This window comes from Diaphorobacter sp. LI3 (assembly GCF_022807955.1).
Taxonomy (GTDB): domain Bacteria; phylum Pseudomonadota; class Gammaproteobacteria; order Burkholderiales; family Burkholderiaceae_C; genus Diaphorobacter; species Diaphorobacter nitroreducens.
The window spans coordinates 3882501-4109157 of record NZ_CP094346.1 but is presented as its reverse complement, the minus strand read 5'-3'; the positions used below and the strand labels follow the sequence as shown (position 1 = coordinate 4109157).

General features: G+C 67.8%; 208 protein-coding genes and 1 pseudogene (2 of these 209 only partly in view). 117 read left to right on the top strand and 92 right to left on the bottom strand.

Annotated features, from left to right (window positions below; genetic code table 11):
- Positions 1–242 carry the 3' end of an FAD-dependent oxidoreductase gene (locus MRB47_RS19160; protein ID WP_252101495.1) on the top strand. 1489 nt of this gene lie to the left of the window's left edge, so only the last 242 of its 1731 coding nucleotides appear in the window; its start codon lies beyond the left edge, outside the window; it ends in the stop codon at positions 240–242.
- Between the two features lie 46 nt (positions 243–288).
- On the opposite strand, the gene MRB47_RS19155 is transcribed toward MRB47_RS19160, so the two are convergent.
- The 5 genes from MRB47_RS19155 to MRB47_RS19135 all read right to left on the bottom strand — a co-directional run bounded on the left by MRB47_RS19155 (position 289) and on the right by MRB47_RS19135 (position 5339).
- Positions 289–2868 (bottom strand): cation-translocating P-type ATPase, encoded by a 2580-nt coding sequence (locus tag MRB47_RS19155; protein WP_252101494.1) that lies wholly within the window; start codon positions 2866–2868, stop codon positions 289–291.
- 118 nt (positions 2869–2986) lie between these two features.
- A complete protein-coding gene (locus MRB47_RS19150) occupies positions 2987–3676 on the bottom strand; it encodes a Crp/Fnr family transcriptional regulator (RefSeq protein ID WP_015914653.1) in 690 nt (229 codons plus the stop codon).
- A 3-nt stretch (positions 3677–3679) separates the two neighbouring features.
- On the bottom strand, positions 3680–4285 hold the full coding sequence (locus MRB47_RS19145) for a hypothetical protein (protein ID WP_015914652.1): 606 nt from the start codon (positions 4283–4285) through the stop codon (positions 3680–3682).
- The gene (gene lepB / locus MRB47_RS19140; protein ID WP_015914651.1) at positions 4282–4731 is read right to left on the bottom strand and encodes a signal peptidase I; all 450 of its coding nucleotides are present in this window, start codon (positions 4729–4731) and stop codon (positions 4282–4284) included. The genes MRB47_RS19145 and lepB overlap by 4 nt, the downstream gene beginning before the upstream one ends.
- Entirely contained in the window at positions 4731–5339 is a 609-nt protein-coding gene (locus tag MRB47_RS19135; RefSeq protein ID WP_015914650.1) for a DUF6448 family protein, read from the bottom strand. Before MRB47_RS19135 ends, lepB begins: the two co-directional genes overlap by 1 nt.
- On the opposite strand from MRB47_RS19135, the gene MRB47_RS19130 reads away from it, so the two are divergent.
- Together MRB47_RS19130 and MRB47_RS19125 are read left to right on the top strand one after the other, a co-directional pair.
- Entirely contained in the window at positions 5338–5517 is a 180-nt protein-coding gene (locus tag MRB47_RS19130; RefSeq protein ID WP_252101493.1) for a hypothetical protein, read from the top strand. The two genes, MRB47_RS19135 and MRB47_RS19130, sit on opposite strands and share 2 nt — an antisense overlap.
- Before the next feature lie 74 nt (positions 5518–5591).
- Positions 5592–6059: a hypothetical protein gene (locus MRB47_RS19125; RefSeq protein WP_015914649.1), complete on the top strand. Its 468-nt coding sequence runs from the start codon at positions 5592–5594 to the stop codon at positions 6057–6059.
- 36 nt (positions 6060–6095) lie between these two features.
- On the opposite strand, the gene MRB47_RS19120 is transcribed toward MRB47_RS19125, so the two are convergent.
- The 6 genes from MRB47_RS19120 to MRB47_RS19095 form a co-directional block, all read right to left on the bottom strand.
- Positions 6096–6416, bottom strand: a complete 321-nt coding sequence (locus MRB47_RS19120; protein ID WP_252101492.1) for a hypothetical protein — start codon at positions 6414–6416, stop codon at positions 6096–6098.
- Positions 6417–6518: 102 nt separating this feature from the next.
- Positions 6519–7502, bottom strand: a complete 984-nt coding sequence (locus tag MRB47_RS19115; RefSeq protein WP_252101491.1) for an FAD:protein FMN transferase — start codon at positions 7500–7502, stop codon at positions 6519–6521.
- The gene (locus tag MRB47_RS19110; RefSeq protein WP_252101490.1) at positions 7483–9663 is read right to left on the bottom strand and encodes a PepSY domain-containing protein; all 2181 of its coding nucleotides are present in this window, start codon (positions 9661–9663) and stop codon (positions 7483–7485) included. The genes MRB47_RS19115 and MRB47_RS19110 overlap by 20 nt, the downstream gene beginning before the upstream one ends.
- Positions 9664–9677: 14 nt before the next feature.
- Positions 9678–10160, bottom strand: coding sequence for a DUF2271 domain-containing protein (locus MRB47_RS19105; protein WP_252101489.1), 483 nt, complete (start codon positions 10158–10160; stop codon positions 9678–9680).
- A gap of 26 nt (positions 10161–10186) precedes the next feature.
- Positions 10187–10618 carry a PepSY domain-containing protein gene (locus MRB47_RS19100; RefSeq protein WP_015914644.1) on the bottom strand — a complete coding sequence of 144 codons (432 nt, stop codon included), beginning with the start codon at positions 10616–10618 and terminating at the stop codon, positions 10187–10189.
- Positions 10619–10638: 20 nt separating this feature from the next.
- A complete protein-coding gene (locus tag MRB47_RS19095) occupies positions 10639–12021 on the bottom strand; it encodes a ferric reductase-like transmembrane domain-containing protein (RefSeq protein ID WP_015914643.1) in 1383 nt (460 codons plus the stop codon).
- Positions 12022–12169: 148 nt separating this feature from the next.
- On the opposite strand from MRB47_RS19095, the gene MRB47_RS19090 reads away from it, so the two are divergent.
- Genes MRB47_RS19090 through MRB47_RS19070 form a run of 5 tightly spaced genes read left to right on the top strand, consistent with a single transcriptional unit; the run spans position 12170 to position 15810 of the window.
- Positions 12170–12487: a PepSY domain-containing protein gene (locus MRB47_RS19090; RefSeq protein WP_015914642.1), complete on the top strand. Its 318-nt coding sequence runs from the start codon at positions 12170–12172 to the stop codon at positions 12485–12487.
- Entirely contained in the window at positions 12487–13158 is a 672-nt protein-coding gene (locus tag MRB47_RS19085) for a response regulator transcription factor (RefSeq protein ID WP_015914641.1), read from the top strand. The genes MRB47_RS19090 and MRB47_RS19085 overlap by 1 nt, the downstream gene beginning before the upstream one ends.
- Complete coding sequence (locus tag MRB47_RS19080) at positions 13155–14549, top strand: sensor histidine kinase (RefSeq protein ID WP_015914640.1); 1395 nt, start codon at positions 13155–13157, stop codon at positions 14547–14549. Before MRB47_RS19085 ends, MRB47_RS19080 begins: the two co-directional genes overlap by 4 nt.
- A gap of 47 nt (positions 14550–14596) precedes the next feature.
- Entirely contained in the window at positions 14597–15313 is a 717-nt protein-coding gene (locus MRB47_RS19075; protein ID WP_252101488.1) for a riboflavin synthase subunit alpha, read from the top strand.
- The gene (locus MRB47_RS19070; protein ID WP_252101487.1) at positions 15310–15810 is read left to right on the top strand and encodes a GNAT family N-acetyltransferase; all 501 of its coding nucleotides are present in this window, start codon (positions 15310–15312) and stop codon (positions 15808–15810) included. Before MRB47_RS19075 ends, MRB47_RS19070 begins: the two co-directional genes overlap by 4 nt.
- Before the next feature lie 106 nt (positions 15811–15916).
- Here the strand turns inward: MRB47_RS19070 and MRB47_RS19065 are convergent, their stop codons facing one another.
- Positions 15917–17956, bottom strand: a complete 2040-nt coding sequence (locus MRB47_RS19065; RefSeq protein WP_252101486.1) for a TonB-dependent copper receptor — start codon at positions 17954–17956, stop codon at positions 15917–15919.
- Positions 17957–17995: 39 nt separating this feature from the next.
- The gene (locus MRB47_RS19060) at positions 17996–18382 is read right to left on the bottom strand and encodes a hypothetical protein (RefSeq protein ID WP_172208995.1); all 387 of its coding nucleotides are present in this window, start codon (positions 18380–18382) and stop codon (positions 17996–17998) included.
- A gap of 103 nt (positions 18383–18485) precedes the next feature.
- Between MRB47_RS19060 and MRB47_RS19055 the strand changes: the two genes are divergently transcribed.
- Positions 18486–18971, top strand: coding sequence for an NUDIX hydrolase (locus tag MRB47_RS19055; protein WP_252101485.1), 486 nt, complete (start codon positions 18486–18488; stop codon positions 18969–18971).
- 30 nt (positions 18972–19001) lie between these two features.
- Here the strand turns inward: MRB47_RS19055 and MRB47_RS19050 are convergent, their stop codons facing one another.
- The 6 genes from MRB47_RS19050 to MRB47_RS19025 all read right to left on the bottom strand — a co-directional run bounded on the left by MRB47_RS19050 (position 19002) and on the right by MRB47_RS19025 (position 25730).
- Positions 19002–19436 (bottom strand): PaaI family thioesterase, encoded by a 435-nt coding sequence (locus MRB47_RS19050; protein ID WP_015914634.1) that lies wholly within the window; start codon positions 19434–19436, stop codon positions 19002–19004.
- Complete coding sequence (locus MRB47_RS19045) at positions 19433–19645, bottom strand: acetyl-CoA carboxylase biotin carboxyl carrier protein subunit (protein ID WP_015914633.1); 213 nt, start codon at positions 19643–19645, stop codon at positions 19433–19435. Before MRB47_RS19045 ends, MRB47_RS19050 begins: the two co-directional genes overlap by 4 nt.
- 11 nt (positions 19646–19656) lie before the next feature.
- A complete protein-coding gene (locus MRB47_RS19040) occupies positions 19657–21018 on the bottom strand; it encodes an acetyl/propionyl/methylcrotonyl-CoA carboxylase subunit alpha (RefSeq protein WP_088888051.1) in 1362 nt (453 codons plus the stop codon).
- A complete protein-coding gene (locus MRB47_RS19035; RefSeq protein WP_088888052.1) occupies positions 21015–23087 on the bottom strand; it encodes an acetate--CoA ligase family protein in 2073 nt (690 codons plus the stop codon). The genes MRB47_RS19040 and MRB47_RS19035 overlap by 4 nt, the downstream gene beginning before the upstream one ends.
- Before the next feature lie 13 nt (positions 23088–23100).
- Positions 23101–24102 carry a tripartite tricarboxylate transporter substrate binding protein gene (locus tag MRB47_RS19030; protein WP_088888053.1) on the bottom strand — a complete coding sequence of 334 codons (1002 nt, stop codon included), beginning with the start codon at positions 24100–24102 and terminating at the stop codon, positions 23101–23103.
- An 80-nt stretch (positions 24103–24182) separates the two neighbouring features.
- Positions 24183–25730, bottom strand: a complete 1548-nt coding sequence (locus MRB47_RS19025) for an acyl-CoA carboxylase subunit beta (protein WP_252101484.1) — start codon at positions 25728–25730, stop codon at positions 24183–24185.
- 161 nt (positions 25731–25891) lie between these two features.
- On the opposite strand from MRB47_RS19025, the gene MRB47_RS19020 reads away from it, so the two are divergent.
- The gene (locus MRB47_RS19020; RefSeq protein WP_252101483.1) at positions 25892–27541 is read left to right on the top strand and encodes a sigma-54 interaction domain-containing protein; all 1650 of its coding nucleotides are present in this window, start codon (positions 25892–25894) and stop codon (positions 27539–27541) included.
- Between the two features lie 32 nt (positions 27542–27573).
- On the opposite strand, the gene MRB47_RS19015 is transcribed toward MRB47_RS19020, so the two are convergent.
- The 4 genes from MRB47_RS19015 to MRB47_RS19000 form a co-directional block, all read right to left on the bottom strand.
- Positions 27574–28551: a Bug family tripartite tricarboxylate transporter substrate binding protein gene (locus tag MRB47_RS19015; protein WP_123675480.1), complete on the bottom strand. Its 978-nt coding sequence runs from the start codon at positions 28549–28551 to the stop codon at positions 27574–27576.
- 84 nt (positions 28552–28635) lie between these two features.
- Entirely contained in the window at positions 28636–29862 is a 1227-nt protein-coding gene (tcuB, locus tag MRB47_RS19010) for a tricarballylate utilization 4Fe-4S protein TcuB (RefSeq protein WP_252101482.1), read from the bottom strand.
- 5 nt (positions 29863–29867) lie between these two features.
- A complete protein-coding gene (gene tcuA / locus MRB47_RS19005) occupies positions 29868–31292 on the bottom strand; it encodes an FAD-dependent tricarballylate dehydrogenase TcuA (protein ID WP_411275759.1) in 1425 nt (474 codons plus the stop codon).
- Positions 31293–31466: 174 nt separating this feature from the next.
- The gene (locus MRB47_RS19000; RefSeq protein WP_047349261.1) at positions 31467–32441 is read right to left on the bottom strand and encodes a LysR substrate-binding domain-containing protein; all 975 of its coding nucleotides are present in this window, start codon (positions 32439–32441) and stop codon (positions 31467–31469) included.
- A gap of 148 nt (positions 32442–32589) precedes the next feature.
- Here MRB47_RS19000 and mnmA point away from each other — a divergent pair, with 148 nt between their 5' ends.
- Both mnmA and MRB47_RS18990 read left to right on the top strand, forming a co-directional pair.
- Entirely contained in the window at positions 32590–33702 is a 1113-nt protein-coding gene (gene mnmA, locus MRB47_RS18995) for a tRNA 2-thiouridine(34) synthase MnmA (RefSeq protein ID WP_252101480.1), read from the top strand.
- A gap of 237 nt (positions 33703–33939) precedes the next feature.
- Positions 33940–35601 (top strand): L-lactate permease, encoded by a 1662-nt coding sequence (locus tag MRB47_RS18990; RefSeq protein WP_220638183.1) that lies wholly within the window; start codon positions 33940–33942, stop codon positions 35599–35601.
- Positions 35602–35708: 107 nt separating this feature from the next.
- On the opposite strand, the gene ssb is transcribed toward MRB47_RS18990, so the two are convergent.
- Both ssb and MRB47_RS18980 read right to left on the bottom strand, forming a co-directional pair.
- A complete protein-coding gene (ssb, locus tag MRB47_RS18985) occupies positions 35709–36251 on the bottom strand; it encodes a single-stranded DNA-binding protein (RefSeq protein WP_123675484.1) in 543 nt (180 codons plus the stop codon).
- Between the two features lie 134 nt (positions 36252–36385).
- Entirely contained in the window at positions 36386–37567 is a 1182-nt protein-coding gene (locus MRB47_RS18980) for an MFS transporter (protein ID WP_252102654.1), read from the bottom strand.
- Positions 37568–37857: 290 nt separating this feature from the next.
- Between MRB47_RS18980 and uvrA the strand changes: the two genes are divergently transcribed.
- The gene (gene uvrA / locus MRB47_RS18975; RefSeq protein ID WP_196994775.1) at positions 37858–40947 is read left to right on the top strand and encodes an excinuclease ABC subunit UvrA; all 3090 of its coding nucleotides are present in this window, start codon (positions 37858–37860) and stop codon (positions 40945–40947) included.
- A 235-nt stretch (positions 40948–41182) separates the two neighbouring features.
- A complete protein-coding gene (putP, locus tag MRB47_RS18970) occupies positions 41183–42676 on the top strand; it encodes a sodium/proline symporter PutP (protein ID WP_011807144.1) in 1494 nt (497 codons plus the stop codon).
- A gap of 61 nt (positions 42677–42737) precedes the next feature.
- Here the strand turns inward: putP and MRB47_RS18965 are convergent, their stop codons facing one another.
- From MRB47_RS18965 to pyrF, 5 genes are all read right to left on the bottom strand, one after another.
- Positions 42738–44699: a methyl-accepting chemotaxis protein gene (locus MRB47_RS18965; protein WP_252101479.1), complete on the bottom strand. Its 1962-nt coding sequence runs from the start codon at positions 44697–44699 to the stop codon at positions 42738–42740.
- Positions 44700–45017: 318 nt separating this feature from the next.
- The gene (locus MRB47_RS18960; protein WP_252101478.1) at positions 45018–45992 is read right to left on the bottom strand and encodes a succinylglutamate desuccinylase/aspartoacylase family protein; all 975 of its coding nucleotides are present in this window, start codon (positions 45990–45992) and stop codon (positions 45018–45020) included.
- On the bottom strand, positions 45989–46981 hold the full coding sequence (locus tag MRB47_RS18955; RefSeq protein ID WP_252101477.1) for a Bug family tripartite tricarboxylate transporter substrate binding protein: 993 nt from the start codon (positions 46979–46981) through the stop codon (positions 45989–45991). The genes MRB47_RS18960 and MRB47_RS18955 overlap by 4 nt, the downstream gene beginning before the upstream one ends.
- A gap of 121 nt (positions 46982–47102) precedes the next feature.
- On the bottom strand, positions 47103–47999 hold the full coding sequence (locus MRB47_RS18950; protein WP_252101476.1) for a LysR family transcriptional regulator: 897 nt from the start codon (positions 47997–47999) through the stop codon (positions 47103–47105).
- A gap of 17 nt (positions 48000–48016) precedes the next feature.
- A complete protein-coding gene (gene pyrF, locus MRB47_RS18945; protein WP_041839097.1) occupies positions 48017–48841 on the bottom strand; it encodes an orotidine-5'-phosphate decarboxylase in 825 nt (274 codons plus the stop codon).
- Positions 48842–48948: 107 nt separating this feature from the next.
- Between pyrF and MRB47_RS18940 the strand changes: the two genes are divergently transcribed.
- Positions 48949–49848 carry a DMT family transporter gene (locus MRB47_RS18940; RefSeq protein WP_252101475.1) on the top strand — a complete coding sequence of 300 codons (900 nt, stop codon included), beginning with the start codon at positions 48949–48951 and terminating at the stop codon, positions 49846–49848.
- 67 nt (positions 49849–49915) lie between these two features.
- Here MRB47_RS18940 and MRB47_RS18935 read toward each other — a convergent pair whose 3' ends face one another.
- The 6 genes from MRB47_RS18935 to def form a co-directional block, all read right to left on the bottom strand.
- Positions 49916–51109 carry a phosphoglycerate kinase gene (locus MRB47_RS18935; protein WP_252101474.1) on the bottom strand — a complete coding sequence of 398 codons (1194 nt, stop codon included), beginning with the start codon at positions 51107–51109 and terminating at the stop codon, positions 49916–49918.
- Positions 51110–51198: 89 nt separating this feature from the next.
- Positions 51199–51534, bottom strand: coding sequence for an AzlD domain-containing protein (locus MRB47_RS18930; RefSeq protein ID WP_011807136.1), 336 nt, complete (start codon positions 51532–51534; stop codon positions 51199–51201).
- On the bottom strand, positions 51531–52280 hold the full coding sequence (locus MRB47_RS18925; RefSeq protein ID WP_011807135.1) for an AzlC family ABC transporter permease: 750 nt from the start codon (positions 52278–52280) through the stop codon (positions 51531–51533). Before MRB47_RS18925 ends, MRB47_RS18930 begins: the two co-directional genes overlap by 4 nt.
- A complete protein-coding gene (gene fmt / locus MRB47_RS18920) occupies positions 52277–53248 on the bottom strand; it encodes a methionyl-tRNA formyltransferase (protein WP_252101473.1) in 972 nt (323 codons plus the stop codon). The genes MRB47_RS18925 and fmt overlap by 4 nt, the downstream gene beginning before the upstream one ends.
- 33 nt (positions 53249–53281) lie before the next feature.
- Entirely contained in the window at positions 53282–53797 is a 516-nt protein-coding gene (locus MRB47_RS18915) for a hypothetical protein (RefSeq protein ID WP_088888070.1), read from the bottom strand.
- A complete protein-coding gene (gene def, locus MRB47_RS18910; protein ID WP_011807132.1) occupies positions 53794–54306 on the bottom strand; it encodes a peptide deformylase in 513 nt (170 codons plus the stop codon). Before def ends, MRB47_RS18915 begins: the two co-directional genes overlap by 4 nt.
- 202 nt (positions 54307–54508) lie before the next feature.
- Here def and MRB47_RS18905 point away from each other — a divergent pair, with 202 nt between their 5' ends.
- On the top strand, positions 54509–55768 hold the full coding sequence (locus tag MRB47_RS18905) for a LysM peptidoglycan-binding domain-containing protein (RefSeq protein WP_252101472.1): 1260 nt from the start codon (positions 54509–54511) through the stop codon (positions 55766–55768).
- 52 nt (positions 55769–55820) lie between these two features.
- Positions 55821–56981 carry a DNA-processing protein DprA gene (dprA, locus tag MRB47_RS18900; protein ID WP_252101471.1) on the top strand — a complete coding sequence of 387 codons (1161 nt, stop codon included), beginning with the start codon at positions 55821–55823 and terminating at the stop codon, positions 56979–56981.
- A gap of 210 nt (positions 56982–57191) precedes the next feature.
- Here dprA and argC read toward each other — a convergent pair whose 3' ends face one another.
- Positions 57192–58124, bottom strand: coding sequence for an N-acetyl-gamma-glutamyl-phosphate reductase (gene argC, locus MRB47_RS18895; protein ID WP_252101470.1), 933 nt, complete (start codon positions 58122–58124; stop codon positions 57192–57194).
- A 177-nt stretch (positions 58125–58301) separates the two neighbouring features.
- On the opposite strand from argC, the gene sucC reads away from it, so the two are divergent.
- The 13 genes and pseudogenes from sucC (at position 58302) to MRB47_RS18825 (ending at position 73249) form a co-directional block, all read left to right on the top strand.
- Positions 58302–59462, top strand: coding sequence for an ADP-forming succinate--CoA ligase subunit beta (sucC, locus tag MRB47_RS18890; protein WP_011807128.1), 1161 nt, complete (start codon positions 58302–58304; stop codon positions 59460–59462).
- A gap of 19 nt (positions 59463–59481) precedes the next feature.
- Positions 59482–60375: a succinate--CoA ligase subunit alpha gene (sucD, locus tag MRB47_RS18885; protein ID WP_011807127.1), complete on the top strand. Its 894-nt coding sequence runs from the start codon at positions 59482–59484 to the stop codon at positions 60373–60375.
- Between the two features lie 155 nt (positions 60376–60530).
- A complete protein-coding gene (locus tag MRB47_RS18880; protein ID WP_252101469.1) occupies positions 60531–61214 on the top strand; it encodes a TerC family protein in 684 nt (227 codons plus the stop codon).
- 390 nt (positions 61215–61604) lie between these two features.
- Positions 61605–62567 carry an IS110 family transposase gene (locus MRB47_RS18875; RefSeq protein WP_011804582.1) on the top strand — a complete coding sequence of 321 codons (963 nt, stop codon included), beginning with the start codon at positions 61605–61607 and terminating at the stop codon, positions 62565–62567.
- A 112-nt stretch (positions 62568–62679) separates the two neighbouring features.
- On the top strand, positions 62680–63495 hold the full coding sequence (locus MRB47_RS18870) for a Stp1/IreP family PP2C-type Ser/Thr phosphatase (protein ID WP_252101468.1): 816 nt from the start codon (positions 62680–62682) through the stop codon (positions 63493–63495).
- A gap of 104 nt (positions 63496–63599) precedes the next feature.
- Entirely contained in the window at positions 63600–64235 is a 636-nt protein-coding gene (locus tag MRB47_RS18865) for an FHA domain-containing protein (protein ID WP_252101467.1), read from the top strand.
- A gap of 343 nt (positions 64236–64578) precedes the next feature.
- On the top strand, positions 64579–65112 hold the full coding sequence (locus MRB47_RS18855; protein WP_411275717.1) for a pilin: 534 nt from the start codon (positions 64579–64581) through the stop codon (positions 65110–65112).
- Positions 65113–65165: 53 nt separating this feature from the next.
- A complete protein-coding gene (locus MRB47_RS18850) occupies positions 65166–65930 on the top strand; it encodes a hypothetical protein (RefSeq protein ID WP_252101466.1) in 765 nt (254 codons plus the stop codon).
- Positions 65931–65987: 57 nt separating this feature from the next.
- Entirely contained in the window at positions 65988–69011 is a 3024-nt protein-coding gene (locus tag MRB47_RS18845) for a fused MFS/spermidine synthase (RefSeq protein ID WP_252101465.1), read from the top strand.
- Positions 69012–69084: 73 nt separating this feature from the next.
- Positions 69085–70104, top strand: coding sequence for an IS30 family transposase (locus MRB47_RS18840; protein WP_252100635.1), 1020 nt, complete (start codon positions 69085–69087; stop codon positions 70102–70104).
- A gap of 186 nt (positions 70105–70290) precedes the next feature.
- Positions 70291–71586: an ISL3 family transposase gene (locus MRB47_RS18835; protein ID WP_252101325.1), complete on the top strand. Its 1296-nt coding sequence runs from the start codon at positions 70291–70293 to the stop codon at positions 71584–71586.
- A 153-nt stretch (positions 71587–71739) separates the two neighbouring features.
- Positions 71740–71988, top strand: a pseudogene (locus MRB47_RS20040) (polymerase); the annotation flags it as partial.
- 235 nt (positions 71989–72223) lie between these two features.
- Positions 72224–73249, top strand: a complete 1026-nt coding sequence (locus MRB47_RS18825) for a PglL family O-oligosaccharyltransferase (RefSeq protein ID WP_252101464.1) — start codon at positions 72224–72226, stop codon at positions 73247–73249.
- Here the strand turns inward: MRB47_RS18825 and MRB47_RS18820 are convergent.
- A complete protein-coding gene (locus tag MRB47_RS18820; protein WP_252101463.1) occupies positions 73200–73808 on the bottom strand; it encodes a Uma2 family endonuclease in 609 nt (202 codons plus the stop codon). The two genes, MRB47_RS18825 and MRB47_RS18820, sit on opposite strands and share 50 nt — an antisense overlap.
- 60 nt (positions 73809–73868) lie before the next feature.
- On the bottom strand, positions 73869–74369 hold the full coding sequence (gene moaC / locus MRB47_RS18815; RefSeq protein WP_252101462.1) for a cyclic pyranopterin monophosphate synthase MoaC: 501 nt from the start codon (positions 74367–74369) through the stop codon (positions 73869–73871).
- A 111-nt stretch (positions 74370–74480) separates the two neighbouring features.
- Here moaC and MRB47_RS18810 point away from each other — a divergent pair, with 111 nt between their 5' ends.
- Positions 74481–76046 carry a M48 family metalloprotease gene (locus MRB47_RS18810; RefSeq protein ID WP_252101461.1) on the top strand — a complete coding sequence of 522 codons (1566 nt, stop codon included), beginning with the start codon at positions 74481–74483 and terminating at the stop codon, positions 76044–76046.
- Here the strand turns inward: MRB47_RS18810 and MRB47_RS18805 are convergent.
- The 3 genes from MRB47_RS18805 to MRB47_RS18795 form a co-directional block, all read right to left on the bottom strand.
- Entirely contained in the window at positions 76014–76370 is a 357-nt protein-coding gene (locus MRB47_RS18805) for a phage holin family protein (RefSeq protein ID WP_041836445.1), read from the bottom strand. The two genes, MRB47_RS18810 and MRB47_RS18805, sit on opposite strands and share 33 nt — an antisense overlap.
- A 142-nt stretch (positions 76371–76512) precedes the next feature.
- Positions 76513–76986 carry a hypothetical protein gene (locus MRB47_RS18800; protein WP_220638164.1) on the bottom strand — a complete coding sequence of 158 codons (474 nt, stop codon included), beginning with the start codon at positions 76984–76986 and terminating at the stop codon, positions 76513–76515.
- A gap of 48 nt (positions 76987–77034) precedes the next feature.
- Entirely contained in the window at positions 77035–77766 is a 732-nt protein-coding gene (locus MRB47_RS18795; RefSeq protein ID WP_252101460.1) for a TerC family protein, read from the bottom strand.
- 522 nt (positions 77767–78288) lie between these two features.
- On the opposite strand from MRB47_RS18795, the gene MRB47_RS18790 reads away from it, so the two are divergent.
- Entirely contained in the window at positions 78289–78732 is a 444-nt protein-coding gene (locus MRB47_RS18790; RefSeq protein ID WP_252101459.1) for a DUF3717 domain-containing protein, read from the top strand.
- Between the two features lie 40 nt (positions 78733–78772).
- Positions 78773–79078: a putative signal transducing protein gene (locus MRB47_RS18785; protein ID WP_011807111.1), complete on the top strand. Its 306-nt coding sequence runs from the start codon at positions 78773–78775 to the stop codon at positions 79076–79078.
- Between the two features lie 73 nt (positions 79079–79151).
- Here MRB47_RS18785 and MRB47_RS18780 read toward each other — a convergent pair whose 3' ends face one another.
- Positions 79152–79712 carry a YaeQ family protein gene (locus MRB47_RS18780; protein ID WP_011807110.1) on the bottom strand — a complete coding sequence of 187 codons (561 nt, stop codon included), beginning with the start codon at positions 79710–79712 and terminating at the stop codon, positions 79152–79154.
- Positions 79713–79788: 76 nt separating this feature from the next.
- Positions 79789–81168 (bottom strand): adenylosuccinate lyase, encoded by a 1380-nt coding sequence (purB, locus tag MRB47_RS18775; protein WP_011807109.1) that lies wholly within the window; start codon positions 81166–81168, stop codon positions 79789–79791.
- 113 nt (positions 81169–81281) lie between these two features.
- Between purB and MRB47_RS18770 the strand changes: the two genes are divergently transcribed.
- On the top strand, positions 81282–81896 hold the full coding sequence (locus MRB47_RS18770; RefSeq protein ID WP_011807108.1) for a glutathione S-transferase family protein: 615 nt from the start codon (positions 81282–81284) through the stop codon (positions 81894–81896).
- A 293-nt stretch (positions 81897–82189) separates the two neighbouring features.
- Here the strand turns inward: MRB47_RS18770 and MRB47_RS18765 are convergent, their stop codons facing one another.
- The 6 genes from MRB47_RS18765 to glnE all read right to left on the bottom strand — a co-directional run bounded on the left by MRB47_RS18765 (position 82190) and on the right by glnE (position 92387).
- Positions 82190–82777, bottom strand: a complete 588-nt coding sequence (locus tag MRB47_RS18765) for a glutathione peroxidase (RefSeq protein WP_252101458.1) — start codon at positions 82775–82777, stop codon at positions 82190–82192.
- A 213-nt stretch (positions 82778–82990) separates the two neighbouring features.
- On the bottom strand, positions 82991–86086 hold the full coding sequence (locus tag MRB47_RS18760) for an efflux RND transporter permease subunit (protein WP_252101457.1): 3096 nt from the start codon (positions 86084–86086) through the stop codon (positions 82991–82993).
- A 44-nt stretch (positions 86087–86130) separates the two neighbouring features.
- Positions 86131–87255 (bottom strand): efflux RND transporter periplasmic adaptor subunit, encoded by a 1125-nt coding sequence (locus MRB47_RS18755; RefSeq protein WP_411275716.1) that lies wholly within the window; start codon positions 87253–87255, stop codon positions 86131–86133.
- Positions 87256–87271: 16 nt separating this feature from the next.
- Positions 87272–88726 (bottom strand): efflux transporter outer membrane subunit, encoded by a 1455-nt coding sequence (locus tag MRB47_RS18750; protein WP_252101456.1) that lies wholly within the window; start codon positions 88724–88726, stop codon positions 87272–87274.
- Entirely contained in the window at positions 88723–89490 is a 768-nt protein-coding gene (locus MRB47_RS18745) for a CerR family C-terminal domain-containing protein (RefSeq protein WP_252101455.1), read from the bottom strand. Before MRB47_RS18745 ends, MRB47_RS18750 begins: the two co-directional genes overlap by 4 nt.
- 158 nt (positions 89491–89648) lie before the next feature.
- Complete coding sequence (gene glnE, locus MRB47_RS18740; RefSeq protein ID WP_252101454.1) at positions 89649–92387, bottom strand: bifunctional [glutamate--ammonia ligase]-adenylyl-L-tyrosine phosphorylase/[glutamate--ammonia-ligase] adenylyltransferase; 2739 nt, start codon at positions 92385–92387, stop codon at positions 89649–89651.
- A 122-nt stretch (positions 92388–92509) separates the two neighbouring features.
- Here glnE and MRB47_RS18735 point away from each other — a divergent pair, with 122 nt between their 5' ends.
- Genes MRB47_RS18735 through MRB47_RS18720 form a run of 4 tightly spaced genes read left to right on the top strand, consistent with a single transcriptional unit; the run spans position 92510 to position 100258 of the window.
- Positions 92510–96646: a YhdP family protein gene (locus tag MRB47_RS18735; protein WP_252101453.1), complete on the top strand. Its 4137-nt coding sequence runs from the start codon at positions 92510–92512 to the stop codon at positions 96644–96646.
- Complete coding sequence (locus MRB47_RS18730; protein ID WP_011807100.1) at positions 96643–97458, top strand: carbon-nitrogen hydrolase family protein; 816 nt, start codon at positions 96643–96645, stop codon at positions 97456–97458. Before MRB47_RS18735 ends, MRB47_RS18730 begins: the two co-directional genes overlap by 4 nt.
- Positions 97458–99608, top strand: a complete 2151-nt coding sequence (locus tag MRB47_RS18725; protein WP_252102652.1) for a two-component system sensor histidine kinase NtrB — start codon at positions 97458–97460, stop codon at positions 99606–99608. Before MRB47_RS18730 ends, MRB47_RS18725 begins: the two co-directional genes overlap by 1 nt.
- Positions 99608–100258: a response regulator transcription factor gene (locus tag MRB47_RS18720; RefSeq protein ID WP_011807098.1), complete on the top strand. Its 651-nt coding sequence runs from the start codon at positions 99608–99610 to the stop codon at positions 100256–100258. Before MRB47_RS18725 ends, MRB47_RS18720 begins: the two co-directional genes overlap by 1 nt.
- A gap of 88 nt (positions 100259–100346) precedes the next feature.
- Here MRB47_RS18720 and MRB47_RS18715 read toward each other — a convergent pair whose 3' ends face one another.
- Both MRB47_RS18715 and MRB47_RS18710 read right to left on the bottom strand, forming a co-directional pair.
- The gene (locus MRB47_RS18715) at positions 100347–100997 is read right to left on the bottom strand and encodes an OmpA family protein (protein ID WP_011807097.1); all 651 of its coding nucleotides are present in this window, start codon (positions 100995–100997) and stop codon (positions 100347–100349) included.
- A gap of 190 nt (positions 100998–101187) precedes the next feature.
- Complete coding sequence (locus tag MRB47_RS18710; RefSeq protein ID WP_172208921.1) at positions 101188–101334, bottom strand: hypothetical protein; 147 nt, start codon at positions 101332–101334, stop codon at positions 101188–101190.
- Between MRB47_RS18710 and MRB47_RS18705 the strand changes: the two genes are divergently transcribed.
- Entirely contained in the window at positions 101267–102475 is a 1209-nt protein-coding gene (locus tag MRB47_RS18705) for a murein transglycosylase A (RefSeq protein ID WP_252101452.1), read from the top strand. The genes MRB47_RS18710 and MRB47_RS18705 overlap by 68 nt on opposite strands.
- A gap of 108 nt (positions 102476–102583) precedes the next feature.
- Here the strand turns inward: MRB47_RS18705 and MRB47_RS18700 are convergent, their stop codons facing one another.
- From MRB47_RS18700 to MRB47_RS18690, 3 genes are all read right to left on the bottom strand, one after another.
- On the bottom strand, positions 102584–104293 hold the full coding sequence (locus tag MRB47_RS18700) for an MFS transporter (protein WP_252101451.1): 1710 nt from the start codon (positions 104291–104293) through the stop codon (positions 102584–102586).
- Positions 104294–104367: 74 nt separating this feature from the next.
- Positions 104368–105594, bottom strand: a complete 1227-nt coding sequence (locus MRB47_RS18695; protein ID WP_252101450.1) for a DUF5666 domain-containing protein — start codon at positions 105592–105594, stop codon at positions 104368–104370.
- Between the two features lie 20 nt (positions 105595–105614).
- Positions 105615–106472: a DUF6502 family protein gene (locus tag MRB47_RS18690; RefSeq protein WP_015914580.1), complete on the bottom strand. Its 858-nt coding sequence runs from the start codon at positions 106470–106472 to the stop codon at positions 105615–105617.
- A gap of 263 nt (positions 106473–106735) precedes the next feature.
- Between MRB47_RS18690 and MRB47_RS18685 the strand changes: the two genes are divergently transcribed.
- Genes MRB47_RS18685 through MRB47_RS18655 form a run of 7 tightly spaced genes read left to right on the top strand, consistent with a single transcriptional unit; the run spans position 106736 to position 113224 of the window.
- Entirely contained in the window at positions 106736–107161 is a 426-nt protein-coding gene (locus MRB47_RS18685; protein WP_252101449.1) for a type IV pilin protein, read from the top strand.
- On the top strand, positions 107152–107631 hold the full coding sequence (locus tag MRB47_RS18680; RefSeq protein ID WP_287965731.1) for a GspH/FimT family pseudopilin: 480 nt from the start codon (positions 107152–107154) through the stop codon (positions 107629–107631). Before MRB47_RS18685 ends, MRB47_RS18680 begins: the two co-directional genes overlap by 10 nt.
- The gene (locus tag MRB47_RS18675; protein ID WP_252101447.1) at positions 107628–107975 is read left to right on the top strand and encodes a prepilin-type N-terminal cleavage/methylation domain-containing protein; all 348 of its coding nucleotides are present in this window, start codon (positions 107628–107630) and stop codon (positions 107973–107975) included. Before MRB47_RS18680 ends, MRB47_RS18675 begins: the two co-directional genes overlap by 4 nt.
- A 6-nt stretch (positions 107976–107981) precedes the next feature.
- Positions 107982–108233: a hypothetical protein gene (locus MRB47_RS18670; RefSeq protein ID WP_252101446.1), complete on the top strand. Its 252-nt coding sequence runs from the start codon at positions 107982–107984 to the stop codon at positions 108231–108233.
- Complete coding sequence (locus MRB47_RS18665) at positions 108230–109318, top strand: PilW family protein (protein ID WP_252101445.1); 1089 nt, start codon at positions 108230–108232, stop codon at positions 109316–109318. Before MRB47_RS18670 ends, MRB47_RS18665 begins: the two co-directional genes overlap by 4 nt.
- On the top strand, positions 109315–109866 hold the full coding sequence (locus tag MRB47_RS18660; RefSeq protein ID WP_252101444.1) for a PilX N-terminal domain-containing pilus assembly protein: 552 nt from the start codon (positions 109315–109317) through the stop codon (positions 109864–109866). The genes MRB47_RS18665 and MRB47_RS18660 overlap by 4 nt, the downstream gene beginning before the upstream one ends.
- 31 nt (positions 109867–109897) lie before the next feature.
- Positions 109898–113224, top strand: a complete 3327-nt coding sequence (locus MRB47_RS18655) for a pilus assembly protein (RefSeq protein WP_252101443.1) — start codon at positions 109898–109900, stop codon at positions 113222–113224.
- A gap of 189 nt (positions 113225–113413) precedes the next feature.
- On the opposite strand, the gene MRB47_RS18650 is transcribed toward MRB47_RS18655, so the two are convergent.
- Positions 113414–113920, bottom strand: a complete 507-nt coding sequence (locus MRB47_RS18650; protein ID WP_011807092.1) for an Lrp/AsnC family transcriptional regulator — start codon at positions 113918–113920, stop codon at positions 113414–113416.
- A gap of 176 nt (positions 113921–114096) precedes the next feature.
- Here MRB47_RS18650 and MRB47_RS18645 point away from each other — a divergent pair, with 176 nt between their 5' ends.
- Positions 114097–117717 carry an indolepyruvate ferredoxin oxidoreductase family protein gene (locus tag MRB47_RS18645; RefSeq protein WP_252101442.1) on the top strand — a complete coding sequence of 1207 codons (3621 nt, stop codon included), beginning with the start codon at positions 114097–114099 and terminating at the stop codon, positions 117715–117717.
- A gap of 76 nt (positions 117718–117793) precedes the next feature.
- On the opposite strand, the gene MRB47_RS18640 is transcribed toward MRB47_RS18645, so the two are convergent.
- A complete protein-coding gene (locus MRB47_RS18640; protein ID WP_252101441.1) occupies positions 117794–118924 on the bottom strand; it encodes a mechanosensitive ion channel family protein in 1131 nt (376 codons plus the stop codon).
- 390 nt (positions 118925–119314) lie between these two features.
- On the opposite strand from MRB47_RS18640, the gene yajC reads away from it, so the two are divergent.
- The 4 genes from yajC to MRB47_RS18620 all read left to right on the top strand — a co-directional run bounded on the left by yajC (position 119315) and on the right by MRB47_RS18620 (position 125046).
- The gene (gene yajC / locus MRB47_RS18635) at positions 119315–119647 is read left to right on the top strand and encodes a preprotein translocase subunit YajC (RefSeq protein ID WP_015914577.1); all 333 of its coding nucleotides are present in this window, start codon (positions 119315–119317) and stop codon (positions 119645–119647) included.
- A gap of 94 nt (positions 119648–119741) precedes the next feature.
- A complete protein-coding gene (gene secD / locus MRB47_RS18630) occupies positions 119742–121640 on the top strand; it encodes a protein translocase subunit SecD (protein ID WP_252101440.1) in 1899 nt (632 codons plus the stop codon).
- 14 nt (positions 121641–121654) lie between these two features.
- Entirely contained in the window at positions 121655–122608 is a 954-nt protein-coding gene (secF, locus tag MRB47_RS18625; protein ID WP_011807087.1) for a protein translocase subunit SecF, read from the top strand.
- Between the two features lie 83 nt (positions 122609–122691).
- A complete protein-coding gene (locus MRB47_RS18620; RefSeq protein WP_252101439.1) occupies positions 122692–125046 on the top strand; it encodes a DUF1631 family protein in 2355 nt (784 codons plus the stop codon).
- A gap of 233 nt (positions 125047–125279) precedes the next feature.
- Here MRB47_RS18620 and recX read toward each other — a convergent pair whose 3' ends face one another.
- Together recX and recA are read right to left on the bottom strand one after the other, a co-directional pair.
- Positions 125280–125735: a recombination regulator RecX gene (gene recX / locus MRB47_RS18615; RefSeq protein ID WP_252101438.1), complete on the bottom strand. Its 456-nt coding sequence runs from the start codon at positions 125733–125735 to the stop codon at positions 125280–125282.
- Between the two features lie 81 nt (positions 125736–125816).
- Positions 125817–126938, bottom strand: coding sequence for a recombinase RecA (gene recA, locus MRB47_RS18610; RefSeq protein WP_011807084.1), 1122 nt, complete (start codon positions 126936–126938; stop codon positions 125817–125819).
- A 149-nt stretch (positions 126939–127087) separates the two neighbouring features.
- Here recA and MRB47_RS18605 point away from each other — a divergent pair, with 149 nt between their 5' ends.
- The 3 genes from MRB47_RS18605 (at position 127088) to MRB47_RS18595 (ending at position 129831) form a co-directional block, all read left to right on the top strand.
- Positions 127088–127582, top strand: coding sequence for a MarR family winged helix-turn-helix transcriptional regulator (locus MRB47_RS18605; RefSeq protein WP_252101437.1), 495 nt, complete (start codon positions 127088–127090; stop codon positions 127580–127582).
- Between the two features lie 49 nt (positions 127583–127631).
- Positions 127632–128306 (top strand): response regulator transcription factor, encoded by a 675-nt coding sequence (locus MRB47_RS18600; protein ID WP_015914572.1) that lies wholly within the window; start codon positions 127632–127634, stop codon positions 128304–128306.
- A 79-nt stretch (positions 128307–128385) separates the two neighbouring features.
- Entirely contained in the window at positions 128386–129831 is a 1446-nt protein-coding gene (locus tag MRB47_RS18595; protein ID WP_252101436.1) for a sensor histidine kinase, read from the top strand.
- Between the two features lie 81 nt (positions 129832–129912).
- On the opposite strand, the gene MRB47_RS18590 is transcribed toward MRB47_RS18595, so the two are convergent.
- Positions 129913–130839: a LysR substrate-binding domain-containing protein gene (locus MRB47_RS18590; protein ID WP_172208908.1), complete on the bottom strand. Its 927-nt coding sequence runs from the start codon at positions 130837–130839 to the stop codon at positions 129913–129915.
- A gap of 110 nt (positions 130840–130949) precedes the next feature.
- On the opposite strand from MRB47_RS18590, the gene MRB47_RS18585 reads away from it, so the two are divergent.
- The 3 genes from MRB47_RS18585 to MRB47_RS18575 all read left to right on the top strand — a co-directional run bounded on the left by MRB47_RS18585 (position 130950) and on the right by MRB47_RS18575 (position 134174).
- Complete coding sequence (locus MRB47_RS18585) at positions 130950–131915, top strand: Bug family tripartite tricarboxylate transporter substrate binding protein (RefSeq protein WP_011807079.1); 966 nt, start codon at positions 130950–130952, stop codon at positions 131913–131915.
- Positions 131916–131933: 18 nt separating this feature from the next.
- Positions 131934–132872, top strand: a complete 939-nt coding sequence (locus tag MRB47_RS18580) for an N-formylglutamate amidohydrolase (RefSeq protein ID WP_252101435.1) — start codon at positions 131934–131936, stop codon at positions 132870–132872.
- A 333-nt stretch (positions 132873–133205) separates the two neighbouring features.
- Complete coding sequence (locus MRB47_RS18575; RefSeq protein WP_252101434.1) at positions 133206–134174, top strand: tripartite tricarboxylate transporter substrate binding protein BugE; 969 nt, start codon at positions 133206–133208, stop codon at positions 134172–134174.
- 121 nt (positions 134175–134295) lie between these two features.
- Here MRB47_RS18575 and MRB47_RS18570 read toward each other — a convergent pair whose 3' ends face one another.
- Genes MRB47_RS18570 through MRB47_RS18560 form a run of 3 tightly spaced genes read right to left on the bottom strand, consistent with a single transcriptional unit; the run spans position 134296 to position 136579 of the window.
- Positions 134296–135024, bottom strand: a complete 729-nt coding sequence (locus tag MRB47_RS18570) for an SPOR domain-containing protein (RefSeq protein WP_252101433.1) — start codon at positions 135022–135024, stop codon at positions 134296–134298.
- A 59-nt stretch (positions 135025–135083) separates the two neighbouring features.
- On the bottom strand, positions 135084–135941 hold the full coding sequence (locus MRB47_RS18565; protein WP_252101432.1) for a biotin--[acetyl-CoA-carboxylase] ligase: 858 nt from the start codon (positions 135939–135941) through the stop codon (positions 135084–135086).
- Positions 135938–136579 (bottom strand): SET domain-containing protein, encoded by a 642-nt coding sequence (locus MRB47_RS18560; protein WP_252101431.1) that lies wholly within the window; start codon positions 136577–136579, stop codon positions 135938–135940. The genes MRB47_RS18565 and MRB47_RS18560 overlap by 4 nt, the downstream gene beginning before the upstream one ends.
- A gap of 110 nt (positions 136580–136689) precedes the next feature.
- Here MRB47_RS18560 and MRB47_RS18555 point away from each other — a divergent pair, with 110 nt between their 5' ends.
- The 13 genes from MRB47_RS18555 (at position 136690) to MRB47_RS18500 (ending at position 146988) form a co-directional block, all read left to right on the top strand.
- Positions 136690–139635 carry a DNA topoisomerase III gene (locus MRB47_RS18555; RefSeq protein ID WP_252101430.1) on the top strand — a complete coding sequence of 982 codons (2946 nt, stop codon included), beginning with the start codon at positions 136690–136692 and terminating at the stop codon, positions 139633–139635.
- A gap of 4 nt (positions 139636–139639) precedes the next feature.
- On the top strand, positions 139640–139990 hold the full coding sequence (locus tag MRB47_RS18550; RefSeq protein ID WP_252101429.1) for a DUF4124 domain-containing protein: 351 nt from the start codon (positions 139640–139642) through the stop codon (positions 139988–139990).
- A gap of 630 nt (positions 139991–140620) precedes the next feature.
- Positions 140621–141025, top strand: a complete 405-nt coding sequence (locus MRB47_RS18545; protein WP_252101428.1) for a hypothetical protein — start codon at positions 140621–140623, stop codon at positions 141023–141025.
- 49 nt (positions 141026–141074) lie between these two features.
- Positions 141075–141671, top strand: a complete 597-nt coding sequence (locus MRB47_RS18540; protein WP_252101427.1) for a hypothetical protein — start codon at positions 141075–141077, stop codon at positions 141669–141671.
- Complete coding sequence (locus MRB47_RS20035) at positions 141646–141723, top strand: DUF1010 domain-containing protein (RefSeq protein ID WP_411275758.1); 78 nt, start codon at positions 141646–141648, stop codon at positions 141721–141723. Before MRB47_RS18540 ends, MRB47_RS20035 begins: the two co-directional genes overlap by 26 nt.
- Before the next feature lie 28 nt (positions 141724–141751).
- On the top strand, positions 141752–142159 hold the full coding sequence (locus tag MRB47_RS18535) for a GNAT family N-acetyltransferase (protein WP_252101426.1): 408 nt from the start codon (positions 141752–141754) through the stop codon (positions 142157–142159).
- A gap of 34 nt (positions 142160–142193) precedes the next feature.
- Positions 142194–143138, top strand: coding sequence for a DUF4344 domain-containing metallopeptidase (locus MRB47_RS18530; RefSeq protein WP_252101425.1), 945 nt, complete (start codon positions 142194–142196; stop codon positions 143136–143138).
- Between the two features lie 117 nt (positions 143139–143255).
- On the top strand, positions 143256–143552 hold the full coding sequence (locus MRB47_RS18525; RefSeq protein WP_252101424.1) for a DUF1010 domain-containing protein: 297 nt from the start codon (positions 143256–143258) through the stop codon (positions 143550–143552).
- Positions 143553–143560: 8 nt separating this feature from the next.
- Positions 143561–143881, top strand: coding sequence for a hypothetical protein (locus MRB47_RS18520; RefSeq protein ID WP_252101423.1), 321 nt, complete (start codon positions 143561–143563; stop codon positions 143879–143881).
- Between the two features lie 402 nt (positions 143882–144283).
- Positions 144284–144790 carry a hypothetical protein gene (locus tag MRB47_RS18515; protein WP_252101422.1) on the top strand — a complete coding sequence of 169 codons (507 nt, stop codon included), beginning with the start codon at positions 144284–144286 and terminating at the stop codon, positions 144788–144790.
- A 312-nt stretch (positions 144791–145102) separates the two neighbouring features.
- A complete protein-coding gene (locus MRB47_RS18510; RefSeq protein WP_015914558.1) occupies positions 145103–145495 on the top strand; it encodes a VOC family protein in 393 nt (130 codons plus the stop codon).
- Between the two features lie 18 nt (positions 145496–145513).
- The gene (locus MRB47_RS18505; protein ID WP_252101421.1) at positions 145514–146275 is read left to right on the top strand and encodes a 3-oxoacyl-ACP reductase; all 762 of its coding nucleotides are present in this window, start codon (positions 145514–145516) and stop codon (positions 146273–146275) included.
- A gap of 14 nt (positions 146276–146289) precedes the next feature.
- Positions 146290–146988 carry a glutathione S-transferase N-terminal domain-containing protein gene (locus MRB47_RS18500; RefSeq protein WP_252101420.1) on the top strand — a complete coding sequence of 233 codons (699 nt, stop codon included), beginning with the start codon at positions 146290–146292 and terminating at the stop codon, positions 146986–146988.
- A 220-nt stretch (positions 146989–147208) separates the two neighbouring features.
- Here the strand turns inward: MRB47_RS18500 and MRB47_RS18495 are convergent, their stop codons facing one another.
- From MRB47_RS18495 to MRB47_RS18475, 5 genes are all read right to left on the bottom strand, one after another.
- Positions 147209–149296, bottom strand: coding sequence for an acetate--CoA ligase family protein (locus tag MRB47_RS18495; RefSeq protein WP_252101419.1), 2088 nt, complete (start codon positions 149294–149296; stop codon positions 147209–147211).
- A gap of 203 nt (positions 149297–149499) precedes the next feature.
- Positions 149500–150486: a tripartite tricarboxylate transporter substrate binding protein gene (locus tag MRB47_RS18490; RefSeq protein WP_015914553.1), complete on the bottom strand. Its 987-nt coding sequence runs from the start codon at positions 150484–150486 to the stop codon at positions 149500–149502.
- Between the two features lie 181 nt (positions 150487–150667).
- Positions 150668–151045, bottom strand: coding sequence for a Zn-ribbon domain-containing OB-fold protein (locus MRB47_RS18485; RefSeq protein ID WP_015914552.1), 378 nt, complete (start codon positions 151043–151045; stop codon positions 150668–150670).
- Between the two features lie 5 nt (positions 151046–151050).
- Positions 151051–152202, bottom strand: coding sequence for a thiolase family protein (locus MRB47_RS18480; protein ID WP_252101418.1), 1152 nt, complete (start codon positions 152200–152202; stop codon positions 151051–151053).
- The gene (locus MRB47_RS18475) at positions 152199–153068 is read right to left on the bottom strand and encodes an IclR family transcriptional regulator (RefSeq protein ID WP_252101417.1); all 870 of its coding nucleotides are present in this window, start codon (positions 153066–153068) and stop codon (positions 152199–152201) included. The genes MRB47_RS18480 and MRB47_RS18475 overlap by 4 nt, the downstream gene beginning before the upstream one ends.
- A gap of 219 nt (positions 153069–153287) precedes the next feature.
- Between MRB47_RS18475 and MRB47_RS18470 the strand changes: the two genes are divergently transcribed.
- From MRB47_RS18470 to MRB47_RS18440, 7 genes are all read left to right on the top strand, one after another.
- Entirely contained in the window at positions 153288–154049 is a 762-nt protein-coding gene (locus tag MRB47_RS18470) for a tRNA-uridine aminocarboxypropyltransferase (RefSeq protein WP_088888163.1), read from the top strand.
- A gap of 64 nt (positions 154050–154113) precedes the next feature.
- The gene (locus tag MRB47_RS18465) at positions 154114–154674 is read left to right on the top strand and encodes a DUF1439 domain-containing protein (RefSeq protein WP_252101416.1); all 561 of its coding nucleotides are present in this window, start codon (positions 154114–154116) and stop codon (positions 154672–154674) included.
- A 172-nt stretch (positions 154675–154846) separates the two neighbouring features.
- Complete coding sequence (locus tag MRB47_RS18460; RefSeq protein WP_252101415.1) at positions 154847–155851, top strand: SDR family oxidoreductase; 1005 nt, start codon at positions 154847–154849, stop codon at positions 155849–155851.
- 179 nt (positions 155852–156030) lie between these two features.
- A complete protein-coding gene (locus MRB47_RS18455; protein WP_196994830.1) occupies positions 156031–156432 on the top strand; it encodes a hypothetical protein in 402 nt (133 codons plus the stop codon).
- Positions 156433–156474: 42 nt separating this feature from the next.
- Positions 156475–156903 (top strand): VOC family protein, encoded by a 429-nt coding sequence (locus tag MRB47_RS18450; RefSeq protein ID WP_252101414.1) that lies wholly within the window; start codon positions 156475–156477, stop codon positions 156901–156903.
- A gap of 266 nt (positions 156904–157169) precedes the next feature.
- The gene (locus MRB47_RS18445) at positions 157170–158213 is read left to right on the top strand and encodes a pirin family protein (protein WP_252101413.1); all 1044 of its coding nucleotides are present in this window, start codon (positions 157170–157172) and stop codon (positions 158211–158213) included.
- A 111-nt stretch (positions 158214–158324) separates the two neighbouring features.
- Complete coding sequence (locus tag MRB47_RS18440; RefSeq protein ID WP_252101412.1) at positions 158325–158798, top strand: peptidylprolyl isomerase; 474 nt, start codon at positions 158325–158327, stop codon at positions 158796–158798.
- 57 nt (positions 158799–158855) lie between these two features.
- Here the strand turns inward: MRB47_RS18440 and MRB47_RS18435 are convergent, their stop codons facing one another.
- Complete coding sequence (locus MRB47_RS18435) at positions 158856–159773, bottom strand: gamma-glutamyl-gamma-aminobutyrate hydrolase family protein (RefSeq protein WP_011807048.1); 918 nt, start codon at positions 159771–159773, stop codon at positions 158856–158858.
- Between the two features lie 172 nt (positions 159774–159945).
- Between MRB47_RS18435 and MRB47_RS18430 the strand changes: the two genes are divergently transcribed.
- Positions 159946–160290, top strand: coding sequence for an HPF/RaiA family ribosome-associated protein (locus MRB47_RS18430; RefSeq protein ID WP_015914545.1), 345 nt, complete (start codon positions 159946–159948; stop codon positions 160288–160290).
- Positions 160291–160387: 97 nt separating this feature from the next.
- Here MRB47_RS18430 and MRB47_RS18425 read toward each other — a convergent pair whose 3' ends face one another.
- The 3 genes from MRB47_RS18425 to tkt form a co-directional block, all read right to left on the bottom strand.
- Positions 160388–160948, bottom strand: coding sequence for a DUF924 family protein (locus tag MRB47_RS18425; RefSeq protein WP_015914544.1), 561 nt, complete (start codon positions 160946–160948; stop codon positions 160388–160390).
- A gap of 144 nt (positions 160949–161092) precedes the next feature.
- Positions 161093–162094, bottom strand: coding sequence for a type I glyceraldehyde-3-phosphate dehydrogenase (gene gap, locus MRB47_RS18420; RefSeq protein ID WP_123675538.1), 1002 nt, complete (start codon positions 162092–162094; stop codon positions 161093–161095).
- Positions 162095–162146: 52 nt separating this feature from the next.
- The gene (gene tkt / locus MRB47_RS18415) at positions 162147–164183 is read right to left on the bottom strand and encodes a transketolase (RefSeq protein ID WP_252101411.1); all 2037 of its coding nucleotides are present in this window, start codon (positions 164181–164183) and stop codon (positions 162147–162149) included.
- A gap of 318 nt (positions 164184–164501) precedes the next feature.
- On the opposite strand from tkt, the gene MRB47_RS18410 reads away from it, so the two are divergent.
- The 8 genes from MRB47_RS18410 to MRB47_RS18375 are packed head-to-tail and all read left to right on the top strand — an operon-like array spanning position 164502 to position 173558.
- Positions 164502–164600 (top strand): potassium-transporting ATPase subunit F, encoded by a 99-nt coding sequence (locus MRB47_RS18410; RefSeq protein ID WP_084002077.1) that lies wholly within the window; start codon positions 164502–164504, stop codon positions 164598–164600.
- A gap of 2 nt (positions 164601–164602) precedes the next feature.
- Positions 164603–166405 (top strand): potassium-transporting ATPase subunit KdpA, encoded by a 1803-nt coding sequence (gene kdpA / locus MRB47_RS18405; protein ID WP_252101410.1) that lies wholly within the window; start codon positions 164603–164605, stop codon positions 166403–166405.
- 7 nt (positions 166406–166412) lie between these two features.
- Complete coding sequence (gene kdpB / locus MRB47_RS18400) at positions 166413–168506, top strand: potassium-transporting ATPase subunit KdpB (protein WP_047351177.1); 2094 nt, start codon at positions 166413–166415, stop codon at positions 168504–168506.
- A gap of 11 nt (positions 168507–168517) precedes the next feature.
- Entirely contained in the window at positions 168518–169138 is a 621-nt protein-coding gene (gene kdpC, locus MRB47_RS18395) for a potassium-transporting ATPase subunit KdpC (protein WP_047351193.1), read from the top strand.
- Positions 169128–169271, top strand: coding sequence for a hypothetical protein (locus tag MRB47_RS18390; protein ID WP_157497510.1), 144 nt, complete (start codon positions 169128–169130; stop codon positions 169269–169271). The genes kdpC and MRB47_RS18390 overlap by 11 nt, the downstream gene beginning before the upstream one ends.
- A gap of 12 nt (positions 169272–169283) precedes the next feature.
- Positions 169284–172043 carry a DUF4118 domain-containing protein gene (locus MRB47_RS18385; protein ID WP_047351178.1) on the top strand — a complete coding sequence of 920 codons (2760 nt, stop codon included), beginning with the start codon at positions 169284–169286 and terminating at the stop codon, positions 172041–172043.
- Positions 172044–172049: 6 nt separating this feature from the next.
- Complete coding sequence (gene kdpE / locus MRB47_RS18380; protein WP_047351179.1) at positions 172050–172769, top strand: two-component system response regulator KdpE; 720 nt, start codon at positions 172050–172052, stop codon at positions 172767–172769.
- Positions 172770–172802: 33 nt separating this feature from the next.
- Positions 172803–173558 carry a nucleotidyltransferase family protein gene (locus MRB47_RS18375; protein ID WP_252101409.1) on the top strand — a complete coding sequence of 252 codons (756 nt, stop codon included), beginning with the start codon at positions 172803–172805 and terminating at the stop codon, positions 173556–173558.
- A gap of 44 nt (positions 173559–173602) precedes the next feature.
- Here MRB47_RS18375 and MRB47_RS18370 read toward each other — a convergent pair whose 3' ends face one another.
- Positions 173603–174442, bottom strand: a complete 840-nt coding sequence (locus tag MRB47_RS18370) for a hypothetical protein (protein ID WP_252101408.1) — start codon at positions 174440–174442, stop codon at positions 173603–173605.
- Positions 174443–174508: 66 nt separating this feature from the next.
- Between MRB47_RS18370 and MRB47_RS18365 the strand changes: the two genes are divergently transcribed.
- The 9 genes from MRB47_RS18365 (at position 174509) to MRB47_RS18325 (ending at position 185192) form a co-directional block, all read left to right on the top strand.
- Complete coding sequence (locus MRB47_RS18365; protein WP_088888170.1) at positions 174509–175900, top strand: aminopeptidase P N-terminal domain-containing protein; 1392 nt, start codon at positions 174509–174511, stop codon at positions 175898–175900.
- 83 nt (positions 175901–175983) lie between these two features.
- A complete protein-coding gene (gene pyk / locus MRB47_RS18360; protein ID WP_103738481.1) occupies positions 175984–177420 on the top strand; it encodes a pyruvate kinase in 1437 nt (478 codons plus the stop codon).
- A 153-nt stretch (positions 177421–177573) separates the two neighbouring features.
- The gene (gene fba, locus MRB47_RS18355) at positions 177574–178638 is read left to right on the top strand and encodes a class II fructose-bisphosphate aldolase (protein WP_015914537.1); all 1065 of its coding nucleotides are present in this window, start codon (positions 177574–177576) and stop codon (positions 178636–178638) included.
- A gap of 211 nt (positions 178639–178849) precedes the next feature.
- A complete protein-coding gene (locus tag MRB47_RS18350; RefSeq protein ID WP_015914536.1) occupies positions 178850–179965 on the top strand; it encodes a Re/Si-specific NAD(P)(+) transhydrogenase subunit alpha in 1116 nt (371 codons plus the stop codon).
- A 24-nt stretch (positions 179966–179989) separates the two neighbouring features.
- Complete coding sequence (locus tag MRB47_RS18345) at positions 179990–180709, top strand: hypothetical protein (protein ID WP_238526549.1); 720 nt, start codon at positions 179990–179992, stop codon at positions 180707–180709.
- A gap of 48 nt (positions 180710–180757) precedes the next feature.
- A complete protein-coding gene (locus tag MRB47_RS18340; RefSeq protein ID WP_015914535.1) occupies positions 180758–181087 on the top strand; it encodes an NAD(P) transhydrogenase subunit alpha in 330 nt (109 codons plus the stop codon).
- Between the two features lie 11 nt (positions 181088–181098).
- Positions 181099–182523: an NAD(P)(+) transhydrogenase (Re/Si-specific) subunit beta gene (locus MRB47_RS18335; protein WP_252101407.1), complete on the top strand. Its 1425-nt coding sequence runs from the start codon at positions 181099–181101 to the stop codon at positions 182521–182523.
- A gap of 129 nt (positions 182524–182652) precedes the next feature.
- Positions 182653–184332: a long-chain-fatty-acid--CoA ligase gene (locus MRB47_RS18330; RefSeq protein WP_015914533.1), complete on the top strand. Its 1680-nt coding sequence runs from the start codon at positions 182653–182655 to the stop codon at positions 184330–184332.
- A gap of 104 nt (positions 184333–184436) precedes the next feature.
- Positions 184437–185192, top strand: a complete 756-nt coding sequence (locus MRB47_RS18325) for a 5'-methylthioadenosine/adenosylhomocysteine nucleosidase (RefSeq protein WP_252101406.1) — start codon at positions 184437–184439, stop codon at positions 185190–185192.
- 213 nt (positions 185193–185405) lie between these two features.
- Here MRB47_RS18325 and corA read toward each other — a convergent pair whose 3' ends face one another.
- From corA to tsaB, 9 genes are all read right to left on the bottom strand, one after another.
- Positions 185406–186392 (bottom strand): magnesium/cobalt transporter CorA, encoded by a 987-nt coding sequence (gene corA, locus MRB47_RS18320; RefSeq protein ID WP_015914531.1) that lies wholly within the window; start codon positions 186390–186392, stop codon positions 185406–185408.
- Positions 186393–186623: 231 nt separating this feature from the next.
- Positions 186624–186923, bottom strand: coding sequence for a hypothetical protein (locus MRB47_RS18315; protein WP_135147942.1), 300 nt, complete (start codon positions 186921–186923; stop codon positions 186624–186626).
- 29 nt (positions 186924–186952) lie between these two features.
- Complete coding sequence (locus MRB47_RS18310; protein ID WP_015914529.1) at positions 186953–187207, bottom strand: MoaD/ThiS family protein; 255 nt, start codon at positions 187205–187207, stop codon at positions 186953–186955.
- A gap of 89 nt (positions 187208–187296) precedes the next feature.
- The gene (locus MRB47_RS18305; RefSeq protein WP_252101405.1) at positions 187297–188589 is read right to left on the bottom strand and encodes an NAD(P)/FAD-dependent oxidoreductase; all 1293 of its coding nucleotides are present in this window, start codon (positions 188587–188589) and stop codon (positions 187297–187299) included.
- A gap of 123 nt (positions 188590–188712) precedes the next feature.
- Positions 188713–190560, bottom strand: a complete 1848-nt coding sequence (locus MRB47_RS18300) for an aldehyde ferredoxin oxidoreductase family protein (RefSeq protein WP_252101404.1) — start codon at positions 190558–190560, stop codon at positions 188713–188715.
- A 40-nt stretch (positions 190561–190600) separates the two neighbouring features.
- Positions 190601–191095 (bottom strand): 4Fe-4S dicluster domain-containing protein, encoded by a 495-nt coding sequence (locus MRB47_RS18295; RefSeq protein WP_015914526.1) that lies wholly within the window; start codon positions 191093–191095, stop codon positions 190601–190603.
- Positions 191096–191289: 194 nt separating this feature from the next.
- Positions 191290–192063 carry a uracil-DNA glycosylase family protein gene (locus MRB47_RS18290; protein ID WP_088888178.1) on the bottom strand — a complete coding sequence of 258 codons (774 nt, stop codon included), beginning with the start codon at positions 192061–192063 and terminating at the stop codon, positions 191290–191292.
- Positions 192060–192536 carry a ribosomal protein S18-alanine N-acetyltransferase gene (rimI, locus tag MRB47_RS18285; RefSeq protein ID WP_011807026.1) on the bottom strand — a complete coding sequence of 159 codons (477 nt, stop codon included), beginning with the start codon at positions 192534–192536 and terminating at the stop codon, positions 192060–192062. The genes MRB47_RS18290 and rimI overlap by 4 nt, the downstream gene beginning before the upstream one ends.
- A complete protein-coding gene (gene tsaB / locus MRB47_RS18280) occupies positions 192533–193243 on the bottom strand; it encodes a tRNA (adenosine(37)-N6)-threonylcarbamoyltransferase complex dimerization subunit type 1 TsaB (protein ID WP_252101403.1) in 711 nt (236 codons plus the stop codon). The genes rimI and tsaB overlap by 4 nt, the downstream gene beginning before the upstream one ends.
- Positions 193244–193293: 50 nt before the next feature.
- Between tsaB and dacB the strand changes: the two genes are divergently transcribed.
- The 3 genes from dacB to MRB47_RS18265 all read left to right on the top strand — a co-directional run bounded on the left by dacB (position 193294) and on the right by MRB47_RS18265 (position 196809).
- A complete protein-coding gene (gene dacB, locus MRB47_RS18275; RefSeq protein ID WP_411275714.1) occupies positions 193294–194775 on the top strand; it encodes a D-alanyl-D-alanine carboxypeptidase/D-alanyl-D-alanine-endopeptidase in 1482 nt (493 codons plus the stop codon).
- 185 nt (positions 194776–194960) lie between these two features.
- Positions 194961–196100, top strand: a complete 1140-nt coding sequence (locus MRB47_RS18270; protein WP_252101401.1) for an SGNH/GDSL hydrolase family protein — start codon at positions 194961–194963, stop codon at positions 196098–196100.
- A gap of 34 nt (positions 196101–196134) precedes the next feature.
- Positions 196135–196809, top strand: a complete 675-nt coding sequence (locus MRB47_RS18265) for an OmpW/AlkL family protein (protein WP_252101400.1) — start codon at positions 196135–196137, stop codon at positions 196807–196809.
- 221 nt (positions 196810–197030) lie between these two features.
- On the opposite strand, the gene MRB47_RS18260 is transcribed toward MRB47_RS18265, so the two are convergent.
- The 6 genes from MRB47_RS18260 to MRB47_RS18235 form a co-directional block, all read right to left on the bottom strand.
- Positions 197031–197984, bottom strand: a complete 954-nt coding sequence (locus MRB47_RS18260; protein WP_252101399.1) for an SGNH/GDSL hydrolase family protein — start codon at positions 197982–197984, stop codon at positions 197031–197033.
- Positions 197985–198056: 72 nt separating this feature from the next.
- Complete coding sequence (locus MRB47_RS18255) at positions 198057–199055, bottom strand: L-threonylcarbamoyladenylate synthase (RefSeq protein WP_252101398.1); 999 nt, start codon at positions 199053–199055, stop codon at positions 198057–198059.
- Between the two features lie 11 nt (positions 199056–199066).
- The gene (locus MRB47_RS18250) at positions 199067–200242 is read right to left on the bottom strand and encodes a 5-(carboxyamino)imidazole ribonucleotide synthase (protein WP_252101397.1); all 1176 of its coding nucleotides are present in this window, start codon (positions 200240–200242) and stop codon (positions 199067–199069) included.
- Positions 200239–200736, bottom strand: a complete 498-nt coding sequence (gene purE / locus MRB47_RS18245) for a 5-(carboxyamino)imidazole ribonucleotide mutase (RefSeq protein WP_047351539.1) — start codon at positions 200734–200736, stop codon at positions 200239–200241. The genes MRB47_RS18250 and purE overlap by 4 nt, the downstream gene beginning before the upstream one ends.
- A gap of 71 nt (positions 200737–200807) precedes the next feature.
- The gene (locus tag MRB47_RS18240; protein ID WP_015914516.1) at positions 200808–201149 is read right to left on the bottom strand and encodes a ribbon-helix-helix domain-containing protein; all 342 of its coding nucleotides are present in this window, start codon (positions 201147–201149) and stop codon (positions 200808–200810) included.
- 135 nt (positions 201150–201284) lie between these two features.
- Positions 201285–201866, bottom strand: a complete 582-nt coding sequence (locus tag MRB47_RS18235; RefSeq protein WP_047351538.1) for a DJ-1/PfpI family protein — start codon at positions 201864–201866, stop codon at positions 201285–201287.
- Positions 201867–202050: 184 nt separating this feature from the next.
- Here MRB47_RS18235 and trxA point away from each other — a divergent pair, with 184 nt between their 5' ends.
- The 3 genes from trxA (at position 202051) to MRB47_RS18220 (ending at position 206147) form a co-directional block, all read left to right on the top strand.
- A complete protein-coding gene (trxA, locus tag MRB47_RS18230) occupies positions 202051–202959 on the top strand; it encodes a thioredoxin (protein ID WP_103738465.1) in 909 nt (302 codons plus the stop codon).
- A 23-nt stretch (positions 202960–202982) separates the two neighbouring features.
- Positions 202983–203825 (top strand): META domain-containing protein, encoded by an 843-nt coding sequence (locus tag MRB47_RS18225; protein WP_252101396.1) that lies wholly within the window; start codon positions 202983–202985, stop codon positions 203823–203825.
- A gap of 213 nt (positions 203826–204038) precedes the next feature.
- Positions 204039–206147, top strand: a complete 2109-nt coding sequence (locus MRB47_RS18220; RefSeq protein WP_252101395.1) for a TonB-dependent siderophore receptor — start codon at positions 204039–204041, stop codon at positions 206145–206147.
- Positions 206148–206200: 53 nt separating this feature from the next.
- Here the strand turns inward: MRB47_RS18220 and MRB47_RS18215 are convergent, their stop codons facing one another.
- Positions 206201–207121, bottom strand: a complete 921-nt coding sequence (locus tag MRB47_RS18215) for a phosphoribosylaminoimidazolesuccinocarboxamide synthase (RefSeq protein ID WP_011807013.1) — start codon at positions 207119–207121, stop codon at positions 206201–206203.
- Positions 207122–207497: 376 nt separating this feature from the next.
- Between MRB47_RS18215 and hpf the strand changes: the two genes are divergently transcribed.
- From hpf to hprK, 3 genes are all read left to right on the top strand, one after another.
- Positions 207498–207851, top strand: a complete 354-nt coding sequence (gene hpf, locus MRB47_RS18210; RefSeq protein ID WP_011807012.1) for a ribosome hibernation-promoting factor, HPF/YfiA family — start codon at positions 207498–207500, stop codon at positions 207849–207851.
- 133 nt (positions 207852–207984) lie between these two features.
- Entirely contained in the window at positions 207985–208452 is a 468-nt protein-coding gene (locus MRB47_RS18205) for a PTS sugar transporter subunit IIA (protein WP_252101394.1), read from the top strand.
- Positions 208453–208473: 21 nt separating this feature from the next.
- Positions 208474–209430 (top strand): HPr(Ser) kinase/phosphatase, encoded by a 957-nt coding sequence (gene hprK / locus MRB47_RS18200; RefSeq protein ID WP_011807010.1) that lies wholly within the window; start codon positions 208474–208476, stop codon positions 209428–209430.
- A gap of 13 nt (positions 209431–209443) precedes the next feature.
- On the opposite strand, the gene fur is transcribed toward hprK, so the two are convergent.
- On the bottom strand, positions 209444–209860 hold the full coding sequence (fur, locus tag MRB47_RS18195) for a ferric iron uptake transcriptional regulator (RefSeq protein ID WP_015914510.1): 417 nt from the start codon (positions 209858–209860) through the stop codon (positions 209444–209446).
- A gap of 113 nt (positions 209861–209973) precedes the next feature.
- Between fur and MRB47_RS18190 the strand changes: the two genes are divergently transcribed.
- From MRB47_RS18190 to MRB47_RS18175, 4 genes are all read left to right on the top strand, one after another.
- On the top strand, positions 209974–210513 hold the full coding sequence (locus MRB47_RS18190; RefSeq protein ID WP_370633062.1) for an outer membrane protein assembly factor BamE: 540 nt from the start codon (positions 209974–209976) through the stop codon (positions 210511–210513).
- Between the two features lie 76 nt (positions 210514–210589).
- Complete coding sequence (gene dapB, locus MRB47_RS18185) at positions 210590–211411, top strand: 4-hydroxy-tetrahydrodipicolinate reductase (RefSeq protein WP_123675558.1); 822 nt, start codon at positions 210590–210592, stop codon at positions 211409–211411.
- 7 nt (positions 211412–211418) lie between these two features.
- The gene (locus tag MRB47_RS18180) at positions 211419–212087 is read left to right on the top strand and encodes a MotA/TolQ/ExbB proton channel family protein (protein WP_252101393.1); all 669 of its coding nucleotides are present in this window, start codon (positions 211419–211421) and stop codon (positions 212085–212087) included.
- A 5-nt stretch (positions 212088–212092) separates the two neighbouring features.
- The gene (locus MRB47_RS18175) at positions 212093–212533 is read left to right on the top strand and encodes an ExbD/TolR family protein (RefSeq protein WP_123675559.1); all 441 of its coding nucleotides are present in this window, start codon (positions 212093–212095) and stop codon (positions 212531–212533) included.
- An 84-nt stretch (positions 212534–212617) separates the two neighbouring features.
- Here MRB47_RS18175 and MRB47_RS18170 read toward each other — a convergent pair whose 3' ends face one another.
- Positions 212618–213898: a mechanosensitive ion channel family protein gene (locus MRB47_RS18170; protein WP_252101392.1), complete on the bottom strand. Its 1281-nt coding sequence runs from the start codon at positions 213896–213898 to the stop codon at positions 212618–212620.
- A 143-nt stretch (positions 213899–214041) separates the two neighbouring features.
- Between MRB47_RS18170 and leuS the strand changes: the two genes are divergently transcribed.
- From leuS to holA, 3 genes are all read left to right on the top strand, one after another.
- Positions 214042–216774 carry a leucine--tRNA ligase gene (leuS, locus tag MRB47_RS18165; RefSeq protein ID WP_252101391.1) on the top strand — a complete coding sequence of 911 codons (2733 nt, stop codon included), beginning with the start codon at positions 214042–214044 and terminating at the stop codon, positions 216772–216774.
- A gap of 13 nt (positions 216775–216787) precedes the next feature.
- Positions 216788–217297: an LPS assembly lipoprotein LptE gene (gene lptE, locus MRB47_RS18160; protein WP_047351527.1), complete on the top strand. Its 510-nt coding sequence runs from the start codon at positions 216788–216790 to the stop codon at positions 217295–217297.
- Between the two features lie 73 nt (positions 217298–217370).
- Positions 217371–218417: a DNA polymerase III subunit delta gene (gene holA / locus MRB47_RS18155; RefSeq protein WP_252101390.1), complete on the top strand. Its 1047-nt coding sequence runs from the start codon at positions 217371–217373 to the stop codon at positions 218415–218417.
- Between the two features lie 57 nt (positions 218418–218474).
- On the opposite strand, the gene MRB47_RS18150 is transcribed toward holA, so the two are convergent.
- Entirely contained in the window at positions 218475–218768 is a 294-nt protein-coding gene (locus tag MRB47_RS18150) for a hypothetical protein (RefSeq protein ID WP_015914502.1), read from the bottom strand.
- A gap of 90 nt (positions 218769–218858) precedes the next feature.
- Here MRB47_RS18150 and MRB47_RS18145 point away from each other — a divergent pair, with 90 nt between their 5' ends.
- From MRB47_RS18145 to MRB47_RS18120, 6 genes are all read left to right on the top strand, one after another.
- Positions 218859–220139 carry a glutamate-5-semialdehyde dehydrogenase gene (locus MRB47_RS18145; RefSeq protein ID WP_135149865.1) on the top strand — a complete coding sequence of 427 codons (1281 nt, stop codon included), beginning with the start codon at positions 218859–218861 and terminating at the stop codon, positions 220137–220139.
- A gap of 64 nt (positions 220140–220203) precedes the next feature.
- Positions 220204–221658 (top strand): Trk system potassium transporter TrkA, encoded by a 1455-nt coding sequence (gene trkA / locus MRB47_RS18140; RefSeq protein ID WP_088888197.1) that lies wholly within the window; start codon positions 220204–220206, stop codon positions 221656–221658.
- Positions 221659–221673: 15 nt separating this feature from the next.
- On the top strand, positions 221674–223140 hold the full coding sequence (locus MRB47_RS18135) for a TrkH family potassium uptake protein (RefSeq protein WP_088888198.1): 1467 nt from the start codon (positions 221674–221676) through the stop codon (positions 223138–223140).
- Positions 223141–223204: 64 nt separating this feature from the next.
- A complete protein-coding gene (gene gshA, locus MRB47_RS18130) occupies positions 223205–224500 on the top strand; it encodes a glutamate--cysteine ligase (protein ID WP_011806996.1) in 1296 nt (431 codons plus the stop codon).
- Between the two features lie 140 nt (positions 224501–224640).
- Positions 224641–226509, top strand: coding sequence for a potassium transporter Kup (locus MRB47_RS18125; protein WP_011806995.1), 1869 nt, complete (start codon positions 224641–224643; stop codon positions 226507–226509).
- Positions 226510–226630: 121 nt separating this feature from the next.
- On the top strand, positions 226631–226657 hold the 5' end (the start) of the coding sequence (locus MRB47_RS18120) for a benzoate/H(+) symporter BenE family transporter (protein WP_252101389.1). The gene runs 1167 nt beyond the window's last position; the window shows 27 of its 1194 coding nt (coding positions 1–27); it begins with the start codon at positions 226631–226633; its stop codon lies off the right edge, out of view.

Below are 226657 nucleotides of genomic sequence, written 5' to 3'. Positions count from 1 at the left end.
TCACACGCTACGGCCATGCCATGTCCATCCCCGTACCGGGCACGCAGGCATTCTTAAGCCAAATCGGCCTCTCACGCTTGTCTGGCAAGCGCTACCAGCTATTAAATGGAGAGCGTGTTCCCGTGCCGCCCACGCCAGGCACGCAGCGCCTGCTGTTCGCGCACGCCGACTGGTCGGGCTACTCGGTGTTCGAAGAAGCCTTTACGCGCGGCCATGCGGCGGGGCTGGCGGTGCGCTGGTAGGCAAAGCACGGAGCGCTGAGCCACCGTTGCTTTGCGCACGCGCGCCTCAGCGGGCGTTCTCTTTGTGGCGGGCGATCCGCCGCAGCCCTTCCAGCCAGACCACGCTCAAGACCAGCACCCCTGCGCCGGCGCCCCAGGCTGCAAGGCCTGCGGAGGCCAGACCCATCAGGTCGCGCAGCGCCGGAATGCCCAGGGTCGCCGCCAGCAGCAGCCCCACGGCCGCCGCCATGGGTGCCAGCCAGCGGTTGGCGCGCGCCTGAAGCACCAGCAGCGGCCGCGTCGGGTCACGCTGCGCCTGGATGAGCAGCAGCACGCACACCAGCAGCGTCCCCAGCACCACGGCGCGGCCCTGGGCGGCCTCCCAGCCCTGGGCATGCAGCCAGGCTTGCGCCGCCAGCAGCAGCGCGGCCACGCCCAGGCCTTGTGCCAGGGGCCACAGCAGCGCACGCAGGGCAAAGGGCGAGTCCTGCACCGGGCGGGCAGGGCGTTGCATGGTGTCCGCCTGCTCGGGCTCGGCCTCGAAGACGACGGAGCAGGCCGGGTCGATGAGCAGCTCCAGCAGCACGATGTGCACCGGCAGCAGCAGCGCGGGCCAGTGCAGCAGGGTGGGCACCAGCGCCAGCGCGACGATGGGCACGTGCACGGCGAAGACGAAGCGTGTGGCCTTGCGCACGTTGTCGTCGATGCGCCGCCCCTGGCGGATGGCGGCGACGATGTGCGCAAAGCTGTCTTGCAGCAGCACCAGGGCCGCGGCCTCGCGCGCCACATCGGTGCCGCGCTCGCCCATGGCGATACCCACGTCGGCGGCCTTGAGCGCGGGGGCGTCGTTCACGCCGTCGCCGGTCATGGCCACCACGGCACCATCGGCGCGCAGGGCCTGCACCAGGCGCAGCTTGTGCGCGGGCTTGAGGCGCGCACACAGGTCGGTGTGGCGCAGGCGCTCGCATAGCGTGGCGTCGTCCAGCGCTTGCAGCTCATCGCCCGTGAGCACCTGGGGCCGCTCGGACAGGCCCACCTGCCGCGCGATGGCGCGGGCGGTGGCCGGGTGGTCGCCCGTCATCATCACCACGCGCACGCCCGCGCTGCGGCATTGGGCGATGGCCTCGGGCACCTCGGGCCGGGGCGGGTCGGCCAGCGCCACGAGGCCGAGAAATTCGAAGTCGAAGTCGTGCTGGCTGCCGGGCCATGCCGGTGGCTGGCCCGGCGAGGCGCCAGCCCCCGCCCACTGCCCGCGTGCCACGCCGAGCACGCGCAGGCCACGCTCGGCCAGGTCTTCCACCTGCCGGCGCAGCGCAGCGCGCCGGTCCGCGTCCAGGTGGCACAGGTCGGCCACGGCCTCGGGCGCCCCCTTGGTGGCCAGCAGGTGCCGTTGGGGCGCGCCGGTGGCGTACACGCGGGTCATGGCCAGGATCTCGCCCGACAGGTCGTAGGCGAACTCGGGCTCGCGCCCGTCGTGCACATGCTCGGTCCCCTGCAGCCAGGTATGGCCGAAGTGCTGGATGGCCTTCTCCATCGGGTCGAATGGATCGCCCGGCGTGGCCAGCATGGCCCATTCGACCAGCGGGTGCAGCGCCTCGGGCAGCGTTTGGGCGCCCTCGGCGCGCCATTGCAGCGTGGGTGTGGCCAGCTCGGCCACGGCCATGCGGTTCATGGTCAAGGTGCCGGTCTTGTCCACGGCCAGCACGGTGACCGCGCCCAGGGTCTCCACGGCCGTGATGCGCCGCGTCAGCACCTGCCGCTGGGAGATGCGCCATGCCCCCAGCGCCAGGAACACGGTGAGGATCACCGGGATTTCCTCGGGCAGCAGCGCCATGGCCAGGGCAATGCCCGACAGCAGGCTGTCCAGCAGCGGGCGGCCCGACCAGCCCCAGCCCAGCAGCACCTGGACGCCTGCCAGCGCGAGGGCCAGCAGCCCCAGGCTGCGCACCAGCCGGCGCGAGCGCTGCTGCAGCGGCGAGGACGGCGTCTGCGTGGTCGCCAGGTCTGTGCCGATGCGTCCCACGGCGGTATGCCCCGCCGTGGCATGCACCCGCGCGAGGCCCGTTCCGCGGGTGACCACGGTGCTGGCGAACACGCGGTCGCTATCGGTGTCAGCCTGCAGGGTGGACGCGCTTTCGCTGGCGCAGGGGTGCTTGGCGGCGGGTACGGATTCCCCTGTGAGCAGGGATTCATCCACCTCCAGCTGGCCGCTGAGCAACTGGGCATCGCCGGCGACCCGGTCGCCTTCGCGCAGCACCAGCAGGTCGCCACACACCACATCCCGTCCCGCAATGCGCAGCTGCACTCCATCGCGCAGCACGAGGGCGCGGGGTGCGGACAGGTCGCGCAGCGACTCCAGCGCGCGCTGCGTGCGGCGCTCCTGCACCAGCGTGATGCCGATGACCACGAAGACGAAGCTGAGCAGGAACAGCGCCTCGCCCTTGTCCCCCAGCGCCAGATAGACGCCGCCCGCGGCCAGCAGCATGAGGAACATGGGCTCGGTGAGCACCTCGCGCACGATGGCGAACGTCGACTTGGGTGCGTTGCCGGGTAACTGGTTCGGTCCGTCGCGTGCCAGGCGTTCGGCGGCTTCGGCACTGCTCAGGCCCTGCAGGCCGTGGCGATGTGAGGAGGACTGTTCTGCCATGCAAGAGCGCGCCAGAAGTACAAGGGATGGCGGCAGTGTAGGTGCTTGCGCCGGGGAAATGGGTGTGAACTTTGGATAGCCAGACTCTGTATGGCACTGGGCAAAGAGCCCGCGGGGATCACTCCCGCATCCACGCACCCATCAATCGATCGGGTTGGGGCACGGCGATCTTTCGCCCCGTGACCCGCAGCAGCCCGGCCTGCTGCAACTCCTGCAGGATGCGCGAAAAGTGTTCGGGCGTGAGGTTCAGTTGCGAGGCGATCGCGTTCTTGGCGGCCGGGAGCGTGGTTTCAAAAGGGGCGCCCGGATCGTCGCAGCGGTGCAGCAGATAGGCCACGAACCGCTCGGTGCCGTTGCTCAGTGCCTGCCGTTCCAACTCCTGCACCAGGCCTTCCACGCGCCGGCTCAGGCCCACGATCATGGCGCGTGCAAACGAAGGGCTGCTGTCCAGCTCGTTGAAGATGGCCGTGCGGGCAATGCGCAGCAGCAGCGCGTCGCTGGCGGCCTCGGCGGTCACGACCGCCGCACGCTCCAGGAACATCACCGGCTCGCCGAAACATTGCCCCGGACCGGCCATGCCGGTCAGGCGCGGTGCGCCCTTGGGTGTGCGGCCCCAGAGCTTGATTTCGCCATAGACCACGACATACATGCCTTCCACCGGGTCGCCCCGGCGGAACACCGGCTCCCCGCGTTTGAAGGGGTGCCGCGTCGTAACGGCCGCCAGGCGCGCCAGCGTCGCGGTATCCAGCGCCTGGAACAGCGGCAGGCGCGCCAGGAGCACTTCGCTGGGAATCTCGCGCCGCGCCATGGCTCAACGGGTCGCCACTGCTACCCACTCTGATTCGCCGCCAGGCTGCAGCAACTGGGCGACCCACGCGCTCCAGGCTGACGCGAAGGCACGCCGGGCGTCTTCGGGGGCCCCGCGCGCCAGCGCGTCGCGCATCAGCTGGGCCAGGGCGGCCGAGCGGGGTGCCGGGAATCCCCGGCGCACCCACGCTACGGACTTCGCGGTATCCGTGCGCGTAAAGCGGATGTCTCCGTCCATGGGGACAGCAAACTGCAGCAGGTCCTTGCGGCCGAACTGCCCGGCCAAGCCCTTGAACCCGCCGGCGTTGGCGGCGCCTGTGACCAGGGCGGCCACGCTGGCAACCACGCCGGTCACGCCCTCGTCCAGCGGCTGGCGCAGCTCTACCCGGATGTCGCCGCGCCGCGGCGTGCCACCGGGGTACAGCTGCGCCAGGGCGGCGCGAGTCATGAGCCAGGCGCCGGCCACCGTGGGGCAGGAATGACCGGTCAGCTTGACTGCGTCGATGTAGCGGTAGTCCAGCAGGCCATCTTCAGCAGAGCCGAGTATCTGGGCCAGCGGATCCACCATCACGATGGAGGGCACGGCGTCGTAATAGGCGGGAGTTTTCATGGTTGCCATGGGTGTGTGATTCCTCGCTGGAGTCCTTGCAGGTGCCGCGCGCAAGGCCATGCCACGATCCGCCCAAGGATGGCCTTGCGCGGCACGTAGGGGTCGCGCCAGGTGCGGCTGTCGCTGGAGGCGTCTCGATTGTCCCCCAGCAGAAAATAGTGGTCCGGCAGCACGCGGTAGCTGTCAGTAAACACCGAAGGGCTGGCATAAGGTTCTGGCAGCACGCGGCCATCGATATGGACAGCGCCAGCCTTCAGGGCTACCTTTTCACCTGGCAGGCCGATGATGCGCTTGACCATCGCGTGACCCTGCTCGCCTAGGCGCACGATCACCATGTCACCCCGCCGTAGGGGCGTGGTGCGCCCCAGGCGGCGCGTCAGCGCCAGGCTGCCATCGGGCAGCGTGGGCGCCATGGAGTGCGATCGCACCCGGGTGAGCCAGAACATCAATGGTGCCCGCAGCCGCCGGCGGCGTGCCCGTGGCCGGCGTGTGCATGGTGGTGTTCATGGTCGTGTCCTTCGGCGTATTTGAAGAACGCGACGTAGGCATCCATGTAGGTGCGCGCGGCCACCAGGTCGTTGGTGTCGAAGCGCTTGAGCGCGAGGGCGTGGTTGAAGCGCTTTTCCAGTTCGTCCCAGCGCGCCGTGTCGATGAGGCCGCGCAGCGGCTCGATCGTCCCGCGCTCCAGCGCCTCGTCGGCCGCGCGCACCTGTGCGGGGATCACCGTGCCAGCGGGCTTGATGCCGTCGTAGGCTGCGCCTTCACCGGCGCGGTGGATGCGCACCAGGTTCTCCAAGAACCACTGGTCCGCCAACACTGCCGCTTCGCCGCCCGCGGTGCGAACCCGCCGGGCGCGCTCGAAGGCGGTACGGACTTCGTTCTCATCCTCGGGGCGCACCCACTTCAGTGCGATGTTGACGTTGCCGCAGTCCAGCGCGCGGCGCCCATCGGTGACGGCGGGGCCATCGTTGGTGTCGCAGTGGGCCGAGGCGGGGCGGACGGCCCAGTGGGCGAGCGAGTCAGCGAGGTGGCGCACGAATGCTGCGAGTTGCATGAATTTCTCCTTCAAGAAATGGGCCAATCGACCGCAGGCGCATGGGTTGCTGATGCCGGCCATCTCATGGGCTCCGGCATGGGACCATATGCCTGCTCTACATGATAGAGCGCCGGCCGCCGGGGCGTTCAACCCAATTCCCGGTTCCTTAGCAAAAATCAAGATCCAGGCCCTGTGAGCGCTCGCCCAGGCCGGCGCAGCGGGGCTGCGGTGTATAACCCCTGCGCCGGTCGTCGTGGCCTTTTCCGATCTATGCACGTGAGTAGTTCCCCCGGATTTTTCGAACACCAGCATGAGCGCCTGGAGGCGCAGCTGCATGCCCATCTGCTGGATGTCGTGGGCGCGGATTTCGAGGGCGCGCTGCGGCGCCTGCAGCGCTGGCGCGCCGACCTGGCCCAGCACATCGAGATCGAAAATACGCGGCTACTGCCCCATGTGCCGCCGGGTGCCCGCTGGGCCGCGCGGGTGTACCTGGTGGAGCACGACCGTATCGCGCTGCTGGCCGACGAGTACCTGCTGAAGGTGCGGGCAATGGCGCAGCAGCCGCCGCAGGGCGAGCAGGCCCGCCGCGCTGCGGTGCTGGGGCTGCTGGATGCGGCGCATGCGCTGCGGCATGTCCTGGAGCATCACCATGAGCGCGAGCACCAGGCGCTGGCGCATGAATTGCCCGAAAGCCTGCAGGCTGCGGCGTGGAAAGGCGTGGAGCCCGGCGGCGCATAAGCGGCCCCGTGGGTTCCAGCTCCTTGCCTCGTCCCGTCAGACCTCCGTCTGCGCCGCGGCCACCCAGCGCAGGCCCCTGCCGCGGCTGAAGTAGTAGTCGCCCTGGGGGCTGATGACGACGGCGCGGCAGGCGGCAGGGTCCGAAAAATACTGCCACCCGTGGGCGCGCTCCTGGGCGCTTGCGTTGTTGGGGATGGTCTGCATGCCCTGGCCTGCGTTGTCGTTGCAGCGCGTCACCATGGCGCGCTCACGCGGGTGGCGGGCGTCCTGGTGGTGGTCGCGGTCCCCGGCAAATGCGGGGGCGCCGAGGGCGGCCACCAGCATTCCGATCGCGGCGAGAGAGAAGGTGGTGCGCATGATGAACTCCTTTGTGCCTGGTGATTGCAGCCGAAAGTGACTGTGCCTGCAGTCTGCGCGGGAGGCGGTGAATCAGTGCTGAACGCTGGATTCACCTGCCGTTCATACCCCGCTCGCCGGTGCGCCCGAGCCGAACCGGCCCAGCCCCAGCGTGACCAGTCCGTTGCCGCGCCTCAGCATCCACAGCACCTCCAACCCCATGCGCTGGGCCAGCGCCAGCCCTTCGCCAGGGCCGGCCACCAGCAGCGCGGTGGCCCAGGCGTCGGCGTGCATGCACTGGCGTGCCAACACGGTGACAGAGGCGACTTCGTTGCGCACGGGGGCGCCACGGCGCGTGTCCATGGTGTGCGCCAAGCGCGCGGCGCCTACCTGGAGATAGTGCCGGTAGTCGCCCGAGGTCGCCACAGCCAGGTCCTGCAGTTCGACCACGCTGTGCACGGCGCGGCGGCCGGTCTCGGGGCTTTCCACCGCGACGGCCCAGGGTTGGCCATCGGCCTGGCCCCCCACGGCGCGCAGCTCGCCGTCCAGCGCCACCAGGGCGTGCGGTACGCCGTTCTGCCGCAGCACGTCGGCCATGCGGTCCACGGCGTAGCCCTTGGCGATCCCGCACAGGTCCAGGTGCACGGGTGCGTGCTTGCGGGCGCGCAGCATGCCGCTGTCCAGTTCTAGCGCCTCGTAGGTGGGGGTGCGCGCGACAGGTGCCGCGCTGGTGGCTGTGCGGATCGCCTCGGCGTCGGGAGCGTCGCGCACCGCTCCAAAGCCCCAGGCATCGACCAGCGCACCCGCGGCCGGGTCGAAGGCGCCCGCACTCAGGCGGCAGACGTCCAGCGCGCAGACCAATACCTCCAGGATTTCAGCGGGCAGCGTGACCCAGGCCCCCACGGGGGCGTGGTTCAAGCGGTTGAGATCGCTGCCCGGCAGCCAGGGCGACATCTGCGCATCCACCCGTTGCACGGCGGCGGCCAGCGCGGTTTGCAGCGCCTGCACATCGGTGTCCGGCGCCGCATCGCAGGTAACCGACCAGCGCGTGCCCATGGTGGGGCCATGCAGCGCCAGCCGCCGCGGGTCAGAACAGGTCTTCGGCATAGCGTCCCTGCTCTTTCAGTTGCGCCAGGCTCTGGCCCTGCGGGCCCAGCAGCGCATCCAGCACCTGTGCCACGCCCTGGGCCATGGCGCGGCTGCCGCACACACGCACGAGGGCGCCCTGCGCGATCAGTGCAAGCACCTGCGTGGCATCGCGGCGCAGGATTTCCTGCACATAGCCACCGCCCGGTGTACGGGAGAACGTGGTGTGCAGCCCGGCCAGGCGGCCGTCGGCCTGCCAGGACGGGAGCTCGGTGCCGAAGTAGAAGTCCCGTTCGGGATGGCGCGCGCCGTAGTACAGGTGCATGGGGCGGTGGCGCGTGTTGTCGCGTATGAAACCTGCCAGTGGCGCCACGCCCGTTCCCGCGCCGATCAGCAGTACTGGCGCGCGGCCCGCGGGCAGGACGAAGCCCGGGTTGGGTCGGATGAACGCCTGCACACTGTCGCCCGCCTGCAGCGCATGCAGGTGGCTGGAACACACGCCGCCTGGCATGCGGCGCACGCAGATTTCCACGAAGCCGTCGCGCGTGCCGCTGGCCAGCGAGTAGTAGCGCGGCACGGCCTGGCCGGGCGCGACGATGCCGATCAGGTCGCCCGCGGCGAAGCGGGGCAGGCCGCGGGCGGGCAGGGCAAAGCGCAGGATGGCCGCGGGTTCGCCCGCGCCGCCCGGAAAGTCCTGCCGCGCGGCGAGCGTCAGTGCCACCGTGCGCGGCAGGCGCGGCTGGTAATCGATCTGCAAGGCCTGGCCCAGTGCTTGCGACAAGACCCGTCCCCAGCGGGCGAATTCCTGCGCGGACTGCTGGTGGATGCGCTCCAGCGGCAGCAGCGCGGGCCAGCCCTGCGTGCGCAGCGTCTGCTCCAGCGCCTCGGCAAACGCGCAGAAGGCGGGGAACTGCCGGTCGCCAAAGCCCAGTACCGTGACTTGCGCTCCCGTGACGGGCTGGCGCGTGATGGCGTCCAGCGCGCGCGCCGCATGGGCCGGCGGCTGGCCGTCGCCATACGTGGCCGCCAGCACATAGACCTGGCGTGCGGTCGGTGGCACGCGCCAGTGCTCCAGTGCCGTGGTGTGCACGCGCTGGCCCGTGGCGACCAGTGCGGCATGCAGGGCCTGGGCAAAGCCCCAGGTGGTGCCGCCTTCGCTGGCCACGAAGATCAGGCTGTCGGCCTGCGCGAGCGGGCTGTTGTTGGCCATGCGGGGGCGGTTGCGACGCGCCTGCCACCACAACACCACGCCCGTGGTCCAGAACAGCGGGATGCTGGCTCCCATGGCGCCCAGCACCAGCGCCCAGACCCACGCGCCTTCGCCGGTGTGCAGCAGCAACGCCCAGTCGTGTACGCGCTGCGCCGCCGTGGCGTCCTGCCAGGCCAGGGTCTGGCCACTGTAGCGGTCTACCCAGCCCTGGCCCTGCGCGGTGGTCACGCGCCAGGTGTCTTGCGGATCGTCGGCCGCCGGCAGATTGAGCTTGCGCAGGTCCTGAACGCGCAGCTCCTGCAGCAGGGGCAATTGGTCGGCGCGCAGGGCGGCCTGGCTGCCCTGTACGGAGGAGGCCACGTCGGGCTCTGCCACGGCATCCAGCGGCAGCAGGCCGAAGGTGGCGGCGCTCATGACCAGGGCGGCAGCGGCGGACACCGCCAGCACCAACAGGATGACCCGCCCCGCCAGCACGTGCAGGCGCTGCGCCAGCGTGCCGCGCACCGAGCCGGCCAGTTGCCGCCATCCGCCCATGCGGCGCAGCAGCAGCACCAGCCCCGAGACCGAGAGCACCAGCATGGCGAGCGCCACCACGGCCGCGGTCATGCGCCCGGCGTCGCCCAGCAGCAGGGATCGGTGCAGGTTCTTCACCCAGCGTGGCAGCAGCGAGGGCTCGTAGCCACCCAGCACGCGGCCGTCCGCGGGGTCCACACGCAGGGCCTGGGCCTGGCCGTTGTCAAAGGCATGCACCACGATGCCGCCCGAGGGCAGGTGGCGGATTTCCTCCGCGCCGGGCACGCTGGCCTGTACGCGCTGCACGAGGGTGGCCACGGGCAGGTCCTGCGCCGGGGAAGCCGCCTGCCACGCGTTGCGCAGCGGGTCGAGGGCCAACAGCGTGCCCGTAATGGCCAGCACCAGCGCGAGCGCGCCGGCCACCAGGCCCAACCAGCGGTGGATCTGCCGCCAAACCATGGATGCCCCCTCGCTTATTTCAGTTGGTAGGTGAACGACTGGATGTACTGCTTGCCCGCCTGCGGCTTGCCGGCCTGGGCGGTGGACAGGGGTACGCGGATCTCCGAGGGGCTGTCGCGCATGTCCTCGGCGGCGGCGTCGATGCGGATCTCGTAGCCCGCGTCGAGCAGCGCGTCTGCCAGGTCGGCCGTCACCTTGAGGGTGCGGCCCGCGCCCACGCTGGCGCCGGTCACGCCCTGCAGGCGCTTGCCGTCCTTGGCGGACAGGCGGTTCCAGTCGGCCAAGTGCTTGTAGTACTTGGCCTTGCCGCCGGCCACCCACAGTGTGCCCGCGTAGGCGCCCTTGGCGTCGGTGAGGTAGACGGCGAGGTAGGCGCCGTCGCCTCCGTAGTTCTTGAGGGTGGTCGAGAGCGTGACCTCGCGGCTGTGTGCCAAGGCGGGCAGGGTCAGCGCGCAGGCGGCGGCCAGGGTGGTCAGCAGGGGTTTGGTGTGGGACATGGAAAGTCTCCAGAAAAAAGGGGGGGTTATTCGATCTGGCCGCGCGGCGTGGTGCCGGGGGTCAGCACGGGGCTGTGGGCCGGGGCTGCCGGTGCGGGCGCGGCGGACGGGGCGGCAGATGGGGCGGCATCCTGGGCGGGGCCACGGTCGCGCCGGCGTTCGCGCTCGCGCTCATGCCCTTCGTCATCGTCGCCGCGCAGCTTCATCTTCACCACGCGCAGCGTCTGGGGGTCCAGCTTGGCCTTGAAGCTGCGGCCCTGGGCGTCGCGGCCGCGCACTTCGTAGCAGCCGTCGTCGATCTTGATGCGCTGCACCTGCCAGCCCTGAGCGGCCGCGTGCCGCATCACGGCGTCGCGTGACTGCCAGTGCTGCACGGGGGCCTCGCAGTCATCGTCCGCCAGCGCAGGGGCTGCTGCCAGGGCCAGGCACAGGGCCAGCAACGGGGTCGGGTATTTCATGGAAAGCTCCTTGGGGTGAATCAACGCATGGCAAAGGATTCGCGGTGCAGGCGCCACGGGCGGGTGCCGCTGGCATGCGCGTGCAGCGCATCGCCCAGACCCTGGGGGCCGCAGAACCAGATGTCCAGCGGGCCGGGGGTGGCTTCCAGGTCCTGGGGCCTGAGGCGCTGGCCCTGGGCGTCGCCGTGCACCGTGAGCGTGACCGGTGGTTGGGCCTGCGCGCACAGCGTGCGCAGGCGCGGCAGCAGCGGATCGGTGGCGGCGTCGCGGGTGCAGTAGTGCATCTGCACCGGCTGCAGTTTGGAGGGCGCCGGCGTGGCGCCCGGCTGCCGGGCTTCCAGCAGCGCCAGGAAAGGCGTGATGCCCACGCCACCCGCCACCCACACCTGCTGGCGCCGGCGGCGGCCCCGCCCGTCGAAGCGGCCGTAGGGGCCTTCGATGTCCACGCGCTGCCCGGCCTGCAGGCGTCGGCCCAGGGTGCGGGTGTAGTCGCCCAGTGGCTTGATGACCAGACGCAGCAACTGCTCGCCCTGCGCATTGGTGCCCAGGCTGCCCGGAGCGCTGGCAATGGTGAAGGGGTGGGCGCCTTCCCAGGCATCGAAGCGCACAAAGGCAAACTGCCCCGCGCGGTGGCTGGGCCAGCTGGCGGGCAAGGCGCAGATCACCTCAATGGGGGCCGCCGCGCCGCCGTCGCCCAGCACCTGCACGGCATGGATGCGACCGGTGTGGCTGCGCGCACGGCCGATCCAGCCCGCCAGCGACCACACGGCGGCCAGGCTGCCCAGCGCCAGCAACGTGCCCATCAGCAGGCCCAGCGGGAGCGTCCAGAAGGTCAGCGGCATCAGCGCCACGGTATGCAGCGTGAGCGCCAGGAACACCAGCGGCATGGCGCGGTGCAGGAAGCGCCACGGCTTGTAGGCCAGCAGCCGGGTCAGCAGCGTGATGGCCACCATGGCCAGCAGCAGGTAAAAAGCCATCTCGCCCAGGTCCTTGGCAAGGCCCCGGGCGTCGGTGAGCCAGGGCAGAACGGCGTCGCGTGCCGGCCGGCCGGCGCGGCCCCACAGGCCCTTGATCCAGTCGCTGGATTCATCGGCGCCCCAGTGCAGGATGGCCGTCAGCGCCGCACTGATGCCGGCCCACTTGTGCAGGCGGTAGACCTGGTCCATGCCGCCCAGCGGGCGCTCCAGCCAGGGCAGGCGCAGCGCCAGCACCATGGCCAGTGCCATCAGGCCGATGCTCCACAGCCCCGACAGGTACAGGGCCTGCTGGCGCAGCTGCCACCAGCCGGTGGCCGCGCCCTGCGCATCCACGAGGGGGAAGATGCCCAGTTCGGGTGGCAGTGCCGCCTGCCAGGCCAGCGTGATGGCCAGCAAGCAGGCGCCTACGGCGATCTTGATGCGCATGGGGTTTTCCTTCTTGTGCGTTGGGTGAACAGCCGGCTGCGCAGATGCAGCAAACGGCCTGGCAACGATTGTGGAAAAACCTTCCTGAATCTCTGCTGAAGGCTGCATTCATCCGTCGTTCATCGCCGCGCCCGTATAACCACAGCCCATGAACACCTTGCGCCGCCTCTTTGCCATGCTGCTGCTTGTGGGCGCCGGCGCCACAGGCGGCGCGTTGCATGCCGATGAGCGTGACCATGAGCCGGCGCGCAAGGCGCTGCAGCAGGGCCAGGTGCTGCCGCTGCGCACGGTGATCGACAAGGTCGAGCGCGACCACCAGGGCCAGGTGCTGAAGGTGGAGTTCGAGCATGATGACGGCCGCTATCTCTACGAGATCCGCCTGCTGCAAAGCGACGGCCGCGTGGCCAAGCTGAAAGTGGACGCGGTCAACGGCCAGGTGCTGAAGATCAAACGCAAGGAGCCTTGATGCGCATCCTCGTCGTGGAAGACGAACCCACCCTCTGCGCCCAGCTGGTGCAGGCCATTGCCGCGGCGGGCCACACGGTGGAACACGCCAGCGACGGCGCCCAGGCGCATTACCTGGGCGAGGTGGAAGACTTTGACGCCGTGGTGCTGGACCTGGGCCTGCCTGTGCTGGACGGCTTGTCGGTGCTGCGCCGCTGGCGCGCGGCGGGGCGCAACATGCCGGTGCTGATCCTCACCGCGCGCAGCGCCTGGCACGAGAAGGTGGCAGGCATGGACGCCGGGGCCGACGACTACCTGGCCAAACCCTTCCATATGGAAGAACTGCTGGCGCGCCTGCGCGCCCTGCTGCGCCGCCTGGGCGAACACGCCAGCGCGCAGTGGCAGTGCGGCCCGATCTGGCTGGACACGCGCCAGGCGCGCGTGCTGGTGGACGGCCAGCCGCTCACGCTCACCAGCCACGAGTTCAAACTGCTGTCGCTCTTGATGCAACGCAAGGGCCAGGTACTGCCCCGCACCCTGCTGTCCGAGCACATCTACCCGCACGACAGCGACCGCGACTCCAACACCATCGAGGTCTTTGTCGGCCGCCTGCGCAAGAAGCTGCCGCCGGGCAGCATCGAGACCGTGCGCGGCCTGGGCTACCGGCTGGTGGACGCCGGCGCTGCGCCATGACGGCGGGCGGCTCGCTGCGCCTGCGCCTGCTGGCGGGCACGCTGGCCTGGATGCTGCTCAGCGTCGCGCTGGCAGGCTGGGCGCTGCGCGCGCTGTTCCAGGACCACATCACCCAGCAGCTGCAGGCGCAGCTGGTGGTGCAACTGGACCAGCTGAGCGCCGCCGTGGACTGGACACCCCAGGGCGGCACCCGCGTGGCGCCCGTGGCCTTCGACCCGCGCCTGGCACAGCCGCTGTCGGGCCTGTACTGGCAAGTGGACCAGCTGGGCGCCGCGCCGCAAGAGGCGGTGGCACGTTCGCGCTCGCTTTGGGACCAGGTGCTGGCGCTGCCGCCCGTGGCGGGCGACTACCCCGCGCGCGGCTTTCGCGTGCTGCAGCTGCACGACAGCCAGGGCCACGCACTGCTGACCGTGGCGCGCACCCTGCAATTGCCCGAAGACGGCGCCCCGCCGCTGCGCCTGGCCGTGGCGGGCGACACCGCGCTGCTGGCCGAGCCGCTGCAGCGCTTCACCCGCCTGCTGCTGACCGCGCTGGGCCTGCTGACGCTGGGCCTGGCCGTGGCAGTTGCGGTGCAGCTGCACCTGGCCCTGCGCCCGCTGCAACGGCTGCGCGAGCAGCTGGCCACCGTGCGCGGCGGCCAGTCCACGCGGCTGCAGGGATGCTTTCCGCAAGAGCTGCAGCCACTGGTGAGCGAGTTCAACCACGTGCTGCTTGAAAACGCCGACATGGTGCAGCGCGCCCGCACCCAGGCGGGCAACCTGGCGCATGCGGTGCACACGCCGCTGTCCATCCTGGCCAACGCCGCGGCGCAAGAGGGCACACCGCTGGCGCAACTGGTGACCGAGCAGGTGGCCAGCGCGCGCCGCCAGGTGGACTACCACCTGGCCCGCGCCCGCGCGGCCGCCGCCGTGCGCGCCACCGGGCTGCGCACGCCGGTACTGGCGCCCGTGCAGGCGCTGCTGCGCACCATGCAGCGCCTGCATGCCGACCGCCAGCTGACGTTCGAGCTGGCGCCGCAGGCGCAAGACGGCGCCCGAGACGCCGCCTTTCGCGGCGAGGAGCAAGACCTGTACGAACTGCTGGGCAACCTGATCGACAACGCCGGCAAATGGGCGCGCACACGCGTGGTGGTGGATGTGCAGCGCGAGGGCAGCCAGCTGTGCTTCACCATCGATGACGACGGCCCCGGCATTGCCGAGGCGCTGCGCGAGCGCATGTTCGAGCGCGGCGTGCAGCTGGACGAGCAGCGCCCCGGCGCGGGCCTGGGGCTGGACATCGTGCGTGCGCTGGCGCAAACCTATGGCGGCAGCGTGCAAGCGCAGGCCTCGCCGCTGGGCGGGGCGCGGCTGCGCCTGTGCCTGCCGGCGGCGGAGGGCGGCGGCGCTGCGTGAGTGCGGCTGGCACAATCCCGGAGTCTTCCGCTATCTGAATCCGCGCCATGTTCACAGGCATCGTCCAGGCCACCGCGCGCATCGCCGCCATTGACGACCGCGCCGGCCTGCGCACCTTCACCCTCGAATTCCCCGCTGGCTTCTGCCAGGACCTCGTCATCGGCGCCAGCGTGGCGACGGACGGCGTGTGCCTCACGGTGACCGAGATCCTCTCGCCCACGCGCGCCACGTTCGACGTGATGCTGCAAAGCCTGAACATCACCACGCTGGGCAGCTACGCCGTGGGCGACCGCGTGAACGTGGAGCGTGCCGCCAAGGAGGGCGCCGAGATCGGCGGCCACCCCCTGTCGGGCCACATCGACTTCACCGGGCAACTGGTGCAGCGGCGCGAACTGGACAACAACCTGGTGTGGCGCGTGGCCGTGCCCGAGGCGTTTCGGCGCTACGTGTTCGCCAAGGGCTACATCGCCCTCCACGGCGCCAGCCTCACCGTGGCCGAGGTGGACCGCGCCGAGGGCTGGTTCGAGGTCTGGCTGATCCCCGAGACGCGCCGCGCCACCGTGTTCGAGGACGTGCAGGTGGGCGATCGCCTGAACATCGAGATCGAGCGCAGCACCCAGGTGGTGGTGGACACCGTGCGCGAAGCGGTGCAGGAAAGCCTGGGCCGCCTGGCGCCGGTGCTGGAGGGGCTGCTGAAAGAGAAGGGCCTGTCGCTGGACGACTACCTTCCGCACCCGTCCAGGGCCCTGCCGCCGCAGCGATGACCGGCGCGCCGCGCGCCCTCACGCCGGCCGACCTGCCCGCGTTGCTGGCGGTGCAGCGCGCCTGCTACGGCGACGCCTACGTCGAAAGCGCCGAGGTGTTTGCCCGCCGCCTAGCCAGCCCCGTGAACTGCTCGCTGGTGCTGGAGCATGAGGGGCGCGTGGCGGCCTACCTGGCGGCCTACCACTCGCTGCTGGGCAAGGTCACGCCGCTGCACGGCGACTTCGATGCCGTGCCGGCGCCCGACACGCTGTATCTGCACGACATGGCGGTGCTGCCCGCCTGCGCCGGCCGCGGCCTGGCGCGTGCGTTGCTTACGCGGCTGCTGCCGCGGGCCCGCGCGGCGGGGCTGCGCCACACGGCGCTGGTGTCGGTGCAGGGATCGCAGGCCTACTGGGCGCGCCAGGGCTACGCCGTGCACCCCGTGCAGGACGCCGCGCAGCGGCGCCACCTGGACAGCTACGGCGCCGGCGCGGTGTACATGGCGCAGGCACTGTAAAAACGATAGCTGTTAGCGCTTGCCATCAAAGGATTTCAGAACGTTTTGTTCCTGAAAGCCCCATTCGGCAAGCGCGACCAGCTATCTTTTTAACTACCTCCGAAGCCTAGAACTGCAGGTCCGCGCGCAGCCACAGCGTGCGGCCGGGTTCGTTGATGCGCACGCCGCCCGGGTAGCCGAAGCCGGCGTTGCCCGCCAGGTTCAGGTGCTCGGCGTAGTTCTTGTCCAGCAGGTTGTCCACCCCGGCGGCAAGCTTCAGCTGCGCGTTGATGCGGTAGCCCGCGTGCAGCGACAGCACGCCGAAGCCGGCGCTTGCGCCCAGGTCGCGGCCCACCACGTTGCCCTGGCCGTTGGCATGGCGGTGCTGCGCGGCCACCAGGCGCCACAGGCCGCCGGCGCTCCACGGGCCCTGGGCGTATTCCAGGCCCAGGCGCGCCTCCAGCGGCGGCATCTGCGGCAGCGGGCGACCTTCGCTGGTGTTGCGGCCCCAGCTGTAGGCCAGCGTACCCTGTGCCGTCCACGCCGTGCCCAGGCGCTGGCTGGCGCCCAGCTCCAGCCCGGCGGTGCGCGCGTCGACGTTGCGCACGGCCGATTTCATGCCGGTGTAGTCGAACAGGATGTAGTCGCGCACCACGCCCACATAGGCCGAGGTCCACAGCTGCCAGTCCGCGCCCTTCCACTGCGCGCCCATGTCCAGCTGCGTGGTCTTCTCGGGGCGCAGCGTGGCGAAGGCGTTGCCGGCGCTGGCCGCGCTGTTCCCGGGGGAGATCAGCTCCCAGTAGTCCGGAAAGCGCTGCACGTGCCCCAGGCCCGCGTAGACCAGCGCGCCCTGCGGCGCCAGCGTGCGTTCCCAGCGCACGAAGCCGCTGGGCATGGCCGAGCGCGTGCGGTGGTCCGCGCCGGCCGCCGGGGCCATGCCGCCCATGCCGCTCGGGGCAGGGTAGCGCCAGGCCTCGGCGCGGTCCAGGCGCAGGCCGCCCACCCAGCGCGTGTCGGCCTGGGCCTGCCATGACAGCTCGGCAAATGCGCCCAGGTTCTCGAACTTGGCGTCGCGCATCCAGGGCTTGCTGTCGTAGGGCACGCTGGGCGTGCCGCTGCGCTTGTCGTGCGGGCTGCGCTGTGCGTCCAGGCCCGTCTCCAGCTGCCAGTCGGGCTGCCACTGCAGCGTGGCGGCCACGCGCGCGCCCTCAGTGGTGCGCCGCACGTTGCTGGCCATGGGCATGGACATGCTGCCGCCGGGCTGGAAGGTGCGCAGCGTGAAGTTGTCCATCACGTGGTCGGCGCGGTTGCCGTAGACCTGTGCCTGCAGCTTGGCCAGCCAGGGTGTGAGGTGGCGCTTCTCGAAGCGCAGGCCCCAGCTCTCGCGCTTGAACTGCGTGCCGTCCATGCCGCGCCCGCCGTAGCGCGCCTCGCCGTCGCCCGTGCCGGCGCTCAGCTCCAGCAGCGTGTCGGCGTCGGGCGTGAAGCCCAGCGCCACGTCGGTGTTCCATTTGTCCCAGGCCGAGGGCACGCGCCGGCCGTTGCCGTCCTTGTAGTCCTGGCCGTGGGAATGGTTGGCGGTCACGCGCACGTACACCTGCGCGTTGCCGGCCTGAAATTCCACGTTCTGGTCGTTGCGCCCGGCGCTGGCGCCCAGCAGGCTGGCGCTGAGGCGCACGCCGGGTTCGGTGAAGTCAGGGCGCTCGCGGTCAAAGCGCACCACGCCGGCCGAGGTGCCCGGCCCCCAGGCGACGGTCTGCGGCCCCTTGACGACGGTGAGCGTGTCGTAGGTCTCGGGCGAGATGTAGGAGCTGGGCGCGTCCATGCGCCCCGGGCAGGCGCCCAGCAGCTGCGTGCCGTTGGTCAGCAGCGGCAGGCGCGAGCCGAACTGGCCGCGGAACACCGGGTCGCCGTTGGAGCCACCGCTGCGGATGGCCGAGAAGCCCGGGATGGTCTTGAGGTAGTCGGCCGCGTCGCTGGCCGGCACGGGCTGGCGCGGCTGCTTGGGGTCGGCCACCACCTGCACGGGCGAGTGGTCGTGCACGGCCGTGACGACCACGTCGCGCAGCGTGTGCTCGGGGGCCGCGGCCGCGTTGTTCACGGCGTCGTTCGCGGCCAGGGCCGGGCCGGCCAGCAGCAGCGCGCAGGCCAGCGCGCAGGCAAACAACGGAAGGCGCCAGCCCCACGGGCCGGCGGGTGGTTGCAGTCAGGCGTGGGTGGAAGGCGGGCCGCGCGGGGGCAGCGGCGCCTGGGCGCGCCAGGCCGCCACGGCCGGCGCGCGGCTGCGCTGTGCGGGGTGCACGCGCGGGGCGGGCGGGCGCAGGGCGGCCAGCGTCAGCGCCGGCGGCGTGGCCAGGGCAATGCACAGCAGGCAGCCGGGGTCGGCATGGTGGCTGTCGTGCGCAGCTGGGTCGGCGTGCGGCGCGGGGTCACCCGCAGGTGCAGCGAAGCAGACGTCCAGGTGCGCCAGGTCGACTGCCGGCAGCGCCTGGCGCACCTGCACGTTGGCCCACAGCGCCACCAGCCACGCACACACGAACACCGCGAGGACCGCGGAGCCCAGGCGTCGGTGGTGGCGAATGCGCTGCAGCATGGGGTGGGGATTATCCCGAGCGCTGCGCGTTCGGGGCGCGCCGGAACTTGACCCAGCGCAAGCCGTCAGAAAGTGTCCACATGCGCTGGTGATAATCGCGGCCATGCCAAACCGCTGGAAACCCAACGTCACCGTGGCCGCCATCGTCGAGCGCGAGGGCCGCTTTCTGTTCGTCGAGGAAGACACGGCCGACGGGCTGCGGCTGAACAACCCCGCGGGCCACCTGGACCCGGGAGAGTCGCCCATCCAGGCCTGCGTGCGCGAGGTGCTGGAGGAGACGGCCTACGACTTCGAGCCCACGGCGCTGGTGGGCGTGTACCTGAACCGCTTCACGCGCACGCGCACGGGGGATGACATCACCTACCTGCGCTTTGCGTTTGCGGGCAATGTGGGCGCGCACCACGCCTGGCGGTCGCTGGACGACGGCATCCTGCGCGCCGTGTGGCTCACGCCCGACGAGCTGCGCAGCTGCAGCGCGCGCCACCGCAGCCCGCTGGTGCTGCAGTCCGTCGAGGATTACCTGGCCGGCCGGCGCGCGCCGCTGGAGCTCATCCACACGGATGCCAGCGTGCTGCAGCCGCCGCGCTGATGGCGTCTGGCGGCGCTTCAATGAGCGGGATCAGCCCAGCGCCACCAGCTTGAACACCGCGCGCGCCGTGCAGACCACATTGCCGGCGGTGTCGATGACGTTGCCCTCGCAGAACACGGTGCGCGCGCCGCCGCGCAGGATGCGGGCCTCGATCAGCAGGTCGGTCGTGGCCGTGGCGAGAAAGTGGGTGTTCATCTCGATGGTGATGACGCCCAGTCCCAGCGGGTCGTGCGAGCGCGCGGCGGCACTCAGCGTGAAGTCCAGCGCGCTCATCATCGCGCCGCCGTGGCCATGGCCGCGGCTGTTGGCCAGTTCCGGCCGCAGCGGCAGGCGCGTGCGCGCCAGGCCGGGTGCCAGGCTCACAGGCGTGAGGCCGATGTGGCGCATGAACGGCACGTCGATGCCGAAGTAGCCGCGCGCCAGCGCGGCGGCCTGCAGCTCGTCAGGCGGTGCGGTGGCGCTCATTCGATCTCCGCAACGGCCTGGCCTTCGGCGATCTGCTCGCCTACGGCGACGAGCAGCTTGCGCACGATGCCGGCGGCCTCGGCCTCGACGGGGATTTCCATCTTCATCGACTCGACGATGATGAGGGTGGCACCGGCGTCGATGGCGGCGCCTTCGGCGGCTTCGATGGCGGCGACCAGGCCGGCGATGGGGCTTGCAATGGTGGTCATGGCGGGTTCCTTCAAGGTTGGGGGCTCAGCACGCGCTGGGCGATGCCGGTGTCGATGCGGCCAGCCACGAAGTCGGCGTGGGCCAGGATGCGCTGGATGAACGGGATGTTCGTCTTCACGCCCTCGATGCGGGTCTGTGCCAGCGCCGCCTGCAGGCGCGCGATGGCGTCCCTGCGGTCGTGGCCATGGGCCACGAGCTTGGCGATCATGGGGTCGTAGAACGGCGTGACGGACGCGCCCTGGGCATAGCCGGTCTCCACGCGGATACCGTCGCCCGTGGGCAGTTCGAAGCGTGCCAGCGGCCCCGGCGAGGGCAGGAAGCGCACCGGGTCTTCGGCATAGATGCGCGCCTCGATGGCATGGCCGCTGGCCTGCATCGGGCCGGGCAGCACCTGGCGCATGTGCATGCCGGCAGCCAGGCGGATCTGGGCTTCGACGATGTCGATGCCGGTGATCTCCTCGGTCACTGCATGCTCGACCTGCAGGCGGGTATTCATTTCCAGGAACACGAAGCCGTCTTGCGGTGTGTAGAGCATTTCCACCGTGCCGATCACGTCGTAGCCGATGCGCGCCAGTAGGCCCGACAGCAGCAAGCGCATGTCGGCCAGCTGCGCCTCGGGAATGCCCACGGGGCGGGCTTCCTCCAGCACCTTTTGGTGGCGGCGCTGCACCGAGCAGTCACGCTCGAACAGGATGCGCACCTCGCCGTGGCGGTCGGCCAGCACCTGGAATTCGATGTGGCGCGGCGCCTCGATCAGCCTTTCCAGGTACAACTCGGCCGAGCCGAAGAACTTGGCGGCGATGCCGCTGGCCTTGGCCCAGGCGGCGGCCAGCGCCTGCGCATCGCGCGCGGGCAGCATGCCGATGCCGCCACCACCGCCGGCGGGCTTGACCAGCACCGGGTAGCCGATGCGCGCGGCCGCGGCCAGCGCCTCATCGCTGCTCGCCAGCACCGGCGAGCTGGCGGCCTGGGGCATGCCTTGCCCGGCCATGAAGGCGCGCGCCTGCGTCTTGTGGCCCAGTTCGCGTATCCAGCGCGGCGATGGGCCGATGAAGCACAGGCCCTGCCGCTGCACGGCCTCGGCGAAGCCGGCGTTCTCGGACAGAAAACCGTAGCCCGGATGCACCGCGTCGGCGCCGCTCTCGCGCGCCACGTCGAGCAGGCGCGCCTGGTTCAGATAGCTCTGCTGGGCGGGCGCGGGGCCGATGGCCACGGCCCGGTCGGCGGCGCCCACATAAGGCAGGCCGGCATCGGCCTCGGAATACACGGCCACCGATTCGATACCCATGTGGCGCAGCGTGCGGATCACGCGCGCGGCCACGGCGCCCCGGTTGGCGACGAGCACGCGGCGGGGCAGGCGAGCCTCGGTCATACGGCACCCTCCAGCGCCATGGCGACGACGGCATCGACGATCACGGGCGCCTGCGCGCCGCGCGCCACCAGCACCGGGTTGGCATCGACCGACTGCACCTGGCCCGCCTGGGACAGCATCCAGTCGCCCAGGCGCACCATCATGTCGGCCAGCGGCTCCAATGCCACCGCGGGCATGCCGCGCACGGCGGCGAACGCGGGCGCGATGGCCAGGCGCTCGATGGCGGCCAGCGCCTGCGCGCGGCCGAAGGGCGCGACCAGGAATTGCACGTCCCTGAGCGTCTCGACCAACACGCCGCCCTGGCCGATCATCACGGCCACACCGAATTCGGCATCGACATGCGCGCCCAGCGCCAGCTCGAAATCCGCCTTGTGCTGCGCGCCCAGCAGCAGGCCGCCGTCCTGCGCGCCCAGGCCGCGCAGCGTGGCCGCGAAGTCGTGCAAGGCCTGCACGGCCTGGTCCGCCTCGCGCAGGTTCAGCCGTACCAGGCCATGCTCGGACTTGTGCGCCAGGTCGGCCGACACGCCCTTGGCCACCAGCGGCGCGGACAGCGTGCCGAAGGCGGCGCGCACCTGCTCCTCGCTGGTGGCGACCGTATGGCGCATCACCGGCAGGCCGGCGGCTTGCAGCCGGGCCAGGCTGGAAGGTTCGTTCAGCGTGGTGGATGCGGCTGCCTTGGGTGCGGAAATGGCCGGGGGCTGGGCGGCAGCGCCCGCCTGCTCGGCCAGCAGCGCCAGGCCGCGCATGGCGGCGCGCTCGCTCCAGAAGGTAGGCACGCCCTGGGCCTGGAAGGCCTGGGCCACCCAGTCCTGGTTCACGCTGACGGCGATCGGCATGCCGCTGTCCTGTGCGAAGCGGCTGGCCTGGGCGGCGAAATCGGCAAAGTCGTAGCCCTCGCCGCCGATCGGAAAACCCACATGCACCAGGTCGGCCGCGCCGCTGCCGGACAGCGCCCGCAGCGTGTTGCCGAAGGTCTCGGGCTTGCCCAGCAGGGCCGTGGTCATGTCGATGGGGTTACGCGCCGTCACGTAGGACGGCAGGGCCTGCTGGAGCCCTGCGAGCGTGGCGGCGTCGAACTGCTCCACGGCCAGGCCGAACTCCTCGGCCGCATCCGCCGCGAGCACGCAGGTGGCGCCGGAATTGCTGATGCTGACCACCCGGGGGCCGCGCGCGGCGGGTTGCGAGAGAAACAGCGGCGCGTAGTCGATCAGCTCGCGGAAGTCCGCCAGGCGCGGTATGCCGTGCTGGCGCAAGAAGGCATCGGCCAGCGCGTCCTCGGCCGCCAGCGCGCCGGTGTGCGAGCTGGCCGTGGCCTGGCCGGCGCTGGTGCGCCCGGCCTTGACGGCCAGGATGGTGACGCCGCGCTCGCGCGCCAGCCGCGCGGCCTCGGCCAGGTAGGCACTTTGGCGCAAGGTCTCGACGTAGAGCACGACGAGGCGGATGCGCTCGTCCTGCACCACGGCGCGCACGGCCTCGGCGGCGCAGATGTCGGCCTCGTTGCCGGTGGAGACCATGTAGCGCACGCCTATGCCCGCACGGCGCAGCCCGCCGTAGAGAATGGCCGCGCCCGCGCCGCTCTGGCTGACGATGGCCACGGGGCCGTCGCCCGGCGGGCTCTCGTTGATCATGGTCGAGAAGTTGAGGATGGCGCCGCTGGCGAAGTTGGCCACGCCCTGGCAATTGGGGCCAAACAGGCGTAGCCCGCCACGCCGGGCGCGGGCTAGCAGATCGGCCTGTTGCGCGCGGCCCGCATCGCCCAGTTCGGCAAAGCCGGACGAGTAGATCACCGCCGCCTTGGCGCCCACGGCCACGCAGTCGTCGATGGCGGCGGCCACGTCTTCGCTGGGCAGGCTGATGACCACGGCGTCGGGCGCCTCGGGCAGCGCCCGCAGCGATGCGTAGGCGGGCAGGCCCTGCACCTCGCTGCGGTTCGGGTTGATCGGGAAGATGCGGCCCGCGTAGCCGTGGCGGCGCATGTAATCGATGGGCCGGCCACCGGCCTTGATGGGGTTGTCCGACGCGCCGAGGATGGCCACGGCGCGGGGGCTCAGTGCGTACAGCACAGACATGCCTGGCTCCTTTTCAATCCAGCGCGATGGCTTCGCGCTGGATCACCTGCTTCCAGTCCGCCACCTCCTTGGCGATGCGCTGGCCGAAGGGCTCGGGCGCCAGCATCACCATGTCGCCCTGTTTGCTGAGCACGTTGCGCGCATGCTCGTTCTGGAGCATGCTTTTCGTTGCCTCGTAGAGCTTGTCCACGATGGCCGGCGGCGTGCCGGCCGGCGCGAACAGCCCGGCCCAGAAGGTGACGTTGAAGTCGGCGTAGCCGGCCTCGGCCATGGTGGGCACGTTGGGCAGCTGCTTCATGCGCTGGGGCGCGGTGACGGCCAGCGGCAGCAGCTTGCTGGCGGCGATTTGCGGCAGCGCGCTCCAGGTGTCGAACTGGGTGTCCAGCTCGCCGCTGAGCACCGCCAGCTGCGCCTGCGAGGCGCTCTTGTACGGCACATGCGTGGTCTTGACGCCGGTACGGTTGCTCCACTGTGCAAACGCCAGATGGGCGATGTTGCCGGGGCCGGCCGAGCCGTAGCTGATCTTGTCGGGGTTGCGCTTGGCGTAGGCGATCACGTCCTGCGCGCTGCGGATCTGGTGCTTGCTGGCCCAGTCCGGGTTGGCGGTGAGGATGAAGGGCGCGTCCAGCAGCATGGTGACGGGCGCGAAGTCCTTGGGCTGGTAGGTGATCTTCTTGTAGATCTGCGGGTTGATGGTGATGCTGCTGGAGTTGGTGACCAGCAGCGTGTAGCCATCGGGCGCGGAGCGGGCCACCTCGCCCACGCCGATGGCGCCGTTGGCGCCGGGCTTGTTGTCCACGATCACTGGCTGGCCGAGCTGCTTGCTGAGCTGATCCGACACGGCGCGGGCAATGGTGTCGGTGAACGAGCCTGCCGGAAAGCCCACCACGATGCGGATGGGCTTGGCGGGCCAGTTGTCAGCCTGAGCATGTGCGGGCGCGGCGGCCAGCCACGATGCGGCCAGGCACAGCGCCAGGGTGGCGCGGCGTGTCGGTTGCCAGTGTTTTGCGGTCATTGTGTCTCCTTGGGGTTTTAGTGGAATCGGCCTCCAACGCTTGCATATCAAGCGCTGACAGCTATGGTTTTTGGTATGGATCAGGGGCGCAGGCCAAAGCGCGGCGCCCCGGCCTCGCGCAGCGGCGCGGCCAGGTTGGCGAACTCGCACAGCAGCCGGCGCGTGTCGCGCGGGTCGATCACCTCGTCGATGCCGAAGGCCTCGGCCGTGCGGAACGGCGAGGTCAGGCTGCGCACGCGCTGCTCGATCTCGGCGCGCTTTTGCATCGGGTCGTCGGCGCCTTCGATCTCGGCCTTGTAGGCCACCTCGAGCCCGCCCTCTATGGGCAGCGAGCCCCAGTTGGCCGAGGGCCAGGCATAGCGGAAATTGAAGCGCCCCATGTGCTGGTGGCCGGCGGCGGCCACCCCATAGGCGCGGCGCACGATGATGCTGCACCAGGGCACCGTGGCCTGGTAGACGGCGGCCAGCGCGCGCGCGCCGTAGCGCATGATGCCGGCCCGCTCGGCCTCGACGCCGATCTGGAAGCCGGCGATGTCCACCAGGTTCAGCACCGGCAGGTGGAAGGTCTGGGCCAGGTCGACGAAGCGCGTGAACTTCTCGGCCGAGGCGCCGTCCCAGCCGCCGCCGTAGAAATACGGGTCGCTGGCCACCACGGCCACGGGCCAGCCGTCGATGCGTGCCAGGCCCGTGACGATGGCGCGGCCCCACTGGCGGCCCATCTCCAGAAACGAGCCCTGGTCCACCAGGCATTCGACGATGGGCCGGATCTTGTAGACCTTGCGGCCGTCGCGCGGAATGGCCGAGAGCAGCCATTCGTCGCGGCGCGCGGCATCGTCCCGCACCTCGCCGCGCGCGGGCAGCTCGTGCACCGACGGCGGCAGGTAGGACAGGAAACGGCGCACGCGCTCGAAGGCCTCCTCCTCGCTGGCCACCTCGTCGTCCACCACGCCGTTGCGCGTGTGGATCTGGCTGCCGCCCAGCTCCTCCTTGGTCACGTTCTGACCGATGCGCGCCACCACCGGCGGCCCGGCGTTGAACAGCTGGGCCGTGCCCTTGACCATCAGCGAGTAGTGGCTGGACGCCACGCGCGCCGCGCCCATGCCGGCCACCGAGCCCAGCGCCAGCGACACCACGGGCACGGTGGAGAGGTTTTCGACCACCTGGCTCCAGACCTTCATGGTCGGCACGCTGGTATAGCCCTTGGTCTCGATGTTGCGCACCGAGCCGCCGCCGCCCGTGCCGTCCACCAGACGCACCATGGGCAGGCGCAGGTCGTGCGCCATCTTTTCGGCAAAGATCAGCTTGTCGCCCACGGCGCCGTCGTTGGCGCCGCCGCGTACGGTGAAGTCGTCGCCCACCACCACCACGGGGCGCCCGCCGATGCGTGCGCGTCCCATCACCAGGTTGGACGGGGTGAACTCCACCAAGCGGCCCAGGCTGTCGTACTGGCCCGAGCCGGTGAGCGAGCCCACTTCCGTGAAGGAATCCGGGTCCGTGCAGGCGCTGATGCGCTCGCGCACCGTCAGCTTGCCCGCGGCCTTGTGGCGCGCCACCTTGTCGTCTCCGCCCATCTTCGCCGCCAGCGCATGGCGGTATGCGATCTCATCCACTTCGGGTTGCCAACTCATGTCATTGCCTCCTGTGCACAAGACAAAGCACAACCCATGCCAGTTCGCAAATGATTGATTTTTATTGGGTTTTTTTGGTGGCCAGAATAAGTGTCCTTTTTGTGGACACAACAGTGGACGCCGAGGACAATGTGTCCGCCAAAAACACACTACCGATACCGATGCAGACAGTCTTTCTTTCCGAGCAGCGGCTTGGCGTCCTCGTCTGGCAGCGCGGTGAGCCCGCACCCGTGGCTCGGCTTGGGCTGGCGCGCGATCCGCTGCTGTGCGCCGCCGTGACTGAGAAGCGGGCCGCGCGCGAGCCGGGGCCGGGCACACTGTTCCATGTCGATGTGCCCGGTGGGCGCGGCGCCAGCGCACACTACGCGGTGGTGGCGCTGGGCGACGAGGCCGTGGAAGTCGCCCTGGTGCGCCCGGCCGACGCATCGGCCGCGCTGCTCGACTTCGTGGCGTCCGTGCCGTTTGCATTCGCCATCCTGAACATGTTCCTCACCAACCCGTACCAGGCCATCACCGTGGCCGACCACGAGGGCCTGATGCGCTACATCAGCCCGGTGCACGAGAAGTTCCTCGGGCTGGCGCCGGGCGCGGCCATGGGCCGCAGGGCCGAGGAGGTGATCCCCAACTCGCGCCTGCCGCAGGTGGCCCGCAGCGGCAAGGCCGAGATCGGCGAAATGCTGCAGCTCGGCCCCGGCGTGACGCGCATCGTCAACCGCATGCCGGTCTTCGAGGGCGGCGCGCTGGTGGGCGCGGTGGGCCAGGTCAGCTTCAGCGGCATGCCGGCGCTCAACCGCATGCAGCAGCGCCTGAACCAGCTGCACGATGAGGTGCAGCATTACAAGCGCGAACTGCACCAGCTCAAGCGCACGCCCTCCCCTGGTGCCATGGTGGGCAGCAGCGCGCCCATGCAGCGCCTGGCGCGCGAGATCGACGCCGTGGCGCCGCTGGACGTGCCCGTGCTGATCCTCGGCGAGAGCGGCACCGGCAAGGAGCTGGTGGCCCAGGCCCTGCATGCGCGCGGGCGCGATGCCCAGGCGCCACTCGTGAGCCTGAACCTGGCCGCGCTGCCTGCGACGCTGATCGAGGCCGAGCTCTTCGGCTACGAGGCCGGCGCCTTCACCGGCGCCAAGAGGCAGGGCCAGCCCGGCAAGCTGGAGCAGGCCGAGGGCGGCACGCTGTTCCTCGACGAGGTCGCCGACATACCGATGGAGATCCAGGTCAAGCTGCTGCGCGTGCTGGAGGACCGGCAGGTGCAGCGCCTGGGCGCAAGCGAAGGGCGGCGCGTGAACTTCCGCATCGTCGCCGCCACGCACCGCGACCTGCGCGCACTGATCGACAGCGGGCGCTTCCGGCTGGATCTGTACTACCGCTTGAGCGGCGTCGTGCTGCAGGTGCCGGCGCTGCGCCAGCGCGTGGAGGATATTCCGGCCCTGATGCAGCGCTTCGCCGAGTCGTTCTGCGAGCGCAATGGCCTCGCCCTGCCGCGCATAGCGCCGGGCGTCATCAGCTACCTGGCGCAGCAGAGCTGGCCGGGCAATGTGCGCCAGCTGCGCCAGCGCGTCGAGGAGGCGCTGGTGTTCTGCGACGGCCAGCTGCTGAGCGTCGAGAACTTTGCCCGCCACCAGGATCTGCCGGCCCGGCCGGCGCAGCCGCCCATGGCGCCGCCTGCGCCTGCGGCGATGCCTTTGAGGAGCCTGGAGCACGCGGCCATCCTCGACGCCATTGCGCGCCATGGCGGCAACAAGAAGCGTGCGGCACAGGAGCTGGGCATCTCGCGCTCCTACCTCTACAAGGTATTGGCGGGCGGCTGAGTCCAGAAGCCGTCAGTGCGTGGCAGCGGCGCTCACTGCGCGGTGATCTTGCGCTCGCGCACGATGGCGCCCCACTGGTCGTATTCCTTCTTCATGAAGCTGGCGAGCTCGGCGCGCGTGGTGGGGTGGGGCGACAGGCCGTGCTTGTTCAGGGCCTCCTTCACGCCGGCGTCGTTGAGCGCCTTCACGATCTCCTTGTTCCAGCGGTCCAGCAGCGGCGCGGGCGTCTTGCCCGAGGCCACGAAGGCATACCAGTTCAGTGCCTGAAAGCCCGGGAAGCCCGACTCCGCCACCGTGGGGATGTTCGGCAGATAGGCCGGGCGCGTCAGGCCCGTGGTGGCCAGCGGAATCAGCTTGCCCGCTTCCACGTGCGGCATGGCGGTGGGCGGCGCGGCGAAGTAGCTGGTCACGCGCTCGCCCAGCAGGTCCTGCAGCGCGGGTGCGCCGCCCTTGTAGGGCACGTGGACCATGTCGATGCCGGCGCGCTGGTTGAACAGCTCGCCCGCCAGGTGCGAGGCCGAGCCCGCGCCGGTGGAGGCATAGTCCACGCTGCCGGGCTTGGCCTTGGACAGTTGCACGAACTCGGCCAGGGTCTTCACGCCCGCGCCCTTGTGCACCACCAGCACGTTGGGGAAGTACACCCCGCCCGAGATCGGCGCCAGGTCCTTGAACGGGTCGTAGGGCAGCTTCATGAGGTGCGGCGCGATGGTCAGCGGACCCACCGAGCCGAACAGCAGCACCGTGCCATCCGATGCGCCCGCGGCCACCTGCTGGTGGGCGATATTGCCGCCCGCGCCGCCCTTGTTCTCCACCACCACGGACTGGCCGATGTTCTCGGCCAGCTTCTTGGCGATCAGGCGGGCCGCCGCGTCGGCTGCACCCCCGGGCGCAAAGCCCACGACCAGCGTGACCGGCTTGGCCGGCGGAAAGTCCTGCGCCAGTGCCGGGCCGGCCCAGGCGACGGAGGTGAGGGCCACGGCGGCGGCCTGGATCAGGGTGCGTTTTTTCATGGCGAGGCTCCTTTAGTCGTTGTAGATCAAATGGTGCTCTAGCGCTTATCCATCAAGCGCTAACAGCTATGGTTTTAGAAGCAATCAATCGCTGCCCAGCCCGATCGGGTTGGGCTGGCGCTTTTCGGTGGTGTGGCGCAGCAGCGCGGCGGTGCGGAACACGCCGTGGGCGAACTTGCCGTAGGGCAGCGTGGCAAAGAGGGCCATCACCGCGCCCAGGTGCAGGCACAGCACCAGGGCCAGCGCGGGCGCGGCCGACGGGGTGATGCGCACCAGCCACAGCGCCAGGCCGCTTGCGGCCACCAGGAACAGCAGGGCGATGAAGCCCAGGTCCATGGGCTTTCGCGCGGCGTCGCCGTGCGCGGGGTGGCGTGTGCGGTTCAGGTACCACAGGCCGATCGTGCCCAGCACCAGCATCACGCCGCCCGCCACGCCCAGCAGTTTGGGAATGCTGGGTGCCTCGTAGGGCGCCGGCCAGCCGAAAACGTAGTGGTACACCGTGGCCAGCGAGGTCGCGGCAAAGCACAGCAGGAAGCCGTAGAACGTGAGGTGGTGCGCGCGGCGGCGCTTGAGGGTGTAGGCGTCGTCCTCGTTGTGGCAGCCGTCGCCATGGCCGCCGTCCAGGTACTTCAGGCGCAGCACGTCGTGCGCGGCCTCGGTGGCGGCGGGGGCGCTCACGTCGGCGCCGCTGGTGGCGGGCTTCACGTCCTTCCAGAAGCGGCGCACGCCCATGGACAAGGCCAACACCACGAACAGGAACACCGGCGCGAACAGGCCCACCAGCAGGTTGTGCGGGAACAGGCGGTAGAAGTTGCCGCCCAGGTCCGCGCCCCACAGCGCGCCGAGCCCGCCGCCCTGCAGCGCGGCGCCCAGCACCAGGAACAGCGTGAGCGCGGCCACGAGGGCCAGCGACAGCGTGAGGCCGTTGCGGCGGTACAGCCGGCCCAGCGCGGGCGGCCAGGCGTAGTCGGCGTAGGTCTGGCCGCGCACCTGGGCCATGGCCTGCGGGATGTTCACGGCGAATTCGTGCGGCGGCGCGTACTGGCAGGCGTGCAGGCAGGCGCCGCAGTTGTGGCACAGGTTGGCCAGGTAGTGCACGTCGGCCTGGGTGAAGTCCAGGCGGCGCGTCATGGCCGGGAACACGGCGCAAAAGCCCTCGCAGTAGCGGCAGGCGTTGCAGATCTGCATCTGCCGCGCCACCTCGGTCTCGGCGGCGCTCTGCGCCGGCGCGGGCACGATGGGAATCACGCGGGCGGGCCCGCCCTGGGCCAGGCCTATCGCTTCGTCGGTCAGGGATTTCAGGGTTTGCATGGTGTTCAGCCCTCGTCGTTCACCGCGCCGTGCGCGGCAGCCTGGCCCGCAGCGGCCAGCGCGGCGTTGCGCCCGGCGATGCGACCGAAGGCCGTGCCGATCGACATGCCCACGCCCGCGGTGTAGCCCTTGCCCAGCACGTTGCCGGCCATCATTTCGCCCGCCACGAACAGGTTGCGGCTGGGTTGGTCGGCGAAGCGCACGGCGGCGGTGTCGTCGGTGTGCAGGCCCAGGTAGGTGAAGGTGACGCCGGGCTTGAGTGCATAGCCGTAGAACGGTGCGGTGTCGATGGGCCGCGCCCAGTGGGTCTTGGCGGGCGCCACGCCCTCGGTATGGCAGTCGTCCAGCGTGGTGTGGTCGAACTGGCCCACGCGGCAGGCGGCGTTGTAGGCGTTCAGCGTCCGCATGAAGGTCTCTGCGGGCAGGCCGAGCTTTTCGGCCAGCGCGGGCAGGCTGTCCGCCTTCACCCCGGGGAACACCGGTGGCATGAAGCGGCCGATGGCCTTGCTGTCGATGATGGAGTAGCCAATCTGCCCCGGCTGCTGCGCCACCAGGCGGCCCCAGATGGCGTAGCGCTTGGGCCAGAAGTCTTCGCCCTCGTCGTAGAAGCGCTCGCCCTCGCGGTTCACCACCACGCCCAGCGACACGCAGTCGATGCGCGTGCAGATGCCGCCGTCGTACAGCGGCGCGCGTGCGTCAATGGCCACCATGTGCGCCTGCGTGGGGTCGCCGATGCGGTCGGCGCCGTGGTCGTCGAGCAGGTGCTTGAGCAGCACGCCGCGGTTGTAGGCCGTGCCACGGATCAGGAAGTTGTCGGCCGGCCACTCGCCGCGCTCGTTCTGGCCCCAGGCCTCGCGCAGCCATTCGCGGTTGGACTCGAAGCCGCCGGCGGCCAGCACGCAACTCTTGGCGGTGATGCGCTGGCCCTTCACCCAGGCGGCCTGGAAGGTGCCGTTCTCGATCTCGATGCGCTCCACGGGCGATTCGTAGCGCACCTGCACGCCCAGCGCCTCGGCGCTGCGGTAGTAGGCATTCACCAGCGCCTTGCCGCCGCCCATGAAGAAGGCATTGGTGCGCGCCACGTGCAGCGTGCCGGCCAGCGCGGGCTGAAAGTGCACGCCGTGGCGGCGCATCCAAGGGCGGCAGGTGCTGGACGCGCGGATCACCAGGCGCGCCAGGTGCTCGTTGGTCTGGCCGCCGGTCACCTTCAGCAGGTCCTGCCAGTACTCCTCTTCAGGGTAGGCATCGACCAGCACGTCCTGCGGCGCGTCGTGCATGCAGCGCAGGTTGCGGGTGTGGGCGGAGTTGCCTCCGCGCCAGGCGCGCGGGGCCGATTCCAGCAGCAGCACGCGGCTGCCGGCCTCGCGGGCCATCAGCGCGGCGCACAGGGCGGCGTTGCCGCCGCCGATGACCAGGACATCGGTGTCCATCGGGGGAGATTGCATAGGTTTCGCTCGTGGGGGCGCGCCAGGCAGGGGCGAGGGGCGCAGCAGTCGAGCGTGGACTGTAGGCAGCGGCCCGCCAGCCGTGCAGCCGCGGGCGGGTATGGGGGTATCACGAACGGTGATGGCTGCGCGCCCGGGCGCGACGCCCGAAAGCAGCCGCTACGGGGCGGGAACCCCTGCCGGTGCCTGCGCCAGCAGTGAGGTGCCGATCCAGCGGCCCTCGGTGACCAGACCGCGGGCACAGTCCAGCAGCACCACGCGCGCGGCCAGTGCGGCGGGGGACAGCTCTTCGTCCGGCAGGCTGCACAGTAGGTTCACGCGCCGCGCCGGCGCGCCCGTGAGGCGCGCGCACTGAAAGCGCGTGGCCGCGTCCGGGTAGCGGCCCAGTGCCGCCCAGGGCTGCAGCGTGGAGCCCAGGCCGGCGTCCACCGCGGCCATCAACATGGCCAGCGAGTCCACTTCCAGCACCACATGCGGGGCGATGCCCGCGCTGGCAAAGGCCGTGTCCAGCGTGCTGCGCAGGCCGTGCGGGCCGGTGGGCAGGATCAGCGGCTCCTCGCGCAGCTCGGTGATCGCCACCTCGGCGGCCAGGCGCGGGGCGGCGGCGCCGCGCATCAGGAACAGGTCTTCTTCCAGCAGCGGCTGGATTTGCCAGCGCTGGGTGCGCCCGGCCAGCTGCGCCTGGTGCAGGCGCGAGTCGAACAGCACGGCCAGGTCCAGCTCGCGCGCATGCAGCATGGCCGAGAGGTGGCCCGACATGCCCTCCACCATGTGCAGCCGCACGTCGGGGTAGCGCGCGCGCATGGCCTGCATCAGCGGCAGCCCGAGCAGCGCCGAGGTGGTGGGCGCCAGGCCCACGGTGACGGTGCCCGACAGCCGCGCCTGCTGGGCGGCGCGCACGGCCTGCTCGGCGTGGCGCAGCGTGAGCTGCGCCTCGCGGAAGAACGCGGCCCCGGCCTCGGTGGGGGCCACGCCGCGCGGCGTGCGGTGCAGCAGGCGCGTGGCCAGCTCACCCTCCAGCCGCGTGATCTGCTGGCTCAGCGCGGACTGCACCAGGTTCAGGTCGAGCGCGGCGCGGCTCATGGAGCCCAGCTCCACCACCCGCACGAAATATCGCAATTGCCGCAGTTCCATCGTCTCCAACACCCGGTTGACCCCAGGCGCCGCCCGGCCGGGGGGGCTGGGATAATCGCACACCTATGAAACATGCCCCCCACGCTCCCCACTTCGTGTGGTCGCTGCCCCCCAAGGGGGCCGCTTTTCATCTTGGGGCGGCCCGGCGATGAAAAAACACCGGGTCGTGGTGGGCCTGTCGGGGGGCGTGGACTCCGCCGTCACGGCGCATCTTCTCAAGCAACAGGGCCACGAGGTGGTCGGCATCTTCATGAAGAACTGGGAAGATGACGACGACAGCGAGTTCTGCTCCAGCCGCCAGGACTTCCTGGACGCGGCCAGCGTGGCCGACGTGATCGGCATCGAGATCGAGCACGTCAACTTTGCCGCCGAGTACAAGGACCGGGTGTTCGCCGAGTTCCTGCGCGAATACCAGGCCGGCCGCACGCCCAACCCGGACGTGCTGTGCAACGCCGAGATCAAGTTCAAGGCCTTCCTGGACCACGCCATGCGCCTGGGCGCCGAGAAGATCGCTACCGGCCACTACGCGCGCGTGCGTCAGAACCCGGCCACGGGCCTGTTCGAGCTGCTCAAGGGGCTGGACCCATCCAAGGACCAGAGCTACTTTCTGCACCGCCTGAACCAGGCGCAGCTGTCCAAGACGCTGTTCCCCGTGGGCGAGCTGCACAAGACCGAGGTGCGCCGCATCGCTGCCGACATCGGCCTGCCCAACGCCAAGAAGAAGGATTCCACCGGCATCTGCTTCATCGGCGAGCGGCCATTCCGCGAGTTCCTCAACCGCTACATCCAGCATGCGCCCGGCCCCATCCTGGACGACCGCGGGCGCAAGCTGGGCCGCCACGTGGGCCTGTCGTTCTACACGCTGGGGCAGCGGCAGGGCTTGGGGATCGGCGGTGTCAAGGAAAAAGGCGCGCAGCGCGGCGCGGGCGACCATGCGCCCTGGTTCGTGGCCCGCAAGGAGCTGGAGACGAACACCCTGCGCGTGGTGCAGGGCCACGATCACCCGTGGCTGCTGTCGCATCGCCTGGATGCGCAGGACGCGAGCTGGATTGCCGGCCATCCGCCCGCAGCAGGCGCCTGCGCCGCCAAGACGCGCTACCGCCAGCAGGACGCCGCCTGCACGGTGCTGGCCGCACAGGGCGACGCCTTCAGCCTGCAGTTCCCCGAGGCGCAGTGGGCCGTGACGCCGGGCCAGTCGGCCGTGCTGTACGACGGTGAGGTGTGCCTGGGCGGTGGGGTGATTGCGGCCGTGAACGGCTGAAAGCCCGCCCCGGGGGGGTAGGCGGCATCAGGGGATACCCGAATAGCCGGGATGCCGGACCTGCGTCCTTGCTATGGTGTGAAATTGCTTCAGCACCGGTCTCCGGTTTTTTCACGCTGCGGCGCGGGCGGGCTTTCTACAGTCTCGTCCGCGCCGCTCCAGCCGGTTGACCTCCGGTACTGGGCGTGCGAGGCATTTCTCCTTCCAAAACCGGGACAACAACAGGGGGCACAGGCTATGGTCTGGCAACAAATCTACGACCCACTGGGCAATATGGTCATCTCCACCGCACTGGCCGCGCTGCCGGTGGTGGTCATGCTCGCGGCCTTGGGCTTTTTCCACATCAAGGCGCATATCGCGGCAGGCATGGGCCTGATCACGGCGCTGCTCGTGGCGGTCTTCGTCTACGGCATGCCGGGCGACATGGCCGGCCGTGCGGCGCTGTTCGGTGGTTTCACCGGCCTGCTGCCCATCGGCTGGATCGTGCTGAACATCATCTTCCTGCACCAGCTCACCGAGCAGAACGGCAGCTTCGCCGTGCTGCAGGACTCGCTGTCGGGCATCACGGAAGACCGCCGCATCCAGCTCTTGCTGATCGCCTTTTGCTTCGGCGCCTTCTTCGAGGGCGCGGCCGGCTTCGGCACCCCCGTGGCGGTGACGGCCGCCATCCTCATCGGCCTGGGCTTCTCGCCGCTGGCGGCCTCGGGCCTGTCGCTGATCGCCAATACGGCGCCGGTGGCCTTTGGCGCCCTGGGCACGCCGGTGATCACGCTGGCCAAGGTGCACGGCTACGACCTGATGGAGGTGACGGCCATGATCGGCCGCCAGTTGCCCTTCTTCTCGCTGCTGGTGCCGTTCTGGCTGATCTGGGCCTTCGCCGGCCGCAAGGGCATGATGGAAATCTGGCCGGCCATCCTGGTGACGGGCGTGTCCTTCGCCATTCCGCAGTTCCTGGTGTCCAACTACATCGGGCCAGAGCTGGTGGACATCATCGCCGCCATCGTCTCCATGGTCTGCCTGGTGGCCTTCCTGCGCGTGTGGAAGCCCAAGACGGTGTGGACGTCGCCCTCGCTGCGCGGGCATGACCCCAGCGCCGCAGAGGCCAAGCCGCCGCAGCCGGTCAAGCGCCACAGCACCCAGGCGCTGGTGGCCGCCTGGACCCCCTGGGTCATCCTGTCGGTGTTCGTGTTCATCTGGGGCCTGCCCTCGGTCAAGGCCTGGCTCAATGGCATCTTCGCGCCGGCCTTCCCCATGGCCGGGCTGCACAACCTGATCGAGAAGGTGCCGCCCGTGGTGCCCGCGCCGCACAAGGAGGCCGCCGTCTACACGCTGAACCTGCTGTCGGCCACCGGCACGGGCATCCTGCTGTCGGCCGTGGTGAGCGCGCTGGTCATGAAGTACAACCCGGTGGCCATCGTCACCACGTTCTTCCGCACCTTCTGGCTGGTGCGCTACTCGCTGCTCACCATCGTGCTGATGCTGGCGCTGGGTACGCTCACGCGCTATTCGGGCACCGACACCACGCTGGGCCTGGCTTTTGCCAATACCGGCGTGCTGTACCCGTTCTTTGGCACGCTCATGGGCTGGATCGGCGTGGCGCTCACGGGATCGGACACGGCCTCCAACGTGCTCTTCGGTGGCATGCAGAAGGTGGCAGCCGAGCAATTGGGCCTGTCGGCCAACCTGATGGGCGCAGCCAACAGCTCGGGCGGCGTGATGGGCAAGATGATCGACGCGCAGTCCATCGTCGTGGCCTCCACCGCCACCCGCTGGTTCGACCACGAGGGCGACATCCTGCGCTACGTGTTCTTCCACTCCATCGCGCTGGCCTGCCTGGTGGGCCTGTACGTGACGATGCAGGCCTATGTCTGGCCGTTCTCCCTCATGGTGGTGCACTGATTTGAGTGTTTTTGGGCTGCAGCGCTTGCCCATCCAGCGCGAGCAGCTATCACCACCATAGCAAACGGGCGCCCTGGGGCGCCCGTTGTGCTTGGTGCGAGGCCGAATCAGAACGGAATGTCGTCGTCCATGTCGTCAAAGCCCGATGCGGCGCGCGGCGGCTGCGCCACGGGCGCGGGGGCGGGGCGGGCCGCGGGGGGGGCGGGGCGCGGCGCGGGTGCGGCGCGGCGCGGGGCCTCGTAGCCGCCACCACCGCCGCCGTTGTCGCCGTAGCCGCTGTCGTCATAGCCGCCGCCCTGGCCGCCGCCCATGCCCTGGCGGCTGCCCAGCATCTGCATGGTGTCGGCGCGGATTTCGGTGGTGTAGCGCTCCTGGCCGCTCTGGTCGGTCCATTTGCGGGTGCGCAGGCTGCCTTCCACGTAGACCTGGGAGCCCTTGCGCAGATATTGGCCCACGATCTCGGCCAGGCGGCCGTTGAAGACCACGCTGTGCCATTCGGTGGCTTCCTTGTTCTCGCCGGTGTTCTTGTCGCGCCAGCGGTCCGTCGTGGCGATGCGCACGTTGGCGACCTGGTCGCCGCTGGGGAAGGTGCGCATCTCGGGGTCGCGCCCCAGGTTGCCGACGATGATGACTTTGTTCACAGATGCCATGAAAAATCCTTGTGCTTAGCCCGGACGGCAGGGAAGGGTTCCGGGCCAGATGAGTCCAACAGGCGACCCCTGCGAGGCCGCAGGTGCGCAGCATAGCGGCTTGCACGCCGCCGGGGCGCCGGAGGGTGAAAAAATCAGTGGCCGCCGCCGCGTCCCACCGGCCGCAGCGGCCAGGTGATGAGCAACCACAGGGCCGTGAGCACGGCGGTGGCGGTGAACAATCCCGGCGCGCCCGCCCACTTCGCCAGCGCGCCGCCCAGCGCGCCGCCCGCGAACAGTCCCAGCGACTGCAGCGTGTTGTAGGCGCCCAGCGCCGCGCCGCGCAGGTTGGCCGGCGCCATGCGCGACACCAGACTGGGCTGCGTGGCCTCCAGCGCGTTGAAGCCGCAGAAGAAGAGGAACAGCAGCGCCGCCACCGGTATCAGCGATGGCGCAGCCCCTCCGGCCGCCAGCAGGCCAAAGCCCATCTGCACCACCAGCACCAGCCCAATGGCGACCAGCAGCGCCGCGCGCAGCCGCCCGCGCCGCTCCATGGCAAACAGCCCGCCCATGGCGACGAAGGACAGCACCACGGCCGGCAGGTACACCTGCCAGTGCGCGTCCTTGGGCAAGCCGGCCTGCACCAGCAGGGCCGGCACGGCCACCCACATGGCCATCTGCACCGTGTGCAGCACGAACACGCCCAGGTTCAGGCGCAGCAGGTCGGCATGGCGCCACACGTCGGCCAGGCGCCCGCGCGGCGCGTCGGCATGCTGCACCGGCTCGGGCGGCACCATCCACAGCACCACGGCCACGCCGCCCAGCGCCAGCGCGCAGGTCAGGCCGAAGAGGCCGGCCAGGCCGATGTGCGCGGCCAGCAGCGGCGCCGCCACCAGGGCGATGGCGAACATCAGCCCGATGCTGGCGCCCACCAGTGCCATGGCCTTGGTGCGCACCGCGTCGCGTGTCTGGTCGGCCAGCAGCGCCGTGACGGCGGCGGACACCGCGCCCGCACCCTGCAGCGCGCGCCCCACCAGCAGCCCCATCACCGAGTCGGCCAGCGCGGCGAGCAGGCTGCCCGCGGCGAAGACCAGCAGCCCCAGGACGATGACACGCTTGCGCCCGAAGCGGTCCGACGCCATGCCCAGCGGCAGCTGCAGCACCGCCTGCGTGAGCCCGTAGATCCCCATGGCCAGCCCCACCAGGGCGGGGTCATCGCCGCCCGGGTACTTGCGTGCCTCCAGCGCGAACACGGGCAGCACCAGGAACAGGCCCAGCATGCGCAGCGCGAAGATCAGCGCCAGGCTGACGCTGGCGCGGCGCTCCAGCGGGGTCATGGCGGTGGAGGGTGGAGTGGGTGTGGTGGTGTCCGGCACGGGCGCGGGGGCAAGTCAAAGCACGGATTCTCACCCATGGCCGGGCCGCACGCGGCAGGGCGGGCCATCGCGGCGTGTGTCGAATTGGGCATGAAATCGTAGTCAGATGCAATACAGATAAGCGCAAACAGCTATTTTTTTGGGAGCATCTGCATGGCTTACCAGACTGACGCCCAGGGCGCTCCGGCCGCAGCTTCTGCGCGGGCGGGGTGGGTGACCTATCATCGTGCGTTTGCCTCCAGGCACGCGCGATGCCCACCTTCGAGCCACCCTCCGACGATCGCCACCCTTCGCCTGCCGATGCGGCCGGAGGGCGCCCACTGGCGCAGGTCCTGCGCGAGCAGCGCATCAGCATCCGCGGGGCGCGCACGCACAACCTCAAGAACATCGACCTGGACATCCCGCGCAACCAGCTCGTGGTGATCACCGGGCTGTCGGGCTCGGGCAAGTCCAGCCTGGCGTTCGATACGCTGTATGCCGAAGGGCAGCGCCGCTATGTGGAGAGCCTGTCGGCCTATGCGCGGCAGTTCCTGGGGCGGCTGGACAAGCCCGATGTGGACCTGATCGAGGGTCTGTCGCCGGCCATTTCCATCGAGCAGAAGGCCACCAGCCACAATCCGCGCTCCACCGTGGGCACGGTGACCGAGATCCACGACTACCTGCGCCTGCTGTTCGCGCGCGCGGGCACGCCGTACTGCCCGGACCACGGCCTGCCGCTGTCGTCGCAGACCGTGAGCCAGATGGTGGATGCGGTGCTGGCCTTGCCCGAGGACACCAAGCTCATGTTGCTGGCGCCCGTGGCACGCCAGAAGAAGGGTGAGTTCACCGAGCTGTTCATGCAGATGCAGGCGCTGGGCTACGTGCGCTTTCGCGTGGACGGGCAGATCTACGAGCACGAAAGCCTGCCGCAGCTCAAGAAGACCGAGAAGCACGACATCGACGTGGTGATCGACCGCTTGAAGGTGCGCCCCGACGCCCAGCAGCGCCTGGCCGAGAGCATCGAGGCCGCCCTGCGGGTGGGCGGGCACGAGGGCAACGGCCGGGTACTGGCGCTGGAGATGGACTCGGGTCAGGAGCACCTGTTTTCCAGCAAGTTCGCCTGCCCGGTGTGCAGCTACTCGCTGCCCGAGCTGGAGCCGCGCCTGTTCTCGTTCAACTCGCCCACGGGCGCTTGCCCCGCGTGCGACGGCCTGGGCCAGCAGGAGGTGTTCGACCCCGCGCGCGTGGTGGCCTTCCCCGCCATCAGTCTCGCCAGCGGCGCCATCAAGGGCTGGGACCGGCGCAACGGCTACTACTTCGCCATGCTGGAGAGCCTGGCGCGGCATTACGGCTTTGATGTGGAGACGCCCTTCGAGGAACTGCCCGAACGCGTGCGCGAGGTCATCCTGCACGGCTCGGGTGAGGAAGAGATCGCCTTCAGCTACCTGCTGGACAGCGGCCCGAACAAGGGCAAGCCCATCGTCAAGAAGCACCCCTTCGAGGGCATCCTGCCCAACATGGCGCGGCGCTACCGCGACACGGACTCGGCCGTGGTGCGCGAAGACCTCGCGCGCTACCGCAGCGCGCAGCCCTGCCCCGAATGCCACGGCGCACGCCTGCGCCGCGAGGCGCGCCATGTGAAGGTGGGCGAGGGCGACGCCGCGCTGGGCATCTACGACGTGAGCCACCGCACGCTGGCGGACGCGCTGCAGTGGTTCGCGTCGCTGCAGCTGGCCGGCGCCAAGGCCGAGATCGCCGGCAAGATCGTGCGCGAGATCGCTGCGCGCCTCACCTTCCTGAACGACGTGGGCCTGTCCTACCTGAGCCTGGACCGCAGCGCCGAGACGCTCTCGGGCGGCGAGGCGCAGCGCATTCGCCTGGCCTCGCAGATCGGCAGCGGCCTGACCGGCGTGATGTACGTGCTGGACGAACCCAGCATCGGCTTGCACCAGCGCGACAACGACCGGCTGATCGCCACCCTCACGCGGCTGCGCGACCTGGGCAACAGCGTGATCGTGGTGGAGCACGACGAGGACATGATCCGCGCCGCCGACCACTGCGTGGACATGGGGCCCGGCGCGGGCGTGCATGGCGGTCGCGTGATGGCGCAGGGGACCTATGACGAGCTGTGCGCCAACCCGCAATCGCTCACCGGACAGTACCTGAGCGGCGCCAAGACCCTGCCGGTGCCTGCGCGGCGCACGCCCTGGCTGCCCGTGTTGCAACAGAGCGCCGCAGCGCCCGAACCCGACAAGAAGCCCAAGTCGCGTTTTCCCGAGACGGCTGCCAGCCTGCGCAAGAAGGAGCGCCTGGCCGAGCACCGCGCCACGCAGGGGCAATTGCAGGCGCTGCGCGTGGTGGGCGCCACGGGGCACAACCTGAAGGGCGTGAGCGTGCAGTTCCCGGTGGGGCTGTTCACCTGCGTGACGGGTGTGTCCGGCTCGGGTAAGAGCACGCTGGTCAACGACACCCTGCACAAGGCCGTGGCGCGCCAGCTCTACCGCGCGCACGAAGAGCCCGAAGCGCACGAAACCATAGAGGGGCTGGAGTATTTCGACAAGGTCATCAACGTCGATCAAAGCCCCATCGGCCGCACGCCGCGCAGCAACCCGGCCACCTACACGGGCCTGTTCACGCCGATCCGCGAACTGATGGCCGAGACCACCACCGCCAAGGAGCGCGGCTACGGCCCTGGGCGCTTCTCCTTCAACGTGGCGCAGGGCTCGGGGGGCGGGCGCTGCGAGGCCTGCCAGGGCGACGGCGTGGTGAAGGTGGAAATGCACTTCCTGCCCGACGTATACGTGCCCTGCGACGTGTGCCACGGCCAGCGCTACAACCGCGAGACGCTGGAGGTGCAGTGGAAGGGCAAGAACATCGCCCAGATCCTGGACCTGACGGTGGAGGACGCCCACGCCTTCTTCAAGGACGTGCCCACGATCGCGCGCAAGCTGCAGACGCTGCTGGACGTCGGCTTGTCCTATATCCGCCTGGGCCAGAGCGCCACCACGCTCTCGGGCGGCGAAGCGCAGCGCGTGAAGCTGGCGCAGGAGCTCTCCAAGCGCGACACCGGCCGCACGCTCTACATCCTGGACGAGCCCACCACCGGCCTGCATTTCGCCGACATCGACCTGCTGCTCAAGGTATTGCTGCAGCTGCGCGACGCGGGCAACACCATCATCGTCATCGAGCACAACCTGGACGTCATCAAGACCGCCGACTGGGTCATCGACATGGGCCCCGAGGGCGGGGCCGGCGGCGGCACCGTGGTGGCCGAGGGCACGCCCGAGCAGGTGGCCCACAATGCGGCCAGCCACACGGGCCGCTACCTGGCGCCATACCTGTCTGCCGCCCCAAATCAGTAGTAACCCTGAGGTTTTGCGCCGCCGGCAGTTACAGTTGCGCGCCGCGGCGGAGTGTTTCACTACGCCAGCGCGGCTTTATGGCGAATGATTGGGCGCGGGCTCTGGAATCATCGCGCCACTTCGCTGGCCGGCGCTTGTCGGCACGGCAGCCCCCGGCCTCCGCGCCGGCTTCTCCTCCACCTTTTTTTGGCAGGACTTCGCGGCGCGCAGCGCGCCCCGCGGGCCTGGACGTTTCATGAACCTGCTAGACCCGACCGTCATCACCTTCGGCATCTACCTGCTGGCCATGCTGTTCATCGGCTGGCTGGGCTACCGCGCGACGACCGACCTCTCCGACTACATCCTGGGCGGGCGCAGCCTGGGCAGCTTCGTCACCGCGCTGTCGGCCGGCGCGTCCGACATGAGCGGCTGGCTGCTCATGGGCCTGCCCGGCGCGGTGTACCTGAGCGGGCTGAGCGAGGCGTGGATCGCCATCGGCCTGACCATCGGCGCCTACCTCAACTGGCGCCTCGTGGCCGCGCGGCTGCGCCTGTACACCGAGCGCACCAACAACGCCCTCACGCTGCCCGACTACCTGGCCTCGCGCTTCGAGGACGGCGCCAACGTGCTGCGCCTGGTGACCACGGCGGTGATCCTGGTGTTCTTCACCATCTACTGCGCCTCGGGCGTGGTGGCGGGTGCGCGCCTGTTCGAGAGCATGTTCGGCCTGCCCTACCAGACGGCCCTGTGGGTCGGGGCGCTGTGCACCATCGCCTACGTGTTCATCGGCGGCTTCCTGGCGGTGAGCTGGACGGACACCATCCAGGCCTCGCTGATGATCACCGCGCTGATCCTGGCGCCCGTGGTGGCCTACTTCGCCGTCACCGGCGAACTGCAGGCCGGCCAGAGCCTCACCGAGATGATCGGTGCGCAGAAGCTCGACCTGATGCACAACGCCAGCGTGATCGGCGTGGTCTCGCTCATGGCCTGGGGCCTGGGCTACTTCGGCCAGCCGCACATCCTGGTGCGTTTCATGGCGGCGGATTCGGTGGCCTCCATCCCGCGCGCGCGCCGCATCGGCATGACCTGGATGGTGCTGTGCCTGGGCGGCGCCGTGGCCGTGGGCCTGGTCGGCATCCCGTACTTCGCGGTGCACACGCAGCAGGCCGCCGGCGTGCAGGCCAATGCCGAGACGGTGTTCATCGAGATCGCGCGCCAGCTCTTCAACCCCTGGATCGCCGGCCTGCTGCTGGCGGCCATTCTGGCGGCGGTGATGAGCACGCTGTCGTGCCAGCTGCTGGTGTGCTCCAGCGCGCTGACCGAGGACATCTACCGCGTGTTCCTGCGCAAGAACGCCACGCAGCGTGAGCTGGTGTGGGTGGGCCGGGCGATGGTGTTCGCCATCGCCGTGGTGGCGATCGTCATCGCGGGCAACCCCAACAGCCGCGTGCTGTCGATGGTGAGCTACGCCTGGGCGGGCTTCGGCGCGGCGTTCGGGCCGGTCATCCTGCTGTCGCTGTTCTGGCGCGGCATGACGCGCAACGGCGCGCTGGCCGGCATCGTGGTCGGTGCCGTGACGGTGGTGGTGTGGAAGCAGGGCGGCTGGCTGGGGCTGTACGAGATCGTGCCCGGCTTCGTTCTGGGCGCGCTGGCCGTGGTGCTGGTGAGCAAGCTGGGCAAGCAACCCTCGCCCGCCATGCTGCAGCGCCACGACGCGGTGGACGCCGAGATGGCGCGTCTGCAGGCCTGAGGTGATTGCGGGTTTGAGGCAAAGTGGCCTCAAACCCTTGTGGTATAAGCGCTAGAAGCTATTAATTATATAGCGCAACGGCGTGCGGTCGTTCGCCCAGCTTGAACACCGCCACGCCTGCCACCAGCTCCTGCGCCTGGCTGCGCAGGCTGGCGGCGGCGGCGGCCATCTCTTCGACCAGCGCGGCGTTCTGCTGCGTGGTCTGGTCCATCTGACTCACGGCCTCGCCCACCTGGGCCACGCCCAGCGACTGTTCGCGGCTGGCGTTGCTGATCTCGCCCATGATGTCGTTGACGCGGCGCACGGCGGTCACCACGTCTTCCATGGTCTTGCCGGCGCGCTCCACCAGCGCATTGCCGCGTTCCACGTCATGCACGCTGGCGGAGATCAGCTCCTTGATCTCGCGCGCAGCGCCCGCGCTGCGCTGCGCCAGGCTGCGCACCTCGCTGGCCACCACGGCAAAGCCGCGGCCCTGCTCGCCGGCGCGTGCGGCCTCCACGGCGGCGTTCAGCGCCAGGATGTTGGTCTGGAACGCGATGGAATCGATCACCCCGATGATGTCCGCGATCTTGCCGGACGAGCTGTGGATGCCGTGCATGGTCTGCACCACCTGCGCCACCACCTCGCCACCCTGCGCGGCCACGCCGCTGGCACTGGTGGCCAGCTCGCTGGCACGCGCGGCGCTGTCGGCGTTCTGGCGCACGGTCGCGGTCATCTGCTCCATCGATGCGGCGGTCTCTTCCAGAGCGCTGGCCTGGCTTTCGGTGCGGGCTGCCAGGTCGGTGTTGCCCTGCGCAATCTGCGCGCTGGCCGTGGCCACGCCCTCCGCGCCCTGGCGCACACGGCCCACCACCTCGGTGAGCTGGCGGCGCATCTGCAACAGCGCGGCGATCAGGCGGCCCATTTCGTTGCTGCCGTGGGCGATGTCGCTGCCCGACAGGTCACCGCGCGCCACGGCGCGGGCCAGCTCCACGGCCTGCGCCACCGGCTGCGTGATGGAGCGCACGAAGACCAGCATCAGCACCGTGGCGCCCGCCAGCGTGCCCAGCAGTGCCAGCGCCTGCCACGCCAGCGTGGCGCGCAGGCGGTCGATGCGCGCCTGCAGGGCCTCGTCCACGCCCTGCATGGCCTGGGCGTTCAGTGCGTACAGCGCGTCGATGGTGCGGGTGTAGGTGTCGAAATACTCCTGTGCCGGCAGCGTCAGCGTGTCGGCCTGCAGCAGGGCCTTGTCGGCCAGGGCCAGCGTGGCCGTGATTTGCGCGTCCAGCGTGCGCGCGGGCGCGCCCAGCGTGGCAGCAAAGGCAGGGCTCGCCTCGGTGGCGCGCGCCAGGTTGCGCAGCGTGTCGCCCTGCAGCTCCACCACGCGCTGGCGCAGCGACTGCAGCAGCCCCTTGGCCTCCAGCGGCAGCTCGCCGCCGCGGCCCAGGAAGCCCGCGCCCTGGCCGCGCATCACGCCCAGCTTCTCACCCAGCTGCGGCGCATGCACCAGCGAGGCCTGGATCAGCGCGTTGGTGGCGAAGTCGGGGTCCAGCTGCAGCTCGTAGCTGTGCAGCAGCTGCTCGCCGGTCTGCAGCAGCGACGTGATCAGCGCCGTGTGCTGCGCCATGCTTTGCGCGGCGGGCAGCGAGCGTGCGGCCACGGCCGGCTCCAGCTGCTGCCAGGCCTGCTGGGCGCGCTGCCAGGCGTCGCGCTGGGCCGCGGGCACCTGCGCCGCGTCCAGGCGGGCGGTGGCCTCGGCGAAGGCTTTGTTCACCGCATCGCGCGCGGCCGGGCGCCGCGCGGCCAAGGTCTCGTCGCCGCCCAGCATGCCGTTGGACAGGCCGCGGTGCACCTGCAGCCCCTGCACCACCTTGTGCAACGCCAGCAGTGGCGGGGCGCCGCGGGCCTCGTGGCGGGCGTGCGCCAGGTCGTCGAGCGCGCCGCTCACGAACAGCCAGGTGGGCACGGCGCTCATGAGGATGCCGGCGAGGCCCAGGATGAGGAATTTGTAAAGCAGCGGCAGGCGCTGAGAAAGCGAGGTCATAGCGGGAACCTTTCCTTGTCCGCGAGACCGCCTAGTGGGCGGGCGAGACAAAGAGATAGAGATGTCAAGGACGTGTAACGTAATGTTATTCGACAAAAACCTGCCTGTCCTTGAACGAGTTCAGCTTTTTGGGCGCGCAGGGGCTTCATCCCGTCACAGAGGTGTTGCGACGGGTTTAAGGGTGTTTTTGGCCCCTAAACCAATAAATACGGGCGCTAGTAGCTATCAGTATGGAAGCAAAACCTGCGCATGCCCCAGACGCTGCCACGCGGCCGGCCTGCCCTGCGCGGGCGAAGCACTGGCCGCTGGTCGTGCCGCCTACAGCGGCCGCCGCGTGGCGAAGCGCACCACCGTCACGCCGGCGCGCGCCTGGCGGGTGCTGGGCATGACCAGCACGCAGTCGTCGTACGGCGTCGTGACGGGCTCGCCATCGTTGTCGCCGATGACGGTACCGGCCTGGGGAATCACCTCCAGGCCCGTGAAGGGCTGGGTGAAACGAAAGCGCTCGCTCCTGGCGACCACCGGGCCGGTGACCTCCAGCGCCCACTGGCGCGGCGCGTCGGGCAGGCGCCAGCCGGGCAGCCCACGTGCCAGGCTGGCGGAATCCACCACGCCGGCCGCTTGCAGGAAGCGCACGCACTGGTCCTGCGCCACGGCGCGGCTGGCCGGGTCGCCATGGAAGCCGCATTCGACGAGCAGCGAGCGCGTGTCGCCGCCCTCGGCATCGGGCTGGCCGAAGCGGCCATAGTCGCGCATGCGCGTGCCGTCCTTGTGGCCCGCGTCCACCACGATGTGCTCGGGCGCGGCCAGGGTGCGCGCGAGGTGCAGGTTGCCCGGCTGCATGCCGGTGAGCAGCAGCGGCGCGCAGGGCTCGTGCATGGAATGCAGGTCCAGCAGCCAGTCGGCCTCGGCCACGAAGGGGCGCAGCGCGGCCGCGCGACGGCGCTCCAGCGTGTCGCCGGCGTCCATGCGCGCATCCACCCACTGGCGGTTGAGGTCTTCGTCCACGAAGCGGGCGGCGTCGTGGTGGTGGGGATCGAACCGGTCGAACGCGGCCAGATTGCACAGCGCCAGCGTGAGCGTGCCGCGCGCGGGGCGCAGGCCGGCTTCCAGCAGGCCCTTGAGCGCCCAGGCGCCGCACAGCTCGTTGCCGTGCACGAGGGCGCTGATCATCACGTGGCGGCCCGGCGTGCCGGAGTCGAAGCGCCACACGCCCTCGGTGCCGGTGTTGCCGGCCCGCCAGGCGCCGAGGTCGGGCGCGGTCAAAGTGAAAGGCAGGGGAGCGCTCATCATTCTTCGATCTTGGCGAACTCGATGATCTTCTTGTACTTGGCGACCTCTGCGGCGAGGAACTTGTCCACGTCCAGGCTGGGGGATGCCACGGTGGAGCCCGCGGCTTCCATTCGCTTGCGGAAGTCCGGCGACTCCAGCGTATCGTTGAGCGCCTTCTTGAGCCGCTCGGCCACGGGCTTGGGCAGGTGGGCGGGCGCCATGAGGGCGAACCAGGTGCCGATGTCCACGTTCTTGTACTGCGCCGATTCGGCCAGCGCGGGAATGTCGGGCGCGACGGTCGAGCGCTTGGCCTCGGTGGTGCCCAGGGCGATCACTTTGCCGCTCTTGATGTGCGGCAGGCCGCTGGAGAGCACGAACACGCCGAACTCCAGGTTGTTGCCCACCAGGTCGTTGGTGAGCGGCGCCACGCCGCGGTAGGGGATGTGCGTCATGAACAGCTGGCCCTGTTCCTTGATCATCTCGCCGGCCAGGTGCAGTGAGGTGCCCACGCCCGAGCTGCCATAGCTGAGCTTGCCGGGGTTCTTGCGTACGCGTTCGGTGAATTCGGCCAGGTTCTTCACGCCGGTGCCGGTGCTGGCCACCAGCACCAGGGGCTGCGAGGCCACGAGGCCGATGGCGGTGAAGTCCTTGATGTCGTACTTGACCTTCTTGGTCACCAGCTTGTTGATGGCGATCTCGTTGCTGGCGCCGACCAGCAGCGTGTAGCCGTCGGGCGCGCTGCTGGCCACCTTCTGCGCGCCAATGGCGCCGCCCGCGCCGCCCAGGTTCTCGATCACCACGGGCACGCCCAGGCGGTTGGACAGCTCCGCGCCCACGGCGCGGCCGGTCAGGTCGGTGCTGCCGCCGGGCGGATAGCCCACGACGATGGTGATGGGCTTGCTGGGGTAGGCGGGCGCTTGCGCGAAAGCGGCAGGGCTGGCAGCGGCGAGCAGCGCGGCGCTGGCCAGCAGCGCGCGGCGCAACGGGGCGGGGGTGCGGGAAGTGTGCATGGCGTTTTCCATAGGCAGGTCGAGGTGGGTGCCATTGTGGAAAGCGCACCGTGGCGGCGTCGTGCCGAAGTGGCACCAGGCCGTGCATTGTGGGCACGTGGCCCGCGGGTTTATCCGGGGATCACTGGCGCGCCAATGTGGCCCACAGCGCCTCGGCCCAGGGCGAGAGCCGGCGCTTGGGCCGGTACATGCGCACGTCGAAGCGCACCTGCATGCGCTCGTCGCCCGCGCGGGCCAACCGCCCGGACTGGCAGTCGGCATGCACCATGGACCAGGGCAGCCAGGCCACGCCCAGGCCGCGCAGCACGTACTCGTACTGCGCGTCGGCCGAGTCGCATTCCACCACGCGCGCCAGGCGCGGCGCCAGCGGGTCATGCGCCAGGCGGTCTTCCACCAGCCGGCCGAGCGCCAGCGTGTGCGAGTAGGCGAGGTAGGGCACCGCGTCCGTGCCGCCAAAGTGGTGCAGTGGCGCACCGCCGGCGCGGGCGCGGGAGACGGGCACCAGGCGGTCGCTGGCGAGCGTGAGGTGGGTGAACTGCCGTGCGTCCAGGCGCACGGCGAGCGAGGTGTGGTGGTAAGCCAGGGTGAAGTCGGCCTCGCCACGCTCGATCATGGCCACGGACTCATCCAGCGCACAGGTGCGCACGCGCAGCTCGCCGCCCGCCAACACGGGCTGTATGCGGGCCAGCCAGTCGGCCACCACGGTGCGTGCCAGGGTACGGCCGGTGGCCAGGGTGACGGTGCGCGCCTGACGCCCTGCGATGGCGCGCAACTCCTCGTGCGAATGGGCCAGGTTCTGCGCCATCTGCTGCGCGGTTTCCAGGAAGGTCTGCCCCGCGGGCGTGAGCCGCACGGGCCCGCCGCCGTCGCGCTCCGTGAGCGGCGTGCCGGCCCACGCCTCCAGCGCGCGGATGCGCCGTCCGAACGCCGGGTGCGTCACATGGCGCAGTTCCGCCGCGCGGGTGAAGCTGCGCTCATGCGCCAGGGCGATGAAGTCCTCCAGCCACTTGAGTTGCATGGCCGGAAAACGCTGGGCTAGGCGCGCGCGGCGTTGAGCGCGGCGCGCGTGGCCTGGGCCGCGTTGCGTGCGGCCGCGGCAAAGTCCGCACCGCCTGAGGCATAGAGCACGGCGCGCGAGGAGTTCACGATGATCGGCCCGTCGGCGCGCAGTCCGGCGCGCACCGTGGCGGCTGCGTCGCCGCCCTGCGCGCCCACGCCGGGGATCAACAGCGGCAGCGTGGGTGCGAGCGCACGCACGCGCTCTATTTCTTGTGGGTACGTGGCGCCCACCACCAGGCCGAGCTGGCCGTTCTTGTTCCAGGGGCCCTGCGCCTGGCGGGCCACGTGCTCGTACAGCAGCGGCTGGCCTTCGACGCTGGCCAGGCGCTGGGCCTGCAGGTCATCGCCACCGGGGTTGGAGGTGCGGCACAGCAGGAAAGCACCCTTGCCGTGGTAGGCCAGATAGGGCTCGATGGAGTCAAAGCCCATGAAGGGCGAGAGCGTCACGGCATCCGCGCCGTAGCGCTCGAAGGCCTCTTTGGCATATTGCTCGGCCGTGGAGCCGATGTCGCCGCGCTTGGCGTCCAGGATCACGGGCACATGCGGGGCGTTGCAGCGCATGTGCTGCATCAGGCGCTCCAGCTGGTCCTCGGCACGGTGCGCAGCGAAGTAGGCGATCTGCGGCTTGAAGGCGCACACCAGGTCGGCCGTGGCGTCCACGATGGCGGCGCAGAAGTCGTAGATCTTGTGCGCCTCGCCACGCACGGACTCGGGAAAGCGCGTGGGTTCGGGGTCCAGGCCCACGCACAGCAGGGAGTCGTTGCGCGTGGTGGCGTCGCGCAGCATGTCAAGAAAAGTCATGTCCGTGATTTTAGGCAACACCGTGCCGGTGCCGTGCACCACGGCGTCCAGGTGTTTTCGCGGGCGGCTTCGGCAAGGACGGCGCCTGCCCGGCACAATCGCCGTCCATGCCTGCCCTTTCCCGCCGCCAGCTCGTCGTTCTTGCCCTGTTGACCCTGGTGTGGGGCCTCAACTGGCCGGTGATGAAGATGGGTGTGGCGCACTTTCCGCCGCTCACCTTTCGCATGGCGTCGCTGTGGCTGGGCCTGCCCATCTTGGCTGCGGTGATAGGGGTGCGCAAGCTGCCCTTCACTATTGCGCGCGCGCATTGGGGCCGCGTGGCGCTGCTGGCGCTGACCAACATGGTGCTGTGGCATGTACTCATGATCCTGGCGATCCCGCAGCTGTCCAGCGGACGCGCGGCCATCCTGGGCTACACCATGCCCATCTTCTCGGCCGTGCTGGGCGCGCTGGTGTTCGGCGACCGGCTGGCCGGTCGTGCGTGGATGGGCGTGGGCGCGGCGCTGGTGGGCGTGTTGCTGCTGCTGTGGCATGAGATCGGCGCGCTGGGCGGCAGGCCCCTGGGCGTGACGTTGATGCTGGTGTCTGCCGCGAGCTGGGCCATGGGCACGCAGCTGCTGCGGCGCCTGACCGTGCCGGTGCCGCTGCTCACGCTGTCGTTCTGGATGGTGGCCATCACCTGCGTGGTACTCACCGTGTTGGCGGTGGCGTTCGAGCGCGAGCGCTGGGTGGCACCCGACGCCCAGGCCTGGGCCGCCATTCTCTACAACGGGCTGCTGGCGCTGGGCTTTGCGCAGACGGCGTGGTTCTTCCTGGTGCGCACGCTGCCGCCCGTGGCCTCCACGCTCAGCGTGATGATGATTCCGGTGCTGGGCGTGTTCAGCGGCGCGCTGTGGCTGGGTGAGGTGCTGCATTGGCAGGACTGGACCGCCGTGGGCCTGATGGCCGTGGCCATCGGTACCGTGCTGTGGCCGGCCCGCGCCGTGCAGGCGCAGGAGTTCAAGTAAAAAGAGCTGCTGGCGCTTATGCAATAAGCGCCAGCAGCTCTGATTTTTATAGCGTTCTGGGGCGGGATCAGCCTGCCGCGCGCTTTTGCAGTATTTCGAAGGCTGGCAGGGTCTTGCCCTCCAGCACCTCCAGGAACGCGCCACCGCCGGTGGAGATGTAGCCCACGTCCTTCTCGATGCCGTACTTGGCAATCGCCGCCAGGGTGTCGCCGCCGCCGGCGATGCTGAAGGCGCTGGATTCGGCGATGGCCTGCGCGATGGCCTTGGTGCCGCCCGCGAACTGGTCGAATTCGAACACGCCCACGGGGCCGTTCCAGACGATGGTGCCCGCGGCCTTGAGCTGCGCGGCCAGTTGGGCCGCCGTCTCGGGGCCGATGTCCAGGATCAGGTCGTCCTCGGCCACTTCGCTGGCCTTCTTCACGGTGGCGGGCGCGTCGGCCGCGAAGGCCTTGGCGACCACCACGTCGGTGGGGATCGGCACCTCGGCGCCGCGCGCGGCCATGGCGGCGATCACGGCATTGGCCTCGCCCACTAGGTCGGGCTCGGCCAGGCTCTTGCCGATGGGCAGGCCGGCCGCCAGCATGAAGGTGTTGGCAATGCCGCCGCCCACCACCAGGCCGTCCACGTTCTTGGACAGGCTTTGCAGGATGGTCAGCTTGGTCGAGACCTTGGAGCCGGCCACGATGGCGACCAGCGGGCGCTTCGGGTTGGCCAGCGCGGTCTGGATGGCGTCGATCTCGGCGGCCAGCAGCGGGCCGGCGCAGGCCACCTTCGCGTACTCGGCGATGCCGTAGGTCGTGCCCTCGGCGCGGTGGGCGGTGCCGAAGGCGTCGTTCACGTAGATGTCGCACAGCTGGGCCATCTTCTTCGCCAGCTCGGGGTTGTTTTTCTTCTCGCCCTTGTTCACGCGGCAGTTTTCCAGCAGCACGACCTGGCCGGGCGCGACCTGCACACCGTCCACCCAGTCGGCCACCAGCGGCACCTCGCGCCCGAGCAACTCGGACAGGCGCTGGGCCACCGGGGCCAGCGAATCCTCGGGCTTGAACTCGCCCTCGGTGGGGCGGCCCAGGTGGCTGGTCACCATCACGGCGGCGCCGGCTTCCAGCGCCATCTGGATGCAGGGCACGGAGGCACGGATGCGCGTGTCCTCGGTGATGCGGCCGGCGTCGTCTTGCGGCACGTTCAGGTCGGCACGGATGAACACGCGCTGGCCACGGGCCTGGCCCTGGGCGCAAAGGTCGGAAAAGCGAAGGATGTGCATGGGAACAGTGGGTGAGTGCGCCGCGCCGTCACGGTGCGGTCATGAAAACTGCGCGGATTGTAGGCGCCTGGTAACCGCGCCGTAACTCTCTACCAGCCCAGCCCGATGTGCAGCGGCAGGTACACCGCCATGCCCACGACGATGGTGCCCAGGATGCCGCGGCGCCAGAAGTAGTAGCCCGCGGCGGCAGCCACGGCGGGCAGCCGTGCGTCCTGCAGCGTCTGGATCAGCGCGCCCTGGCTCATGACCAGCTCGGGCGCGATGACCCCGGCCAGCGCGGCCAGCGGCGCGTACTTCAGGCCGCGGCGCAGCCAGTCGGGCATCGGCAGGTCGCGCTCGGGGATCATGAAGAACGCGCGCGTGAGCAGGGTGATGCCCGCCAGCCCCAGGATGGCGATGGCCGGCTCGATCCAGGCACCGTTCATGTGTCGCCTCCCACCGCGCGAGTACGCGCACGCCGCAGCGCACGCTCGGCCGCTTCGGCGGCCAGCCCTGCGGTGACGGCTGCGGCGATCGCCACCAGGATGTTGAGCTTGAGCGGCAGCGCGAAGGTGGCCACCGCCGCCGTGCAGGCCACGGCCGTGGCGAGCCAGGTGGCGCGGTCGTTCAGCATGGACAGCAGGATGCCCAGCAGCGCCAGCACGCCCGCAAAGCCCAGCCCCCAGGACAGCGGGATGGCGTTGGCCAGCACGATGCCCGCAATGGACGGCACCTGCCAGGCCAGCCAGTTGGCCGAGGCCGCGCCCCAGAAATAGGGCACCTGCTCGGGCGCAGGCACGGGCTTGGGAAAACGCTTCATGAAGCTCACGAAGATCACATCGCCGCTGAAGTAGCCCAGCGCCAGCCGGTGGCGGCGCGGCAGGTGGGCGAAGTAGCTGCGCCACATGCTGCTGAAGATCACGAAGCGCAGGTTCACGCAGGTGGCCGTGAGCCACACCACCCACAGCGGTGCGCCCGCCACCATCAGCGGCAGCACGGCCAGTTGTGCGCTGCCGGCATACACCGCCAGCGACATGAACAGCGCCATCGGCAGCGACATGCCGCTCTTGGCCATGGCCACGCCCGTCACCAGGCCCCAGGCGCCGATGCCCAGGCAGGTGCCGGCCATGTCACCGGCGCCCTGGCGGAAGGCCGGGTCGCGCAGCTGGGCGCGCAGGAAAGGCAGACTCATGGGGCGGCGCCCAGCACCATGCCTGGCGCCAGCGGGAAGCCGCGCAGGAAGTCCGCGGCGGGCAGCCGCTTGCCGCCCGCGCGTTGCAGCACCGTCAAGCGCAGCAGGCTGCCGGCGCCGCAGGCCACGCCGATGCCGTCGGCATCTATAGACACAATTTGGCCGCAGGCCGCATCCGGCGTGCGCGAGCAGCTATCTATTTCGCAGCTCCATACCTTGATGGCATCGGCCCCCAGCGTGGTGGCCGCGCCGGGGAAGGGGTTGAAGGCGCGCACGCGCCGGGCGATCACCTCGGCCGGCTGGTTCCAGTCGATGGTGCTTTCCGCCTTGTCGATCTTGTGCGCGTAGGTCACGCCCTCGGCCGGCTGCGGTGTGGGTTTGAGGCCCCCGCAGGCGGCCATCTCCAGCGCCTCCACGATCAGCCGCCCGCCCAGCTGCGCCAGCCGGTCGTGCAGCGTGGCGGTGGTATCGGCGGGGTTGATGGCGGTCTTTTCCAGCAACAGCATGTCGCCGGTATCCAGGCCCGCGTCCATCTGCATGATGGTCACGCCGGTTTCCGCGTCGCCGGCCTCGATGGCGCGGTGGATGGGCGCCGCGCCGCGCCAGCGCGGCAGCAGGCTGGCGTGGATGTTCAGGCAGCCGAGCCGGGGCGTGTTGAGCACCCACTGCGGCAGGATCAGCCCATAGGCGGCCACCACCATCACATCGGCCTGCGCAGCCTCGATGGCGGCTTTGGCGGCCGCTGCGTCCTCGGGGTATTTGCCATCCAGGCGCAGGCTCAGCGGCTGCGCCACGGCGATGCCGTGCTGCAGCGCGCACTGCTTGACGGGTGAAGCCTGCAGTTTCATGCCGCGGCCCGCGGGGCGGTCGGGCTGGGTCAACACCAGGGGCACGGTGAATCCCGCGGCCAGCAGGCGCTCCAGGGCCACGCGCGCAAACTCGGGCGTGCCGGCAAAAATGACTCTCATACAACGCGTGGAATAGCGGCCCCGGGGTGGGGCTCAGTGAAAGGGGTCGTTGTCGTTCAGCCGCTCGTCCGTGAACATCACGCGCTGCACGACGCCCGCCGGGTCGATGTGCACATGGGCCTGGCGGGGCTCTCCATTGTCACGAAAGCGGTAGGTCCAGATATCGCCATTGAAGCGCGCCACCTTCTCCACCAGCGCAGGCGGGCCGAAGGTGCGTCGCACGGCTGCGCGCGTATCGACGCCATTGCGCAGCGCATGGAAGTGCTCCAGCGTCAGTACCTGCTCCACCCGCACCAGGCGTTGCTGGGCGTCAAAGTCGAGGTGGTAGACCTGTTGGCCTGCGGGCTGGCGGCTGTAGACCAGCCGTTCTCCGCCTTCCGGGAGCATTACGGTCAGCGTGGGTGCGCCCATGGTGCGCTCGATGTCCGCACGCGGCGTGCCTGCTTTCTGCCATTCGGGTACGGCGCAGCCCGCCATAAAAAAAGCCAGCAGCAGTGCGCTCCAGCGGAGCCGGCGCGGTGCGGTTGCGTGCGCCGGCAGCGGGGTCATGCGCGTTCGGCCTGCTTCTGCTGCTTCAGCAGCTTGGTCTTGATGCGGTTGCGCTTCAAGGGCGACAGGTATTCCACGAACACCTTGCCCAGCAGGTGGTCCATCTCGTGCTGGATGCACACGGCCAGCAGGCCCTCGGCCTCGATCACGCGCGGCTGGCCGTCGCGGTCCAGCGCGCGCACGTGCACGGCAGTGGAGCGCTCCACGCCATCGTAGATGCCAGGCACCGACAGGCAGCCCTCGTCGCCCACCTGTTTCTCGGCACTGGCCCAGGTGATCTCGGGGTTGATCAGCACAAGCGGCGTGTCGCGCTCTTCGGAGACGTCGATCACCACGATGCGCTCATGCACATCGACTTGCGTGGCGGCCAGGCCGATGCCATGGGCGTCGTACATGGTGGCGAACATATCGTCCACGATGGCGCGCACGCGCTCATCCACCGCCGTCACGGGCTGGGCGACCTTGTGCAGGCGAGGATCGGGGTAACAGAGAATCGGAAGAATTGCCATGGCAGAGCGCTCAATATGTCGCTATTTTCGCCACTTTTGCCCGCCATTGCGGCGCCCAATCACAATAATCGTTGCCCGATCAAGGGCTTGGGCACAGAATCTCAAATGGTTTGTAATGTATTCGCGGCAGTTTCTTCTGTAAAACAATTAACTGCACCGCAGCGAGAGGGGCGTTTTTCCAATGAATGACACGAGGAACAATATGGCGGCTCAGGCCCGTATGCGCGTGACGGCGCTCGGCGCACTGGCTTTGTTGGCGGGTGCCGCCATGGCACCGGCGGCGCAGGCCCAGAATTACCCGATTACCTCCGAGCAGCGCGCCACCGCGCAGCAGGTGGCCTCACGCGGCGTTCCCCTTTCCGAATTGGCCGCCAATGCGCCCGATACCTACGTGGTGAAACGCGGAGACACGCTGTGGGGTATTTCCGGCATGTATTTGAAGCGCCCCTGGCGCTGGCCGGAACTGTGGGGCATGAATCTGCAGTCCATTCCCAACCCGCACCTGATTTTCCCGGGCCAGACGCTGTACCTGGAAAAGGTGGACGGCTATGCCCGCCTGAGCACCAGCCGCAAAGGCGCGCCCGAGACCGTGCGCGTGTCGCCGCGCACGCGCTATGACAGCCTGGCCGGCACGGCGCTGCCCACGCTCAAGCCGCACCTGATCGAACCCTTCCTCGTCGAGCCTCTGGTGGTGGACGAGCTCACACTGCAGCAGGCCCCGCGCATCGTGGCCACGCGCGACGAACGCATGATCATGGCCAACGGCGACCGCGCCTACGTGCGCGGCCCTGAAGGCAGTCCCCTCGTGATGGCGCCTGGCGTGCCGCGCCAGTACCGCGTGTTCCGCAACGCCATTCCGCTGAAGGATCCGCACACTGGTGAGGTGCTGGGCTACGAAGCGCAGTATGTCGGCCGCGCCGAACTGGTGCGCAGTGAAACTACCACTCCAGTGCCCCAGAGCGATGTAGCGCGGGGCAAGAGTTCCAGCGAGGCCCGGGGGGAAGTGCTGGAGGGGCAAGCCGACGGCACAGCGGTGGACATCGTTCCCGCCACGGTGGACCTGAGGGGCGCGAAGGAAGAGATCCGCGCCGGCGACCGCCTGCTGCCCGCACCACAGCGCAGCTTCAACAGCTACACCCCGCGGGCACCGCAGGGCCCCGTGGATGCCAGCGTGGTGTCGATCTACGGCAGCGCGGCCGTGGCCAACGCCGGCCAGAACCAGGTGATCACCATCAACCGCGGTACGCGCGACGGCATGGAAGCCGGCCATGTGCTGCAGCTGCTCACCAAGGGCGAGCGCTTCAAGGACAAGACCGACGAGCAGCGCGCCATGGTGCGCCTGCCCAGCGAGAGCAATGGCGTGGCGATGGTGTTCCTCACGTTCGACCGCGTGTCCTACGCCCTGATCCTGCAGTCGCAGCAGGCGGTGCGTGTGGGCGACCGTCTGGTCAACCCCGAGTAAGCCCCGGGCGCCGTCACCTGCGGGCGGCCGCTCCCCCGCCTTGTCACCGCGCATGCAACGCGACGAACTGGCCGCCTGGCTGCGACTGACGCTCACGCCTGGCGTGGGCAACGGTGCCGCGCGCAGGCTGCTGGCCGCGTTCGGCCTTCCCCAGAACATCTTTGCGCAGGGCGAGAGGGCCTGGCAGTCCTGCGTCACCACGGCGCAGGCGCGCGCGCTCGCCTGCGTGCCCGATGAGCTGGAGGCGCTGACCGAGCGGACGTGGCAGTGGCTGCTGGACGGGCGGGCGCCCGCGCAGCCGGCGCACGGCATCGTCACGCTGGGTGACGAGGCCTATCCTCCTGCGTTACTGGCCACCGAGGATCCGCCGCTGCTGCTGTACCTGCTGGGTGCCCCGCAGTTCGTGCAGGGCGGCGCGCCGTTCGCACCGGCGCACAGCCTGGCCATGGTGGGTAGCCGCAACCCCACGGCCCAGGGGGCGGACCATGCGCGGCAGTTCGCACGCGCTCTGCGGGAGGCGGGTTTGTGCATCGTTTCGGGCCTGGCGTTGGGCATCGACGCGGCGGCGCACGAGGGCGCGCTGATCGATCCGCCCGACGGCGCCGCGCCCGCCACCATTGCCATCGTGGGCACCGGGCTGGACCGGGTGTACCCGCGTGCCAACAAGGAGCTGGCCCACCGCATCGCGCGCCACGGCTTGCTGGTCAGCGAATACCCGCTGGGCACGCCGCCGTTGCCGGCCAACTTTCCCAAGCGCAACCGCATCATCTCCGGCCTGTCGCAGGGCACCCTGGTGGTGGAGGCGGCGCTGGCCTCGGGCTCGCTGATCACCGCGCGGCTCGCGGCCGAGCAGGGGCGCGAGGTGTTCGCCATACCCGGCTCCATCCACGCGCCCCAGTCGCGTGGATGCCACGCGCTGATACGCCAGGGCGCCAAGCTGGTGGAGTCGGCGCAGGACGTGCTGGAAGAACTGCGCTGGCATGCGCCGGCAGCCGCCATCCCCGCAGCACAGGACGCGTCCGAGGAGCCCCTTGCGCCGTCGTATCAGTGTGTGCTGGATGCGCTGGGGTTCGATCCGCTGGGGCTGGACGCACTGGTGGCGCGCACGGGGCTGGATGCCGCCACGCTGCAAGTACGGCTGCTGGAGCTGGAACTGGAGGGGCGTGTCGCGCGCCTGCCCGGCGGGCTGTTCCAGCGCGTGGGGCAGGCCTAAAGCAGCGACGGCAGTGCGCGCTTCGCGGTGCACGCCTGCGGGGAAGGGGCTTGCCGCGCGGCCTTGACCGCTCGGCGGATCAGCCGGCGCGGTACGGGCACGTGTTTGCTATATAAAAATGAGCTGTTCGCGCTTGCTATTCATCCATTTCAAAGGATTTTTCCGTTGAAACCTGGATGAAATAAGCGCAGACAGCTATGTTTTTTGATGTTATAGCCCGAGCATCAACCGCAGGTTCTGCACCGCGGCGCCGCTCGCGCCCTTGCCCAGGTTGTCCAGGCGCGCCACCAGCACGGCGTGGCGGTAGCTCTCATTGGCGAACACGCGCAGTTCCAACTGGTTGGTGTCGTTGAGCGCGAGGGCATCGAGTTTGCCGTCCTCGGTGGGCGGCAGCACCTTCACCCACTGCTCGGGCGTATTGCTCTTGGCGTAATGGGCCGCCAGTGCGTCGTGCAGGTCCGCCGCCTTCGGCTGGCCGGGCAGCAGATCCAGATGCAGCGGCAGTTGCACCAGCATGCCTTGGCGGAAGTTGCCCACCGAGGGGATGAAGATCGGGCGGCGCGTGAGCCCGGTGTACTTCAGGATCTCGGGCAGGTGCTTGTGCGACAGGCCCAGTGCATACAGCTCAAAGGGCGCCGCCTGGCCTTGCTCGTAGGCCTCGATCATCGTACGGCCGCCGCCGGAGTAGCCGCTCACCGACGGCAGTGCCAACGGGTGGTCGGCGGGCACCAGGCCGGCGTCGACCAGCGGGCGCAGCAGGGCGATGGCGCCGGTGGCATAGCAGCCGGGGTTGGATACGCGCGTGGCGTTGCGCACGGCCTCCAACTGGCCGGGCGCCAGTTCGGGAAAACCGAACACCCAGCCCGGCGCCGTGCGGTGGGCGGTAGAGGCATCAATGATCTTGATGGCGCGGCCGGTCTCGGCAGTGATGGCGTCCACCAGCGCGACTGTTTCGCGCGCGGCATCGTCGTGCAGGCACAGCACGACCAGGTCCACACCGGCGATCAGTGCGCGCTTGGCGGCGGCGTCCTTGCGCAGTTCGGGGGCGATGCTGACCAACTCCACCTGGGGCATGGCCTGTAGGCGCTCACGAATCTGCAGGCCGGTGGTGCCTGCCTCGCCATCAATAAAGACCTTGGACATCGAGTTAGCTCCTGCAAGGGCCGGCCCAGGGAGGGGGCCGGGGGCGTAAGTTATATCCACATCAATGGTGCGTCGCAGCATGATACATTTACCGGTTGCCATTCCCGAGCATGCGGCTGTATTTCCGCTCTTCGGCAGAACGGGTACAAACACCATCCTTCCCCTGAGAGAGACCTCATGAAGATTCACGAATACCAAGGCAAGGAAATCTTGCGCAGTTTCGGCGTGCCCGTCCCGCGTGGCATCCCCGCTTTCACGGTGCAAGAAGCCGTTGAAGCCGCACAAAAGCTCGGCGGCCCCGTGTGGGTCGTGAAGGCCCAGATCCACGCCGGTGGCCGTGGCAAGGGCGGTGGCGTGAAGGTGGCCAAGACCATTGATGACGTGAAGGCACGCGCCAGCGAGATCCTGGGCATGCAGCTGGTCACGCACCAGACCGGCCCTGAAGGGCAAAAGGTGCGCCGCCTGTACATCGAGGATGGCGCCGACATCAAGAACGAACTGTATGTGTCCCTGGTCACCGACCGTGGCACGCAGAAAGTGGCGCTGATCGCTTCCAGCGAAGGCGGCATGGACATCGAGGAAGTGGCCCACTCCACGCCCGAGAAGATCATCACCGAGATGATCGACCCCCTGACCGGCATCACGCCCGAGCAGTCCAAGAAGGTGGCCGCAGCCATCGGCCTGACGGGTGCTTCGGTGGACCAGGCGGTGGACCTGTTCGCCAAGCTCTACAAGTGCTACATGGACACCGACGCGTCCCTGGTCGAGATCAACCCGCTGAATTGCGACTCCAAGGGCAACCTGATGGCCCTGGACGCGAAGTTCAACTTCGACGCCAACGCGCTGTTCCGCCACCCGGAAATCGTGGCCCTGCGCGACCTGGACGAGGAAGATCCGGCGGAAGTCGAGGCCTCCAAGTTCGATCTGGCCTACATCTCCCTGGACGGCAACATCGGCTGCCTGGTGAACGGCGCCGGCCTGGCCATGGCCACCATGGACACCATCAAGCTGTTTGGCGGCGAGCCGGCCAACTTCCTGGACGTGGGTGGCGGCGCCACCCCCGAGAAGGTCACCGAAGCCTTCAAGATCATGCTCAAGAACCCCAAGGTCAAGGGCATTCTGGTCAACATCTTCGGCGGCATCATGAAGTGCGACACCATCGCCACCGGCGTGATCACCGCCTGCAAGGCCGTGAACCTGCAGGTGCCGCTGGTCGTGCGCATGAAGGGCACGAACGAAGAGCTGGGCAAGAAGATGCTGGCCGAATCCGGCCTGCCCATCATCAGCGCCGACACCATGGCGGAAGCCGCCACGAAGATTGTCGAAGCCGTCCGTTAAGCAGGCCCGGAGATAAAACATGTCGATCTACATCAACAAAGACACCAAGGTCATCACCCAGGGCATCACCGGCAAGACCGGTCAGTTCCACACGGAAAAGTGCCAGGAATACGCCAACGGCAAGAACTGCTTCGTGGCGGGTGTGAACCCCAAGAAGGCCGGCGAGAAGATTTTTGACATTCCAATCTTTGGGTCGGTCAAGGATGCCGCCAAGGAAACCGGTGCTACCGTCTCCGTGATCTACGTGCCGCCCGCAGGCGCGGCCGCCGCCATCTGGGAAGCCGTCGAGGCCGACCTGGACCTGGCGATCTGCATCACCGAAGGCATTCCCGTGCGCGACATGCTTGAAGTGCGCAACAAGATGAAGGCCAAGGAAGCCGCTGGCGGCAAGCGCACGCTGCTGCTGGGCCCCAACTGCCCTGGCCTGATCACGCCGGACGAGATCAAGATCGGCATCATGCCCGGTCACATCCACAAGAAGGGCCGTGTGGGCGTGGTGAGCCGTTCCGGCACGCTGACCTACGAAGCCGTGGCACAGTTGACCGAACTGGGCATCGGCCAGTCGTCCGCCGTCGGCATCGGCGGCGACCCGATCAATGGCCTCAAGCACATCGACGTGATGAAGGCTTTCAACGACGATCCTGACACCGACGCCGTGATCATGATCGGCGAGATCGGCGGCCCCGACGAGGCAGAAGCTGCCCGCTGGTGCAAGGCCAATATGAAGAAGCCCATCGTGGGCTTCATTGCCGGCGTGACCGCTCCTCCGGGCAAGCGCATGGGCCATGCGGGTGCGCTGATCTCCGGCGGCGCCGATACGGCGGACGCCAAGCTGGCCATCATGGAAGAGTGCGGTTTCACCATTACCCGCAATCCTTCCGAGATGGCTCGCCTGCTCAAGGGCCTGCTGTAATCCGCGAGCCTGGCACGGTGTAGCGCGCCAGGTTACGCAAAATTACGCACGCGCGCGAGGGTCATCCCTCTCTACACTGTCAGCTCCAACACAAAAGAAACGCCAGCTTGGTTGACCCAGGCTGGCGTTTTCGATCCATAACACTGGAGCCATCAATGGAGTACTTGAGCAATGCCGATTTCTGGATCGGCCTGGTGAAGATCGTCTGGATCAACATCATTTTGTCGGGCGACAACGCTGTCGTCATTGCCTTGGCGGCGCGTTCGCTGCCTCCGCAGCAGCAGAAGAAGGCCGTCATGTTCGGCTCCGGCGCGGCGGTAGTGCTGCGCATCGTATTGACGGTAGTGGCGGCCAAGCTGCTGGAGCTGTCCTTCCTGCAGATCGTCGGGGGCTGTCTGCTGCTGTGGATTGGTTATCAACTCCTCACGGGCGAAGAGGAAGACGACGGTGCTTCCAAATCCGCAGGGGGCATGTTCGCGGCCATCCGCACCATCCTGATTGCCGACCTGGTGATGAGCCTGGACAACGTCATTGCCGTCGCGGCGACGGCCCAGGGGAACATGGTGCTGCTCGTCCTGGGGCTGGCCATCAGCATACCGCTGGTGATCTTCGGCTCCACCCTGATGATCAAGCTCATGGAACGCTTTCCCGTCATCGTCACGCTGGGGGCCGCGTTGATCGGTTGGGTGGGAGGCGAGACCATCGTCAACGACAACTTGCTCCACGATTACGCGATGGTTCATCCGTGGCTCCACTACGTAGCCGCCATAGCGGGCGCCGTGCTGGTGGTGATGGTGGGCAAGCTGATGCAATCCCGCGGCGAACCTCGGCAAGCCTGAAAAGTCTGGCGCGCGTTAGTGCGACGGGAATGTGCCGCGACCTGACGGACATGTCCATGAAGTAGCAAAAATGGCAGCCAAGAAGGGCTGCGTAGGGCCTCTTTTGCAACACACGTCAACGGGCCTGGCTTGCACGCGTTCAACATCATGACGGACCTGTCGCCCGGTGCGCCTCGACTATGATGCTTGTATCTTTAAACCAGACCAGCGCGGTAGAGTCTGAACGCCGTTGAGGCGGCCAGACCGGCCCGTGCAGTTTGGTAGGCGCTGGGGTGATAGAGCCCGTGACTGAGTACAGAACGCATGGCCGCCGCGCTGGTCTTCGTGAAGCCCGAACGGTTACGCGCGCCTTGATTGAGCGCGCATGCACAAGCAAGGGATCTGAAGATCATGTCTGTTACCTCAGTGACGGTGGGCATCGACGTGGCCAAGGCGCACGTGGATGTCTGTGTGCTGGGTGCCAAGAGCAGCGCCCAGCGGTTTGACAACGATGCCGAAGGCCACTCGGCGCTGGCGGCTGCCCTGCAGCCCCTGGACGTGGGTCTGGTGGTGATGGAGGCCACCGGCGGCTACGAGGCCGCGTTAGCGTGTGCCCTGCAGGCCACAGGCCTGCCCGTGGCGGTCATCAACCCGCGCCAGGCGCGCGACTTCGCCAAATCCATGGGACGCCTGGCCAAGACCGACGCGGTGGATGCGCGCACGCTGGCCGAGCTGGCAGCGGTGCTGCTGCGCCGCGACGATCTGCAGCGCTTCTTGCGCCCCCTGGCCGATGAGCGCCAGCAGTGGCTCGCGGCCCTGGTCACGCGCAGGCGCCAGTTGCTGACCATGCTCCATTCGGAGCGCCAACGGCTGCAGATCACGCCCAAGAAGCTGCACGCCAGCATCGAGGCCATCGAGGCGGCGATCAAGGCGCAGCTCGATGAGATCGAAGAGCAGATGGTCACGCATGTGCGCGAGCACTTTGGGGAGCTCGACACGCTGCTGCAGTCGGCTGCGGGAGTCGGCCCGGTGGCCAGTGCCACGATGATTGCCGAGCTGCCAGAGCTGGGCCGGCTGAACCGGCGCGAGATCGCTGCATTGGTGGGCGTGGCGCCCATGGCCAATGACTCCGGCGGCAGCAAGGGCAGGCGGCGCGTACAAGGCGGGCGCTTCGAGATCCGCCGCGTGCTGTACATGGCAACGCTCACGGCCACCCGCTACAACCCGGCCATCAAGGCCTTCTACGAGCGTCTGAAGGCCGCTGGCAAGTTGCCCAAGGTCGCCCTGGTCGCTTGCATGCGCAAGTTGCTCACCACGCTCAACGCCATGGTGCGCACTGGAAAACCTTGGGACAAGTCGCTTCATTGCGCTTGACTTCGAAGACGGTTACTCAGTCCCGCAATGCCGGTTGTGAGGGATATGCAGCGATGCCCTCCTCAACCGCATGTAAAGCGCCTTCGCGTGAGGCGTATCGCGGGAGTCTCTTATGAAACCTCTGCCGATGCTGAGCTACGAATTCTGCGCGTTGACGGACACGGGGCGGGTGCGCTCCAACAACGAAGACGCTGTGGCCATCCATGAGACGGCGCAGATGGTCATCCTGGCCGACGGCATGGGGGGCTACAACGCGGGCGAGGTGGCTGCCGGGATGGCGATCACCTACATCGGCACCGAGATGGTCCGCTGGCTGCAAGGCGACGGCTCCGAGGCATCGCCTTCGGATGTACGGCATGCACTAGAGGCCTGTGTGGACAATGCGAACCACGCGATCCTCGGGGCCTCGATGTCCAACCCCCAGTACCTGGGAATGGGTACCACGCTGGTCGTCGGCGTGTTCCGTGACGACCGGCTCATTCTCGGCCACATCGGTGATTCGCGCTGCTACCGGTGGCGCGAGGGCCTCTTGCGGCAGATCACGCGCGACCACTCGTGGTTGCAGGAGCAGATCGACCTGGGACTGCTCACGCCGGCACAAGCAGCCGTTTCGGGGCAGCGCAACCTGGTGACACGGGCGCTGGGGGTGGATGTGTCCGTGCACATAGAAATCAACGAATTTCCTGTCGAGCCCGGTGACTTGTTCATTCTTTGCTCCGACGGCCTGACGGATATGTTGAGTGACGAAGATTTGGCCGAACTGGCGCGGATGCCCATTGCGCTACAAGATAAAGCGGCGCGCATGGTGGCCATGGCCAACGCCATGGGAGGGCGGGACAACATCAGCGTAGTGCTGGCGCAAACGCAACTCGCTCAAGACGCCAAAAAACGCGGCGGCCTCATGGCGCGCCTGCTGGGCACCTCGTGACCCTTCCGCCAAGCTCAGCCCGACCGCCAGGGCTTCATTTGCCTGTGCCCGGAAATTGCTACTTCCCTCTACTAGCTAAGTTGTTTGGATAAGGAAAAGTGATCATGCCCAGAATGGTCGTGTCGATCGATGGAGTTGTCATCAAGGAAGTTACCTTCACCAAGGAACGCACAACGGTAGGCCGCCGCCCCTACAACGACGTGGTCATCGACAACCTTGCCGTCAGTGGTGAACATGCGGTCTTCCTCATGAATGGGGATGATGTGGAAGTGGAGGATCTGGGCAGCACCAACGGCACTTATGTCAATGGCAAGGCCATCAAGCGACAGCCTTTGCGCAACGGCGACACGGTGGAATTGGGGAAGTACAAAATCCGCTTCCTGCACGAAGAGCCTGGGCATGACTATGAGAAGACGATGGTCTTCAAGCCCGGCATGCTGCCGCCGCTGGCCAAGCCTGCGGCCCCTGCGCCAGTCGTGCTGAGCGCCGCCGTGCGGGTGATGAACGGCCCCGCCGCCGGCCGTGAGGTGGCTCTGACAAAAGTGGTTACCACCATTGGCAAGCCCGGCGTGGCCGTGGCATCCATCACCAAGCGCCACAACGGCTTCGTGCTGGCTCATGTGGAGGGGGGTGACTTTCCGTTCCTGAACGGTACGCCCATTGGAGTGGACCCCATAACTCTCAAGAATGGTGACCGCATCGCTCTGGCCAGCACTGAGATGGAGTTTGTGCAGGGCTAGAGCGTGCAGAGGGCAACGCTAGTGTGGCGATCATTAGCGCTTCGCTTTTAAAAGCCGTTAGCGCCTGATGGGAGAAAGGGTGCTGCCGCGGGTCGCAGAATGCCGCGCTGCCTCTAACAGACCGAATTGCGTAGCTCTCCACGTCGAACACCTTGGGGTGACAAATGTGTCGACGTGTGACCGATTGGTTAGGCTTTTCCTTTGCTGGGTCAAGGAAACTGGTGAAAAATGTCGCGCGCTGCAACGTTTGGTTGCATTCTGATGTTGGCACAGAAGCTGCTCAAGTTTTCTCAACCCGCAGGATTCCTCTGCGGGGGCTATTACCTAATTCCGAGGAGGATTTATGAAGCGTACCCTGCAACAAGGTTTCACCCTGATCGAATTGATGATCGTTGTGGCGATCATTGGTATCTTGGCTGCCATTGCGCTGCCTGCTTACCAGGACTACACAGTCCGCACCCGAGTTTCTGAAGGCTTGAGCCTTGCCGAAAGTGCAAAAAGCATGCTGGCCAGCGATGCTACGTCTGTCAATGATCTGGCGAACGTGGTGACCACTTGGAATGCACAAGCAGGCAATACTGGTGCAAATTCTAAGTTTGTTGAAAAAGTGCAAATCGGTGGTACGGGTGAAATCACGGTGACCTACCGTGCTGCCGCAGTCGGTGTGGCTGCCGCAAAAAATACCGTGAATATTAACCCGTTTGTGCGCGATACTGCTGGTGCGCCACAACAGCTGAAGGCCGCATTGACGGCAGGGGTGAGCGGAGCGCTCGACTGGGCTTGCGCTTCGGCGACCCAAGTTGCTGCCACGAAAGCAGGCATGAAGGCAACAGCGGGTACACTGGAAGCGAAGTACGCTCCTGCTATTTGCCGATAATTTTTCCTACCTCACGAAAAGGAGTGCCCGGCACTCCTTTTTTTTAACCGCCGATGTCGCGCCACTGGTCCATTCTTTCCAATTGGATGGTGAATGCCGTTACGCTGGCCTTCGCCGCTCCTTTGATTTTTGGCGTATGGTACCCGTATCCCACGCTTCACGTCCTTGAAATGGGACGCACGCTATGCACGATTTTAGGCATCCAATTTTTCCTTGCCGTAGCACTACCCATCCTTCTAATAAAAACAAATAAAACAAAAAAAGCATTGGCCATTGATTGGACGTTGATCATTGCCATCCAAATTGCAGCGTTTTTATTAGGATTTTTTGTCTTAATCAACGGACGGCCTGTTGCCATAGTATTTGAGCGCGACAGGTTTGTCGTTTTGCAAGCCAACGAAGTGGTATGGCGCTCATCCAAAGGAAACGATCATTGCGCAATACAGGGCTCACTGCGCGGCCCCTTGCTGGTCGCCGTTGACTTTCAAAATCCAAAACTCTCTTCCACTGAATTGATTTTTCAATCCTTCCAAGGCATCGAGCCGAGCCAGCGCGAAGAATTATGGACAGATTATGCCTCTGTCTCCAAGCAGGTGCTGGACGCCGCCAAACCGGCAACCGACCTGCGCCCAGAAGATTTTGAGAAATTTTTCATGAAAAAAATCAACAACCCACTGACGGCGGACATGTTAGCAGATCAAATAAAATTCATTCCATTCACCAGCACAAAAAACAAGGAATGGATCGTTTTCCTGGACAATTCAGGCCACGCCCGCGAATATGCACCAATAGATGGCTTTAAACAATATAAACAATAGTACATCAAAACGAGACCAATAGCAGCCCCATCATCACCCGCCAAACAAGGAGCCAAATTGATTATTTTACAAAAGAACACAATACGTTTGTCACTGCTATTCGTATTTGTCTTGTCTGGGTTTGCCGGATTGATTTATCAATCGATTTGGACGCACTATCTCGGATTATTTTTGGGGCATGCCGCCTATGCGCAGGCTCTGGTGCTCGCGATATTCATGGGCGGAATGGCTCTGGGCGCTGTGAGCGTGGCGCGCATGGGCTTGCAATGGCGTAACTTGATCAAAGTCTACGCCGCCATCGAGCTGGTGATCGGTGTATTTGGTCTGGTTTTTCATTGGATTTTTAATACTATTGCCGCATTTAGCTATGACGTGATTATTCCATTGCTGGGATCTTCGTTGAGCATCGATTTATTGCGATGGTCTGTTGCGGCTGCGCTCATCTTGCCACAAACCGTTTTGCTCGGAATGACCTTCCCCTTGATGAGCGCGGGATTAATCAGAAAATTCCCAGAAGGCGCAGGCGGATTATTAGGCGGCCTTTATTTTGCAAATAGCATCGGCGCCGCTGCGGGCGCACTGATTGCGGTATTTGCTTTGGTTCCCTGGGTTGGACTGCCAGGAGCGATGATTTTTGCATCTGCTTTTAACTTTCTGGTTGCCATATTGGCATGGCTTCTTGCGGGCAAGGATCAAACAAAAGCCCCTGTCAGCAACGCCTCCTTGATAAGCAAAGCAGATCAGAACGGCAGGAAGAGTCGACTGATCCGATCCGTTCTGTGGGGAACCGCTATATCGGGCGCTGCCTCTTTTACCTACGAAATCGTATGGATACGAATGCTGAGCATGGCAGTCGGCAGTACCATGCATGCATTTGAATTAATGCTTGCATCCTTTATCGGCGGTATCGCATTCGGAGGATTGTGGGTCCGCAAAAGAGCTGATACCGTCGATCAACCATTGAAACTTGTTGGGTGGATGCAAGTTTTCATGGGTTCTGCTGCTTTGATTTCGCTGATAGTTTACGGCAACTCATTTGAATGGGTCGGCTGGTTGATCCAGTCACTGGCAAGAACAGATGAAGGTTACGCGCTGTTCAACATAGGAACAGCAGTGATTGCTATAGCTATCATGCTGCCCGCCGCGTTCTTTGCTGGGACGACGCTGCCCCTTTTCACCGTGGCGTTGCTGCGCGATGGCGCCGGCGAGGGCGCCATTGGCAAGGTTTATGCGGCAAACACGATTGGGTCAATAGCAGGTGTGTTCATCGCGATTCATCTGCTAATTCCCATCGTTGGATTGAAACTCACTTTGTGCATTGCTGCACTTGTGGACATTGCTGTCGGCCTCTTGTTTTTGCGAGCTTTTGTGAGTGATAGGCGCTCTCTCAGGGGTTTCGGACTCGCCGCCGCTCTTTCCGTATTCTTCCTTGTCATCGGCTTGCGTGTGCCATTTGATGCCATGCGATTAGCTTCTGGCGTATTTCGATCAGGCAACTCTCAGCTCACCAATGAGGATAATATCGTTTTCTATCGCGATGGAAAAACCGCAAGTGTTGCTGTCATCGCAAACCGTGACGCCAAAACGCTTCGGATAGCAACCAATGGCAAGGTGGATGCTGCAGTACTGATGTCAGATCACGGTATTCCACCGCATGACGAGCCCACAATGGTTATGGCGGCTGCATTGCCACTTGCTATCGTCGACCAACCGAAAAATGTAGGCGTGATCGGCTTTGGTTCTGGATTGACATCACATACATTACTTGGCGATACACGCATCCAAAAAGTGGACACCATTGAAATAGAAAAAGTAATGGTGGATGGTGCTAAGCTCTTCGGCAAAAGAGTTGAACGCGCATACTCCGATCCGCGCTCCACGATTGTCATTGATGATGCGAAAGCATTTTTTTCGGGACAGAAAACGAAATACGATATCATCATTTCCGAACCGTCCAATCCATGGATCAGCGGAGTAGGGGCGCTTTTTTCGGAGGAATTTTATAAATTCATTCCACGCCACCTGAGTGACAATGGCGTATTTGTTCAATGGGTGCAATTATATGAAATCAACGAATCTCTGGTTGGCTCTATATTGCGGGGCTTAACCAGCTCATTTTCAGACTATCAAGCTTGGCTATCCAACGGGTCAGATCTATTGATAATTGCAACACCCAAAGGGAAAGTACCTCCTGTTGATTTTTCAAAAATCCAGGATGGCGGACACTTATTCACGGAACTTCAAACCCTGAATATCGCATCCTCTGACCAAATTGCCTTCAGAAGGGTGGCAGATGCAAGAATGTTGCGCGGCTTTGCACGTTTGTATGATCAGTTGCGTACCAATTCAGATTTCTACCCAGTGCTCGGTCTAAATGCTCCCCGCACACGTTTCAAACACCAAAACGCCGACCATTTACTCGAACTTCCACATCAGCCTACACTCATGCTGGAAATGCTGGGGGTAAGAGCCGCGATGCCCTCAAAGCTTGAGCCATCAAATTTAAATCACTTTCCTGCAGAACTAGTAACGAAACGCGCGCGCGCCATTGGCGCCATTCTTCGTGGAGAGGAAGAAAACCATCAAGTAGCAGGTTTGCAACCAGGCCGATCTACCGCACCAGGTCTGTTACTCAAGAGTGCGGTACCTTATTGTGGAAAGCCTTGGACTAAGCAACAGATTTATGTTTTGGCAAGTCGCATGAGAGAAGTCGTTGATCTCACGATGGCATTTCTGGCCCCGGAGCACATGAAAGGCGTTTGGATCGCCCCCCAATGGATTGATTGCGCTTCCATGCCAGATGAGATAAAAAGAACTCTCAAATTGCTCGAAGCCATGGCATCGAGAGACACTAGGAAAATGGAAACCACCGCTAGAGAATGGCTTGACAATCGCCCTCACAACGCTGTGTTAGACGAAGAATTTGCGCCTGTTGCTTATTCCGCCATGTCACTGGCGTTAGCTCAGCAAGAGAAATGGGAAGACGTGGCCGCCATGGAAGATCAATATGGTACCAAAGTAAAATCTACCGGTGGCTATCAGCGCCAAAGATGGTTATTAAATGCAATGGCATTCGAATAATCAAATGAGCCGCTAAATGGAGGGCGGTCTCAAATCTGAAGTGCAACACCCTCACCAAGGGTAATGTACGCAAATGGGAACGAGATACGAGCACTTGCAGCCAGAAGACAGAGTGACGCTGGCATCGCTGCGCCAGCAGGGCTGGAGCATCAGGGCCATAGCCCGCCTTCAAGGCCGCAGCCCCAGCACCATCAGCCGTGAGTTGCGGCGCAACGCCTGCCACGGCGGTTACGCCAGCGCGCCTGCGCAGCGTCTGTGCCAGCTGCGGCGCATTCAGGCCAAGCCATACCCCAAGCTGCACAGCTGCGGGGCGTTGTGGACTCTTGTGACCACCATGCTGTGCTGGCTGTGGTCGCCCCAGCAGATTGCACGCACACTCCAGCGCATGTATCCCCAGGACCCAACCATGCATGCCTCGCACGAGAGCATCTACACCGCCATCTATGCATACCCACGCGGTGAGTTGCGCCGCCAGCTCATCGCACTGCTGCGCCAAGGCAAGAGTACACGCCGCCCGCGTTCAGCAGGCTCTGATCGGCGTGGTCAGATTCCAGACATGGTCTCTATCCATGTTCGCCCACCCGAGGTCAATGATCGCGTGATCCCGGGGCATTGGGAGGGGGATCTGATCAAGGGTGCTGGCAACCAATCGGCGGTGGGTGTGCTGGTAGAGCGCTCAACGCGCTTGGTGCTGCTGTGCAAGATGCCTGACGCATCCGCAGACAGTGCGCTGGCCGCGTTCACCAACAAGCTGCGCCAGATCGCACAGCCGATGCGCCAGACGCTCACCTACGACCAGGGCAAGGAGATGGCCCGGCACAAGGAACTCGCCCAAGCCCTTGGCATGCGGGTGTACTTTTGTGATCCGCACAGCCCTTGGCAAAAAGGCAGTTGTGAGAACACGAATGGGCTGCTGCGCCAGTTCATGCCCAAGGGCACAGACCTGAGCATGCATGACCAGGATGCGCTGGACTCCATGGCCGATCTGATGAACAACCGTCCTCGTCAGACTCTCGGCTGGGATTCTCCCTACCAGGCTTTTCAGCGATTCATGGCGGCTATCGCCGAGAAAAGCTCCGCTACCATTCATTGAATATCAACCAGCGGTGTTGCACTTCAGATTTGAGACCGCCGAGTCATTTGATGGCTCTTCGTCATTTCGTGTGGAACCCAACAGTCACAATGACTCCTGGTCGTCGAGCCCGGTGGGCATGTGTGCAGGCCGCTGGCCGGCCTGTGCACATGTCCACGAGGCGTGTTTGATCAGGAGGATGAGTCCATGGGCATTGCCGTAGAAGCTCTGTTCACCAGCGCGCTGGGCTTGCAGCCGCCGTGGGTCGTCGATGACGTCAGGCTCGACACCGCCAAGCGGCGTATCGACTTCGAGATCGGCTGCCACACCAGCAGGCTCGCCTGCCCGGCATGCGGTGCGGCCACGCAACCGGTGCACGACCGGCTGCGCCGATCCTGGCGGCACCTGGACTTCTTCCAGTTCGAGGCCTGGCTGCATTGCGACGTGCCGCGCGTGGCCTGCGGTGCCTGCGGCAAGACCACGCAGGTGGCCGTGCCCTGGGCGCGTCCGGGCTCGGGCTTCACCGCGGCGTTCGAAGCGCTGGCGCTGACCTTGTGCCTGGACCTGCCGGTGCGCCAGGCCGCCGAGTTGCTGCGCTGCAAGGACAAGCGGCTGTGGCGGCGCATCGAGTTCTACGTCGAGCAGGCGCGTGCGCTGGAAGACTTCGCCGGCGTGCGCACGGTGGGCATCGACGAGACCAGCCTGCGGCGCGGGCAGCACTACATCACCGTCGTGCACGACCTGGATCGCAAGCGGCTGCTGTTGGCCACCGAGGGGCGCGAGCACCGCACGGTGGTGGAGTTCGCCGAGGATCTGAAGGCCCATGGCGGCGATCCCGCCCAGGTGCGGCACGTGTGCATGGACATGAGCGCGGCCTACGCCAAGGGCGTGGCGCTGGCGCTGCCCCAGGCGCAGATCAGCTACGACCGCTTTCACGTCGTCTCGATGGCCATCGATGCGATGGACCAGGTGCGCCGCGCGGAGATGGCCACCGACGCGCAGGCGGTGCGAGCCGCGCTGGGCGCTGGCGGCCGCAAGACGCTCAGGCAGCTGCTGTGGGGCATGCGGCGCAACCCCAGCACCTGGAGCGCCCGCCAGATCCAGGCGATGCACTGGCTGCAGCGCTCGACGCTCAAGAGCGCGCGGGCGTGGCGGCTGAAGATGGCGCTGCGCGAGGTGTACGCGCGGGCCACAGCGCACAACAGCATCGAACAGGCCGCATCCGACCTCAGGGCCTGGCTGAGCTGGGCGCGGCGCTGTCGGCTCGAGCCGTTCAAGAAGCTGGCCGCCACGCTCAAGGAGCGGTTCGACGCGGTGGTGCGCAGCATGGTCGATCACCGCAGCAACGCCTTCGTCGAGGCGATGAACGGGCTGCTGCAGCAGGCCAAGCGCGCCGCACGCGGCTTCAGGACGAGCCAGAACTTCATCGCCATCGCCTACCTGCGCATGTCCAAGCTCAAGCACCTGCCGGCCAGCCCGTTCGCGCCGGCGATGCCCCAGTGACGGTGTTGCTTTCCACACGAAACGACATGGAGCCATAAAAGGGGGCGCTTTTTGCGGCGGAGTTTTTGCATTGATGCCGGCTTTGTCTTTGTATTGGCATTGCCTTTCCTTGTACTATTTATCCGGCCGCCACTGACCAATTTTTGGCCTGTCATGGTTGCATGGTTGGGTGTTGGCTTAGCATCTTGTTTGCTAGGTATTGCGGGGGAATGCCTCGAACCTGTCAGGCGACAAGCGTTTGCGCAGCAATGCGCTGCCGGTCTCCTCCTCGCCTCCCTCCTCGCCAGCGCCATCGGCCTGCTGCAGTACTTTGGCGTTGCGCAAGCAGTAAGCGACTGGATCCACCCATCGCAGCCCGGCGTAGCCATGGGCCAGTTGCGCCAGCGCAACCAGCAGGCCTCATTGCTGAGCTTGGGTTTGTGGGCGTTGTGGTGGGTGGTGGCGCAGTCCATTCAAGGCCAGGTTGATCAAGGTACGGCGGTGCGGCAAGGCACGAGATCCATGGCCACAGTGGGGCTGGGCTTGCTCGTGGCATGGGCGCTGGCCTTGCTGGCGGTGGGCAGTGCCGCCACTGCCTCGCGCACGGGGCTGGCGCAGTGGCTGGTGTTGTGTACTGCTGTTCTGGTGGCGTGCGAGCATGGGCTGGGTGCCTCTGGGGTTGGCGCTGGCCGGTTTGCTGCTCTACGGCTGGGCGGCGTGGCTGTTGCCGGAGCTGTTGTGGCAATGGACGGGCTTTCAGGCCGATGGGCTGTTCAGCCGCTTTGGGCAAGCGCCGGGCTGCACCAGCCGCGGTGTGTTGTGGGCCAATGTGTGGCACCTGATCCTGCAAAAGCCATGGACGGGTTGGGGCTGGGGTGAGCTGGACTATGCGCACTACATCACCTTGTTTCCAGGCGCGCGGTTTTGTGTCTTGCTCGACAACGCCCACAACCTGCCTTTGCACCTGGCGGTGGAGCTAGGCCTTCCCGTCACGTTGTTGGTGTGCGGCTTGGTTGCGTTGTGGGTTTGGCGTTCCCGCCCCTGGGCGGAAACCGACTCCGTGCGCCAGCTGGCCTGGGGGATCCTGGCGCTGGTGGGGCTGCACAGCATGTTGGAATTTCCGCTGTGGTACGGGCCGTTCCAGTTGGTCACGCTGTGGGCCTTGGCGCTGCTTTGGCGCGGGCCTGGGCTGGATGCAGCCGTACAAGTCGTGCGGCGCGTGCCCTTGGGTCTGTGGGCGGTGGTTGCGGTGGCGGGTCTGGTGCTCTGGGGGGCGCTGGGGTGGCAGTACCACCGCATCAGCCAGATCTACACGCCTGTGGCGCAGCGCATGCCTTCCATGCGCGACAACCCCTTGGCGCAGGTGCAAGGCAGTTGGGTGTTCAAGGACGCCATTGCCTTTGCCGAGCTGACCACCATGCCGGTCAACCGCGACACTGCCGAGCGGGCGCACGCGCTGGCCCTGCGCATGTTGCACTATTCACCCGAGCCGCGCGTGATCGAGCGCCTGATCGAGAGCGCCACGCTGCTGGGCCTGGACGACGAGGCGGCGTTCCATTTGCAGCGCTACCGGGCGGCATACCCCAAAGACCATGCGCGCTGGCAGAAGAAGAACGGGATGTCGGGCGAGCCGCTCATGCCTTGTCGGGCGCCGGGTGTGGTTGTGGCCCCGTCGTCGTCATAGGCACGTCTTCGTACAGGGCCTCCAGCGGCACTTGTAGGCCCACACTGGCCCATTCGACGTGGCCCCCAGCCTCGATGGGGTGCAGCACCCAGCGCTTGCTGTCGCCATCGCGGCGGAATAAGTCCAGGCTCAGGCGCTCGGGATCGATCAGGGCGTATTCGCGCAGTGTGGGCAGCTTGCGGTAGGCAGCAAACTTGGCGCCGCGGTCGTAGGCGCTGGTGGCGGGGGACAGCACTTCCACTACCAGCACGGGGGCACTCTTGCTGTGGCTCTGCCCACGGTCGCTGTCGGCGCAGGTGACGAAGACATCGGGGTAAAAAAACGCGTTGTCTTCTTCCACGCGCAGCTTCATGTCAGAGATGAACACGCTGCAGGGGCTGCCGCGCAGGTGGTTGCGCAGGGCCATGTACACATTGCCTGCCACCGTCACATGGGCGTCTGACGCGCCCGCCATCGCAAATACCTCACCGTCGTGGTACTCGTGCTTGGTGCTTTGCTCGGCCTCCCAGGCAAGGTAGGCCTGGGCATCAAAAAACGGCTGTGGTGCGGGTAGGGACATGGCTCGCTCCGGGGTAGGTGGTCATGGTAGCAGTCTGCGCCTGGCAAGGAGCATCGTGCATCAGTCCGCCACATAACTCCCCGACTTGCCCCCGTGCTTTTGCAGCACGCGCACGTCGTGGATGGACATGCCGCGGTCGGCCGCCTTGCACATGTCGTAAATGGTGAGCAGGGCCACCTGCACGGCGGTGAGGGCCTCCATCTCCACGCCCGTGGGGCCCACGGTTTCCACCGTGGCGGTGCAGGCAATGCCGGTGGCGCCGGGGTACTGTGCGCTGGCGGGAGCAAAGTCCAGCGCCACGCGGGTCAGTGCCAGGGGGTGGCACAGGGGGATGAGGTCGCTGGTCTTCTTGGCGCCCTGGATGCCGGCGATGCGCGCTACGCCGAGCACGTCGCCCTTCTTGGCGGTGCCCGACTCGACCAGCGCGAGTGTGGCGGGCTGCATCTCGATGCGGCCCGTGGCAATGGCCACGCGGTGCGTGGCCGGTTTGGCGCCGACGTCCACCATGTGGGCCTGGCCTTGGGCGTCGAAGTGGGTGAGGGGAGAGGGGGTCGTTGTCATAAGGCGGGTTTACAACCGGGTGCGAAACATTCCAATGGCCGGGGCATCATACGGCCATGTGCAGATGGCCGCGATTGATGGCCGGCCCGTTCCCGCGGGTGAAGGAGTGTTGTGCAAGGTTCTCTACAAAATTGGCTTCCAGCGCCCAGCTGGAAAGCGCTGACAGCTTCTTTTTTTATAGCATTTGGCTCCCTGCAAGCACCGGCTGTGGTGGCACAGCCATCGCTGCCCACACTGGGAGACGGCCTTGAGATGACGACCAGCGCCGAGCGCAAGCTGGGCGACCGCATCATCCGCGAGCTGTACCGCGACCCGGATTACATCGATGACGCGGTGCTGAATGAGTATGTGCAGGGCCTGTTCCAGCCACTGGTGCAGGCTGCCAAGGCGCGGGGGGAGTTGTCGCCCGAACTCGAGGAACGCTTTGCCTGGGAGATCTTGCTGGGCCGCGACCGTACGGTGAACGCATTTGCCCTGCCGGGCGGCTACTTCGGCGTGCACCTCGGGCTGATCGGCGTGGTGAGCACGCGCGACGAGCTCGCGTCGGTGCTGGCGCACGAACTCAGCCATGTCACCCAGCGCCATATTTCACGCCTGATCGCGCAGCAGGGGCGGCAGACGCCACTGATGCTGGGCGCGCTGATCCTCGGCGCGCTGGCTGCGAGCCGCAGCCCCGATGCGGCCCAGGCCCTGATGGTGGGTGGGCAGGCGCTGGCCGTGCAGAGCCAGCTGAACTTTTCGCGCGACATGGAGCGCGAGGCCGACCGTGTGGGCTACGGCCTGATGGCGCCCGCTGGCTTTGCGCCGCAGGGCTTCGTGGGCATGTTCGACAAGCTGCAGCAGGCCAACCGCATCAACGACAACGGCAGTTGGCCCTACCTGCGCAGCCACCCCTTGACCACGCAGCGCATTGCGGACATGCACAGCCGCATCCCGCCGGGTGCGGCGCAGCCCGCGCGGGCTACGCTGGAGCACCTGATGATGGCTGCGCGCGCGCGCGTGCTGATGCGCCCCGGTGTCGATGCTTGGCGACAGTGGGTTGCCGAGCCGCAGGACGCCGGCTTTGCCGCACGGCCCGCACCGCAGCGGGTGGCGGCCTGGTATGCGGCCACCCTCAGCGCGGTGCAGTTGGGCGACATGGCGGCTGCGCGCAAGGCGTTGCGTGCGCTGCAGTCCAGCGCAGGTACCGATGCTGCAGCGTTGCGCCAGGCGCGCCTGCTGGGTGCTGAGCTGGAGCTGGCTGCGGGCGATGCGCCCGCGGCGCTGACGTACCTGCAGGGCAGCGTCGTCACGGAAGGCAGCGGTGTGCCCAGCGCGCCCGCGCCCGCACGGCCAGAGATGCTGCTGCGCACCCAGGCCCTGCTGCGCACGGGCGCGGCAGGCGAGATGGCGGGGCCCTTGCAGACCTGGGTGGCCACGCATCCTCGGGACGCGACCGTCTGGCAGGCGCTGGCGCAGGTATGGCAACAGCAGGGGCAGCCCCTGCGCGCCGTGCGCGCCGAGGCCGAGGCACACGCCGCACGCTATGACTACGCGGCCGCGGTGGATCGTTTCAAGGCGGGGCAGGACCTTGCGCGGCGCAGCAGCGCGGCGGGGGATTACATCGAAGCGTCGATCATCGACACGCGCCTGCGTGCCGTGGAGTCACTTCTTAAGGAACAGGCCGCCGAGCGCTGATTCGATCAGCATGCCCAGCAGAGAGTAGATCAGCGAACCGATCAGCGCGGCGGTAAAGCCGTGTACCTGGAAACCGTCGCCCAGCACCGACGCGGCGGCCCAGAACATGAGCGCGTTGATCACGAAGAGGAACAGCCCGATGGTGACGATGGTCACCGGCAGCGTCAGCACCACGAGGACCGGGCGCAGCACCACGTTGAACAGGCCGATCACAAAGGCCGCGATCAGCGCAGCGCCGAAGCTGCGCACCTCCACGCCGCTGTAGAGGTAGGCCACGCAAAGCAGGGCGGCCGCGCTCAGCAGCCATTTGAGCAGTAGTCGCATGGCGCGCAGCATAGCACCGGGCCGGTGAATGCGCCGCGCCGCATGCGGCATGAGCGCGTGTAAAAAAAGCCGGCCCATCTGCGCTTGCAAGCGATGGGCCGGCTGGGCTGAACCGTGGTTTTGCCGAGTCCTGCCGTGCCGATCAGTCGGCGGCCAGCATGAACAGCAGGCCCAGGCTGGCGAGCGAGCCGGGCACCGTCCAGCGCCGTGGCGGTTTGCGCACGATGACCGGCGCGGCGGCGGGCGCTGCGTCGGTCGGGGTGTTCACCTCCTGTTCCAGTTTGGGGCGACGGGCGTCTACCACCCTGCACGCGCCATGCTCGGACTGCAGCTGCGCCAGCAGCTCGGGCAGCGGCCCCTTGGCCAGCACCGTGCTGATGGGCGCACCCTCCGCCCGCAGCCAGGGTTGCAGCTGGGCAAACAGCTTGTCCGCCCATTTGGCGCGCCAGTTCTCGCGTGCGCTATGGCTCACCCATTTGCTGATGCGGTGCGTCATGCGCGGTGCGCAGGCCACCAGCACCCAGTGGATCGTGCCCGCAGTGGCGGGGGCCGCCAGCGGCTCCAGGACTTGCCGCGCGTAGGCTGCGTCGTCCACATACACGATGACCTTGTCCATGGCGGATCTCCTGTCGGTCCTATGGGTGCGTGTGCAGGAAGGCCTGTTTCAGCCGTGCTGTGCAGGGGCCGTCTTGCCGCGCTGCGCGACGATGGCCTTGCCGATCACCAGCACCAGCAGGGCGCCGGCCACGCTGGCGGCGTACTTCAGGGTGTCGGACTGCTCCAGCTTGAACATCCACTGCCACTTGTCGGGGTTGGCCAGTGCGGGGTCGGACACCAGCATGCCGCCGGCGATCCAGCCCAGCAGCATGCCGCCGGCGGTGATGATGGCCGGGAAGCGCTCCATGAGCTTGATGACCAGTTGGCTGCCCCACACGATGATCGGGATGGAGATCAGCAGGCCCAGCACCACCAGCAGCAGCGAGTGGTCGCCCGCGTTCTGTGCGGCGCCGGCAATGGCGATCACGTTGTCCACGCTCATCACCAGGTCGGCCACGATGATGGTCTTGATGGCGGCCAGCAGCTTGTCGCTCTCGGCCACGCTGCCGTGGCCGTCCTCGTCGGGGGCCAGCAGCTTCACGCCGATCCACACCAGCAGGATGGCGCCCACCACTTTCAGGAAGGGCAGGTTCAACAGCGTCATCGCGAAGGCAATCAGGACCACGCGCAGGATGATGGCGCCCGCCGTGCCCCAGATGATGCCCTTGGTGCGCTGCGCGGGGGGCAGCTTGCGGCAGGCCAGGGCGATCACCACGGCGTTGTCACCACCGAGCAGGATGTCGATGATGATGATCTGCCCCAGTGCAACCCAGAACTCGGGTGAAGTCAGAAATTCCATAAAGTCCTCGTTATCAGTAACCGAAAGGAGGCCCGCAGCCACTGTAGGTGGCGGTGGGCGGCTCCGCAAGAGAGACACTGCACGGTGACCAGGGACTCGTCCACCCGCGTGGGTTGCGACGCGCGAAGAGGTAAGGACGGCCTTGATCAGCCCCGCAGGGCCATCAAAGGTCTTGCTCAGCCGCGTGCGATGCGTGGCGCATGCCGGGCCCGGGCTGCCGGAAGCGGTGCGCTTCGTACTGACGACAGACCGAGAGCCTCTGCACCCCGGGGCCGATGGCCGTCAGGACTTGGAGGTCAGGAGCTACTCCCCTTCGAACCTGCGATTGGAACATGGCACGCGGGCGGCGCGCAAGCGGCAGGCGTTTTTTGCGCAAGGCGGTTTGAAGAAAATGTTGCCAGACGCGCGACGGAATATGTCTGCCATGCTATTTAAAACATAGCGAATGGCCCTGGCGGCCCCGCCGCCATGCGCATGGAACACACCGGGGCGGGCGGTATCATCGGCGCGCCCCTACCTGCCATGTCCTGCATCCACGTCGCCGATATCGAAGCCGCCATCAACCATTGGCGCGCCCGCGCCCCATCGCCCGATGGCGTGGGACTGGCGCCGGAAATCGAGGCGCTGGCCGAGGTGTATGGCCGCATGGTGTTTGCGCGGGCCGAGGACGTGGCGCCGCAGCAGATGCCCGCCGCGGCGCTGGCGGCGTGGCTGGCCTGGTACGAGACCACACCCGACACACCGTGCATCGCCATCTGCTCCACCAGCCAGGGGGATGAATGGTGCAAGGGCTGCGGGCGCAGCTTTGCCGAGGTGCAGCACTGGCTGGCGATGAGCCCGATGGACAAGCGCGCCGTGTGGCGGCGCATCACCCGCGAGGGCACGGCGCTGCGCTTCACGCGCTATGCCGAACGTGCGGCCGAGCGCCCCGCCGATTGCTCCGGCGGCGCTCCCGGCGCTGGTTGACCGGCTTTACGGCGGGGCGCGCGCCGGCTAAGGTGGCCGCATGCTGCGTTTGACCCAGGCCCCCGATATCGCCATGGCCACGCTGTGGCGCGACCTGCTGTGCGAAGCCGGCATGCCCGCCAGCGTGCAGCGCCAGCATCTGGGCGCGGCGGCGGGCCACCTGCCGCCAGGAGAGTGCCTGCCCGAGATCTGGCTGACGTACCCCGAACATGCAGAACGCGCCCGTGCGCTGTTGCGGGAGTTCCAGCATCTGCCGCAGCGCCAGTGGCGCTGCCACGCGTGCGGTGAGGCGATCGAGGGCGGCTTCGAGCAGTGCTGGAATTGCGGCGCCTTGATGCCGCAGTAAATTGCTATTTATTCAGGAGCTGGTAGCGCTTGTTGGTCGGGCGCTAGAGGTGTTTTTTGCTCAAAACACCATGTTACTTCCAGCGCAGCGGTTCCACATGCACGCTGCCCAGGGTGCTGCTCAGCGTGAGGCCGCCTTCCTGCACCGTCGCCTGCAGCTGCATGCTGCGCTCGGCCAGTGTTGCCAGTTGCTGGGCGGCGTCGGCGGGCAGGCGCCAGACCTGCAGCTTGTCCAGCCGCGTGAGCTTGTTCTCGATGCCCTTCCACCACACTTCGGCTGCGTGGTGAAAACAATAAACGATGACCGCATCGGATTTGCTGCAGGCCTTGGTCAGCGGCTTGTCCTCGGGCTGCCCGACCTCGATCCACAACCGCTTGCGACCCGTGAAGTCGGTCAGCGATACGTCCGGATCCTCCGGATCGGACAGGCCCGCGCCGAACGCCAGCGTGCCATCGCCCTGGCAGGTGTCCTGCAGTTCATGGGCCTGCAGCGCCAAGGCGGCCAGCCGCACCATCATGCGTTCGTCGGTCTCGCTGGGGTGGCGCGCCAGGGTGAGTGCATGGTCGGCGTAGTAGCCGTGGTCGATGTCCGCGATTTGCAGGTTCGCCTTGAAGATGGTGGACTTGAGGGCCATGGGATGCTTTCAAAATGAGAGCTGCCCGCGCTTGACTGGCAAGCGCGGGCAGGCAAAAAGGCTCAAACCGGCTGGATCAGACGCGGCGGGCCAGCTCGGCCGCCTTGCCGGTGTAGCTGCCCGGCGTCATGGCCAGCAGGCGGTCCTTGTCGGCTTGGGGGATCTCCAGGCCGTTGATCAGCGCGTGCAGCGCCTCGGCCGTCACGGTCTTGCCGCGCGTGACTTCCTTGAGCTTCTCGTACGCGCCCTGCACGCCGTAGCGGCGCATCACGGTCTGGATGGGCTCGGCCAGCACTTCCCAGCTGGTGTTGAGGTCGTCGGCCAGGGCTTCTTCGTTCAGCTCCAGCTTGTTCAGGCCGGTCATCAGCGAGGTGTAGGCCAGCGCGGCGTAGCCCAGCGCCACGCCGATGTTGCGCAGCACGGTGCTGTCGGTGAGGTCGCGCTGCCAGCGGCTGATGGGCAGCTTTTCGGACAGGTGCCTGAGCAGCGCATTGGCCAGGCCCAGGTTGCCCTCGGCGTTCTCGAAGTCGATGGGGTTGACTTTGTGGGGCATGGTGGACGAGCCGATCTCGCCCGCCTTGAGCTTTTGCTTGAAGTAGCCCAGGCTCACGTAGCCCCAGATGTCGCGCGAGAGGTCCACCAGGATGGTGTTGGCGCGGGCGATGGCGTCGAACAGCTCGGCCATGTAGTCGTGCGGCTCGATCTGGATGCTGTAGGGCTGGAAGGTGAGGCCCAGGCCCAGCGGCTCGGGCGTCTCCACAACCTTGCGGCTGAAGGCTTCCCAGTCGAAGTCGGGCCAGGCCGACAGGTGGGCGTTGTAGTTGCCCACGGCGCCGTTCATCTTGCCCAGGATCTTCACCGCCGCGATGCGCTCGCAGGCCGCCTGCAGGCGCACGACCACGTTGGCCAGCTCCTTGCCCACCGTGGTGGGGCTGGCGGTCTGGCCGTGGGTGCGGCTGAGCATGGGCACGTCGGCAAACTGGTGGGCCATCTCGCGCAGCTTGAGCACGATGCGGTCCAGGCCCGGCAGGATGACCTGGTCGCGGCCCGAGCGGATCTGCAGCGCATGGCTGGTGTTGTTGATGTCCTCGCTGGTGCAGGCGAAATGCACGAACTCGGCAGCCTTCTCCAGTTCGGGTCGGGCCTCGAACTTGGACTTGATCCAGTATTCGACCGCCTTCACGTCGTGATTGGTGGTCTTTTCGATGTCCTTGATGGCGCTCGCGTCGGCCTCGGAGAAGTTCTTCACCAGGCCCAGCAGGTAGGCGCGCGCGCCGGTGGACAGCGGCTTGAACTCCGCAAATCCCGCGTCCGACAGCGCGATGAACCAGGCCACCTCCACCTGCACGCGGCGGTGCATGTAGCCGTGCTCGCTCATGATGGGACGCAGGGCGGAGAGTTTGGCGGCGTAGCGGCCGTCAAGGGGCGACAGGGCGGTGATGGTGGACAGGCTCATGGGCCGTCATTGTAGGTGGGCGCCTGGAATGCTGAGGGGCTGCGGCCGGCGCGCCCGCCCCTAGAATCGCGCTCACCCGACCAACCCCATTCCCCCAGCCGCTGCACACCACCATGAAACTGATCGGATCGAATACGAGCCCCTACGTGCGCAAGGTGCGCGTGGTGCTGGCCGAGAAAAAGCTGGATTACCAGTTCGTCGAGGAGAACGTGTGGGCCGACGACACGGCCATCAGCGCGTCCAACCCGCTGGGCAAGGTGCCCTGCCTGATCATGGAGGGCGGTGAGGCGGTGTTCGATTCGCGCGTGATCGTGGAATACCTGGACACGCTGTCCCCCGTGGGCAAGCTCATTCCCGCCCTGGGGCGCGAGCGCGCCGAGGTCAAGACCTGGGAGGCGCTGGCCGACGGCCTGCTGGACGCCGCCATCCTCGCGCGCCTGGAGGCCACCTGGGCCGGCCGTCAGGACGGCGAGCGCAGCCAGGCGTGGATCGACCGGCAACTCGCCAAGGCGCGCGCCAGCCTGCAGTCCATGAGCAAGGGGCTGGGCGACAAGCCTTATTGCAGCGGCATCCACCTTACGCTGTCGGACATTGCTGTCGGCAGCGCGCTCGGGTGGCTGGAGTTCCGCTTTCCCGACATCGCCTGGCGCACGGACCACCCTAACCTGGCCCGCCTGATGGACAAGCTGATGCAGCGCCAGAGTTTCATCGACACCCAGCCGCGCTGAACCGCCGACCCGCTGGGCCTAAAGAAAAAGCGCGCCTTCCGTGAGGAAGTGCGCGCTTTTTGCTGCGGAATAAAAAAAGTTGCGAAGCGCCCCGAAACGAATGAAGAGAGGGAGGGAGGAGAAGCGCCCCAGGGTTGCAGCCAGGCCGGGCCTGGAAGGCTTCGCAACGTTAAAAACGGTTATCGGATCACGCCGCGATGGACTCGCGGCCACGGTTAACTCCTAGAGTGGGGGTGATGGTAAAAAGTTCCAGATCTCACCCATAAAAAAATTCAAAAAAAATTCACCAAGCCTCAACGCGGCGCCGCCAGTTGCTGCTCGATGGCCTGGACCAGCGCTTTGCTGTGGGGTTCCGCCGAACTTCCGTAGCTTCCCACCACCTTGCCCGAACGGCTGACCAGGTACTTGTGGAAGTTCCACCGTGGCGTCTGCCCCGCGGACGCTGCGGCGAGCTGGCGGTACAGCGGCAGGGCTTCGCTGCCCTTCACGTGGCTCTTGGCAAACATCGGGAAGCGCACGCCAAACGTGTTTTCGCAGAACTGGGCGATCTCGGTGTTACTGCCGGTTTCTTGTGCAAAGTCGTTCGACGGAAAGCCCAGCACCACCAGCCCTTGGTCGCGGTAGCGCGCGTACAGCTCTTCCAGGCCCTGGTATTGGCCGGTGAAGCCGCAGTAGCTGGCCGTGTTGACCACCAGCAGCACCTTGCCGGCGTATTGGCACAAGGCCTGCGGCGCCTCGTCCTGCAGGCGCGGCACGGTGTGCTGCAGCAGAGTGGGGCAGGCCTGGGCGTCTACTGCGGGAGTCGCCGCAATATCCGCCGCCTGGGCGGCGGGGCCCAGCAGCGTGGCGCATAGGAACAGCGGCAAGGTCAGGCGTGGCATGGTGCAGGGATGGCGGGGAGGGCAAAAAGCCCGTACACGCCGCCATTGCACCATGTCTGCAGGCGGCGAAAAAGTTTTTGGCTATCGACCATGCTGAAAGCATGGGTTTCACCTTGTTGCGATCTGACCGCCCTCGATGCCGGATAATTGCTATTAAAAATATAGCTTCCAGCGCTTGCTGTCAAAGCGTTGGAGCCCTAAACACGCTAGACCCTAGCTGGGGGGCCGCGCCTCGCCTGCCTGCGCCTCGCGCGCATGGGGACGACGCAGTACCCGGTGGCGCAGCCATTGCTCGAAGTCGTCCACATAGGTGAACACCGCCGGCACCACCAGCAGGCTGAGCACCGTGGAGGTGATGAGGCCGCCGATCACGGCCACGGCCATGGGGGAGCGGAAGCTCATGTCCGCGCCGCCCAGCGCCAGGGCAATGGGCATCATGCCGGCGCCCATGGCCAGCGTGGTCATGATGATGGGGCGCGCGCGCTTGTGGCAGGCGTCCAGCAGCGCGTCCATGCGGCTCATGCCGTGGCGCCGCGCCACGATGGCGTATTCCACGAGCAGGATGGAGTTCTTCGTGGCGATGCCCATGAGCATGATGAGCCCGATGAGCGACGGCATGGAGAAGCTCTTGCCGGCCAGCAGCAGCGCGACGAACGCCCCGCCCAGCGACAGCGGCAGCGCCGCGAGGATGGTGACCGGCTGCAGGAAGTCCTTGAACAGTAGCACCAGCACGATATAGATGCACACCACGCCGGTGAGCATGGCCAGGCCGAAGCTGGCGAACAGCTCGCCCATCATCTCGGCGTCGCCCACGTCGATCAGGCGCACGCTGGCGGGCAGGCCCCGTACGGCGGGCAGCTGGCGCACGGCCTCGGTCACCTCGCCCAGGCCGCGCTCGCCCAACTCGATCTCGAAGTTCACGTTGCGCGAGCGGTCGTAGCGGCTGATGACCGCGGGGCCGCCGGCCAGCGACAGCTCGGCCACCTCGCCCAGGCGCACCGGGCCGTGCGCGCCGGGCACCGTGAGGCGCTCCAGCACCGACAGGTCTTCGCGCGCAGCATCCTCCAGGCGCACGACGATGGGCACCTGCCGCTGCGCCAGGTTGAGCTTGGGCAGGTACTGGTCGTAGTCGCCCACGGTGGCCACGCGCAGCGTCTCTGCGATGGCGCTGCTGGTGACCTCCAGGTCGGCGGCGCGGGCGAAGTCGGGGCGCACGGCGATCTCCGGGCGCACCAGGCTGGCCGTGGAGCTCACGCCGCCGATGCCCGCGATGGTGCGGATGTCCCGCTCCACCGCGCGGGCGGCGGCCGCGAGCGCCTGCGGGTCTTCGCTGGCCAGCGCCAGGATGTACTTGTCGTTGGAGCCGCCCAGGCCCACCTTCACGCGCACGCCGGGCAGCTCTTGCATGGCGGCGCGCAGGCGCTGCTCTATCTCCTGCTTGCGCGGGCGCTCGCCCCGCGGCGTCATGCGCAGCGTGAGCGTGGCCTTGCGCGGGTCGCCCGCGCCCGCGCCGGCGAACGGGTCGGCCCCGGCCGAGCCCCCGCCGATCGTGGTGTAGATGCTCTCGACATGGCCCACGCCCATGGCGCGCTCGGTGGCCAGGGCCACCACGGCGCGCGTGTCGGCCAGCTTCGCGCCGGGCGGCAGCTCCAGCGTGACCTGGGTCTGGGCGTTGTCGTCCGCCGGGATGAAACCCGAGGGCAGCAGCGGGATCAGTGCCAGCGAGCCCACGAAGAACAGCAGCGCGCCCAACAGCGTGAGGACGCGGTGCTTCAGGCACCAGTGCGAGGCACGCATGTACGCGGCCAGCCAGCGCGGCTCCTTCTCGTGGCCCACCATGGGCTTCATGATGTAGGCGGCCATCATCGGCGTGAGCAGGCGCGCCACGACCAGCGAGGCGAACACCGCCAGCGCCGCCGTCCAGCCGAACTGCTTGAAGAACCGCCCGGCGATGCCGCTCATGAACGCGGTGGGCAGGAACACGGCGATCAGCGTGAAGGTGGTGGCGATCACGGCCAGGCCGATCTCGTCGGCGGCCTCCATGGCCGCCTGGTACGGCGTCTTGCCCATGCGCAGGTGGCGCACGATGTTTTCCACCTCCACGATGGCATCGTCCACCAGGATGCCCACCACCAGCGACAGCGCCAGCAGCGTGATGATGTTGATGGAAAAGCCCAGCAGGTGCATGCCGATGAAGGCCGGTATCACCGACAGCGGCAGCGCCACGGCGGACACGATGGTGGCGCGCCAGTCGCGCAGGAACAGCCACACCACCACCACCGCGAGGATGGCGCCCTCGTACAGCAGCTTCATCGAGCTGTCGTACTCGTCCTGTGCGATGTCCACGAAATCCACCGTGCGCGTGAGCTGCAGGTGCGGGTGCTCGGCCATCAACTGGTCCAGCGCGCGCTGCACGCCCGCGCCCACCTCCACCTCGCTGGCGCCGCGGCTGCGCGAGACCTCGAAGCCGATGACCGGTTTGTCGCCCAGCAGCGCGGCGGTGCGCGGCTCGGCCACGGTGTCGGTCACGGTGGCCACCTGGTCCAGGCGGACATGGCGACCGCCGGACAGCGCGATCTCCAGCGCCGCGATCTCCTGCGCCGTCTGCACCGTGGCCAGCGTGCGCAGCGGCTGCTCGGCCCCGCCCAGCTCGGCGCGGCCGCCAGCGCTTTCCACCTGCACCTGGCGCAGCTGGCGCGAGACTTCGGCCGCGGTGGCGCCCAGCGCCTGCAGCTTGAGCGGGTCCAGCGCCACGCGCACCTCGCGCGCCACGCCGCCCACGCGGTTGACCGCGCCCACGCCGGGCACGGCCAGCAGCCGGCGCGTGAGGGTGTCGTCCACGAACCAGGACAGCGCCTCGTCGTCCAGCTGGTTCGAGGCGATGGCGAATGCCAGGATGGGCTGGCTGGACAGCTCCAGCTTGGTGATGATGGGGTCGCGCAGGTCCGCGGGCAGATCGGAGCGCACGCGCGAGACGGCCGAGCGCACGTCGTCCACCGCCTCCTGCACGGGTTTTTCAAGCTGGAACTCGGCCGCGATGGTGGCTGTGCCGTCGGTCAGCGTGGAGGTGATGTGCTTGAGCCCCTGGGTGGTGGCGATGGCGTTCTCGATCTTGCGCGCCACGTCGCTCTCCAGCTGCCCCGGCGCGGCGCCGGGCAGGGAGGCCGTGACCATGACCACGGGCAGGTCCATGTCGGGAAAGTTCTGCACCTTCATGGACCGGAAGGCCAGCAGTCCGGCCAGCGTGAGCAGCACGAACAGCATGGCCGCCGGGATGGGGTTGCGGATCGACCAGGCGGAGAGGTTCATGGTCGCTCCTTATTTGCTAGCTGCTTGCGCTTGAGGGGCGGGCGCTACAGCCTCTTTTGGTGCTGAATCTGCGGCAGGCGCACCAAGTCGCCGTCGTTCAGGAAGGCGCCGCCGCGCGCCACGATGCGCGCCTGGGGCGCCAGGCCCGAGGTGATGGCCACGCGCTCGCCGCTGCGCGCACCGGTCTGCACGCGGTGCATGGCCACGCGCGAGTCCGTGCCTACCTCGAACACGTGCGAGAAGCCGTCGCGCACCACCACGGCCGACAGGGGCACCAGCAGCGCGTCGCGCTCGCCCAGCAGGAACTCGCCGCGCGCGAACATGCCCGCCCTTATCTCGGGGTGCGCCGGCAGGTCCACGTACACCAGCGCATTGCGCGTCTGCGGGTCCACCGTCGGAGCCAGCATGCGCACCGTGCCTTCCACCTGCGCGCCGCTGGCGGCCGTCACCACCGCCTTGGCACCGGGACGGATGCGGGGCAGCTCGCTGGACGTGACCTCCGCGCGCCACTCCAGCCGGCCCTTGCGCACCATGCGAAACAGCTCGGTGCCCGCACCCACCACCGCGCCCACGGTGGCCGTGCGCGCGGAGATCACGCCACTGTCGGGCGCCAATACCTGGGTGTGTTTCAGGCGCAGCTGCTGGGCGTTGAGCGCCGCCTGTGCCGCCGCCACGCGGGCCTGCGCGGTCTGCGCGCCGGTGGCGTATTGCTGGATCTGCTGCTGGCTCAGTGCACCCGAGGCGCTCAGGGTGTTGGCGCGGTCGGCATTAGCCTGCGCCTCGGCCTGGGCGGCGCGGGCCTCCAGCAGGCTGGCGCGGGCCTGGGCCACGTCGGCCTCGATGGTCTCGGGCGCGAAGGTGGCCAGCACCTGGCCGGCGCGCACCGTGTCGCCCACGTTCACGCGCACGTCGGTCAGCCGCAGGCCGCTCACCTCGGCGCCAATGCTGGCCTCCTGCCACGCGGCCACGTTGCCGTTGGCCGGCAGCCGCTGGGTCACGTTGCCGCGCTGCGGCTGGGTGGTGGCCACGGTGAGGGCGGGGCGGGGCCCCTCGGCCTGTGCGGAGTCCTCGGCATGGGTGGGGCCGCTGCCGAGCAGGACGGCGGTGGTCGCGGCAAGCCCCAGCAAAGCCAGGGCGATCAGGGTGCGGGTCGGTGTCAGGCGCGGCATGGCGGTCGAAAAGGATTTAGTGCGAAGAAGAAGGGGGGGTGGTGGCCGCCTGCGTGGAAGTCTGGGCCGCCGGCGCGTCGGCCTCGGGCGTCCAGCCGCCGCCGGCCGCGCGGTACAGCGCCACCCAGGCGGCCATGCGCTCTTGCTCCAGCGCGACCACGGCGGTGTCCGAGGCGAGGGCGGTGCGGCGGGCATCCTCCAGTTCCACCAGGCTCGCCAGGCCAGCGCGCCAGCGCTCCTGCGTGGCGGTGAAGGAGCGGCGGTAGTCCTCGGCGGCGCGCCGGGCGTCGGTGCTGCGGCGCGCGGTGCTGTCCAGCCGCGCCAGGGCCTGCTCCACCTCGCTCACGGCCTGGCGCACCTGCGCGCGGTAGGCCTGCGCGGCGCTGTCGTAGCGCGCACGGGCGGCATCCACCTGCGCGGCGCGGCGACCGCCGTCGAACAGGGGCAGCGTGACGGCCAGCGGGCCGATGGACCAGGTGTTGCTGGTGGCTTGCACCCCCGCGGCGCGCACCAACCCGCGGCCAATGGTGCCGCTGAGCGTGAGGCGCGGGTAGCGCTGCGCCTGGGCGTCGCCCACCTCGGCGCTGGCGGCCGCCACCTCGCGCTCGGCGGCGTACACGTCGGGCCGCTGCGCCAGCGTCTGCGCGGGCAGGCCGTCGATGCTGAACAGCTGCTCGGGCGGGTGCAGCGGCGGCGCGGCAGCCAGCTGCGTGCGCAGCAGGGGCTCGTCGCGCCCGGTGAGGGCCACCAGTGTCTTGACGATCACCTCGCACTGCAGGCGCTGCTGCTCGGCGCGCACCGCGCTGTCGGCCTGGCTGGCCGTGGCCAGCGCGGCAGTGGCGGGGGCGGTGAAGCCCGCGCGTTCGCTTTCGCGCGTGAGGCGGGCCGTTTCGCCGCGCGAGCGTGCATCCGCCTGCGCCACTTGCAGCTGGCGCGCGCAGTGGTGCCAATTGCTGTACTGCAGAGCCGTCTCGGCCGCCACGGAAACGCGGGCCTCGTGCCACTGCGCCTGCGCACCGGCCAGGCGCTCGCGCGCGGCGTCCGCCACGGCGGCGTTGCGGCCGAACAGGTCGATCTCCCAGCCGGCCTGCAGCCCCGCCTGCGCGGTGGTGGCCACGCCGCGCACCTGCTCGTTGAAGCCGCGGCTGGCGCTGGCCTGCCCGTCCAGGCTGGGCAGCAGCGCCGCGCGTGCGGCCGTCTGCTGCGCGCGGGCCTGTGCCAGACGGGCGCCGGCCTCGGCCACCGTGGGACTGAGGGCCTGTGCGTCCACGATCAGCGCGCCCAGCAGCGGGTCGCTGTGGCGCTGCCACCAGTCGGCCAGATCGGCCACGCTGCCTTGGTGGGGCAGCGGTGCGTGCCAGGCGGCGGGTGCGGGTGCCTGCACGGCCGCGGGCGGGCGTTGCACGGCGCAGGCGGCCAGTGCCAGGGGCAGGGTGGAAAGCGCAAGGCGCTGGAAGACGGGGCGCTTCATGGTGCGGTAGACCTGCGGGCGGTGCGCCGGCGGGGGGGGGAAGAGGTCGAAGGGGAGGGCGAGGCTGGAGTAGAAGGGCGGACAGGCTGAGCGCGCGTGCGCCGGCGCCGCTCGGTGGCCACCATGGCCATGGCGTAGTCGGCCAGGCGTTCCGCCCACTGGTCCACGGCCGCCGGGGATGCGAGCAGCTGTGGCTGCATGGCGCACACCACTTCCTGGTGGCTCCACAGCTGAAAGGCCAGTCCGGTGACGGTGAGCGTGAGGCGGTGCAGGTCGTCGTCGGCCTGCGGCAGCCCCAGGTGCCGGCACAGCAGCGCGGCCATGGCCTCGTTGGGTGCGCGCACGTCTTTTTCCAGCTCGATCTGCCACTGCGCCGTGGGCTCCAGCATTTCACGGATGTGCAGCCGCACCACCTGGCGTGCCATCTCGCCGTCGTGCAGCGGCCCCAGCGCGCCCTGGTAGAAGCAGTGCAGCGCGGCGCGCAGGGACAGGCCGGGGCGCATGAAGTCGGGCACCAGCGATTGCAGCGAGCCGAAGGGCGCGGAAAACAGCGCCGCGTACAGCGCGGCCTTGTCGCCGAAGTAGTAGCTCACCGAGGCTACGTTGACCTGGGCCTCGGCGGCGATCGCACGGATTGAGGTCTTGGCGTAGCCCTGTTCGGAAAACAGTTTGAGCGCCGCCATCAGCAGCCGGGTGCGCGCCGGCGGCGGGCTGTCGCCGGTGGCGCCGGGGCGGGGGGGCGAGAGGGGGGCGGACGTCGTCATCGCGGCGCATTAGACCACGATGAATCAAACGTTTGTTTGATTTTTACGGGGCGCTACATCTGCGCACGAATGGAAATTCCATGTATCAAAACTGCCTCTAGCGCTTTATGGATAAGCGCTAATAGCTATGAAAAATATAGCTAGCTGCCGTAGTCCACTCAGCCGAACACGGCGCGCCACAGCGCGCGCACGGCGCCTTGCTCGGCGGCCAGCATCTCGGGCGGCACGCGGGTGGGCTCTTCGTTGAGCCGCGCGCGGTGCTGCACGTGGCGCAGCGTGCGGTAGGCGTCGGCGGCGGCGCGGCCCACGCCCGCAGGCAACAGGCCGGCGGCCTCGGCGCGCTGCAGCAGCGCGATGTTGCCCACGTTGCCCTGCAGCTCGGGGTGCGCCGCGGAGTGCGCCAGCACCAGGTACTGCACGGCGAACTCGGCATCCACCATGCCGCCGGGGCTGTGCTTCACGTCGAACTGGTCCGCAGGCGCCGGGTGGGCGCTGCGCACGCGCTCGCGCATGGCGACGATCTCGCTGCGCAGCGCGGCGGCATCCCGCGGCGCGGTGATCACGGCCTGGCGCACGGCGTCGAAGCGCGCGTGCAGGCCTTCGCTGCCCATCACGAAACGCGCGCGCGTCATGGCCTGGTGCTCCCAGGTCCAGGCGGTGTTGCTGCCGCGCTGCTGCTGGTAGTCGGCATAGGCCTGGAAGCTGGTCACCAGCAGGCCCGAATTGCCGTTGGGCCGCAGGGCGGTGTCGATCTCGAACAGGTCGCCCTCGCCGGTCTTCACGGTGAGCCAGTTGATGAGCTTGCGCACGAAGGCGGCGTAGACCTCGGGGGCACGCTCGTCGTCGTCGTCGAACACGAAGACGATGTCCAGGTCGCTGCCGTAGCCCAGTTCCTTGCCCCCCAGCTTGCCGTAGCCAATGACGGCGAACTGCGGCTGCTCACGGTGGCGGTTGCGCAGCCGGCCCCAGCACCACTCGGCCGTGACGCGCAGCACGCTGTCGGCCAGCGCGGACAGGTCGTCCGCCACCTGCTCCACGGTGATGCGCCGCTCCACGTCGCGCGCCAGCGTGCGGAAGGTCTCGGCATGGTGGGCGCGGCGCAGCAGGTCGAGCAGGTTCTCGTCGTCGTCCTCGCCCGTGGACTGCAGCGCGGCCAGGCGCAGCCCCAGTTCGCGTTCGAAGTCGGCGGGCACGAAGCGCTCGGACAGCAGGGCGTCGCCCGCCAGCTCGTCGATCACCCCGGGGTGCTGCAGCATGTAGCGCGCGGGCCACCTGGCGGCGCCCAGCAGGTGCAGCAGATGCTCGTGCACCGAGGGGCGCTCCAGCAGCAGCGCCAGGTAGCTCTCGCGGCGCAGCAGTGGCTCCAGCCAGCCCACCAGGCGCACGGCGGCGTCCTCGTTGACCTGGCCCTCGGCCAGCCAGCGCCCGGTGCGTTGCACGATGCGAAACAGCCGCGCGCGCGCCTCATCGCGCAGGCCCTGCACGCGCGGATGGGTGCGCCACTCGGCCACGCGCTCGCGCACCTTGGCGGGCAGTTGCTCCAGCAGCGCCTCCAGGTCGGGGGCGGGCGACGCAGCCACTGCGGCGCGCGGGCCGCCGCATCCGCCATTGCTGCATTGCTTGTGGCCCGTGCCGCCGAGCAGGATGTCGAACTCCTGGGCCACCAGTTCGCGGTGCGCGTCCAGCGCGCGCAGGAAGTCGCAGCAGTTCAGGCCCAGGGTGCGTGCGATCCAGGCCAGATCATCGTCGCGCGTGGGCAGCACATGGGTCTGCTGGTCGTCCAGGTACTGGATGCGGTGCTCCACGCGGCGCAGGAAGGTATAGGCGGCCGCCAGCTGCTCGGCCGTCTCCTGCGGCATGAGGCCGGCACGGGCCAGGCGTTCCAGGGCCTCCAGCGTGGGGCGGCAGCGCAGTTCGGGGAACTGGCCGCCGCGCACCACCTGCAGCAGCTGTACCGTGAACTCGATCTCGCGGATGCCGCCGCGCGAGAGCTTCACGTCGTTGGCGCGCTCGGGGTGGCCGGCGCTGCGCTTGGCGGCATGGTCGCGGATCTGGCGGTGCAGCGAACGCAGTGCGTCGAACACGCTGTAGTCCAGGTAGCGGCGGAAGACGAAGGGCAGCACTACGCCGCGCAGCGCCTGCACGTTCGGCATGCCCAGGCAGTCCAGCGGCGCCACCACGCGGCTCTTGAGCCAGGCAAAGCGTTCCCATTCGCGGCCATGCACCAGCAGGTATTCCTCCAGCGACGCCAGCGACACGGCCGGTGGCCCCGAGTTGCCGTGCGGGCGCAGGGCCAGGTCCACGCGGAACACGAAGCCGTGCTCGGTGGTGTCGCCCACCAGGCTGTAGATGGCCTTGACCGCGCGGGCAAAGTATTCGTGGTTGGAGAGCTTGCCGCGCCCGTCGGGCTGGCCGGCGGTTTCGCCCTCGTGTTCGTAGACGTAGATCAGGTCGATGTCGCTGGAGACGTTCAGCTCGCGCGCGCCGAGCTTGCCCATGCCCACGATCCACAGCTGCACGGGCTGGCCCTGGGGCCCCAGCGGCGCGCCGTGGCGCGCGTCCAGCTCGGCGCGGGCGTGGCGGCAGGCGCGGTCCAGTGCCAACTCGGCCAGCCGGGTCACGGCCAGGGTGATGTCGGACAGCGGTGCGGCCTGGTCGCAATCCAGTGTGATCAGCCGCTCCATCACCAGTTGGCGCAGGATGCGCAGCGCCGCGCCCAGGTCGTGGCCGCGCGCCAGCAGGGCGTCGCAGGCCTGGGCCATGGTCTCGCGGGTGGGCACGCCCGGGGGCAGCAGCGCCAGCTCGGCCTGGTAGCGGCGGTGCAGGCGCTGGTGGAAGCGCGAATATTCCGACGGCGGGCTGCCGGCGGTCACGGGATCAGTCGAAGGCATCTGCATGGCAAGGGCTGCTCGGTGCGCTCGCGGGCCACGCCGGGGCGCGGCCGTACATAACGACACCGTGGGGTGCTGAACCCTCAGGGGATGTGCGGGTCATAATTCCTGCCATCGTTTCGCCCGCCATGACAGAGTCTCCTCCCCATCCCTCCCGCCTTCTCAAACTCGTGGCGGGCTGTGCGCGATGGGGATTGGTCGCCTTGGTGACCTTCTGGTTGCTGCTGGCGGCCGCCTGGGGGGGGCTGCATGGCTGGATTGTGCCGCGTATCGGCGACTTCCGTCCGCAGCTGGAACAGCAGGCCCAACGCGCACTGGGGGTACCTGTGCGCATCCATTCCATCAGCGCGCGCAGCGAAGGGCTGATCCCCTCGGTGGAGCTGAAGGACGTGGCCCTGCTGGACGCCCAGGGGCGCGAGGCGCTGCGCTTGCCGCGCGTGGTGTTGGCGCTGTCGCCGCGCTCGCTGCTGCGCTTTGGGTTCGAGCAGATCTATATCGAAGGCCCCGAGCTGGACATGCGCCGTGAGCGCGACGGGCGCATCGTCATCGCGGGCTTGGCCTTCCGCGACAGCGCCGAGGGCGACAGTGCGGCGGCCGACTGGCTGTTCTCCCAGGCCGAGGTGGCGATTCGCGGCGGCACGCTGCGCTGGACCGACGAGCAGCGTAGCGCCGAGCCGCTGGCGCTCACCGAGGTGAGCCTGGTGCTGCGCAACAGCGCGCGCCGCCACCAGGTGCGCCTGGACGCCACGCCACCCGCCGAATGGGGCGCACCCTTTACCTTGCGCGGCCAGTTCCGCCAGCCGTTGCTGTCCACGCACAGCGGCGACTGGCAGCGCTGGAACGGCGAGCTGTTCGCCCACTTCCCGCGCGTGGACGTGTCGCGCCTGCACCGGCACGCCGATCTGGAGGGGCTGCAGGTCGCGCAGGGCCGGGGCGCCGTGCGCGCGTGGGTGGATGTGCAGCGCGGCCAGATCGGCGGCGGCACGGTGGACATGGCACTCGACGAGGTCAACGCTACCCTGGGCAAGAACCTGCGCCCACTGGCGCTGCGCACGGTGACGGGGCGGGTGGGCGGTCGCTGGCTGGACGACGGCTTTGAGCTGTCCACCCAGAATCTGCAGTTCGTGGCCGACGATGGCCTGCGCTGGCCCGGCGGCAATCTGGCGCTGCGCCACAGCGGACAGGGCCAGGCCGGCCGAGAGCGTGGCGAACTGCAGGCCGACCGGCTGGACCTGGCCGCCCTGGCGCAGATCGCGAGCCGGCTGCCCCTGGGCGACACCGTGCACGGCGCGGTGCGCGACTATGCGCCGCGCGGTCTGGTGGAGCAGTTGCGGGCCGAATGGCAAGGGCCGCTGGCGCAGCCGCAGAAGTACCAGGTTCGCGGCAAGGTCGCAGGGTTGGCGCTGGCGGCGGACGACGCCGTGCCTACCGTCGCCGGCCTCAGTGGTGCGCAGGTGTCTTTCGATCTCACCCAGGCGGGGGGGCAGGCCGAGTTGGCCATGGCCGACGGGACGCTGCGCCTGCCCGGCGTGTTTGAAGAGCCCGTAGTGCCCGTGCAGCGGCTGGAAGCGGGGGTGCGCTGGCAGATCGAGGGCGAGCGCATCGCGGTCCAGACCAGCCAGCTGCGCTTTGCCAATGCGGACGCCCAGGGCGAGGCGCGGCTGAGCTGGCACACGGGCGACCCTGCGGCGTCGCCTGCGCGCGCGCGCTTTCCGGGGGTGCTGGACCTTTCGGGCACGCTGTCACGGGCCGATGGCACGCGCGTGCATCGCTACCTGCCGCTCACCGTGCCAGCGGAGTCGCGGCACTATGTGCGCGACGCCATCCTTGCGGGGACCGCCAGCCAGGTGCAGTTCCGCGTGAAGGGCGATCTGCACGACTTTCCCTATGGCCATGTTCCGCGCGAGGGCGAATTCCACATCGCAGCGCGTGTCAAGGACGTGACGTACGGCTACGTGCCACCGGCGCTGTTGCACGCGGGCGACCGGCCCTGGCCGGCTCTCACGGCGCTGTCGGGGGAGCTGGTGTTTGACCGTGCGGGCATGGAAGTGCGCAACGCCACGGGGCGCTTTGCCGGGTATCCCGCGCTGCGGGTGCAGAAAGTGAACGCGAAGATCGCGGACCTGCAGCACACCGAAGTGGTGGTCGGGGCCGACGTGCGCGGCCCGCTGCCCGACATGCTGGCGCTGGTGAGCGCCTCGCCCATCTCCCGGCTTACGCAGGGGGCGCTGGACCGGGCCGCCGCCACCGGCGTGGCCGAACTGCAGCTGGGCCTGACGCTGCCCATCAGCCGTATCGACCAGTCCACCGTGCGCGGCAGCGTCACCCTGGCGGGCAACGACGTGCACTTTGTGCCCGAGGCGCCCCTGGTGAACGCGGCCCGGGGCGTGGTGCAGTTCAGCCAGAGCGGTTTCACGCTGGTCGGCGTGCAGGGACGCGCCCTGGGAGGCGAGGTACGGCTGGAAGGCGGCATGAATGCGGCGCCGGCGGGGGCTGGAGAGTCCTCGGTGCGCGTGCGTGCGCGCGGCACAGCCACCGCCGAGGGCCTGCGCGAGGCGCAGCAGCTGGGCCTGGTGTCGCGGCTGGTGCGCGGCGCCAGTGGCAGCGCCGCCTACACGGTGGCCGTGGGGGTGCGGCGGGGAGTGGCCGAACTGCAGGTGGCCAGCGACCTCGTCGGTCTTTCGCTGACGGCGCCCGCGCCACTGGGCAAGGCAGCGCAGGCCCCGTTGCCCGTGCGCTTCGAGAACCGCTTGACGCCCGAGGCCGCAGCCTCGGATACCGCGCCCTTGCAGGACGAATTGACGCTGGAGTTGGGCGACGTGGGCAGGCTCAACTACCTGCGCGCACTGGACGGGCCGCAGGCGCGCGTGCTGCGCGGCGCGCTCGCCATCGGCGTGCCGCCGGCGCAGATGCCCGCGCCTCCCGCCCAGGGTGTCGCGGCACACGCCGTGTTGGGTGCGCTGGACGTGGATGCGTGGACGGCGCTGTTGCAGGAGCCCTCGGCACCGTCGGCACAGGCACAGGCACAGGCACAGGCACAGGCAGCAGTACCGGCACCCGCGCCCTCCGGGGAGGCACTGGCCACCGATTACCTGCCCACCAGCCTGGCCGTGCGTGCCGCCACGCTCACGTTGCATGGGCGCACGCTGCACGACGTGGTGGTGGGGGCGTCGCGGCAGGGCGCCGTGTGGCGTGCCAACGTGGATGCCGATGAGCTGGACGGGTACCTGGAGTACCGCCCTGCCGGCGCGTCCGCGCCGCGTGCCGATGCGGCCCAGGGGCTGCTGCACGCCCGGCTGGCGCGGCTGGCCATTCCGCAGATGGCCGAGACGCAGGTCAACGCGCTGCTCGATGCGCGCGAACCGGGCACGCTGCCGGCGCTGGACATCGTGGTGGAGGATTTCGAGTTGCGCGGACGGCGCCTGGGGCGCATCGAGATCGAGGCGCGCAACCGCGGCACGGAGGGCGGCCAGCGCGAGTGGCGCCTGTCCAAGTTCAATCTGACCGCCCCCGAGGCCGTGCTGACCTCGCAGGGCCACTGGGCGCTGGTGGGCAGCGGGGCGCAGGCGCAACGGCGCACGGTGATGGACTTCGAGCTGGACATCCGCGATTCCGGCGCCTTGCTGGCACGCTTTGGCATGGACGGCGTGGTGCGCCACGGCAAGGGACGCATCGGGGGCCAGGTGGGTTGGCTGGGCTCGCCGTTGTCACCCGACTACCGCACCATGAGCGGCCAGATGAACGTGAACGTGGAGGCAGGTCAATTCCTCCAGGCCGACCCGGGACTGGCCAAGCTGCTGAGCGTGTTGAGCCTGCAATCCCTGCCGCGGCGCTTCGCGTTGGATTTCCGCGACGTGTTCAGCGAAGGCTTCGCATTCGACTTCGTGCGTGGCGACATGCGCATCGATAACGGTGTGGCCACCACCAACAATCTGCAGATGAAGGGCGTGAATGCCGCCGTGCTCATGGAAGGCAGCGCCGACATCGAACGCGAGACGCAGGACCTGCACGTGGTGGTCGTGCCCGAAATCAACGCCATGACGGCTTCCCTCGTGGCCACGGCGATCAACCCCGTCATTGGCCTGGGCAGTTTCCTCGCGCAGGTTTTCCTGCGCGGCCCGCTGATCCAGGCCGCCACGCAGGAATTCCGCATCGACGGCACCTGGTCAGAACCGCGTGTGGAGCGCATCCAGCGCCGCAAGAGCGCTGCGCCGGAAGGCGCAGCGAGCCCTGCTGTTCCACCGGCATCAGGAGACAAACCATGAAAGTCGCAGCTTTGCAAATGGTCTCGGGCGTCGCGCTGCAGGCCAACCTGGCGCAGGCGCGCCATCTGCTGGAGCAGGCGGCGCAGGCGGGCGCGGAGCTGGCGGTGCTGCCCGAGTATTTCTGCGCCATGGGCCTGGCCGATGCGGACAAGCTGGCGCTGCGCGAAACCATGGGCGACGGCGTGGTCCAGCGGTTTCTGGCGCAAGCGGCGCGCGAGCTGGGTCTGTGGGTGGTGGGCGGCACGCTGCCGCTGGTGTGCGACAGCGAAGAGCGCGTGCACAACACCACGCTGGTGTTCTCGCCCGCCGGGGACTGCGTGGCGCGTTACGACAAGATCCACCTGTTCCGCTTCGACAACGGCACTGAATGCTTCGATGAGGCGCGCGTGATCCAGGCCGGGCGCGAGAGCGTGCGCTTTGCCCTGCCGGCGCGGGATGGCAACGTGTGGCGCGTGGGGTTGTCGGTGTGCTACGACCTGCGCTTCCCCGAGCTGTACCGCCAGCACGCGCGCGCGGGTGCCGACCTGCTGCTGGTGCCCAGCGCCTTCACCTACACCACCGGCCGGGCCCACTGGGAGGTGCTGCTGCGTGCGCGCGCCGTGGAGAACCTGGCCTATGTGCTGGCGCCGGCGCAGGGCGGAACGCACGAGAACGGCCGGCGCACCTGGGGCCACAGCATGCTGGTGGACCCCTGGGGCAGCGTGCTGGCCCAGCAGCCCGAGGGCGCGGGCGTGGTCCTGGGTACGCTGGATGCGGCGCATCTGCGCCAGGTACGCCGCCAGCTGCCGGCGCTTGAGCATTGCGTGCTCTGATGGGCGGCACCGTGGAGCACGGCGGACCAGCGCGCGGACGGGACAGGGGTGCTGCGGGCCGGCAGCAGGGCCCGCAGTCGCTGCTGCCCCCTTCGGCGCCCGAAGACGGGCCCCAGGACAAGGTACCCCGCCGGTGGCGCCGCTGGGTGGGTGCGTGGCGGCGCTGGTCCCTGTGGACGCTGCTGGTGGCGCTGGTGGCGGGCATGCTGGTCACCCAGGTATGGCTGGCTGGCCGCTACGAGGCCAGCCAGGTGCAAAGCCGCCTAGAACGCGACACTGCCGACGCCGTAGCCGACATCCGCAACGCCTTCGCGCACAACCTGCAGAACCTGCAGGCGCTGCAGGCAGGCGACCCCGACCTGGCCGCGTGGGAGGCGCGCGCGGCCGAGCTGCTGAGCACGCGCCGCGAGCTGGTGCGCATCGAATGGCGGGACACGCAGCTGCTGCTGCGCGCACATGCGGAGTCGCCCTATCGCCCCCTGCCGTGGGACGCCACCACGCGCAGCGGCACGCATTCGGAGACCATGCTGGCCTGTACCAACGCTCGGCGCATCACCGGCCCGTCGTACTCCAGCAGCTATTTCCAGCCCCTGCCCGACGGCATGGGCGCCGAGATGATGGAGGTCTGCCTGCCGTTGATCCAGGACGGACGCGTGCGCGGCTTCCTGGTGGCCACCTACGCGCTGCAGACCGTGCTGCAGGATTTGGTGGCGCCCAGCCTGCAGCGCACGCAGGAGGTTTCGTTCACCGAGGCCGACGGCACGCGGCTGGCGCTGGTGGGCGCGCTGCGCCGCGGCTCGCGCATGTTCACGGCGCAGCAGCTGTTCGACCTGCCCGGCAACACCCTGGTGTTGCGCATGGACGGCTGGCACGCCGCGCCCAGCGTGTTTCCCAACGTCCTCACGGCCCTGGTCACGGCCATGTCGATCGCGCTGGTGTCGGTGCTGGTGGTGCTGGTGCGCGACAACCGGCGCCGCCTGCGCGCCGAGCGCGACCTGGGCGACGCGCTGGCTTTTCGCAAGGCGATGGAGGACTCGCTGGTCACGGGGCTGCGTGCGCGCGACCTCAACGGCCGCATCACCTATGTGAACCCGGCGTTCTGCGACATGGTGGGCTTTCCCGCATCCGAGCTGGTGGGCCAGACGTCGCCGCTGCCCTACTGGCCGCCCGAGCATGCGCAGGAATATGCGGAGCGGCAGGTGGTGCGCATGTCGGGCCGGCTCGACCCGCCGCGCGAAGGGTACGAATCCACCTTCATGCGCAGGGACGGCACGCGCTTTCCCGTCATGATCTACGAAGCGCCGTTGATCAACGCACAGGGCCTGCACACGGGGTGGATGGGCTCGTTTCTCGACGTGAGCGAGCAGCGGCGCGTGGAGGAGTTGTCGCGCACCTCGCAGGAGCGCCTGCAGGCCACGGCACGCCTGGCCACCGTGGGGGAGATGGCATCGCTGCTGAGCCATGAACTGAACCAGCCGCTGGCGGCCATCTCCAGCTATGCCAACGGCTCGCTCAACCTGCTGGAGCCGGCGCCGGGCGCCGAGTTGCCGTCGCCCCAGGACCTGCAGGACGTGCGCGTGGGCGTGCAGCGCATTGCAGCGCAGGCCGAGCGCGCGGGCCGCGTGATCAAGAGCGTGCACGACTTCGTGCGGCGCCGCGACCAGACCCGCGAGCCGGTCACCGCGCAGGACCTGTTCGACGCGGTGCTGCCCATCATCCGGCTGCAGGCGCGCAAGCTGGGCGTGCGCGTGGTGCTGTCGATCGAGGACGTCCTGCCGCCCGCGCTGTGCGACCGTACCATGGTCGAGCAGGTGCTGTTGAACCTCACGCGCAACGCCATGCAGTCCATGGACGACCCGCAGATCCATCCGCGCATCCTCGACCTGCGGGTGCGGCGCGCGGCCTCCAATGCGTCCAACAGCTGGCTGGAGTTCTCGGTGGCCGACATGGGCATGGGCATTCCGGAGGACGTGGCCGAGCGCCTGTTCACGCCGTTCTACACCACGCGCGTCGAGGGCATGGGCCTGGGGCTGAGCCTGTGCCGCACCGTGGTGGAGCAGCATGGGGGCTTTCTGGACCATGCGGCGCGTGAGCCGCGTGGTACGGTATTCACTTTCACCCTGCCCGCATTTCAGAAAGCCGACCCCTGATGGAACCCGCCTCCAACGCCACTGTGTACATCGTGGACGACGACGCCGAGGTGCGCGAGGCGCTGGCTTGGCTGCTGCGCTCGCGCCGTGTGCTCAGCGAGGCGTTCGCCAGCGCCGAAGCGTTCGAGACCATGCTGGCCGAGCGCACCGCCAGCGGCCTCATGCAGCGCCAGCCCTGCTGCCTGCTCCTGGACGTGCGCATGCCGGGCGGCATGAGCGGCCTGGCGCTGTTCGACAAGATGGTGGAGCGCGGCGACACCGCGGGCATGCCGGTGATCTTCCTCACGGGCCACGCCGACGTGCCCACCGCCGTGGCCACGGTCAAGCGCGGCGCGTTCGACTTCTGCGAGAAGCCGTTTTCCGACAATCAGCTCGTGGACCGCATACAAGCAGCGCTGGAGCTGTCGGCCCGGCACATCGAGGCCTGCCGCGCGCGCCACGAACTGCAGGACCGGCTGGCCGACCTGACCGACCGCGAGCGCGATGTGATGCGGTTGGTGGTCGAAGGCCTGCCCAACAAGCTCATCGCCGATCAGCTCGACATCAGCGTGCGCACGGTGGAGGTGCACCGCGCGCGCGTGTTCGACAAGATGCAGGTCAAGTCGGCGGTGGAGCTTGCCAACCTGCTGCGCGCCGCGCCACCGGCGTAAAAAAAGACGCGGGCCCTTGCGGGCGCGCGTCGTATTCGTCTTCACATCGTCGGCGGGCAGGATTGCCGCGCCGACGGCCCGCCGCAGATCAGCCGCGGCCCTGGCGCTCACCCACATAGATCTCCACGCGGCGGTTGCGGGCGCGCCCGTCGGAGGTGTCGTTGGAAGCCACAGGTTCACGCGAGCCACGGCCTTCCACGTGGATGCGGTTGCCGTTCACGCCACGCGCCGTAAGGTAGTTGCGCGTGCTCTCGGCGCGGTCCAGCGACAGCGGGTTGTTGATCGCATCGCTGCCGGTGGAGTCGGTGTGGCCGACGATGCGCACCTCGGTGTTCGGATTGTTGCGCAGGCCCTCGGCAAAGCGGTCCAGAATGGGGCGGAAGTTGGGCTGGATGTCCGAACGGTTGGTGGCGAACGAGATATCGCTTGGGATGTCCAGCTTGAGTTGGTTGTCCGGCGTCTGCGTCACCGTCACACCGGTGCCCTGGGTGGCGGCCTGCATGTCCTGCTTTTGGCGCTCCATGTGCTGGGACCAGATGTAGGTGCCCAGGGCGCCCACGCCCGCGCCGATCACGGCGCCCTGCGCCGCATGGCCGCCCGTCATGGCGCCGATGGCTGCGCCGCCCAGCGCGCCCACGCCGGCGCCGGTGGCGGTGCGGCGCTGGGTGTCGGTCATGTTGGCACAGCCTGTGGCCAGCATGACCACCGCGAGACTGCCGATGAGGAGAGGTTTGCGCATGAGAGAACTCCTTTGTTGTTGCTCGGTCGGCTCGCAGCCCTCGAGCGGGCGGCTGGGCCAGTGCGAGCAGCGTAGCAATCCAGCGGTGCCTCGTCTGTAGGACGCGGCGCAACGCGCGTGCGCGACCCGTGGCCGATGGGCCTGCGTTCAATGGGCCGCGCTCATTCCCGGCCAGAATCCGCGAGCGCTCTCAGTCGTGCGGCGGGGCGTCGCCCCGTGGGGGCTCGCTGGGGGCCGCTGGCGGCTCGCCGCCCTTGCGGCCGCTGAACATGGTCCACCAGACAATGCCCACGAGGAGCACCAGTGCAAGCAATGCTTCAAGCAAAATCAGCCCCATGAATCTTCGTCTCCTGCGCCTGGTGGTATCGGCGCTGATTGTAGGAACGCTGGCCGCGTGCTCCACCCGTCCTCCGGCGCCCGTGACGCCCAGCGTGCCGTCCGTGCAGCCACCCGCCGCGCCCACTGTACCGGTGCCTGTGCCGGGCACGCTCACGCAGTCCAAGAGCCGCTGGGTGCCCGTGGGCTGGGGCGAGTTGCCGGGGTTTGAGGGCGATGCGCTGCACGAGGCCTGGAACGCCTGGCTGCGCAGCTGCGAGCGCCCCGCGCCGGCGTTCGCGCCGCTGTGCGGCGATGTGCGCCGCCTGAGCATCGCGTCGCCCGAGGAGCAGCGCGGCTGGATGATGCAGCGCCTGCAGCCCTACCGCATCGAGTCGCTGGACGGAGCGGCCGACGGCCTGCTCACGGGCTACTTTGAGCCCTATCTGGACGCCGCGCGCCAACCGGGCAACGGCTTCAGCGTGCCTTTGTATGCACCCCCGGCCGATCTGGCGGCGCGCAAGCCCTGGTACACGCGCCAGCAGATCGACACCCTGCCGCAGGCCCAGGCCGCCCTGGCCGGCCGCGCCATCGCCTGGGTGCGCGACCCGGTGGAAGCCATGGTGCTGCACATCCAGGGCTCGGGCCGGCTGCGCGTGCAGGAGGCGGACGGCAGCGTGCGCCTGGTGCGCCTGGCCTTCGCGGGCACCAACGACCAGCCGTACAAGAGCGTGGGCAAGTGGCTGCTGGACCAGGGCCTGGTGCGCGACGCCACCTGGCCCGGCATCACCGCCTGGGTGCGGGCCAATCCGCAGCGCGTGAACGAGATGCTGTGGTCCAACCCGCGCTACGTGTTCTTTCGCGAGGAGCCGCTGGACGCGCTGGACGCCGCCTTCGGGCCCAAGGGCGCGCAGGGCGTGCCGCTCACGCCGGGGCGCTCGATCGCCGTGGACCGCCAGAGCATCCCCTACGGCACGCCGGTGTGGCTGGCCTCCAGCGGCCCCACGGCGCAGTTGTCGCGCCTGGTGCTGGCGCAGGACACGGGCAGCGCCATCCTGGGCGCGGTGCGCGCGGATTACTTCACCGGCTGGGGCCCCGAGGCGGGCGAGATTGCCGGGCGCCTGAAGCAGGGCCTGCGCCTATGGGCGTTGTGGCCGCGGTAGTGCTATTGATTTGGAAGCTGTTCGCGCTTGATCTGTGCTGCTTTCAATACAAATTAATGCTGAAATTCCCGTAAGGCAAGCGCTGAAAGCTATCAATATGGGAGTGATTCATTCGCCCTCGACCACGTAGCGCGACACCACGGGCGGCGCGTCGCCCACGTGGAAGGCAAAGCGCCGGTCGCGCAGCGCCACGTCGGAGGCGGTGACGCGGTCAAAGCGCCGCAGGTGCTCCGTCCAGGATTCGTCTACCACGCGCTCCACGTAGCGGCGCGGGTCGGCGATGTCGTGCTGCAGCTCCCAGCTCAAGGCGCCCTGGCGCAGGCGCGCGCGGCGGCTTTCCTGCATCACGGCGCGGAATTCTGCCGCCCGCGCGGGGTTGATGAAGTATTCGATGCTGACCACCAGCCGCAGGCCGGCGGCGGGCGGGCTGTCGGCCCGCGGTGCCTGAAAGGCGCGCGAGGCGCTCAGGTCCTCCTCGCCATGGCGGTTGCTCACCAGGCGCTGTACCAGCGCCATCACCAGCACCCCGGTGAGTGCCGCCAATGCCAGACTCATGTGCACGCTGGAGAGTGCGGCGACCTGCCCCCACAGCGCCGCGCCCACGGCCGTGGCGCCCATGATGGACATCTGGTAGATGGACATGCCGCGCGCGCGCACCCAGTTGGGCAGCGCCAGCTGTGCGGCCACCGTGAGCGAATTGGCGGTGGTGATCCACGCCGCCCCGCCCACCAGCATGGCCGGCACCGCCACGTACACGTTGGGCGCAATGGCGACCACGGCCGTGGCCAGCGCCTGCAGCAGCGTGCCGCGCGCCACCAGCTGGTCCAGCGACATCATCTGGCGCAGGCGCGGCAGGAACATGGCAGCGCTCACGGCGCCCGCGCCCATGGAGGCCAGCAGCAGCGTGAAGGTGCCTGCGCCGCCGCCCTGCAGGTCTCGCGCCACCAACGGCAGCAGCGCCAGCAGCGCCGTGGCATGCAGGAAGAAGATGGAGATGCGCCACAGCACGGCGCGCATCGGGGGCGACTCGCGCACGAACTGCAGACCCACGCGCATGGCACTGGTCAGGCGCTCGCGCCCCAGCGGGTTGGGCATGGGCTGGCGCCGCCAGCGCATGATGGTGAAACCTGCCACCAGCGACAGCACGGCATTCAGCACGAACACCCAGGCGCTGCCCGCGCTGGCGATGATGGCGCCGGCCACCAGCGGGCCGATGATGCGCGAGGCGTTCATGGCCACGCCATTGAGCGCCAGCGCCGCGGGCAACTGTTGGCGGTTCACCAGCTCCGGCACGATGGCCGCAAACACCGGCCAGCGCATCGCCAGCCCGATGCCGTTGGCGAACGTCAGCGCCAGCAGCAGGTAGGGGTTGAGCCCACCCCAGAGGATGGCCACGCACAGCACCACCGCCACGGCCGCCACCCAGAACTGCGTGACCATGAAGTAGCGCCGCCGGTCCAGGATGTCGGCCAGCGCGCCGCTGGGCAGGCCCAGCAGGAACACGGGCAGCGTCGAGGCCGTCTGCACCAGCGCCACCAGGGCAGGCGAATCGGTCAGCGTGGTCATCAGCCAGGCGGTGGCCACGTCGTTCATCCACATGCAGGTGTTGGCCGCCAGCCAGGTGAGCCACAGCATGCGGAACACCGGCACCGACAGCGGCGCGAAGGGCGACTGCGGCGCACGCTGCGCCGCGCTGTGCTGCAACTCGGCTGTGGCGGCGGCCTCGGCGGTGTGGGCGGCGGCGGAGGCCGCGTCGGGGCCTGGCGGTGTGGGTGGTGAACTCAGCGGTCCGCTGTCTTGGAGGGGCTGGGGCGGCATGTGCGGCCATTGTGACGGGAATGCGGCGCGCTTGCTGCGCCGGGGCCGCAATCTCGGCGGGTGCGAAACGGTGTTCAGCCTCTGTTGGAATTGCCGTTGCCTCCGGCGTTCCCATTGCCATTGCCTCCGGCGTTCCCGTTGCCATTGCCTCCGGCGTTCCCGTTGCCATTGCCTCCGGCGTTCCCGTTGCCATTGCCTCCGGCGTTCCCGTTGCCATTGCCTCCGGCGTTCCCGTTGCCATTGCCTCCGGCGTTCCCGTTCCCGTTGCCGTTGGTGTTTGCGGGAGGAGGCAACGCGGATGGAGGGTCAACTACGGCCCTTTGCCGCACGCGTATCCGCTGCGCGACCAGCACGCCGTTGGCAGACATCCGGCCCGCCACTTCCAGCGTTGCGCCGTTGCGGATGTCATCAGCCCGCCCCCCGGTTATTTGCGCGCCCGAGGCATCGATATCCGTGCCTTGCAGCGCAAAGGATTGTGCAGAGGCGAAGTTCGTCACCACACCCTCCAGCACGACGGGCGCGTCTGCCTGGCGTGAGAGGCTGTGCGCTGGCCGCAGGAAGCGGGCCACGAGCACGTTGCCGGCCGGGGCCTGGGCTGCATGCACATACAGCGGCATGCCGTTGTCCAGCATGCCGGCCTCCAGACCGTTCAAAAAGGCAGCCTGCGCATACTGGATCTGCATCGTGCCCAACTGGAACCGGCGGGCCACCGTATCGAGGGCCTGCACGCTGCCCCACAGCACGGGCTGTACCGAGGGGAGCGTGGCGGTGGTCAGCTGCAGCCGGGTCGCGCGCATCAGCCCACTGCTGGTGGGCAACGCATGTACCTGCACGATCTGGCCGACTTGCAAGGCGGCCAAGCCGGACAGTCCGTCGAGCACGGTCTCGTCATCGACATATACCCGCGCACCCATTACCTCGATGCGCCCCAGCGCCGCGTCCACGGCATCCACCGCCCCCCGTAGCTCCGGTATCGACAGTACATGCGCGGCCGTACCCGTGCTGAATCCGGTATCGAGGGTGCCGTTCACTTGCACGGTCATGCCAGGTTTCAGGCTGCTCTGGCCGCTCTTCAGGCTTTGCTGACCATTGGCGTCTTCCTGCGAGACGCCTTCCACTTCCACCTGGGCGTGGCTGATATCGAAGCGCACGCCGTTCACAACCATGTACGACCCGCTGGGTGATTCGCCGAGGCTGTCGACGCTGCCAATGGCCACGGAAGACATGGCGATGCCGGTGCCGCCCGAGCCCACGCCGTCGCCGCCTCCACAGGCTGCGAGCACCAGCCCCAGCGTGGTCATCAGCGCGTATATCCCAGTCCTCATGTTTTTTTCCTGCGCTTTGCAGAGCCTGCACGGGTGGTCGGCTTCACGTCCGGCGGCTCGTCCTCATGGTAGACATACACCCCTACGCGCATGCGTGCCGTTCCCATGCCTGCCGCAGAGGCATGGGCCTGGGTCATTTCCCGTACCAGGCGGTAATGCACGGAATCCCAATGTTCCCGTGCCAACTGGTGGATGCGTTCGCACTCCGACACGGTCAAGCCCGAGGCATAGACGGAGCGTTCCAGCATCCGGGGCTGCTGCCCCAAGGTATTGCTGACGGCGGCCAGCAGATGGTCCCGCACATTGTCCCCGGTGAAGGCCAGCATGTCCCGCAGGCTGGTGGCCGGGATGAAGCCGTCGCCCACCAGTTCCACCTCGCCTTCGCCGTCGCCCGTCAGCCCCCTGACCAGATTCAGGCGCTGAAGCTCCTCCAGCAGGGTTCTGTGGTGCACATCGCCGCGGGTGGCGAGACGCGCCACCAGTTCAAAAGAGGGGCCATGGCCGGTGTCCACAATAGGAAGGCGGCGCCGGCTGGGCTCCTCGGCGGCAAGCTGCAACCAGGCCGTGAAAGCCTTGGCGGCCGACGACCCTTCGGTGGCAGGCAAAGGGTCGCGTACTTGGCGCACTCTGGCGGTCACGTCCTTGCGATTGAGACCGGTGGTGACCGAGATCTGGCTCAGGTTGGGGTCGGGAATGCCTTGGCTGCGCCAGAGATGGCGCGCTTCCTCCAGCAGCAGGTCCCTCAGGATTTCTTCGAGTTGGGCGTGCTTCAGTCCCATCGCCAACGCCAGCCTGACCGCGGGGCGAAGGATTCGTACCAGCGCGGACTGCGTCCATTTCAGGCGGTCTTGCATGGGGCGGGTGAAGGAAGACGCATCGCTCAGCGTGAGCGCTTGTGTAGCCAGTGTGCGTAAAGAACGGAACGCGAGTGTGCCACCTGCAATGGCTGCTTGTCGCGTATGCAGAGGGGCGGGATGTCACCTATGCGTACCTGTGGACGGCATTGGGCAACCGCTCGTCGGAAATAAGCGACCGTCTGTCACCATTTAGTCGTTATGTGTAGGAGTGAATGTGATATTTTCACATTTAAACAAATTCATACACAGTGGCGGCACTTATGCGAACAACAGGGCGGCGAACAGCGGGTTTCACGCTGATTGAATTGATGATCACGGTGGCGGTCATCGGCATCCTTGCGGCTATTGCTTACCCTTCCTATACCGCCTACATCGTCAAATCGAATCGGGCGGCGGCCAAGGCGTTCCTGCTCGAGGTTAGCGGTCGGCAGCAGCGCTACATGCTCGACGCTCGTAGTTATGCGACCGACCTGGCAGCGCTGCAGATGACGGCTCCGGCAGAAGTAGGCAGAAACTACGCAATTACTACATCACCCAAGGCCGGCTCCACGCCACCAGGGTTCACTGCGACCGCCACGCCGACGGGGGGGCAGGCTGCACGCGATACCGGCTGCGGCACCTTGACCGTCGACGAAGCGGGTGCCAAAACTGCTTCAGGACCGGATGGGGTCATCAAATGCTGGTAGTTCACCCAAGAGCGCGCGCAGGTGGATTCACGCTGATTGAGCTGATGACCGCCATCACCGTCCTCACCCTCCTCACTCTTGTCGCACTTCCCAGTTTTCGTGAGTTCGTGGCCAACCAACGGGTGCGGAATGCATCGTTTGATCTCATGGCTGCTCTGACTCTGGCGCGCAGCCAAGCCATCACGCAAAACGGCCCGGTGAGCTTGCAAAAGCGCGGCAGCACTTGGGACGCAGGGTGGACGGTCACGGATGGCACGAACACCTTCGGCTCTCAGGAGGCGCTTTCGAACCTCAGTATTACGAATACGGGGGGAATCGGCTCCGTGACGTACGAGCGAGACGGCCGTCTTTCCAGTTCGGGGACCAAGTTCACCATCAAACCGGTTACTGAGATGAGCGGCGTCACGGCCCGCTGCATCACTCTGGACCTCAGCGGCAAGCCATCCAGCACGCAGGGAGGATGCTCATGAGCCTGATTCACCGGCCGCACCAGCAGGGCGCGACGTTGATCGAGATTCTGGTGACCCTGGTCATTCTGCTGTTCGGTCTGTTGGGGCTGATGGGTATCAGCAGCCGTGCCCATATGGCGGAGCTGGAGTCGTTCCAGCGTATCCAGGCGCTGCAGCTGGTGCGGGACATGGCCAGCCGGCTGAACGCCAATCGCAAGGTGGCGGCTTGTTATTCCAACGGCAGCACGGGCGTGAAGGTGGGGACTGGCGCGACCACGTTGCCCACATGTCTTCTGGACACGGCGCCACAGCAGGCACAGGCTCTGGCAGACCTCACCGCCTGGGATGGACTCCTCAAGGGATAGGCCGAGGTGCTTCAGTCGGGTGACAAGGTCGGCGCCATGATCGGCGCGGTGGGTTGCATCACGCAGGAGGCCGCCCCGCCCAACACCTACCTCATCGCCGTGGCGTGGCAGGGCATGGCCCGAACGGTGGCGCCTAAGCTCAGCGACGGGAGCGTTTTCCCTTGTGGCAAGGGGCGCTTTGGCGACGACCGCTTGCACCGTGTCGTCACCACCAAAGTGCAGATCGGCAGCCTGTCCTCCGCGGGAGGAACCCCATGAACCCACATCGTTGCCTCACACCTGCCACACGAACCGAGCGATATATGCGCCATGCCAGAGGGTTTACGCTGGTCGAGTTGATGGTGGCACTGGCCCTGGGCCTGCTGTTGCTGACGGCACTCATCGCGCTGGTGGTTTCCACGGTGACCAACCGGAGCGAACTGGACAAGAGTGCGCGCCAGATCGAAAACGGACGTTATGCGCTTCAGTTGATCGGTGAAGACGTTGAATCTGCGGGATTCGTAGGCACGACAGGAGTGCACTCGTGGCCACGCCGGGCGCCGGCTGCGTGTCCGACCAATGTCGCCGATCTCGGATACGTCTCCGGTGCCACGCCTCAGCTTCCGCTGGCAGTACAGGTGTTGCCGGCCGCCACCAGCTGCCCGAGCGGGGGGAATGTCAAAAGCGGGAGCCGAATGCTGCTGGTGACGCGGGCATCGTCAACGCCGATATCGGCGGCCAGCGCCGAGGCGGATGAGGTGTATCTCCAGGTGTCGACATTCGGGAACGACGCTGCGGATTTCCCGTCGCTCGTGCCATTCATGGCGGCACGGGGCGATGCGAGCTTCCAACTGAGGGATAAAAGCGGCAACCCGTCACCGTTGCGCAGGGCCATCCAGCGCCTCTATTTCCTCAGTGACTGCAATGAATGCGGCAAGGACCAGATCCCCACGCTGAAGGTGGCCGAATACACCAAGGGCGGCATGGTCATCCAACCCTTGGTCGACGGCATCGAGGACATGCGTTTTGACTTCGGGGTGGACACGGATGGCAACGGCTCGCCTGACTGCTACGTGACCAACCCCGCCAGCCCAGACCCGCTGCACATCAGCGCGGCGGCATGCCCGCCTCCCACGCCCGCGTACGACTGGGCGGATGCCGAGAAGAACTGGGGCAACGTCATGGCCGTGCGTATCCACGTGTTGGCACGCACGACCGAGGCAAGCGGTGGTTGGAAGGACGATCGCACTTATGACCTGGGCTTGTCCGCCGCTGCAGGCCCTTTCAATGACGGCTACAAGCGCCACACGTACAGCACCGTCGTGCGCCTCAACAACCCGTCCGGCCTGAGAGAGCTGCCATGACGCACACCACCAACCGCCGGCGTTCGGCGCGCACGCAACAGGGGGCCACCCTGCTCGTGGCCATGATATTTCTCGTTGTGCTTACGCTGATCGTCGTCTCTTCCATGCGCACGACCAACGTCAACACCCGCGTGGTGGGCAACATGCAAACGCAAAAAGAGGCCGAGGCTGCAGCGCAGGTGGCCATCGAGGACGCCATCAGCGGAGATTTCACGAAGGCGCCCAAGACCAATACCGTGGACGTGGATGTCAACAACAGCGGGCAGCCGGGCTCCACCTACAAGGTTGCCGTGACCCCTACCTGTATAGCCAAGCAGCCGATCAAGACGGTGGACCTGGATGTGGAAAGCGAGGGTGACCAGCCTTGTTTTGCCACCGGTTCAGCACAGAACACCGGTATTACAGGCGCCTCGCCGTCGGGTAATTCACTCTGCACCAATGCCATGTGGAATTTGGAAGGCGTGGCCACACCTCCCAACTCCAGTCACCCCGCTGCCGCGATCAACCAAGGCGTCGCGCAGCGCGTGGATCCCGGGGCCAACTGCTGAGCCTTTTCGCACTTTTCAGGAGATGAGACCTATGTACGCTCACCGTCCATTCCCTAGCCTCCGGTTGTCCTCAGCCTGTGCGTTGCTGGCCCTTGCGGGTCTGGTGTCTCATGTGCAGGCGGAAGACATCGACATCTATGGCTCCCCGGCCGGTGGAGGAGCTTCCAACCTAGTCATTGTGTTGGATAACGCGGGGGCGTCCAACGGGAACGCAATCGTCGACTGCCCGACTTTTGCGCCGTCCGCCCCGTTTCAGCCGATCAATCGCAAGACGAACTTCGGCTACGAGGTCTGTGGACTCTACGGCGGACTGGTCGAGCTCGAGAAAATGCTGAACGCCAGAAAGGATGCCGATCCTACGGTGTCCCAGTTGCCGATGAATCTGGGGCTGATGTACTTCCCGCGTAGCGCTGGCGCTGTGAAGGACGGCGGTGAATTCGCACTTCCGGCGATGAGGTCCGGCCTCAGTGTCGACAACCTGGTTCCGTTGAGCCTCAGCGGAATCCAGCAATTCAAAGACCGGGTGGTTACGTTGAGCACGGGGACGGACCAAAGCAACAACAATCAGTTCAGCCAGGCGTTGCAGGAAAGCTTCGCGTTCTATAACGGCCTGCAAGGCCTGTCGGGAGTGCGGTATGGCAATCCCCCCGATGCTGCGGCGTGTACCAGGAACTTCGTCGTTTACATCACCCTGGCCACCAACAACCAGAAGCCGCAGGACGCTGGCGATGCTGCCAAGAACGCCCTCAGGAATTTGACGGGCTCTTTCACGGAGCTCACCCTTCCTTCCTATACGCAGCCCCATCCGCCCGGGGCCACCGCCAAAATCAATGGCAACTACCAAGCGGACCCGTCCGATGAATGGTCGAAGTTCATGGCCGTCGCCAAGGTGGGCGACAAACAGTACAACCCTGTTACGGCCTACACCATCATCCTGTATGACGGCAGCAACGCGGAGTACGAGCAGCTGATGGCCAACGTGTCCACGCAAAGCGGTACCAAGGTGTACTACGTGCCCTTGAACCGGCCGGATGGTCTGGCAGCCGTCTTTGGCGAAATTGCGCGGCAGGTCATGGCCGTCAACAGTGTGTTTGCTGCGCCGGTACTACCAGTGAGCGCAAACAGCCAGGGCACCTATGCAAACCAGGTTTTCATGGGTATGTTCCGCCCCGACGGCAGCGGCTTGCCGCGCTGGATGGGTAACCTTAAGCAATATCAGTTTGGCTTGGACGAAACCGACAAGAACAGCCCCGTGCTGTACCTGGGTGGAGCGGAGCTCCAGGCCAACGGCCAGCCCAAACCCGTTTTGAGCTCTGCGGGCACAGGCTTCCTGGACCCCAGCGCCATCAGTTTCTGGACCAGCAAAAACACCAACGAGCTTCCAGACAAGGCCGTCGCACCGAAGACGGAGGGCGGATTCTGGCTCAATGCCGTGGCGCGCCAAGGCGGGCTGGATGGATACGATCTGCGCGATGGCCACATCGTTGAGAAAGGCGGCGTAGGCCAGCAGATTCGCCTGGCTGCGCTCACGGACATCAGCAAGCGCAACGTCTACACATGCTTGGGGACCGGCTGCACTGGTGAGGCTGCCTTGAGTGGCATGAAGTTCGATGCGGGCAATGCAGCTATTACCAGCGCGGCGCTGGGAACGGCGGCTGCAGACGCCACAGCGCGCACCAACCTTATCAACTGGGCGCGCGGGGAAGACGTGGCGGTGACCCGTGCCGGTTCCGGCGCGGGACCGGAAATGAGCGCTCCACCCGATGCAAGCATCATCGTGCGCGGCTCCGTGCACGGCGATGTGCTGCACTCGCGCCCGGTAGTACTCAACTACCAGAACTATGGCACCGTCGTGTTCTACGGCGCCAATGACGGCACCTTCCGCGCGGTAAACGGCAACCAGCCCAACAACCCCACGAATACCGCGAAACCCATCGGCAATTGCAAACTGTCCACCACCTGTGCCATTGCCACCAAGGACGCTGCTGGCGCCAGCATCAATGTCATGCCCGGCGGGGAGTTGTGGAGCTTCGTTCCCGAGGAATTTTTTGGCGGTCTCAAGCGCATCTATGACAACACCGTGGCGTTGACCCTGGGCGAGCCCGCCAGCACCACGCGCCAGCCCAAGACCTATTTCTTCGATGGCTCGCCGGGCGTTTATCAGAACGGCGACACGGCCTATCTGTACCTGTCGGCCCGTCGTGGCGGGCGCCTGCTTTACGCGTTGGATGTGAGTGACCCAACCAACCCCAAGTTCATGTGGAAGATCACTCCGGCAACGACCGGTTTTGGCGAGCTTGGCCAGACCTGGTCGCAGCCCAAGGTGGCGACGGTGAAGGGACATGACGGCCCGGTGCTGATCTTCGGCGCCGGCTATGACTCCAACCAGGACAACGAGCCCGTTTCGGCCGCTGACAGCATGGGCCGCGGGATTTTCGTCGTGGATGCAAAGACCGGTGCACTGCTGTGGCGTGCGGGACCGGGCGGTGGCGCAGACCGGTGCACCGGCAATCCATGCTTGCTTTCGACCATGACCCACTCCATCCCCGGCGACATCACTCTCGTGGATCGTGACTTCGACGGCAAGATCGATCGCCTCTATGCTGCTGACATGGGCGGCAATCTGTGGCGCGCGGATTTGCAGCCGGACGGAACGGGCGCCATCAGCACCTGGAAGGCGTACCAGTTTGCAGCGCTGGGAGGCTCGGGCTCTCCCAAGCGCAAGTTCTTCTTCCCGCCCGATGTGGTCGTGACCAAGAACTTCGACGCCGTTGTGGCCGTTTCGGGGGACCGCGAACACCCCCTGCCCGCCAGCGAGTCCAACACGGTGGTGAACCGGTTCTACATGATCAAGGACACACAGGTAGGCGCCGATGGCAGTGGATGGGACGTCGTGCGCGACAACACGACGCCAGACACCCTGGTTGACGCCACGAATACCAGCTACGACGGTACGCAAAAGGGCTTCTACATTACGCTTGCCGGTGCGGGCGAGAAGGGCGTGAACGCCCCCACCACTTTCGGCGGTTCGGTATTCTTCGGCACCAATCGCCCGTTGCGCGCGACCTCACTCGTGTGCCAACCCAATCTGGGCGAAGCGCGTGGCTATTCGGTGAACTTCCTGACGGGGGTCAGGACATCCCGGGTCTTCGATGGAGGAGGGCTGCCACCGTCCCCGGTGGCGGGCATCGTCGAGATCGAGCGCTCGGACGGCAGCAAGACCAGTCAGCCCTTTGTGATCGGCGGTGGCGGTGGTCAGGCGGGCGATGGGCGGTCAGCACTGGGGGCAGAGCGGCCGGATCTCGGCATCCGTAAGAACGTGCGCCGCACTTATTGGAACCGGGTGAAGGACCGCTAAGCGCGATGGCCGTTGGCGTCATGTTCCCTGAACGCGCTGGAGTCTGACCTCGCTGGAACGAAGCCGCCCCGATGCGCGGGCGGCTTCAGCGGGTTGCTGGGATCGTGGTGTCCGGGCACCAGTTGCAATAAAAAATGCGATCAAACCCTTATGGGAAAAGCAGTGACAGCTACTGAATTAGGAGTGAACCTACGCTGCGGCGCCACGCACCACGGGCCGCACCGGGCCCAGGTGCGCCAACGGCAGCGCGCCGCCTGCCTTGACCTCGCCCAGCGAGAAGCTGGTGTGCATGTCCTTCACGTTGGGCAGGTTCAGCAGCACGGTGCGTGCGAACTGCGAGAAGCTGTCCAGGTCGCGCGCCACCACCTGCAGCTCGAAGGTGCCGGTGCCGCTGATGTAGTGGCATGAGACCACTTCGGGGATCTGGGCGATGGCCTGCTCCATGGCCAGCGTCAGGTCGCCGGTGTTGCGCTCGGCGTCCAGGCGCACGAACGCCAGCACGCCCAGGCCGATCTTGTGGCGGTCGATTTCCGCGTGATAGCCGCGGATGTAGCCCGCTTCCTCCAGGGCGCGTACGCGCCGCCAGCACGGTGCAGCGGACAGGCCTACGCGTTGCGCCAGCTCGGCGTTGGTCAGGCGCGCCTCGGCCTGCAGCTCGCGCAGGATGGCGATGTCGTATTTGTCCAAGGTTTCCATTTTTGGATTGTTTTAAGAAAGAAGCTTTCGCGCATCAGGGTAAACGCGGCAAATAAAGCAAACACATATCGGTGTCTCGCGCATACACTGCGCAGATCGGGTGGCGCCCACACGGCACCGTCCCGCACGCCGCGCCCAACAGAGGCGGCGGATCACAGAACCCACGGAGACAAGACATGAATGCCCCGCTGCCCGAACACGTCCGCCGCGCGCTGGAGACGGTCACCCTTGAGGACAAATACACCCTGGGCCACGGCCGCGCCTTCATGAGTGGGGTGCAGGCCCTCGTGCGCCTGCCCATGCTGCAGCGCCAGCGCGATGCCGCCGTGGGCCTGAATACCGCGGGCTTCGTGAGCGGCTACCGTGGCTCGCCCCTGGGCGGCTACGACCAGGCCCTGTGGGGCGCCCGCAAGCACCTGGCGGAGCACCACGTGGTCTTCCAGCCCGGCGTGAACGAGGAGCTGGCCGCCACCGCCGTCTGGGGCACGCAGCAACTGGACATCTACCCCCAGTCCAAGAAGTACGACGGCGTCTTCGGCATCTGGTACGGCAAGGGCCCGGGCGTGGACCGCTGCTCCGACGTGTTCAAGCATGCCAACATGGCCGGCACGGCCCGGCATGGCGGCGTGATCGCGGTGGCGGGCGACGACCACATCAGCAAGAGCAGCACGGCGGCGCACCAGAGCGACCACATCTTCAAGGCCTGCGGCCTGCCGGTGTTCTTCCCCAGCAGCGTGCAGGACATTCTGGACATGGGGCTGCATGCCTTTGCCCTGAGCCGCTTCTCGGGCCTGTGGTCCGGACTCAAGACCATCCAGGAGGTGGTGGAGTCGTCCAGCAGCATCTCTGTGGACCCCGACCGCGTGAAGATCGTCATGCCCGAGGACTTCACCATGCCGCCCGGCGGGCTGCACATCCGCTGGCCCGATGCGCCGCTGGAGCAGGAGGCGCGCCTCATGGACTACAAGTGGTACGCGGCACTGGCGTACATCCGCGCCAACAAGCTCAACTACAACGTGATCCAGGGCCCGCAGGACCGCTTCGGCATCATCGCCAGTGGCAAGGCGTACAACGACACGCGCCAGGCACTGGTGGACCTGGGCCTGGACGACGACACCTGCCGTCAGCTGGGCATTCGCGTGCACAAGGTCAACGTGGTGTGGCCGCTCGAAGCCACCATCACGCGCGACTTCGCGCAGGGGCTGCAGGAGATCCTGGTGGTGGAGGAAAAACGCCAGGTCATCGAATACCAGATCAAGGAAGAGCTCTACAACTGGCGCGCCGACGTGCGTCCCAACGTGCTGGGCAAGTTCGACGAGATCGAGGGTGACAACTCCGGCGGCGAATGGAGCATGCCCAATCCCAGCCAGAACTGGCTGCTGCGCCCCAAGGCCGACCTGACGCCGGCCATCATCGCCAAGGCGATCGCCAAACGCCTGAAGAAGCTGGGCGTGCCCGAGGACATCGTGGCGCGCATGGACGCGCGCATCTCCGTGGTGGAGGCGCGCGAACGCGGCCTGCTGGAGGTGAAGACCGACACCGGCGAGCGCATGCCGTGGTTCTGCAGCGGCTGCCCGCACAACACCAGCACCCGCGTGCCCGAGGGCTCGCGCGCCGTGGCCGGCATTGGTTGCCACTACATGGCCAACTGGATGCCCGACCGCGCCACGAGCACCTTCACGCAGATGGGCGGCGAGGGCGTGACCTGGGTGGGCCAGGCGCCGTTCACCAAGGACAAGCACGTGTTCGCCAACCTGGGCGACGGCACCTACTTCCACAGCGGCCTGCTGGCGATTCGCCAGAGCATCGCCTCGGGTGCGAACATCACCTACAAGATCCTCTACAACGACGCCGTGGCCATGACCGGCGGCCAGCAGGTGGGCGAGCGCCCCGAAGGGCATTCGGTGGCGCAGATCGCCCACAGCCTGCGCGCCGAGGGCGTGGTCCGGCTGGTGGTGGTGACGGACGAGCCCGAGAAGTACCACGGCCGCACGCACCCGGCCAACGCCGCGCGCGCCGGCCACCCCGAGCTGCTCAACGACCTGCCGCCGGGCATTGAGGTCTTCCACCGCGACGAGCTGGACCGCATTCAGCGTGAGTTTCGCGAGATCGCAGGCTGCACGGCCATCATCTATGACCAGACTTGCGCGACTGAGAAGCGCCGCCGCAGGAAGCGCGGCCTGCTGGCTACACCCGCGAAGACCGTGGTCATCAACGAGCTGGTGTGCGAGGGCTGCGGCGATTGCTCAGTGCAGTCCAACTGCCTGTCGGTGGAGCCGGTGGAGACCGAGTTCGGCCGCAAGCGCCGCATCAACCAGAGCACCTGCAACAAGGACTATTCCTGCGTGAAGGGCTTCTGCCCGAGCTTCGTCACCGTCGAGGGCGGCCAGCTCAAGAAACCCAAGAAGGAGAAGAAGGGCGACCTGTCCACGATGGCGCCCATCCCCGAGCCGGTGCTGCCGGCGGCCGAAGCCGCGTGGGGCATCGTCGTGGCTGGTGTGGGCGGCACGGGCGTGATCACCATCGGGTCCCTGCTGGGCATGGCCGCGCACCTGGAGGGCAAGGGCGTCATCACGCAGGACGCGGCGGGCCTGGCGCAAAAGGGCGGCTCCACCTGGAGCCATGTGCAGATCGCCAACCGCCCCGAGGCCATCCACACCACCAAGGTGGACACGGCCAAGGCCGACCTGGTGATCGGCTGCGACCCCATCGTTGCCGCGAACAAGGCCACGTTGGCCGCCATGCAGCCGGGGCGCACCTTTGTCGCCCTCAACAGCCACGGCACACCGGCCGCGGCCTTTGTGCACAACCCCAATTGGCAGTTCCCGGCTGACGGCTGCGAGGCCGCCATCGCACAGGCCGTGGGCGCCGAGTTGCTGGGTGTGTTCGACGCCGAGCAGGTGGCCAGCCAGTTGCTGGGTGACAGCATCTACACCAACCCGCTGATGCTGGGCTATGCGTGGCAAAAGGGCCGCGTGCCGCTGTCCCACGCCGCGCTCATGCGCGCCATGGAGCTCAATGGCGTACAGGTGGAGAACAACAAGGCCGCCTTCGAATGGGGACGCCGCTGCGCGCACAACCTGGCCGAGGTGCAGGCGCTGTTCCAGGCCGCGCAGGTGATCCAGTTCGTGAAGAAGCCCGGCTTGGCCGAGATGGTCGCCAAGCGTGTGGACTTCCTCACGGGCTACCAGAACGCCGCCTATGCGGCCGAGTACCAGGCCTTCGTGGACAAGGTGCGCGCGGCCGAGGATTCACTGGGCCAGGGCACGCGCCTCACTGAGGCGGTGGCGCGCTATCTGTTCAAGCTGATGGCCTACAAGGATGAGTACGAAGTGGCGCGGCTGCACACCGACAAGGCGTTCACCGACAAGATCGCCGCGATGTACGAAGGCGACTACAAGCTGGTGCACCACCTGGCGCCCCCGCTGCTGGCCAAGCACAACGACAAGGGTGAGTTGGTCAAGCAAAGCTACGGACCCTGGATGCGCAAGGCCTTCGGCGTGCTGGCTCGCATGAAGGGACTGCGCGGCACGGCGCTCGATGTCTTCGGTCGGACCGAGGAGCGCAAGACCGAGCGCGCGCTGATCCGCGAATACCGCGCCTGCATCGAGGAACTGCTGAAGGGCCTGACGGCCGAGCGCCTGGCGCTGGCGGTGGAGATCGCGCGTATCCCTGAGGACATCCGCGGCTACGGCCATGTGAAGGAGCGCCACCTACAGGCCGCGCGCAAGAAGTGGTTCGCGCTCATGGACCGCTGGCGTGCCCCACACGCGGGTGCGCCCCGCCAAGTGGCCTGAGACGGTGGGCGGGCCTGTCATGCCCGCCCATTCCTTCTGATCCCGCCCGCGGCCTGCCCGAGGGCAACGCGGTCGTTCACGCGTTCTGAGGAATGGGCATGCCGGCCACACTGGACGGGCCTTCCTGCCCGGCCGGCGGGTCGGCCAGCTGCACGCGGCTGACCGGCACCGCCAGCCGCATGCCCAGCGCCTGCAGCCGGCCCAGCAACGCCAGGTTGATGCGCTGCTGCAGGTCCATGTAGAGGTTGTAGTCCGGGTCTTTGACGATGTAGACCACTTCGTAATCGAGCGAGCTGGCGCCAAATCCCTTGAAATGCGCGCGGTCGAAGCGCAGTTGCGGTTCGGCCTCGATGATGTCGCGCACCGCTTGTGCCAGGGCCTGCGCCTGCTCGGGCGAGGTGTCCTGCGCCACGCCAAAGCCAAACACGATGCGGCGCTCGCGCATGTGGCGATAGTTGTTGATGGTCTGCTTGAGCAACTCGGTGTTGCTCATCACCACCTGTTCCCCGCTCAGGGCGCGGATGCGCGTGGTCTTCACGCCCACCTGCTGCACGGTGCCTGCGATGGGACCCACGACGATGAAGTCGCCCACCTCGAAGGGCTTGTCCACCGCGATCGCCATGGAGGCGAACAGATCGCCCAGCACGCTTTGCACCGCCAGCGCCACCGCAATGCCGCCCACGCCCAGGCTGGCCACGAAGGCGGTGATGTTCACCCCCAGGTTCGAGAGGATGGCCAGCAGCACCGTGGCCCATACCAGCGTGCGCAGCCCCCAGGACATGAGCGTGGCCGAGGCGCTGATCTGCCCCGTGCCCGCGGCGCCATGGTGGCGCCGGTAGCGCTCGACCCCCAGACTGATGGCGCGCGTGCCCCACAGCCCCAGCTGCACCGCCACGGCCAGGAACCAGAGCTGGCTCACACGGTCATGCCAACGCCCGGGCAGGTCCAGCATGCCGGTGCCCACCAGCAGTGCCGCCAGCAGGATGAGCAGACGGCTGGTTCCGGCGAGCACCTGCGCCAGCAGGCTTGCCGCGCCGGCATCGCCGCCGCCGGATTTGCGGTCGGCATGCGCGACGGCCCAGCGCAGCAGCAGCGTGAGCGCCAGGTAGATGCCCATGGCGGTGGCCGCCGCCGCCAATACTTCGGCAGCGGACATGCCCCAGAACCACTCTGTCTCCAGCCAGGCGGATACCGATGCGAAATCCATGGAAAGCGTTTCCTTTCTTGACACGGGGGTGGGAGGGAAGGGGCCGCGGCGCGGCGCCGGCCGCCGCGGGCGGCACACAGGCATGCTACGAAGCCCTGCCAGGCGCCGGCGTAGGCCCAGGCCGACGATGTGCGCGTCGCATCCGATGCATTAACCGCCCCTGGTCCGGGGCTTTATGCTATATATGTGATAGCTGCTGGCGCTTGCTGGACGGGCGTTGCAAGGTGTTTTGATACTGAATTCCAGAGGGCGCCCGCAGCCCGCCGGCCGCCGGTGCGCGCAGCCCTGGCCGGCAGCCCCCCGCATACAATGGCCGGCTCACCGCCCGCAGGCCCTGGCGCCTCCCGGCGGAGCCCCTTTGCACCTATTACTACCAGTGGAGTTCTTCCCGTGTTGATTTCTTCTGCTTTTGCACAGACCGCCCCCGCCGCAGCCGCCGAGGCCGGCCTGATGGGATCGCTCACCAGCATGCTGCCGCTGGTGCTGATGTTCGTGGTGCTGTACTTCATCATGATCCGTCCCCAGATGAAGCGCCAGAAAGAGCACCGCGCCATGATCGACGCGCTGGCCAAGGGCGACGAAGTGGCCACGGCCGGCGGCTTGCTGGGCAAGGTGGCGGGCCTGAGCGAAGGCTACCTGCAACTGGAGATTGCGCCTGGCGTGCAGGTGCAGGTGCAGCGCAGCGCCGTGGCCCAGGTGCTGCCCAAGGGCACGGTCAAGTAAACCGTCCCAGCTGTAGGCCCACGGGCCTTGTTATGAGGGCAGTGCTGCGCCGCATCCCGCGGCCGCTGCCCCGCATGGATTGAAGAGCGCGATCATGAACCGTTATCCGGTCTGGAAGTACGCGATCCTGGTGATCGTGTTGCTCATTGGGGCCCTGTATACCCTGCCCAACTTCTTTGGCGAGGCGCCTGCGGTGCAGGTGTCGTCGGCCAAGGCCACGCTGAAGGTCGACGCCGCGGTCCAGCAGCGCGTCGAGGACGCGCTGAAAGCCGCCAACGTGGCCTCGGACTCCATCGTGTTCGACGGCAACTCGGTGCGCGCGCGCTTTGACACGCCGGACAACCAGCTCAAGGCCAAGGACGCGATCGAGAAGGCCCTGATCCCCGACCCGAGCGATCCTTCCTACATCGTGGCGCTGAACCTCGTGTCGCGCTCGCCCGACTGGCTCACCGCGCTGCATGCACGGCCCATGTACCTCGGCCTGGACCTGCGCGGCGGCGTGCACTTCATGCTGCAGGTGGACATGCAGGCGGCGATCACGAAGAAGATCGAGTCGTACGCAGGCGACCTGCGCAGCGCGCTGCGCGAGAAGAACATCCGGCACGGCGGCATCGGCCGCGAAGGGCAGGCCGTGGACATCCGCGTGCGCGACGAGGCCACGCTCACGGCGGCACGCAACCTGATCGCCGACCAGTTCCCGGACCTGGCGGTCGTGAGCAGCGCCGACGGCGACGGTATGCGCCTGCGCGCCACCATCAAGCCCGAGGCCCTGCGCAAGGTGCAAGAGCAGGCCTTGAAGCAGAACATGGTCACGCTGCACAACCGTATCAACGAACTGGGCGTGGCCGAGCCGGTGATCCAGCAGCAGGGCCTGGACCGCATCGTGGTGCAGCTGCCCGGCGTGCAGGACACGGCCAAGGCCAAGGACATCCTGGGCCGCACCGCCACGCTGGAAGTGCGCATGGTGGACGAGGGCACCGAGGCGCGCGCCGCCGAAATGGGTACGGGCCCCGTGCCGTTCGGTGCCGAGAAATACCTGGACCGCAACGGCCAGGCCGTGATCGTGAGGAAGCAGGTCGTGCTGACCGGCGAGAACCTCACCGACGCGCAGCCAGGATTCGACGGCCAGACCCAGGAGCCCACCGTGAACCTCACGCTGGACGCCAAGGGCTCGCGCATCTTCAAGGACATCACGCGCGAGAACGTGGGCAAGCGCATGGCCATCGTGCTGTTCGAAAAGGGCAAGGGCGAGGTGGTGACCGCGCCCGTGATCCGCAGCGAGATTGGCGGTGGTCGCGTGCAGATCTCCGGCCGCATGACCACGGCCGAGGCCAACGACACCGCACTGCTGCTGCGTGCCGGCTCGCTGGCCGCGCCCATGGAGATCATCGAGGAATACACCATCGGCCCGAGCCTGGGTGCCGACAACATCGAACGGGGTATCCAGTCGGTGGTCTGGGGCATGGTGGCCATCGCGGCCTTCATGTGCGTGTACTACAGGCTGTTCGGCGTGTTCTCCACGATCGCGCTGGGCGTGAACGTGCTGCTGCTGATCGCCATCCTGTCGATGCTGCAGGCCACGCTGACCCTGCCCGGCATCGCCGCCATGGCCCTGGCGCTGGGCGTGGCCATCGACTCCAACGTGCTGATCAACGAGCGCATCCGCGAGGAACTGCGCGCTGGCGTGGCCCCGCAGGCGGCGATCGCCACGGGCTACGAGCGCGCCTGGGCCACCATCCTGGACTCCAACGTCACCACGCTGATTGCGGGCCTGGCGCTGCTGGCCTTCGGCACGGGGCCGGTGCGCGGCTTTGCCGTGGTGCACTGCATCGGCATCCTGACCAGCATGTTCTCGGCGGTGTTCTTCTCGCGTGGCCTGGTCAACCTCTGGTATGGCCGCAAGAAGAAGCTCAAGAGCGTGTCCATCGGCCAGGTGTGGAAGCCCGAGGGCGATGAGCACCGCTCGGTGGCTGCCCGCGGCAACAGCAACTAAGAAAGGGGAAAACCATGGAGTTTTTCCGCATCAAAAAAGACATCCCGTTCATGAAGTACGCGTTGGTGCTCAACGCGGTGTCTTTCATCACTTTCGCGCTGGCGGTGTTCTTCCTGGTCACGCGGGGCCTGCACCTGTCGGTGGAGTTCACGGGTGGCACCGTCATGGAGGTGGCCTACACGCAGACGGCCGACATCGGCAAGGTGCGCGACACCGTCGCGGGCCTGGGCTATGCCGACGTGGTGGTGCAGAACTTCGGCACCTCGCGCGACGTGATGATCCGCCTGCCCGTGCAAAAGGGCGTCACCTCGGCCCAGCAAAGCGAGCAGGTGCTGAGCGCGCTGAAGGCGCAGGACCCCGAGGTCACGCTGCGGCGCACCGAGTTCGTGGGCCCGCAGGTGGGCGAAGAACTGGTGCACAGCGGCCTGATGGCGCTGGGCATGGTGGTGCTGGGCATTGTGATCTACCTGGCCTTCCGCTTCGAGTGGAAGTTCGGCGTGGCAGCGGTGATCGCCAACCTGCACGACGTGGTCATCATTCTGGGCTTCTTTGCGTTCTTCCAATGGGAGTTCTCGCTGTCGGTGCTGGCCGGCGTGCTGGCCGTGCTGGGCTATTCGGTGAACGAGTCGGTGGTGATCTTCGACCGTATCCGCGAGGCCTTCCGCAAGTTCCGCAAGCTCAACACGCATGAGGTGATCGACCACGCCATCACCTCCACCATGAGCCGCACCATCATCACCCATGCCTCCACCGAGGCCATGGTGCTGTCCATGTTCTTCTTCGGGGGCCCCAGCCTGCACTACTTCGCACTGGCGCTGACCATCGGCATCTTGTTCGGCATCTACTCGTCGGTGTTCGTTGCCGCGGCCATCGCCATGTGGCTGGGCGTCAAGCGCGAAGACCTGGTCAAGGCGCCGACCCGCAAGGAAGGCGACCCGGCCGACCCGAACTCCGGCGCCGTGGTCTGACGATGCGCGTGCGCAGCCGCCTTGTCCGCGTGCCGATGCAAAGGCCGGGGCGCGACAGCGGCTGGGGCTAATATCGGAGCCCTATGGATTTTTCGCCCACTTCCACTGCCCACCGACGGCTGGCCCACCTGGCCCGCCAGCGTTTCGTGGAGGGGCTGTGCGCCGGCTTGCCGGCGCTGGACAAAACAGTCCATGACTTCCTGACCGAGTTGATGGGGCAGACCGCCACGCAGCGCGACATGCAGTTGCGGCGCGATGCCTGGATGGGCCATCAGGCCCACCGCAAGACCTGGGTGGAACACCTGGGCCGGGCCTGGCGTGAAAGCCTGGCGCCCCCGCCCGTCACGGGGCGCGGCACCCTCAACGCGTCGAAGGCGTTCGATGGGCTTGAACTGCTGGGCGACGACGTGCTGGAGAACAAGATCATCGCCTCGCGGATGGCGCTGACCCTCACCGAGCATGTGGCCGCTCCCTTCGATGCCGCGCGGCAGCGCACACAGCATCTAGAAGGCCGTGAGCTGGCCGGCACCGATATCCTGCGCCCCGAAACCCTGTGCCTGCATCTGGTCGAGCAGTGGGTGGAGGTGGGCCTGCAGCGCGACCATTTGCAGATGGTGATCGACCCGCTGCAGCGCGAACTGGCGGCGCTGGCGCTGGCGCAGTATCAGGCCCTTGTGAAGCTGTACGACGAACAGGGCGTCGTGGCGCAGGACGACCTGCGCGCCCGCGTGCGCCGCGCGGCCGCCGGCCCCAACACCGGCAGCCCCGCCGAGCCGCCGCCCGCGTCCGATCCCGTGGGGCTGGCCTCGCAGGCATTGCAGCAGTCGCGCGCCGCGCTGGGGCGGCCCACGGAATTTGCCCCCACGCGCCAGGCGGCGTCGGCCTTCATGCCTCCGCCCCCCGGCATGCGCGGGCAGCCGGCGATGGCCGGCATGGGCAGCCCGCTGGTGCGCGCGCGCCAGCGCGCCCAGGGCGTGATGGTGCAGCTGCGGCGCTTGCTCACGCAGCCCACCACGGGCTACGACATGGTCAAGGCACCCCCCGCGTCCGCGGCGCTGGCCCATGCGCTGGCGGCGCACCGCGTCTCGGCCGACAGCTACTACAGCGACGTGGCCACGCTGGTCGAGGACTACAGCCCACAGGCCGTGGTCCGCGTGGCGAGCGCCGTGCGCGAGCGGTCCGTGGAGTTCAAGAAGAAGGCCAGTACCGCCAGCGAGAAGGCCATCATCGAGGTGGTGGCGCTGATGTTCCAGAGCATCCTGAGCGAAGACCGCATCCCGCCCTCGGTGCGCGTGTGGTTTGCACGCCTGCAGGTGCCGGTGCTGCGCGTGGCGCTGGCCGAGCCCGAGTTCTTCAGCAACCTCACGCACCCCGCGCGCCAGCTCATCGACCGCATGGGAGCCTGCGTGCTGGGCTTTGACGCCAGCTCCATCAACGGCAGCGCGCTGGAGGCCGAGATCCGCCGCATCGTGCAGGTGATCGAGCAGTACCCCGAGACCGGCCAGCGCGTGTTCCAGCTGGTGCATGACGAGTTCGAGAAATTCCTCGCCAAATTCCTCACCGAGAAGCAGGGCACCTCGCGCATCGTCAGCGTGGCCCAGCAGGTGGAGCAGCGCGAGACGCTGGCGATCCAGTACACCATCGAGCTGCGCGCGCTGCTCAAGGACATGCCGGTGCGCGACGAGATCCGCGAGTTCTTGTTCAAGACATGGGCCGAGGTGCTGGCGATGTCGGCCGTGCGCGACGGGGCCCAGCATGCCAGTACCGCCGCCTTCAAGCGCGCCGCGGCCGACCTGGTGTGGGCGGCGGGCGCCAAGCCCAACCGCGCCGACCGTGCGCTGGTCATCCAGAACCTGCCGGCGCTGCTGCAGAGCCTGCGCCAGGGGCTGGCGCTGATCGGCGTGGCGGGGCCCGAGCAGGACGCACAGATCAAGGGAATCACCGACACGCTGGCCGACGCTTTCCTCTCCAAGACGGCCTCGATCCCGCAGGCGCACATCGATGCCATGGCCAAACGCCTGGCGAACCTGGAGGACTACATCGGCGACGAGGCGCTGGGCGACATGCCGCTGAGTGCGGACAACATCGAGATGCTGCTGGGCATCGACGCCTCGTCCATCCACGTCATCGCCGACAACGGTGCGCCTGTGCAGGACGACATGGTGGCCTGGGCGCAGCAGCTGCCGCTGGGCACCTGGTTCACGCTGGACCACAACGGCGCGTCCACCCAGGTGCAATACGCCTGGCACAGCCAGCGCAAGCAACTGCACCTGTTTGCCACGCGCGATGGCGGCAGCTACCTCATCCAAATGCGCCGGTTGGGGGCCTACCTGCAGGCGGGCCTGCTGGTGGCGCAGGAGGAGGAGAGCCTCACGCTGCGCGCCACGCGCGATGCGCTCACCAAGCTGGACGCCAACCCGGAGCGCCTGCTGGGTTGAGCGGTCGCGCCGCGGCCCAACGCGCACAACGGGGGCCGGCTGCGCACAGCCGCGCCGCGGGCCTCAAGCCTCTGGCAGGTCCATTGCGGCGCTGAAGCCATCGCGCGTATTGCGCGGCCTGGCATTGCACGACGGCGCGGCGTTGCGGGGTGCGACCGGTGGCGGACTGCGCGTCGACAGCTGCTATGGATGACATAGCTTTGACGCTGGACAGCAGCGCGCCAAGCCTCGTTCTATTCCCATTCATCACTACCCCGCACCACGCGGCGCACCACGTCGGCGGCGAAGCCACGCGTGGCCAGAAAGCGCATCTGGCGCGCACGCTCCTGCGGCGTGTCGGCGGGCTGGTCGCCAAAGCGCTGGCGCCAGACGGCCCGGGCGCGCTGCAGTTCGGTGCCCGTCAGCTGGGCGGCGGTGCTGCGCACCAAATCCTCGTCCAGCCCCTTGCGCCGCAGCTCCTGCAGCACGCGCTGGGTGCCGAAGCGCTCCGCGCGGCGGTGCACCACGGACTCGGCCACGCGCTCTGCATTGATGAAGTCGCGCGCCTGCAGCTCGTCCAGCAGCGCCGGCAGATCGTCGCCCTCCTGCACGTGGCGCGCCAGCTTGGCCTGCAGTTCGGTGCGCGAATGCTCGCGCTGGGCAAGCAGGCGCAGCGCACGGCCCTTGAGGGAGAGGGCGGTGAATCCCATGAATGCTATTGAAAAAAGAGCTTCCAGCGCTTGATGGTCAAGCGCTGGAAGCAGATTTCGTTCAAAAACCCCGGTGCGCGGTTACGCTTCGATCTCGCCCGTCTTGTCGGCCTTCTTGCCGCGCGCAGGCTTGTCTTCGGGCAGGTCGGCCGCCGGGCTCGCGTGGCCCGTGGGCAGCAGTGCGATGCCCAGGCTTTCGCGCACCTTGTTCTCGATCTCCACGGCCAGGCCGGGGTTCTCGCGCAGGAACTCGCGGGCGTTGTCGCGGCCCTGGCCGATCTTTTCGCCGTTGTAGGCGTACCAGGCGCCACTCTTTTCCAGGATGCGCGCGTTCACGCCCATGTCGATGATCTCGCCCTCGCGCGAGATGCCCTCGCCGAACAGGATGTCGAACTCGGCCGTCTTGAACGGGGGCGAGACCTTGTTCTTCACCACTTTCACCTTGGTCTCGTTGCCGATCGCCTCGTCGCCCTTCTTGATGGTGCCGGTGCGGCGGATGTCCAGGCGCACCGAGGCGTAGAACTTCAGCGCATTGCCGCCGGTGGTGGTCTCGGGGCTGCCGAACATCACGCCGATCTTCATGCGGATCTGGTTGATGAAGATGACCATGCAGTTGGTCTTCTTGATGGTGGCGGTGAGCTTGCGCAGCGCCTGGCTCATCAGGCGTGCCTGCAGGCCGGGCAGGGCGTCGCCCATCTCGCCCTCGATTTCCGCCTTGGGCGTGAGCGCGGCGACCGAGTCCACCACGATCAGGTCCACGGCGCCCGAGCGCACCAGGCTGTCCACGATCTCCAGCGCCTGCTCGCCCGTGTCCGGCTGGCTGATGAGCAGGTCGGTGAGCTGAACGCCGAGCTTGCTGGCGTACTGCACATCCAGCGCATGCTCGGCATCCACGAAAGCGCACTGGCCGCCTTGCTTCTGCATCTCGGCGATGACCTGCAGCGTGAGCGTGGTCTTGCCCGAGCTTTCCGGCCCGTAGATCTCGATCACGCGGCCGCGCGGCAGGCCGCCCACGCCCAGGGCGATGTCCAGGCCCAGCGAGCCGGTGGAGACCACCTGGATGTCCTCAATGGCCTCGCCCTCGCCCAGGCGCATGATGGTGCCCTTGCCAAACTGCTTTTCGATCTGCGCGAGGGCGGCTTGCAGGGCCTTGGCCTTTTCGCTGTTGACGGCGGTTGCGTTGCCTTTGACGGTGGCGTCCATGGAATGCTCCTTCGGGTCGGGGTCACGGTGAAATCGTGTGCCTGCCTGGAAACTGTTTCCAATGACAGGCTGGATGCTTGAACAGTAGTTTATGGGCGGTTGGTGCGTTATCCAATCAATTTTTGGTCAGTTTGGCTGACAATGTGCGGATGACCGCTCCCCCCAACCCCGATGACCGCTGGCGCCAGACCCACCTGGGCCGCCTGCTGGGCCATGCCATGCGGCGCTTCGATGCGCGCGTGCTGCAGCTCATGGCCCGCGACGTGCAGGTGCCGCTGGCGCTGTCCAACCTCGCGGCGCGCGACCAGGTGAGCGCCGCGCACATCCACATCACGCGGCATCTGTCGCTGCAGGGGGACCGCCTCACCGACCTGGCCGAGCGCGCGGGCATGACCAAGCAGTCCATGGCCGCGCTGGTGGAGCAGTGCGCGGCCTGGGGCCTGGTCACGCGCGAGCCCGATCCGCGCGATGCGCGTGCGCGCCTGGTGCGCTTCACGCCCACGGGACTGGCGTGGCTGCAGGCGTTTCGCGCGGCGGTGGCGCAGGCCGAGGGCGAGTTCCGCGCCGAGGTGGGGCAGGACGTGGCCACGGTGGTCGCGCTGGGTCTGGAGGCCTACGCCGGCGGCGAGGGCACGGCGGCCTAGAATTCAGATAGAGCGCAGGCCGGCGCACGACAACCAGGAGAGACACCCCATGCGCATCCTCATCGCCGAAGACGACCAGGTGCTTGCCGACGGGCTGCTGCGCACGCTGCGCGGCTCGGGCGCCGTGGTGGACCATGTGGCCAGCGGCACCGAGGTCGATACCGCGCTCCTGACCAACAACGAGTTCGACCTGCTGATCCTCGACCTGGGCCTGCCCAAGATGCACGGCCTGGAGGTGCTCAAGCGCCTGCGTGGGCGCGGCTCGGCGCTGCCGGTGCTGATCCTCACGGCGGCCGACAGCGTGGACGAGCGCGTGAAGGGCCTGGACCTGGGCGCCGACGACTACATGGCCAAGCCGTTCGCGCTGTCGGAGCTGGAGGCGCGCGTGCGTGCGCTCACGCGACGCGGCATGGGCGGCACCAGCAGCGCCATCCGCCACGGGCCCCTGGTGTACGACCAGGCGGGCCGCGTGGCCACCATCGACGGCAAGATGGTGGAGCTGTCCGCGCGCGAGCTGGGCCTGCTGGAGGTGCTGCTGCAGCGCGCCGGCCGCCTGGTGAGCAAGGAGCAGCTGGTGGAGCGCCTGTGCGAGTGGGGCGAGGAGGTGAGCAACAACGCCATCGAGGTCTACATCCACCGCCTGCGCAAGAAGATCGAGCGCGGGCCGATCCGCATCGCCACCGTGCGCGGCCTGGGCTACTGCCTGGAAAAGATCCCCAGCTGACGGGACCCGTGGATGCTCTGTTATTGATAGCTGTTTGCGCTTGATGCATAAGCGCTAGCGGCCAAAAACACCCACCACCTTGAAAATCTTCCAGCGCGAGCAGCGCTCCCTCTTCGGCGAAATCCTGGACTGGATGCTCACGCCGCTGCTGCTGCTGTGGCCGGTGAGCCTGGCGCTGACCTGGCTGGTGGCCCAGGGCCTGGCCAACAAGCCCTTCGACCGCGCGCTGGAGTACAACGCCCATGCGTTGGCGCAGCTCGTCACGGTGCACGACGGCAAGGTGCTGTTCAACCTGCCCCAGCCCGCCAGCGAGATCCTGCGCGCCGACGAGTCCGACATCGTCTATTACCAGGTGCTTTCGCCCACGGGCGACTACCTGTCGGGCGAACGCGACCTGCCGCGTCCGCCGCCCGAGGAGCAGGCGTTCTCCGGCGAGGTGCGGCTGCGCGACGCCGAGCTGCGCGGCATCGACATCCGCGTGGCCTACATCTGGGTGCGCGTGCCGCTGGAGGGCGCCCCCGCCGCGCTGGTGCAGGTGGCCGAGACACGCGCCAAGCGCAGCGTGCTGGCCACCGAGATCATCAAGGGCGTGATGCTGCCGCAGTTCGTCATCCTGCCGCTGGCGGTGCTGCTGGTCTGGCTGGCACTGGCGCGCGGCATCAAGCCGCTGCACCAGCTGGAGGAGCGCATCCGCGCGCGCAAGCCCGACGACCTCTCGCCGCTGGACCACAAGGCCGTGCCGATGGAAGTGGCGCCGCTGGTGGATTCGGTGAACGACCTGCTGCGCCGCCTGTCGGAATCCATGGCCACGCAAAAGCGCTTCCTGGCCGACGCCGCGCACCAGCTCAAGACGCCCCTGGCCGGGCTGCGCATGCAGGCCGACCTGGCGCAGCGCGAGGGCACCAGCACCGAGGAGCTCAAGCAGTCGCTCAAGCAGATCGGGCGTTCGTCCATCCGCGCCACGCACACCGTCAACCAGTTGCTGGCGCTGGCGCGGGCCGAGGGCGGCAGCGCCGTGGTGCAGCGCCAGCCGCTGGACCTGGCGCGGCTGGTGATCGAGGTGGTGCGCGACAGCGTGCCGCGCGCCATGGACAAACACATCGACCTGGGCTACGACGGCGTCGAGCCCGGCACCAATGGCGTGTGGATGGACGGCAACCCCACGCTGCTGAAGGAACTGGTGCGCAACCTGGTGGACAACGCCATCAACTACACCCCGTCCAGCGCGCAGCAGCCCGGCGTGATCACCGCGCGCGTGCTGCCCGACCCGTTCAGCCATGTGCTGCTGCTGCAGGTGGAGGACTCGGGCCCCGGCGTGCCCGAGGCTGAGCGCGAACTGGTCTTCCAGCCCTTCTACCGCGCGCTGGGGACGGACGCCGACGGCTCCGGCCTGGGCCTGCCCATCGTGCGCGAGATCGCGCGCCAGCACGGTGCCGAGGTGGAGCTGGAGGACGTGCGCCCCGGCGCGGCCATGCCCGGCGCGCGCTTCAGCGTGCGGTTCGCGGCACGCGAATCGGGGCCATAGCGCTGCCGCTGTCCGATGCTATCGATAAAATAGCTGCTTGCGCTTGATGGGCAAGCGCTGGAGGCCATTTTGGAGGTGGATTCAAGCAGCCGGTGCGGCCGTGCCCGCCGCGGGGTCTGCCAGCGCCAGCAGCCAGTCGCGAAAGCGCACCAGCGTGGCCAGCTGCGCACGCGACTCGGGGTAGCACAGCCAGTAGCCCAGGTCGCTCGTGTAGCCGCCGCCGGGCAGCGGCTCGGTGACGGTGCCGGCGGCAATCTCGTCCCGCACCAGGCAGCGCGGCACCAGGGCCAGGCCCATGCCCACCGACACCGCGCGGATGATGGTCTGGAACTGGTCGAACTGCGGGCCGGCCAGCGGGTCCAGGCCGTTCACGCCATGCGCCTCGGCCCAGTGCTGCCAGGCACCGGGCACGCTCACGTGGCGCAGCAGCGTGTGGCGTGCCACGTCCTGCGGGCTGTGCAGGGGCGGCGCCCCGGCCAGCCCGGCGCGCGGGCCGATCAGGGCCACGTCGTTGCCCGTCAGGTAGTGCGCGCGTGCGCCCGGCCAGTGCCCGTCGCCGAACAGGATGGAGCAGTCCAGCTCGGGGTCGGCAAAGTCGTAGCCGTGCACGTAGGGCACGAAGTGCAGCGTGATCTGCGGGTGCTGCGCACGCAGCTGCGGCAGGCGCGGAATCAGCCACTTGGCGGCCAGCGTGGGCAGCACCGACAGGTGCAGCGCGCCGCCCTCGTCGCCGCTGGTGATCAGCTCCAGCGTGGCCGCCTCCAAGCGGGCGAGCAGGGCGCTCACGGCCTTTTCGTAGCGCTCCCCAGCGGGCGTGAGCGACAGGCGCTTGCGGCTGCGCTCGAACAGCGGAACGCCCACCCAGCGCTCCAGCTCCTGCACCTGCTTGCTCACCGCGCTCTGGGTGAGGTGCAGCGCCTCGGCCGCGCGCGAGATGCCCCCGAAGCGGGCCACGGTACAGAACGCCCGCAGCAGGTGCAGCGGCGGGTGAAGGCGGCGCAGGATCATGGGGTTTGCCGATCAAAACATTCCACAATGGAATGATAACAGGCACAGCTATTGCTTTTCCGTCCGCACCCCTTCGTTTATCTTTCGTGCACCATCAAAGGAGTGAGTCCATGCAACGTCGCAAACTGATTGCCGCGCTGGCGGTTACCTCTGTAGTTTCTGGAATGACCTTCGCCCAGGACAACAGCCGTCCCCTGCGCATCGTCGTGCCCTTCCCGCCGGGCGGCGCCACCGACATTGCCGGCCGCTCGCTGCAGGAACCCCTGCAGCGCCTGCTGGGCCAGCCGGTGGTGATCGAGAACAAGGCCGGTGCGGGCGGCTCCATCGGCATGGCCGAGGTGGCGCGCGCCACCGACGGGCTGACCTTCGGCGTGGCCACGCTGTCCACCCACGGCGTGAACCCGGCCGTGCTGGGCAAGCTGCCCTACGACCCCATCAAGGACTTCGTCGGCGTGACCGAGATCGTCAAGGCGCCCGGCATCATCGTGGTCAACCCCAAGGTGCTGCCCGTCAAGGACTTCGCCGACCTCGTGAAGCACCTGAAGGCCCATCCCGGCAAGGTGGAATACGCGACGCCGGGCAACGGCACCATCGGCCATATGTGGGGCGAGCTGTTCAAGAGCGCCACGGGCACCAGCATGGTGCACATCCCCTACCGCGGTGCGGGCCCGGCCACCAACGACGTGCTGGGCGGCCAGGTGCCGGTGTACTTCGACCAGGTGGCCTCGTCGCTGCCGCACGTGAAGGCCGGCAAGCTCAAGGCCCTGGCCGTGTCCTGGCACGAACGCCTGGCCGTGCTGCCCGACGTGCCCACCTATGCCGAGCTGGGCTACAAGCAGGCCAACGATGCGTCGTGGTTCGGCCTGGTGGCGCCCAAATCCACTCCCGCGGCCCAGGTGCAGCGCGTGCAGCAGGCCGTGGCCCAGGCCCTCAAGGAGCCGGCGGTGCGCGATCGCCTGGCGGCCCAGGGGCTGTATGCGTCGGGCACCACGCCCGCCGAGTTCTCCGCGCAGATCGCGCGTGAAATTGACAAGATGAAACAGGTGGCAGCCTATGCCAAGATCAAACTGGATTGATTTCCACGGAGTGTGCCTATGCAAGCAGTGCTGAAACTGATCCACAGCCAGTACCTGCAGGCCGAGCCCGGCGCAGCCGGCGCCCCTGCGGCGCCGCCCGCTGCGTCACCCGCACGCATGGTCTCCCGCATCGCGGGGCGCACGCCCCTGGTGCTGGATTCGCCGCACAGCGGCACCGTCTACCCCGCTGACTTCCGCGCTGCGCTGGACCTGCCCGTGCTGCGCCGTGCGGAAGACACCCACGTCGAAAAGCTCTACGCCTTCGCGCCCGGGCTGGGCGTGGGCTGGGTGGAGGCGCACTTCCCGCGCATCTACCTGGACGCCAACCGCGACACCACCGAACTGGACGCCACCCTGCTGGACGCGCCCTGGCCCGACCCGGTCACCACCGACCCCGTGGTGCTGCAGAAGGTGCGCCTGGGCAAGGGGCTGATCTGGAAGTTCACCGACGAGGGCGAGCCCATCTACGACCGCCCGCTGGGCGTGGACGAGGTGCGTGCGCGCATCGATCGCTGCTGGGGGCCCTACCACGCGGCGGTGGCGGCCGAGATCGACGCCGCCCACGCGCGCCATGGCTACAGCATTCACCTCAACTGCCACTCCATGCCCGCCGTGGCCGCCAGCCACGCCACGCTCTACCCGGGCCTGCACCATGCCGACTTCGTGGTGGGCGACCGCGACGGGGCCACCGCCAGCCCGGCGCTGTCGCAGCAGATCTGCGCGTTCCTGCGCGAGCGCGGCTACAGCGTGGACTACAACCATCCCTACAAGGGCGTGGAGCTGGTGCGCCGCTACGGCAACCCCGCGCAGCACCGCCACAGCATCCAGGTGGAGATCAACCGCAAGCTCTACATGGATGAGCAGACGCTGGACATCCTGCCGGCAGGGTTCGACCGGCTGCGCGCCGACCTGCGCGCGCTGGTGGAGTCTCTGCTGGCGACCGACCCGCGCGGCTGACCGCTGGCGGCGGCATTCAGGCGGCGGCCTCGGCAGCGAAGGGGCCGCGACCGGCTGTACCGAGGTTCCCAACGCAAGACCCGTTCCCATGGACGGGCCTTTGTCATTCCACGCGCTTGTGCAGGCAAGTGGCGATAAAAAACATAGCTGCTGGCGCTTACCAGGCAAGGGTGAATGCGGGATTTCTTCCCTACGGCCACCGGGCGCCGCCGCGGTGTGCGCCGGCAGTGCATTCCGCATTGGAATGAGATGCGTCGCAATGCTCATTGGTCAGCGGCCCGCGGGGTTACCAGAATGGTTTGTTACCAAAGACCAACCTCGAGGGAGCATTGCATGCAGCGTAGAGACATCCTGACACTGGCGGCCGCTGGCGCCATCCCCGGCCTGGCGAGTGCCCAGGCCTCCAGCAGCACCCTGCGGCTGGTGGTCCCCTTCCCGCAGGGCGGCGCCACCGACATCACCGCGCGTGTGCTGGCCGCGCCGCTGTCGCGCATCCTCGGCATGCCAGTGAAGGTGGACAACCTGCCCGGCGCGGGCGGCGCCACCGGCATGCAGGCGGTGGCCAAGGCCGCGGCCGACGGGATGACGCTGGGCGTGGCCACGCTCTCCACGCACGGCGTGAACCCCGCCGTGTACAAGAAGCTGCCCTACGACGCGATCAAGGACTTTGCGGCGGTGACCGAGATCGTCAAGGCCCCGGGCGTGCTGGTGGTGCACCCCAGCGTGCCGGCGCAAAACTTCGAGCAGTTCATCAAGCTGCTCAAGAGCCAGCCGGGCAAGATCACCTATGCCACGCCCGGTGCGGGCACCATCGGCCACATGTGGGCCGAGTTGCTGCAAAGCACCACCGGCACGTCCATGAAGCACGTGCCCTTCCGCGGCGCGGCGCCCGCCGTGGCCGACTTGCTGGAGGGCAAGGTGCAGGTGTACTGCGACCAGGTGGCGTCGTCGCTGCCTCATATCCAGGCGGGCAAGCTGCGCGCGCTGGCCGTGTCGTGGAATCAGCGCCTGGCTGTGCTGCCCAAGGTGCCCACCTATGCCGAGCTGAGCCTGTTCACCAACAACGATCCGTCGTGGTTCGGTCTGGTGGCACCCGCCGGCACGCCCGCCGTCGTGGTCCGCGCGCGCCGTGACGCCGTCGCACAGGCGCTGGAGGAGCCCGCCGTGCGCAAGGCGTTGGCCGACCACGGGCTGTTCCCCTCGGGTTCGCTGCCCGCGGAATTCGGGGCCCAGATCCAGAAGGAAGTGGACAAGATGCGGCGCGTGAGCCGCTTTGCGCAGATCAGCTTGGACGCGGGCTGACGGCTGACGGCGGGCCGGCAGCGGCGCTGCCGGTGCGAAGGCCGCCATCCATCAAGGCTGCCGCGCGCCATGCCGCGCAGGCCACGGCGGCCGGCAAACCGCGCCGGCGGCGTGCCAGGGATCAGGCGCAGGGGCGCAGCGTCTTGCCCGCCAGCGCCGGCTGCAGCGTGGTGTCCAGGCGGGTGCGCAGCGTGTCGTTCACGGCCGGCAGGCGCAGCATGAAGCCGGGCGCGTCGGCGCGCTCCTGCACCACGCGCGCGGTGCGCACGCCCTGGTTGGCCAGCAGGGCCATGCCGCGCTGCGCGGCCTCCTCGGTGGAAAAGCGCCCCAGCGACAGCCCCGGCTCCAGTGCCGCGCCGGGCCGGTCGTAGGGGATCTTGAGCGCGCGTAACTCGGCGCGCTTCTTGGCCACCGCCTCTTCGTCGGGAAAGCGCCCCATATACACCATCCAGCGGCCCGTGATCGGCGTGGGCTCCAGGGTCCAGCTGCCCTCGGGCAAGGCGGCAGCCGCCTGGCGCAGCGCTTCGGCCTGGCGCGCGTCGAACACGCCCGCCTGCAGGCAGGCCGGGGGCTCCGCGGGCGCGGCGGCGGTTGCGGGGGACGACGCCGCCCCGCTGGCGGGTGCGGAGGCCGGCGCGGAAGACGCCGGGCCCGCCGGTGCCGCGGATGACGCGGCCCCCTTGCCGCCCTGAGGCAGCAGGCGCAGGTTCTGCGGGGCGATCTGCTGCTCCATGCGCTGCGGCTCGGACTCATCCACCGGCGCCAGGCCCCAGCCGCGCAGCAGCCCTTGCGACCAGGCGTAGTAGCCGGCGTTGGCCAGCAGCAGAAGCACGACGGCAAGGCGCAGCATGGCTCAGTCCTTCAGGGTGCGGGGGGCGCGCAAAAAGCGCGGGGAACGCGGCGTGGCGGTCATTGCGGGCGCACGCTGATCTCGGCGCTGGTGACGGGCTGCATGCCGCGCGCGGTGTGCACCAGCAGCGTGCCGTCCTCGGTCACGCCGTGGGCCGTGCCCTGCGTGCCGTCGCTCAGCGTGACGGCGCGCCCGGCCAGCAGGTCGCGCTGCGCAAAGCGCGCCTGGAAGGGGGCGAAGCCATGCTCGGCAAAACCCAGCAGCGCATGCACCAGCGGCGGCGCGATGCGCTGCAGCGCGCTGGCCGCGGTGAGCGTGGTGTCCACCTCGCGCAGGCACGCGGGGGGCGTGCGCAGCCCGTCGGCCAGCACGGGCAACACGTTCAGCCCGATGCCCACCACCACGTAGCGGCTCTGGCCCGCCACCAGCGGCGGCACGGCCGCGCCGGGCGCGGTCAGGGTGGCCGTCTCCACCAGGATGCCGCCGAGCTTGCGCCCATCCTGGAGCCACAGGTCGTTGGGCCACTTGAGCAGGATGCGCGGGTGCCCGCTGCCTTCGGGGGGCAGGACGGGCTGCAGCGCCTGCGCCACGCCCACGCCCACGGCCAGCGACAGGCCCGACCAGTCGTGCGGCGCCAGCGGCAGACCCAGCGAAAACGTGAGCGCGGGCACCACGCCGGTGTCGCGGTAGGTGGCGGCGCTGTGCCAGTCGCGCCCCAGGCGGCCGCGGCCGGCGGTCTGCTCCTCCGTCACCAGCAGCGTGGGCTCCAGCCGGCCGTCGCGCGCGCGGCGCATGAGCTCGCTGTTGGTGGAGTCGATGCTGGGCAAGACCTCCACGGTGAAGCCGGGCAGCAGCGGCGCAATCGCCTCCCACAGGGCCTCGGCCGGCCAGCGCACGGGGGTGGAGGCGGGGCTCACCGCTGGGCGCTCCTGCGGCCCTGGCGGGGTTTCGCGGATTTGGCGGGCTTGCCGGCTTTGCCGCTGCCTTTGGCTTCCTGGGCCTTGCGGGTCTTTGGGGCCTTCCCGGCTTTCTCGGTGGGAGGTTGGGGTGCCAGGCCCGGCGGCGCCCAGCCGCGCTTGGGCGCCAGCAGCGTGCCGCGGCAGTTCTTGCTGCCGCACCAGCAGGGGTATTCGGCCTTCAGCTTGGGCGTGTAGCGCTCTTCGATGATCAGGCCGTAGTCGTAGTTCAGTTCCTCGCCCGCGCGGATGTTGCGCAGCGCGGTGATGAAGATGCGGCCGCCCTGCTCGTCGGCAAAGCAGTTGGGGTCGCAGCTGTGGTTGATCCAGCGCGAGGAATTGCCGCCGAACTTTGCGTCGATCACACGGTCTTCATCCACGTGGAAGTAGAAGGTGTGGTTGGGCTGCGCGGGGTCGTGCGGGTGGCGGTCCTGGGCTTCCTGCCAGCTGATGACCTCGCCCGTGTACTCGACGAGGACCTCGCCCTCGGCAATGTCCTGCACGGCGAACACGCCCTTGCCATGCACGCCCGAGCGCCGGGTCTGGATGCGCCGACCGGCGGCGGGCGTGGGGGCGGCGGTGGAAGCGGTGCGGGGCATGGGGAAACTCTGTTACTTTGAATGTGTGCACACATGCGTGCGCGTGCGCGCGTGTGAGGCGGATTGTAGAAGCGCCAGCAGGGCGCGGTATGGCGTAAGAGACCCACAAAATGACCAAAACACTGGTAATTGCAGAAAAGCCCTCGGTGGCGCAGGACATCGTGCGCGCCCTCACGCCGGTTGCCGGCAAGTTCGAGAAGCACGAGGACCATTTCGAGAATGAGCGCTACGTGGTCACCAGCGCCGTGGGCCACCTGGTGGAGATCCAGGCGCCCGAGGAATTCGACGTCAAGCGCGGCAAGTGGAGCTTTGCCCACCTGCCGGTGATCCCGCCGTATTTCGACCTGAAGCCCGTGGACAAGACCAAGAGCCGCCTGAACGCGGTGGTCAAGCAGGCCAAGCGCAAGGACGTGACCGAACTGGTCAACGCCTGTGACGCGGGCCGCGAGGGGGAGTTGATCTTCCGCCTGATCGAGCAGTACGCCGGCGGCGCCAAGGGGACGTTGGCCAAACCCGTCCGTCGCCTGTGGCTGCAGAGCATGACGCCCCAGGCCATCCGCGACGGCTTCGAGAACCTGCGCAGCGACCAGCAGATGCAGGGCCTGGCCAGCGCCGCGCGCAGCCGCTCCGAGGCCGACTGGCTGGTGGGCATCAACGGCACGCGCGCCATGACGGCCTTCAACTCGCGCGACGGTGGGTTCTTTTTGACCACCGTGGGCCGCGTGCAGACGCCCACGCTGTCGCTGGTGGTGGAGCGCGAGGAAAAAATCCGCAAGTTCGTCAGCCGCGACTACTGGGAAATCCACGCGGGCTTTCATGCCGAAGCCGGCGAATACCTGGGCAAGTGGTTCGACCCCAAGTGGAAGAAGAGCGACGACCCCGAGGCCCGCGCCGACCGCGTCTGGTCGCACCACCAGGCCAAGGACATCGCCGACGCCGTGCGCGGCAAGGCCGCCACCGTCACCGAGGAAAGCAAGCCCACCACCCAGGCATCGCCGCTGCTGTTCGACCTGACCAGCCTGCAGCGTGAGGCCAATGGCAAGTTCGGCTTCTCCGCCAAGACCACGCTGGCCCTGGCGCAAAGCCTGTACGAACGCCACAAGGCGCTGACCTACCCGCGTACCGACTCGCGCGCGCTGCCCGAGGACTACCTGCCCGTGGCCAGGCAGACCTTCGGCATGCTGGCCGGCAGCGGCATGCGCCACCTGGCGCCGTTCGCGCAGCAGGCGCTGGACGACGGCTACGTGCGCCCGTCCAAGCGTATCTTCGACAACAGCAAGGTGAGCGACCACTTTGCCATCATCCCCACCACGCAGGCCCCCAGCGGCCTGTCCGAGGCCGAGCAAAAGCTCTACGACCTGGTGGTGCGCCGCTTCATGGCGGTGTTCTTCCCCAGTGCCGAATACCAGGTCACCACGCGCATCAGCCAGGTGGTGGGCCACTCGTTCAAGACCGAGGGCAAGGTGCTGATCAAGCCCGGCTGGCTGGCCATCTACGGCAAGGAAGCCGCCAACGAGGTCGAAGACGGCAAGGCCGGCGACAAGGGCCAGCCGCTGGTGCCCGTCAAGCCCGGCGAGATGACCCACACCGAGTTCGCCGAGGCCAAGGGCCTGAAGACCAAGCCGCCCGCGCGCTACTCCGAAGCCACGCTGCTGGGCGCCATGGAAAGCGCCGGCAAGCAGATCGACGACGACGAGCTGCGCGAAGCCATGCAGGAGAAAGGCCTGGGCACGCCGGCCACGCGCGCGGCCATCATCGAAGGCCTGCTGACCGAAAAATACATGCTGCGCGAAGGCCGCGAGCTGATCCCCACGGCCAAGGCCTTCCAGCTCATGACGCTGCTGCGCGGCCTGGATGTGCAGGAGCTGTGCCGCGCCGACCTGACGGGCGAGTGGGAATTCAAGCTCGCGCAAATGGAAAAGGGCCAGCTGAGCCGCGAAGCCTTCATGCAGCAGATCCAGGCCATGACCGAGAAGCTGGTCAAGAAGGCCAAGGAATACGACCGCGACACCATTCCCGGCGACTACGCCACCCTGTCCACGCCGTGCCCCAACTGCGGCGGCGTGGTGAAGGAGAACTACCGCCGCTACGCCTGCACGGGCGCGAACGGCGCGGGCGAGGGCTGCGGCTTCTCGTTCACCAAGTCGCCCGCGGGCCGCACGTTTGAAACCGCCGAGGCCGAGCAGCTATTGCGCGACCGCCGCATCGGCCCGCTGGAGGGCTTCCGCTCCAAGGCCGGCTGGCCCTTCGTGGCCGAAGTCACCATCGCCCGCGACGAAGAGGCGGGCAACTACAAGCTCGAATTCGACTTTGGCGACGACAAGAACGCCGAGGAATCGGGCGAGATCGTGGACTTTACCGGCCAGGAAAGCTTAGGTGCCTGCCCCAGCTGCGGCGCCCCCGTGTACGAACACGGCAGCAACTACGTGTGCAGCAAATCGGTGCCCACCGCCCAGCAGCCCACGCCGTCGTGCACCTTCAAGAGCGGCAAGGTCATCCTGCAGCAGCCCGTGGAGCGCGCGCAGATGCAAAAACTGCTGGCCACCGGCAAGACCGACCTGCTGGACAAGTTCGTCAGCATGCGCACGCGCCGCGCGTTCAAGGCCTTCCTGGCCTGGGACAAAGAGGCGGGCAAGGTCAACTTCGAGTTCGAGCAGCGCGAATCCAAATACCCGCCGCGCAAGACGGCTGCTGCAAAAACAGGAGCTGCCAGCGCACGTGGGACGGGCGCTGGAGCCGTAAAAGCCGCTAAACCCGCCACCAAGGCCGCCGCCAAGAAGGCCGCCGCCAAAACCACGGCCGCCAAGACCCCGCGCAAGGCCAGCACCGCCGCCGGCAAGGCGCCCAGCGCCCAACTGGCCGCCGTGATTGGCACTGAACCCGTGGCGCGCCCCGAGGCCGTCAAGAAGTTGTGGGACTACATCAAGGCCCACAACCTGCAGGACCCGCAGGACAAGCGCACCATCGTCGCCGACGACAAGCTGCGCGCCGTCTTCGGCAAGGACCGCATCGGCATGTTCGAGCTGGCCGGCATCCTGGGCCAGCACCTGGCCTGACGCCATGCTGAGCCGCGGCGAGCGCATCTTCTGGGGCGGCCTGGCCGCCGCCGTCATTGCCGGCGCCGCCGCCGCGTGGTGGACGGCCGACCAGTGGACGCCCCACGCCGCCCCCTGGGCCGCGCAGATGTGGCGCAAGATCACCCGCCCCGGCCCCGACACCCTGCCGCGCGACAAGGCCGGCCGGCCCACGCCCGCCGCACAGGGCGCGGCCGGTGCCGCATCGGCGCCCCTGGCGCCGCCGCGCAAATGCCAGCAATCCGATGGCCGCGTGATCTACACCGACCAACCGTGCCCACGGGGCAGCCGGGAGCAGACGGTGGACGGGGCGGTCACGTCCTTGCCTGCGCGCTGAGCGGGCTTTGCCGTGGCACCGGGGTGTGGTGCTCCCCGGCGTTTGGTGCGGCGCCGTGTCTGTCGGGCATTTGACGCCCTGAATTCAAATTGCTCCTGATTGAATAGCTATTAGCGCTTACTGCATAAGCGCTAGGGGCTGTTTTCGTCTTAAGCCGCGCACCGTGCCCCCATCCAGCCGGATGCCCAGGCTCGGGGTTTTCGTCAGTTTGGAATCAGCTTCGCCGCCTATAAGGTTTCAATCCGAAACAAATGGGATGGGCGGGGGAGGAATGGCGACGTTGATACCCGCACTTGGCTCATGCGCGGGACGCATGCAGTCGAGTGAACGCAGGCTGGCCGAGCGGCTAGCGAAAGTTTGAGAAGACGACTGTCGGCTGGTAGGGCATGCCCATAGGCCCCAAGCAGACCTTCACCGAATTCGTGGTAGTGCCTCGCGCTTAATTCAATGTTTCAGCATCACGGAATAAAAGGGAGGAACGCAGTGCGTGTGCATCGGCTAAATTTTAGGCGGTCTAAATTTCTCAATGCTCAGAAATATGCGGTGCTGTATGTGCCGCACGTGTGTTTGGCACACCTTTGACTGCGTTCGTACGATTGTCTAATCCTAGTTAGCCGTCAAAGAAAAACCATGAAGATCATGAAAATTATCACAATCGTCCCCCTTCTCTTAGGCATGCAATTTATCCATGCCCAAACAATAATCCTTGAAAAAGTACATCGAATGGGATTTAAACCATTTTCCACCTCAACAAAAGATGGAGAGTATCAAATAGATTTTGATGGAGAGGTTGTAACCCTACTTAAGAAAGCCGATAGCGCAATCACCTGCAGAATCAGGAGCAACACGCGCCAACTGATAGAGGATGACGCAGGAAAATTGCACAAACCGCGCATTCTAGAGGCGTCATGCCCTGAGTTGACAGATTTGATGATTATTGAAAATATAAAAGGGGGTGTACAAATGAACTTAAGTCGATTCATGGATGGCATGCGCTACAGGAACCCTCTTGAGAAACTAAAATACAGAAACTGACCCCGTTGTTCAATCCTGCCCACATTCCACAGATAGTTCATTAGTCTCCATGTCATTTTTGCCAAGCACTAAAACCATTTCCAAAACTTATATTGGCGGCAAAAATATCACAGTCACTTTTGCCCATATGCACATCGGCGCAAAGTTTATGCTAAAGCTTGCCGAAGAGGATGAAGAAGGACAGTTATACACTCTCGTAGCGTCCCTAATTTTCAGCGCGTTTACGCTTGAAGCATATCTCAATCATCTCGGGAAATTACGCAGTAAGGAATGGGATGAAATTGAACGCAGGCATTCGAAACTTGAGAAATACAAATTATTCGCGCAAGCAGCCGAAATAAAATTCGATTTCAACGTCCGCCCCTACTGCACTTTGAAAGAATTATTTTCCTTCCGTGATCGAATGGCCCATGGAAAAACAACCGAGGAAGCTGTCTCAACCTACATCGACTCACATGAGAAACGCCTTCCTCAAATACATGCAAAAACAGACTGGCAAACATTTGCAACGCTTGAATCCGCCCGACAGTCCATCAAAGATGTGGAGCTACTAATCAAAGAACTTCACTCAATGAGCGGCTATTCTGGCAATCCATTCAGCAAGTTAGGAAGCGCTATCTATGGCGTCGTTCAAGAACGCCCCTAACCCTACGCTCAAGCCAACCCGCCTACGGCGGGCGGCTTATCTGGGCCGTTAGATAGCGAATTTTCTTTATGCCAGAGATATTGAAAATCTCCTCCTCATCCGAACTGCGCGAACCTATTCTTCGAGAGCGTTTAGAACGCGGCTACTGCAGTAGATTACAAGGGTTCTTTGCTTCGCATAACGGCAAAGAGACTGGCTTACTTTTGCATGAAGACTGGAGCGACAGAAAATCTGGTTTAATTTACGAAATTTTTGTTCTTCCTTCATTTAGAAGAAAAGGACTGGGAGCGCTTTTACTCATTTGCGCCGAGCAATATGCAATTCAGCTTGGTTGCGATGTTATTCGTTTAAAACCACATGCAATTGCACAAGAGCCAGATAATATCACTCTAAAAAATTGGTATGAAAAAAACTATCAACCATGCGCAGATATTAACGAATTTATGGAAAAATATTTAAATTCTTCAATTTTATCTATTGATTTTTGAGGCAACTATACATATATCAAAACCACTCATTGTTATGGATTCAATCGAAAAATTACAATTCTCTCTTCATGGAAAAATTGTATATATATTTATCGCCATTCTGTTTTTTGGCGCCAATTGTAATGCGCAAGTTAAAATAGAAGTAGACCCAGCCTACAGGCATATAGTTTCGTCCGAAAAATTGACTCTACCGCGAGGAGAAGCAACTTCCATTGAGCTGCATAGCAATAAATTCGGTGATCACTACGAATTTAGATATATCACCACTGCCCCAATCAAAATTTTTCTGATAAAACAAAAAGACATAGAAGACGAAAATCCAACTCCGAATTTTCTACTGCATCAAACACTGATCGGCTCCGGAGCAAAAACAATTCAGGTACCCGCAAACAATCAGTACGCGGCATTATTTTTAAAAAATGAAAATAGCTACGCAGCAGATACATACATACGAATAGACAGGGTAGGAAAAAGGCCGCAGTCCTCCAGAAAAAACATAGAAAATATTCTAAATATAACAATTGATGCCCTATCCAGAACATATAATTTACCAAGTATAAAAATCATAGCAAAACCATGTGGTGAAGTTAACGCCTTCTCCACCCCTAATATAGTTATTTGCACTGAGCTCATTGGAGACTTGGCTGAAAAAGGAACCATTGGCGCAATACATCCAATATTACTTCATGAACTGGCGCATTCATTAATGTACCTTTGGGGAATTGGAGATTACAGTAACGAGGATTTAGCCGACGAATTTGCCATGATGCTGATGTCAATATCAGCCCCAGATACACTCAACGATCTAATTGCATGGTTCAATAAGCAAGATTCAAAGTCGGAAATTTTATTAAAAAATATCAATGCTAGCAAACACTCGCTCTCCAAACAAAGAGCTGAAAATGCACGTAAAATTCTCCAAAATCCAAACAAATTATTGGAAAAATGGGGAAAATTGATGCACCCTCATAAAAAGTAGAAATTTATCTATCAGTGTGACTCGATGTATTTTTGGTTTGGTTCTAACTATTCGTCGCAGCCGACCGCCTTCGGCGTCGGCTGAAATCAGGGCGTTAGTCCCTTCATATTCCGCTTTATGCAGGCCAGCATTTATTCCAGCGCTTCGCCAATCTCAAAGGTTTCTCCTTTGGAGTTTTGGCGCTGCGCCGGGCTTCGCCTGTCTGCACTGCGCAAGTTTCAAGCCTTTTGGGCCTCCAGCGCTTGTACAGCAAGCGCTACCAGCTATCTTTCTTGCAGCGCTGCGCCGCTTCCGTGGCCCAGCGCTTTTTCCTGGGCCGCGCACGTCTTCAAGGCTGGGCGCTCCCTTTTGGCCTTCGGGTCTAACTCTGCGGTCAAGCGGACGGCTTCGCCGCCGCTTACCTTGGTTCGTTAGAAATTCACATGAAGTCGGTGAAGAAGTCGAACAAGAAATTTGCAGAAAAATTAGCCTCAGTACCTATAGAGTATCAGGCCAGTGTCTATGCAAAAGAAATTAAACTGCAACACCAAGAAAAGCAAATCGAAAATAAAGAAAATTTGGCAAAGCACCGTAGTCTGCTGAAATCTTTGGAGAAGAAATTCCATGAAGAAAAGAGTGAAGAGTCACGCGTAATCCTTCTAAAAGAAATAGAGATTCAAAAGAAGATCATCAAGCGAGCTCCACGACCAAAGCGCAAGTGGTCGCCTATTCTGTCAGGCTCATTTGAATCAAATTTAAGATGAAGATGCGTTCTAAAATTTCGTTCAAATCTCCCCACCCTCGACGGCTACTCACCCTGTCCGCTTGATTTTAGCATTGCATAATGAACGAAATAGATATACCTACTGAAGATGGAAAATTCATCACTTGCAAGTCTATATATGCTTGTAAGAAAAAATGGAAGGATCTCCGAACCATTGAAAAGGAGACACAAGTTCGCTACTGTGCCGACTGCATGAAGCCTGTATTTTTATGCCGGAACCGTAAAGAGCTGATAAAACATGCAAATGATTCACATTGTGTCAATTTTCCCACAAGCCTGGATAGCGAATTCACTGGTTTTGTTCTCGTCTAACCAATCGTCGCAGCCGACCGCCTACGGCGGCGGCTGACCTCAGGGCGTTAGACCTATACCATTACACCGTATGTTGAACTCGATTTTGCGTCGCCTGTCTGCGCCAAAGCGCCTTCGTGAAACTGAAAAGTTTCTGTGGGATTGGTGTCCCAAAGGGGTAGAGGTCGTAAATGACGGCCACTCTTGTTGGCTGCACTATGGTGGGATGATTTACTCCCTAGACTACCAAGATCCGCCTGCTCCTGAAAATATACCAGGGATGACAGAGCATCTAGAAAACCATAAATGGCTAATGTCGCTCGCTGGGGGGGTGTATACGCGCAGAAGCATATTGGAAGCCTGGTGCAAAAAACATTTACCTGATGCCTCTGTGATTGGCGCTAGTGACAACGACATTATTTATCCGGACGAAACTCAAGACCGTCCTATTTATAAGAACCCTCATACGCAGTTTTTTGTGACACACAATGGTCGCTTTGTTGCTCATGCATCAATGAAAACACCTCTGCCGTGGCTTGCATATGAGTTACGCAGAAAAACCATTGCCCTTGAGCATGGCCACAGTATTTATTTCTGAAAGCCTTTGCGCATGCTGGCTCAACTAACATTCTCAAAATACAGGTCTAACCCGTCGGTCAAGGACGCTACGGCCTTCGGCCTCCGCTGGACGTCCCGCAAGCGGGCCGCCCCTTACCTTGCACGTTAGGGTTAGGCATACGACTCGTCCCACGATCACCGGCTGCACAAGCAGGGACTGCTCGTTGATACCTCCTTGTAGCTTTCCTGCGGCTCAGCGCTTCGCCCGCTACTATCTGTGCCCGCGGCGCATGTGCCGCGCGCCTGTCCTCCAGGTGCCCACCAAGCATTTCACCAAGGAGACCCACCCCCCATGTTCAGCCACGTCATGCTGGGAGCCAGCAACCCCGATCAATCCAAGCAGTTCTACGACGCCTTCCTGGGCGCCCTGGGCTGCAAGCCTGGCTTCACCGACCCCAAGGGCCGCACCTTCTGGCGCCACGCGGGCAACACCTTTGCCATCTCCGCGCCCATCAATGGCGAGCCGGCCTGCTTTGGTAACGGCGCCACGACGGGCTTTGCGGCGGAGTCGACCGAGCAGGTGGATGCGGCGCATGCGGCGGGCGTGGCCAGCGGCGGCGTGACGTGTGAAGACCCGCCGGGCTGGCGCGAGCATGCGCCGGGCGGGCGGCTGTACCTGGCCTACCTGCGCGACCCGGCCGGCAACAAGCTGTGCGTGCTGCACCGCCCGCCCAAGGCCGCCTGACCCCCGGAGCGTTCACGCATGCAACTGTCTGAACAATGGGTGCTGGTCACGGGCGGCGCCCGGGGCCTGGGCCAGGCCATCACGCGCGCCGTGGCGCGCGAGGGCGCGGGCGTGGTCATCAACTACCACCGCAGCGATGTCGCCGCCCAGGCGCTGGCCGACGAGCTGGGCCCGCGCGCCATTGCGCTGCAGGCCGACGTGACCGACGCCGCCGCCGTGCAGCGCCTGTTTGCCACTGCGCGCGAGCGCACGGGCGCCCCCATCAGCGCCGTGGTGAACAACGCGCTGGCGCAGTTCTCGTTCGACGGCGATGCGCGCCCCAAGCTGGGCGAGATCACCTGGGAGCGCTTCAGCCAGCAGATCGAGGGCGCGGTCAAGGGCGCGCTCAACACCATGCAGGCCGCGCTGCCCGGCATGCGCGCGCAGGGCTGCGGGCGTGTCGTGAACGTGGGCACCAACCTGTTCCAGAACCCGGTGGTGCCGTACCACGACTACACGGCGGCCAAGGCCGCGCTGCTGTCGCTCACGCGCACGGCGGCGCACGACCTGGGGCCGGATGGGATCACGGTGAACATGGTGTCGGGCGGGTTGCTGCGCACCACCGACGCCAGCAGCGCCACGCCCGAGGCGGTGTTCGATCTCATCGCCAGCATGACCCCGCTGCGCCGCGTGACCACGCCGGCCGAGTTTGCCGACGCGGTGCTGTTCTTCCTCTCGCCCTGGGGCCGCGCCGTGACGGGGCAGAACCTGGTGGTGGACTGCGGCCTCGTCAAGGATTGAAAAAGGAGTTGCCCATGGCATGGACCCACCCCATCACGGCCAAATGGCCCGCCGCGCACCCCGACCGGCTGCAGCTGTATTCGCTGCCCACGCCCAATGGCGTGAAGGTGTCGATCCTGCTGGAAGAGACGGGGCTGCCGTACGAGCCGCACCTGGTGAGCTTCGACACCAACGACCAGCTCTCGCCCGAGTTCCTCGCGCTCAACCCCAACAACAAGATCCCCGCCATCCTCGACCCGCATGGCCCCGGCGGCCAGCCGCTGGCGCTGTTTGAGTCCGGCGCCATCCTGGTCTACCTGGCCGAGAAGACCGGGCGCTTTCTGCCGCAGGACGCTGCCGCGCGCTACGAGACGCTGCAGTGGCTGATGTGGCAGATGGGCGGCGTGGGGCCGATGTTCGGGCAGCTCGGGTTCTTCCACAAGTTCGCGGGCAAGGACTACGAGGACAAGCGCCCGCGCGACCGCTACGTGGCCGAGTCCAAGCGCCTGCTGGGCGTGCTGGAGCAGCGCTTGACGGGCCGCGACTGGATCATGGGCAGCGACTACACCATCGCCGACATCGCCGTGTTCCCCTGGGTGCGTAACCTGGTGGGCTTCTACGGCGCGGGCGACCTGGTGGGCTTTGACGCCTTCCCGCAGGTGCAGCGCGTGCTGGCGGCCTTCGTGGCACGCCCCGCCGTGCAGCGGGGGCTGGAGATTCCGGCGCGGGGCTAATCCGGCGCGGGGCTGACCCGGCGCGGGCCATCCCGGCGCGGGGCTGAACCGCCCGAGGCTCACGCCGCTTAGGGCACACGCGTGGCGCGGTGAGCCGCCACGCACTTGGCGCTGAGCAGCGCAAGCGCACGCACCAGCGGTGGGCGTGCGCCGCACCCCGGTCAGCGCGCAGGTTCATGGTCAAAAACGGCTCTAGCGCTTATGTAGCAAGCGCAAGCAGCTATGCTTTTGATACTTCCACCAGCGCATCCACCACCACGGCGCCCTGGCCTGCGGCGCCCACCATCACCGGGTTCAGGTCCAGCGATGCAATGGCGCCGCCGGCACCCGCGATCACCTGGCCCACGGCCACGGCGATGCGCGACAGGGCGGCCACGTCCAGCGGCGGCTCGCCGCGCACGCCATCCAGCAGCGGGGCGATGCGCAGCGTGCGCAGCGCGGCCTGCACGTCGGCCTCGGAGAACGGGGGCAGCAGCACGGCGCAGTCCTTGAGCGCTTCCACGTACTTGCCGCCGTCGCCCACTACCACCACGGGGCCAAAGATCGGGTCCATGCGCGCCCCCACCATGAACTCGTGCTGGCCCTTGCGCGTGGCCGCCACGATCACGCCGTCGCGCTGCACGCCCATGGCGTCCATCTTGGCCCAGAAGCGCTCGAACAGCTCGGCCGCCTGCTCGCGCGTCTGCACGTTGAGGGCCACCAGCCCGTGCTCGGACTTGTGCGGCACCTCGGCCGAGCAGGCCTTCACGACCGCGGGCGCGCCGATGGCGTCAAACGCTGCGCGCGCCTGGTCGGCGGTACGGCACAGGTGCATGGGAACCGTGGGCACGCCGTGGCGCGCCAGCAGGCCCAGGCTGTCCACCTCGTTGAGAAAGCCCTGTGCGCCGGCAGGCACCTGCACGTGGGGCAATGCGGGCCACGTGGCGCGCGGCTGGCGCATCCGTTCCGTGTGGCCAGCCACCTGGGCCAGCACGGCGATGGCCTCGCCCTCGTTGGGGAAGGTGGCGATGCCGTGCGCGCGAAAGGGCGCGGCCACGCTCTCTTGCCACGCGGCCACGGCCACGGGCTTGCCCGTCGCGGCCTCGAAGGCCGCGGCGTCGCGGGCGAACCGGTCCACGTCGTAGCCCGCGCCGGCCACGGGAATGTTCAGGAAGAACAGGTCCGCCGCCGGGTCCTGCGCCACGGCGGGCAGCACGTCGCCGAACAGGCCGCTGTTGGACAGCAGCGCGGCGGTGACGTCGATGGGGTTGCTGGCGGTGGCAAAGCCCGGCAGCTTGGAGGCCACGTCGGCCTGCGTGGCGGGGCTCAGTTCCGCCAGGGACAGGCCCATGTCTTCGGCGGCGTCGGCGCCCATCACGCAGCTGGCGCCGGAGTTGCTGATCACCACCAGGCGGCGGCCCTCGGGGCGCCAGCCCTTCAGGTAGGCGTGCGCGGCGCGTGCCTGCTCATGCGGGTCGCGCACGCGCCAGATGCCGTGGTGCTTGAAGAACGCGTCCACCGTGCGGTCCTCGTTGGCCAGCGCGCCCGTGTGGGACGACGCGGCCTTTTGCCCGCTGGCCGACCGCCCGGCCTTCACCGCGACGATGGGCAGGTCGCGCTCGCGCGCGTAGGCGGCGGTGGCGGCCAGCATCTCGGGGTGGGCGATGTTCTCCAGGTACAGCAGCAGCAGTTGCACGTCGGGGTCGTGCGCCACGGCCCAGGCCATCTCGGACGCGGTCACGTCGGCCTCGTTGCCCGTGGCATGCACATGGCGCACGCCCAGGCCGCGCCCGCGCAGCAGGCCGTAGGCCATGGCGCTCATGCCGCCGCTCTGGCTCACGATGCCCACGGGGCCGTCCATGGGCGGCACCTCGATGAACATGGTGGAAAAGCCCGCGATGGCGCCCGTGCCGAAGTTGGCCAGGCCCTGCGTGTTGGGGCCGTACAGGCGCATGCCGGCGGCGCGCGCGGTGGCCACCATGTGGTCCTGCAGCTCGCGCCCGGCGGGGCCCGTCTCGCCAAAGCCCGAGGCGATCACCACGGCGGACTTCACGCCGCGCGCGGCGCATTCCTCCACCGCGGCGACGGTCTTGTCGCCGCCCACGGCGATCAGCGCCAGGTCGGGCACCTCGGGCAGCGCGGCCAGGCCGGCGTAGCTCTTGTGGCCCTGCACTTCCTCGCGCGCCGGGTTGATGGGATAGATGGTGCCCCGGTAGCCGTGGCGCTGCATGTAGTGGATGGGCCGGCCGCCGATCTTGTGGATGTTCTCGGAGGCGCCAACGATGGCGACCGAGCGGGGGTTGAGTGCGGAGGTAAGAAGGTCAGACATGATGGGTCGCGAGACGTTGGGCGTTCAGTCGCCCCGCTGCTGGCAGGGGCGTGGAATGCAATGGCAGGTACATAAGCGCGGCGCAGGCAGCCAGCACACGCCAGCTCGGCGGCAACCCGCCCGGGGCCTGAAGCCGGCCGCGCCGCCACCGCAGCGCCCAGCGGGGCGAGCGTGTGGCGCGCGGCGCGGCCATTCAGCGGGCCTCAGTCAATCTTTGCGCCGGAGGCCTTGACCACCTTGCCCCACTTGTCCACCTCGGCCTGCAGGAAGCCGGCGTAGGCGGTGGGCGTGTTCCAAGCGGCGGCAAAGCCCTGGGCCTCAAAGCGCTGTTTCACCTCGGGGTTGTCCAGCGCCTTCTTCAGCTCGGCGTTCAGGCGGTCCACCACTTCCTTGGGCGTGCCCGCGGGCGCCAGCACGCCGTTCCAGGCGATGGCCTCGTAGCCGGGCAGGCCGGACTCGGCCACCGTGGGGATGTCCGGCGCGCTGGGCGAGCGCTGGCTGCTGGTGACGGCCAGGGCTTTCAACTTGCCGGCCTTCACGTGCGGCATGGACGAGAGCATGGTGTCGAACATCAGGTCCGCTTGGCCGCCCATCACGTCGGTGAGTGCGGGCGCGCTGCCCTTGTACGGCACATGGGCCATCTTCACGCCGGCCGACGCGCTGAACAGCTCGGCCGACAGGTGCGTGGACTGCCCGTTGCCGGACGACGCGTAGTTGAGCCCGCCCTGCTTGGACTTGGCCAGCGCGATCAGCTCCTTCACGTTGTTGGCGGGCGTGGCGGGGTGGGTCACGATGACCAGCGGCCCGCTGGTGAGCTGCGAGACGGGCGCGAAGTCCTTGGTGATGGAGTAGTTGAGCTTGCTGAACAGCGAGGGGTTGATGGCGTGCGCCGTGGTGGCCACCACCAGCGTGTAGCCGTCCGCGGGGCTGCGGGCCACGGCTTCGGCGCCGATGTTGGCACCCGCGCCGGGGCGGTTGTCGATCACGAAGGGCTGGCCCATCTGCTCCTGGAGCTTTTGCGCCACCACGCGCGCCACGATGTCGGTGGGGCCGCCGGGTGGGTAGGGCACGACCAGCTTCACGGGCTTGTTCGGGTAGTCGCTGGCCCAGGCAAAGGGCGTGGCGGCGGCGCACAGCGCGGCGCAGGCCAGGCCCGTGAAGCGGCGGCGGTGTAAAGAGGTGAATGGCATGGTTTGTCTCCTTGTGATCTTTCAGTCGATGGATGAAAAGCGCGGCCGATGCAACTGGCGCAACCGAAACCAGGGCAGCCGAGCAAGGGCCTGGGCCGGCCGCGCCGCCCCGCAGCGAGGGCTGCGTCCCCCTGCCCGCGTTGCGCAGCAATGCGAGAGCGGGGGGAGGACGCGAAGCGTCTCAGGGGGGTGTTGCTTCATCTGGCACGAAGCGCAGCAGCGGCCGGCCCAGGTGCTCGAAGAATTCGGCGCGCACGCGCTCGCCGATCTGCACGCCCGCGGCCGCGTGGCCCATGAGGCGCGGGCCCTCGTCGAGCTGCACGATCACCAGCGTGTAGGGCGCCAGCGCGCGGAAGTCCTCCGAGGGCGCGCGCGCCACCACCGTGGTGGCGCGCGCGGTGGCGGTGCCGGCGGCGGCGCGCCAGTCCAGCCCCTCGTGGCCGCAGCGTTGGCACGCGTAGCGCGCCAGGGTCTGGGCATGGCCGCAGGCGGCGCAGCTTTGAAAGCGCACCACGCCCGCGCGCAGGCCGTCGTTGAAAGGGGTTGCCAGCGAGGTCATGGCGGTCAGCCCTCCGTTGAAAGAATGAGGCTCACGTGGGACGACATCACGCCCCCGTCGGCATGGATGAAGGCGCGTTGCGGCGCACGGATCTGCCGCTCGCCCGCCTGGCACGTCATCTGCCGCCAGGCCTCCACGGTGTGGGCCATGCCGCCGGCCACGCCGCAGTGGCCGAACGACAGCAGGCCGCCGTGCGTGTTCAGCGGCAGCGCACCGGTGGGCGCGAAGTCGCCCGCGCGGGCCCGTGCGGCGGCGCCGGCGCGCGGCGCGAAGCCGATCTCTTCGAGCAGCATCACCAGCGTGATCGTGAATGAGTCGTAGATGCCCAGGTAGTCGATGTCCGCAGGGCTCAGGCCGGCCTCGGCAAAGGCTTGGGCGGCGGCATCGGATGCGCCGCACCGCATCACGTCCGCCATGGCGGTGAGGTGCTGGTGGCGGTGTGCCTGGCCCGCGCCCGCCAGGCGCACCGGGGCGTGCGGGCCGGGCTCGGCCGAGACGACGAACGCCATGGCGCCGTCGGAAATGGGGCAGCAGTCCAGCAGCGACAGCGGCGCGGCGATGGGCTTGGCGGCTAGCACCTCGGCATGGGTGATGGGCGTGCGCAGGTGCGCCTCGGGGTGGCGCGCGGCGTTGGCGCGCATGAGCACGGCGAACTCGGCCAGGTCGGCGCTGGTGACGCCCGTGCGGTACATGTATTCCGAGGCCATCAGCGCGTAGTACGCGGGCACGCTGGCGCCGTTGGGCACCTCGTAGTCGGCGTCGCCCACCTGGGCCAGGGTCTGGATGGAGCTGTCGCGCGACTGGCCCGTGAGGCGGTTCTCCCCCGCCACCACCAGCACGTTGCGGCAGCGGCCCGAGCGCACCAGCTCACGCGCGGCCATCAGCATGGCCGCGCCCGTGGCCCCGCCCAGCTGCATGCTGTGCGCGTAGCGCGGCGCCAGTGCGAAGCGCTCGCAGAACAGCGTGGACAGCATCAGGTGCGGCAGCGTGGTGGCGTAGCCGCACAGCACGCCGTCGATGTCGGCGCGTGCCAGGCCGGCGCTGGCCAGCGCCTGGTGCGCGGCGCCGGCCATCAGGTCGAGCGCGCCGCGCCCTTCGTGGCGGCCAAAGGGTGTGCTGCCCGCGCCGCGCAGGTAGGCGGGGGAGGGTGGGGTCATCGCGGGGTCTCCGGGAGGGGTCTTGAGGGGGAGGCTGCGCCGGCCTGGCGGCGGCTGGTGCGCACGGCCTCGGACCAGCGCACCTGGCATACGGTGGATTCGCGCATCAGCGCCTGGGCCATGGCGGCTTCCCGCGCGAGGATGCGCTCGTTCAGCGCGGCAATGCTCAGGGCCGCCACGGGGCGGCCCTCGGGGTCGAGTACGGGCACGGCGATGCCGCCCATGCGCTCGACGACCACGTCCAGCAGCACCACGTGGCCGCGTTCGCGCGCGTCGGCGATGCGCTCGCGCAGCAGCGCGGGCGTGATGCGCGGGTAGCGGCTCATCTGGTTGGCGAGGATTTCCAGCGCCGCCTCGCGCTCGGCCTCGGGCATCCAGGCCAGCAGCGCCAGGCTGCCGGCCCCGGCGCCCAGCGGGCGGCGGCTGCCCACGCGCAGGTAGTTGGCGCGGATGGGGTAGGTGCCTTCCTCCACGTCGATGCACAGCGACTCCACGCCGCTGGGGATGGACAGCACCACGCTGTCCTCGAACTGGCCCACCAGCCGCAGCAGGCTGGGGCGCGCCAGCGGCCGCGGGTCAAAGCGCCGCAGCGCGGCCGCGCCCAGCACCATGAGTTCGGGCCCGAGCGAGAACTGCTTGCTCTGCGCATCGCGCGCGACGAAGCCGTCGCGCACCATCACCTCCAGCAGGCGCAGCGTAGTGGCCTTGTCCAGTTCGGCCGCGGCGGCAATGTCGGTCAGGCGCGCGTTGCCGCCTTCGGACATCACCCGCAGCACGCGCATGGCGCGCTCCACGGTGGACGTGCTGCCACCGGGCAGGTGGTTCACCACGGCCTTGGGGCGTGCGCTGGAGGGGGTGGGGGGCATGGTGCGTGTTTCTTTGGATGAAACGTGATCTGTCATGAAATTTAGGTGTGGGTGCGGTGGTTGGTCAAAGACCGTGTTTTAAATTTCAATGGCTAAAACAGTTGCGCCGCGATGCGAGGGCTTACCCTGATGAAAGCGGCGGCCGTGTCGCGCGCATGCCCCACAATCGCCGCCTTGCCGACCCTTGTGCGCGCCCGTTGCGGTGCACGCCGCCCTTCCATGCCCCATGCCGTTTCCTTGCTGCGCGCCGCGCGCCTGGCCCGCAGCGCCAAGCCGTTCCTGGCGCGCGGCGGCTCGCGCCGCGAGCGTTGCGAGGGCTGCCGCCTGCCCCTGAGCCACTGCCAGTGCGCGCTGCGCCCGCAGCCCGCGGTGCGCGCGGGTATGTGCCTGCTGATGGCGGACACCGAGCCGCTCAAGCCCAGCAACACGGGCTGGCTGATCGCCGACCTGGTGCCCGACACCCACGCGTTTGGCTGGGCGCGCACCGAGGTCGATCCCGCCCTGCTGGCGCTGCTGGCCGACCCGCAGTGGCAGCCCTACGTGGTGTTCCCGGGTGAGTTCGCGCAGGCCGCGCGCGTGGTGCAGGCCGTGGCGCCACAGGCCGACGCGGCTGCGCCCGCCGCTGCGCCGCAGGGCCCGCGCCCGCTGTTCGTGCTGCTGGACGCCACCTGGCCCGAGGCGCGCAAGATGTTCCGCAAAAGCCCCTATCTGGACCGCTTCCCGGTGCTGAGCCTGCACAGCGACGAGGCCTCGCGCTACCGGCTGCGCCGCTCCAAGCGCAGCGACCATTTCTGCACCGCCGAGGTGGCGGCGCTGTGCCTGGCGCAGGCGGGCGACACGCACGCGGCCGCGTTGCTGCTGGCCTGGCTGGACGTGTTCAGCGAGCGCTACCTGCTGGCCAAGCACCAGCGCCCCGTGGACCTGGACAGCGCTGCGCACCAGCAACTGCGCGCGCTGGCCGGCGCGCAGCACACCGGTTGACGCAGCTGGTTGCACTGCGGGCCGCGGCGCTGCGCACAATGCCAAGTCTTTCGCTGACAACGCCATGCACCGCCGACTCGCCCTCTCGCACACACTGACCGCCGCCCTGGCACTGGCCGCCGGCTGTGCCAGCGCGCAGCCCAGCTACACCATCAGCACCCAGCAGCTGCAGCAGGCGCTGGCCGAGCGTTTCCCGCGCAGCTACCCGCTGGGCGGGCTGCTGGACCTGCAGTTGCAGACGCCGCAACTCACGCTGCTGCCCGAGCGCAACCGCCTCAACGCCGTGCTGGACGTGGCGGCCAGCGGCGCGCTGCTGCAGGCGCGGCGATACACGGGCGCGTTCGATGTGGACTTCGGCCTGCGCTACGAACCCACCGACCGCACCATCCGCGCGCACGACCTGCATGTGAACGCGCTGCGCCTGGACGGTGTGCAGCCCTCTGCCGCCGGCATGCTGCAGCGCTACGGCCAGCAGTTGGCCGACCAGTCGCTGCGCGAGGTGGTGCTGCACCAGCTGCGCGACAAAGACCTGGCGCTGGCCGACGGCATGGGCCTGCAGCCCGAGAGCATCACCGTCACTCCGCGCGGGTTGCTGGTGCGCTTCGGCACCAAGCCGCTGTCGTGAATGCTGCGCTACTCATAGCGCTTCGCGCTGGATACGCAAGCGCTGCAGCCTGTTTGGATGCAAATGCGCAGCGCGAGGGAGGCTGTCCTACGCCGTTGCGCCGCCAGCGCGGTTACAAATAGGGTTTTGGCCCTTCGTTGCGCCGCGCAGCGTCTGCGCGGCCCGCCGCACCATGACCACAGCTTTGCCCGCCAGCCCGTCCAGCGTCTTTGCGTCCTCGCCCAATCCGGTGGTGGTGATCACCGGCGCCTCCAGCGGCATCGGCCATGCCACGGCGCTGGCGTTTGCGCGCCGCGGCGCGCGCCTGGTGCTGGCCGCGCGCAACCCTGACACGCTCGCCCCTGTGGCGCTGGCCTGCCGCGCCGAGGGTGGGCAGGCGCTGGGCATTCCCACCGACGTGACCGACGCCGACGCGGTGCAGGTCCTGGCCGACAAGGCGGTGCGCCACTTCGGGCGCATCGATGTGTGGATCAACGGCGTGGGCGTGGGAGCCGTGGGGCGCTTTGACGATGTGCCGCTGGCCGCGCACCGCCGCGTGATCGAGTCCAACCTGCTGGGCCACGTGCACGGCGCGCACGCGGCGCTCACGCGCTTTCGCGCGCAGGGCCACGGCCTGCTGGTGAACCTGATCTCGCTGGGCGGCTGGGTGCCCGCGCCCTACGCGGCCGCCTACACGGCCAGCAAGTTCGGCCTGCGCGGCCTGTCCGAAAGCCTGCGCGCCGAGGTGGTCGACCTGCCCCAGGTGCATGTGTGCGACGTCGCGCCCACCTTCGTCGATTCGCCGGGCCTGTCGCATGGCGCCAACTACACGGGCCGGCGCATCCGCCCGCCGCTGCCCATGGTGGACCCGCGCGCGGTGGCCCAGGCCATCGTGGACCTGGCCGATGCGGCCCAGCCGCGCGCCGTCACCTGGCTGGGCCTGGGCGCGATGCCCGGGCGTGTGGCGCATGCGCTGGCGCCGCAGGGCACGGCGCGCGCCATGCGCTGGTTCAGCGACCTGGGGCTGCGCCGGGCAGCGCCCGCGCCGCTCACCCAAGGCAATCTGTTTGCCCCCTCGCACCAGACTTCCATCGACGGCGGCCACCGCCAGCGCATGGCCGGATCGGCCACGGTGGTGGCGGTACTCGGTGTGGTCGGCCTGGCGGTGGGCTGGTGGTGGGGGCGCGGACGGCGCTGATGCTCCTATTTGCATAGCTGTCAGCGCTTGATGGGCGGGTGCTGCAGGCCTTTTTTATGCAAAGCAGCAGCGCCCGGCGTTTTCCTACAGCCCGCGCGCGGCCGGCTGCCTACGATGGCGCTGCCGGGGCCGCACCATGTGTGGCGCGGCATCCCACCTGCCACCGCCAGGACGCCGCCATGACCTCTCGCCCCTCCCACACCGACGCCACCGAGGCCGCGCCGCCGCCGGCCGAAAGCCACCCCGCCCACACCTTCACGCTGTACGCGTCGGGCGGGCGCGTGTACGCCAGCAATGTGCGCGACAAGCTCATCGACCTGGGCGCCCTCGCACCGCAGGCGCAGGGCTGGGCCTACCAGCTGGATGGCGACGGGCGCGTGGAGGCCGAAGGCTTTGACGATGCGCGGCAGGCGCTGGCCCACATCGCCGCCAGCATCACCTTCCTGTACCTGGACGGGCAGTTCACCGCGCTGCAGGACCTGGGCGACCGCGCCCGCCCCGATGTGCGCGGGGCGCCGCAGATCCAGGTGGCGCTGGACCCGCGCGGACAGGCCCGGCCCGCCATCGGCGCGGCGGCGTAGGCGGTGCCTTTCAACCCCACGGCCCTTTGTGCGGAGAACGCGATGCAAGTCCAACCCTATCTGATGTTCGATGGCCGCTGCGAAGAGGCGCTGGCGTTCTACGCCCAGGCGCTGGGCGCGCAGACGCAGTTGCTGATGCGCTTTCGGGACAGCCCCGAGCCGCCCGCGGGCGAATGCTTCGCGTCGGCCGCCGTGCCCGGCGACAAGGTCATGCATGCGGAGCTGCGCGTGGGAGAGACGACCCTCATGGCCTCGGACGGCCTGGCGGGCGGCCACCCGGTGTTTAACGGCATCTCGCTCACGCTCTCGGTGGCCAGCGAGGTGGAGGCGCGCAGCAGGTTCGACGCGCTGGCCGACGGCGGCACGGTGGTGGCGCCGATGGCCAAGACCTTCTTTTCGCCCGCGTTCGGCATGGTCAACGACCGTTTTGGCGTGTCGTGGATGGTGCTGGCGGACTCCGCGCCGGGCTGAAGGCGCGGGGCAGGTGCCGCGGGCCGGTGGGCCGTCGCTGCTGGAGCTGGTCCCGCGTACAGGGCGCCAGGTTGCTCATGAAAAGGTAGCTGCCAGCGCTCGCCCCGACTGCCTTTGCGACGGTTTTTCCTGAAAGAAGACGCCCCCATCGTTCCACGCATGGGCCGCAGTGTCGCGCCGGCGCCCGCTGGGCAAACGGCCTTCCGTCCCCACATGATGCACAGTGCCGGCGCCGTGTCGCCGCGCCGGCCTTGGAAAGGAACCCCATGAACACCCGCGCCAGTCCCGTCCTGCAATCCCAGCCCCTGGGGCCGCTGTGGCCCACGCTCGATCCGTTCCTGTTCTGCGCCCACCATGACGACGCCTACCCCGCCGGCAACGGCGCCATGGGCGTGCAGGCGGTGGCGCTGGAGGGGCGCCAGATGGGCAGCGATTTCAGCCGCAAGGACGGCTTTTCGATGTACCACGGCGAGCACGTGCCCGGCTTTCCCGGCCACCCGCACCGGGGCTTCGAGACCGTCACGCTGGTGCGCAAGGGCCTGATCGACCATGCCGACTCGCTGGGCGCGGCCGCGCGCTTCGGTGGCGGCGACGTGCAGTGGGTCACCGCCGGCGCGGGCATCATGCATTCGGAGATGTTCCCGCTGCTGAACACCGACGCGCCCAACCCGCTGGAGCTGTTCCAGATCTGGCTGAACCTGCCCGCGCGCCACAAGATGGTGCGGCCCCACTTCACCATGCTGTGGAACGAACGCATCCCGCGCCTGGAGCATGCCGACGCGGCAGGCCTGCGCACCACGGTCACCGTGGTCGCCGGCGCGCTGGACGGCGCCGGTGCGCCGCTGCCGCCGCCCCCCGAGTCCTGGGCCGCGCAGGCGGACGCCGACGTCGCCATCTGGACGCTGCGCATGGAGCCCGGCGCGCATTGGACGCTGCCGGCGGCCCGCGGACAGGGCACGCGCCGCATGTTGTACTGGTTCGTGGGCGAAGGGCTCTCGATCGTCGGCGAGCCCCAGGGCGGCCACGCGGCGCTGGAGGTGGCGGCCGATCGGGCGCTGGAGCTGGTCAACACCGGCGGCGACACCGTGGAATGCCTGCTGCTGCAGGGCCGTCCCATCGGCGAGCCGGTGGTGCAGTACGGCCCGTTCGTGATGAACACCCAGCAGGAAATCATGCAGGCCATGCAGGACTTTCGCCGCACGCAGTTCGGCGGCTGGCCCTGGGACGCGAGCGACCCGGTGCATGGCAGCGCCCCCCGGCGCTTTGCGCGCCACCCGGGCAGCGCGCAGGACGAGGTGCCGCAGGCCTGAACGCCTGCGCAGCGGCCGGCCCGGCCGCCCCCGCGGCCTTGGCGTGTGCGGGACAATGGCGGCCTTGCGGCGGCGCCTGCCCGCGCCGCCGCCCTCCACGGAAACCAAGCCATGAACATCACCCAAGACACCGCCGTCACGCTCAGCTACCGCGTCACCGATCCCGCCACGGGCAAGCCCCTGGATGCCGGCAATGTGGCCTACCTGCACGGCGGCTACGAGAACATCTTCCCCAAGGTCGAGGCCGCGCTGGAAGGCCAGGCCCCGGGCCATGCCGTCACGCTGGACCTGGCGGTGGAGGACGCGTTCGGCGCGCGCGACGAGAGCCTGGTGCGCACCATCCCCAAGAGCGAGTTCCCGCCCGGCGTGAAAGTGGGCGGCCAGTTGCAGGGGCCCGGCGCCGACGGCCAGCCGCAGATGTTCTACGTGGTCAAGATCAAGGGCCCCGTGGTGCACCTGGACGGCAACCACCCGCTGGCCGGTAAGGCGCTGCGTTTTGCCTGCAAGGTGACCGAGGTACGCGCCGCCACAGCCGAGGAGATTGCCCACCGCCATGTGCATGGCGGGCATGGGCACCACCATTGATGCTGCGTTATTGATAGCTGTCAGCGCTTGCCCATCAAGCGCTAGCGCCAATTTTGGCTAGCGCCTGCGCAGCAGCGCGCGGCGCAGCAGGCGCTCCGCGCGGTCGCGGATCTGCAGCGGGCTGTGGCCGGGCCGGGGCAGCACGCGCGCCCGGCTGCAGGCGGCCAGGAAGTCGTGCAGCAGCGGCGAGTCGTCCAGCGTGACGGCCGCGCTGGCGCGGAACTCCGGGTGCCACTGCGTCGCCGCGATGTAGCCGCGCCCGTGGCTCGGGTTGCGGCGTATCGCCTCGGGCACGCCGTCGGGGTAGCTCCAGGCCTCGATGTCGAAGCCGGGCGCCAGGTTCTTGATGCCCTGGTGGTGGATGCTGTTCACGGTGACGCGCGGCTGCTCCGGATACAGCCGCGCCAGCCGCGTGCCGGGCACGATGTCCACCTCGTGGAAGTGTTGGTCGTAGGTGCTCGGGTTGCGGTGCTGCAGCGCGCCGGGGTGCTGGGTCTCGATGTCCTGGTACAGCGTGCCGCCAAAAGCCACGTTGATGAGTTGCAGCCCGCGGCACACGCCGAAGATGGGCTTGCCGGCCTGCTCGAAGGCCTCCACCACCGCCAGGTCGTACAGGTCGCGCACGCGGTCGCCCAGCCATGCGTCCTTGAGCGGCACCTCGCCGTAGCTGCCGGGCCAGACGTCCGCCCCGCCGTGCATCACCACGCCGTCGAGCCACTCGGCATAGTGCTTGAGCGTGACGTCGCCGCGCGCGGTCTCGCCCGTCGGGCAGGGCACCATCACCACCAGCGCGCCGGCCGACATGATCCAGTGCGCGATGGACTGCTCCACGTACTGCAGGGTCTTGTTGGTGAACAGCGGCCGGCCCGGGTCCGCATGCGAAAAGCACGCGGACAGGCCGATCTTCAGGCGCGGCTGGGAGGGCGTCACCGACGGCATGCGGTCGGGCTGTAGCCAGGGCGGCAGGACAGTCATCCGCTCAGTTGTAACACCGCGCTTGCCCGCACGCTGTAGGAACGAGCCGCAGAGCGCGGCTGTGCGTTTTGCTTGATGCGAATCAAGCATGCAGGCGCCTACTGGGGCATGATGAAGACGAGGGGCGCTACCGTCCGCCCCATCGACCCATCCACTTCACGAAGGAGAAAACATGCAGATCCAGGTGCATACCGACGACCACATCCAGGGCGGCGAATCGCTGGCCCGCTGGGTGCAGGAAGAAGCCACCGCCAAGCTGGCGCGCTTTCGCGAGCACGTGACGCGCGTGGAGGTGTTCCTGTCCGACGTGGACGGCGGCAAGTCCGGCGCGGCCGACAAGCGCTGCGTGATCGAGGTGCGCCCCGCTGGCCGCCAGCCTGTGGCTGCGCGTGCCGAGGCGGCCAAGGTGGCCGATGCTTTCACGGCGGCCGTGGAGAAGCTGGTGCGCGCGCTGGGCGACGACATCGAGCGCGCCAAGGACCGCAACGGCCGCGACACCATCCGCACGGCGGAGTGAGTGGGCGCTATTGATGCAATAGCTGCCAGCGCCCGACAGTAGGGCGCTGCACCATGAAAAAGGCCGCAGGAGCGTTGGCTCCTGCGGCCTTTTGCCTTCAGAAGCTGCTGCCCGGCTGCTGCAGGAAGGCGAGCTCCTCGGCCGTGCTGGCGCGGCCCAGCGCGGCGTTGCGGTGCGGATAGCGGCCAAAGCGCGCAATGATGTCCCGGTGCGCATGCGCGAAGTGCAGGCTGCCCGGGTTGCCCAGCGCGGTGAACAGGCGCACCGATTCTTCCTGCACGCGCGGCGACTCGCTGTGCATGTAGGGCATGTACAGGAAGGCGCGCTGCGCGGGCTCCAGCTGCGCGTCCAGACCCTGTGCCAAGGCCTCCTGCGCCAGCACCAGGGCCATGCCGTCCTGCGCGAAGGCGGCGGGGGTGTCGCGGTGCAGGTTGCGCGAGAACTGGTCGAGCACCAGGATTTCCGCCAGGCGGCCCTGGGCATCACCGCGCCAGTGCCACAACTCCCCCTGCGCGGCCTGCGCATGCAGCGCGGCGAAGCGGGTGCGGATGGCGGCGTCGAACGCGGCGTCCTTGGCGAACCATTGCTGCGGCGTGGCCTCGTCGAACCAAAAGCGCAGCACATCGGCGGCGGTGGGGAGGGCGGGAGAGGTGGTCATGCCGCAAGTATGGGGTGCCGGCCGTGGATGTGCTTTGCTATTGAATAAATAGCTGCCTGCGCTTGATGGGTAAGCGCTGGAGGCGTATTTGACATAAAAAACGCGCCCGAAGGCGCGTTCTCTGTGAGCGGCGGAGGCTGCGGCTTACTTGCCGGCCATCACGCGCACCATCTCCAGGCACTTGTTGGAGTAGCCCCACTCGTTGTCGTACCAGGCCACGACCTTCACGAAGGTCTTGTCCAGGGCGATGCCGGCGTCGGCGTCGAACACCGAGGTGTGGGTCTCGCCCACGAAGTCGGTGGCCACCACCTTGTCCTCGGTATAGGCCAGCACGCCCTTCAGCGCGCCCTGCGACTGGGCCTTCATCTCGGCCTTGATCTCGTCGTAGCTGGCTTCCTTCTCCAGCTCCACCGTCAGGTCCACCACCGACACGTCGGAGGTGGGCACGCGGAAGGACATGCCGGTCAGCTTCTTGTTCAGCGACGGGATCACCACGCCCACGGCCTTGGCGGCGCCGGTGGAGCTGGGGATGATGTTTTCCAGAATGCCGCGGCCGCCGCGCCAGTCCTTGTTGCTCGGGCCGTCCACGGTCTTTTGCGTGGCGGTGGCGGCGTGCACGGTGGTCATCAGGCCGCGCTTGATGCCCCACTTGTCATGCAGCACCTTGGCCACGGGGGCCAGGCAGTTGGTGGTGCAGGACGCGTTGGAGATGATGGCCTGGCCGGCGTAGGTGGCGTGGTTCACGCCGAACACGAACATGGGCGTGTCGTCCTTGGACGGGGCCGACATCAGCACCTTCTTGGCGCCGGCAGCGATGTGCTTCTCGGCGCTGGCCTTGTCCAGGAACAGACCGGTGGACTCGATCACGATGTCGGCGCCGACCTCATTCCACTTCAGGTTGGCGGGGTCGCGCTCCTGCGTCAGGCGGATCTTCTTGCCGTTGACGATCAGCGTGTTGCCCTCGACCGAGACCTCGCCCTTGAAGCGGCCATGCACGCTGTCATAGCGCAGCATGTACGCGAGGTACTCGGGCTCCAGCAGGTCGTTGATGCCAACGACTTCGATGTCGGAGAAGTTCTGCACGGCCGAGCGCAGTACGTTGCGGCCGATGCGGCCGAAGCCGTTGATGCCAATCTTGATCGTCATGGTGTGAGCCTCTAGGGATGGATGGATTGCAAAAAACGAGAACCGGGAGGGATCAGCGCGCGCGCTGCAGCGCGGCCAGCACCGTGTCAGCGACGTTCTCGGCCGTGAAGCCGAAGTGCTTGAACAGCACGCCGGCCGGGGCCGACTCGCCATAGGTGTCGATGCCGACCACCGCGGCGCAGCCGTACTTCCACCAGAAGTCGGTCACGCCCATCTCGACGGCGATGCGCGGCAGGCCCGCGGGCAGCACCAGTTTCTTGTACTTGGTGTCCTCGCGGTCGAAGGTGGTGGTGCTGGGCATGGAGACCACGCGCACGGCGATCTTCTTGGCGGCCAGCAGTTGCTGCGCGGCCAGGGCCAGTTGCACCTCGGAGCCGGTGGCGATGATCACGGCCTGGGCCTTCTTCTTCAGACCCACGGCGGCGGGCTCGGAGAGGATGTAGGCGCCGCGCGAGATGTCGCCCAGGTCGCTCTTGGGCGCGTAGGGCAGGTTCTGGCGGGACAGCAGCAGCGCGGTGGGCTTGTCGCGGTTGGACAGGGCCACGCTCCAGGCCACGGCGGTCTCGGCCGTGTCGGCGGGGCGCCACACGTCCAGGCCGGGGATCAGGCGCAGGCTGGCGGCGTGCTCGATCGACTGGTGCGTGGGGCCGTCCTCGCCCAGGCCGATGGAGTCGTGCGTGAACACGTGCACTACGCGCTGCTTCATCAGCGCGGCCATGCGGATGGCGTTGCGGCTGTAGTCGCTGAATGTGAGGAAGGTGCCGCCGTAGGGGATGAAACCGCCGTGCAGCGCCAGGCCGTTCATGATGGCCGCCATGCCGAACTCGCGCACGCCGTAGTTGATGTGGCGGCCCACCTGGCCGGCCTCGGTCTTGGCCACGGCGCCGTTGGGCTCGATGCGCAGCGCGGGCGTGCTCTTGGTGTTGGTGAGGTTGGAGCCGGTCAGGTCGGCGCTGCCGCCCAGCAGCTCGGGCAGTGCGGCGGTGAAGGCTTCCAGCGCGATCTGGCTGGCCTTGCGGCTGGCCACGGTCTCGGCCTTGGTGTGCGCGGCCACCACGGTGTCCACCGCCACCTGGGCGAAGTGCTTGGGCAGGTCGCCAGCCATGCGGCGGGACAGCTCGAATGCCAGCTCGGGGTAGGCGGCCTCGTAGGCGGCAAAGCGCAGCGTCCACTCGGCTTCGGCGGCCTGGCCGGCCGCCTTGGCATCCCAGTCGGCGTACACCGACTCGGGGGTCGCGAAGGGCTCGTGCGTCCAGCCCAGGGCAGCGCGCGTGAGGTTGATTTCCTCGGCGCCCAGGGGCTCGCCATGGGCCTTGGCCGTGTTGGCGCGGTTGGGGCTGCCCTTGCCGATGACGGTCTTGCAGACGATCAGCGTGGGCTTGTCGGCGCTGGCCTTGGCTTGGCCGATGGCGGCGGCCACAGCTTCCACGTCATGCCCGTCCACGGCGTCGATCACGTTCCAGCCGCAGGCCATGAAGCGCTGCGGGGTGTTGTCGATGAACCAGGGCGCCACCTGGCCGTCGATGCTGATGCCGTTGTCGTCGTACAGCGCGATGAGCTTGTTGAGCTTCCACGCGCCGGCGAGAGCCACGGCCTCATGGCTGATGCCTTCCATCAGGCAGCCGTCGCCCAGGAACACGTAGGTGTGGTGGTCCACCACGGCGTGGCCCTCGCGGTTGAACTCGGCGGCCAGCAGCTTCTCGGCCAGCGCAAAGCCCACGGCGTTGGTCACGCCCTGGCCCAGCGGGCCGGTGGTGGTCTCCACGCCGGGGGTGATGCCGTGCTCGGGGTGGCCGGCGGTCTTGCTGTGCAGCTGGCGGAAGTTCTTCAGCTCCTGCAGGGGCAGGTCATAGCCCGTGAGGTGCAGCAGCGAGTACAGCAGCATCGACGCGTGGCCGTTGGACAGCACGAAACGGTCGCGGTCCATCCACTGGGGGTTGGTGGGGTTGTGCTTCAGGTGCTGGCCCCACAACGCCACGGCCATGTCGGCCATACCCATGGGGGCACCGGGATGGCCCGAGTTGGCTTGTTGAACGGCATCCATTGCGAGTGCGCGGATCGCATTCGCCATTTGTTGAGAATTGGCCATCGGGGCGGTTCCGGAAGGGGCTGTAAGGGTAAACCTGCAATTTTACCGGGCAGGCGGCCCCCCTGCCCACCAGCCGCGAATTGGGCGACCGCGCCGGTGGCCCGGCCTGCCGGCCATTGACACTTTTTTTACAGGCCGCCGAGGCCTTTCTACCCCGTTTTGATGCGCCCTTCGGGAGACTGCCTGTCATCTGTTTGGATTGGCAGGAGTGTGTTGTATGGACATCGTATGGGTTGCCGGGCTGGGCTTGCTCTGGCTGGCAGTGGCGCAGTTGGCCGTGGGCCTGGATCGCCTGGGACGGGCGCGCGGGGAGCCGGTGTGATGGCGCTCGAAGTTCTTTACGGCCTGGGAGGGCTGCTGGCCGTCCTCCTGATGGCCTACCTTGTGTTCGCGCTGGTCTGCGCCGAGGAGTTCTGACCATGAACACCTCTTCCTGGGGCCTGCTGGCCCTGTTTCTGGCATTGCTGGCCCTGCTGGCCTGGCCTCTGGGCCGCTGGCTTGCGGCCCTTATCGACGGGCGCCTGCCGCGCTGGCTGCTGCGGGCCGAGGCGCCGCTGTACCGGCTGGCTAGCGTGCGTCCGGACGAATCCATGGGCTGGCGCGCCTACGCGCTGGCACTGCTGGTCTTCAACGCGCTGGGTGCGCTGGCCCTCTATGGCCTGCAGCGCCTGCAGGGGTGGCTGCCGCTGAACCCCGAGGGCTTCGGCGCCGTGGCGCCCGACTCGGCGTTCAACACGGCCATCAGTTTCGTGACCAACACCAACTGGCAGGGCTACGCGGGCGAGAGCACCATGAGCTACCTCAGCCAGATGCTGGGCCTTGCGGTGCAGAACTTCCTGTCGGCGGCCACCGGCATTGCAGTGGCCTTTGTGCTGGTGCGTGGTTTTGCCGGGCGGGGCGAGGGCCGTCCGGCCGCGGGGACGCGTTTTGGCGCCGTCGGCAATGTGTGGGTGGACCTCACGCGCATCACCCTGTGGGTGCTGATGCCGATCGCCTTCGTGATCGCCCTCTTCTTCGTGTCGCAGGGCGTGATCCAGAACTTCGATGGCTACCACCGGGTGGCGACCGTCGAGGCCACCACCTACCTGGCGCCGCAGACCGGCGCAGACGGCCAGCCGCTGCTCGACGCGGCGGGCCAGCCGGTGGTGCAGGAGCTGCGCACGCAGACGCAGACGCTGCCCATGGGGCCCGTGGCCTCGCAGGAGGCGATCAAGCTGCTGGGCACCAACGGCGGGGGCTTCTTCAACGCCAACTCGGCCCACCCCTACGAGAATCCCACGGCGCTGGCCAACCTGGCGCAGATGCTGGCGATCTTCCTGATCCCCGCGGCGCTGTGCTTCGCCTTCGGCCGGGCGGTGGGCGACAGCCGCCAGGGCTGGGCGATCCTGGCCGCCATGGCGGTGATCTTCGTGGCCGCCGTGGTGGCCGTCACCTGGGCGGAGCGCGCAGGCAATCCGTTGCTGACGGCGCTGGGGGTGGACCCGGCCCTGGGCAACATGGAAGGCAAGGAGCTGCGCTTCGGTATCTCCGGCACGGCGTTGTTCGTGGCCGTGACGACCGCCGCCTCGTGCGGCGCCGTGGACGCCATGCACGACTCGCTCACGCCCCTGGGCGGCATGGTGCCGCTGGTGCTCATGCAGCTGGGCGAGGTGGTCTTTGGCGGCGTGGGCTCGGGGCTGTACGGCATGCTGGTGTTCGCCGTGCTGGCGGTCTTCATCGCCGGCCTGATGATCGGCCGCACGCCCGAGTACCTGGGCAAGAAGATCGAGGTGTTCGAGATGAAGCTGGTGTCATTCATCATCCTCGTCACGCCGCTGGTGGTGCTGCTGGGCACGGCCGTGGCCGTGAGCACCACGGCCGGGCGCGCCGGCGTCGCCAACCCCGGGGCCCATGGCTTCTCCGAGGTGCTGTACGCCTTCACCTCGGCGGCCAACAACAACGGCAGCGCCTTCGCCGGGCTGTCGGCCAACACCCCCTTCTACAACGCCATGCTGGGCGTGGCCATGTGGCTGGGCCGCTTCGCCGTGATCGTGCCGGTTCTGGCCCTGGCCGGGGCGCTGGCGGGCAAGCCGCGCCTGCCGGTCACCTCCGGCACCCTGCCCACGCACGGCCCGCTGTTCGTGGTGCTGCTGGTCGGCACCGTGCTGCTGGTGGGCCTGCTGAACTATGTGCCGGCGCTGGCCCTGGGGCCGGTGGTCGAGCACCTGATGCGCTGGAAGTGAGTCAACCATGACTTCGATGCAAAAAAATCTTTCGCTTGCCGATCCCGCCCTGCTGCGGCCGGCGCTGCGCGGCGCCTTCGCCAGGCTCAGCCCGCGCGCCCAGTGGCGCAACCCGGTGATGTTCGTCGTCTATGTCGGCAGCATCCTCACCACGCTGCTGTGGCTGAACACGCTCAACGCTCCCGGCGACACAGGCATGGGCGCCGGCTTCGTCCTGGCGGTGGCGGTGTGGCTGTGGTTCACCGTGCTGTTCGCCAACTTTGCCGAGGCCCTGGCCGAGGGGCGCAGCAAGGCCCAGGCCGCGTCGCTGCGCAGCCTGCGCAAGGACACCTGGACCAAGAAGCTCAAGGGCGTACACCGCGACAGCGGCTTCCTGCCCCAGCAGGCGACCGACCTGCGCAAGGGCGACGTGGTGCTGGTCGAGGCCGGCGACATGATCCCGCTCGACGGCGAGGTGATCGAAGGCGTGGCCTCGGTGGACGAGAGCGCCATCACCGGCGAATCGGCGCCGGTGGTGCGCGAGTCGGGCGGCGACTTCTCCGCCGTGACCGGTGGCACGCGGGTGTTGTCCGACTGGCTGGTGGTGCGCATTGGCGTGAACCCGGGCGAGTCGTTCCTGGACCGCATGATCGGCATGGTGGAGGCCGCCAAGCGCAGTAAGACGCCCAACGAGATCGCCCTCACCATCCTGCTGGTGGCGTTGACCATCGTGTTCCTGGTGGTGACCGTGACGCTGCTGCCCTATTCGGTCTTCAGCGTGCAGGCTTCCGGCGCGGGCACCGTGGTGTCGCTGACGGCGCTGGTGGCCCTGCTGGTGTGCCTGATCCCCACCACCATCGGCGGCCTGCTGTCGGCTGTGGGCGTGGCGGGCATGAGCCGCATGATGCAGGCCAACGTCATCGCCACCTCGGGCCGCGCCGTGGAGGCCGCGGGCGACGTGGACGTGCTGCTGCTGGACAAGACCGGCACCATCACCCACGGCAACCGGCAGGCCAGTGCCTTCCTGCCCGCGCCGGGCGTCGACAAGGCGCAGCTGGCGCAGGCGGCGTTGCTGGCCTCGCTGGCCGACGAAACGCCCGAGGGGCGCAGCATCGTCGAGCTGGCGCGGCGCGAGGGCGTGACCTCGCAGCCGGTGCCGGGGGCCCTGTTCGTGCCCTTCACGGCCCAGACGCGCATGAGCGGGGCCGACCTGCCGGCCGCGAAGGGCGGGGCGGGTGAGTGGGTTCTGCTGCGCAAGGGCGCCGTCGAGGCGCTGCGCCACCATGTTGAGGCGCTGGGCGGGCGTCTGCCGCCCGAGGTGGTCCAGGCCGCCGACGCGGTGGCACGCCGGGGCAGCACGCCGCTGGCCGTGGCCGAGGGCGCGCGCGTGCTGGGCGTGGTGGAGCTCAAGGACATCGTCAAGGCGGGCATCCGCGATCGCTTCGCCGAGCTGCGGCGCATGGGCATCCGTACGGTGATGATCACGGGCGACAACCGGCTCACCGCCGCCGCCATCGCGGCCGAGGCCGGTGTGGACGACTTCCTGGCCGAGGCCACGCCCGAGGACAAGCTGCGCCTCATCCGCCAGTACCAGGCCGAAGGCCGGCTGGTGGCCATGACCGGCGACGGCACCAACGACGCGCCCGCGCTGGCCCAGGCCGACGTGGCCGTGGCCATAGGCAGCGGCACGCAGGCCGCCAAGGAGGCCAGCAACATGGTGGACCTGGACTCCAACCCCACCAAGCTGCTGGAGGTGGTGGAGACCGGCAAGGCGCTGCTGATGACGCGCGGCTCGCTCACCACCTTCTCCATCGCCAACGACGTGGCCAAGTACTTCGCCATCATCCCGGCGATCTTCATGGGCACCTATCCGCACCTGGGCGCCCTGAACGTCATGGATCTGGCCAGCCCGTCCTCGGCCATCCTGAGCGCCGTGATCTTCAACGCGCTGATCATCGTCGTGCTCATCCCGCTGGCGCTCAAGGGCGTGCGCTACCGGCCCGTCGGCGCATCTGCGCTGCTGCGCCGCAACCTGGCGGTCTATGGACTGGGCGGGCTGGTCGTGCCCTTCGTGGGCATCAAGCTGATTGACATGCTGCTGGCCGCCAGCGGCCTGGTGTGAAGGAGCCGGAGATGAACAACAACCTCAACCCCAACCAAGGCCCGAGCCAGCGCCACGCGCTGCTGCGCCCGGTGCTGGCCCTGTTTGCCTTGCTGAGCGTGCTGACCGGCATCGTCTACCCGCTGGCCGTGACCGGCGCGGCGCGCGCCGTGTTCCCGCAGCAGGCGGCGGGCAGCCTGGTCGTGCAGGGCGAAACCGTCGTGGGCTCGGCGCTGATCGGCCAGTCCTTCAGCGACCCCCGCCATTTCTGGGGCCGGCCGTCGGCCACGGCGCCCATGGCTTACAACGCGGCGGCTTCCTCGGGGTCGAACCAGGGCCCGCTGAACCCGGCCCTGGTCGACGCGGTCCGGGCCCGCATCGAAGCCCTGCGCGCGGCCGACCTCGGCAACCAGGCGCCCGTGCCCGCCGATCTGGTCACCGCCTCGGCCAGCGGGCTGGACCCGCACATCAGCCCCGCCGCCGCCCTGTACCAGGCGCCGCGCATCGCCCGCCTGCGCGGCCTGGCGCCGCAGCAGTTGGTGGATCTGGTGGGGCAGCATACGGAGCAGCCGCTGCTGTTCGGCCTGATCGGCGAGCCGCGCGTGAACGTGCTGGCGCTCAACCTGGCGCTGGACGCCGCCCATGGCCGATGACTGGCTGCACCTGCTGTGCGCCCTGGCGGCGCTCGGTGTGCCCGTGCTGCTGGCCTGGGTGTTGGTGAGCCGGGGCCAGCGCCGCCGGCGCCGCCCCGCCCGCGGTGGCCGCCCGGCACCGCCCATGCGTTAACCTGCCCTCGCCATGCCCGAAGCCAGCCGCCCCGACCCCGACGCCCTGCTCGCGCAACTGCGCGCCGACGAGGTGCGCGCGCAGCGTGGCCGCCTGCGCATTTACTTCGGCGCCAATGCCGGGGTGGGCAAGACCTGGGCCATGCTCAGCGCGGCCCGGCGCGAACGGGAGGCCGGCCGCGACGTGGTGATCGGCGTGGTCGAAACCCATGGCCGCAGCGAGACCGCCGCGCTGGTCGAGGGGCTGGAGGCCCTGCCGCCGTGCGAGCGGCACTACCGCGGCAAGCTGCTGCGCGAGTTCGACCTGGACGGCGCGCTGCTGCGCCACCCGCAGGTGCTGCTGGTGGACGAACTGGCGCACAGCAACGCGCCCGGCTCGCGCCACGCCAAGCGCTGGCAGGACGTGGAGGAGCTGCTGGCCGCCGGCATCGACGTGTGGACCGCGCTCAATGTGCAGCACCTGGAGAGCCTGAACGGCACGGTGGGCGCCATCACCGGCATCCGCGTGAACGAGACCGTGCCCGACAGCGTGCTGGACGAGGCCGACGAGGTGACCCTGGTCGATGCCACGCCCGACGAAATGGCGGCGCGGCTGGCCGCCGGCAAGGTCTACCTGCCCCAGCAGGCCGAGCGCGCGGCGCAGAACTTCTTTCGCAAGGGCAACCTGATCGCGCTGCGCGAGATCGCCCTGCGCCGCACGGCCGACCACGTCGAGGACGACGTGCGGGGCTGGCGCATCGAGCAGTCGGGCGAGAGCGGCGCGCCGGGGGGCGGCGCACCCCCGGCGTGGAACACCTCGGGCGCCATCCTGGCGGCCGTGGGGCCGGAGCAGGACGCGGCGCAGACCGTGCGCGCGGCGGCCCGCATGGCGGGCCAGCTCAATGTGCGCTGGCATGCCGTCTACGTGGAAACGCCGCGCCTGGCGCGGCTGGACGATGCCGCGCGCGACCGCATCCTGGCCGTGCTGCACCTGGCGCAGGAGCTGGGCGCGGAAACCGCCGTACTGAGCGACGAGCAGGTGGCGCCCGCGCTGGCCGAACAGGCGCAGCGCCTGAACTGCGCCATGCTGGTGCTGGGCCGTGGCCGCGCGCGCGCCGGCTGGCGCCGCTGGGCCGGGCGCTGGTGCGCGCCGCTGGCGCTGCGGCTGGCGCGCATCGCGCCCACGCTGGACCTGGTCAGCGTGGCCCCGGCCGACAGCGCCCGCCGCCTGGCGCGCACGCCCTGGGCGGCCCCGGCGCGTGGAGAACTGCCCGAGGAGCCGGATGCCGCCACCTGGCCCGGCTTTGCCTGGGCCGTGGGCAGCAGCGTGGCCCTCACCGGGCTGGCTGCGCCGCTGTCGGGCGTGCTGGAGCTGACCAACATCGTCATGCTCTACCTGCTGGGCGTGGTGGGCGTGGCGTGGCGTTTCGGGCGCGGGCCGGCGGCCCTCGCGGCGGCGATGAACGTCATGGCCTTCGACTACTTCTTCGTGCTGCCCACCTTCTCGTTCGCGGTGAGCGACGTGCAGTACCTGCTGACCTTCGCCGTCATGCTGGGCGTAGGCCTGCTGGTGGGGCAGCTCACGGCGGGCCTGCGCTTCGCGGCCAGCGTGTCGGCGGGGCGCGAGCGGCGCGCGCAGTCGCTGTTCGAGCTGGCGCGCGAGCTGTCGGCGGCGCTGCAGGCCAGCCAGGTCGAGGCGCTGGGCGCGGCGGCGGTGCAGCGCCATTTCGGCGGCGAGGCCCGGGTGCTGCTGACCGACGCCCAGGACCGGCTCGTGCCCCCGTCCGATCCGCCCGAGGGGTTCGACTTCAGCGTGGCCGACTGGGCCTTCCGCCAGGGCCAGAGCGCGGGCCTGACCACGGCCACCCTGTCGGCCCAGCCCTGGCACTACGTGCCGCTGGTGGCGCCCATGCGCGTGCGCGGCGTGCTGGCGCTGCGTCCGGCGCAGCCGCGCTGGCTGGTGATTCCCGAGCAGGCGCGGCAGCTGGAAACCCTGGCGCGCCAGATCGCCATTGCCGTGGAGCGCGTGCATTACGTCGAGGTGGCGCAGCAGGCGGTGGTGGACATCGAGTCCGAGCGCCTGCGCAACGCCTTGCTGGGCGCCATCTCGCACGACGTGCGCACGCCGCTGACGGCGCTGATCGGGCTGGCCGAGTCGCTGCGCACGCTGGCGCCGCCGCTGTCGCCCGCGCAGGCGCAGGCGGCGCAGGCCATCGTGGCCCAGGCGCGCGCGCTGAGCACGCTGGTGGGCAACCTGCTGGACATGGCGCGGCTGGAAAGCAGCGCCAGCGGCGCCGTGCAGCTGCGGCGCGAGTGGCAGTCGGTGGAGGAGGTCGTGGGCGCGGCCATCCGCGCCGCGCAGCCGGCCCTGGGCGGCATGGCGGTGCGCACCGAGTTGGCGCCCGAGCTGCCGCTGGTGGAGTTCGACGCCGTGCTGATCGAGCGCGTGCTGGTCAACCTGCTGGAGAACGCCGCGCGCTACGGCGCGCCGCCCATCGTCGTGGCGGCCAGCGCGCTGCCGCAGGCGCTGCGCATCACCGTGCGCGACCACGGCCCGGGCCTGCCGCCCCACCTGCGCGGGCGCGAGCAGGTGCTGTTCGACAAGTTCACCCGCGGCCAGGCAGAGTCCACCACGCCCGGCGTGGGGCTGGGCCTGGCCATCTGCAAGGCCATCGTGCAGGCGCATGGCGGCGAGATCTCGGCCACGAACGCCGCCGCCGATGCGCATGGCAGCGGCGGTGCGGCGTTCACCATCGAGCTGCCGCGCCGTCCGCCGCCCGCCGTTACCGAATGAAATCCTATGTCTTCTCCCCCTAGCCTCACCGCCATCGTGATCGAGGATGAACCCCAGATCCGCCGCTTCGTGCGCGGCGCGCTGGAGGACGAGGGCTGGCTGGTGCACGAGGCCGCCACCCAGCGCGAGGGCCTGGTGGCCGCCGGCACGCGCCACCCCGACCTGCTGGTGCTCGACCTGGGCCTGCCCGACGGCGACGGCGTGGAGCTGATCCGCGACGTGCGCGGCTGGTCCAGCGTGCCCATCATCGTGCTCTCGGCGCGCGCCGACGAGGCCGACAAGATCGCCGCGCTGGACGCGGGAGCGGACGACTACCTCACCAAGCCCTTCGGCACCGGCGAGCTGCTGGCACGCGTGCGCGCCAACCTGCGGCGTACGCGTGCCGCGGCGGGCGAGGCGCCCGCGCCGGCCGATGCGGTGTTCCGCTTTGGCGAGGAGGCCGGGGCGGTGGAGGTGGACCGCGCCCGGCGCGTGGTGCGCCGCGCCGGCGACGAGGTGCACCTGACCCCCACCGAGTACCGTTTGCTCTCCGTGCTGGTGGCCAACGCCGGGCGCGTGCTCACCCAGCGCCAGTTGCTGCGCGAGGTCTGGGGGCCGGCGCACAGCGACCAGAGCCACTACCTGCGCGTCTACATGGGCCACCTGCGCGGCAAGCTTGAGGTCGACCCGGCGCAGCCACGCCACCTGCTCACCGAGACGGCGGTGGGCTACCGCCTGCTGCCCTGACCGGGGGCGCTGCGGCCCCTACACTGCGGGCCCATGACGATGCCCCAGTTCCCCGCCATGCTGCTGGCCGCCGGCCGCGGCGAGCGCATGCGCCCGCTGACCGATGCCTGTCCCAAACCATTGCTCGAAGTGCGCGGGCGGCCGCTGCTGGAGTGGCACCTGCGTGCGTTGGTCGAAGCGGGTGTCGAGCGCGCCGTGATCAACACCGCGTGGCTGGGCGAGCAGATTGGCCACCGGTTTTCAGATGTTTTTGCCGTCGAAGGCAAGCAGGACAAGCGCGAACAGCTATCAATTTCATACTCCCATGAAGGCCGGGATTTCGGTCGCGCGCTGGAGACGGCCGGCGGTATCGCACGCGCGCTGCCGCAGCTGGGGCCGGTGTTCTGGCTGGCGGCGGGCGATGTGTTCGCGCCCGACTTCACTTTCGAGGCGCAGGCCGTGCAGCGGTTCGTGGCCGGCGATGCCCTGGCCCATCTGTGGCTCGTGCCCAACCCGCCGCACCACCCGCGCGGCGACTTTGGCCTGTCGCCCGAGGGGTTGGCGCTGAATCTGCCGGCGCAGGACCCGCGGCCGCGCTACACCTACAGCACCATCGCCCTGCTGCGCGCCGAGCTGTTCACCGCGCCCTGGTGCGACATCGCACCCGGCAACCCCGAGGGTGTGGCCGCGCCCCTGGCGCCGCTGCTGCGCCGCGCCATGGATGCGGGGCGGGTGACAGCGACGCTCCATACCGGGCGCTGGACCGATGTGGGTACGCCCGAGCGGCTGGCCGAGCTGAACGCCGGCTGAGGCAGCGTCCGTCGGCTATCGGCTATCGGCTATCGGCTATCGGCTCAGGCGCTTGGCGCGGATGCGGGGGCCGAGGCGGCGCCCGACGCGGGATCGGAGGGGTCTGATGCCGGCTCGGCGGGCGGCGGCGGAGGCAGCAACTCGGGCGCGGGCGCCAGCGCGGCGGCCGATGCGGGATGGGCGGGCTGCACATCGATGGCCGGGCCGTTCTCGCAGTTGCGGAACTGCCACTGGCTGGGCAGGAAGCGGGCCTGCGGCCCGTCGGGTGCGGGCTTGCCCACCTCGGCCTGCACGTCGTAGGGGATGTGCGGCACCTGGAACAGGGCGATCTGGCCCTGGCGGCACAGCAGCGCGGGTACCACCTTGTTCAGCTCCCAGTCCTTGGTGTCGGTGTTGTAGCGGTACAGCGGGCCAATACGCTGGTCCTGGGCCAGTTCTACGCGCATCGGCAGCACCTGCATCGCCTGGGCCCATACGCCGGCCACGAGCACGGGCTGCGAAAAGCGCACCGCCTCCAGGCCGCGCAGGGACACGGGCTGCACCGGCGCGCCGTTGTCGAAGGGGTCCAGCCGGTTGATCAGGCTGCCCGCGGGAATCACCAGTTCGCCGTACTGCACGTCGTGCGGCAGCACGAAGCGTTCGCGGTGGGTGCGATGCACGGCGCTGTCCTGGCGCGTCTGCTGCGCGCGACCCGACAGGTACAGGCGCAGGCCCAGCCAGGCATCGCACACCACGGCCAGGGCGCACAGGGCGACCAGCACGCGCCGGTCCAGCCGCGGCTTGTTGGGAACATCGATATACCGCGCATAGAACGCGTAGAAAAGCAGGGCCACGGTCAGCACCAGGCCCAGCAGGGGGATGAGGGTGGTCAGCAGGAAGGACATGCGGCGAGTCTGCCACGGCGTCTGGGCGCCGCCGCGCGCGCCGGCCGTTGGGCCCACAATGGCAGCATGACCACGCCCAGCTCCCTCTACGCGCAGCGTCGCGCCCGCCTTGCCGCCCAGTTGGGCGCGGGCGGCATCGCCATCGTGCCCACCGCCCCGCTGCAGCAGCGCAACCGCGACAGCGAGTTTCTCTACCGCCACGACAGCTACTTCTACTACCTCACGGGCTTTGCCGAGCCGGGCGCGTGGCTGGTGCTGACCGCGGAAGGCCACAGCACGCTGTTTTGCCAGCCCAAGGACCTGGAACGCGAGATCTGGGATGGCTACCGCCTGGGGCCCGAGGCGGCCCTGGCCACCCTGGGCGTGGACGCCGCGCACTCCGTGGCCGATATCGACGCGCGCCTGCCGCGTCTGCTGGAAAACCGCGGCAGCGTCTGGTTCCCCTTCGCCACCCACCCAGGGCTGGCTGCGCGTGTGGAAGGCTGGCTGAACCAGGTGCGCGCACGCGTGCGGTACGGCGCGCTGTGCCCCGCTCAGCAGGGTGATCTGTGCACGCTGCTCGACGAGATGCGCCTGATCAAGGACGCGCATGAGCAGGACCTGATGCGCCGTGCCGCCGCCATCAGCGCCCGCGCCCATGTGCGCGCCATGCAAAGAAGCGCCCGCATGCTGCGCGCCGGCCAGGACGTGCGCGAATACCACCTGGACGCGGAGCTGCTGCACGCCTTCCGCGAAGAGGGCTCGCAGTGTCCGGCGTATGGCTCCATCGTGGCCGCGGGGGCCAACGCCTGCGTACTGCACTACCGCGCGGATGCCGCGCCGGTGCGCGCGGGCGAGCTGGTGCTGATCGACGCGGGCTGCGAGCTGGACGGCTACGCCTCGGACATCACGCGCACCTTTCCGGCCGATGGCCGCTTCACCGGCCCGCAGCGCGCGCTGTACGACCTGGTGCTGGAGAGCCAGAAGGCGGCCATCGCCGCCACGCGTGCGGGCAACCGCTTCAACGACCCGCACGACGCCACGGTGGCCGTGCTGGCGCAGGGCATGCTGGACTTGGGCCTGCTGGACGCCAACAAGGTCGGCAGCGTGCAGGACGTGATCGCGAGCCGTGCGTACTTCCAGTTCTACATGCACCGCACCGGCCACTGGCTGGGCATGGATGTGCATGACTGCGGCAGCTACGTTGAGCCCTCAGAAGTGGGCCAGGTGAGCGAGCGGCGCGACCCGCTGTCGGGCGAGCTGATCCAGAACCGCCCCAGCCGCATCCTGCGCCCAGGCATGGTGCTGACCATCGAGCCTGGCTTGTACGTGCGCCCGGCGCCGGGCGTGCCCGAGGCCTTCCACCACATCGGCATCCGCATCGAGGACGACGCCATCGTCACGGAGACCGGCTGCGAACTGATCACCCGCGGGGTGCCCGTGGAGGGCGACGAGATCGAGGCGCTGATGCGCGGCTGAGCGGGTGTTTTCAGGAACCGCGATGTAACTGATTTTGTGCAAAAATCGAAACTCGATTACATCCACGGAAAAGAGACACCCCCATGCAGATCCGCCGCGCCACCAAGATCGTTGCCACCCTGGGCCCCGCCTCCAGCGACCCGCAACTGCTGGAGCAGATGATCGCGGCGGGCGTGAACGTGGTGCGCCTGAACTTCAGCCACGGCAAGGCGCAGGACCATGTGGAGCGCGCCGCCATGGTGCGCGAGGCCGCTCAGCGCGCCGGGCGCGAGGTCGCCATCATGGCCGACCTGCAGGGGCCGAAGATTCGCGTGGGCAAGTTTGCCGAAGGGCGGGTGATGCTGGAGCCGGGCCAGCCTTTCGTGCTGGACGCGTCGCGCAGCGAACCCGGCGACCTGCAGGGCGTGGGCCTGGACTACAAGGAACTTCCCCGCGACGTGAAGCCCGGCGATGTGCTGCTGCTGAACGACGGCCTCATCGTGCTGCAGGTGGATGCCGTGCGCGGCGAGGCCGTGTACACCACCGTGAAGATCGGCGGCGAGCTGTCCAACAACAAGGGCATCAACAAGCAGGGGGGAGGCCTCACGGCGCCCGCCCTCACGGCCAAGGACATGGAGGACATCAAGACCGCCATGAGCTTCCAGGCCGACTATGTGGCCGTGAGCTTCCCCAAGAACGCCACCGACATGGAGATGGCGCGCCAGCTGTGCAACGTGGCCGCGGCCGAGTTCCGCCACAAGCCCGGCCTGATCGCGAAGATCGAGCGTGCAGAGGCCGTGCCGCTGCTGGAGGAGATCCTGCGCGTGTCCGACGGCATCATGGTGGCGCGCGGCGACCTGGCCGTGGAGGTGGGCAACGCCGCGGTGCCCGCGCTGCAGAAAAAGATGATCCGCATGGCGCGCGACATGGACAAGGTGGTGATCACCGCGACCCAGATGATGGAGAGCATGATCGCCAACCCCGTGCCCACGCGCGCCGAAGTGAGCGACGTGGCCAACGCCGTGCTGGACGGCACCGACGCCGTGATGCTCAGCGCCGAGACGGCGGCTGGCAAGTACCCGCTGGACACGGTGCGGGAGATGGCCACCATCTGCGCCGCCGCGGAAGCGGCCGAAGACCTGGAGCGCGACTCCGACTTCATCGGCCAGACCCTGGGTCGCATCGACCAGTCCATCGCCATGGGCGCGCTGTTCACGGCGCACCACCTGGGTGCCAAGGCCATCGTGGCGATGACCGACAGCGGTTCCACGGCACTGTGGATGAGCCGCCACCGCATCCACATTCCCATCTATGCATTGACGCCGAAGGTGGCCACGCAGCGGCGCATGGCGATGTTCCGCAACGTGCGCCCGTTGCTCATGGACACCAGCGCCGACCGCGACACTGCGCTGGACCAGGCCGAGAGCCACCTGAAGATGCGCAACATCGTGCAACAGGGCGACCTGTACGTGATCACCTGCGGCGAGCCCATGGGCGCACCCGGCGGCACGAACATGCTCAAGATCTGCCGCGCACGATGAAAGCGCGGTAGCGCATCCTTTCACCCCGTGAACGCAGACGGGGCGATGGGGGGTATTGGGGGCATGGGTCCAGGAAGCGGTAGGGCGGCTAAAATTACGGGTTACCAAGCGGTTACCGCCGCTCATCCATCAACCCTCGAACGGATCCACCCCATGCCTCTCGTCTCGATGCGCGAACTGCTCGACCATGCCGCCGACCACGGCTATGGCATTCCCGCCTTCAACGTCAACAACCTGGAGCAGGTGCAGGCCGTGATGGCCGCTGCCGACGAGGTGGGCGCGCCGGTGATCCTGCAAGCCAGCGCCGGCGCCCGCAAGTACGCCGGCGAGAGCTTTATCAAGCACCTGATCGCCGCCGCTGCCGAGGCGTATCCGCACATCCCCCTGGTCATGCACCAGGACCATGGCACCAGCCCCGCCATCTGCAAGGGCGCGCTGGAGCTGGGCTTCGGCTCGGTGATGATGGACGGCTCGCTGCGCGAAGACGGCAAGACCCCCGCAGACTTCGACTACAACGTGCGCGTCACCCAGGAAGTGGTGGCCATGGCGCACAAGATCGGCGCTACCGTCGAAGGCGAACTGGGCTGCCTGGGCAGCCTGGAGACCGGCGAGGCGGGTGAGGAAGACGGCGTCGGCGCGGCTGGCAAGCTCAGCCACGCCCAGCTGCTCACGGACCCCGAGGAGGCTGCGCAGTTCGTCAAGGCCACGCAACTGGACGCCCTGGCGATCGCCATCGGTACCAGCCATGGGGCCTACAAGTTCTCTCGCCCGCCCACGGGCGATGTGCTGTCGATCCAGCGCGTCAAGGAAATCCACGCGCGCATTCCCAACACCCACCTGGTGATGCATGGCTCGTCCAGCGTGCCGCAGGATCTGCTGGCCCTCATCAACCAGTTTGGCGGCAAGATGAAGGAAACCTACGGCGTGCCCGTGGCCGAGATCCAGGAAGCCATCAAGCACGGCGTGCGCAAGATCAACATCGACACCGATATCCGCTTGGCCATGACCGGGGCGGTGCGCAAGTTCCAAGCCGAGAACCCGGACAAATTCGACATGCGCGAGTGGATGAAGCCCGCGCGCGAAGCCGCCAAGGCCATCTGCAAGCAACGCTACCTGGAGTTTGGCTGCGAGGGTCAGGGCGCGAAGGTGAAGGGCTATACCCTCAGCGAAATGGCTGCCAAATACGCCAGCGGCGCGCTGCAGCAGGTCGTGAACTGACGCAATAAAGCGCGCGGCGGAGCCGTCTGCCGCCCACGCTTTCCCAAGCCCGGCGCCCCATGGCCGCCGGGCTTTTTCTTTGGCCCCGCTCCGTGCCATGTCGCGCGTGCGTCGAAGGTGTGAAATTCTTCATGTAAGCTCACGGTAAGTAGAAATACGCAATGCTGCGTGGACCAACGCCGTAGGGCGCTCGCGTGCAGGAGGAGATGACATGCTGATAGGTGTGCCCGCCGAAACTCTGGCAGGCGAGACGCGGGTGGCCGCCACGCCAGAAACCGTCAAGAAACTCGTGGCCCAAGGCCACACGGTGCGGGTGCAGTCAGGCGCCGGCGGTTGCGCCAGCGTCACCGATGCCGGCTTTGCCGCCGTGGGAGCCGAGATCACCGACGCGGCCGGCGCCTGGGGCTGCGACCTGGTGCTCAAGGTGCGCGCGCCGCAAGAGTCCGAAGCCGGCCTGCTGCGCCCGGGCAGTACCTTGGTCGGCATGCTGAATCCGTTCGACGCCACTGGTCTGCACCGCCTGGCCGCTGCCGGCGTCACCGCCTATGCACTGGAAGCCGCGCCGCGCACCACGCGCGCGCAGAGCATGGACGTACTCTCCTCGCAGGCCAACATCGCCGGCTACAAGGCCGTGGTGATGGCCGCTGATCGCTACCAGCGCTTCTTTCCCATGCTCATGACTGCGGCGGGCACCGTGAAGGCGGCCCGCGTGGTCATCCTGGGCGTGGGCGTGGCGGGCCTCCAGGCGATTGCCACGGCCAAGCGCCTGGGCGCGGTGATCGAGGCCAGCGATGTGCGCCCCAGCGTCAAGGAGCAGGTGGAGTCGCTGGGCGCGAAGTTCATCGACGTGCCCTACGAAACCGCCGAGGAGAAAGAAGCTGCCGAGGGCGTGGGCGGTTACGCCCGCCCCATGCCGCAAAGCTGGCTGGACCGCCAGAAGGCCGAGGTTGCCAAGCGTGTCGCGCAGGCCGACGTGGTCATCACCACGGCGCTGATCCCCGGCCGCGCCGCGCCGGTGCTGGTCACGCAGGAGATGGTGGAGTCCATGAAGCCCGGCTCCGTCATCGTGGACCTGGCGGCCGCGCAGGGGGGCAACTGCCCGCTGACCCAGCCGGGTCAGACCGTCGTGCACCACGGCGTGACCCTGGTCGGCGAGACCAACCTGCCCGCGCTCGTGGCGGCTGATGCCTCCGCGCTGTACGCGCGCAACGTGCTCGACTTTCTCAAACTCATCATCAACCCCGAGGGCGCCCTGCACCTCAACCGCGATGACGACATCGTGGTGGCCTGCTTGGTGGCGCATGAGGGGGCCGTCACGCGTGCGTGACCCTGTTCTGCCCGCAACCTTGGAGTGACTTTCTTGCGTCTTCGTTGGAACCCCTTTGTCCCCGCCATCGCGGCCCTGCTGTCGCTCGTTGCATGCGCGCCAGCGCAGCCGGACCTCGTACGGGTGGGCCGTGCCGAACTGCAGTTGCCTGCGGGCACCTGGCAGCCTTTGGGCGGCGACGCCGAACAGTTTGACGTCCGCCCCGATGACACCGCGCACGATCTGCCCATGCAGACCCGCGCAGTGGCCCTGCGCGGCCGGGCCAAGGAACCGCTGGCGGTTCTGGTGGTGCAGACCAATGCCAGCAACCACCCGCGCGACACCACGCTGTGGACCGCGGCCTGCCTGCCGCAAAAGGGCGTGCAGGTGGAAGACGCGGCGCGCGGCAGTCCGGTGCGCATCGACTGCCTGCGCTACAAGCGCAGCGCGGGCACCGACGGCTACCTGGCCAGCGCGCGTCCGGCGCTTGCCCAGTGGCTGACGCAGCAGCAGGCCGTGCCAGCCAACCCGTATTCCCACGTCTCGTACCGCTACTCCACCCCCGAAGGTGGCTATGTGTCCGTGGATGTGCTGGCCGATCGGCGGTTGCTGCGGCCTACCGTGCGCAACAACGAGGAGTTCCTGCGTGCAGGCCGTCCCGCGCAGGAATGGATGGAGCAGCTCGCCCAAGCGGCCCGCCAGAGCATCACTATGCTGGATGGCCGTTTCGTGGTGCCCCCGTTCCCCCAGGCCCTGCCCGAATAGCTGTCAATTGGGGCCGTGTAGAGGCCCCCTTTCCGAAGGAGCGTCGAGATGGAGTCGGTTTCGCCCACGCTGATCAACCTGATCATCTTCGTGCTGGCCATCTACGTGGGCTACCACGTGGTCTGGAACGTCACGCCCGCGTTGCACACGCCCTTGATGGCGGTGACCAATGCCATCTCGGCCATTGTCATCGTCGGGGCCATGCTGGCCGCTGCGCTCACCGAAACGCCACTGGGCAAGACCATGGGCGTGCTGGCCGTGGCGCTGGCGGCGGTGAACGTGTTCGGCGGCTTCCTGGTCACCCGGCGCATGCTGGAGATGTTCAAGAAGAAAGAGCGCAAGGCGCCCGCCGAACAAGCGAAAGCAGCTACGAAATAAGGAGCGTTGGCATGAGCATGAACCTTGTCACGCTGCTGTACCTGGTCGCCAGCGTCTGTTTCATCCAGGCGCTCAAAGGCCTGTCGCACCCCACCACGTCGATCCGCGGCAACCTGTTCGGCATGGCGGGCATGGCGATCGCCGTACTGACCACGGCGGCGCTCATCGTGGAGTTGGCCAGCGACAAGGGCGTGGGCATGACCTACGTGCTGGCCGGCCTGGTGGTGGGCGGGGGCGCGGGCGCGGTGATGGCCCAGCGCGTGGAGATGACCAAGATGCCCGAGCTGGTGGCCTTCATGCACAGCATGATCGGCCTGGCGGCGGTGTTCATCGCCGTGGCGGCCGTGGCCGAGCCCTGGGCCTTCCAGATCGTGGCGCATGGCCAGCCGATCCCGCTGGGCAACCGGCTGGAGCTGTTCCTGGGCGCGGCCATCGGCGCCATCACCTTCAGTGGCTCGGTGATCGCCTTCGGCAAGCTCTCGGGCAAGTACAAGTTCCGCCTGTTCCAGGGCGCGCCGGTGGTCTTCAAGGGGCAGCACCTGCTGAACCTGGTGCTGGGCCTGGCCACCGTCGGCCTGGGGCTGGTGTTCATGCTCACCGAGCGCTGGGATGCCTTCTTCGCCATGCTGGCGCTTGCCTTCGTGATGGGCGTGCTCATCATCATTCCCATCGGCGGCGCCGACATGCCCGTGGTGGTGTCCATGCTCAACAGCTACTCGGGCTGGGCAGCGGCGGGCATCGGCTTCTCGCTGAACAACAGCATGCTCATCATCGCGGGCTCGCTGGTAGGCAGCTCGGGCGCGATCCTGAGCTACATCATGTGCAAGGCCATGAACCGCTCGTTCTTCAACGTGATCCTGGGCGGCTTCGGCGGCGACGCGGCAGCTGCGGCTGCGGGCGGCGCCGTACAGCGCACGGCCAAGAGCGGCAGCGCCGACGATGCGGCCTTCATCCTGAGCCAGGCGGAGACCGTGGTCATCGTCCCCGGCTACGGCCTCGCGGTGGCGCGCGCGCAGCATGCGGTGAAGGAGCTGGCGCAAAAGCTCACCGACAAGGGCATCACCGTCAAGTACGCCATCCATCCGGTGGCGGGTCGCATGCCCGGCCATATGAACGTGCTGCTGGCCGAGGCCGAGGTGCCCTACGACCAGGTGTTCGAGATGGAGGACATCAACGGCGAGTTCGGCCAGGCGGACGTGGCCATCGTGCTGGGCGCCAACGATGTGGTAAACCCCGCCGCGCTGCACAAGGGCAGCCCCATCTACGGCATGCCGATCCTGGAGGCTTACAAGGCCAAGACCGTGATCGTCAACAAGCGCTCCATGGCCGCGGGCTACGCCGGCCTGGACAACGAACTGTTCTACATGGACAAGACCATGATGGTCTTCGGCGACGCCAAGAAGGTGGTCGAAGACATTGGCAAGGCCGTGGAGTAGTGCCGCATCCGCGCATGCCGGCAGGGCCGGCACGCTAGGGTAATTCCAGACGCGCGAAGGCTGCAGGCCATCCACAATGCGCCGCACTTTGTCGTCATTCGTAACTAGAAGATTCCAGGAGAGACATCTATGACCGATCGCCCATGGCTTGGCGCCTACCCGCAGGGCGTTCCTGCCGACATCGACCCGACGCAGTACACGTCGCTGGTGGAGCTGATGGAGCAGGCCTTCCGCGACTATGCGGACCGCACGGCCTACAGCTTCATGGGCAAGGAGACCAGCTACCGCGAGACGGACGCGCTGAGTCGCCAGTTCGCGGCCTACCTGCAGAGCCTGGGCCTGGTGCGCGGCGACCGCGTGGCGCTCATGATGCCCAACGTGCCGCAGTACCCGATCGCCGTGGCGGCCGTGCTGCGCGCGGGCTTCGTGGTGGTCAACGTGAACCCGCTGTACACCCCGCGCGAACTGGAGCACCAGCTCAAGGACTCGGGTGCCAAGGCCATCGTCATCATCGAGAACTTCGCCGCCACGCTGCAGGCCTGCATCGCCAACACCCCCGTGCAGCACGTGGTGCTGTGCGCCATGGGCGACCGGCTGGGCCTGCTCAAGGGCCTGCTGGTCAACTACGTGGTGCGCAACGTCAAGAAGCTGGTGCCGGCCTACCAGCTTCCCGGCGCAGTGCGCTTCAACGACGCGCTGGCCAAGGGCGCGGGCCTGCAGTTGAACAAGCCGTCTTTGAAGAGCGACGACATCGCACTGCTGCAGTACACCGGCGGCACCACGGGCGTGAGCAAGGGCGCCGTGCTGCTGCACCGCAACGTGATCGCCAATGTGCTGCAGTCCGAGGCCTGGAACAAGCCCGCGACGAGCAAGATCCCCGAAAGCGAGCAGCCCACGGCCGTGTGCGCGCTGCCGCTGTACCACATCTTCGCGTTCACGGTGAACATGATGCTGTCCATGCGCACGGGCGGCAAAACCATCCTCATTCCTAATCCACGCGATCTGCCGGCCGTGCTCAAGGAGCTGTCCAAGCACACGTTTCACAGCTTCCCGGCGGTGAACACGCTGTTCAACGGCCTGGCCAACCATCCCGACTTCAACACGGTCAACTGGAAGAACCTCAAGGTTTCCGTGGGCGGCGGCATGGCTGTGCAGGCGGCCGTGGCCAAGCTCTGGCTGGACAAGACCGGCTGCCCGATCTGCGAAGGCTACGGCCTGTCGGAGACCAGCCCGTCGGCCAGTTGCAACCCGGTCACCGCCACGGAGTTCTCGGGCACCATCGGCGTGCCGTTGCCCAGTACCTCCATGCGCATCCTGGACGACGAGGGGCACGACATCTCCGCCACCGGCCAGGCGGGCGAGATCGCCATCAAGGGCCCGCAGGTCATGGCCGGCTACTGGCAGCGCCCCGACGAGACCGCCAAGGTCATGACCGAGGACGGTTACTTCAAGACCGGCGACATCGGCGTGATGGACGCACGCGGCTACTTCAAGGTGGTGGACCGCAAGAAGGACATGGTGCTGGTCAGCGGCTTCAACGTCTACCCCAACGAGGTGGAGGACGTGGTGGCGCTGATGCCCGGCGTGCTGGAATGCGCGGTGGTGGGCGTGCCCGACGAGAAGACGGGCGAGGCCGTGAAGCTGGTCATCGTCAAGAAGGACCCGGCGCTCACAGAGGCGCAGGTCAAGGACTTCTGCCGCGCCAACCTCACGGGCTACAAGCAGCCCAAGGTGATCGAGTTCCGTACCGAACTGCCCAAGACCCCCGTCGGCAAGATCCTGCGCCGCGAGCTGCGCGACAAGAAATAAGCCGAGAACCCGAGGGCCCCGCGCGGGCTCTTAGATCGTGAACACGTTCGTACATCGCCCCAGCCGGGATAATCCCGGCTTTTTTACGCCCGGCCCTCGCCCTCATGACCACTGCCATCCTCAGCGCCCTGCCCGAAGAGCAGGGCGGCCTCATGCACGCCCTGCAGCAACCTGAGCAACTGCAGCATGCGGGCCGCGTCTTCTGGCGCGGCCACCTGCATGGGCAGCCCGTGGTGCTGGCACTGTCGGGCATTGGCAAGGTGGCGGCGGCCACCACGGCCGCAGCGCTGGCCGAGCGCTTTGGCGTGGCGCGCATGGTGTTCACCGGCGTGGCCGGCGGCGTGGGCGAGGGCGTGCAAGTGGGCGATGTGGTGGTCGCGCAGGACTACCTGCAGCACGACTTTGATGCCTCGCCCATCTTCCCGCGCTGGGAAGTGCCGGGCTACGGCCGTGCGCGCATGGACTGCGACTCGGCGCTGAATGCTCTGCTTTTGGAAGCTGCTCGCGCTTACCTGGCGGACGCTGGAGCCCATTTTGTTGCTGATCTTCCCAACGCTGCGCGTGCCCCGCAGGTGCACCACGGCCTGATGGCCAGCGGCGACCGCTTCGTCTCCACGGCGCAGGAATCCAGCGCGCTGCGCGCGGCGCTGCTGGCGTCGGACCACGACGTGCTGGCCGTGGAGATGGAAGGCGCCGCCGTGGCCCAGGTCTGCCGCGACTACGGCCTGCCGTTTGCGGCGGTGCGCACCATCTCCGACCGCGCGGACGACAGTGCGCATGTCGACTTCGCCCACTTCGTGCAGAACGTGGCGAGCCGCTATGCGGACCACATCGTGCAGCGCTTCGTGCAGATGCTCTGAAAACAGGAGCGATCAGCGCTTGCTATATAAGCGCTAGAGGCCAATTTCTTCAAAATTGGCACACGCCTCGACAGTCCGATGGCCGCGGAGCAGGCCGCCCCAGCGGACGCCGTGGAACGGGCTTCGCCAAGCCACCGGCGTCGTCCCCCTTCCCGCAGCGCGCAGCGGTGCGAGAGAAGGGGGAAGCGGCGCAGCCGCTCAGGGGGATGCTCCCTACTTCAACCAGCCCCGCTTGCGGAAGTACAGCATCGGCCCCAGCGCGCTGGCCACCATCAGCGCCAGCACGTAGGGGTAGCCGTACTGCCAGTCCAGCTCCGGCATGAACTTGAAGTTCATGCCGTAGACGCTGGCGATCAGCGTCGGCGGCAGCAGGGCCACGCTGGCCACGGAGAAGATCTTGATGATCTTGTTCTGGTTGATGTTGATGAAACCGACCGTGGCGTCCATCAGGAAGTTGATCTTGTCGAACAGGAAGGCCGTGTGGCTGTCCAGCGATTCGATGTCGCGCAGGATCTGGCGCGCGTCCTCGAACTGCTCGGAGCTGAGCATGCGGCTGCGCATCATGAAGCTCACCGCGCGGCGCGTGTCCATCACGTTGCGGCGGATGCGGCCGTTCAAGTCCTCCTGCCGCGCAATGGCCGCCAGCACCTCGCCGGCGCGTGCGTCGGTCACGTTACCGGCCAGCACCTGGGTGCTCACCTCTTCCAGGTCGTCGTAGATGCCCTCCAGCGTGTCGGCGGAATACTCGGCATCGGTGTCGAAGAGGCTCAGCAGCACGTCCTTGGCATCGTCGATCAGGCCGGGGGCGCGGCGCGCGCGCATGCGCAGCAGGCGAAAGACGGGGATGTCCTCGTCGTGGATGGAAAACAGCACGCCCTTGCTCTTGAGGGTGTCGTTGACCAGGTTCAGGATGAAGGCCACGCGGGCCGAGGCGGGCTCGTCGTCCACATCCACCAGAAAGTCGCTGCGGATGTGCAGCTCGCCGTTGTCTTCCTCGTAAAAGCGCGCGGACTCTTCGATGTCCTCGTCCATCGCATCTTCGGGGATGGACAGGCCGTAGTGCTGCTTGATCCAGCGCTTTTCTTCCAGCGTGGGGGACTCCAGGTCCACCCAGATCGGCTGAAAGCGCGCCAGCTCTTCCAGGGACTCGATTTCTTCCTGGACGAGCCGGCCGTTGGCGAGCGTAAAGATGTTGAGCATGGCTCACTCTCCCGGTTGTCTTGTGGCGTCTGCAAAAGGGGCGGGGGGCGCTTTCAGTCCCTTCGGCATGTCAATGGGCCGGGAGGCTGAAAGCTACCAACTAGGGTAGGTTTCCACGGAGCTGTCTCCATACGTTGTGCAAGACGGGAATTATCGCATCCGCTCCCCAATGGAAGCACCGCCGCATGACACGTTCTTGGCGCCTTTTCGGCGGAAAGGCGCCGCTCCGCATCACCCCCCGCCGCGGTGCGTGTGCAGGTCCAGGTGCCGCATGAATGCCTGGCGCTCGGCGGGCGGGACGCCGTCGAACGCGAAGTGCAGGTGCAGCGTGGGCAGGCGCAGCAGCGCGATCTGGCGCGCAGGCCCCGGCGCCCAGTGCAGCGTGAGCGCGCCCCCCGCGAGCGCGATGCGTACCTGGGCGTCGCCCTGTGCGGCCCAGTCATGCCCCGCCAGCGCCCGCTGCAGCAGCCGCTGCCATTCGGCGGGCGCGCAGCTCATGTCGCGCGTGAAGTGGTCAGGCCAGTCGCTCAAAAGGTGCGGGGAGGGTAGGAGGCTGCGATTCAGCCGCCGGCGATCGGCGGCCAGATGGCGAGCGCGTCGCCCTCGCGCAGCGTGGTGGTGGCGCGCGCCGCGGGGGCGATGTAGCGGCCGTTGACCAGCACCAGGTGCACCATGTCCGGCGGCAGGCGGAAAGGCGCGATGATCTGGCTGATGCTCTGCGTGGGGGCGACTTCCAGCGCCATCTGGTTGCCTGGGCGCACCTCGGGCGGCAGGTAGTCGGTGAGCGAGGCAAAGAGCTTGAAAGTGATGCGCATGTGCCTATCCGGTTTTTATGCCAAATCAGCCGTTTGCACTTGTGGTGTAAGCGCTGGCAGCTACTTTTAGCATAGCAAATTCCCTGGCCTCAGCGCCGGCGCGCGTCCTGCGCGCCACTCCAGTGCCCCTGCGCCTGGGCGCAGGCCAGGTAGGCCTCCATCAGCCGCGTGGGGTCGCGGCGCAGGTGTTCCTTCCAGGGGCCCAGGCGCACCTGGCCTTCCACCAGGCCGCGCATGGCGCCCACGTGCTGCGTCATGCCCACGGAGTTGCAGCCGATGAGCCGGTCGCCCTCGAACTGCAGGCTCAGGTGTTTGCCGGCCGCCGCATCGGTCAGCGCCACCTGTTCGCCGCCGGGCACGCCCTGCCAGTTGCCGAAGCTGGTGGAGATGAGCCCCAGCGTGTCCAGCACGTTGATCTGCGTGACCACCGCCAGCGCCGCGGGAAGCCCCAGCATGTTGAGCGCCGCCACGCGCGCCTGCTCGGCCGCGTTGGGCTGGATGGCGCTGACCACGGTCTTGCGCGTGAAAGGGTCGAACGCCTCGGCGCAGTCGCCCGCGGCATAGATGCCGGGCACGTTGGTCTGCATGCGCTCGTCGGTCAACACGCCCTGCAGGCAGGTGACGCCACTGCCCGCCAGAAAGCCAATGGCCGGGCGCACGCCCGTGGCGCTGATGACGAGGTCGGCATCCAGCACCCTGCCGCCCGACAGGTGCACGCGCAGCGCGTTGCCGCTGCCTTCACCTTGTGCGCGGGCGATGCGTTCGACCTTGTGGCCCGTGAACACCTGCACGCCCTGGCGCTCGCACCAGTCGCGGATCATGCCGCCGGCCACCGCGCCCATCATGCGCGGGACCATGCGGTCGCCCATCTCGACCACGCTGAGCTGCACGCCGCGCTTTTGCAACGCCTCCATGATGATGCAGCCGATGAAGCCCGCGCCCATCTGCAGCACGCGCGCGCCGGGCCGGGCGCGCGCGGCGATGGCACGGGCATCGGCCAGCGTCCAGCAGGTCTGCACGCCCGGTAGGTCCAGCCCGGGGATGGGCGGGCGCACGGGGTGGGAGCCGGTGGCGATGAGCAGCCGGTCGAAAGCCAGCGTGACGCCACCCTCCAGCGTGACGGTGCGGGCCTGCACATCCACGCCCGCGGCGCGCGCGCTCAGGCGGTCGATGCGCAGCTGTGCGAAGTGGTCGGCGCGCTTGCGCAGGTAGGTGCCGCGCTCGTCGATGTCGCCCACCAGCAGGTAGGGGATGGCCATGCGCGAGTAGGGCGGCTCGGCCTCGTCGCCCACGAGGGTGATGCGGTCGCCCGGCGCATGCTTGCGCAGGGTTTCCGCGGCGATGACGCCGGCCGGGCCGGCCCCGAGGATCAGGTGGTGCATAGGGATGCTCGGTTGCTACAGTATTGATAGCTGCTAACGCAGGATAGGTAAGCGCTGCATGCCGATTTGCCTTTTATCCTTGCGCCGCGGGCAGGCCCCTGCCGTGGCCCGCGGCCGGTGGCCTCACAGTCCCAGGCGCGCGCGCGTCTCGGGTGTGGGCCGGCCTTCGGGGTCCCAGCCGCGCACGGCGTAGTACTTGGGCAGCATTTCGGGCAGGTGGCTCACCGTGCCCTTGGAGCCGCCGGTCTTGGCCGCCTCGGTCAGCAGGCGCCGGGGCAGGCTGTCGTCGGCCTTGGTGAAGCCGGCGGCGTTGTTGAACTCGCGCTCCATGTTCCAGATGCGCTCGCCGATCTTCTCCAGCTCCGGCACCGTGAAGCCTTCGTCGCACGCCGCCTGCAGTTGGGGGGCGAGGTCGGGCAGGCTCCAGGCGAAGGTGGTGAAGATGCACACGCCGGCCGAGTCAAACGCCGCCGTCGCGTCCTGGAAGGCCTTGACCAGCTCGGGCTTGCCCTCGGTGGCCGTAGGCTCGGTCTTGACGGGGATGCCCAGGATCTCGGACGCGATGGTGTAGCCGCGCAGGTGGCAGCCGCCGCGGTTGCTGGTGGCGTAGGCCAGGCCGATGCCCTGGATGGCGCGGCCGTCGTAGGCGGGGAACTCCTGGCCCTTGGAGGACATGGACAAATCAGGATGGCCGTACTTGGTGCACAGGCGCTTGGAGCCCTGGCCCACCTCCTTGCCAAAGCCGCGGCCGTGGATGGTTTCTTCGGCCAGGAAGGCCAGCGCCTTGGCCGAGCCGAAGGGCGCCTCGATGCCGATCTGCTCGCGGGTGAGCACGCCCATTTCGTACAGCTCCATCACCGCGCCCACGGTGGCGCCGAAGCTGATGGGGTCGATACCCTGCTCGTTGCACAGCAGGTTCACGTACTGCAGGCATTCCAGGTCGTTCACGCCGTTGGCCGCGCCCAGGGCCCAGGCGGCCTCGTATTCCAGGCCGCCGCTGGCGCCCCAGTACTGCGGCTTGTTGACCACGGTGAAGTGCGTCTCGTCGATCTTGCTGATGCGCCCGCAGGCGATGGTGCAGCCAAAGCACGCCTGGTTGGTCACCAGGTGCTTCTTGCCGTCGCTGGCGCGCGGCGTGGCCATGGCCTCGGCGGAGATGTCCTTGGCGCCTTCGAACTGCACGTCGCGGTGGTTGCGCGTGGGCAGGGCGCCCACCTCGTTGATCACGTTCATCAGCACCTGCGTGCCGTAGGTGGGCAGGCCCTGGCCGGTGACGGCGTTGTCGTGCAGGATCTTCTTGCGCGCGAAGGTCTCGGCCATGAAGGCCTTGGGATCGCGGATGTTGCCCACGCCCTTGGTGCCGCGCACGGCGATGGCCTTGAGGTTCTTGCTGCCCATGACCGCGCCCACGCCCGAGCGGCCCGCGGCGCGGTGCAGGTCATTGACCACGGCGGCGAACAGCACCTGGTTCTCGCCCGCGCGGCCGATGCCGGAGATGCGCGTGAGCGGGTCCTGCAGCGTGGTCTTGAGGTGCTCCTCGGTCTCCCACACGCTCTTGCCCCAGATGTCGGCGGCGTCGCGCAGCTCGGCCACGTCGTCGTGGATGTACAGGTACACGGGCTTGGGGGACTTGCCCTCGAAGATAACCATGTCCCAGCCGGCCATCTTCAGCTCCGCACCCCAGTAGCCGCCCGAGTTGGAGCAGGCGATGGCACCGGTGAGCGGCCCCTTGGTGATGACGGTATAGCGCCCGCCCGTGGAGGCCATGGTGCCCGTGAGCGGACCCGTGGCCCAGATGATCTTGTTGTCCGGCGACAGCGGGTCGACCTGGGGGTCGATCTCGCTGACCAGGTACTTGGTGCCCAGGCCGCGCGAACCCAGGTACTGGCGTGCCCAGTCCATGTTCAGCGGCTCGGGGGTAACGGTGCCCGCGCTCAGGTTGACGCGCAGAATCTTGCCAGCCCAGGACATGATGTGTGCTCCTTGATTGATAGCTGCTAGCGTTTGGTGGTCAAGCGCCAGCGGGCTGATTGGCTTGATTGCCCAGCTTGTCGGCCCACTGTTTCATGCGCTCCAGGCCGGTCCAGTTGGCGTCGATGTAGGTGATGGCCGTGGTCGGGCAGGCCTCCACGCAGGCCGGGCCCTCGGCGCGGTCGTGGCACAGGTCGCACTTTTGCACCTTGCCGGTGTCGGCCACGTAGTTCACGGTGCCGAAGGGGCAGGCGATGGTGCAGACCTTGCAGCCCACGCAGGTGGACTCGGACACGATCTTGGCGCCGCTCAGCTTGTCCACCGTGATCGCCTCCACCGGGCAGGCGTGCAGGCACCAGGCCTCGTCGCATTGGGTGCAGGTGTAGGGCACCTTCTTGCCCGTGGTGTGGAAGTCGAACACCTTGATGCGCGATTTGGCGGTGGCGTAGACGCCGTAGTTCTCGAAAGAGCAGGCCATCTCGCACTGCAGGCAGCCGGTGCACTTGTCGGCGTTGATGTGCAACACCTTTTGCATGAATGTCTCCTTGGGTACCGGCGCCCAGGGCAGGGGACGCCTTGCCTATGAAAAGATTTGCATAGGTATTGTGGGCAGCCCAGGGGAGGGGACTTGCAGAGGGGAAACCCGCGTCGGGTATTGGGTGCGCGCCGTACCCCGCCAGGCGCGTGCCGGGCGGGCCGTTCGGTCGCGGCGGATCAGGGTGCGGCGGGTCAGGGTGCGGTGCTGCGCCGCACCAGGGCCAGCGCGCGGCACAGGTCGGCCCAGGCGGCGGCCTTGGCATCGGGTGCGCGCAGCAGGTAGGCCGGGTCGTAGCTCACCACGGCGGGCGTGCCGTCTGGCAGGTGGTGCGCGGTGGCGCGCAGGCGCCCCAGGGGCTCGCGGCTGCCCAGCACCACGCGCGCCGCGCCCAGGCCCAGCACCAGCACCAGGGAGGGGCGCAGCGTCTGCAGCGCCTGTTGCAGGCCGGCGGCGGGCTCCAACCCCTCGGCGGTCAGGCCCGGCGCGTGCCGGTTCAGCGTGGCGACGAAGGTGCGCGGGTGCCGGTGCAGGCGCATGGCGCGCAGCATGTTGTCCAGCAGGCGGCCGCTGTCGCCCGCCAGCGGCTCGGCTGGCGTGGGGCTTTCCAGCACCACCAGCCAGCCGGCGCCCAGCTCGGGCGGAACGGCCTGGGCGTCGGCCTGCGGGTACAGCGCCACGGGCGCGCGCAGCAGCAGGCCGGTGGGCGCGGCGCCGGCCGTGCGCGGCTCGGACGCGGGTGCGGCAGGGGCAGCGGCATGCGCGGGCTGGCGCGGGGCGGATGGCGCGGCTGGCGTGGGTTGTGCGTGCAGCACTGGCGTGGGCGCGGCGGCGGATGCGATGGCCGCTTCCGCTTGCGCAGGCGCGGCCACTGGGGGCGGCAGCGGGCGTGCCGGCGGCGGCGCCCAGACGGTGACGCCCATCTCTTGCAGCATGGCGCGTTGACGCGCGTCCAGGGACAGGCTCATAGCAGCAGGCTCATCACCACGGCGTCCTCGCGCTCGCCGTCCGCGGCGGGGTAGTAGCGCTTGCGCTCGCCCACACGGCGGTAGCCGTGGACTTCATAGATGCGCCGCGCGCGCTCGTTGCTCGCGCGCACCTCCAGCCACAGCCATTGCGCGCCCTGGCCGCGCGCCCACACGGCCAGCGCGTCCAGCATCACATGGGCCCAGCCCTGGCGCTGGAAGGCGGGCGCCACAGTGATGTTGAGCAGGTGCACCTCGTCCACGCCGCGCATGGCGACGAAGTAGCCCAGGATCTGTCCATCGGCCACGAGCAACTGGGCCTGGTAGCCGGCGGCCATGGCGTCGATGAAGTTGCCGCGTGTCCAGGGATGGCTATAGGCGCTGTTCTCGATGGCCAGGAGCGCATCCAGCCGCGCGGGCGTCAGCGGCTCGAAGGCGGCCTCGAAGGCGTGGGGGGGCTGGACGATGGCGCTCATGTCTGGGGGGCCGGCGCGGCCTGGCGCGCGGCTTCTCGCTCGGCGGTGGTTTGCGCCACTTTATCGCGGATGTAGCGCGGCAGCGCTGCGTCGGCCGCCACGCCCGCGCCCGCGGCCAGCAGCGCCGGTGTCAGCCGCAGCAGGGCCGCCGCCGTAGGCAGGGCGTGCATGTGCGGGGCCTGCGGCGCGAGGCGCTCGCCGTAGGCGGCGCGGGCATTGCCGGCGACCGTCCAGCCATCCGCCACGGCCAGGGCCTCGGGCGCCAGCAGCTGGAAGTCCTGCGGCACCTGCCAGCGGCCGTCGGCCTGCCACTCAAAGGGTGCCGCGTAGACCTCGTTCATACGGGCGTCCAGCGTCGCCACCACCCGCGTGCAGCCGTGCTGCGCGCGGGCTTCTTCGGCCACGGCGAGCAGCGTGTCCACCGGCAGCACGGGCACGCCCTGCCCGCCGCGCGCGCCAAAGGCCAGGCCCTGGGCCACCGCGCACGCGGTGCGCAGCCCCGTGAACGAGCCCGGGCCGCGCCCGAACACCACGGCATCCAGCTGATCGAACGACAGTCCGGCCTGCGCCAGCAAGTCGCGGATGGCCGGGATCAGCGTGGCCGAGGCCTGGGCGCCGCCGGCGCCGCTGTGCTGCCACACGCGCGCGCCGTGTTGCACGGCGATGGACAGCGCGTCGGTACTGGTGTCGAAGGCAAGCAGGTTCATGGAGGGCGTGATTATCGGCTGCGCGCCAAGCCATGGCGGGGCGGGCGGCCATGGCGCCCCCTAAACTCGCCGCCATGTCGTTTTCTTTCCTTGGGCAGGCCCGCCGCCTGCGCTGTGCGGCCGGGTGGGCGCTGGCCCTGGCCTTCCTGACGCCCTGGGCGGGCGCCCAGCCTGTGCCCGCCGATGCATCGGCCTTGCCCCCTTCCGTCGAGGCCGCGCTGCAGCGCGCCAAGGTGCCGCGCGAAGCGCTCTCCGCCTTGGTGGTGGAAGTCGAGGGGCGCCAGCCGCGCCTGGCCCACCGCGCCGATGCGCCCGCCAACCCGGCCTCGGTCATGAAGCTGGTCACGACGTATGCGGCGCTGGACCTGCTGGGGCCGGCATTCACCTGGGACACGCCCGTGTACCTGGACGCCGCGCCCCAGGGCGGCAGCCTGCGTGGCAACGTGTACATCAAGGGGCAGGGCGACCCCAAGCTGGTGGTGGAGCGCCTGTGGCTGCTCATGCGCCGCCTGCGTGCGATGGGGGTCGAGGTGATCCTGGGCGACATCGTGCTGGACCGCAGCGCCTTCGCGCTGCCGGCGCACGATCCGGCGCTGTTCGACGGCGAGCCCTGGCGCCCCTACAACGCCGCGCCCGACGCGCTGCTGCTCAACTACAAGGCGGTGTCCATCGGCTTCGTGCCGGATCTGGCGGCCGGCGTGGCGCGGCTGCGCTATGAGCCGCCGCTGGCCCAGGTGGAACTGCCCGCCACCGTGCCGCTGGCGGCGCAGGGCGCGGCCTGCGGCGATTGGCGTGCAGGGCTGCGGGCGGATTTCGCGGACCCTGCGCGCATCGCCTTCCAGGGCGTGTACCCGGCGGCCTGCGGCGAACGCGAGTGGTCCATCGCACCGGCCGACCCGGGCGGCTATGCGGCGCGCGCGGTGGAAGGCATGTGGCGCGAACTGGGCGGCAAGCTCACCGGCCGCGTGCGCGACGGCAAGGTGCCCGCGGGGCTGGCGTCGGCATTCGGCAGTACCTCGCCGCCGTTGTCGGAGGTGGTGCGCGACATCAACAAGTACAGCAACAACGTCATGACGCAGCAGGTGTTTTTGACGCTGGGGCTGCAAAAAGCCGGCGCAGGCAGCTTCGACCAGGCGCGCAGCGTGCTCGCACAGTGGTGGCGCCAGCGCCTGGGCGCCGCCGAGATGCCGGTGGTGGACAACGGCGCCGGCTTGAGCCGCGAGGCGCGCGTGAGCGCGCGGGCGCTTGCGCGCATGCTGCAGCACGCCTGGGCGTCGCCGGTGATGCCGGAATTCATGGCATCGCTGCCCATTGCCGGGGTGGACGGGACGCTGCGCCGCCGCCAGGGCCAGGCTGCGGGCTTCGCGCACCTCAAGACGGGTGCGCTGCGCGACGTGGTGGCGCTGGCCGGCTATGTGCATGCCGCGGGCGGCCGGCGCTATGTGCTGGTGGGCTTCGTCAACCACCCAAATGCCTCCGCGGCACGCCCGGCCCTGGACGCGCTGGTGGACTGGGCCGCGAGCGACCGCTGAGGCGGCGCAGCCGCCGTCCGCCATCGAACGCCCGGGCCGGCCCACCGGCAGACGTGTCGTGCTGCCCGCGCGGCGCGGCGGGATGCCTCCGATGTTGGTATTTACCCGCAGACGGCCTGTCGCGCTTCATCGGTAATATTCCTGAAAAAAACGAACGTTCGTTCTATTCATAACAGGAGTTCCTGATGAAACCACGCATGCAGTGGGTCGCCGTTGCCGTTTCCGCCGCTGTTCTGGCGGCCTGCGGGGGCGGCGGCGCCGACACCACGCCCGCCACGGCGGTCACCGCAGTCAAGGTGATGGGCGACAGCCTGGCGGACAGCGGCACCTTCGGGCTGAAGTTCACGGTCCAGGGCACGGCCCCTACGGGCGCGGGCTCCACGGCCATCTGGCCCGAGCGCGTGGCCGCCAGTTATGGCCGCACGCTGTGCCCGCACTATGTGTCCGCGGGGGGCAGCTTCAGCGCCAAGGCCGACTGCACCAACTACGCGGTAGGCGGCGGGCGCATCAACAACTTCACGGCGCCCACCTCGCCCGTGTCCATCCTCCAACAGCTCAAGGATGCGGGCGCCGCCGGCTATGCCACGGGTGACCTGGTGCTCATCGACGGTGGCGGCAACGACGCGGCCGACCTGATCGGCGCCTACCTGGGGGCTTCAAGGGACGGCGGCAAGGCCTACGCGGCCCTGCTGGGCACGGTGCTGGACGCCGCCACCGTGAACAGCCTGCTCGCGGGCGGCGCCACCGGCATGGCCCAGGCAGGCGGCGCCTACATGCAGGCGCTGGCCACCCAGTTCGCGGCCACGATCAAGGCGCAGACGCTGGACAAGGGCGCGACGCGCGTGGCCGTGCTGAACATGCCCGGCGTGACGCTCACGCCCAAGTTCCGCATGGTGCTGGCATCCATTTCCGCCGCCAACGGCGCGGCGGCCGCGGCCCAGGCGCAGACGCTGTTCGATGGCTGGGTGCAGGCCTTCAACGCCAAGCTGGCCGCGGCGCTGGCGGGCGATGGGCGTCTCACCGTGGTGGACTTCTATGCCTCGTTCAAGGACCAGGCCGAGCATCCCGCGCAGTACGCCTACACCAACGTGACCACGCCGGCCTGCCCCGCTACCGGCGTGGGCAGCGACGGCCTGCCCACCTACAGCTTCCCCTCCTGCACGGCGGCCGCGCTGTCGGCCATGACGCCGCCGGCCGGCGCCACCGGCGGGGCCGATTGGTGGAAGAGCTACGGCTTTGCCGACAGCTTTCACCCCACGCCCTTCGGCCACCAGCTGATGGGGCAACTGGTGTCGCGTTCGCTGTCCCAGGCGGGCTGGCTCTGAGCGCTTTGGCGCAGACATTTCTCACAACCGATCCATGACACAGCAATTCTTGCGGGCCGGCTGCGTGCTGGCCCTGGCCGCCGCGTGCGCTGCGGCCCAGGCCCAGCAAGCCGGTACGTTCAGTGTGCGCGCGGGCTTCACGCGCATCATGCCGCAGACCAAAAGCGGCGACCTGAGCGAGCCGAGCTTTCCCCACACCCATGTGGACGTGGGTGCGGACACGGCCCTCACAGGCGGCATCAACTACATGCTCACCGACCATTGGGCGCTGGACTTGCCCGTGGGCCTGCCGTTCCAGCATTCGTTCTACGGCGACGGCGCGATCGCCGGCGTGGGCAAGCTCGGCCAGACGAAGGTGGTGCCGGCCACGCTGTTCGCGCAGTACCGCTTCGGCGAGGCCCAGGCCGCGCTGCGGCCGTACCTGGGCTTGGGCGTGACCTACAGCAAGTTCTTCAAGAACCGCAGCACGGCGGCGCTGACGGCCATCACGGGCGGCTCGCCCGCCAACCCCACCACGGCCCACATCGACAACAAATGGGGTTTCACGGCGCAGGTGGGTTTTGTCTGGAACTTCAGCGAGCGCTGGTTCCTGGACGTCGCGTACTACAAGAGCTTCCTCAAGACCACGGCCCACTTGTCCAGCGGCCAGAGCATCGGCATGCGGCTGAACCCCAACGTGGTGGCGGTGGGGGTGGGCTACCGGTTCTGAGAGCGCCCCAGGCGCCGAGGGAGGGGGCGCGCCGCGGGGTGCGCGAAGTGCCCCAGGTTTTCGTCTCCGAGGTTTGAAAGGCTGGCTCCTTGCGGGGCTGGCCTCTTTTTTTGGGGGCTCTGACGATCAGGGGAGCGAACGGGGGCGGATGCACCCCCGTGGCTGGGCCGGCGCAGCACCGGTGTGGCCGCCGGCGGGTGCCCCGCGGGCGGCGTGCTTGCTTACCAGCGGTTGCGCAGGCGGTCGTAGGCGTAGTTGCCGAATTCGCGGTGCGCGGCCGGAGTGATGTACACCTTGTCGGCGAACAGGAAGCGGTCCGGGTTGGCGTTGGGCAGCAGCGTGGCGGTGGTGCACAGCGCGGAGTTCACCTCGCCCGCGCCGATGCCGATGCCCGGGCCTGCGTCCACCGACGTGCACGCGGGTGTGCTGCTGTCGGTGAAGCCGTACCCGCCGGGCGAGCCCTCGAACAGGTTCACGTAGTAGGCCACGTCCACGTAGAGCACGGTCTTGCCCATGTCCACGATGTTGACCAGCAGGTCGTCATTGAAGCGGCGGCTGGCGCTGCTGATGAGGCTTTCCTTCTTGATGGCCTTGGCCCAGGGTGTGCGGCTCAGGTCGTAGGTGCCGGTCATCAGGATGTGCTTGGCGCCCGCGTCCGACAGGCGGCGCACTTGCGCGGCCAGCTCCTGGCCTGCCTTGCCAGCGGCGGCCACGTACTGCTCTTCGGTGAGCGTTCCGGCCTGCACCGCGGCCATGCCGGCGATGATGTCGCTCCCACCGGCGCTCAGCATCACCAGATCAGTGTCGGCAAACTTGTTGGCAGCCAGGAACTGGTCGATCTGCTGCGTGACCGTGGGGGTGGCGGCGTTGCCTGCGGCGTCGGGGGTGGCCGTCACGCGGGCATTGCCCTGCGCGTAGCTCAAGCCGCCTGCCGACACGGGCTTCAAGGTGCCGCCGTAGTTGGAGGAGATGCGCAGCATCCAGTTGTTGATGCTGCCGTCGTTGATCGTGTAGCTGGAGCCCTTTTGGCCCACGTCGGCCAGGCCGTCGCCGAAGGCGATGAAGCGCTGGGGCGAGATTGCCGATTCAGTGCTGCTGGAACCGCAGGCCGCGAGCAGCGCGGCCGATGCACAGGCGGCGGCCACGAAAGTGCGGCGCATCCAATTTGCTGCCATGTATTTCTCCGATTGAAGTGGGCGAGAGTGTAACGAGGGTGCGGACAAGGCTTGTAGCTTGATGTAGGCGCGTCAACCCGCGGCCGCGGCGCGCTGCAGGCGGTCGCGCACGCCTTCCCATGCGGGCGCATCGGGCGGCGTTTCGATCCAGATCAGCTTCACTCCGGCCTCGTCGAAGCCGCGCAGCGCGGCGAACAGCTGTTGCGCGGTGGCGGCGGCGTCATCGGGCATGCGCCGCACAAGGATCTTCGACGACGCCGCGCGCAGCGGCGCGCGTGCATACACGGCGATGTGGGCTGCGTCCGCCCCCAGCACATCCAGTCCGGCCTGCAGCTGCTTGGCGTCCATCAGGCGCACGCGCGCCGTCGGGGCGTAATGGGCTAAAAGTGTGCCTGAAGCCCGCGGGGTCAGCGCTGGAAGCTCTTCTTTCGATAGCGGTCGTTGGCCGCAGGCGCGCTGCACGTCCTCGCGCGAGATGGCGCCGGGGCGCAGCAGCACGGGCACGCCGCGCGTGCAGTCGATGATGGTGGACTCGATGCCGACGGTGCAGGCGCCGCCGTCCAGCACCAGCAGGCCGTCGCCGAATTCCTCGGCCACATGCTGCGCGGTGGTCGGGCTCACGCGGCCGAAATGGTTGGCGCTGGGCGCGGCCACGCCCCACACGGGGGGCTCCAGCCGCTGGCAGGCTTGCAGCACCGCATGGGCCACTGGGTGCGCGGGGCAGCGCAGGCCCACGCTGTCCTGCCCGCCTGTGGAGGCCACGGCGGCGTGGGGCAGGCGCGGCAGGATGAGCGTGAGCGGGCCGGGCCAGAAGGCGTCGATGAGTTGCTGCGCGAACAGCGGCACTTCCTTGGCGTAGCGGGTGATGGCCGTGGCGTCGGCCACGTGCACGATCAGCGGGTGGCTGGCAGGGCGTCCCTTGGTGGCAAAGATCTGCGCCACGGCCGCGTCGTTGTCGGCGTCGGCCGCCAGGCCGTATACCGTCTCGGTGGGCAGGCCCAGCAGTTCGCCGCGCGCCAGGGCCTGCGCGGCGGCCTGCACCGAGGCGTCCAGGCGTCCATCCAGAATCATGCGGGCCTCGTTCAGAACGGCGCGATGCCGAGGAGGGCCGCCGCCTGCAGCGCCGTGGCGCGCACCGCCTCGGGCGTGGTGCCGGTGATGTTCAGGTGGCCCATCTTGCGGCCGCGCTTGGCCTCCACCTTGCCGTACAGGTGCAGGTGGCAGCCCGGCAGGGCCAGCACCGCATCCCACGCGGGGGGAGTCGGCGCCACGGGCTGGTCCCCCGTGAACCACAGGTCGCCCAGCAGATTGAGCATGATGGCGGGGCTGTGCAGGCGCGGCTGGACCAGCGGCAGGCCGGTCATGCAGCGCACCTGCAGCTCGAACTGCGAGACGTCGCACGCGTTCTGGCTGTAGTGGCCGCTGTTGTGCGGGCGCGGGGCGATCTCGTTGACCACCAACGTGCCGTCCTGCAGCACGAAGAACTCCACGCACAGCACGCCCACGTAGTTCAGACCGTCTGCTACTGATTTTGCAGCTATCAGCGCTTGACTGGTCTGCGCTGGAGGCAGATTTCCTTCGTAGACATCGGTCACGGCCAGGATGCCGTCCCGGTGCAGGTTGCGCTGCACGGGCAGGTGCACCACGGTGCCGTCACGCCCGCGCGCGACGATGACGGAGCACTCGTGCGCCAGCGGCAGCATCTTTTCCAGCACGCAGGGCACGCGGCCCAGTTGCTCCCAGGCGCCGGCCAACTCGGTGGGCGTGGCCACGCGCACCTGGCCCTTGCCGTCGTAGCCCATGCGGGCGGTTTTCAGAATGCCCGGCAGCAGATCAGCGGGAACGGCGGCGAGCTGCGCGGCGGTTTCGATCACTGCATGCGGCGCCACGGGCACGCCGCACTGCACGAAATGCGCCTTTTCACGCGCGCGGTCCTGGGCGATGGCCACGGCGCTGCCGGCGGGCGACACCGGCAGGCTGCGCGCCAGGGTGTCCAGCGCGGCGGCGGGCACGTTTTCAAACTCGGTGGTCACGGCGTCGCAGGCGCGGGCCAGCGTGGCCAGGCCCTGCGGGTCTTCGTAGCCGGTGCGGATGTGGTGGTGGCTCACCAAGCCGGCGGGGCTGGCCGCGTCCTCGTCCAGCACCGCGGTGAAGTAGCCCATGGCCTGGGCGGCGTGCACGAACATGCGCCCCAGCTGCCCGCCGCCCAGCACGCCCAGCGTGGCGCCGGGCAGGATCACGGTCTGGCGCTCGTTCATGCGGACACCGGCGGCAGCGTCATGGCGCGCGCGGCGGCGGTCTGCTCGGCGCGGAAGGCGTCCAGCTGCTCGCGCAGCGCCGGGTTCTCGTTGGCCAGCAGCGCCACGGCGAACAGCGCCGCGTTGGCCGCGCCGGCCGCGCCGATGGCGAACGTGGCCACGGGCACGCCCTTGGGCATCTGCACGATGGAGTGCAGCGAGTCCACTCCCTGCAGGTGGCGGCTGGCGACCGGCACGCCGAGCACCGGCACGGTGGTCTTGGCGGCGATCATGCCGGGCAGGTGCGCGGCGCCGCCCGCGCCCGCGATGATGGCCTTCAGGCCCCGGCCAGCCGCGGCCTCGGCGTAGCGGAACATGTCGTCGGGCATGCGGTGGGCGGAGACCACCTGCGCCTCGTGCGCGATGCCGAATTGCTGGAGGATGGCAACTGCGTGCTGCATGGTCTCCCAGTCGCTGCTGGAGCCCATGACCACGCCGATCTGGATGGGGTTCATGTGGGGGTGCGCGCGGTGCGCTCGCCGGGGGTGAAGCCCGCGATTTTACTTTTTGTGCGCCTGCCCGGGGGTCAATGCGCCAGCAGGGCGGCGCTGGCGCCCAGCGTGATCGAGCGGACGGGCACGCGCGCGTCGCGCGGAATCTCGCCGGACAGCTGCAGCGCCAGGTAGCGCGTGCAGCACACGCGCAGGAACGAGGTGAAGTTGTCCACCGCGCCGTGCTCGGCCACCAGCTCGTCGTAGAGCTTGGTGCACAGCTGGGCCACGCTGTAGCCGTCGCGCGCGGCGATCTCCTGCAGCACCTGCCAGAACAGGTTCTCCAGCCGGATGCTCGTGGCCACCCCGTGCAGCCGCACGGAGCGGGCGCGGTAGGCGTAGAGCTGCGGATCGGCGCTGATGAAGACCTGGCACACGGCGGAACTCCTTCGGGCGTGGGGACGGCGGGCCATGGTGCGGCCCGCCGCCGGCGCCGTCAAGTCAGGAGGTAGGTGCTTTCAAAGTGATAGCTGCGCGCGCTTGATGGGTGAGCGCTGCAGCCCTTTTTGCCTTCAGAGCGTGATGCGCGTGCCCAGCAGCGCCAGGAACTGTGCGATCCACGCGGGATGCGCGGGCCACGCGGGCGCGCTGACCAGGTTGCCCTCGGTGTGCGCCTGGTCCACGGGGATGTCGGCGTAACGGCCGCCGGCCAGTTCCACTTCGGCGCGGCAGGCGGGGTAGGCCGAGCAGGTGCGGCCCTTGAGCACGCCGGCGCCGGCCAGCAGTTGCGCGCCGTGGCACACGGCGGCCACGGGCTTGCCCGCTTCGAAGAAATGGCGCACGGCGGCGCACACGGCAGCGTCGTTGCGCAGGTACTCCGGGCCGCGCCCGCCGGGGATCACCAGCGCGTCGTAGCTTTGCGCCTGGACGTCCGCGAACGTGGCGTTCAGGGTGAAGTTGTGGCCGGGCTTCTCGCTGTAGGTCTGTGCGCCCTCGAAGTCGTGGATGGCCGTCTTGATGTGGTCGCCCGCTTTCTTGCCCGGGCAGACCGCATGCACCGTGTGGCCCACGGCCTGCAGCGCCTGGAACGGCACCATGGTCTCGTAGTCCTCGCAGTAGTCGCCGCAGATCATCAAAATCTTCTTGCCTGCCATGGGGGTCTCCTTTGCTGTGGGTGGCTGGGGTGCAGACCATTGTGGGCAGCCTGCAGGCGCGGCAGGTATTAACCCGCTACTACAAGGGGCCCTGCGGCCTTGTACCTGTGGCGCGCGAAATTTGCCGCAGAATCCCCGTCACCATTGACCGGCGCCGTGCGCCGCACTACCGGGACCGCTACACATGATCGACGTCACCCTAGAGAATTTTGAAACCGAGGTGGTTGCCGCCTCGATGCAAGTGCCCGTGCTGGTGGACTTCTGGGCACCCTGGTGCGGCCCCTGCAAGACGCTGGGCCCGGTGCTGGAGAAGCTGGAAGTGGAATACGCCGGCCGCTTCACCCTGGCCAAGATCGACTCCGACCAGGAGCAGCAGCTGGCCGCCATGTTCGGCATCCGCAGCATCCCCACCTGCGTGCTGATGATGAATGGCCAGCCCGTGGATGGCTTCATGGGCGCCCAACCCGAGAGCCAACTGCGCGCCTTCCTGGACAAGCATGTGCCCAGCGCCGAGGAGCTGCAGGCCGAGGAGCAGGAAGAGGAAGCCCTGGATGCGCTCGCCGAGGGCGATACCGAGGGTGCACTGGAAAAGCTGCAGCACGCCGTCGCCACCGACCCGGCCAACGACGACGCGCGCTTTGACTACGTCAAGCTGCTGCTGCAGCTGGGCCGCGAAGACGACGCCAAGGTGGCCTTCGCGCCGGTCATCGCCAAGGCCGAGGTCTCGCGCCGCCTGGGGGCGCTCAAGGCGTGGATGGATGCTCTTGATTTCGTAGCTTCTAGCGCTTATGGGGCGGGCGCTGGAGCCGAATTTGATGCAAAGATTGCGGCCAACAAGCGCGACTTCGAGACGCGCTTTGCACGCGCACGCTGGCTCATGGCCCAGCAGCGCTGGCAGGAGGCCATGGACGAGCTGCTGGAAATCCTCATGCGCGACAAGGCCTGGAACGACGATGCCGCGCGCAAGGCCTACGTGGCCGTGCTGGAGATCATCGAGCCCCCGAAGGTCAAGGTGGCCGACGGGCAGATCCCGCCCGAGGACCCGGTGGTGGCCAGCTACCGCCGGCGCTTGTCCAGCGTGGTGCTGAGCTGACCCACGCCGGGGGAGAGCGCGCGGTGGCGGGACTGCAGCCGTTGCACGCGGCCGGGCGGACGGCGCTGCTGCTGGCCGCCGCGTGGCTGGCCGGCTGCGCCACGGCCCCGGGGCCTGATGCGCAGATCTCCGGCACCGTGATATCGCGCGAGCGGCTTTACGTGCCGCCCGACGCGCTGTTCGAGGCAGCGCTTGTGGACGTGACGCGCGAGGGCTATCCGCCGCGGGTGCTGGGCCGCCAGCGCATCGACCCGGCCGGCCCGCTGCCCTACATGCTGCGCATTCCGTACCGCCAGGCAGACATCCTCGCCCAAGGCCGCTACGAGGTGCGCGCAGCGGTCACGCAGCAGGGGCGCCTGCTGCTGGACACACCCCGCGTGCACCCGGTGCTGATCGATCCGGCCTTCCGCCATGTGGACGTCATCCTGGCGCGCGTGCCAGCGCTGCAAGCCACGGCGGCCGCATCCGTGCCGCTGCGCCAGACCTATTGGAAACTCGTGGAGGTGGTGGACGATGCGCCCGTGGACGCGCCAGCCGAGGGGCAGGCCGCGGCCCATCTGGTGCTGCAGCGCGATGCGGGGCGTGTGAGCGGTTCGGGAGGGTGCAACCGTTTCGTGGGGCAGTACGTGCAAGAGGGCGGGCAACTGCGGCTGTCCCGCATGAGCGCGTCCCTGCGCCTGTGCCTTGCGGGCGGCGGATCGGAGCCGGCCTTCTTCGAGCGCCTGGGCGCGGTGGCGTATTACCGGCAGCAAGGCCGGACGCTGGAGCTGCGCGGCGAGGACGGCACGCCCCTGCTGCGCTTCGTGGCCGAGGAATGGGGCGCGCCGCGGCCCGAGGACGACGAGCCCCCCATGCAACCCCAGTGAGTGCGCTGCGACCCATGCCGCGGCGTTCGCCGTGGTTGATGCGGGTGCATGAAGGAAATTGGCCTCTAGCGCTTGGTGGGTGAGCGCCAGCCGCTACAAAAACAGAAGTTCTGATGCGTGCATCGCGGCAGGCGCGGCATTTGCGTGACAGTGTTTTTTACAAATCGAGATGATAATGATTCCCATTTGTTGGAACCCAGGGAACTGTCGTCCATGAACCCCCATCCCCTCCGCCCCGTCGTGCGCTCCATCGCACTCATGACGTTGATCGTGCAGCCGCCCCTGATGGGCGCCGCATGGGCCCAGGCGAGTGCGCCCGTCGAGCCTACGCTGAAGGAGGTGACGATTGTCCAGCAGCGCGAGGACCGGGTGAGCAGCGGGGCGACCGGGCTGGATCTGGACATCAAGGAAACGCCGCAATCCATCAGCATCGTGACCACCGAGCAAATGCGCGATTTCGGCACCAGCAATCTCAACGAAGCGCTGCGCCTGAGCACCGGCATCATCGTCGACGAGTGGGAGACCAACCGCACCACGTTCACCGCGCGCGGCTTTGACATCGCCAACACGCAGATCGACGGCGTCGGCCTGCCCAATGACTGGGGCATCGTCACCGGCGCCATGGATTCCTTCGGCTACGAAAAGATCGAAGTGATCCGCGGCGCCAACGGGCTGCTGACCGGCGTGGGCAATGCGGCGGGCACGATCAACTTCGTGCGCAAGCGTCCCACCAACAAGGAGCAGGGCTCATTGGGTCTGAGCTATGGGTCCTGGGGGACCACGCGCGTCGAGGCGGACTACTCGCGGCCGCTCACCGCCGATCGCCGCTGGGCGGGCCGGGTCGTGGCGGCACGCGAAGAGGGCGGTTCGCACCTGCGCAGTTTCGACCGCGAGCGCACGTTCCTCTATGGCGTTGTGGATGGGCAGGTGGGCGACAACGGCCTGTTGACGTTGGGCCTGTCCCATCAGCAGTCCGACTCCACGGGCAACATGTGGGGCGCCCTGACCTTCATGAATGCCGATGGCACCCAGAACGCATGGGGCCGCAACGCATCCACGACGCAGGACTGGACCCGCTGGGACACCACGACCAAGACGGCCTTCGTGGAATACGCCCACCAGATCGGCATGGACTGGCAGCTCAAGCTGGCCTACAACTACCGCGCCATCGACAACGACAGCAAGCTCTTTTACGCGTTTCCCTCGGGCTCCAGTCTGGTCGGCTATGCGTGGGGCGGCAAAGACACGATGGACGCGCACCTGGCCACCGCCACCGTCAACGGCCGCTTCGAGATGCTGGGACGGCAGCACGAGGCGCTGTTCGGTGTGAGCTGGGCCAAGAGCGAATACACGGGTAATGGATACGCCGGGTCGGACTGCGGCGCCAGTGCCTGCAGCGCCATCGCGCTGCCGGGCTTTCCGTACCCCGGCAACCTTGTTCCCGAGCCGCAGTGGGGCCCATTGGCCCTCGAAAGCACGCTGAACCAGAAACTGCAGCGCGCATTTGGCACCATGCGGTTCACGCTGACGAATCGGCTCAAGGCGGTGGTGGGAGTCAACCACGCGCAATACAGCCGCGACGGAACGAGCTATGGCGTGGCCTCCGACCTTTCACGCAGCAAGACCAGCCCCTATGCCGGGCTGACGTTCGAGTTCACGCCCAGCGTGCTGGGCTACGTGAGCTACTCCGACCTGTATTTCCCGCAGAGCCAGGCCGATGCGAACGACCGCTATCTCGACCCTAGCAAGGGCACCAACTACGAGGCGGGCCTGAAAGCCGACTGGCTGGACAAGCGCCTGCTGACCTCGGTCGCGGTGTTCCAGGCCAAGCAGTCGGGCCTGGCCACGCCCACGGGCACCTATAACCAGAATGGCCAGGCGGTCTACGCGCCCGAAGACGTGAAGTCCACCGGCTTGGAGCTGGAAGCCGTGGGCCGGCTCAACAACCATATCGACCTGACGGCCGGCTACACCACCCTGAGGCTGACCGGCCCGGATGGCAGTGATACCTACCCCTGGGTGCCGCGCCATACGGCCAATCTCGCGCTCAAGGCGCGTCTACCCAGCCTTCCTGCACTGTCCTTCGGCACCAGCGCCCGGTGGCAGAGCAAGATCTCCAACATGGAGGCCAGCGGCTTTACCGTGCGCCAGGGCAGTTATGCCGTGCTCAACGCCTTCGTCGCATGGCAGTTGCAGCCCAAGACGACGCTGCGCTTCAATGTGAACAACATCACCGACGAGAAGTACATCAACACCCTGCGCTACGCGGGCTACTACGGCGCGCCGCGCAGCTACCAGCTCTCGCTGAACCACCAGTTCTGAGCAAGCGTTGGCGATCCTCGGCCGATCCCCGGCCAGGGGCGTCGCGCAAGCAATCAGGCGGTCAGGCGCTCCAGCGCTTCGCGGTACTTGGCAGCGGTCTTTTCCACCACCTCGCGCGGCAGGCGCGGCGCGGGGGCGGTCTTGTTCCAGGGCTTGCCGCCCACCTGGGCCTGCTCCAGCCAGTCGCGCACGAACTGCTTGTCGTAGCTGGGGGGGTTCTCGCCCTTGGCCAGGGCCTCGGCATAGCCCTCCACGGGCCAGTAGCGCGAGCTGTCGGGCGTGAGCACCTCGTCCATCAGCACCAGCGTGCCGTCGGGCGCCAGGCCGAACTCGAACTTGGTGTCGGCAATGATCATGCCCTTTTCCAGCGCGATGGCAGCGGCGGCCTCGTACAGCTGGATGGAGATGTCCCGGATCCTGGTGGCCAGATCCAGGCCCACGATCTCCACGGTGCGCTCAAAGCTGATGTTCTCGTCGTGCTCGCCCATGGCGGCCTTGGCGGCGGGCGTGTAGATGGTCTGCGGCAGCTTGGCGGCATTGGTCAGGCCGTCTGGCAGCGGCACGCCGCAGACGGAGCGCGATTCCTGGTACTCCTTCCAGCCGCTGCCGGCGAGGTAGCCGCGCACCACGGCCTCGATGGGGATGGGCTTGAGGCGCTGCACCAGCATGGAGCGGCCCCGCACCTGGGGCGCCTCCGCCGGCGTGACCACGCTCTCGGGCGCCTCGCCCGTAAGGTGGTTGGGCACGATGTGTCCCAGTTTGCCGAACCAGAACAGTGCCATCTGGGTGAGCAACTCGCCCTTGCCGGGGATGGGCTCGCCCATGATCACGTCGAAGGCCGAGAGACGGTCGCTGGCCACCATCAGGATGCGGTCGTCACCCACGGCGTAGTTGTCGCGCACCTTGCCGCGTGCCAGGAGCGGCAGCGAGGTCAGGGCGGAGGTGTGCAGTGCAGAGGTGCTGGGCTGGGTCATGGCGGTCGTACGGAAGGCGCTCGCGCAATGCAGGCGCGCGGTGGACGTTGGGGCAAGACGCCCCGCCGGTGGCGAGGTCGAAGGAAGGGATTTTAGCGACGCGGCCCCCGTGCGGGCGCCGTGCACCCGCCACAAGGTACGCGGGTTGGAGAGGCTGGAGCCCCAGGTCGGCGCTGGAGGCAACCCAACGATTGTGATGCGTTTCGGTCGGTTTGACACCTTCCTGTCATATCCCTTGCGCTATGCGCGGGAACGATTGATTTGCGCTGGCGGCGGGCGCATAGTGAACCCAGGCCTGAATGCATTCACGTTCGCAGACCGCCCTGCACCGGCAAGGGGCGGTGTTTTTCAACTGTGAGTCACAGGAGACTTGTCTATGAACTTGACGATCAGCGGCCATCACCTTGAAGTGACCCCCGCCTTGCGCAGCTATGTGACGTCCAAGTTGGACCGCATTACCCGCCACTTCGATCAGGTGGTGGATGTCAAGGTGCTACTGACCGTGGAGAAGCAGAAGGAAAAGGAAAAGCGCCAGCGCGCTGAATGCACCGTGCATGTGAAAGGAAATGACCTGTTCGTGGAAAGCACCCATTTCGACCTGTATGCCGCCGTGGACGAATTGATGGACAAGCTCGACCGCATGGTCGTGCGCCACAAGGACCGTCTGCAGGACCACCAGGCCGGCCTACGCCGCGCCACCATTCAGGCAGCAGCTGCCGCCACGGCTTGAACCGTCTCTTGAAGGACTGTGTACCGCCGGAACGCGCCGGCGGTGCCGTAACCGCCCAGCCAGGGCGGTTTTTTGTTGCCAGTGGATACACTCTCAGGGTTTCCGCTAGGCGTGCATAATCGTCGCTCAGACCATGAATCGACTTGCTTCCATACTGCCTCCCGCACAAGTGCTCGTGAGCGTCGATGCCACCAGCAAAAAACGTGCCTTTGAGGAGGCGGGCCTGTTGTTCGAAAGCCAGCACGGTTTGTCGCGGGCCTTGATCACCGACAGCCTGTTTGCGCGCGAACGCCTGGGTTCGACCGGGTTGGGCCATGGCGTGGCCATTCCCCATGGCCGCATCAAGGGGCTGAAGTCGCCCATGGCGGCGGTGTTCCAACTGGCGCAGCCGATCGGCTTCGACGCGCCCGACGAGCAACCCGTATCGCTGCTGATTTTTCTGCTGGTGCCCGAGGCGGCCACGCAAAAGCACTTGGAAATCCTCTCGGAAATCGCCGAACTGCTGAGCGACGGAGCCTTGCGCGAACGCCTCAAGACCCATACCGACGCGGCCAGCCTGCATGCGCTGATCGCGGCCTGGCAGTCCGCCCAGGGCGCCTGACGCCACCGCCATCGCGCCGCCGTGAAACCCAACGTCGTCAGCGCGGATGTGCTCTTCGAGGAGTTCCGCAACCTCCTGAAATGGGAGTGGGTGGCGGGCCTGGGCGCGTCCGAGCGGCGCTTTGCCGAGGTGGCGGTGCGTGCCGCCCGCTCGGGTGCGGACCTGGTGGGTTACCTGAACTACATCCATCCCTACCGTGCGCAGGTCCTGGGCGAACGCGAGATTGCCTATCTGACCAACGCCACGCCGGAGGACTGCAAGCGCCGCATCGCGCGCATCGTCACGCTGGAGCCCCCCGTGCTTGTGCTGGCCGACGGCCAGGCCGCGCCGGACGAGGTGGTGTCCATGTGCGAACGCGCGCAGATCCCCATGTTTTCCACCCAGGAGTCCGCGGCCTTCGTGATCGATGTGCTGCGCGCCTACCTGTCCAAGCACTTTGCCGACCGCACCACCATGCACGGCGTGTTCATGGACATCCTGGGTCTGGGCGTGCTCATCACGGGCGAGTCGGGCCTGGGCAAGAGCGAGCTGGGGCTGGAACTGATCACGCGCGGCAATGGCCTGGTGGCCGACGACGCGGTGGACCTGTACCGCATCAACCAGACCACCATCGAGGGCAAGTGCCCCGAGTTGCTGCAGAACCTGCTGGAGGTGCGCGGCATCGGTCTGCTGGACATTCGCGCCATCTTCGGCGAAACGGCCGTGCGCCGGCGCATGCGGCTGAAGCTCATCGTGCACCTGGTGCGCAAGGAGACGCTGGAACGCGACTACGAGCGCCTTCCCTACGAGCCGCTCACGCAGGACGTACTGGGCGTGCCGGTGCTCAAGGTGGTGATTCAGGTGGTGGCGGGCCGCAACATCGCGGTGCTGGTGGAAGCGGCTGTGCGCAACACCATCCTGCAACTGCGCGGCATCGATACCTATCAGGAGTTCGTGGAGCGCCACCGGCGCGCGATGGAGCGGGGCGGCGCCTCCTGAGGGCGCCGGGCTCTTATTTCTTCGCGCAATTAGCGCACTGGCCGTAGAGCGCCATGGCGTGGTCGTGCACCACCCAGCCCTTGGCCTGGGCGATCAGGTTCTGGCGCTTTTCGATCTCGGGGTCGTAGAACTCCTCGACCTTGCCGCAGGCGGTGCAGACGAAGTGGTCGTGGTGCTGGCCCTCGTTCAATTCGTAAACGGCCTTGCCGCTCTCGAAATTGCTGCGGATCAGAATGCCGGCCTGCTCGAACTGCGTGAGCACGCGGTACACGGTGGCCAGCCCGATGTCCGAGCGCTCGTCCAGCAGCACGCGGAATACGTCTTCGGCCGTCATGTGGCGCTGGGCGCCCTTCTGGAAGATCTCCAGGATCTTCAGCCGGGGCAGCGTGGCCTTGAGTCCGGTGCTTTTGAGTTCGTCGATGTTCGTCATGACAAGGTCTTTCGTGTGCCAGGGCGAAACCATGGATACCGGCGGCTTGCGCGCAAGGCCCAGAAGATCCAGCCGCTACAATGGGCCGGATCATATCCCCTATGCATAAACCCATGTTTGCACCCGCCCGTTGGGGCGCCCGCTGGGGCGCCATTGTGTTGATTGGTGCCGGGATGGCCGGCTGCGCGGGCACCGGCAGTCGCCTGGCCGGCATGGTCACGCCCTACAAGGTGGACGTGGTGCAGGGCAACTTCATCTCGCGCGAGCAGGTGCAGATGTTGCAGCCTGGCATGGGCCGCCAGCAGGTGCGTGAGATCCTGGGCACACCCCTCATGGTGAGCGTGTTCCACTCCGACCGCTGGGAATACGTCTTCACCCTCAAGCGCCCCGATGTCGAGGTGCAGACGCGCAAGCTCACCGTGTTCTTCAAGGACAACGTGATGGAGCGTGTCGAAGGCGACGAGATGCCCACCGAGGCCGAGTTCGTGGCCTCGCTCTCCACCAAGGTGTCCAAGCCCAAGGTGCCGCAGCTTGAGGCCACCGAGGCGCAGCTCGCGCGCTTTCCCAAGGCGGAGCCGGCCGCCGAGCCGGCCGCCGCGCCCGCTCTGCCGCCCGCCACGAGCTATCCGCCGCTGGAATCTCCGCGCCGTTGAACGCGGCCGGTGCGCCCGCTGCAGCGCGTCGCGCTGGACGCAGCAGAACCGCCCCCTGTTTGGATTGCGAACTGACATGACCTCTTCCTCCTCCGCTCCCCGCCGCGTGGCCGTGGCCGGCGCTTCTGGCCGCATGGGCCGCATGCTCATCGAGGCGATTCAGGCGAGCGACGGCTGCGTGCTGGCTGGTGCGCTGGACCAGCCCGGCAACCCCGCCGTGGGCACGGACGCCGCCGCGTTTTTGGGGCGCGCGAGCGGTGTGGTCATCACCGCTGACCTGCGCGAGGGGCTCAAGGACGCCGACGTGCTGATCGACTTCACGCGCCCCGAGGGCACGCTGGCCCACATGGCCGTGTGCGCGGAACTCGGCGTGCAGATGGTCATCGGCACCACGGGCTTTTCCGATGCGCAGAAGGCGCAGATCGAGGCCGCCGCGCAGAAGGTGGGCATCGTGTTCGCGCCCAACATGAGCGTGGGCGTGAACGTCACGCTCAAGCTGCTGCAGATGGCCGCGCAGGCGCTGCGCACGGGCTATGACATCGAGATCATCGAGGCGCACCACAAGCACAAGGTGGACGCCCCCTCGGGCACGGCGCTGAAGATGGGCGAAGTGATTGCCGAGGCGCAGGGCACGCGGCTCGCCGACCGTGCCGTGTACGAGCGCTACGGCCACACGGGCGAGCGCAAGGCAGACACCATTGGCTTTGCCACCGTGCGCGGCGGCGACATCGTGGGCGACCACACGGTGCTGTTCGCCGGGACGGGTGAGCGGGTGGAGATCTCGCACAAGTCCAGCAGCCGCGCCGGCTACGCCCAGGGCAGCCTGCGCGCGGTGGGCTTCCTGGCCACGCAGCGCGCGGGCCTGTTCGACATGTTCGACGTGCTGAACCTCAAGTAACCTGCCCATGGACAGCCTGCACTGGTTGCGTCAGGGTGATGCGGTCACGCAGGCGTCGGCGCTGCTGCTGCTGGCCATGTCGGTCGCCAGCTGGGTGGTGATTTTCTGGAAGCTGCGCCTGATGCGGCGCGCCCATGTGGACGTGCCGCGCAGCACGGCCGCGTTCTGGCAGGCGCCGTCGCTGGCCGTGGCGGCCGAGCGTCTGCCCGCCTTTGACCGTGAAGGGCTGGTGCTGCCGCTGGTGCGTGCCGCGCAGCAGGTGGAGCAGGCCGGCGCGGCCACGCTGGCCGGGCAGGGCGGCCTGTCGCAGCGGCTCACGCGCGTGTTGCGCGATGCGCTGCATGGCGTGCTGGGCAAGCTGCAGTTCGGCCAGGTGTTGCTGGCCACCGTGGGCTCCACGGCGCCGTTCGTGGGGCTGCTGGGCACGGTGTGGGGCATCTACCATGCGCTCACGGCCATGGCCGGCGCGGGGCAGATCAGCATCGAGCGCGTCGCCGGCCCGGTGGGCGAGGCGTTGATCATGACCGCCGCCGGACTCACGGTGGCGATCCCCGCCGTGCTGGCCTACAACTGGTTCGGGCGTGTCATCGGCCGCATCGAGGCCGACCTCGAAGGCTTTGCCCGCGACCTGCGCGAGCTGGTCATCGACACCAACGCCGCCGACTCGGGCCGGTAAACGCCATGGCATTCGGCCGACTGGAGCGCACCCCGGGCCCGCAGCCCATGAGCGAGATCAACGTCACACCGCTGGTGGACGTGATGCTGGTGCTGGTGGTGATCTTCATCCTGACCGCGCCGCTGCTGGCCAGCAGCATCCGGCTGCAGCTGCCGCGCGCCGAAGGCGCGCAACCGGGCACGCCCGCGCATGCCGTGATGCTGGTGGTGGACACGGCCGGCCAGGCCTACCTGGACGATGAGCCCCTGGGCGCCGATGCGCTGGCGCAGCGCCTGCGCCAGATCGCCGCCGAGGCGCCGGACACCGAGGTGCAACTGCGCGCCGATACCGCCGTGCCCTACGGCCGCGTGGTGGAGGTGATGGGGGCTGCCCATGCGGCGGGCCTGCAGCGCATTGGTTTCGTCACGCAGCCCACCGATGGGGCCGTGCAAGGCACTCAAAAATAGGAGCTGCTCGCGCTTGATGTGCGGGTGTTTGCGGTAGAAAAGTAGCTGAAAACGACAGCTGGCAAGCGCTGGCAGCTCTTATTTTTATTGCAACGCGGCCATGGCTGTTGGGGCGCGCTGGCGCAGTCCCGCGCGGATGTCGTTGCCCGTGGGGCTCTGGAACAGGTGCAGGCCGAACTCCGGCAGCACGGCGATCAGGTGGTCGAAGATGTCGCCCTGGATGGCTTCGTACTCCACCCAGGCCGTGGTGGCCGTGAAGCAGTACAGCTCCAGCGGCACCCCCTCGGCCGTGGGCTCCAGCGTGCGCACGATGAGCAGCATCTGCTGGTGGATGCGCGGGTGCGCGCGCACATAGGCTTCGCAGTAGGCGCGGAAGGTGCCGATGTTGGTCAGGCGGCGCTGGTTGGCGGGCTCCAGCGCCTGCGCACCCAGCTGCGCCTGCAGGGCGGCATTGGTCTGCTGCACGTCGCGCAGCTTGCCTTCCAGGTAGGGGCGCAGCAGCGCGATGCGCGACAGGCGCTCGATCTCCGCCTCGGTGAGAAAGCGGATCGAGTTCGTGTCCAGCCGCAACGCGCGGCGGATGCGCCGCCCGCCCGAGCTGAACATGCCGCGCCAGTTCTTGAAGCTCTCGCTCATCAGCCGCCAGGTGGGGATGGTGGTGATGGTCTTGTCCCAGTTCTGCACCTTCACGGTGTGCAGCGCGATGTCCACCACGAAGCCGTCCGCGCCCACCTGGGGCATCTCGATCCAGTCGCCCACGCGCAGCATGTCGTTGGACGACAGCTGCACGCCCGCGGTGAACGAGAGGATGGTGTCCTTGAACACCAGCATCAGCACCGCCGACATGGCGCCCAGGCCGGACAGCAGGATCAGTGGCGAGCGGTCCACCAGCGCCGCCACGATGACGATGGTGCCCACCAGCGCCAGCAGCAGCTTGCCCAGCTGCACATAGCTCTTGATCGAGCGCGTGGCTGTGGGCACGCCGTCCGGGGCCTGCTCATGCTCGTGCAGCACGGCGTCCAGCAGCGCGATCAGCGTCCGCACCAGCTGCAGCACGGTGAGCGCCACGGCCACGTTGCCGATCACTGCGGCCGCCACGGGGTGCACATGGGGCACGGCGCCGATGCCTGCCTGGATGACGAGCGACGGTGCCACATGCGCCAGACGCCGCAACACCTGGTCGTGCCAGAACACCCGCGCCCAGCGCGCGCCCACGCGTTCGCGCAGGCGCGGCACGGTGTTCAGCAGCACGTATTGGGCGACGGACTGGAGGGCGAAGGCCAGCAGCACCAGGCCGCACAGGCCCAGGGCGGCCTGCAGCCAAGGATCCAGATCGGCAATCAGCGGGGGCACGGACACAGGCAAGACAACTTTCCAGAAATGCAGGAAACAGCCGGCCCAGGCGGGGCGGCCATGCAGGGGATTGGGGGATGAACGCCTAGAATTGGGCGCAGTACAGCCCATTGTGACCACTGCGCAGGTGCGCGGTTCCCCTTTTCCCAGCTTCCATGCAAGACAAATACAACCACACCGAGGTGGAGCGCGCCGCGCATGCCCACTGGAATGCCAACGACGCCTACCGCGTGACCGAGGACCAGGCCAAGCCCAAGTTCTACGCCTGCTCCATGCTGCCCTATCCCAGCGGCAAGCTGCACATGGGCCATGTGCGCAACTACACCATCAATGACATGCTCACGCGCAGCCTGCGCATGAAGGGCCACAACGTCCTCATGCCCATGGGCTGGGATGCCTTCGGCCTGCCGGCCGAGAACGCCGCCCTCAAGAACGGCGTGCCGCCCGCGCAGTGGACCTACGACAACATCGCCTACATGAAGAAGCAGATGCAGGCGATGGGGCTGGCCATCGACTGGAGCCGCGAGGTCGCCACCTGCGACCCCGACTACTACAAGTGGAACCAGTGGCTGTTTTTGAAGATGCTGGACAAGGGCATCGCCTACCGCAAGACCCAGGTCGTGAACTGGGACCCGGTGGACCAGACCGTGCTGGCCAACGAACAGGTGATCGACGGGCGCGGCTGGCGCACCGGCGCGCTGGTGGAAAAGCGCGAGATCCCCGGCTACTACCTGAAGATCACCGACTACGCGCAGGAGCTGCTGGACCATGTGCAGATCGGCAACGAGAAGGCCACGCTGACCGGCTGGCCCGACAAGGTGCGGCTGATGCAGGAAAACTGGATCGGCAAGTCGGCGGGCGTGCGCTTTGCGTTCCCGCACGACATCCGCAACGCCGCGGGCGAGCGGATCCAGGACGGCAAGCTGTACGTGTTCACCACGCGCGCCGACACCATCATGGGCGTGACATTCTGCGCCGTGGCGCCCGAGCACCCGCTGGCCCAGCACGCCGCGGCGTCCAACGCCCCGCTGGCGGCCTTCATCGAGGAATGCAAGAAGGGCGGCACGACCGAGGCCGAGCTGGCCCTGAAGGAAAAAGAGGGCATGCCCACGGGCCTGTTCGTCACCCATCCGCTCACCGGCGAGCAGGTCGAGGTGTGGGTGGGCAACTACGTGCTCATGAGCTACGGCGACGGCGCCGTGATGGGTGTGCCCGCGCACGACGAGCGCGACTTTGCCTTCGCGCTCAAGTACCAGCTGCCCATCAAGCAAGTGGTGCTGGTGGACGGCGAGACCTTCGACTTCCACCAGTGGCAGGACTGGTACGGTGACAAGGAGCGCGGCGTCACCATCAATTCCGACAACTTCAGCGGCCTGTCGTACCAGGACGCCGTGGCCGCCGTGGCCCATGCGCTGGCCGAGAAGGGCCTGGGCGAGCTCAAGACCACCTGGCGCCTGCGCGACTGGGGCATCAGCCGCCAGCGCTACTGGGGCACGCCGATCCCCATCATCCACTGCGAGAGCTGCGGCGCCGTGCCCGTGCCCGAGAAGGACCTGCCCGTGGTGCTGCCGCAGGACCTGGTGCCCGACGGCAGCGGCAACCCGCTGGCCAAGTGCGAGGCCTTCCTGAAGGTGGACTGCCCCTGCTGCGGCAAGCCCGCGCGCCGCGAGACCGACACCATGGACACCTTCGTGGACTCGTCCTGGTACTTCATGCGCTACTGCGACCCGAAGAACCGCGACGCCATGGTGGCGGGCGGCACCGACTACTGGATGCGCGACCAGAAGGTCGCCACCGGCGGCAGCGGCATGGACCAGTACATCGGCGGCATCGAACACGCCATCCTGCACCTGCTGTATGCGCGCTTCTGGACCAAGGTGATGCGTGACCTGGGGCTGGTGAAGGTGGACGAGCCCTTCACCAAGCTGCTCACGCAAGGCATGGTGCTGAACCACATCTACAGCCGCCGCACGGCCAAGGGCGCCAAGGACTACTTCTGGCCGCACGACGTCGAGCACGTTTACGACGAGGCCGGCAAGATCGTTGGCGCCAAGCTCAAGAACCCCGCCGAGAGCGGCGACGGCCTGCTGCCCGTGGGCACGCCCATCGACTACGAGGGCGTGGGCACGATGTCCAAGTCCAAGAACAACGGCGTGGACCCGCAGCAGCTCATCGAGAAGTACGGCGCCGACACCGCGCGCCTGTACACCATGTTCACCGCGCCGCCCGAGCTGACGCTGGAGTGGAACGACGCCGCCGTGGAAGGCAGCTACCGCTTCCTGCGCCGCGTGTGGAACTTCGGCGTGAAGCTGTCCGCCATCGACAAGGACGCGGCCCTGGCCAGCGTGGCGGGCGCCGCCAGCCTGAAGGACGTGCAGTTCGGCAAGGAAGCCAAGGCGCTGCGCCTGGAGATCCACACCGTGCTCAAGCAGGTGGACTACGACTACCAGCGCATGCAGTACAACACCGTGGTCTCCGGCGCCATGAAGATGATCAACGCGCTGGAGGACTTCAAGGCCACGGACAGCGCCGGCGCCCAGGTGGCGCTGATCGAGGGCTTCGGCATCCTGCTGCGCGTGCTGTACCCGGCCACGCCGCACATCGCCCACGTGCTGTGGGACGAGCTGGGCTACGCGGGCACCCTGGGCGACCTGCTGGACGCCGCCTGGCCCCAGGTGGCCCCCGATGCCCTGGTGCAGGACGAGCTGGAGCTGATGCTGCAGGTCAACGGCAAGCTGCGCGGCGCGATCCGCGTGGCCGCCTCGGCCGACAAGGCTGCCATCGAGCAGGCGGCCCTGGCGAGCGAGGACTTCCAGAAGTTCGCCGAGGGCAAGGCGCCCAAGAAGGTCATCATCGTGCCCGGCCGCCTGGTCAACGTCGTCGTCTGAGAGCCCTCCCGCCATGCACAAGCGCACCCTGCTCACCGCCCTGGCCCTGTCGCCGCTGGCCGCCCTCACCGCCTGCGGCTTTCGCCTGCGCGGCGCGCCGCAGTTCGCCTTCCGGTCCCTGTACGTGCAGGCGCAGCCCGGCTCGCCGCTGGCACGTGAGCTGATCCGCACGCTGCAGGGGGCGGGCGGGGACCTCGTGGTGCTGACGGCGCCCGCGCAGCTGCCCCAGGCCGAGGCGATCCTGGACGTGCTGTCCGAGCAGCAGGAGCGCGTGGTGGTGGGCCTGAACGCCTCAGGCCAGGTGCGCGAGCTGCAGCTGCGCCAGCGCGTGCGCATCCGCCTGCGCGGCCAGCAAGGCCAGGAATGGATCGCCGACACCGAGCTGCTGCAACAGCGCGACATCAGCTACAACGAAACCGTCGCCCTTTCCAAGGAAGGCGAGGAGGCCATGCTGTTTCGCAACATGCGCACCGACCTCGTGCAACAGCTGATGCGCCGCCTGGCGGCAGTGAAATCGCTGTAACGCTCCTTATTTAATAGCTGTTTGCGCTTACTGCACGGGCGCTAGCGGCATATTTGTTACTAGAACAGGCCGCATGCAAATCGCTTTGAACCAGCTTGGTGCGCAGCTGCACAAAGGCCTGCGCCCGCTCTACACGCTGCACGGCGACGAGGCGCTGTTGCAGCAGGAGGCGCTGGACGCCATCCGCGCCGCGGCACGTGCGCAGGGCTATACCGAGCGCAGCAGCTTCACCGTGGCCGGCGCGCATTTCGACTGGAGCGGTGTGCTGGCCGCGGGCGGGTCGTTGAGCCTGTTCGCCGACAAGCAGATCGTGGAGATCCGCATCCCCTCGGGCAAGCCCGGCAAGGACGGCGCCGCCGCGCTGCAGCAGATGGCTGCCGCCGCGCCGGGCAACGACAGCACGCTCACCGTGGTGGTGCTGCCGCGCCTGGACAAGGCCACGCGCACGGGCGCGTGGTTCGCGGCGCTCGAAGCGCACGGCGCCACGGTGCAGATCGACCCCGTGGAGCGCGCCCAGCTGCCCGGCTGGATCGCCCAGCGCCTGGCCGCGCAAGGCCAGCGCGTGGTCGCGGGCGAAGAGGGGCAGCGCACGCTGCAGTTCTTCGCCGACCGGGTGGAGGGCAACCTGCTGGCCGCGCACCAGGAGATCCAGAAGCTCGCGCTGCTGCACCCCGAGGGGGAACTCACCTGGGCGCAGGTCGAAGCCGCCGTGCTCAACGTGGCGCGGTTCGACGTGTTCAAGCTGTCCGAGGCGGTGCTTTCCGGCCAGGTGGCGCGCGTGCAGCGCATGCTGGACGGCCTGCAGGCCGAGGGCGAGGCCGAGGTGCTGGTGCACTGGGCGCTGGCCGAGGACATCCGCGCCCTCAAGCGCGTGAAAGACGCCATGAACGCCGGCAAGCCCCTGCCCATGGCCCTGCGCGAGAACCGCGTCTGGGGCGCGAAGGAGCGGTTGTTCGAGCGCCTGCTGCCCCAGGCCAGCGACGCCGCCCTGGCGCGGCTGCTGCAGTCCGCCCACACGGTGGACGGCATCGTCAAGGGCCTGAAGGCGCCCGACTGGCCACAGGACGGCTGGCAGGCGCTCTCGCGGCTGGCGCTGCAGATGTGCAAGCTGGCGCGCTGAGATCGCAAGGAAAGTATGGCTCTGGCGCTTATGGGATAAGCGCTAGTAGCTATTGATTTAGGAGTTTTGGGCGACCAACGCCGCACGCGCCTTGTCCGCCCACTGCTGCAGCTGGTCCACCAGTGCCTGGTGGCTGAAGGAGCAGCTCTCCTCGGTGAACAGCGCGCCGGCCTCCAGCCGGTCCAACAGCCCCAGCAGCACCTCGCCATAGCGCGGGGGCAGTGCGGCCAGCAGCACGGCGTGGCCGCGCGCGGCGGCGCTGAAGGCGTGGTTGCTGATGCGCTGCTCGCGCAGGGCGTGCAGGTCGGCCTGCAGGTTGTCGAGCTGGTGGGTGGCGAGTTCGGCGGTCATGGCGAGGGCACGGAGGGTGGCAAAGGCCTCAAGCGTAGCCGGAGTCCCCCGGCCAGCGTGGCGGCGGTGAACTGCGTCAGAATCACGCCCATGAACGCGCTGAACATCGCTGAATACACGCACACGCTTGGTTTGCAGGCAAAAACGGCCTCCGCCCAAATGGCGCGCGCGCCGGCAGCTATCAAAAACAAGGCATTGCTGGCCCTGGCGCGGCTGCTGCGCCAGAACGTGGACGCCCTGCAGGGGGACAATGCCCGCGACCTGGAGCGCGCGCGCGCCGCCGGCCTGGCTGAGCCCATGGTGGACCGCCTCAAGCTGACCCCCAAGGTGCTGGAGACCTGCGCCCAGGGCTGCGAGCAGCTGGCGGCCATGCCGGACATCATTGGCGAGATCCAGGGCATGAAGCAGCAGCCCAGCGGCATCCGCGTGGGGCAGATGCGCGTGCCGATCGGCGTGTTCGGCATGATCTACGAGAGCCGGCCCAACGTGACCATCGAGGCCGCGAGCCTGTCCATCAAGAGCGGCAACGCCTGCATCCTGCGCGGCGGCTCCGAGGCCATCGACTCCAACAAGGCGCTGGCGCGCCTCGTGGCCCAGGCGCTGGCCGAGGCCGGCCTGCCCGAGCACGGCGTGCAACTGGTGCAGACCACCGACCGCGCCGCCGTGGGCCAGCTGATCGCCATGCCGCAATATGTGGACGTGATCATCCCGCGCGGCGGCAAGGGGCTGATCGAGCGCATCAGCGCCGAGGCCAAGGTGCCCGTGATCAAGCACCTGGACGGCAACTGCCACACCTATGTGGACGACCCTTGCGACATCGCCATGGCCGTGCAGGTGGCCGACAACGCCAAGACCCAGAAGTACAGCCCGTGCAACGCCAGCGAGGGCCTGCTGGTGGCGCGCGGCGTGGCAGCGCAATTCCTCCCGCAGATCGGCGCCGTCTACGCCGCCAAGGGCGTGGAGATGCGCGGCTGCCCCGAGGCGCTGGCCATATTGCGCGCCGTTCCGGGCGTGCAGCTGGTCGAGGCCACCGAGGCCGACTGGAGCGAGGAATACCTGGCCCCCATCATCAGCGTGAAGGTGGTGGCAGGCGTGGAAGAGGCCATCGCGCACATCAACCGCTACGGCAGCCACCACACCGACGCGATCCTCACGCGCGACCACATGCACGCACAGCAGTTCCTGCGCGACGTGGATTCCGCCAGCGTGATGGTCAATGCCAGCACGCGCTTTGCCGACGGCTTCGAGTACGGGCTGGGCGCCGAGATCGGCATCAGTACCGACAAGTTCCACGCGCGCGGCCCGGTGGGCATCGAGGGCCTGACGTCGCTCAAGTGGGTGGTGTTGGGTGAGGGTGAGGTGCGGACTTGATGGGGTTGCTGCTAGTTTGATAGCTGCTGGCGCCCGCCAACATTGGGATTGAGGCCAATTTCGCATGAAGATCATCATCCTGGGAGCGGGGCGCGTGGGCTACAGCGTGGCCGACAGCCTGGTGTCGGAGAAGAACGACATCACCGTCATCGACACCGACGCCGAGCGGCTGCGCGACCTGGAGGCGCGGTTTGACCTGCGCGGGGTGGTGGGCAACGGCATCGACCCCCAGGTGCTGGCCGAGGCCGGCGCGCGCGACACCGACCTGCTGATCGCCTGCGCCGCGCAGGACGAGACCAACCTGGTGTGCTGCAAGGTCGCGCAGCTGATGTTCAACATCCCCACGCGCATCGCGCGCGTGCGCTCGTCGGGCCTGGAACTGGAGCGCAACCAGGCGCTGCTGGGCAAGGAGGGCTTTGGCGTGGACCGCGTCATCTGCCCCGAGGAATCGCTCACGCGCTACATCGGCAAGCTGGTGGAATACCCCGAGGCGCTGCAGGTGCGCGAATTCGCGGGCGGGCGCGCCTGCCTGGTGTCGGTGCGCGCGCGCCCCGGCGCGCCCATGGTGGGCATGCGTATCGCCACCATGCGCGAAACCGCGCCCGACGTTGCCATGCGCATCGTGGCCATCTACCGGCGCTTTCCCGACGAGCCCGACCGCTTCCTGCCCTGCGACGGCGCCACGCGCGTGGAGCCGGGTGACGAGGTGTTCGTGCTGTCCGCGCGCGAGCAGATCCCGCAGGTGCTGGCCGCGCTGCACCGCCACCATGGGCACCCGGCCCGGCCCGTGCGCCGCATCATGATCGCGGGCGGCGGGCGCGTGGGCCTGCGGCTGGCGCGCCAGTTGGCCCAGCGGGGGGGCTTTCACATCAAGGTGGTGGAGGAAAGTGCCGAGCGCTGCGTGGCGCTGGCGGCCGAGTTGCCCTCCGACATCCTCGTGCTGCAGGGCGACGCCACCGACGAGGACCTGCTGGGCGACGAGAGCATCGAGGAGGTGGACCTCTTCCTGGCGCTCACCGATGACGACGAGGACAACATCATGGCCAGCCTGCTGGCCAAGCGCATGGGCGCGAGCCGCGTGCTGGCGCTCATCAACCGCCGCACCTATGCCGACCTGATGCACGGCACGCAGATCGATATTGCGCTGTCGCCCGCGCAGGCCATGCTGGGCGAGCTGCTGGCCTATGTGCGGCGCGGCGACGTGCAGGCCGTGCACAGCCTGCGCCGCGGCGTGGCCGAGGCGCTGGAGATCGTGGCCCGCGGCGACCGCAAGAATTCGCGCGTGGTGGGCCGCAAGGTCAGCGAGATCCACTTGCCCGCCGAGGTGCACATGGGTCTGATCGTGCGCGGTCTGCCCGAGGACGGTGGCGAGCCGCCGGCCGACGCACCGCCCCAGGTCATCATTCCGCGCAGCCACACCGTGATCGAGAGCAACGACCACGTGGTGTTCTTCCTGCCCCACAAGCGGCTGGTGCGCGAGGTGGAAAAGCAGTTCCGCGTGAGCGCCACCTTCTTCTGATCGGCAGGAGCCGCGATGTCCGACGTCCTGCCCGTCATGCGCGTACTCGGTGCCCTGCTGGCACTGTTTGCCGTGTCCATGGGGGTGCCGCTGGCGGCGTCGCTCTGGGCGCGGGAGGGCCTGTGGCAGCACTACGCCACGGCCATCGCCGTCACATCCATGGCCAGCGCGCTGCTGTGGGGCGGCCTGCGCGCGCACAAGCGCGAGCTGCTGCCGCGCCACGGCGTGATGCTGGTGTCGGTGGTGTGGGGAATCCTGCCGCTGTTCGCGGCGCTGCCGCTGCTGCTGGTGATGCACGCCATCGACCGGCCGCTGTCGTTCACGCATGCCTACTTCGAATCGGTGTCGGGCCTCACCACCACCGGCGCCACGGTGCTGGCCGAGCTGGATCGGCTCCCCCTGTCGGTGAACATGTGGCGCACGTTCATGCAGTGGATCGGCGGCATGGGCATCCTGATTCTTGCGGTGGCGGTGCTGCCGCTGCTGGGGGTGGGCGGCAGCCAGCTCTTCAAGGCCGAGGCTGCGGGCCCGGTGAAAGACACCAAGCTCACCCCGCGCATGACCGAGACGGCCAAGGGGCTGTGGGGCGTGTACGTGGTGTTCTCGCTGGTGTGCGCGCTCGCGTTCTGGCTGGGCGGCATGACGCCGCCGGACGCGATCATGCACATGTTCGCCACCGTCAGCCTGGGCGGGCTGTCGCCGCACGATGCGAGCTTTGCCTACTTCGAGTCGCCGCTGCTGGAAACCATCGCCCTGGTTTTCATGCTGTGCGCCAGTTGCAACTTCGCGCTGTACTTCATCGCGCTGCGCAAGGGCAACTGGCGGGGCTTCTGGCGTGACCCCGAGATGCGTGCCACGATCACCGCGCTGCTGGGCGGCGGGCTGTTGGTGGCGTTGCTGCTGTGGGCCAAGGGCGTGTACGACCCGCTGCAGGCGCTGCGCCACGGCATGTTCAACGTGGTGTCGGTGGCCACGACCACGGGCTTTGCCACCACCGACTACCTGGGCTGGCCGGTGTTCGCGCCGGTGTTCATGCTGCTGCTGTCGGGCGTGGCCACCAGCGCCGGGTCCACGGGCGGCGGCATCAAGATGGTGCGCATGCTGATCTTGCTGAAGCAGGCGCGCCGCGAGATGACGCGCATCGTGCACCCGCGTGCGGTGCAGCCCGTGCGCCTGGGCGACCGCGTGGTGGACAACCGCATGATCTTCTCGGTGCTGGCCTTCATGCTGGTCTACGGCGCCACGGTGATCACGCTGAGCATGGTGCTGCTGCTGACCGACCTGGACATGGTGACCGCGTTCTCGGCCGTGCTGGCCAGCGTGCACTGCATGGGGCCGGGGCTGGGAATGCTGGGGCCGGCCTCCAACTTCGCGGTGCTCACCGACTTCCAGCTGTGGGTCTGTACGCTGGCCATGCTGCTGGGACGCCTGGAGATCCTGAGCTTCATGGCCCTGCTCACGCCCGCATTCTGGCGGCGCTAGGGCGCACGGGGCCTTCCCTACAATCGTCGCCAACCTCTTTCCGTCTCCCATTTGAGGGCTCTTCATGGTTCCCCACCTCATCACCGCGCTCACCGGGCCAATCAACGAGTTGGAGCAGCGCATCCTCGACTCCATGCCAGCCATCGAGCGCTGGTTCCGTCTGGAGTGGATGGAACACACGCCGCCGTTCTACTCGTCGGTGGACATCCGCAACGCGGGGTTCAAGCTGGCGCCGGTGGACACCAACCTGTTCCCGGGCGGCTGGAACAACCTCACCAATGAAATGCTGCCGCTGGCGGTGCAGGCGGCCATGGCGGCCATCGAAAAGATCTGCCCCGAAGCGCGCAACCTCTTGATCATTCCCGAGAACCATTCGCGCAACACCTTCTACCTGGCGAACGTGGCGCAGCTGGTGCGCATCTTCAACATGGCCGGGCTGAACGTGCGCGTGGGCTCCATCAGCCCCGAGATCAAGAAGACCACCACCATCACGCTGCCCCATGGCGAGACCGTGACGCTGGAGCCGGTGATCCGCAGCAAGCGCCGCCTGGGGCTGAAGAACTTCGACCCCTGCACCATCCTGCTCAACAACGACCTGTCGGCCGGCCCGCCGGGCATTCTGGAGGAGCTGTACGAGCAGTACCTGCTGCCGCCGCTGCATGCGGGCTGGAGCGTGCGCAGAAAGAGCCGCCACTTCCAGAGCTACGAGGAGGTGGCCAAACGCTTTGGCAAGATGCTGGGCATCGATCCCTGGCTCATCAATCCGCTGTTCAGCCGCTGCGAGGGCGTGGACTTCAACGAAGGCACGGGCATGGAGGAGCTGCGCAGCGCTGTGGACGCCACGCTGGCCAAGGTGCGCCGCAAGTACAAGGAATACGGCATCAACGAAAAGCCGTTCGTGGTCGTCAAGGCCGACAACGGCACCTACGGCATGGGCATCATGACGGTGCGCGATGCCAAGGAACTGGACGGGCTGAATCGCAAGACCAAGAACAAGATGGCCGTGATCAAGGACGGCCAGGTCGTGCATGACGTGATCGTGCAGGAGGGCGTGCTCACCCAGGAGCGCGTGCACGAAGCGGTGGCCGAGCCGGTGGTCTACATGATGGACCGCTACGTGGTCGGGGGGTTCTACCGCATGCATGCCGAACGCGGCGTGGACGAGAACCTGAACATCCCCGGCGCGAGTTTCGTGCCGCTGGCGTTCGAGCACAGTACCCATCTGCCGCAGCCCGGTGCGCGTCCGGGCGCCAGTGCCCCCAACCGCTTTTACATGTACGGCGTCATCGCCCGCTTGGCGATGCTCGCGGCCAGCTACGAGCTGGAGGCCACGGACCCCGAGGCCGAGGTGTACGACTGATGCGCCGGATGTGCCGCCCTGCAGTTGCTGCATTGCAACATAGGCGGTACCCCGTATGTGCCTGGAGCGGGGGCGGCGCACAATGGCGCTCCTTTGGCATCCCCCGTGGCCGCTGAGGCAGCAGCCCGGACCTGTTCACCGTGCAAACCTCCAAATCGTCGTTAGCAGCGCTCACCCTGGGCGCGATCGGCGTCGTCTATGGCGACATCGGCACCAGCGTGCTGTATGCGGTCAAAGAGGTCTTCGGCTCCGGCCATGTGCCTTTCACGCATGCCAACGTGTACGGCGTGCTGTCCGTGCTGTTCTGGACGCTCACCGTGATCGTCTCGCTCAAATACGTGGTGCTGGTGCTGCGCGCGGACAACCACGGCGAGGGCGGCCTCATCGCCATGCTGGCGCTGGCGTCGCAGGCGGTGAAGGACCGGCCGCGCCTGCGCGGCTGGCTGCTGGGCCTGGGCATCTTCGGCACGTCCCTGTTCTATGGCGACGGCGTGATCACGCCGGCGATCTCCGTGCTTTCGGCCATCGAGGGCCTGGAGGTGGTGTCGCCGCATTTCGGCAAGGCGGTGATTCCGCTCACGCTCGTGGTGCTATTCGGGCTGTTCGCCGTGCAAAAGCGCGGCACGGCGGGGGTGGGCCGCTACTTCGGCCCGGTGACGCTGGTCTGGTTTTTTACGATCGCAGCCCTGGGCGTGCCGCACATCGTGGGCCATCCGGAGATCCTTGGCGCCCTGAGCCCGCACCATGCACTGGGCTTCATCCTGGGCAACCCGGGCATCAGCTTCATCATCCTGGGCGCGGTGGTGCTGTGCGTCACCGGCGCAGAGGCGCTGTACGCCGACCTGGGACATTTCGGCAAGCGCCCCATCCGCCTGGCGTGGTTCAGCGTGGCCATGCCGGCCCTCACGATCAACTACTTCGGCCAGGGCGCGCTGCTGCTGGCCGAGCCATCCGCCGTCAAGAACCCGTTTTACATGATGGCGCCCGACTGGGCGCTGGTGCCGTTGGTGGTGCTGGCCACCATGGCCACGGTGATTGCGTCGCAGGCGCTGATCACCGGCGCGTTCAGCGTGACCAAGCAGGTCATCCAGCTGGGATACCTGCCGCGGCTGAACATCCAGCACACCAGCGTGCGCGAGACAGGCCAGATCTACTTGCCGTTCGTGAACTGGAGCCTGTTCGTCGCCATCGTGTTGGCGGTGGTCATGTTCCGCAACAGCAGCAACCTGGCGGCCGCCTATGGCATTGCGGTGACGCTGGACATGCTGATCACCACGGTGCTCACCTTCTTCGTGATCCGCTACGGCTGGGGCTATCCGCTGGCGCTGTGCGTGGCCACCACGGGCTTCTTCTTTGTCGTGGACCTGGCGTTCTTCAGCTCCAACCTGCTCAAGTTGCTGCAGGGCGGTTGGTTCCCGCTGATGATCGGCGGGCTGGTGTTCACGCTCATGATGACCTGGAAGCGCGGACGCGAGTTGCTCAACGACAAGCTGCGCGAGGACTCCATAGGCCTGCAGGACTTCCTGGCCTCGGTGCAGGCCAACCCGCCCATGCGCGTGGACGGCACGGCGGTGTTCCTGAGCGCCGAGGCGGGCGTGGTGCCCAATGCACTGCTGCACAACCTCAAGCACAACAAGGTGCTGCACCGCCAGAACCTGTTCGTCACCGTGCGTTACCACGAGACCCCCTGGATCGGCCTGGACCAGCGCCTGCAGGTAGCGCCGTTGGGAGGCGACTGCTGGCAGGTCACCGTGAACTACGGTTTCAAGAATGAACTGGACCTGCCCAGCGCGCTGCGCCTGATGCACGGCCGCGGCTGCGAACTGGAAACCATGAGCACCAGCTATTTCCTCTCGCGCGACGTGGTCGTGCCTACCATCGGCAGCGGCATGGCGCCGTGGCGCGAAAAGCTGTTTGCGCAGATGCACCACAACGCCAGCGGGGTGGCGGCTTTCCTGCACCTGCCCAGCAACGCCGTCGTGGAGTTGGGCTCCAAGGTCGAGATCTGATTGGGCTGGCGGGTTTGTAAGGTTTTTGGCCTCTAGCGCTTAGCGGGCAAGCGCAAGCAGCTATATATTTTGATGAAGCAGGACAGTGGTTGCGCCAAGAGCAATGCCACAATCCGCCGCCATGCAGTTTTTCAAAGACCTGAGCCTG

Coding starts and splice junctions, on each gene's coding strand:
- sucD (WP_011807127.1), top strand. CDS start 59,482: ATGTCGATCTACATCAACAAAGACACCAAGGTCATCACCCAGGGCATC.
- corA (WP_015914531.1), bottom strand. CDS start 186,392: ATGCTCAACATCTTTACGCTCGCCAACGGCCGGCTCGTCCAGGAAGAA.
- MRB47_RS18550 (WP_252101429.1), top strand. CDS start 139,640: ATGCTGAGCCGCGGCGAGCGCATCTTCTGGGGCGGCCTGGCCGCCGCC.
- def (WP_011807132.1), bottom strand. CDS start 54,306: ATGGCAATTCTTCCGATTCTCTGTTACCCCGATCCTCGCCTGCACAAG.
- MRB47_RS19110 (WP_252101490.1), bottom strand. CDS start 9,663: ATGGTTTGGCGGCAGATCCACCGCTGGTTGGGCCTGGTGGCCGGCGCG.
- kdpE (WP_047351179.1), top strand. CDS start 172,050: ATGTCTTCTCCCCCTAGCCTCACCGCCATCGTGATCGAGGATGAACCC.
- MRB47_RS18265 (WP_252101400.1), top strand. CDS start 196,135: ATGACACAGCAATTCTTGCGGGCCGGCTGCGTGCTGGCCCTGGCCGCC.
- MRB47_RS18745 (WP_252101455.1), bottom strand. CDS start 89,490: ATGACGACGTCCGCCCCCCTCTCGCCCCCCCGCCCCGGCGCCACCGGC.
- trxA (WP_103738465.1), top strand. CDS start 202,051: ATGATCGACGTCACCCTAGAGAATTTTGAAACCGAGGTGGTTGCCGCC.
- MRB47_RS18495 (WP_252101419.1), bottom strand. CDS start 149,296: ATGTCTGACCTTCTTACCTCCGCACTCAACCCCCGCTCGGTCGCCATC.
- MRB47_RS18825 (WP_252101464.1), top strand. CDS start 72,224: ATGGGCTGGGTGCCTCTGGGGTTGGCGCTGGCCGGTTTGCTGCTCTAC.
- MRB47_RS18510 (WP_015914558.1), top strand. CDS start 145,103: ATGTTCAGCCACGTCATGCTGGGAGCCAGCAACCCCGATCAATCCAAG.
- kdpB (WP_047351177.1), top strand. CDS start 166,413: ATGACTTCGATGCAAAAAAATCTTTCGCTTGCCGATCCCGCCCTGCTG.
- MRB47_RS18980 (WP_252102654.1), bottom strand. CDS start 37,567: ATGACCCCGCTGGAGCGCCGCGCCAGCGTCAGCCTGGCGCTGATCTTC.
- MRB47_RS18760 (WP_252101457.1), bottom strand. CDS start 86,086: ATGAACCTCTCCGCCTGGTCGATCCGCAACCCCATCCCGGCGGCCATG.
- MRB47_RS18460 (WP_252101415.1), top strand. CDS start 154,847: ATGACCACAGCTTTGCCCGCCAGCCCGTCCAGCGTCTTTGCGTCCTCG.
- MRB47_RS18450 (WP_252101414.1), top strand. CDS start 156,475: ATGCAAGTCCAACCCTATCTGATGTTCGATGGCCGCTGCGAAGAGGCG.
- MRB47_RS18645 (WP_252101442.1), top strand. CDS start 114,097: ATGAATGCCCCGCTGCCCGAACACGTCCGCCGCGCGCTGGAGACGGTC.
- kdpC (WP_047351193.1), top strand. CDS start 168,518: ATGAACAACAACCTCAACCCCAACCAAGGCCCGAGCCAGCGCCACGCG.
- MRB47_RS18710 (WP_172208921.1), bottom strand. CDS start 101,334: ATGGGGCTGATTTTGCTTGAAGCATTGCTTGCACTGGTGCTCCTCGTG.
- MRB47_RS18935 (WP_252101474.1), bottom strand. CDS start 51,109: ATGCACATCCTTCGCTTTTCCGACCTTTGCGCCCAGGGCCAGGCCCGT.
- MRB47_RS18780 (WP_011807110.1), bottom strand. CDS start 79,712: ATGGCCCTCAAGTCCACCATCTTCAAGGCGAACCTGCAAATCGCGGAC.
- MRB47_RS18735 (WP_252101453.1), top strand. CDS start 92,510: ATGACAGAGTCTCCTCCCCATCCCTCCCGCCTTCTCAAACTCGTGGCG.
- uvrA (WP_196994775.1), top strand. CDS start 37,858: ATGCCCACCTTCGAGCCACCCTCCGACGATCGCCACCCTTCGCCTGCC.
- MRB47_RS18665 (WP_252101445.1), top strand. CDS start 108,230: ATGAACCCACATCGTTGCCTCACACCTGCCACACGAACCGAGCGATAT.
- fmt (WP_252101473.1), bottom strand. CDS start 53,248: ATGAGAGTCATTTTTGCCGGCACGCCCGAGTTTGCGCGCGTGGCCCTG.
- MRB47_RS18340 (WP_015914535.1), top strand. CDS start 180,758: ATGGAGTCGGTTTCGCCCACGCTGATCAACCTGATCATCTTCGTGCTG.
- MRB47_RS18335 (WP_252101407.1), top strand. CDS start 181,099: ATGAGCATGAACCTTGTCACGCTGCTGTACCTGGTCGCCAGCGTCTGT.
- MRB47_RS19080 (WP_015914640.1), top strand. CDS start 13,155: ATGACGGCGGGCGGCTCGCTGCGCCTGCGCCTGCTGGCGGGCACGCTG.
- MRB47_RS19055 (WP_252101485.1), top strand. CDS start 18,486: ATGCCAAACCGCTGGAAACCCAACGTCACCGTGGCCGCCATCGTCGAG.
- MRB47_RS18515 (WP_252101422.1), top strand. CDS start 144,284: ATGTTGAACTCGATTTTGCGTCGCCTGTCTGCGCCAAAGCGCCTTCGT.
- moaC (WP_252101462.1), bottom strand. CDS start 74,369: ATGACAACGACCCCCTCTCCCCTCACCCACTTCGACGCCCAAGGCCAG.
- MRB47_RS19070 (WP_252101487.1), top strand. CDS start 15,310: ATGACCGGCGCGCCGCGCGCCCTCACGCCGGCCGACCTGCCCGCGTTG.
- MRB47_RS18695 (WP_252101450.1), bottom strand. CDS start 105,594: ATGACCACGCTGGGGCTGGTGCTCGCAGCCTGTGGAGGCGGCGACGGC.
- MRB47_RS18545 (WP_252101428.1), top strand. CDS start 140,621: ATGAAGATCATGAAAATTATCACAATCGTCCCCCTTCTCTTAGGCATG.
- glnE (WP_252101454.1), bottom strand. CDS start 92,387: ATGCAGATGCCTTCGACTGATCCCGTGACCGCCGGCAGCCCGCCGTCG.
- MRB47_RS18175 (WP_123675559.1), top strand. CDS start 212,093: ATGGCATTCGGCCGACTGGAGCGCACCCCGGGCCCGCAGCCCATGAGC.
- MRB47_RS18925 (WP_011807135.1), bottom strand. CDS start 52,280: ATGAGTCTGCCTTTCCTGCGCGCCCAGCTGCGCGACCCGGCCTTCCGC.
- trkA (WP_088888197.1), top strand. CDS start 220,204: ATGAAGATCATCATCCTGGGAGCGGGGCGCGTGGGCTACAGCGTGGCC.
- fur (WP_015914510.1), bottom strand. CDS start 209,860: ATGACGAACATCGACGAACTCAAAAGCACCGGACTCAAGGCCACGCTG.
- MRB47_RS18385 (WP_047351178.1), top strand. CDS start 169,284: ATGCCCGAAGCCAGCCGCCCCGACCCCGACGCCCTGCTCGCGCAACTG.
- dprA (WP_252101471.1), top strand. CDS start 55,821: ATGCAACGCGACGAACTGGCCGCCTGGCTGCGACTGACGCTCACGCCT.
- MRB47_RS18690 (WP_015914580.1), bottom strand. CDS start 106,472: ATGCAAGACCGCCTGAAATGGACGCAGTCCGCGCTGGTACGAATCCTT.
- MRB47_RS18145 (WP_135149865.1), top strand. CDS start 218,859: ATGAACGCGCTGAACATCGCTGAATACACGCACACGCTTGGTTTGCAG.
- MRB47_RS18540 (WP_252101427.1), top strand. CDS start 141,075: ATGTCATTTTTGCCAAGCACTAAAACCATTTCCAAAACTTATATTGGC.
- MRB47_RS18575 (WP_252101434.1), top strand. CDS start 133,206: ATGCAGCGTAGAGACATCCTGACACTGGCGGCCGCTGGCGCCATCCCC.
- tcuA (WP_411275759.1), bottom strand. CDS start 31,292: ATGGACACCGATGTCCTGGTCATCGGCGGCGGCAACGCCGCCCTGTGC.
- purB (WP_011807109.1), bottom strand. CDS start 81,168: ATGAGCCTGTCCACCATCACCGCCCTGTCGCCCCTTGACGGCCGCTAC.
- MRB47_RS19135 (WP_015914650.1), bottom strand. CDS start 5,339: ATGCAACTCGCAGCATTCGTGCGCCACCTCGCTGACTCGCTCGCCCAC.
- dapB (WP_123675558.1), top strand. CDS start 210,590: ATGACCTCTTCCTCCTCCGCTCCCCGCCGCGTGGCCGTGGCCGGCGCT.
- MRB47_RS18150 (WP_015914502.1), bottom strand. CDS start 218,768: ATGACCGCCGAACTCGCCACCCACCAGCTCGACAACCTGCAGGCCGAC.
- MRB47_RS18880 (WP_252101469.1), top strand. CDS start 60,531: ATGGAGTACTTGAGCAATGCCGATTTCTGGATCGGCCTGGTGAAGATC.
- argC (WP_252101470.1), bottom strand. CDS start 58,124: ATGTCCAAGGTCTTTATTGATGGCGAGGCAGGCACCACCGGCCTGCAG.
- leuS (WP_252101391.1), top strand. CDS start 214,042: ATGCAAGACAAATACAACCACACCGAGGTGGAGCGCGCCGCGCATGCC.
- MRB47_RS18915 (WP_088888070.1), bottom strand. CDS start 53,797: ATGACCCCGCTGCCGGCGCACGCAACCGCACCGCGCCGGCTCCGCTGG.
- MRB47_RS18295 (WP_015914526.1), bottom strand. CDS start 191,095: ATGCAAAAGGTGTTGCACATCAACGCCGACAAGTGCACCGGCTGCCTG.
- holA (WP_252101390.1), top strand. CDS start 217,371: ATGCAAATCGCTTTGAACCAGCTTGGTGCGCAGCTGCACAAAGGCCTG.
- MRB47_RS18750 (WP_252101456.1), bottom strand. CDS start 88,726: ATGAAGCGCCCCGTCTTCCAGCGCCTTGCGCTTTCCACCCTGCCCCTG.
- gshA (WP_011806996.1), top strand. CDS start 223,205: ATGGTTCCCCACCTCATCACCGCGCTCACCGGGCCAATCAACGAGTTG.
- MRB47_RS18715 (WP_011807097.1), bottom strand. CDS start 100,997: ATGCGCAAACCTCTCCTCATCGGCAGTCTCGCGGTGGTCATGCTGGCC.
- MRB47_RS18505 (WP_252101421.1), top strand. CDS start 145,514: ATGCAACTGTCTGAACAATGGGTGCTGGTCACGGGCGGCGCCCGGGGC.
- MRB47_RS18350 (WP_015914536.1), top strand. CDS start 178,850: ATGCTGATAGGTGTGCCCGCCGAAACTCTGGCAGGCGAGACGCGGGTG.
- MRB47_RS18440 (WP_252101412.1), top strand. CDS start 158,325: ATGAACATCACCCAAGACACCGCCGTCACGCTCAGCTACCGCGTCACC.
- MRB47_RS18205 (WP_252101394.1), top strand. CDS start 207,985: ATGAATCGACTTGCTTCCATACTGCCTCCCGCACAAGTGCTCGTGAGC.
- MRB47_RS18305 (WP_252101405.1), bottom strand. CDS start 188,589: ATGCACCACCTGATCCTCGGGGCCGGCCCGGCCGGCGTCATCGCCGCG.
- MRB47_RS18325 (WP_252101406.1), top strand. CDS start 184,437: ATGACCACTGCCATCCTCAGCGCCCTGCCCGAAGAGCAGGGCGGCCTC.
- MRB47_RS18570 (WP_252101433.1), bottom strand. CDS start 135,024: ATGCTGCGCCTTGCCGTCGTGCTTCTGCTGCTGGCCAACGCCGGCTAC.
- MRB47_RS18560 (WP_252101431.1), bottom strand. CDS start 136,579: ATGCCCCGCACCGCTTCCACCGCCGCCCCCACGCCCGCCGCCGGTCGG.
- MRB47_RS18390 (WP_157497510.1), top strand. CDS start 169,128: ATGGCCGATGACTGGCTGCACCTGCTGTGCGCCCTGGCGGCGCTCGGT.
- MRB47_RS18425 (WP_015914544.1), bottom strand. CDS start 160,948: ATGACCACCTCTCCCGCCCTCCCCACCGCCGCCGATGTGCTGCGCTTT.
- MRB47_RS18435 (WP_011807048.1), bottom strand. CDS start 159,773: ATGACTGTCCTGCCGCCCTGGCTACAGCCCGACCGCATGCCGTCGGTG.
- MRB47_RS18640 (WP_252101441.1), bottom strand. CDS start 118,924: ATGGATTTCGCATCGGTATCCGCCTGGCTGGAGACAGAGTGGTTCTGG.
- MRB47_RS19025 (WP_252101484.1), bottom strand. CDS start 25,730: ATGAGTTGGCAACCCGAAGTGGATGAGATCGCATACCGCCATGCGCTG.
- MRB47_RS19150 (WP_015914653.1), bottom strand. CDS start 3,676: ATGGCGCGGCGCGAGATTCCCAGCGAAGTGCTCCTGGCGCGCCTGCCG.
- recX (WP_252101438.1), bottom strand. CDS start 125,735: ATGGGATTCACCGCCCTCTCCCTCAAGGGCCGTGCGCTGCGCCTGCTT.
- MRB47_RS19120 (WP_252101492.1), bottom strand. CDS start 6,416: ATGCGCACCACCTTCTCTCTCGCCGCGATCGGAATGCTGGTGGCCGCC.
- MRB47_RS18730 (WP_011807100.1), top strand. CDS start 96,643: ATGAAAGTCGCAGCTTTGCAAATGGTCTCGGGCGTCGCGCTGCAGGCC.
- MRB47_RS18700 (WP_252101451.1), bottom strand. CDS start 104,293: ATGCCGCCCCAGCCCCTCCAAGACAGCGGACCGCTGAGTTCACCACCC.
- MRB47_RS18520 (WP_252101423.1), top strand. CDS start 143,561: ATGAAGTCGGTGAAGAAGTCGAACAAGAAATTTGCAGAAAAATTAGCC.
- MRB47_RS18660 (WP_252101444.1), top strand. CDS start 109,315: ATGACGCACACCACCAACCGCCGGCGTTCGGCGCGCACGCAACAGGGG.
- MRB47_RS19040 (WP_088888051.1), bottom strand. CDS start 21,018: ATGACCGAGGCTCGCCTGCCCCGCCGCGTGCTCGTCGCCAACCGGGGC.
- MRB47_RS18990 (WP_220638183.1), top strand. CDS start 33,940: ATGGTCTGGCAACAAATCTACGACCCACTGGGCAATATGGTCATCTCC.
- MRB47_RS19115 (WP_252101491.1), bottom strand. CDS start 7,502: ATGCCGAAGACCTGTTCTGACCCGCGGCGGCTGGCGCTGCATGGCCCC.
- MRB47_RS18590 (WP_172208908.1), bottom strand. CDS start 130,839: ATGATCCTGCGCCGCCTTCACCCGCCGCTGCACCTGCTGCGGGCGTTC.
- secD (WP_252101440.1), top strand. CDS start 119,742: ATGAACCGTTATCCGGTCTGGAAGTACGCGATCCTGGTGATCGTGTTG.
- MRB47_RS18855 (WP_411275717.1), top strand. CDS start 64,579: ATGAAGCGTACCCTGCAACAAGGTTTCACCCTGATCGAATTGATGATC.
- MRB47_RS18530 (WP_252101425.1), top strand. CDS start 142,194: ATGGATTCAATCGAAAAATTACAATTCTCTCTTCATGGAAAAATTGTA.
- MRB47_RS18260 (WP_252101399.1), bottom strand. CDS start 197,984: ATGGCAGCAAATTGGATGCGCCGCACTTTCGTGGCCGCCGCCTGTGCA.
- MRB47_RS18790 (WP_252101459.1), top strand. CDS start 78,289: ATGTCCTGCATCCACGTCGCCGATATCGAAGCCGCCATCAACCATTGG.
- MRB47_RS18705 (WP_252101452.1), top strand. CDS start 101,267: ATGGTCCACCAGACAATGCCCACGAGGAGCACCAGTGCAAGCAATGCT.
- MRB47_RS18465 (WP_252101416.1), top strand. CDS start 154,114: ATGCACCGCCGACTCGCCCTCTCGCACACACTGACCGCCGCCCTGGCA.
- MRB47_RS18770 (WP_011807108.1), top strand. CDS start 81,282: ATGAAACTGATCGGATCGAATACGAGCCCCTACGTGCGCAAGGTGCGC.
- fba (WP_015914537.1), top strand. CDS start 177,574: ATGCCTCTCGTCTCGATGCGCGAACTGCTCGACCATGCCGCCGACCAC.
- MRB47_RS18220 (WP_252101395.1), top strand. CDS start 204,039: ATGAACCCCCATCCCCTCCGCCCCGTCGTGCGCTCCATCGCACTCATG.
- putP (WP_011807144.1), top strand. CDS start 41,183: ATGAACCTGCTAGACCCGACCGTCATCACCTTCGGCATCTACCTGCTG.
- MRB47_RS18725 (WP_252102652.1), top strand. CDS start 97,458: ATGGGCGGCACCGTGGAGCACGGCGGACCAGCGCGCGGACGGGACAGG.
- MRB47_RS18965 (WP_252101479.1), bottom strand. CDS start 44,699: ATGACCTCGCTTTCTCAGCGCCTGCCGCTGCTTTACAAATTCCTCATC.
- MRB47_RS19020 (WP_252101483.1), top strand. CDS start 25,892: ATGCAGACAGTCTTTCTTTCCGAGCAGCGGCTTGGCGTCCTCGTCTGG.
- MRB47_RS18470 (WP_088888163.1), top strand. CDS start 153,288: ATGCCCCATGCCGTTTCCTTGCTGCGCGCCGCGCGCCTGGCCCGCAGC.
- MRB47_RS18490 (WP_015914553.1), bottom strand. CDS start 150,486: ATGCCATTCACCTCTTTACACCGCCGCCGCTTCACGGGCCTGGCCTGC.
- tsaB (WP_252101403.1), bottom strand. CDS start 193,243: ATGAACCTGCTTGCCTTCGACACCAGTACCGACGCGCTGTCCATCGCC.
- MRB47_RS19000 (WP_047349261.1), bottom strand. CDS start 32,441: ATGGAACTGCGGCAATTGCGATATTTCGTGCGGGTGGTGGAGCTGGGC.
- MRB47_RS19095 (WP_015914643.1), bottom strand. CDS start 12,021: ATGCGCATCAAGATCGCCGTAGGCGCCTGCTTGCTGGCCATCACGCTG.
- kdpA (WP_252101410.1), top strand. CDS start 164,603: ATGAACACCTCTTCCTGGGGCCTGCTGGCCCTGTTTCTGGCATTGCTG.
- MRB47_RS18215 (WP_011807013.1), bottom strand. CDS start 207,121: ATGACCCAGCCCAGCACCTCTGCACTGCACACCTCCGCCCTGACCTCG.
- ssb (WP_123675484.1), bottom strand. CDS start 36,251: ATGGCATCTGTGAACAAAGTCATCATCGTCGGCAACCTGGGGCGCGAC.
- MRB47_RS18850 (WP_252101466.1), top strand. CDS start 65,166: ATGTCGCGCCACTGGTCCATTCTTTCCAATTGGATGGTGAATGCCGTT.
- MRB47_RS18805 (WP_041836445.1), bottom strand. CDS start 76,370: ATGCGACTACTGCTCAAATGGCTGCTGAGCGCGGCCGCCCTGCTTTGC.
- MRB47_RS18870 (WP_252101468.1), top strand. CDS start 62,680: ATGAAACCTCTGCCGATGCTGAGCTACGAATTCTGCGCGTTGACGGAC.
- dacB (WP_411275714.1), top strand. CDS start 193,294: ATGGCGCCCCCTAAACTCGCCGCCATGTCGTTTTCTTTCCTTGGGCAG.
- MRB47_RS18875 (WP_011804582.1), top strand. CDS start 61,605: ATGTCTGTTACCTCAGTGACGGTGGGCATCGACGTGGCCAAGGCGCAC.
- pyk (WP_103738481.1), top strand. CDS start 175,984: ATGCAGATCCGCCGCGCCACCAAGATCGTTGCCACCCTGGGCCCCGCC.
- MRB47_RS19075 (WP_252101488.1), top strand. CDS start 14,597: ATGTTCACAGGCATCGTCCAGGCCACCGCGCGCATCGCCGCCATTGAC.
- MRB47_RS18620 (WP_252101439.1), top strand. CDS start 122,692: ATGGATTTTTCGCCCACTTCCACTGCCCACCGACGGCTGGCCCACCTG.
- MRB47_RS18555 (WP_252101430.1), top strand. CDS start 136,690: ATGACCAAAACACTGGTAATTGCAGAAAAGCCCTCGGTGGCGCAGGAC.
- purE (WP_047351539.1), bottom strand. CDS start 200,736: ATGAACCCCATCCAGATCGGCGTGGTCATGGGCTCCAGCAGCGACTGG.
- sucC (WP_011807128.1), top strand. CDS start 58,302: ATGAAGATTCACGAATACCAAGGCAAGGAAATCTTGCGCAGTTTCGGC.
- tcuB (WP_252101482.1), bottom strand. CDS start 29,862: ATGCAAACCCTGAAATCCCTGACCGACGAAGCGATAGGCCTGGCCCAG.
- MRB47_RS18330 (WP_015914533.1), top strand. CDS start 182,653: ATGACCGATCGCCCATGGCTTGGCGCCTACCCGCAGGGCGTTCCTGCC.
- MRB47_RS18960 (WP_252101478.1), bottom strand. CDS start 45,992: ATGATGAGCGCTCCCCTGCCTTTCACTTTGACCGCGCCCGACCTCGGC.
- MRB47_RS18235 (WP_047351538.1), bottom strand. CDS start 201,866: ATGGCAGGCAAGAAGATTTTGATGATCTGCGGCGACTACTGCGAGGAC.
- MRB47_RS18445 (WP_252101413.1), top strand. CDS start 157,170: ATGAACACCCGCGCCAGTCCCGTCCTGCAATCCCAGCCCCTGGGGCCG.
- MRB47_RS18430 (WP_015914545.1), top strand. CDS start 159,946: ATGCAGATCCAGGTGCATACCGACGACCACATCCAGGGCGGCGAATCG.
- MRB47_RS18375 (WP_252101409.1), top strand. CDS start 172,803: ATGACGATGCCCCAGTTCCCCGCCATGCTGCTGGCCGCCGGCCGCGGC.
- MRB47_RS18675 (WP_252101447.1), top strand. CDS start 107,628: ATGAGCCTGATTCACCGGCCGCACCAGCAGGGCGCGACGTTGATCGAG.
- mnmA (WP_252101480.1), top strand. CDS start 32,590: ATGAAAAAACACCGGGTCGTGGTGGGCCTGTCGGGGGGCGTGGACTCC.
- MRB47_RS18840 (WP_252100635.1), top strand. CDS start 69,085: ATGGGAACGAGATACGAGCACTTGCAGCCAGAAGACAGAGTGACGCTG.
- MRB47_RS18865 (WP_252101467.1), top strand. CDS start 63,600: ATGCCCAGAATGGTCGTGTCGATCGATGGAGTTGTCATCAAGGAAGTT.
- MRB47_RS18255 (WP_252101398.1), bottom strand. CDS start 199,055: ATGATTCTGGATGGACGCCTGGACGCCTCGGTGCAGGCCGCCGCGCAG.
- MRB47_RS18300 (WP_252101404.1), bottom strand. CDS start 190,560: ATGTCCTGGGCTGGCAAGATTCTGCGCGTCAACCTGAGCGCGGGCACC.
- MRB47_RS19105 (WP_252101489.1), bottom strand. CDS start 10,160: ATGTCCCACACCAAACCCCTGCTGACCACCCTGGCCGCCGCCTGCGCG.
- recA (WP_011807084.1), bottom strand. CDS start 126,938: ATGGACGCCACCGTCAAAGGCAACGCAACCGCCGTCAACAGCGAAAAG.
- MRB47_RS18655 (WP_252101443.1), top strand. CDS start 109,898: ATGTACGCTCACCGTCCATTCCCTAGCCTCCGGTTGTCCTCAGCCTGT.
- MRB47_RS18475 (WP_252101417.1), bottom strand. CDS start 153,068: ATGCCCCCCACCCCCTCCAGCGCACGCCCCAAGGCCGTGGTGAACCAC.
- MRB47_RS18365 (WP_088888170.1), top strand. CDS start 174,509: ATGACCACGCCCAGCTCCCTCTACGCGCAGCGTCGCGCCCGCCTTGCC.
- MRB47_RS18795 (WP_252101460.1), bottom strand. CDS start 77,766: ATGGAATTTCTGACTTCACCCGAGTTCTGGGTTGCACTGGGGCAGATC.
- MRB47_RS18800 (WP_220638164.1), bottom strand. CDS start 76,986: ATGGACAAGGTCATCGTGTATGTGGACGACGCAGCCTACGCGCGGCAA.
- MRB47_RS18720 (WP_011807098.1), top strand. CDS start 99,608: ATGGAACCCGCCTCCAACGCCACTGTGTACATCGTGGACGACGACGCC.
- MRB47_RS18605 (WP_252101437.1), top strand. CDS start 127,088: ATGACCGCTCCCCCCAACCCCGATGACCGCTGGCGCCAGACCCACCTG.
- pyrF (WP_041839097.1), bottom strand. CDS start 48,841: ATGACTTTTCTTGACATGCTGCGCGACGCCACCACGCGCAACGACTCC.
- hpf (WP_011807012.1), top strand. CDS start 207,498: ATGAACTTGACGATCAGCGGCCATCACCTTGAAGTGACCCCCGCCTTG.
- MRB47_RS18370 (WP_252101408.1), bottom strand. CDS start 174,442: ATGTCCTTCCTGCTGACCACCCTCATCCCCCTGCTGGGCCTGGTGCTG.
- MRB47_RS18270 (WP_252101401.1), top strand. CDS start 194,961: ATGAAACCACGCATGCAGTGGGTCGCCGTTGCCGTTTCCGCCGCTGTT.
- MRB47_RS18650 (WP_011807092.1), bottom strand. CDS start 113,920: ATGGAAACCTTGGACAAATACGACATCGCCATCCTGCGCGAGCTGCAG.
- MRB47_RS19030 (WP_088888053.1), bottom strand. CDS start 24,102: ATGACCGCAAAACACTGGCAACCGACACGCCGCGCCACCCTGGCGCTG.
- MRB47_RS18835 (WP_252101325.1), top strand. CDS start 70,291: ATGGGCATTGCCGTAGAAGCTCTGTTCACCAGCGCGCTGGGCTTGCAG.
- MRB47_RS18500 (WP_252101420.1), top strand. CDS start 146,290: ATGGCATGGACCCACCCCATCACGGCCAAATGGCCCGCCGCGCACCCC.
- MRB47_RS18930 (WP_011807136.1), bottom strand. CDS start 51,534: ATGAACGGTGCCTGGATCGAGCCGGCCATCGCCATCCTGGGGCTGGCG.
- MRB47_RS19100 (WP_015914644.1), bottom strand. CDS start 10,618: ATGAAATACCCGACCCCGTTGCTGGCCCTGTGCCTGGCCCTGGCAGCA.
- MRB47_RS18485 (WP_015914552.1), bottom strand. CDS start 151,045: ATGACCTCGCTGGCAACCCCTTTCAACGACGGCCTGCGCGCGGGCGTG.
- MRB47_RS19015 (WP_123675480.1), bottom strand. CDS start 28,551: ATGAAAAAACGCACCCTGATCCAGGCCGCCGCCGTGGCCCTCACCTCC.
- MRB47_RS18785 (WP_011807111.1), top strand. CDS start 78,773: ATGCTGCGTTTGACCCAGGCCCCCGATATCGCCATGGCCACGCTGTGG.
- MRB47_RS18290 (WP_088888178.1), bottom strand. CDS start 192,063: ATGAGCCTGTCCCTGGACGCGCGTCAACGCGCCATGCTGCAAGAGATG.
- MRB47_RS18955 (WP_252101477.1), bottom strand. CDS start 46,981: ATGCACACTTCCCGCACCCCCGCCCCGTTGCGCCGCGCGCTGCTGGCC.
- lepB (WP_015914651.1), bottom strand. CDS start 4,731: ATGTTCTGGCTCACCCGGGTGCGATCGCACTCCATGGCGCCCACGCTG.
- lptE (WP_047351527.1), top strand. CDS start 216,788: ATGCACAAGCGCACCCTGCTCACCGCCCTGGCCCTGTCGCCGCTGGCC.
- MRB47_RS19035 (WP_088888052.1), bottom strand. CDS start 23,087: ATGTCTGTGCTGTACGCACTGAGCCCCCGCGCCGTGGCCATCCTCGGC.
- MRB47_RS19085 (WP_015914641.1), top strand. CDS start 12,487: ATGCGCATCCTCGTCGTGGAAGACGAACCCACCCTCTGCGCCCAGCTG.
- MRB47_RS19090 (WP_015914642.1), top strand. CDS start 12,170: ATGAACACCTTGCGCCGCCTCTTTGCCATGCTGCTGCTTGTGGGCGCC.
- gap (WP_123675538.1), bottom strand. CDS start 162,094: ATGACGATCAAGATTGGCATCAACGGCTTCGGCCGCATCGGCCGCAAC.
- MRB47_RS18310 (WP_015914529.1), bottom strand. CDS start 187,207: ATGCGCATCACTTTCAAGCTCTTTGCCTCGCTCACCGACTACCTGCCG.
- MRB47_RS18950 (WP_252101476.1), bottom strand. CDS start 47,999: ATGCAACTCAAGTGGCTGGAGGACTTCATCGCCCTGGCGCATGAGCGC.
- MRB47_RS18455 (WP_196994830.1), top strand. CDS start 156,031: ATGACCTCTCGCCCCTCCCACACCGACGCCACCGAGGCCGCGCCGCCG.
- MRB47_RS18525 (WP_252101424.1), top strand. CDS start 143,256: ATGCAGGCCAGCATTTATTCCAGCGCTTCGCCAATCTCAAAGGTTTCT.
- MRB47_RS19125 (WP_015914649.1), top strand. CDS start 5,592: ATGCACGTGAGTAGTTCCCCCGGATTTTTCGAACACCAGCATGAGCGC.
- MRB47_RS18940 (WP_252101475.1), top strand. CDS start 48,949: ATGCCTGCCCTTTCCCGCCGCCAGCTCGTCGTTCTTGCCCTGTTGACC.
- MRB47_RS19060 (WP_172208995.1), bottom strand. CDS start 18,382: ATGCTGCAGCGCATTCGCCACCACCGACGCCTGGGCTCCGCGGTCCTC.
- MRB47_RS18905 (WP_252101472.1), top strand. CDS start 54,509: ATGGCGGCTCAGGCCCGTATGCGCGTGACGGCGCTCGGCGCACTGGCT.
- MRB47_RS18480 (WP_252101418.1), bottom strand. CDS start 152,202: ATGACCCCACCCTCCCCCGCCTACCTGCGCGGCGCGGGCAGCACACCC.
- MRB47_RS18135 (WP_088888198.1), top strand. CDS start 221,674: ATGTCCGACGTCCTGCCCGTCATGCGCGTACTCGGTGCCCTGCTGGCA.
- rimI (WP_011807026.1), bottom strand. CDS start 192,536: ATGAGCGCCATCGTCCAGCCCCCCCACGCCTTCGAGGCCGCCTTCGAG.
- MRB47_RS18755 (WP_411275716.1), bottom strand. CDS start 87,255: ATGCCGCGCCTGACACCGACCCGCACCCTGATCGCCCTGGCTTTGCTG.
- MRB47_RS18180 (WP_252101393.1), top strand. CDS start 211,419: ATGGACAGCCTGCACTGGTTGCGTCAGGGTGATGCGGTCACGCAGGCG.
- MRB47_RS18680 (WP_287965731.1), top strand. CDS start 107,152: ATGCTGGTAGTTCACCCAAGAGCGCGCGCAGGTGGATTCACGCTGATT.
- MRB47_RS18585 (WP_011807079.1), top strand. CDS start 130,950: ATGCAACGTCGCAAACTGATTGCCGCGCTGGCGGTTACCTCTGTAGTT.
- MRB47_RS19155 (WP_252101494.1), bottom strand. CDS start 2,868: ATGGCAGAACAGTCCTCCTCACATCGCCACGGCCTGCAGGGCCTGAGC.
- MRB47_RS20035 (WP_411275758.1), top strand. CDS start 141,646: ATGGCGTCGTTCAAGAACGCCCCTAACCCTACGCTCAAGCCAACCCGC.
- tkt (WP_252101411.1), bottom strand. CDS start 164,183: ATGGCCAATTCTCAACAAATGGCGAATGCGATCCGCGCACTCGCAATG.
- MRB47_RS18820 (WP_252101463.1), bottom strand. CDS start 73,808: ATGTCCCTACCCGCACCACAGCCGTTTTTTGATGCCCAGGCCTACCTT.
- MRB47_RS18250 (WP_252101397.1), bottom strand. CDS start 200,242: ATGAACGAGCGCCAGACCGTGATCCTGCCCGGCGCCACGCTGGGCGTG.
- MRB47_RS19050 (WP_015914634.1), bottom strand. CDS start 19,436: ATGAGCGCCACCGCACCGCCTGACGAGCTGCAGGCCGCCGCGCTGGCG.
- secF (WP_011807087.1), top strand. CDS start 121,655: ATGGAGTTTTTCCGCATCAAAAAAGACATCCCGTTCATGAAGTACGCG.
- MRB47_RS19145 (WP_015914652.1), bottom strand. CDS start 4,285: ATGAAAACTCCCGCCTATTACGACGCCGTGCCCTCCATCGTGATGGTG.
- MRB47_RS19130 (WP_252101493.1), top strand. CDS start 5,338: ATGAATTTCTCCTTCAAGAAATGGGCCAATCGACCGCAGGCGCATGGG.
- MRB47_RS18765 (WP_252101458.1), bottom strand. CDS start 82,777: ATGCCACGCCTGACCTTGCCGCTGTTCCTATGCGCCACGCTGCTGGGC.
- MRB47_RS18580 (WP_252101435.1), top strand. CDS start 131,934: ATGCAAGCAGTGCTGAAACTGATCCACAGCCAGTACCTGCAGGCCGAG.
- MRB47_RS18685 (WP_252101449.1), top strand. CDS start 106,736: ATGCGAACAACAGGGCGGCGAACAGCGGGTTTCACGCTGATTGAATTG.
- MRB47_RS18190 (WP_370633062.1), top strand. CDS start 209,974: ATGTTTGCACCCGCCCGTTGGGGCGCCCGCTGGGGCGCCATTGTGTTG.
- MRB47_RS19045 (WP_015914633.1), bottom strand. CDS start 19,645: ATGACCACCATTGCAAGCCCCATCGCCGGCCTGGTCGCCGCCATCGAA.
- MRB47_RS18600 (WP_015914572.1), top strand. CDS start 127,632: ATGCGCATCCTCATCGCCGAAGACGACCAGGTGCTTGCCGACGGGCTG.